Raw genomic sequence first — 230,686 nt, 5'->3', positions numbered from 1 at the left:
GCGGCCGTATCGGCATAGCGCGCCGCTTGCGCCTGCACCAGCGCCACATGGGCTTGCTGGTAGCTGCGCTGGGCATCCAGCAGCGCCAGATAGCTGATGCCGCCCAGCTTGTACTGCTGGGTGGCCAGAGCCAGCGCTTCGGCCGCCAGTGCATCGGCTTCTGCCTGCGCTTTCAGCGCAGCAGCATCGCTATCGAGCGCCCGCAAGCTATCGGCCACATCCTGGAACGCGGCCAGCACGGTAGCGCGGTACTGCGCGGCCGCCCCGTCATATGCCGCTTCGGCCGCCCGCTTTTTCGCACTCAGCGCACCGCCGTTAAAGATGGGCGCCGTCAGATTGCTGGCCAGACTCCAGGCCGTGGTTTCCGCATCGAACAGTTTGCCGAAGCTTTGCGCCGACGATCCATAGCTGCCGCTCAGCGTTAGCTGCGGATATTGCGCGGCCGTGGCCACCCCGATCGCAGCGCTGGCAGCATGCAGCAATTCTTCGCTGGCGCGGATATCAGGCCGCTGGCGCACCAGTGCCGACGGCAGCGACACGGGCAGTTGCTGCGGCAAGGTCAGCGATTCCAGCGTGAACTCGGGCAGGCCGCCCTCGCCCGGCAGACGGCCGGCCAGCACGGATAGCTGATGACGACTCTGCGCCAGCGCTTTTTCCAGCGGCGGCACGCTGGCGCGCACCTGGGCCAGCTGGTTGCGCTGACTGAGCAAGGTGGTACGCGGAATCGCGCCCAGCTCGAACTGTTTCTCGATCACGGCCAGTTGCTTGGCCAGCGCATCCTGTACTTCCTGCGTGGCCTTGAGCTGGGCCTGCAGGGATGCGCTGCGTATGGCCGTCGTCACCACATTCGCGCTGAGTGCCAGATAAGTAGCTTCCACCTGGAAGCGCTGATAATCGACCTGGGCCTGCGCGCCTTCCAGCGTACGCCGGCTGGCGCCGAACACATCGGGCGTATAGGCCACGGCCACGGAAGCGTTGTACAGCGTGAACACGCCGGCACCATTGCCGGCACTGGCAGGCGCCAGTTTTTCCCGCGCCACACCGAGCTGGCCATTCACCGAGGGATAGTTGAGGCTGCCGGCCTGCGCCTTGTAGGATTCCTGCGCCTGGCGCAAGCTGGCTTCTGCAGCGGCCATGGAGGGGTTGCCGGCCAGCGCGGCACGCACCAGTTCATCAAGTGCCGGCGAACTGAATAGCTGCCACCACAGGGCCGGCAATTCCTGTCCCGCCACGAACTGCTGGGCCGCGCCGCCTGTGACGCCCGCGGCCGAAGCCGTCTGGGCCGGCAAGGCCGTGGCGGTATAGCTGCTGCCTGCTGCGGCCGGAACTTCCGGCCGTTTGAAATCCGGACCAAGTGCGCATCCGCTCAGCGCTGCCGCGGCCAGTAGCGCCAGCGCTGTCTGCTGCTGTACATATTTTTGTCTCACAGGTGCCCCCACAAAATGGCCGCGCCCCGCCGGCCAGCTAGCTGAACAAATCCTTAGGGGCACATATTCGCATTTTTTGCTGCATTAGTGTGTCTTTTTACAATCAATTCCGCGCCCCATCGCTCTGCTCAGGCGCTGAGCAACTGTAACAGCCGACCGCCCACGGGACTGCCCCAGCCGCTGCCGGCATCCCAGCCCGGCACGGCCGCCATGGCCCCGTTCGTGCCCTGTGCCACATCGCGCGTGGCGCCCTGCCCGCGCAGCGCGCCATACAGCAGCGGATGCAGAAAACCGACCGGATAACCCAGTTGCTGGTTGATACGCGCCAGCAAGCCGGCCCACAGCGGCGCCACAGCGCTGGTGCCGCCCACGATCTGCTCCTGACCATTGACGCGGATGCAATAGCCGCTGGCCGGATCGGCATGCCCCGTCACATCGGGCAGGCCGCGGAAGCTGGCCGCGCCGGCCAGCGTGGACTGATAGCCGGGGCGACTGAAATAGCGGCTGTAGCCGCCGCCCGAAGCCAGTGCCGGACCACCATTCCACACCACTTCGCACAGTTCGCAATCGGGATAGACGGCGAGGCGGGTACCGCCGCAGGCCAGCGCATGGGGGGCCGAGGCGGGAAAGTCCACATGCAGGTCGCCATCGCCCACGCCATCGGTGGCGCCGTTATCGCCGGCTGCGCACAGGATGGTCACGCCCATGCTGGCCGCCAGCCCGAACACCTGCTCGATGGCGCCCATGGCCTGCTCGGTCCAGGCGGATTCGGGTGCGCCCCAGCTAATGGAAATGATGGACGGCTTGTGCACATCGTCGTGCACGGCGGCAGTGACGGCATCGAGAAAGCCGCGCTCGTTGTTGGGGGCAAAATACACGGCGATCTGCGCACCCGGCGCGAGCGCACCGGCAATCTCGATGTCGAGCATCACTTCGATATCGGCACTGGCATCATGGCCGGGCCGGTTGGCGCCGTGATCGATGGCGATGCTGCGCACCCGTGGCGCCTTCAGCCCCAGCGATTTGAAATAGAGGCGCAGATCGGCCGCACGGCTGCCGCCGCCCAGCTCGATCAAGCCTATGCACTGGCCGCTGCCGTCCAGTCCCGGCGGGAACTGGTACATCTGCGCCAGCTGGGGCGGCGTATAGGCTAAGGGTAGCGGCTCTCCGCCCGGATTCTGCGCCGCGCGCTGGCGGAAGCGCGGCGTGGCGATGGGCCGGTCGTCCAGCCCGAACACGCCCTCCACCACATCGGCCAGCTCGGCAGGCACCAGGAGTTCACCCGTGCGGCCGCGGAAGCTGCCATCGCCCGTCTGGTATTGCTGCAACTGGGCGCCGAACAGCTGCGCCATCTGCTGCGCCGTGCCGGACAGCACCACGCGGCGCTGGGCCACGCTGGATGACAGCATGTGCAAGCCCTTGCTGTTGGCAAAATCGCGCACCCGCGCAATGTCGGCCTCGCTGGCGCCATGCGCCTGCGCGCACTGGCTGCGGCTCAGGTACACGCGCTGGCGTGGCAGCTGATCGCCGCGCGCGGCCGCATCGTCGCTGGCATCGCTGACGGCAGCGCGCAGGCGCAGGGTAATCTCCAGCAGCAAAGCACCATCGACCGGGCCCAGCGCGCGCGCGCCGGGCACGGCAGACTGCGCGCTGCCAGGCAGAATACGGGGTAGGCTGATGGTCGGCATGACGGGCTCCTCGAATAGTTAAACCTGCTTAGACCTGCTTAGACCTGCACTCAGGCTATGCCGACGATACTGCGCCGCCGCGCCTGCCGGTTGACGCAGCACAGAGGTGCCGGCGATGGCCGCCGCTGCATGCCGTCTTGCCGGGCCCGCTCTTGATTGTCATCCTGCTGTCACAAGCAGGGACTAACATTTGCGCCACAACGTGATACGCTATGTGCCGCTTTAACTCTAAAACCTACAACCACTGCCCATGATCAAGCAACTGTCCCTGCCCGCCCTCGTCGTCGCCAGCGCCCTGCTGGCACAGCCTCTCGCCATCCACGCTGCCCCTGCCACTACAGCCCATCCCGCCCAGCCCAAGCTGGTAGTGGTGCTGGTGGTTGATGGTCTGCCCAATGAGCAGGTGCTGCGCTACCGCGAGCAGTTCGGCCAGGGCGGCCTGCGCCGCATGCTCGATCAGGGCGCCTCGTTCAACAACGCCCATCAGGCGCACGGCATCACCGTTACCGCCATCGGCCACAGCGCCGTACTGACGGGCGCCTACCCCTATGTGCACGGCATCATCGGCAATAACTGGATCGATCCGCAAACGGGCAAATCGGTCTACTGCACGGAAGACACCAACTACCACTACCTGAACGAAGAAACCAAGCCTAGCGACGGCACGGCGCCGACCCGCCTGAAAGTCGATACGCTGGGCGACCAGCTGCGCTATGCCACGGGCGGCCAGTCCAAGGTGGTGGCCGTGTCGGGCAAGGACCGCGGCGCGATTCTGCTGGCCGGCAAAACCGGTACCGCGTATATGTACATGGACAAGACAGGCAACTTCGCCAGCAGCAGCTACTATATGCAGCAGCATCCGGCCTGGGTGCAGCAGTATCAGGCCGGCAAGCCGCAGGACCGCTACTACGGCAAGACCTGGGCACCGCTGCTGCCAGCCGCCGCCTATGCGGGCGACGCACCGGAAGAACTCAATCAAGTCAAGGCCGGCACGCATAACCGCCTGCCGTTCAGCTACTACAGCGAAAGCGGCAATATCGATGCCGACTACTACAACCTGCTGAAGACTGGCCCGTATCTGGACCAGCTGACGCTGGACTTCGCACGCGCCGCCGTGGAAGGCGAGAATCTGGGCCGCAATCCGGCCGGCGTGCCCGATCTGCTCGGCGTGAGCCTGTCGGCGCACGATTATGTGAACCACGCGTTCGGCCCCGAAAGCAAGCTGTCGCACGACCACCTGCAACGCGTCGACCGCATGCTGGCCGAATTCTTCAACTACCTCGACAAGCGCGTAGGCATGGACAATGTGCTGGTGGTGCTGACGGCCGACCACGGCTTCCCCAACACGCCGGAATTCTCGCGCACCCAGCACATCGAGGCCGAACGCATCGACGGTGGCGCCATGATGAAAGCACTGGACCAGCACCTGAGCGCCAAATTCGGCGGCGCCAAGCTGCTGAGCGCATGGTCGCTGCCCAACATCCACCTCGATTACCAGCAGATCGAAAAAAGCGGCCTGAAACGCGAGGAAGTCGAAACGGCCGCGGCCCGCTTCCTGCTGGCGCAGAAAGGCATCGTCGAAGCCTACACCCGCACCCAACTGGAAAGCGGCGCTGCCAACACCACCCGCATGGCCACGCTGATGCGCCGCGCCTGGAACCGCGAAGCTTCGGGCGACCTGATGGTGGTCGCCAAGCCCTACTGGTACTTCGGCACGGGCAGCAGCGGCACCTCGCACGGCTCGCCTTACGCCTACGACACCAACGTTCCCCTGCTGATCATGGGCAAACGCTGGATTAAAGCAGGCGCGTATGGCCAGTACGCCGAAGTCATGGACATCGCGCCCACGCTGGCCCATCTGCTGCGCGTGCGCCCACCCGCCGGCTCCGAAGGCCGTGTATTGACCGAAATACTACAATCTCAGCAGTGATAAACAGTAATTCAAAAATATTAATTGAATTATCAATAATATAATGATATTTTTTCCTCTCCTACTGATATAAAAAAAGGGGGGGTACATGAAAAAAACTGTATTTACGGTGCTCGCACTGGCTGCAGGCCTGAGCCAGGCGGCGATTTTGCATGACAACGGTCCGGTAGTGAATGCGAGCAATCTGTCCGTGCTGGCAGGCAGTGCTACCACACTAGGCTGGGGAGAACAGGTGGCCTCGGGCAACCGCATGGCCGACGATTTCACCGTCGCTAACGGCAGTGCATGGAACGTTTCCAGCGTGAGCTTTTTCGCTTACCAGACCGGCGCCACGTCCTTCACTTTCACTAACGCCGTGTGGAGCATCGTGGCAGGCAATGATGTGAATACGGGCAGCGTGGTCGCTTCTGGCACCACGAGCGTCGGCAATGGCGGCCAGGTCGGCTACCGGGTTACAGCCTCCACGCTCACCAACACTCTACGCCCTATCTACCAGCTTGAAGCGGACATCCCCGACGTGACACTCGCGAGCGGCCATTACTGGCTGACCTGGAGCATAGGCGGCACGCTCGCTTCCGGTCCATGGCAGCCTCCCACGGCGGATGCACGCACCGGCAATGCCATGCAGGCGACTGCCGGTGGAGCTTTTGCCACCGTGATCGATAGTGGCAGCAATCTATCGGCCGAGATGCCTTTCCTGATCAATGGGACGGTGGCCGCAGTGCCGGAACCTGAAACCTACGCCATGCTGCTGGGTGGTCTGGGCCTGATCGGTCTGGCACGCCGTCGCGTACGCAGCAAATAAACTCAGCCTGATAGCCATCAGCAACTACTTGCTGATGGCTAGTGAGCGATTAGTTTGTATTTTATTGTATCAGCCAGTTAATCTTGGAAAGATTGCTATACACTAGCTTTTTTTCTTTGGGTAAACATAGGAAATACAAACTATGCGCAAGACTTTTGGCTATCTGGCCCTGTGCCTGACGGTGTCCGCCTATGCGGCCGAACCCTTCGACGACAAATTCCGTCAGCTCGACGAAGTCCTCCCCACCCCGAATACCTACCGCACGGCTTCCGGTGCGCCCGGTGCCGCCTACTGGCAGCAGCGGGCCGACTACACCATCCGTGCCACACTGGACGAAAGCAAGCGCGCCATCAGCGGCAGCGAGCAGATCCGCTATCACAATAATTCGCCCGACACCCTGCACTACCTGTGGGTGCAGCTGGACCAGAACATCTACAAAAAAGATTCCGACGCACGCAAGATGCTGACCCAGCCTTCGCGTGAAGCCTGGGCCAAAGGCCGCACGGCCGAAGATGGCTTCAAGTTCGAAGGCATGCGCAGCATCCTGGCCGGTATCGATTTCGACGGCGGCTTCAATATCAAGGCCGTTACGGCCGGCGGCCAGCCGCTGAAATACGTGATCAACCGCACCATGATGCGCATCGACCTGCCCACCCCGCTCAAGCCGGGCCAGAGCTATGCCTTCAATATCGACTGGTCCTACAACATCAACGAACAGAAGGTGCTGGGCGGCCGTTCAGGCTACGAGCACTTCGAGGAAGACAAGAACGACCTGTTCGAAATCGCCCAGTGGTTCCCGCGCATGGCCGCCTACTACGACGTGATGGGCTGGCAGCACAAGCAATTCCTCGGTTCGGGCGAATTCACGCTGGAATTCGGCGACTATGATGTGCAGTTAACGGTACCGGCCGACCACGTGGTGGCGGCTACGGGTGAACTGCAGAATGTGGGCGAAGTGCTGACGGCAGCCCAGCGCGAGCGCTTCAACAAGGCCCGTACGGCCAGCGCGCCGGTCGTCATCGTGACGCAGGAAGAAGCGGAAAAAGCCGAGAAGTCGGTCAGCAAAGCGTCCAAGACCTGGCACTTCAAGGCCGCCAATGTGCGCGACTTTGCCTGGGCTTCCAGCCGCAAATTCATCTGGGATGCACAGGGCTACAAAAAAGATGGCAGCAACCTCATGGCCATGTCCTACTATCCGAAGGAAGGCAATCCGCTGTGGGGCAAGTACAGCACCCAGGCCATCATCCACACCATCGAGCAGTACAACAAGTTCAGCTTCGACTATCCGTATCCGACCGCGATTTCCGTCAACGGCCCTGTGGGCGGCATGGAATACCCTATGATTTCCTTCAACGGCCCGCGCCCGAGCAAGGACAAGAAGACGGGCGAGCTGACCTGGTCGCAGCAGACCAAATACGGTCTGATCGGCGTGATCATCCACGAGGTAGGCCACAACTACTACCCGATGATCATCAACTCGGACGAGCGCCAGTGGACCTGGATGGATGAAGGCCTCAACACCTTCGTGCAGTATCTGGCCGAGCAGGCATGGGAAGACAACTACCCGTCGCGCCGTGGCGAACCGCGCAACATCGTCGACTACATGCGCAGCCAGAATCAGGTGCCCATCATGACCAATTCCGAATCGCTGCTGCAATTCGGTAACAACGCCTATGCCAAACCGGCTACGGGCCTGAACATCCTGCGCGAAACCATCCTGGGCCGCGAACTGTTCGACCACGCGTTCAAGGAGTACGCGCGCCGCTGGAAGTTCAAGCGCCCTACTCCGGCCGACTTCTTCCGCACCATGGAAGATGCGTCCGGCACGGACCTCGACTGGTTCTGGCGCGGCTGGTTCTACACCACTGATCCGGTCGATATCAGCATCGACGGCATCAGCGAATACGGCGTGAGCACCAAGGATCCGGAAAAAGAGAAAGCCTGGAAGAAGGCCCAGAAAGACGCCCAGCCTATCTCCGTTTCCGAACAGCGCAACAAGGAGCTGCCCAAGCGTCTGGACAGCCATCCGGAACTGAAGGACTTCTACAACGACCATGACGAATTCACCGTCACCAACAAGGACCGCAATACCTATGCGGAGGCGGTCGAGAAGCTCGAGCCTTGGGAAAAAGCGCTGCTGGATCAGGGCAAGCACCTGTATCTGGTGGACTTCTCCAACCTCGGTGGTCTGGTCATGCCGCTGATCCTGGAAATCGAACTGAAGAGCGGCAAGAAATACGTCGAGCGCATTCCGGCCGAAGTCTGGCGCTACTCGCCCAAGAAGATCACCAAGCTGATCGTCACGGACGAGCCCATGGTAGGCCTGACCCAGGACCCTTACTGGGAAACGGCCGACATCGACACCAGCAACAATAGCTGGCCGCGTAAAGTGACCCAGTCGCGCGTGGAACTGTTCAAGACCGAGCGTGACCGCAACAACCTGATGCGCGACTTCAATACCCCGCTCAAGTCCAAGGACAGCAAAGACGGCAAAGACAGCAAGGAAGCTGCCAGCGAATGAAGCGGCGTCTACCGGCTCTGAGCCTGCTGGCCAGCACCCTGTTGCTGGCTGGCGGCCTGCTGGCTGCGGGCAGCGCGGCGGCCCACAATTTCCACATGGGGCTGGCCGACATCAGTTATAACGCCCGCAGCGGCAACACCGAGATCGTGCACACTTACACGGCGCACGATCTGGTCACCCTGCTCACCGATCTGTATGGCCGCAATCTCGATCTGGGCCAGCCTGACAGCGAAGCGGCCATCCGCAAATATGTCGAGCGCCAGTTCTATCTGGAAGATGCGGGCGGCCGGCGCCTGCCGCTAGAATGGCTGGGCGTGAAGGCCGATGCCGATAGCGTCACCATCTATCAGGAAATCGCCGGCCGCAAGCTGGCGCCGGCCACCCGCATCCACAACACTGTGCTGATCGACTTCCAGCCGGCGCAGAAAAATACCGTCAATGTACAGACCGATGGCCCCGTCCAGACGCTTATCTTCGACCAGCAGCACGTTAAGCTGGAAGTCCGCTAGTCCGGCCACGCTGGCCATCGCCGTCGCCCTTACACTGAGCAGCACGGCGCAGGCCGACGATCTGGTGATGCAGCGCGTGCTCGTCGATGGCAGCCGCAGCAACCCGCTCGGCGTGGCCGATGCAGCCAGCATGGGCAGCATAGGCCAGCAGGAACTGGCCCAGCGCAGCGTGTATCGCGCAGCCGAAATGCTGGAAGCCACGCCGGGCCTGATCGTCAGCCAGCATAGCGGCGAAGGCAAGGCCAACCAGTTCTATCTGCGCGGCTTCAACCTCGATCACGGTACCGACCTGCGCACCACGGTAGACGATATGCCCGTCAACCAGCGCAGCCACGCCCACGGTCAGGGCTGGACCGATCTGAATTTCCTGATCCCCGAATTGGCCGTGCGGCTGGACTACAAAAAAGGCCCGTATTCGGCGACCGAAGGCGACTTCGCTTCGGCCGGCGCCGTCTCCGTCGTGTATGCCAGCCGCCTGCTGCAAGGCGTGGCCAGTGTCACGGGCGGGCAGACTGGCTATGCGCGCACGCTGCTGGCCGACTCCGTCGATATCGAACGCGGCGCCACTCAGGGCAGCCTGCTGTACGCGCTGGAACTGCAGCACAACGATGGCCCCTACACGCGTCCGGACGACTACCAGAAACTCAACGCCGTGCTGCGCTACAGCGAAGGCTATGCCAGCAATGGCTTCCATGCGGGCCTGATGCTGTACCGCGGCAACTGGAACGCCACCGACCAGATACCGCTGCGCGCCGTGCAAGCGGGTACGCTGAGCCGTTACGATGGTATAGACCAGAGCGACGGCGGCAGCGCGCACCGCTACAGCCTGTCCGGCGGCTGGCGCCGCAGCAGCGACGATAGCGCCAGCAGCGTCAGCGCCTACCTGATCGCCAGCCAGCTCGCGCTGTATTCCAACTTCACTTATTTCATGGAAGACCCGCAGCACGGCGACCAGTTCGCCCAGCCCGATAAACGGGTGACCAGCGGCCTGCAGGCCAGCCAGAGCTGGCACCGGCACAGCGACAACGGTGACGCCAGCAGCACCATCACGCTAGGCCTGCAACTACAGAACGACAATATCTACAACGCCCTGCTGCGCACGCAGGCGCGCCAGACGCTGGCCGTGACACGGCAGGATCACATCGTCGAATCCAGCGCCGGCCTGTATCTGCAGCAGTTGACACGCTGGAGCGACAGCCTGCGCAGCACAGCCGGTGCACGCTTCGATTACTACCGTTATGATGTCCGCAGCGACCGCGCCGCCAATAGCGGCAAGGCCGACGACCATCTGCTGAGCCCCAGTGTGAATCTGGTCTACAGCCCGTGGCAGCAAAGCGAGTTCTACGCCAATGCCGGCAACGGCTTCCACAGCAACGATGCGCGCGGCACCACGCTGCACGTCGATCCGGCCAGTGGCGAGCAGGCCGATCGCGTCACGCCGCTGGTGCGCTCGCGCGGACTGGAACTGGGCGCACGCAGCAACTGGCTGCCCGGCCTGCAAAGCGTGGTATCGCTGTACCGGCTGGACTTCGATTCGGAACTGAGCTTCGTCGGCGATGCCGGCACTACCGAGGCGGGGCCGCCGAGCCGCCGCTATGGCATCGAACTGTCGCACTATTACAAACCGTTGCGCTGGCTCTCGATCGACCTCGATCTGGCGTATGCACGGGCGCGCTCGCGCGGCGTGGCCGCGCCGGACGACCGCATCGCCGGCGCCATCGAAGGCACGGGGCAACTGGCCATCAGCGTGGATAATGGCGGGCCGTATTCGGCCGCGCTCAAGCTGCGCTACTTCGGCCCGCGCCCGCTGACCGAAGATAACAGCGTGCGCTCGCGCAGCAGCATGACGCTCAATGGCCGTCTGGGCTGGAAGCTGGGCAAGCAGCTACATTTGGCACTGGAAGCCTACAATCTGACCAACCGGCGCGATTCCGCCATCGACTACTACTATGCTTCACGCCTGCAGGGCGAAGCGCAGGCCGTCAGCGATGTGCATTTCCATCCCATCGAAGCACGCTCGCTGCGCGCCACCCTGAGCCGGCGCTTCTAAGCCAGTTTAGCTGGCGACGTAGCAGCTGCCGGCGCGCCTTTCCACGGCGCTGCGGTCCAGCACCACCACCGTGCCGCGCCGGTATTCGATCAGGCCATCATCCTGCAATTTGCCGGCGCAACCCGTGATGCTTTCGCGCCGCACGCCGAGCAGGCTGGCGATCATTTCCTGCGTCACTTTGAGTTCGTTGGAGATCGAGCGGTCGAGCCGGTCCAGCAGCCAGCGGCACAAACGCTGTTCTATGCTGCCGTGGCGTACGCCCGCCACCGTCTGCGCCAACTGGGCAAACAGGGCGCTGGCATGGCGCATCAGTTGCTGCGCCAGTGCGCCGCCATCGAAGAAGGCCGTGCGCAGCACGGCGGCGCGGATGCGGTAGCCGTAGCCGGCCGTCTGCACCACGGCCGTACAGTTGGCGCATTCACCCTCGTACATCGACACGCCCACCACGCCTTCGCGCCCCACCACGGCGATCTCGCTGGCGCCGCCATCTTCCGTCACGTATTGCAGCGAGACGATGGCATTGGTAGGAAAGTAGGCACTGTCGAGTTCCTGCCCCACATCGAACAGGTGTTTACCCGCCGCCAGCGGCATCAGTTCCAGATGAGAGAACAGCGCGATCAGCTCTTCGCGCGACAGTGCGCGCAGTAATTCGTTTTGCTGGGCACCCAGCAGGCTGATGGTGCCAGTGGCGGAACCGGTGTGTGCAATCATGGCGGACCTCTTTGTGCGTTGCCGGTCTATGCGACCTGATGAACACAACTATAGCCACGCCTTGTGCCTCAGCTTATAGGCGCACAACACAGTGCTATGTAGGCGAGGAACATAAGGCCATGTGGTCCCTGTCCTACAGCGCTGGGGCCAGCGCCACCCCGGCTAGACCTTGTATTTGTAGCGCGAGGCAGTTTCCAGCAGGCGATCATCACGCCCGCGCAGACGGCCCGGATTACGCCGGTGTTCCGGCTCCGTCAACACCCGTTCGATCACATTGGCAGGCACGCCGCGCGTGCGCAAATAGGCGGCAGCACTATCGACGCCCTGCCGGTCCGCAACTTCGATACCGGCTTCGACGATTTCTGCGCCCGCATCATCGGGCCGGAAAGTGTGCTTGGTAGACATCGTGAACTCCATAAGTTCTACACGTCTCCTGATTGTAGACGGCCACGCGCGCGCTGCAAGGTGAGAATACAGGCTGCTCGCGCTACAACTAGCGCTCGGGCAATTGCTGCTTCAGGAAGGCAATAGTCGCATCCACCGAAGGCTGCAACCACGGATCAAACATCCAGAACGAATGCGGCGTTTCCGGCAGCACCAGCATGGCGCTGGCCACGCCCACCTGCTGCATGCGCGCCATCATGTCCTCGCGTCCCACGGAAAAACGCGCTTTGCTGCTGCCGATGAACAGGATGGGCGGCATGCCGGCCCGCACATATTGCACGGGCGAAGCCGCGCGCCAGCGCGCCGTCTGCTCGGCATAGCGGCCGCCGAACCACGCGCCGGCCGCCGAAGGCTGCTTGGCCGGATCATCTTCATATTGCAGCGCAGCCGGCGCCGTGAAGTCGGACAGGCCATCGATATTGATAATCGCCTGCACGGCGCTGGATACTTGGCTGTCCGCAGCGCCTGGGTCAAAGGCCGGCAGATGGCCCGTCACGCCGGCCAGACTGGCGATCTGCCCACCCGCCGAACCGCCGGCCAATGCAAAGCGCTGCCCGTCGAGCTGATAGTCGGCAGCATGGCTGCGCAGCCAGCGCACGGCAGCGCGCACATCATGAATGGCGGCCGGATAGCCGGCCTCGCCCGACAGCCGGTAACTGATGGTTGCCGCAGCCCAGCCCTGCTGCGCCAGCCGTACAGCCATGGGCGCAAACTCCGCGCGGAAGCCGGAACGCCAGCCGCCGCCATGCACCAGTACAACGAGGGGATGGGGTCCCGCTTTGCTCGGCAGATACAGATCGAGCTGCAGACAGCGACTGCCATACTGCACGTAAGTCAGGCTGTCCAGCCTGCGCACGCCCTGCGGCAGCTCTGCACTGGCGACGCGGATAAACGGGTAATCCTTGTGCAGTTTGGCGTAGGTGTGCGCCGCATCATAGCTATTGGCCGGATCGGCCGCAGGCGCCACACAGGCGGGCGCGGAAGGTGTCGCCGACGCAACACCGGCCAGCCCGGCCAGCCACACAAAATTCAAGCGCCAGATTGCACGATGCCAGCCTGCCAGAACCATGGAAAACCCCGTAAAAATCAGGGCTGCCAGTATGCCATATGCCCTGAACGAAGACTGGGAATTTTGATCCAGATCAATCAAATAATGCCTTGAAATCCCTAGGATGACCGTATAGCACAACACAGGAGGCCTCAATGTCGTACAAGACCATACTCGTTCACGTCGATCAGTCCCGCCATGCAGAAAAACGTATCGCCCTTGCCGCAGAAGTGGCGCGCACCTTCGATGCCCATCTGGTAGGCGCAGCGGCTAGTGGTTTCACGCGCGAGTTCTATCGTAATAGCAGCGTCATGTACGCAGGCCCGATCCCTCTGCCGGAACTCGATGTGCTGACCAAGGCTGCCCAGCAGGCGCTGGAAGGCTTCGAACAGCAGACGCAGGCTGCCGGCGTCAGTTCCTACGAGCGCCGCATCAGCGACGACGAGACGGAAGTCACGCTGCTGCAGCAGGCCCGTTATGCCGATCTGGTGGTCTTGAGCCAGACCGATCCGGCCGATGATGCCGCCAAGCTGCTGCGCGGCCTGCCGGAAAGCATCACCCTGAATAGCGGCCGCCCTGTGTTGCTGGTGCCGTATGCCGGTGAATTCAGCAATATCGGCCAACGCGCGCTGGTGGCATGGGATGGCAGCCGCGCCGCCACCCGTGCCATTACTGACGCCCTGCCCCTGCTGCGCCGCAGCACTGCCGTGACGCTGGTGGTCTACAACGCCGACCAGCAGGCTGGCGTGCATGGCGAACAGCCGGGGGCCGATATGGCATTGTATCTGGCCCGCCATGGCGTGAAGATCGAAGTCATGTCGCAGAAAACCCCGCCCGGTCTGGATGTGGGCAATGCGCTGCTGTCGCTCGCGGCCGATCTCGGCAGCGATCTGATCGTGATGGGCGGCTACGGCCATATGCGCTGGCGCGAAATGATCATGGGCGGCGTTACCCGCACGCTGCTGCAGACCATGACCGTTCCTATCCTGATGTCGCACTGAGGTCCCGTATGAGCTATCGCACCATCCTGCTGCATGCCGATATGGCGCACCACGCAGCAGCACGTTATGCGCTGGGCTGCCGGCTGGCAGCCCTGTTCGATGCCCACCTGATAGGCGCTGCTGCCACCGGCATTTCGCGCTTTGCGCCGGTAGCCGTGGCCGCCGGCATCTGGCCGCTGACGGCCGAGCACATGACGCAGATGAGCGATAGCGCCAGCAAGGCGCTGGAAAACTGCGCCATCAGCGCCACCACGCATGCGGTGAATTCCTACGAAAGCCGGCTGCTCAGCGATGATGCGGCCAGCGCCCTGCTGCTGCAATCGAGCTGCGCCGACTTGCTGGTGCTGAGTCAGGATGACGGTAACGAAACGCTGGCCGACCGCGCCAGTGCGCTGGTGCCATCGCTGCTGCTGCACGGTGCACGGCCCATCCTCGTAGTGCCCAAGGTGAGCCGCGTACCGCTAGACGCCAAACCCTGCCAGCATCCGCTGCTGGCCTGGGATGGCAGCAACCACAGCGCGCGTGCCCTGCTCGATGCAGTGCCGCTGCTCAAACTGGCGCACAAAGTCACGCTGCTGGTGCTGAACGCCGGCCAGCATGCAGGCCAGCACAGCCAGCAGGCCGGTGCCGATATGTCCCTGTTCCTGGCCCGCCATGGCGTGCCAGTAGAGCTGATCAGCGACAGCACCGAGCTGCCCGTGGCCGAAGCCATACTGGGACAGGCCCGCGCGCTCGGCAACGATCTGCTGGTGATGGGCGGCTACGGCCACACCCGCTGGAGCGAGGCCGTGCTGGGCGGCGTCACCAGCACCATCCTCGATACCATGGATCTCCCCGTGCTGGTGGCCCACTAGGGCGCCGCTCAGAACTTCAGATGCAGGCTGGCGCGGATCGCACGTGGCGAACCAGGTGTGATGTTGTTGTCGCCATTGGCCGCTGCATAGTAGCGACGATCCATCAGATTCTCGATATTCAGCTGCGCCGTGCAGCCGCCATGGATGGTGTAGTACAGCGCCGCATCGATGCGGGTATAGCCGGGCAGCACCACCGCATTGCTGGTCGAGGCATACATATCGGTTCTATGGATCAGCCCCAGCCCCGCACCGAGTTTGTCATTCAGATCGTAGCGGTTCCACAGCGACAGAGTCTGGCGCGGCACCGCATTGACGGTGGCGCCATTCAGCGCCGTGGCCGATACATTGGTCAGCAGCTTGGCATCCTGATAGGCATACGCACCCTGCACCTGCCATGCCGCGCTCAGCTTGCCGCTGACGGACAGTTCCAGCCCGTTGGTGCGCTGCCCGTCCACGAGCTGGTCGACGATGCCCGTGGCCGGATTAGCCACTGCCACATTGTTGCGGTTTAGCCGGTACAGCGCCAGTGTGGCCAGCAGATCAGGGCTGTACTGCAGCTTGGCGCCCGCTTCGTAGTTGGTGAATTTTTCCGGCTTCAGACTCTGGTTCACTACGGTCAGGCTACTTAACTGGTCGCCGCCACGCGGCACGCTGGCCACGCTGTAATTGGCATACAGCGAGAGCAGATCCAGCGGCTTGTACACCAACCCCAAGCGGGGCGACAGCAGATTGTCGCGGCTGGACAGATCGGCCGCAGCCGGCAGCAAGGCGCGTACGCCCGCCGCTACATTGTTGTGGTAGTCGAGCCGGAATGCGTCATAACGCAGGCCCGCCACCAGTTGCCATTGCGGATTGAAGCTGATCTGATCCTGCAGGTACAGTGCTGCCACGCTGGCTTTGCTGCGGCCATCGCGGTCCGAATTACTCCCGCCCAGCACATAGTTGACCGGCAGTGCCGCATCGGCCTGCGCCAGCGGCACGCTGATGCTGCTGGCCTGATTCGCGAACAGGCCGGTCTGGCGCAGATAGTCGGTCTTTTGCTGGCCCAGCTCCATGCCCGCCAGCAGTTGGTGGCTGATGCTACCCTGCTGCACCAGCATGGTCAGATCAGTCTGATTGAACAGGTTTTTACGCCACTGGTGATTGTTGTAGGCACTCAGCGTGACACGGCTGGTGGCTGCATTCACGGCGCCGGGCGAGATGTTCTGATACAGCTTGTCGTAGCTGGTGTAGCGCGTCTTGTTGGACAACTGCAGGCCATTCGCGAAGCGGTGTTCGATCTGGCCGCTGACGGTATCGGCCAGCACCCGCGCCGGACGGGTTTCGGGGTCAGGATTGCCGAAGAAGGCATCGACCGGCACATCCAGCGGTCGCCCGTTCAGCGCAGGCACGCCGCGATCGGCCGTGCGGTAATCCTCGAAATGCTCGTAGCCCAGCACCACGCTGGTAGCCTTGTCGGCACGGATGGCGAGCGTAGGATTGATGCCCTTGCGCTGCAGGCTGTAGGCACGCTGGTAGCCGCCCGAATCCTCTGCCAGCGCGGCCACGCGCACGGCCAGCGCCTCATTGATGGCCTGACCAAGATCGGCCGTCATGCGACGCTTGCGGTTGTTCCCAGCCGTCAGATCGAGCGCGCGTATGGTGCTGAAGTTAGCCTGCTTGCTGACGCGGTTGATCACGCCACCGGAGCCGCCACGGCCGAACAGCATCGCGTTCGGCCCCGTCAGCGCATCGACCTGCTCGACGTTGTACAGATCACGGTAATACTCGGCATCGTCACGCACGCCATCCATGTAGAAATCGCCGGAAGCGCTGGTGCTGCCACGGAACACGGGCGCATCGCGGTTGCCCTCGCCGCTGGTCATGCCTATGCCGGGCACATAGCGCACCACATCGGCCATGCTCTGCATGGACTGGTCACGTATCAGCGCTTCGCTGATCACCGTGACCGCCTGCGGCAGATCGACCAGCGCCGTATCCGTCTTGGTGGCAGTACTGACGGCCTTCGTCAGATAGCCCTGCGCGTCCGCCGTGGCATTGACATTGATGGTAGGCAGACTGACGGGTTCCGTCCCGGCCGCAGCATTAAAGGCCAGCGACATCAGCACAACCAGCAAGGTGGGACGGGGAAGACGGCAAGAATTCATGGCTAACTCCGAAACTTAAAAGATAATGAGAGTCATTATCATTTGGAGCTTGAGCACGCCGCAAATATGCTGCGGTTTTTCATGATCTATCTTAAAAATCACCCCACGCTAGCGTGCAGGCCGAGCTGTTTGTGTACGCAGATACAGGTAGAGCGGCAAAGCCAGCGAAACACCCACCAGCAACAGGCTGGCGACAGCCCACCACACGCCGCGCACTGCCTGCTGGCGCTGCTCGTGCCACATGAACGCCAGCAGCGCCAGCGCGGAAACCAGTACATCGGCCCAGGCAAAGGCAGCGACGGGCTGCTCCAGTATCTGTGCCAGCAGCAGGTGCAGCGCGAGACCATGGCTGGCCAGCCAGGGCATGAATGCTGCCAGCGGCAATACGCTGCCCAGCAGGCAAAGTAGCAGATACAGTCGGTGCAAAATTTTCTCCCTCGATGGATGGCGGATATGCGCGAGCCTCAGGCTTAAATGTGGCATATTTTGCATCATTTTGGGCAAAAAAAACGACCGCATCATGCCTCCCCTGCCAGTGAGGCGCGATGCGGTCAAAGACTGTGTTTATTTGTGGCTGGCTTCGATACGCTCGCGCATGGCCGGCGTCAGATAGACCTGACGCTGGTTATCCACCAGCAGCACCTCCTTGAGTCCCAGCTGCCCCGCCATCGCTTCCCAGCCTGCTGCGCCGGTAATGAACAGCGGCTTGGAATTGCCGTCCGAGCGCAGGCCAGGCGCACTGCCACCACTGGCGATGATGGTGACGGAAGCCACCAGATCGATGGGGTAGCCGGTGCGCGGATCGATGATGTGCGGACGGCGTTTGCCATCCTTCATGAAGTAGCGTTCGTAATCGCCGCTGGTGCCTATGGCTTCATTGTCATTGAGCGCCACGCTGGTCAGCGTGCCGCTGCTGCGCGGATCACGTATGCCTACCTGCCAGGCATGGTCGCCGGGCCGGCCTATGGCCAGCACATTGCCGCCGATATTGATCAGGGCCGCCTTGACATGGCCTTCGCGCAGGATGGCCGCGGCGCGGTCCAGCGCATAGCCTTTGGCATAGCCGCCCAGATCGATCATCACGGCGCGATTCACGCTGCTGATGGTATTGCCCTTGTAGCGCAGATTGGTCAGGCTGGGATGCGCATCCACCCAGCGGCGGATTTCTTCTGCATCGGGCTGCTGTGCCTCGATGGCGCTGCTCTGGAAGCCCCACAGGCGAATCAGATGGCCTATGGTGGGATTGAATAATTCGCCGGAACGCACCGACAACTGGGTGGCCGATTTGAGCAGGCTGACCATTTCAGCGTCGGCTACAAATGGCTCGCCACGCGCAATGGCATCGTTCAGGCCCGTCAGCATGCTGGGTTCCCACGCATGGTATTTGTGGTGCAGCCGGTCGAATTCGGCCAGCACCTGAGCGCTGAGCAGATCGGCACGCTGCTGCGAACCACCGTAGATGGTCACGGCCACCGTGGTGCCGAACACATGGCCCGTGGTCTTGTATGTGCTCTCGCTACTGCTGCATGCTGCCAGCAGGCCCGCCAGCATCGCTATGACTGGCAGCATGCGCAGCCAGCGCCATCGCATCCGGTTCAGCCTCACCCTGTCCATCAACTTTCTCCTGAAACCTGTGGCCGCCGCAGCGGGCGGCCGCTTACCGCTTATTTGCTCTTGCTGACCATGAAGTCGATGGCTGCTTTCATTTCATCGTCCTTCAGGCCGGGATTACCACCACGTGGCGGCATCATCTTGAAGCCCTTGATGGCGTTACCGTACACGGTCGCCATGCCTTGCGCCACGCGTGGTTTCCAGGCAGCAGCATCACCGACTTTCGGTGCGCCCATCACGCCCGTGCCGTGGCAGGCCATGCAGGTAGCCTGATAAATTTTTTCGCCATTGGCAGCAGGTGCTGCGCTGGCAGTGGCGGTAGCGAAGACCGCCGGCAGCAAGGCTGCCAGTAGAATGGTGTGTTTCATGTGTACTCTCTCTGATGTCGAAATTGGCCAGCGCCGTGCTGCGGCACTGGTACTGCTACGGGCCGTTGCCAGCCCGGATACGTTGCCGGCTGTGCCGCGTTCTGCTAGTGGCCCATGCCATTGTCATGCATGCTGTCGGCCGAGCGGTTCAGCATGGCCGTGGTGATCTGCTCGAAGCGCAGCACCTTGCCGCCCGCTTTCTGCACCAGCGCTTCAGCGTCGGCCTGCACGGCGAACGGCACGATGGTCGGGCCCATCGAACCCTGGGCGCTGCTGCCCACCACGTACACGGCATCGCGGGCGGCGATCCAGTTGCCGCGTGGGTGCTGCCAGTCAGCCTTGCCCATGTCCTGCACGTAGTAGCCGCTGACGGCGCGGCGCTGTTCCGGTGCCAGCATGGCACCCAGCAGTTCCATCACGTCGCAGAAGTATTCGGTCTGGTTATCGGCATAGCGCACCTGTGCCTTGGCACCGGGGAAATCGCGCAGCAGCATGCCATCAAGTGCGCACGCAGCCTGATCGTCCGGTTCCAGCGCCTGCAGCGGTGCGGTGGTACGCGAGCAGGCCGCCAGCAGCACGGCAGCCAGCAGCATAGGCCAGCGCGCACGGCGCTTAGCGGTAAGGGAAACGGGGTGCATCATGAAAATCTCCTGTGAGCGAAATAGAATGGCAGCAGCATCCAGCCCAGCATCACGGCCACCAGCACGCCCGGATGGGTCCATGCAGAAGGCATGACAGTGGCCAGGCCATACATGCCCTGTGCCTGATCGGAGCTGAACACGTTCAGCAAGCGGAATACATCGGCCGGATTGAGCATCAGCAGTGCCGCGAACACGCCGCTGCTGATGCCGCCCTGACTGGCGACCAGTGCGCCCATCAGCAGCAGATCGAATACCAGCACGAAGAAGAACCACAGCGCCAGTGCCGTGCCGCTGGCACGCACGCGGTCGCGCGCCCACACGGAGATCAGCATGGCGATGCTGAGGAAGGCCAGGCCCATCAGCACGGCGCTGCCGACAAAGCCCGCATAGCGCCAGCCTTCGGCCACGCTCAGTTCGGAGAACAGCGGCAGCAGGCCGGCACCGAAACCGATGGCGGTCGCGCTGGTCAGCGCCGCAGCCAGGCCCAGATATTTACCGAGCAGGACTTCGAGCCGCGAGATGGGCATGGTCAGCAGCAGTTCCAGCGCCCCCCGCTCACGCTCGCCGACAATGGTGTCGTAGCCGAGAATCAGCGCGATCAGCGGCACCAGATAGATGACCAGGCTGGCCAGACTGGCGATGGTGGCTTCGATGCCATGGAAACCCACCTGCCCCTGCTGGGCTGCGCCGAAATACGCAATGGCCAGCGCAAACACGGCAAACACCAGCGCCACAGCCAGCACCCAGCGGTTACGCAGACGGTCGCGCCACTCTTTGCTGGCGATCACCGCCACCTGACGCCATTCAATGGACATGTGCATATGCCGCTCCATAACCGAGAAATACCTGTTCCAGTGTTGATTCGTGGACTGCCACATCGCTGGCCACGGGCAGCAAGGCCGTCAGCACGGCCATCTTGTCGGCCGGTGCGCAGCGCACGCTCAGGCGCTCGGCCTGGGTGCTGACATTCAGTGCCTCGCTGCTGCCGGCCTGCACAGCCGCCAGTGCTGCCAGCGCCAGCGGCTGCTGTAGCGGTGTGACGCTGGCCACCACCGTCAGCGGCAAGGCCATGCCCTGCCGCAGTTCGGCCAGCGTGCCCTGCGCGGCCACGCGGCCACCGTGCATGATCAGCAGATGATCGACGCGTTCCTGTATCTCGGCCAGGATGTGCGAAGTGATAACTATGGTGGCACCGCGCGCGCGCACGCTGTCGAGAATCGCGTAGAAGTCTGCGATGCCCTGCGGGTCCAGCCCGTTAGTGGGTTCGTCGAGGAAAATCAGTTGCGGCTCGCCCAGCAGCGCCTGGGCCAGACCAAGGCGCTGGCGCATTCCCTTGGAATAGGTCTGCACATGGCGACCGGCGGCGGCCGTCAGCCCCACCAGATCCAGCAGATCTGCGCAGGCGCTACGCGGCACCTGCTTCAGATCGGCGAACAGTTGCAGCACTTCGGCGCCGCTCAGATTATCGTAGGTGACAAAATTCTCGGGCAGGTAGCCGATCTGGCGCCGGGTCTGGCGGAATGCGGCGGCACCGGTATCCTGGCCCAGCACTTTCAGGCTGCCGCTGGCGGGTGTGAGTAAGCCCAGCATCAGCTTGAACAGTGTGCTCTTGCCCGCGCCGTTATGGCCGATCAGGCCGAACATTTCGCCGCGGCCGATGTCGAAGCTGACATCCTGCAAAGCCGTAAAGGCGCCAAACTGATGGCTGACGCCACGCAGGCTGATGGCGCTCATGGCAGTTTCAGCGTGGAGTGATTTCATTCCATTTCTTCCAGTTCTGGTTATAAGGCTGCATGCGCGGGTGGCGGTCGATCACGCTCGGTGCGCGCAGCAGGGGGAACTGGCGCGCCACAAAGCGCAGCGTGCGCAGCGATGGGCTGGCCGCCAGCAGCTTGAGCATCGGGTATTGCCAGTTCAGGCGGTCCACCAGATCATTGGCTTCGTAAGGCACATCGCCCTTGCCGTCGCCATCCTGGTCCCAGCCGCTGTAATTGCTCCAGTAATTGGCCTTGCTGCGGCCCCATTCCACATCCTTGGCCGCCACGAAGCGCACCTGCTCCTGATTGCCGATAAAGTCGTTACCGTCGATCTGGTTGTTGGAGGAGCCGGCTGACAGGTGCACGCCGGTGCGGTTGTTCAGCACCAGATTGTCGCGCACTATGTTGTACTCGGCGTCGTAGATGAAGAAGCCGCGGTCATTACCGACCACCACATTATTTTCGATCAGCGAATCCTGTATGGTGCGCAGCATGATGCCGTGGTCCGTATTGCCCCAGGCCAGATTGCGCCGCACCACCAGATTGCGCACTTCCATCAGCGCCAGACCGGCGCGGCTCAGATAGACTTCATTGTCTTCCCACGTGCTGTGGTTGGTGTTCATATAGTGCGTACCGTAGCGCACGTGATGTATGCGGTTCTCACGGAACAGCGCCTGGCGCGACACATCGACATAGATGCCGTCGCGGGTGGAGCTGATCTGGTTGCCGATCACCTGCACACCCGTGGTGTCATAGATCTGGAAACCGTTACCACGCTGCGCCGATTGTAGATCGCGCCGCCCCGTCACAATATTGCGCAACAGGCGCGCATCATCCGAGCGCTCCAGCCACACGCCGAAAAGATTGGCCACCAGCGTGCAGTCGGCCAGCTGGAAGCGGTGCGAATCGGGCAGCACATAGATGCCCGCGTTCTGCGCCGTCAGATCGCTGCCGCTGTCGCGGATGATCAGATCCTTGAGGTTGACGTCGGCCGCATGCACGCGGATGGTGTCGCCCTTGCCCTGCCCGCTGATCACGGGATGGCCCACGCCCTGCAGCGTCAGCGGCTTTTCGATCAGCAGATTTTCACGGTAAGTACCAGCTTCGATGCGCAGCGTATCGCCGGCATGGGCACGGCCTATGGCGGCGGCGATGGATTCGCCGGCCCGCACGGGCAGCACGGCAGCTTGGGCCAGCGAAGCTGCCAGCAACTGCACACCAGCCAGCGCCAGTGCCAGTGCCAGTGCCATCCTACGGCGCAACATCGAAGCGAGTTTCATGCACCGTCCCCGCCTTGCTGCGGCTTGGCCGAACGCAGACTATCGCGCAGGCTGTCGAGCGAAACAAAATAGCCATCGGCACCGATGCGCGTGAGCGCCTGACCTGCATTGGTGCGGCGCTTGCGCTCCTGCACTAGCGGTGGGCAGGCATGGTCGTCGTAATACATCACCATGCAATCGAGGCACAGCATGCATTCGGTCTGATCGATGCGCCCTGCACTATCGATGGCATGCGAACCGCAACCGGCCGCGCAGGCGTGGCAGCTCGTGCATTCGGCCTTGCGTTTCAGGCCGAACAGGCGGAAGCGGCCCGGCAGCGCCAGCCCTGCGCCCAGCGGGCAGATGTACTTGCAGTATGGCCGCTCGCTGAACAGCGACAGCACCAATATGCCGCCGATAAAGATCCAGAACGGCCAGCTACGGTTCCACACGCCGACCAGGAAAGTAGTCTTGAACGGCTCGATCTCGGCCAGATGTTCGGCCGTTTCCATCGACACCAGCGACACTGCCAACAGCGCAAAGAACACGCCATATTTGACCCACTTGAGGCGGTCATGCCAGCGCTTGGGCAGCAAGCCCTGGAAGCGCTTCAGGCCGATCACGCTGCCGAGTTTCAGCATCAGATGCTGGAGCGAGCCGAACGGGCACAGCCAGCCGCAGAAGAAGCCGCGGCCCCAGATCAGCACAGTGATGATGATGAACCACCACGACAGGAAGATGAAGGGATCGGACAGGAACAACTCCCAGCGCCACTGGTGCAGCAGCGAATGCACCCACGTCATCACCTGCGTGATGGATGGCTGGGCTTTCAGATAGAAGCCGACAAAGCCTACGCTGATGATCCAGATGGCCAGACGGGGGCGGCTGATCCATGGCTTGTGGCGGCGGGTAGACGCCCGCACCAGACGGTCGCGCTGCGAGTACAGCAACGCCGTCACGGCCAGCAGCGTGACGAACACGCCGATCTGCCACCACTGGCCCTGCCAGATCAGCTGCCAGGCCGGTTTGGCCGTCACCACCACCGGGTGGCCGCCTTCCAGATAGCGCTCGGGCAGCCAGTAAGCCTGCTCGAAACGGGCGAAGCTCTTGACGCCATTCGCATCGCGCTTGTTGGCCAGGATATTCATGGACCATGGCCAGGCCGGATTGAAGCTGGCCGAACGGATGATGAAGATGGCCGATTCCTTGAACTCCGGCACATCGCCAGGCTCCACATGGTACAGATTCAGATAATCGGTATCGCGGAAGGTAAAGCTCTGCGGATCCTGCCTTACCTGCAGGCGGTCGTAGATGCCGCCGCGTACGAAGCCGGAACCCTTGAACGAAGTCTGGCCCCGGGCGATCAGGAAGATCGCATGTTCATCCGGGCGCAGGTCCTGCATCAGGCGCTGGTAGCCATGTTCGCCCAGCACGCTCTTGCCCAGGGTAGGCGTGTTCAGATAGCCGAAATACACATCGATGTAATCGCCGCCAGCAGGATCGACGCCCACTTCGGCAGCAGGAATCACCAGCCGCTGGATCGCGCCTTCGTCCTGCAGCTTGCGCCAGCTCAGGCGCTCGTCGATAGGCGTGAAACGGGCCGGTGGCCGTGCGGCCGTGGTGAAGATGCCGACCTGACGGCCGATTTCGTAGGCGCTGCGCGAAATCACCTGATTCTCGGCGATGGCCGTCACGGTGGCGCCGCTGATGGCGTCCAGCCCTACGCTGCCGTCGCCGCCACGGCCGATTTCCAGCTTGGCGTCACCGCGCTGGCCTATGTACTGGCCAATGAAATCCAGCAGCGCTTTTTCCGGAATACCTGCCAGCAGGATAGGCTCGGAGTGCTTGAGCACGCGCACGCCCGTGATGATGCCCTTGGTATCCATACCGATCAGGGTAATCACGGGTTTGCCGGAATAGGCGGGAATGTCGACCACGTCGGTCGATAGGAAAACATAGCCGACCAGCTGTTCGGCGCTATTCGCCGCAGCGTTGGCCGGATGGCCAAACGCCTGTACATACTGGGGCGAGCCCATACGCTGGGAGAAGCGCGTGGCCTGCGGCATCACGTCCTTACAGGCCGCATGCGCGCACAGATCGGGGCCGTGCATCAGCCCTGCGGGCAGCTCGGCGTCATAAACGGTGGCCTGTGCCACAGGCAGCAGGCAGATGGCCAGCATCAGGGCGCACAGCCCGCTGAACCACTTGGAAAAAACTTGGAAGTATGAATTCATGTCGTAACGGGCATGCCGGTCTTGCGGCCGGCATGCCCTGCTAGCTTAGGCTTCTACCAGGAAACGGCTACGCATTTCGAGGTGCAGCGCGTGACAGAAGTGGGTGCAATACAGCCAGAACGCCCCTGCATGATCAGCCTTGAAGGTGACCGATTTGGTCTCCTGCGGGTTGACGATGAAGTTGATGTTGTAGGTCGGCAGTGCACAGCCGTGTGCCAGATCTTCCACCTTGTCGTGGTTGGTCAGGGTGATGGTGACTTCATCGCCTTTTTTGACCTTGATGACAGGCATGCTGTACGCCGGTGCGACCGACATCAGACGCACGTGGACCTTGTTACCTTTGCGCTCGATACCGGCGGTTTCCGGTTTCACGGCATTCGGGAAGTCGTCCATGTTGTAGATCTGGCGCGTCTTGACCACGTCGCGGCGTACGATGATGCCGTCATGCGGTTCCGAGTAAGCCGTGTGATCGGCGATCAGCTTCATGTTGGCGCCACTGATGTCGATCAGCTGTTCGGTTTCCGGATGCAGCGGGCCGATAGGCAGGAAGCGGTCTTTGGAGAACTTGTTACCCGAGTTCAGGTACTTGCCGTCAGCCTGCTTGGTTTCGCCCATGGACGAATAGTTGTGGCCAGGCTGGTAGTGCACGTCGAGTTTTTCCAGAATGACTTTGGCATTCTTGTCGCCTTTGAACTGGGCGATCGCGGCATCCACATTCCATTTCACGCACTGGCTGTCGAGGAACAGCGAGGTGTAGGCATTGCCCTTGCCGTCGAAGGCGGTGTGCAATGGGCCCAGACCGATTTCCGGTTCCGCCACGACGGTGTCGCGCGGCGTTTTTACTTCGCCGGCGAACCACTTGGCCACCAGGGCCAGATCGATCACGGTCGCGGTTGGCGACAGCTTGCCCGAGCAGACGAAGTACTTGCCGTCCGGGCTGGCGTTGACGCCGTGCGGGTTTTTACCGACTGGCACGTAGCAGGTGATTGCCGTTTTCGGATCACCGTTGGCAGCCGCGCGGCCATCGACCACTGGCACTTTGGAGCCAGCGATGGTGCTGAACTTGCCATCCTTGACCAGCTTCTCGATACGTTCCACGTTGAAGAACACGCAGGCATCGCGCTCGGACGACATCATGCCGCTCAGGTCGGCTGCGTTTTCCGTGTTGTACTGGTTGGAAGCGGCCAGCTTGCCGTCGTAGGAAGTGGCCACCAGGTCCATATTGCCATCGACGCGCACTTGCCACATCAGTTCCATGGTCTCGGCGTTGACGCAGCTAAACAGCGCGCCCCACTTGCTTGGGTCTTCCAGATCGCGGCCATCGTTAGGCAGCGGGATGTGGAATTCGCCACCGCAGAACACGCGGGTGGTGTAGTTGATTTTGCTGTCGACCGGATCGCACTTATCCGGGAACATGCCGTGGAAGCCCATCACGTTTGGCAGTTCGACGATCTTGTCGCATTCCATGGTATCCATGCGTACACGGGCCAGACGCGAGTGGATCTTGTCGTTGACGAACAGCCAGCGGCCGTCATAGGTGCCGTCCTTGTAGCTGCCGTGGACGTGGTGGGTGTCGCCCGTGGTGTACTTGAGCGAGCCATCGGCCTTGGTGCCCATGATGGCTTTGGATTCGTTGGTCACGCCCCAGCCGACCATGCAATCCATGTTAAATACGGGGATACGCTTGAGCGTACGGCCCGAAGGCAGACCCAGCGCGCGCATTTCGCCGCTATGGCCCGAGCTGATGAAAGCATAGTATTCATCGAGCTGGCCCGGTGCCACCTCGTGACCGCCGGCTGCCTTGGCGGCACCGGCTGCGGCGCCCTTGGCTGCGCCTGCGTCATCCTTGCAAGCCGTCAGGCCTGCAGCCACACCGGCCACGCCCAGTGCGGCGCTCTTGCTCAGAAAGCCGCGACGTGCGGATGTGGATTCGTCAGCCAATTCCTTATTCTTGCTGTCCATCAGAAGTTCTCCCTTGAATGCATCTATGTATGCGGTTGATGCCGAAGCTGCACCACGCAGCTCGCCGACACAGCGCGTTTTGGGCGCAGGAAATAAATACAAGAATGATATGGATCATGATATTTCGATGCGGCATCGCAAAGCGGCCTGTCATGCGCTCTGGCAGAGCGCAGCTTTGTGCAGGCAAGTGATGAGAGATGGGAGCGGAAATGAAAAAAGCAGCCCGTGGGCTGCTTTTAGAATTCTGGAGCGGGAGAAGAGTCTCGAACTCTCGACCTCAACCTTGGCAAGGTTGCGCTCTACCAACTGAGCTACTCCCGCTTGGAGTGTTGTGCTGCACATGTCGTGAAGCGGGAAGAATTATAGCAGAGCCAGAGCGCTGGTCAAGAGCGAAATTCTGCCATCTGGCAAAGTCTGGCCGATAGTCGGGTAGCCTACAGTGCAACGGACCCGGCGGCAACTATGCGTTTATGCGGCCTTCCGGTATCATTCGGCATGAACAAGATTTCTTACCAACCGTTTATTATTGGCGTCGCTGGCGGTAGCGGCAGTGGCAAATCTACCGTCTCGCAGCAAGTATTGGCGTCGTTCGGCGCCGAAATGGTCTCCGTCGTCATGCAGGACGACTACTACTGCGACCAGACCCACCTCTCGCCCGAAGTACGGCGCCAGCAGAACTACGACCATCCGCAAGCGTTCGACTGGCCGCTGCTGGTGCAGCACGTGCAGGCGCTGCGCAATGGCGAGACGATCAACATGCCCGAGTACGATTTCACCATCGACAACCGCTCGGACCGCACCATCCTCGTCAAGCCGGCTCCCGTGATCGTCATCGAAGGCCTGTTTGCGCTGTACGACGCCGACCTGCGCAAACTGATGTCGCTCAAGATCTTCGTCGACACGGCCTCAGACGTGCGCTTCATCCGCCGCATGCAGCGCGACATCACGGAACGTGGCCGCACCGTCGATAGCGTGGTCAAGCAGTACATGGAAACCGTGCGCCCCATGCACAAGCAATTCATCGAACCGACCAAGCGCTATGCCGACGTGATCATCCCGCATGGCGCCAACGGCCCCGCGGTCGACGTGATCACCACCAAGGTGGCCAGCGTCATCAGCCAGCTCAAATAACTTCCAACTTCGGGGTCAGGTCTGTCATTCGGACATCCGCGCCTGACCATTGATAAATCTCAATTGCCTTCGGGCGTAGGTTTGCTAGCCCGACATCCGCTTAGTCCCTAACCATTGCCACATGTGCAGCTTCATGCGACTATTTGCGGCAACCTCATACGCTGAACAAGGATGTCCATCGTGAGCACTTACGCCATCGCCATCATCTGGGCACTCGCCAATTTCGCTTGCCACGTCATAGCGCGACAACGCCAGATCAGAGTCACTCCGACCCGAGCTTTCCTTTCTGCCTTGCTCGGCCCATTAGCCATCCCGCTGCTAGCATTTATCAAGCAATCCCCACCGTAATCGACATAATCCGGCACCGCGGACTAGACGCCATGCAATCGCTGGTGAAGTTCCAGCTTAAGTGGGAAAAACGGCGTTTTGAGTAAAGTCAAACGGACAGGTCGGATGTCCAAATGACAGACCTGACCCCGAATTTTTACTGGCCCGGCATCGGCTCCCACAATTCGACTTTATTGCCCTCGGGGTCGAGCAGCCAGGCGAATTTGCCGAATTCCGAAGGTTCGCCTACTTCCAGCACATTGCAGCCTTCCTCGCGCAAGGCGGCTAGCAGAGCATTCAGATCCGCTACGCGATAATTGATCATGAAGCTGCTCGTACTCGGCGCATATTCCTGCGCATTGTCGGCCGAAATCGTCCACGCGGTCGCCCCTGCGACGGGCTCGCCGCTGGCATCGGTCCAGTCGAACACGGCGCCGCCCCAGGCCTGCACATCGACCCCCAGATGGGTCTTGTACCAGGCACGCAGCGCGGCCGGATCTTTTGCCTTGAAAAACACACCGCCTATACCTGTCACCCGTTTCATGCTGGCCCCGTGTCGTGATATGCCCCCTAGTCTACACTGGCTGCCGGGAAAATAGACGGGAACTATGAACTTCCTGACATGTTTGCCACAACTGCGCAATAGCCACCCATGAGAATACGCATGTAAAGTTTGCTTGACATGCGCCAGCATCCCTCCTAGTATGTAAAGCATACTTTACAACCATATGGAGGCAGTGATGCACTATCCCGCAGAACCCCGCTTTTCCGCCCATGAACGCAAGCACAGCCAGCGGTATTTGCGCGAACTCGGCAGCAGTATCGCCATCTATGTGCTGTTGTTGCTGCCATCGCTGATATATGGCCCGGACATGGCCGCCGGTGCGGCGAAAACTGCAGTCCTCACCGCCCCCATGCTGGGCTTCTTCCTGATGATCTGGGCCATAGCACGGCAGGTGCAGCGCATGGACGAATACCAGCGCCGCCTGACCATGGAAAGCCTGAGCCTGGCCGCAGCCATCACGGCAGCCATCACCTTCACTTACGGTTTCCTCGAAATTGCAGGCTATCCGCGCCTGAGCATGTTTGTGGTGTGGGGCATCATGGGCAGTGCCTGGGCCATCATGGGCTGGCTGCGCTGCTGGGCGGCCAAGCGATGAATAACAGCATACGCGCACTGCGCGCCGAGCGCGGCTGGAGCCAGGCCCATCTGGCAGACCAGTTGGCCGTGTCGCGCCAGACTGTCAATGCCATCGAAACGGGGCGCTACGATCCCAGCCTGCCGCTGGCCTTCGCCATCGCCCGTCTGTTCGGCCTGGCCATCGAAGATATTTTCAGTGCCTGATCCGGTACGGGACCAGCGCTTTCGCAGCGCCGGCCCCGCACCATATTTACCGCTTATTTGCAGCTTATTTTCCGGCGGGCTCGGCCGGCTTGACGGTCAGCGCCATTTTTTCTTCGCCATTGGTCCAGCGTATGGTCGACGTCTCGCCTAGCTTGGCCAGCACGCGTGGCTGCGCCAGCACCTTGGCCCGGGCATCGGCCGATTCCCGGATGGTGAGCGCCAGATCAACTGCATTGGTCGCATCCTTGCCCAGCAATTCGACCACCCAGCCATTGTCGAATGTAATCACGCTCTTTTTATCCAGATCCAGCAACACCTGCTTCGCGCTGCTCTGTACGTGGGTGATGCCACCACCGACCGGGGCAACGCGCTCGACCTCGAGTGCCAGATTGACCCGCCCGTCACCAGCCCAGACACTGCCTGACACCGCCAGCATCAGACTGCCTAGCGTCACAATTTTCTTCAGCATATAAGTCTCCTGTTTTCTGATAACGCCCGGATCGCCATGATCGAAGCGTTGGCCCATGCTATAGCCAATTATGCAAGATAGCAATTTCAGCACGGGCGCAGTATAAGCATATAGACAATTGCTTGTTGTTAAAATGATCCTATTGCTCGTAAGATCTTAGTTCGCTCTACACCAAGCAAGGAACTCACCATGCCTCACACTCTTCCGCCGCTGCGTCGCAGTGCACTCGCCATGGCACTGCTGCTCGCCAGCCAGACCCAGGCGCAGGAATCCAGCAATCTGCCGACTAGCACCAGCGCGGCCGCCATCGATCAAGTCACCGTGGTCGGTTCGCGCGCGCGCAACCGCACCGTGTTCGATAGTGCAGTGCCTATCGACCGTTTCGGCGCGCGTGAAGTGGAAAATGCGCTGGCCAGCGGCGAACTGGGCGCGGCCCTGCAGGCGCTGGCGCCGTCGATCAACTTCGCCCGCATCGAATCGAGCGGTGCTGCCGACTCGGTGCGCGGCATCCAGCTACGCGGCCTCGCACCGGATCAGGTACTGGTGCTGATCAACGGCAAGCGCCGCCATGCCAGCGCCGTACTCGACACGGAAAGCAGTTTTGCCGGCACGGTGCCGGTCGATATCAATGCGATCCCGCCCGGCGCCATCGACCATATCGAAGTGCTGCGCGACGGTGCCGGCGCCCAGTACGGCAGCGATGCCGTGGCCGGCGTGATCAACATCGTGCTCAAGAATGCCCGCAGCGGCGGCTCCGCCTCGCTGGGCTACGGCGCCAACCACACCGACTTCAAACCCACACACGAAACCAAGACGGACGGCCAAACCAAGACCGCCAGTGCCGACTATGGCGTGCCGCTCGGCGATGCCGGCTTCCTCCGCTTCGGCGCCGATACGCGCAGCCGCGCCCCGACCCAGCGCGCCGGGTTCAGCGATGCAGGCTGGACTTCGTGGAACGCCACGCCGGCCGATCTGGCACTCGATGGCAAAGTGGTCTTCAAATCGGGCGACTCGCACAGCAATAACAACTACCTGTTCTACAACGCCATGCTGCCACTGGAAAACGGCATCGATGCCTATTCCTTCGCCACGCTGAACCAGCGCAAGTCCACCGGCAGCGCATTCTTCCGCTATCCGGGCGACCCCAGCAACGTGCAGGCCCTGTATCCGCAAGGCTTCCGGCCCGATACCCATGGCGACATGAGCGACGTCAGCGCTGTCGCTGGCGCCCGCTTCAGCGCGCAAGGCTGGAACTGGGATGTCAGTGCGCGCCACGGCGGCAATCTGTTCCACTACGATCTGAGCAACTCGGTCAACGCCTCGCTCGGTAGCAACAGCCCGACCCGCTTCCATCTGGCCAGCTTCGATTTCCGCCAGAACGCCGTCAATGCTGACCTGACGCGCGAATTCGATGCGGGCCTGCCCGCCCCCGTCAGTGTGGCCCTAGGGGCCGAGTGGATGCATGAAACCTATCAGAGCTCGCCCGGCGATGCGGCGTCCTACGCGGCCGGCCCGCTTACCGATGCGCCACCCGGCGCCCAGGCCGGTCCCGGCTTGCGCCCGCAGGACGCCTTCGACGGCAGCCGTTCGATTCGCTCCGTGTATGCCGATGCGGAAACCAGCCTGAGCAGCCAATTGCTGCTACAGGCCGCCGTGCGCTATTCCGATTACAGCGACTTCGGCCACGCCAGCACGGGCAAGCTGGCCAGCCGCTATAAACTCAGCGACAGCTTGCTGCTGCGCGGCTCGCTGTCGAACAGCTTCCGCGCACCGGCGCTGGTGCAGACCGGCTTCCGCTTCTCCACGCTGAATTTCAACAGCGATGGTAGCGGCGTGCAGACTGCCTCGCTGCTGCCGGCCAGCGATGCGCTGGCGCGTGCCTTCGGCGCGCAGGCACTCAAGCCGGAGAAGTCCACCAATCTGTCGCTGGGTCTGGCATGGCGGCCCGAGCGTCATACCAGTTTCACGCTCGATGGCTACCGCATCAAGATCCGTGACCGCATCACCCGCAGCAGCGATCTGCAAAGTGATGCCGCCACCGCCTATCTGGCCAGTATAGGCCGTAGCGATATCCAGTCGGTGGCCTATCTGGCCAATCTGCTCGATACCAGCACGACCGGACTCGATGCGGTGCTCAATCACGACCTGCCACTGGCAGGCGGCACGCTGAACCTGAACGCTGCGCTCAACCTGAACAAGACCCGCATCGATCAGGTGCATCAGGCGTCCGGCGCACTGGCGAAAATCGATCCGGCGCTGACGCTGCTGACTGAGAACAATCTGTTCCGCATCCGCCATGCTTCGCCCAAAAGCAAGCTGGTACTAAGCGCCGACTGGCAGGCTGCGCGCTGGAATCTGCAGGCGCGCGCCACCCGCTACGGCGCGCTGAAGGACTTCTCCTACGACGATAGCGCACCGCTGGTCGATGGCGTGCATGCCCAGTCGTTTGCGGCTGTGTGGTCAGTCGATCTGGAAGCGCAGTACAAGCTGAGCCGCCAGCTAACCCTGATCGCCGGTGCCGACAATGTATTCGACCGCTATCCCGAACGCGTGCGCCAGACCAATAACGCCAGCTACGGCGGTGCCCTGCCCTACAACTTCATCAATCCTATCGGCGTCAACGGTGCTTACTTCTATGGCCGCGTACGCTACACCTTTTAACCGGGGAACCCTATGAAATTCAAACAACTAAGCAAACTGTTCGCGGCCGCCTGCCTGAGCACTGTGCTGGCCGCGCAAGCCCATGCCAGCAATGCGCTGGTACTGCTGACCGACTTCGGCACGTCGGATGGCGCGGTCTCGGCCATGCACGGCGTGGCCTTCGGCGTCGACCCGAAACTGCAAGTGTCCGACCTGACCCACAACATCCCCGACTACGACATCTGGCTCGGTGCCTACCGCCTGTACCAGACGGCCAACTACTGGCCGCAAGGCAGCGTGTTCGTGGCCGTAGTCGATCCGGGCGTAGGCACCAGCCGCAAATCGGTGGTGCTGAAAACCCGCGCAGGCCGCTACTTCGTGGGGCCGGACAATGGCCTGTTCACCTTGATCGCCGAGCGCGACGGCGTAGCCGAACTGCGCGAGATCGACGAGAACGTCAACCGTCTGGCCGGTTCCGGCGAATCCTACACCTTCCACGGCCGGGATGTATATGCCTACGTGGGCGCCCGCCTCGCTTCGGGCGCCATCAGCTTCGAGCAGGTCGGTCCCGTGCTGCCCAGCGCCTCGGTGGTGAAAATCGCTTACCAGAAAGCTGTACGGCAGGGCGACACGCTGCGCGGCATCATCCCCGTGCTCGACGTTAAATACGGCAATGTCTGGACCAACATCCCCAAAGCCCTGTTCGACGAACTGAAGATAGGCGTGCACGACAAGGTACAGGTACGCATCCTGCACAAAGGCAAACAGGTGAATAAGGTGGTGGCACCGTTCGAGCACACGTTTGGCGGCGTGGCGCAAGGCAAGCCGCTGGTCTACCTGAACAGCCTGCTCGACGTGGCCGTGGCCATCAGCCAGGGCAATTACGCCAAACAGCACCACATCGACTCGGGGGTGGACTGGGAAGTGGAAATCAGCAAGGCCAAGTAAAAGCAGGTCGGCAGGTCGGCCGTCGATACAGCAGGCCTGCCCCAGCGCTAGTCGCGCGCTGCGCCCAGTGACTATCAAATTGATATAATTGCGCCGATCCAACAAAAAAACCAATTCTAACGAATTTTAGAATTTCTCCTGTACACTAGCCACATAGTCAGCGGCGCCGCAGCGCGGCAAGGCTATGTCAACAGGAGGGAGGTTGGGCAGTATGAGCAAAGGGGTCATCCTGTGCGTCGATGATGATTCGACGGTACTGAATGCATTACGGGTACTACTGAGTAAGATCTTCGGCAGCGACAACGTCATCGAGATTGCCGAGGGCGGCGAAGAAGCGCTGGAGATAGTCGAAGAGTATGCGGCCGAAGGCACCACGGTCAGTGTCATCGTTTCCGATTACATCATGCCGAATATGCGCGGCGACGCCCTGCTGGTGGCACTGCACGAACGCAGCCCGAATACCATCAAGATCATGCTGACGGGCCAGAGCGATCTGGAAGGCGTGAAGAAAGCCATCAATCACGCCAATCTCTACCGTTTTCTGGAAAAGCCTTTCAACAATGCCGATCTGGTGCTCACCTTGCGCTCGGCCTTGCATGCCTTCCATCAGGAATCCCAGCTACGCGATGAAATCCGCGCGCTGCAACAGGAACTCGCTGCCAGCGCCGCCGCGCTGCAGGCCAAAGAGGCCGAACTGGCCCAGTTGCGCGCGGGGCGCACATGAACGATACCTGCGCCAAGCGGGCGCCACGCCAGTCCTTCCAGCGCGAAGCAGAACTGGCCATCATTAACGATGTGCAGACGGCACTGGTAGCGCGCCTGCAGTTGCACGACATTTGCGATATCGTCGGCGAAAAGATCAAGCGCATCTTCGACGCCCAGGTGGTGATGATCGCGCTGCTCGACGATAAGGGCGAACAGCTATACATGCCATATGCCATCGAGCGCGATGAACGCTTCCCGCCGACTTCGATCGGCGTATTCGGTTTCCGCAAGCATGTGATCGAAACCAAACAGGCCTTGCTGTTCAACGAGAACATCGCCCAGGCTTCCATCGAGTACGGCAATCCCGTGGCCATCCGTGGCGACATGGCGCGCAGCGCCGCCTTCATCCCGATGATTATCGGCGACCGCGTCACGGGCGTGGTCACTCTGCAGCATCTGGATCTGGAATTTGCCTTCTCCAGCGCCGATGTCACCCTGCTCAAAACCGTCACCAGCACGCTCGCCGTGGCACTCGAAAATGCCCGCCTGTTCGACGAAACCCAGCGTCTGCTCAAACTGTCGCAAGACCGCACCAGCGACCTGCTGATGCTCAACCAGATGCAGACGGCACTGGCCAACCGTCAGCGCGAACAGAATATCTATGACATCGTCGGCGAGCAGATCCACGCCATTTTCGATGCCCAGTCGGTCGATATCGCCTTGTATGACCGCACCCGCGACTGTTTCGACTTCCCGTTCTCGATAGAGCGCAATGTGCGCTATCCCAAGATCTCGCTGAACAATGTCGGCTTCCGCAAGTACGTGCTGGAAACTGGTAGACCGCTGCTGATCAACGAGAATCTGGCGACACTGGTTACGCAATACGGCAACCCCGTGGTGATTTATGGCGAAATCCCCAAAGCCGTGCTGTTTGTGCCCCTGATGGTCAGGGAGCAGGCCGTCGGCGTGATCTCGCTGCAGAATCTGGACCGCGAAAACGTCTTCACGGCGGCCGATGTGACGCTGCTTTGCACGCTGGCCAACAGCCTCACCGGCGCGCTCGACAATGCCCGCCTGTTCGACGAAACCCAGAGCCTGCTCAAGCTGACGCAGGACCGTGCCAACGATCTCGAAATGATCGGCAGCATAGGACGCCAGCTCACCGCCCATCTGGAACAGGGGCCGCTCATCAGCGCCTTGCGCGAGCATGTCCAGACCCTGCTGGCAGTGCAGGAATTCCGCCTGTTCCGTCTGGCCGAAAACCGGCAGACGCTGGATCTGGCGCTGGGCTGGGAGAATGGCAGCCCGCTGCCGGCCGAGCAACTCCAGATCAGGCCCGGCGATCCCTTCGAGCGCTGCCTGAACGAACAGGCCGAAGTGATCATCCAGAGCGAGCACGAAGGCTCGAGCATGTACATCCCTTTGATGACGGGTAGCCGGGCACTCGGCATACTGCACATCAGCAGCCCTGGCGGTGCCGTGTATGGCGAGCGCGATGCCGCCATCCTGCGCAGCCTGTGCGCCTATGGCGCAATTGCACTGGCCAACTCGGACGCGCTGGCCGCCCTCAAACAGGCGCAGGCCACCATCATCCAGCAGGAGAAAATGGCCACACTGGGGCAGTTGGTGGCCAATGTGGCACACGAAGTCAACACCCCTATCGGTGCCATCAAGTCCAGCGGACAAAGCATCGTCGGTGCGCTGGAACACACCATGGTCAGTCTGCCGCGCCTGTTCCAGCTGCTCGACCAGTCGCAGCAACGCCTGTTCATGGGGCTGATCCAGCATGCGCGCAATGTCGTGTGCCTGCTCAGCACACGCGAAGAACGGGCCGTGACCCGCGCCCTGACCCAGACGCTGGAACAGCAAGGGGTCGGCAATGCGCGCGAAAAAGCCGCCATGCTGGTGCAGCTATATGCGCACGAGCATACTCCGGACTATTTACCTTTGCTATGCCATCCCGCCAGCGACTTCATCATGTCGACTGCCGCTGCCATGTCGGCCATCATCCGCAGCGCCGACAATATCAATACGGCGGTAGAACGGGTTGCCAAGATTATCTTTGCGCTGAAATCCTATTCGCGCGTCGATACCAGCGGCACCTTCTGCGCCATCGATCTGGCAGAGAGCATAGAAACGGTATTAACGATTTACCACAATCAGATCAAGCATGGCGTAGAAGTCATACGCCAGTTCGAAGCACTGGACGAATTGCTGGGCCTGCCCGATGAACTGAATCAGGTCTGGACCAATCTGATCCACAACGCCCTGCAAGCCATGCAGGGCAATGGTACGCTGACCATACAGATAGGCCGGCGCGAGCAGCATGCCGTGGTTGCCATCAGCGATACCGGCTGCGGCATACCGCCCGAACTGCGCGAGCGCATCTTCGAAGCCTTCTTCACCACCAAGCCGCCCGGCGAAGGCAGTGGTCTGGGACTCGATATCGTCAAGAAGATCATCGCCAAACACAACGGCGAGATCAGCGTCAGCAGCGAAGTCGGCGTCGGCACCACGTTCACCGTGGCGCTACCGCTGGCGGCGCATGCAGAGGCGCTGGCCTAGCCCTGCCAGCAACGCTGGCCCGGCATCAGATTCCACCGCCCATTTTCAGCACAGCAGCCAACAGCAAACATAGCAGACAGCTCCAGCCCGAGAATACCCAGCGCAGCACAGGCTGAACGGGTATATAGCCTACCCCGCGTATCAAGCCAGTACTCATGGCGGCAAACAACAAGCTCGCCAGAGTGTGATCGGCGCTGCCATCGGCGCGCTGGAACAACGGCGGGTACAAGGTTGCTGCCAGCATCAGTAACAGACCCGCCGCCAGACTGCTGAAATGCAGACGGGAGAACTGCAGCTCCTCCAACTGACCCGCCTTCACAACTGCCCTCCTTCCGTCTCATGCGCCGCACGCGCCGCTTCGTTTTCGCCCCACATGGCGTTCAGTATCGCCAGCGCCAGCGCAAAACCCACCCCCAATATCCAGGCAAAGTACCACATGATGTTCTCCTAATTTAACTCGCAGAATTTAATAAGCCGTGTGCTCGTGCGCGGCGATATGCGCAGCAGTCACCTTGCCGCGCATGACGCGGTAGGCCCACGAGGTGTACAGAATTACCAGCGGCATGAACAGCAGCGTGGCCCAGAACATGATGGCCAGACTCAGATGACTGGACACGCTATCCCACACGGTCAGGCTGGCTGCCGGCATGGACGACGATGGCATCACAAACGGGAACATGGACGCCCCTGCCGTGCCGATCACGCCCACCAGCGCCAGCGAGGACAGCACGAACGCGGACAGCGTGCGGCGCTTGAGCAGCAGCAGTGCAGCCAGCAGTGCGCCGCCCAGCCCCAGCGCTGGCAGCAGCCAGAGTGCCGGCTGACGCGCATAATTGGCCATCCACGCCCCTGCTTCGCGCACCACGGTTTTGCCCAGCACATCGGGCAAAGCTGCCGGAGCGATCACGGAAGTAATCCGGTAGCCGGGTATGCTCTGCAGCCATACACCGGCGGCCGCAAAGCTCAGGCACAGCAGCACGGCCGCCACGACGGCCGCACGGATCGCGCGTGTCTGCAGTACGCCTTCCGTGCGGTGCGCCAGATAGGCGCCGCCCTGCATGGTCAGCATGGCGCTGCTGACCACACCGGCCAGCAAGGCAAACGGATTGAGCAACTGCCAGAAGCTGCCCGTGTAAGTCGATACCAGATACTGGTCGAAGTGGAACGGCACGCCCTGCAGCAGGTTGCCGAAGGCGATGCCGAACACCAGCGGCGGCACGGTGCCGCCCACGAACAAGCCCCAGTCCCACACGCTGCGCCACAGCGGATGGTGGATCTTGCTGCGGTAATCGAAGCCGACCGGGCGGAAGAACAGCGCCCACAGCACCAGCATCATGGCCCAGTAGAAGCCGCTGAACGCGGTGGCATACACCACGGGCCAGGCGGCAAACAGTGCGCCGCCGCCCGTAATGAACCACACCTGATTGCCATCCCAGTGCGGGCCCACCGTGTTGATCACCACACGCCGCTCCACATCGCTGCGCCCCACATAGGGCAGCAAGGTGCCGACACCCATATCGTGGCCATCCATGATGGCAAAGCCCACCAGCAGCACCCCTACCAGCAGCCACCAGATAATTTTCAATGTGCTGTAATCAAGCATGCTGCAGCTCCTTGCGAGTCAGGTCATAGTCATAGCGGCCCGTGCCGAGGCTGCCGGGGCCCTGGCGGGCGAACTTCACCATCAGGAACACTTCCACCACCAGCAGCACGGTATAGAAAGCCACAAAGCCGGTCAGCGATCCGTACAGATTGGCCACGCTCAAAGTGGAGACGCTCATATGGGTAGGCAGCACGCCGTAGATGGTCCATGGCTGGCGCCCGTACTCGGCGACAAACCAGCCCAGCTCGCAGGCCAGCCATGGTGCAGGCAGCATCCACAACGCCCAGCGCAGCAGCCAGCGCGACTGCCCGCACACCAGTTTGACGGTACTCCAGAATGCCAGCGCGAACAGCAGCAGCATGGCCATGCCCAGCCCCACCATCAGGCGGAAGGCCCAGAACATGGGCAACACGCGCGGCACCGTATCATCGACGGCGCGCTCTATCATGGCCGGCGTGGCTAGGCGCACATCGGCCACGTATTTTTTCAGCAGCAGGCCAAAGCCCAGATCACCCTTGTATTCATTGAAGCGGGCCAGCGCCGCCGCATCGTCGCGCTGCTGGCGCAAAGCTTCCAGCGCCAGCACGGCCTGTACGCCGCGCACGATGCGGGCGCGGTTGTTCGCCTTGATGGCATGGATGCCGGGGATTTGCTTGCTGACGGAACGGGTGCCGATCAGCCCCATCACCCACGGCAGTTCGATTTCCCAGTCATTGCGGGCCTGCGCTTCGTTGATGCCCGCCACCAGCGTCAGGCCGGCCGGCGCGGGCTTGGTGTCCCACATGGCTTCCATCGCGGCCAGCTTGGTTTGCTGCGCCTCGCCCACGGTATAGCCCGATTCGTCGCCGAGCACGATCACGCTCAGTGCCGAAGCCAAACCGAATGCGGCGGCCACGCGGAAGCTGCGCTTGGCAAACTCCACATCGCGCCCGCGCAGCAGATACCAGCTCGACACCGACAGCACGAACATGGCCCCCGTGACATAGCCGGCCGAGACCGTATGCACAAACTTGGCCTGCGCCACCGGGTTGAACAGCACGGCCCAGAAGTCCACCATTTCCATGCGCATGGTGACGAAGCTGAATTCGGCGCCGACCGGATTCTGCATCCAGCCATTGGCCACCAGTATCCACAGCGCCGACAGATTGGTGCCGACCGCCATCAACAAGGTCACCAGCAGATGGTGTTCCTTGCGCAGCCTGTCCCAGCCAAAGAAGAACAGGCCTATCATGGTCGATTCGAGGAAGAAGGCCATCAGCCCTTCGATGGCCAGCGGTGCACCGAAGATGTCGCCCACGTAGTGCGAGTAATAGGCCCAGTTGGTGCCGAACTGGAATTCCAGCGTGATGCCGGTGGTCACACCGAGCGCGAAATTGATGCCGAATAGCTTGCCCCAGAAGCGCGTCATGTCTTTCCAGATGACTTTGCCCGTCATCACATACACGCTCTCCATGATCACCAGCAGCCAAACCATGCCGACGGTGAGCGGGACGAATAGAAAATGGTACATGGCTGTGGCGGCAAACTGCAGCCGCGACAAATCCACTAATTGGTCCGAAATCACTGTTTTTCTCCTGTAGTTCCGAGCGGCCCGCCCAGATGCCGGGCGACGGCCGTGGTGTCGACCTCGACACGCGCGTCCCGCACAAACGCCCACCACAGCCCCGTCAGCAGCACCAGCTTGACAAGCACGGCGATGATCAGGTGGCGTAACAGGCGTTTATCGGACGTTCTCATGCCCACTGTTTCGCACATTCCGTGCCAGTGGTAACAGGAAGATAAAAATGATGCAGATCAAATACTTAGGCCTAATTGACATACTGCCAAGCACTGCCATGGCAGTGTTTTACTGCCAGTATGACAGTGTGGCAGTGTCTGTCAGTCCAGCCCCAGCTCCTTGAGCTTGCGGTACAGCGTACGTTCACTCAGGCCCAGCGTGGCCGCCAGTTCCTTGCGCGTGCCGTGGAAGCTCGCATGCAGTTCGGCCAGCGTGGTTCCGGCCGCCTGCACGCTGATGCGGCTGCTGGCGGTGCGCGCCACGCCCAGCGCAGGCAGGTGTTCGACGCGGATCACGCCGTCATCCGCAAACAGGCTGGCCCGTTCCAGTACATTGCGCAGCTCGCGCACATTGCCATGCCAGTTACCACGCTGCAGCACGGCCATCGCGCTATCGGCCACGCTCAGCTTGCGCTTGGCATAGCTACTGCGCTGCAGGATGGAATTGACCAGCAGCGGGATATCGTCGCTGCGCTCGCGCAGCGGCGGCAGCACGATGGGGAAAGCGTTGATGCGGTAGTACAGGTCCTGACGGAATTCGCCGTTTTCCACCATGCTTTCCAGCGGCTTGTGGGTGGCCGCAACCAGCCGGAAATTGGCATACTGGGTTTCCACGCTACCCACCCTGCGGTAGGTGCCGGACTCGATCAGACGCAGCAGCTTGACCTGCATGGCCAGCGGCACATCGCCTATCTCGTCGAGGAACAGCGTGCCGCCCTGCGCCGTCTCTACCAGCCCCGCCTTGCGCGCGATGGCGCCCGTGAAAGCGCCTTTTTCATGACCAAACAGCTCGCTTTCGAACAGGGTTTCCGTCAGCCCCGAACAGTCCACTACTACGAAGGGCCCCGCCTCGCGTTCACTGTTCTCATGCACGGCGCGCGCAAACAATTCCTTGCCCGTACCTGATTCGCCGAGTAGCAGCACGGGCAGCATGGATGGCGCCACCCGCCGCATCGCCGCCAGCGCCTGATTGAATGCGGCCGAACGCCCCACCAGCCCTTCCCCGCTAGGCTTGGCCGATGCGCTGCGCACCACTTCCAGCCGTTCCACATAGGCTGTAATGGCACCGGCCGCGTCGAAGATGGGGCGCAGCTCGACGGCCACATGCTCGGGCCCGCGCGGCGTGTGGTGGATGTGCAGGATGCGGTCCGGGCCGCGCAGCTCCTGCGCGCGCTTCATGGGGCAGTGTTCGCCTGCCTGATCACACGGCAGATCATAGTGATGCGACACGCGGTAGCACTTGTGGCCGACGATGGCCTGATCGCCATGGCCGAACTGGCGCTGGTAGGCGATGTTCGCCGCGAGAATGTTGTAGTCGGGGTCGAGCACGATCATGGGATGGGCTTCGTGCTCGAGGAAGGATATCAGCGTCTGCACGGCCGGCCGCGATGGCAAGGCCGGCATGAAGGGGATAGGGGTGGTAGGCATGGCATCTCCGGTTCAGCTTGCTATGCTGCCGCAGCACTGCCAAAGCGTCAAGTGGCAGTGCCAATTACTGCCAAATCACTGCCAAAAGCGCTACTGCCAGCCACGCACCTCACGAGTAGCAAATATTTTCCCGAATCAAATCAAACACTTGCAAATAAAAAATGCGCTAGATCAAATCTGGCACGGCTTTTGCTGCTTATAGCCGCGAATGCGCCGCTGTGAGCGCCACGAGGAGAAAACAATGACCGTTACGCCATTACATGTCGAAGGCTTTTTCGACGCCGCCACCAGCACTGTCAGCTATCTGGTGCTCGACCCTGCTACCCGCGCCTGCGCCCTGATCGACAGCGTGCTCGATTACGATCCCAAGTCCGGCCGCACCAGCACCACCTCGGCCGACCAACTGATCGCGCGCGTGGCCGAACTGGGCGCCAGCGTGGCATGGATACTGGAAACCCATGTCCACGCCGACCACCTGACGGCGGCGCCCTATCTCAAAGGCAAACTGGGCGGCAAGATCGGCATCGGCCAGCACATCACCACGGTGCAGCGCGTGTTTGGCGGCCTGTTCAACGCGGAGCCGGAAATGGCACGCGATGGCAGCCAGTTCGACCATCTGTTCAGCGATAACGAAGAATTCCACATCGGCACCCTGAGCTGCCGCGCCATGCATACGCCGGGCCACACGCCGGCCTGCATGACCTATGTAGTCAGCAACGAGAGCCAGAGCGCCGCCTTTGTCGGCGACACCCTGTTCATGCCGGACTTCGGCACGGCCCGCTGCGACTTCCCCGGCGGCGATGCCCGCACGCTGTTCCGCTCCATCAACCGGGTACTAAGCCTGCCCGAAGATACCGTGCTCTACATGTGCCACGACTACCAGCCGGGCGGACGCGAACTGCGCTACGTGAGCAGCGTGGCCGAAGAACGCCAGTCCAACATCCATGTGCGCAATGGCATCAGCGAAGAAGAATTCGTCTCCATGCGTTCCAAGCGCGATGCCACGCTGGACATGCCGGTACTGCTGCTGCCGTCCGTGCAGATCAATATGCGCGCCGGCCACCTGCCACCCGCCGAAGCCAATGGCACGCGCTACATCAAGATCCCGCTCAACGCCGTCTAAAACAATCACCAGGAACCACCATGGAATTACACACGCTGAGCGCTGAATTATCCGTCGCCCCCCAGATCCTGCCGGAAGATCTGGCCCGCATCCGCGCCGCCGGCTTCCAGTCCCTTATTTGCAACCGTCCCGATGGCGAGGCGGGCGACCAGCCCCTGTTTGCCGAAATCGAACGGGCCGCGCAGGCACTGGGCCTGCGCACCTACTACCTGCCCGCCGTGTCGGGCAAGGTGACGGACGAACAGGGCCAGCTATTCGGCCAAGTGATGGCCGAGCTGCCCAAGCCCGTGCTGGCTTACTGCCGCACCGGCATGCGCTCGACCACCATGTGGGCACTGGCCGAAGCGCGCCATAAATCGCTACCCGAGATTGTCGCGGTGGCGCAGCGTGCCGGCTACGACATGAAAGGCGTGGTCCGCCGCATCATCAACCAGGGCCGTACCCCGCTCGACGATGTGGAAGTGGCACATGCGGTAGTCATCATCGGCGGCGGCGCTGCCGGCATCGCCACCGCATCGAGCCTGCTCGCGCGCGATCCGGAACTGGACATCGCCATCATCGATCCGGCCGATGTGCACTACTACCAGCCCGGCTGGACGCTGGTAGGCGGCGGCGTCTTCGATGCGGCCACCACGGCCCACACCATGGCAGCCACCATACCGCGCGGCGTCAACTGGATCAAGGCAGCCGTCGCAGCCTTCGAGCCGGAACGCAATGCCCTGATACTCGACGGCTGCCGCGTCGTCAAATACCAGCAACTGGTGGTCTGCCCCGGGCTCAAGCTGGACTGGCACGCCATCGAAGGCCTGTCCGATACGCTGGGCCGCAACGGCGTGACTTCCAACTATCTCTACCATCTGGCGCCCTACACGTGGAAACTTGTGAACCAACTCGGTAAAGGCCGCGCCATCTTCACCCAGCCGCCCATGCCCATCAAGTGTGCGGGCGCGCCGCAGAAGGCCATGTATCTGTCGGCCGACCAGTGGAAGCGCAGCGGTGCGCTGGACCAGATCGATATCGAATTCTGCAGCGCCGGTGCCGCCCTGTTCGGCGTGGCCGACTATGTGCCCGCGCTGATGGAATATGTGAAGGCTTACGGCATCCACCTGAATTTCGGCAATACGCTGGTGCGCGTCAACGGTCCGGCCAAGATCGCCACCTTCCGCCACACCGGCGCTAACGGCAAGGAAGAACTGATAGACCGTCCATTCGACATCCTGCATGTGGTACCGCCGCAAGTGCCGCCCGACTTCATCCGCGTCAGCCCGCTGGCCGATGCCGCCGGATGGGTCGATGTAGATCCGGCCACGCTGCGCCACAAGGCCTGGCCAAATATCTACGCGCTGGGCGACGTCGCCAACACGCCCAATGCCAAGACAGCCGCCGCCGCACGCAAACAAGCCCCCGTAGTGGCGTACAATCTGCTGGCTGCAATAGACCAGCGCAATAGCAGCGCCCAGTACGATGGCTACGGCTCCTGCCCGCTGACGGTGGAACGGGGCAAGATCGTGCTGGCCGAATTCACCTACGGCGGCAAGCTGGCGCCTAGCTTCCCGCGCTGGTTCATCGATGGCACCCGCCCTTCGCGGCTGGCCTGGCTGCTGAAGGAGCGCATCCTGCCGCCGCTGTACTGGAAAGGCATGCTGAAAGGCCGCGAGTGGCTGGCCAAACCGGAACTGGCCGACCAATGAGTGCACAGCGCAAGGAGAAGCAGCGATGATGGTGGTCAGCCTGTTAGGCTTCACGGTCGGCATCATCCTCGCGTTGACGGGTGCGGGCGGCGGCATACTGGCCGTGCCGCTATTGGTATTCGGCGCGGGCCTGAACATGGCGCAGGCCGGGCCGATAGGCCTGCTGGCGGTGGCACTGGCCGCCGCGCTGGGCGCCGTCATGGGCCTCAAACAGGGTACGGTGCGCTACAAGGCCGCGCTGCTGATCGCCGGCGCGGGCATATTGTGCTCGCCGCTGGGCCTGTGGCTGGCGCAGCGCACGCCCAACCGGCCGCTCAGCATGGTGTTTGCTGTGGTGCTGCTGTATGTGGCGTGGCGCGTCTACCAGCGTGCGACGGCCACTGCCTCCAGTGCTAATGCTGCCAACAGTAGCAGTGGCACAGGCAGCACGCCGCAAGCTGCCCCGCCCTGCCGGCTCGACATACAGCGCGGCAAGCTGAACTGGACCGCCCCTTGCGCGCGCGCGCTGGCCATGTCCGGACTGCTGGCGGGTGGCCTGTCTGGGCTGCTCGGCGTGGGCGGCGGTTTCGTCATGGTGCCCGCTTTGCAGCGCTATACGGATCTGAATACCCAGTCCATCCTGTCGACATCGCTGGCCGTGATCGCGCTGGTATCGTTTTCCGGTGTCGCCGCCAGTGCTGCCACCGGCCACCTGCTGTGGGCCATAGCTGTGCCGTTTTCCGCGGGTGCACTGGTCGGCATGACGAGCGGCCGGCTACTGGCCGCCAGACTGGCAGGCCCCGTTCTGCAGCAAGCATTTGCTCTGGTGTCAGCAGGCGTCGCCGTGGCACTATTCATACGGGCACTGTAATCGCCGCCGTGCCCCTCTTATCACGTCTACGCAGCAGGAGCCCGCATGAACCAGCCATCTGATACTCAAGCGCCATCCGCCGTCTGGGATGCGCGTTACGCTAGCAGCGAATACGTGTTCGGCACCACGCCCAACGAATTTCTGCGCCAGCACGCCAGCGTGTGGGCGACCGGCAGCCGCATCCTGTGCGTGGCCGATGGTGAAGGCCGCAACAGCGTCTGGCTGGCGCAGCAAGGCCTAGAGGTGGAAGCCTTCGACATTTCCGCGGTCGGGGTAGAAAAAGCGCGTCAGCTAGCCAGCAGCCAAGGCGTCACCGTGCAGTACGACGTGGCCGACTGCGACAACTGGACCTGGCCGCCAGCACGTTATGACGGGGTCGCCGCCATCTTCTTCCAGTTTGCCGATCCAGCCATGCGGGCTCGCATATTCCAGCACATACGGGACAGCCTGAAACCGGGCGGCATCCTGATCCTGCAAGGCTACACGCCCAAGCAGCTCGACTACAAAACCGGCGGCCCACCCCAGCTTGATCATCTGTACACGCGCGAACTGCTGACGCAAGCGTTTGCCGGCATGGAGATCCTCGAACTGCGCGAGTACGACGCCGAGCTCAGCGAAGGCGCCCGCCACACGGGCCGCTCCGCCCTGATCGGACTGGTGGCGCGCCAGCCCTGCACTGTAAGCAGCCCAACCGAAAGCTAACGCGAGGCACCGCCAGCGAGATCGTCACGGCATGCAAGCTAGTGTGGCATAGTAAAATCGCCCCCTCACTGCGCGACCGGGCTAACGACCTCATCGGTCTGCAGACTTCGTATGAGGATAGCTATGTTCGAGAAGCTGGAAATCTGTCATCTGCGCTTGCTGCGGGAAATTTATGCCACGGGAACGGTTTCTGCTGCCGCAGAGGCGCTCAATATTTCGCAGCAGGCAGCCAGCCTCCAACTGAAGAAAATCCGCGCCATCCTCGGCGACCCGGTGTTTCAGCGCAGCGGCCATGGTGTGGTAGCGACCGCGTATGGGCAGCAGATACGCGGCCATATAGACCAACTGTTCGCACTGATCAGTTCCATGCCCAAACCGTCGGACGAACCGCTGGAAAGCATGGTGCGCAGCCTGAGTATTTCCGCCACGGACTACACTCAGCTCATACTGGTCGATCCGCTGTTCCGCCAGCTACGGGCTCGCGCGCCACAGGTAAAACTGAAACTGTCCAATATCGAGTCATTCAGCCTGAATCGCCGCCTGCAGACTGGCGAGCTCGATATCGCGTTCACCTCCAGCGGCTATGTTCCCGAAGGTTTGATGTCGACCCCGCTTTTTACCGAGAAATATATGTGCGTGTCCGCGCAAGCGCTCGCCAACAATGCCGCTCCGCTTGCGATCAGCGCGCTGGCGCAGCACGATTTTCTGGTGGTATCTCCCGGCGTCGCTAGCTTTGATGGTTCCGCCAGTAGCTGGTTTGCACAGCAGGGACTGAAGCGCAATGTGGTGGCGACAGTCCCCTCGTTCTGGATGGCGCAGGCCTACCTCAGACAGTCGGATCTGGTGGCGTTCATACCGTCCAGATTAATGCCCAGCGCTGGTCTGGTCGAGATTCCGCTACAGAAGTACCCTCCGGGCTTTCAAGTGGTGGCGGCTTACCATGGGGCGATGTCCGGCGATCCATTGCTGACATGGGTACTCGACATAGCCCGGGCATTGCCCGGTAATGCAAGTAGTGTTTGCTTGTAAGGGCTACAAGCAAACAGCACTTTTTGACGGCAAATGCGATTTTTATAATCGCGCACTTCTCCACCAGAAGTGAAAGATGCTATGTCAACTATCTTAATCAACCCTGCCCACCTCTACGATGGTGCTGCTGTAGGTATGTCCCAGGCTAAAGTCGATTTAAACACCCGGCTCGTGTATGTATCCGGCCAGGTGGACTGGGATATACATTCTCAGGTCCGCCATACCAGCCTGGAGGGGCAGACTGAAGGCGCGCTAGAGCAACTATCTAGCGTTCTCAGGGCAGCCGGTACCGCGCTGGAAAATGTATTGCAGGTTCGCATCTATGTGCGCGGTGAATTAGCCGACAGTATGGAGCAGATTGTGCCCGTCTTTGCGCGGCACTTCGGCACTATCCGGCCAGCCCTGACCGGGGTGGGAGTGGCATCCCTCGCTTCGCGCGACACCCTCATAGAAATCGAAGCCGTAGCACAACTGCCGGTACTGCCGGCCTAAGCGCTGTTCCGTGTGCCGCCAGCCACTGGGCTTGCTGGTGGCACACTTACGCCTAGTCCCCCCGCGATGGCACACATGCCAGCTCCGCAGTAATTAAACCGGCGAATTGCAACTGGCCTCAACGGCCAAAGCGAGCCGTTGCAAGGTAGCATTGCTACCAAAATGAAGTAGCAATGAAGCAGTTTGAGCGCGCGTGAAGCCCACGAGGACTAAAACTACGCACCAAGCACAACGCTAAGTATTTGATTTCTTGGGGATTTTTTTGGAGGCGAGGATCGGAGTCGAACCGACCTAGACGGCTTTGCAGGCCGCTGCATAACCGCTTTGCTACCTCGCCTGAGGTAATCTGACAGGAGTAACAGCGGGTTACGCACTGCTATCCGAAATTCTGGAGCGGGAGAAGAGTCTCGAACTCTCGACCTCAACCTTGGCAAGGTTGCGCTCTACCAACTGAGCTACTCCCGCGTAGGAGTTTGCACTACTTTTACTGCGCCATCCGTTTCCGGGGAAACTGGAGCGGGAGAAGAGTCTCGAACTCTCGACCTCAACCTTGGCAAGGTTGCGCTCTACCAACTGAGCTACTCCCGCATTGGAGTCCAACATTTTAGCACTCAGCTTTAAAACTTGCTAGTGCCACGTTATCGATGCTTTGGAGCGGGAGAAGAGTCTCGAACTCTCGACCTCAACCTTGGCAAGGTTGCGCTCTACCAACTGAGCTACTCCCGCGTCGTCGTCATCAACAACAGGCCAGCATTATAGAGGAACTACGCTGGCTGTCAATGGCAATCTTTTGTTTAAGCAAAAATATTGAATATCATTTAGCCTATTTAATCCGGCCCGCCCTGCCCTTACAGCTGGCCGGACTTTTCCTTGATCAGCGGCCAGGCCAGACGCAGATAGTAGAACATCGACCACACAGTCAGCACGGCAGCCACTTCCAGCAGGCGCGCGCCCCAGAACTGGCTATCGATGGCGCCCCACAGCACGTCATGGAACAGCAGCAGCGGAATCGCCATCATCTGCGCGGTGGTTTTGATTTTACCGAGCGAGCTGACCGCCACCGACTTGGAAGCGCCGATCTGCGCCATCCATTCGCGCAGCGCGGAAATGGCAATCTCGCGGCCAATGATGATGAAGGACAGCACGGCATTGGCTCTATCGAGCTGCACCAGCACCAGCAAGGCGCCGGCCACCATCAGCTTGTCCGCCACCGGATCGAGGAAGGCACCAAAAGCCGAAGTCTGGTTCCAGCGCCGCGCCAGAAAACCGTCAAACCAGTCCGTCACCGCCGCGACGATGAAGACCATGGTGGCCGCCAGATTCTGGTCAGCTACCGGCAGCACCGTGGTGGGCAGATAATAGACGCCGACTACCAGCGGAATCAGCGCCACGCGCAACCAGGTCAACAGGATCGGAATATTAAAAGGCATAAATAATCGGCTATCGTGAATTGGGCAATGCGCCGCTAGTCTACCTTGCTATGGCACATTAAACCAGCACACTGTAGAGACTGCGCATAGAGGCAGGCTTCAGTGTAGCTGGCGGTAGATTTCCTCGGCCAGTGCCTGCGAGATGCCTTCCACCTGCTTCAGGTCCTCCACGCTGGCATCGACCACGCCGCGCAGTCCACCGAAGCGGGCCAGCAGGCGCTGGCGCCGCTTGGCGCCTATGCCTTCGATTTCTTCGAGGCGCGAAGTCTGGCGCGTCTTGGCGCGCTTGGCACGCATGCCCGTAATGGCGAAGCGGTGCGCCTCGTCGCGGATCTGCGCCACCAGCATCAGCGCAGCCGATTCCTTGCCCAGCTCCTGCGCCTCGCGACCATCGACAAACATCAGCGTTTCCAGCCCCACGCGGCGGCCTTCGCCTTTGGCCACGCCGACGATCAGGCTGATATCCAGCCCCAGCTCGGCAAACACCTGACGCGCCATTTCAATCTGGCCTTTGCCGCCATCAATCAGCACCACGTCCGGCATCACGCCATCACCGTTCGCCACTTTTTCGTAGCGGCGCATCAGCACCTGGCGCATGGCGGCGTAATCGTCGCCCGGCGTGATGTCGTTGATGTTGTAGCGGCGGTACTCGCCGTTCTGCATCTGGTGGTGATGGAACACCACGCACGAAGCCTGGGTAGCTTCGCCCTGCGTGTGCGAGATATCAAAGCACTCGATGCGCAGCGTGTCGATATCTTCCGGCTCCAGCGACAGCGCCTCCACCAGTGCACGCGTGCGCGACTGCTGCGAACCCTGCTCCGACAGCAAGCGCGCCAGCGAAATCTCGGCGCCCTTCTGCGCCAGCTCCAGCCATTTGCGGCGCTGGTCCTGCGGCTGGAACACCAGATGGATACGGTGGCCGCACTGCTCCTGCAGCGCCAGCATCAGCGCCGGCTGGTCGAATTCGATGTTGAGAATCAGCGTACCGGGGATGAACTTCTCGGTGTAATGCTGGACCAGGAAGGCGGCCAGCACTTCCACTTCCAGCGGCTGGTCGGCAATCGCTGCCGCATCGCCGATATGGTTGGGGAAGTAGGCCCGGTCGCCCAAATGGCGCCCGCCGCGTACCATGGCCAGATTGACGCAGGCACGGCCACCCTGCACCAGTACCGCCAGAATATCCACATCGGCGTCGCCCGTGGTTTCCATGCTCTGCTGGTGCAGCACGCGCGAGAGCGACTGGATCTGGTTACGCACGGTGGCCGCCTGCTCGAACTTCAGCTCGGCCGCATAGGCGTGCATCTTCTTTTCCAGCTCGTCGAGTATCTCGGTCTGGCGCCCGCGCAGGAAGCGCGCCGCATTGTCGACGTCGGCCTGATAGTCTTCCTTGCTGATCAGGTCCACACAGGGGCCGCTACAGCGGCCGATCTGGTTGAGCAGACAGGGCCGCGTGCGGTTGCTGTACACGCTGTCTTCGCAGGTGCGCAGGCGGAATACCTTCTGCAATATCTGCATGGATTCCTTGACGGCCCACGAACTGGGGAAAGGCCCGAAATACTGGTTCTTGCGATCGACCGCGCCACGGTAATACACCATGCGCGGTGCCTCGCCGCCCGTGATCTTCAGATACGGATAGGACTTATCATCGCGGAACAGGATATTGAAGCGGGGGCTGAGCGCCTTGATCAGGTTATTTTCAAGGATCAGCGCTTCCGCCTCGCTATGGGTGACGGTGGTTTCCAGCCGCGCGATACGTTCCACCATCATGGCGATGCGCGGGCTGCTCAGGTTCTTCTGGAAGTAGCTCGACACGCGCTTCTTCAGATCGCGCGCCTTGCCCACATACAGCACCTTGTCTTCCGCATCGAAATAGCGGTACACGCCCGGCAGATTGGGCAGCCTGGCCACCGTGGCCAGCACCTGTGCACGCGCATCAGGCGCGCTATCTTCCACTTCGCTCATCTAGAATTCACCACACTCAAGCCACACACCGCACGCCGCTCATGCGGCCTGCTCGACGATCACAAACGCCACCGCATACTCTTCTTCATCACTGATCGTCACCTGTGCCGACAGTCTATGCCGCTGCATGAATTCCTGCAGCGCGCCACTGCAGACGATCACCGGCTTGCCGCTGGGAGCATTCAGCATCTGTGCCGCCGTCCACGTCATCGGCATGCGCATGCCCAGCCCTATGGCCTTGGAAAACGCTTCCTTGGCGGCGAAACGGGTAGCCACAAACCGCACCCCGCGTGACGCGCTTCTGGCTTTACGGGCCAGATACTTTTCCATCTCCTGCGGTCCCAGTATCTTGCGCGCAAAGCGGTCGCCATAGCGCGCCAGCGACGCTTCTATGCGTGGTATCTTGCAGATATCGGTGCCTATGCCGTAAATCATGCGCGCGTGCCCAGACGGGTGGCCAGCATGATGGCCTTCATTTCGCGCACGGCGTTTTCCCAGCCCACGAACACGGCATGGCCGACGATGGCATGGCCGATATTCAGTTCGGCGATTTCAGCGATGGCCGCTATCGCCTGCACATTGGTGTAATGCAGGCCATGGCCGGCATTCACCTTCAGGCCTTTGGCTACGCCATACAGCGCGCCGCGCTTGATGCGCTCCAGCTCCGCCGCCTGCTCTGCGCCTGCCGTATCGGCATAGCGGCCCGTGTGCAGTTCGATCACGGGGGCGCCGATGGCGGCCGTGGCATCCATCTGCGCTTCATCCGCATCGATGAACAGGCTGACGCGTATGCCTTCGGCCTGCAGCTGCTTGACGGCCGCTTCCACCGCCTTGTAATGGGTCACCACATCGAGTCCGCCTTCGGTAGTCACTTCGGTGCGCTTTTCCGGCACCAGACAGACATCGGCCGGCTTGATGCGGCAGGCGAAATCGATCATTTCCTGCGTTACGGCCGCTTCCAGATTCATGCGCGTGAGCAGTTGCGGCGCCAGCGCGATCACGTCGGCATCCTTGATATGGCGGCGGTCTTCGCGCAGGTGCAGCGTGATGCAGTCAGCCCCGGCCTGCTCGGCCAGCAACGCAGCGCGGATGGGATCGGGATAGCTGGTGCCGCGCGCATTGCGCAGCGTGGCGACGTGGTCGATGTTCACGCCGAGATCAATGATGGTGCCTACAGGTTGCAGAAAGCTCATGGTGTATACCGTTTATCTGGTTTATAACTGCAGCAGGTCGATCAGGATCTGCCGCGTATTCAGCGGTGCGCCGCCCAGATGGTGGGCCAGCAGGAACCGCATTAACTGTTTGCTCTGGGACTGCGTGGCGCCGTCCTGATAATCTTCGCGCTCCATGTCGAGCAGGGTCTTGCCTGCCACGCCGGGCCAGATATCGGCGGCGCGCTGGGGCCGCGGGCCCCGTTCGGGATCGACCACATACACCACATCGGCCTGCACCGTGCTGCGGGTATCGGTACAGCGGGTCAGATCTGCGGCCACCCCGGTCTCTTTCAATAGCGCGCGCTCGAATTTGCGCAGCACGATGGTGGGCGGTTCATTATGCGCCAGCTGGTTGAGGGTAGCCACGTAATGGTCGAACAGGGCCGGATGGGCATCATCGCGCGCCAGCAGTTTGACCAGCAGTTCGTTCAGATAGAAGCCGCACAGCAGTGCGGTCTTTTCCAGCGGCAGCATGCCGCCTACCCATTCGGCATCGGTCAGCGTACGTAATTCCGATTTGCCGACCCAGCTAGAGGACAGTGGCTGGAAGGTCTGCAGCACGCCGCGCAGTTGCGAATGGGGACGTTTGGCGCCCTTGGCGATCAGCGCCACGCGGCCATAGTCGCGCGTGAACAGATCGATGATCAGGCTGGTTTCTTTGTAGGGATAACTATGCAGCACAAAGGCTGGCTGGCCGGCCACCTTGGTGCCAACGGTGCGCTCGCGCGTCGGTGCACGGGAAGATTTTCTGGCTGCAGCAACTGCAGGGGCTGTGGTGGCTTCAGTCGCCACGGCGGTTGCAGGAGCGGCCGCAGCGGCGGCAGCATAGGCCGCGGGGCTTTCCGCCACTTGCTCACGCTGCGCCGCTGCCGGCGCCGCACTGGCGCCAGCCGCTGTATTGTCGGCCTCGAGCGTGATGTTGGACATCGTCCCTCTGTTATTCGTAGCCGTAGGCGCGCAGCCCTGCTTCGTTGTCGGCCCAGCCGGATTTGACCTTGACCCAGATTTCCAGATACACGGGGCCGCCGAACAGCTTTTCCATGTCCAGACGCGCTTGCGTCGAAACCTCTTTCAGACGCGCGCCCTTGTTACCGATGATCATGGACTTGTGGGTGTCGCGTTCGACCAAAATCGCGGCGAACACGCGGCGCAGATCGCCCTCCTGCTCGAATTTTTCGATCATCACCGTGCTGGTGTAAGGCAGTTCGTCGCCGACGAAGCGGAACAGCTTCTCGCGCACGATTTCCGAGGCGAGGAATTTCTCGCTGCGGTCAGTGATATCGTCCGGTCCGAAGATAGGCTCGTTCTCGGGCAGGAAGCGCTTGATTTCCTTTTCCAGACCGTCGAGCTGGAAGCGCAGCTTGGCCGACACCGGCACGATGGCGGCGAAGTTGAACTTGGCCGCCACCTGCTGGGCGAACGGCAGCAGCACGGCCTTGTCTTTCACACGGTCAGCTTTGTTAATCACCAGCAGCACCGGCACTTCGGTCGGCAGCAGATCGAGCACCTGCTGGTCGGCCGGGCCGAAGGTGCCGGCTTCGATCACGAACAGAATCAGGTCCGACGAAATCAGCGTATTGGTGACGGTCTTGTTGAGCGTCTTGTTCAGCGCATTGGCGTGACGGGTCTGGAAGCCCGGCGTATCGACGTAGATGAGCTGGGCATCATCATAGGTCTGGATGCCGGTGATGCGGTGGCGCGTGGTCTGCGCCTTGCGCGAAGTGATGCTGACCTTGGCGCCGATCAGGGTATTCATCAGGGTCGATTTGCCCACATTGGGGCGGCCCACGATGGCGATATAGCCGCAGCGGAACGGAGCGTTGGTGTCGGTAGTCATAATGCCTCTTTACTTGTTGGCCGCTTTGGTGGTGCCTGCCGGTGCTGGGCCAGGTGCAGGCGAACTCGGTTCGCTCGACTGCACGGTGGCGATGCCGGCCAGCTTGAGCTGGGCCGCACGGGGCTTGGCCTTGCGCGCAGCGCCCGGGGTTTTCACCAGCGCCTGTTCGGCCACTTCCAGCGCCAGCTTGGCAGCGGCCTGTTCACCGGCACGACGGCTACCGCCGCGGCCAAATACCTGTATGCCCAGCTTGGGCACCAGACATTCGATTTCGAATTCCTGACTGTGCGCAGCGCCATGGGTAGCGACCACGTTGTACAGCGGCAGGGAGATTTTTTTACTTTGCAGGAATTCCTGCAGCAGCGTCTTGGCATCCTTGCCTAGCGTCTGCGGGTCCACCGTATCGAGAATGGGAATGTAGAACGCGCGGATCACATCGCGCGCCGGGTCGAAGCCGCCATCGAGGAAGATGGCGCCCAGCAGCGCTTCCAGCGTATCAGCCAGAATAGACGGACGGCGGAAGCCGCCCGATTTGAGTTCGCCTTCACCGAGGCGCAGGAACTGCGACAGTTCCAGCTTCTGGGCGATTTCGAACAGCGATTGCTGCTTGACGAGGTTGGCGCGCAGGCGCGACAGATCGCCCTCGTCGATCTGCACATAGCGTTCGTACAGGATGGACGCCACCACGCAGTTCAGCACCGAGTCGCCCAGAAACTCCAGCCGCTCGTTGTGCAAACTGCTATGGCTACGGTGCGTCAAGGCTTGCTGTAACAGCCCAGCATCCTGGAACGTGTAGCCTAGACGGGTTTGCAGTAACTGGAGATTCATTATGTGATTGGTCGGTTTTCTAATACGGTTTATTGGTCGGCTTTGGACATGCCATGTTTGGCAGTGCTGCCCTCGTATTCGAGCAGCAGGCTGGCCGGTCCGATCAGGGGAATTTTCTTCTCGTAGGCGAAGCTGATTTCCGTCTCGCCGTTTTCGCCGCGGCTGATGATCAGATCCTTGCCGTTGATGGCGCTGATGTAGCCCACGGTGGCGCTGGCATCGAAGGACTTCTGCATCTGCAGCACCGTACCACCGCCCGCCTTGGCGCTGACGATGGCATTCTGGATGGCGCGGTATTCGGTATAGGTGGGCACGATTTTGAGTGCCAGCACGGCGACAAAGCCGCCCACGGCCAGCAAAACAATCAGCCCGACCAGTGAGATACCCTGCTGCCGCTGCTTCCCTGTGTGCATGACCGTTCCTTTCACCACAGCTTAGTGGATGGTGCCGATACGGCGCCAGCTACCGAGATTGAGCCAGACGAAGAATGCCTTGCCGACGATGTTCTTGTCCGGCACAAAGCCCCAGTAGCGGCTGTCCGCGCTATTGTCGCGGTTATCGCCCATCATGAAGTAATTACCGGCTGGCACAACGCAAGTAAAGCCTTCATAACGGTAGGTGCAATTCTCGCTGTACGGGAACTGTTTCACGCCTTCCAGATTCAGCGTCGGTGCCGCTTCGTTGTTCAGGATGCGGTGGCTCACGCCCGTCAGATTCTCCGTGTACTGCTTGTTGTAGACCAGATGCTCATCGTCCAGGTAATCGTCCAGCGCAGTGTACTTCACTTCCACACCGTTCACGGTTAAGCGCTTGTTTTCATAGGTAATTTTATCACCGGGCACGCCGATCACGCGTTTGATGTAATCCTGGCTCATATCCTGTGGATATTTGAACACCATTACATCGCCGCGCTGCGGATCGTTGATCTGGATGATTTTCTGGTTGATCACGGGCAGACGTATGCCGTAGGTGAACTTATTCACCAGTATCAGATCGCCTACCAGCAGGGTCGGCACCATCGACGAGGATGGAATCTTGAACGGTTCGTACAGGAAGGAGCGCAGGAAGAACACCAGTGCGATCACGGGGAAGAAGCTGCCCGAGTATTCGATCCACGTAGGCTGGCGCAGCAGACCTGCTTCAATGGCGGCGCGGTTGCCCTGATTGTCCACCTTGATGCCATCCGCCGTCAGCTTGGCGTTACGGGCGTCGTATTCGGCCAGTGCACGGTCGGCCGCAGCGCGGCGCTGCTTGGCCAGATAGAATACATCGAGGAACCAGATCACCCCCGTCACCACCATCAGGATGAACAGGATTAAAGCGAAATTGCCCAGAATCACTTGCAGGTTCATTTCTCTTCCACTTGTAAAATTGCCAGGAAGGCTTCTTGTGGAATTTCCACCGAGCCCACTTGCTTCATACGTTTCTTACCGGCCTTCTGCTTCTCCAGCAGTTTCTTCTTACGGCTCACGTCACCGCCGTAGCACTTGGCCAGCACGTTCTTGCGCAGCGCCTTGACGTTTTCACGCGAAATCACGGTGGCACCGATGGCCGCCTGAATCGCTACGTCGAACATCTGGCGCGGAATCAGTTCGCGCATCTTGGCCGCTACCTGACGGCCGCGGTAGGCACTGTTGGAACGGTGCACGATGATGGCCAGCGCATCGACTTTTTCGCTGTTGATCAGCATGTCGACCTTGACCACGTCCGAGGAACGGTATTCCTTGAACTCGTAATCCATCGAAGCGTAACCGCGCGAAGTCGATTTGAGCTTGTCGAAGAAGTCCAGCACGATCTCGCCCATCGGCATTTCGTACACCAGCTTGACCTGACGGCCGTGGTAGCTCATGTCCATCTGCACGCCGCGCTTGCCGATACACAGGGTAATCACCGAGCCGACGTATTCCTGCGGCATGTACAGATTGACAGTGACGATAGGTTCGCGGATATCGGCGATCTTCGACGGTTCCGGCATGCGCGAAGGGTTGTCCACCTTCAGAATGCTGCCGTCGCGCATTTCCACTTCGTACACCACGGTCGGCGCCGTGGTGATCAGATCCATATCGAATTCGCGTTCCAGACGTTCCTGCACGATTTCCATGTGCAGCAGGCCGAGGAAGCCGCAACGGAAGCCGAAGCCCAGCGCCTGCGATACTTCCGGCTCGTACATCAGGGCCGCGTCATTGAGCTTGAGCTTTTCCAGCGAGTCGCGCAGCGCGTCGTACTGGTTGGCTTCGACCGGGAACAGACCGGCAAACACCTGTGGCTGCACTTCCTTGAAGCCGGGCAGCGGTTCCGGTGCCGGACGGCTGGCCAGCGTGACCGTATCGCCCACTTTGGCGGCCTTCAGTTCCTTGATACCGGCGATGATAAAGCCCACCTGACCGGCCGACAGTTGCGGCAGCGAGACGGAACGGGGCGCGAACACGCCGATGTCTTCCACCAGTTGCACCGAGTCGGTGGCCATCAGCTTGATCTTGTCTTTCGGACGCAGCGTGCCGTTGACAACGCGCACCAGCATCACCACGCCCACATAGGCGTCGTACCACGAGTCGACGATCAGGGCCTGCAGCGGTGCATCCGGATCGCCCTTCGGGGGCGGCACTTTGGCGATGATGGATTCCAGCACATCATCCACGCCCAGACCCGTTTTGGCCGAGCAGTGCACGGCGTCACCGGCTTCGATACCGATCACGTCTTCGATTTCCGCAATCGCGCTAGGCGGGTCGGCATTCGGCAGGTCGATCTTGTTCAGCACAGGCACGACTTCCACGCCCAGATCGAGTGCCGTGTAGCAGTTGGCCACGGTCTGCGCTTCCACGCCCTGCGAAGCATCCACCACCAGCAGCGCGCCTTCGCAGGCCGACAGCGAGCGCGAAACTTCGTAGGAGAAGTCGACGTGGCCCGGGGTATCGATCAGGTTCAGGTTGTACACCTTGCCATCGCGCGCCTTGTACTGCAGGGCAGCCGTCTGCGCCTTGATGGTAATGCCGCGCTCGCGCTCCAGATCCATAGAATCGAGCACCTGCGCCTCCATCTCGCGTTCGGACAGACCGCCGCACAGTTGAATGATGCGGTCGGCCAGGGTCGATTTACCGTGGTCGATGTGGGCGATGATGGAGAAATTGCGTATGTTATTCATTAACAAATGGCCAAAAACAAGTCAAAAACGAGTCAAAACGGGTACAAAACAGCGGGCGCAGGCATAAAGCCGGCGCGCCATACAAAAAAAGCGCTCCGAGCGGGGCTGTCTGCCCTGGCGAGCGCCTTGATCACAGCTAGACTCAACACTTAACGTCCTGACAGGACGTCTTACCCCGTGCATTTTACCGGATTTCAGAGTGGAAAGCCCTACTTTGCGCGGCTAAATGCTGCACTGCGCTCCACCGGATGCACAAAAACCCTGCAACTTGCATCATTTTTCATCAGCGCGCCAGCAATTCGCGGACTTTTGCTTCATCTAGGAAATAGTGGCATAGCTCGGGTTGTTCCAGATCGGCAAATAGTACGGGCACCAGCTCGTCGAAACGGGCCACCAAGGCCGGATCGTCATCGACATCGATCACATCGACCGTAATCGGCTGTTGCGGGGTTTGCATACGCATCAGGGCATCGAGCATGTCCTGGCATAAATGGCAATAACTACGGGAATACAGAGTGAAATGCATGGTTGGAACAGGGTCTGGCGCCAGCGCTGGCAGCAGACCCTGCGGACTCCTTATTTGACGCCAGGACGGATGGAAATGAATTGCGACTGCTCGCCGCGCCGCACCAGCAGTACGGCCGGCTTTTTACTGTCGAGCTTGGCCACGACGGCCTGGAACTGGCGCACATCGCGAATTTCCGTGTTATTCACTTGCAACAACACATCGCCCTCTTCCAGACCGGCGTCCGCCGCCGCCCCTTCGGCCGTATCGACCTGCACGCCACCGTTCACACCCAGAGTTTTCTTCTGCTCGGCAGTCAGATCGCTCACACGCAAGCCCAGCGCGTTGGCGGCAGCTTTTTCCGCCGCAGCCGCCTCGCCTTTACCCTTGGCGCCGCTGGCCTTGGCCTGCTTCTCGCCATCGAGGTCGGCCACACTGATAGGCAGCTCGAGCTGCTTGCCCTGACGCCACAGTGTGATCGTCAGCTTGGCATCGAGCGGCGTACTGCCCACCAGACGCGGCAGGTCGGACGAGCGCTTGATCGGCGTGCCATTGAATTTAAGGATGATATCGCCAGGCTTGACGCCGGCCTTGTCGGCCGGACTGCCAGCCTCCACTTGCGATACGAGCGCGCCCTGCGCCGACTTCAAGCCCAGCGACTCGGCCACTTCCTTGCTCACTTCGGCAATCTTGACGCCCATGCGCCCGCGCGTGACCTTGCCGCTCTTCTTGATCTGCTCGGATACGCGCACCGCCTCATCGATAGGAATCGCAAACGAAATCCCGCTATAACCACCGGACAGCGTTGCGATCTGCGAATTAATGCCTATCACCTCGCCGCGCATATTGATCAGCGGCCCGCCCGAATTGCCGGGATTGACGGCCACATCGCTCTGGATCAGGGCCAGATATTCGCCCGTATCGCGCTGCTTGGCTGAAATGATGCCCGCCGTCACAGTGTTTTCCAGATTGAACGGCGAACCGATGGCGATCACCCATTCACCGACGCGGATTTTTTCGGAACTGCCCAGCACGAGGAAAGGCAGATTCGCCCCTTCGATCTTCAGCACGGCCACATCGGTACTGGCATCGGCACCCAGCACCTTGGCCTTGAATTCACGCTTGTCCGTCAGCGTTACCAGCACTTCATCGGCGCCATCGATCACATGAGCATTGGTCATCACATAGCCGTCGGCCGACAGGATGAAGCCGGATCCCACGCCGCGCGGCACCGGTTCTTCGGACGGCGCCTGACGGCGTCCACGCGGCACGGCCTTGCCACCGGGCTGGGGCAGCGCACCACCAAAGAAACGGCGCAAGAACTCCTGCATTTCTTCATCGCCGATCTGGCCGCCACCCATGCGCCCACTCTTGGGGCGTTCCAGTGTGCGGATATTCACTACGGCTGGCCCCACCTGATCCACCAGATCGGCGAAATTCGGCAAGCCCACCACGACGCCGGTGGCAGCGGCAGCAGCCTGTACGGGCGTCAGGCCCAGTACGGCAGGAGAAAACCAGACACAGGCGCCTACAGCCAGCGCCCCCAGCGTTTTACGATCTACAAAAATTTGTTTTTTCATGGAAGGTATCGGTCTTTAACAGGTTGCGGAACGCAGCACACTGATGCAGGCCGGTGTTGCCGTCCTTGCATGCAGGATCGTCTATGGTAAGCGAAAACCTGTGTTCCGGCACAGTCCTGCCAGAGCGTGGCGCCACTCAGGACGAGATGGTGCTAGTCTGGGTGTCGGCATCAGGCGTGTCCGCCCCGCTGTGGGCTGGCTCGGCGGCCAGCCGTTGCGCCAGCCGGGCCTGGAAGGCAGGGCTCGGTAATGCTGCTGCAGTTGCTTCGGCCTGCAGCGTGTCACGCACCAGATGATAGGCGCGCCAGCGCTGCTGCCCTTCGGCTGTGGCCAGAGCGGCCAGAGCCAGTTCGCGCTCGCTCTCATCCAGTTCGCCATCCGCCAGCGCGGAAAGGTGTTCGCGCATCCGTCGTTGTATATCCATCGTGCCTTCCGCCCCGTAAAAACTCTCCAGCCCAGCCCTAAGCCTTTCCCGACAGCACCATGATTGCTGCCCTACCAGCGCTTGTCAACCGGCATATCGAGCAGGGGACGCAGTTTGTCGGCAATCACTTCGCGTGCCCGGAAGATGCGGCTACGCACTGTCCCTATCGGGCAGGCCATGATGGCGGAGATTTCTTCGTAGCTCAGACCTTCGATTTCGCGCAGGGCGATGGCCGTGCGCAAATCCAGCGGCAAAGCATCCATGGCCGCATTCACGGTCTGGGCGATCTGCTTGCTTGCCAACATAGATTCCGGTGTATTCATATCGCGCAAATGCTCGCTCTCGGCAAAGGTTTCCGCTTGCTCCGCGTCAATCTCGGTAGACGTGGGGGTACGGCGGCCCTGCGTGGCCAGAAAATTCTTCGCCGTGTTGATGCCTATGCGGTACAACCATGTATAGAAAGCCGATTCGCCGCGAAAGTGCCGCAAGGCGCGATAGGCTTTGATAAAGGTCTCCTGCACGACATCTTCGGCTTCCGTCTGGTCGTGCACGATACGCGATAGCAGCCGCATCAGCCTGCGCTGGTATTTCGCTACCAGCATATCGAAGGCTTGCTTGTCGCCATCCCGCACCCGCTCTACCAGTCGCTCGTCACACTCGCGTTCAGTTGTCACTCCTGCATTCCTCGATGGTCTGCAGCGCCGGCAACTCCGCTTCCTAAGCTATAGAGTTTGCCCGCTGCAAGAAGTTCCGGCTTTATTTGAGCGCGCTGCGCGCCGCCAGTGCCCGACTAGCCAGCATCAGGGCACGCCAGTCCGCTGCGCTCACGCTGTCCGCCAGCACGAGCAGATAGCGGCCCGGCTGGCCTGGCACACCCAGATGCAGCAGCAACAGGCACGGCCAGATCAGCGTACCTGCCCGAAGATAGTGCGCGTCCGCCCTGCCCGCCGTCCGTACCGCAACGCACGTTGGCACCGCGCCGGCAGCAGCGATCGTGGACTGCGCGTTGTACTGCGCCTTGTACTGCGCCTTGTACTGATATACCGACAAGTACCACTGGCCGCCAGCAGTTATATCAAGCTGCAGTAGCGCTGCCGACGCGCCACTGCGGGCCGCTGCTGCCATGACGATGCACAGCAAACTCCAGCATTGAGCAGGACAGGCCAGCGCCGACAGACAGACGGTACAGCGCAAGCCCGCACACAGCCAGCGCAGGCGCAACGACGGGCGTAATACGACACTGGCAGCGATCGACATGACAAGCAGCCTTGCGCAGCGGAGTTGAAATCAGTGGTGGAGAAACTTGGAAGCGCCGGCCACAAGGCCGGGCAATTCTGGCAGCACGGAATAGCGCTACCGAATTTACGCTCACCCTGTTTTGGACAGGGTGAGCGCTATTTAGTTCAGGCCGGAGCCGAACCGGGTATTACAGTTTGCCGAAGACCAGACTGCCGTTGGTGCCGCCGAAGCCGAACGAGTTCTTGACTGCATACTCGATCTTCATATCGCGCGCCACATTGGCACAGAAGTCCAGATCGCAGGCCGGATCCTGGTTGAAGATGTTGATGGTCGGTGGCGACACCTGATGATGTACTGCCAGTACCGTAAACACTGCTTCCAGACCGCCGGCACCGCCCAGCAGGTGACCCGTCATCGACTTGGTCGAGTTGATCACCATGTTTTTGGCGTGCGCACCGAAGGTACGCTTGATACCCTGTACTTCAGCCAGATCGCCCAGCGGAGTCGAAGTACCGTGCGCATTCAGGTACTGCACCTGATCCGGATTGACACCGGCATGCGCCAGTGCAGCAATCACGGACTTGCTGCCGCCACTGCCATCTTCCAGCGGCGAAGTCATGTGATAAGCATCGGCACTCATGCCGAAGCCCAGCAGCTCCGCGTAGATTTTGGCGCCGCGCGCCTTGGCGTGTTCGTACTCTTCCAGCACCATCACACCGGCGCCTTCGCCCAGCACGAAACCGTCACGATCGGTATCCCATGGACGGGAAGCGGTCGCTGGATCATCGTTGCGGGTGGACAGAGCACGGGCCGAAGCAAAGCCGCCCAGACCCAGTGGCGATACGGTCGATTCCGCACCGCCAGCGATCATCACGTCGGCATCGCCGTATTCGATCAGACGGGCCGCCATGCCGATACAGTGCAGGCCGGTGGTGCACGCCGTCACGATCGACAGGTTAGGACCGCGCATGCCGTACTGGATCGACAGATTGCCCGAGATCATATTGATGATCGAAGCAGGCACGAAGAATGGCGAGATACGGCGCGGACCGCGCTTGTCGTAGTCTTGCTTGGTTTCTTCGATCAGCGGCAAGCCGCCGATACCGGAACCGATCATCACGCCGATGCGATCGGCGTTCTCTTCGGTTACGACCAGGCCGGCGTCCTGCACCGACTGTATGCCGGCGGCCATGCCGTAATGGATAAAGGTATCCATGTGGCGCGCTTCCTTAGCGGGGATGTAATCCTCGATATTGAAGCCTTTGACTTCACCGGCGAACTGGGTGGTGAAAGCTTGCGCATCAAACTTGGTGATGCTGGCGATCCCCGACTTACCTTCGGTGATAGCGGCCCACGAATCGGCAATGGTATTGCCGACCGGGGTCACGCAGCCGAGGCCGGTGACGACAACACGACGGTTTTTAGAACCTCTCAAGCGATTCTCCTAGAGTCGATCGGGCAGAATTAGGCCTTGACGTGGGCAGTAGCGTAGTCAATCGCTTGCTGCACGGTCGTGATCTTTTCTGCTTGTTCGTCAGGGATTTCCATTTCGAATTCGTCTTCCAGAGCCATTACCAGCTCTACGGTGTCCAGCGAGTCAGCGCCGAGATCGTCAACGAACGAGGACTCGGTCTTGATGTCTGCTTCAGCGACGCCCAGTTGTTCAGCGACGATTTTCTTAACGCGTTGTTCGATATCCGACATGTTATGGCTCCATTATGTTTGTTACGGAAAGCGCGCATTTTATCAGGTTTGCGCGCCTAAAAACGATTTTCGGCGTCTGCTGCTAAATCAGCCGAAAACACTGCTAAAAGACGGGAACCGGCGAGTATTTCCTCACCGGAACACATCAATTCATATACATCCCGCCATTCACGTGCAGGGTAGTACCGGTAATATAGGCTGCCTGTGGCGAAGCCAGGAAAGCCACCGCCGCAGCGATGTCTTCCGGCTTGCCCAGACGGGCCAGCGGAATCTGGGTCAGCAGGGCGGCGTGTTGCTCTTCGCCCAGCGATTTGGTCATATCGGTATCGATAAAGCCCGGCGCAACACTGTTGACGGTGATGTTGCGGCTGCCGATTTCACGCGCCAGTGCGCGCGTCATGCCTTCTACGCCAGCCTTGGCAGCAGCATAGTTCATCTGGCCCGGGTTGCCCGACGAGGCCACCACGGACGTGATGTTGATGATGCGGCCAGTCTTGGCTTTCATCATGCCGCGCAGCACACCGCGCGACATGCGGCCCACGGCGCTCAGATTGGTGGCGATCACCTGATCCCACTCTTCATCCTTCATGCGCATGGCCAGTTGGTCCATGGTGATACCGGCGTTGTTGACCAGAATGCCCACGGCACCATAGGTCTTGCTGATCTCGTCGATCAGACCCGTGCAGCGCTCGGCGTCAGTCACGTTGAGTACCACGCCCTTGCCCGCTTCGGCACCGACTTCGGCCAGATAGGCGGAAATCGCTTCGGCACCCGCTTCGCTGGTGGCCGTGCCGATCACGCGCGCGCCCTGACGGGCCAGCTCGATGGCAATGGCTTTACCGATGCCGCGCGATGCGCCCGTAACGAGGGCAACTTGGTTTGCTAAATTCATGTGTTTCCTTTGACGTGTAGGGAGTGTGCCTGAAGACCTGCTTGCTTATTTGAGCAAGGTCAACACGCGTTCCAGCGATGCTTGATCGGTGATGGCGTCGCCCACCAGATTGCCATCGATGCGCTTGGTCAGGCCCATCAGCACCTTGCCCGGACCGCATTCGATCACGTTGGTGATGCCTTCGGCGGCCACTTTCTGCATGGTTTCCACCCAGCGCACAGGCGCGGCGGCCTGACGTACCAGCGCATCCTTGATGGCGGCAGGGTCATTCAGCACAGCCACATCGACGTTGTTGATCAGCGCGATCTGCGGCGCAGCAAAGCTCAGGTCCGCCATGTAGTCGCGCAGACGGTCCGAAGCGGGCTTGAGCAGCGACGAGTGGAACGGTGCGGAAACCGGCAGCTTCATGGCGCGCTTGGCACCCTTGCCCTTGGCGATTTCACAAGCGCGCTCGACGGCCGCCGTTTCACCGGCAATCACCACCTGCGCTGGCGCATTGAAGTTGACGGCTTCGACCACGCCGCCAGCGGCAGCCGCTTCGCTGCACGCGGCGCGCACATCGTCGTCGCTCAGACCGAGTACCACGGCCATGGTGCCCTGCCCGACCGGCACGGCTTCCTGCATGGCTTGTGCGCGGAAGCGCACCAGTGGTACAGCATCCTTGAACTGGATCACACCGGCCGCAACCAGCGCCGAGTATTCGCCCAGACTATGACCTGCCACCAGCGACGGCAACGGACCGCCGGCAGCCAGCCAGGCGCGGTACACGGCCACAGCGGCCGTCAACATCACAGGCTGGGTATTGGTGGTCAGATCGAGCTCTTCTTTCGGGCCTTCGGCCATCAGCTTACCCAGATCGAACTGCAGCGCGTCGGACGCTTCTGCAATGGTTTGGGCGACCACGGGATTACCGGCAAAGCCTTCCATCATGGCGATCGCTTGCGAACCTTGACCAGGGAAAACAAAAGCAAATTTAGTCATTACTTCATCCATCAGATTATGTAGATCGCTACGCTAGCATGTCATCGTGACATCTGCACTACTGGCGAGTTCGTTAGAACTCTAATTCTAATTCAAGGCCTAAAGATCAGCCTTTTTATCGCCCACCTCTGGCAAACCATTCATCTTAACAAGGACAGCGCCCCAGGTGAAACCACCGCCCACACCTTCCATCATCACGTTGTGGCCATTTTGGATGCGGCCATCGCGCACGGCCACGTCCAGCGCCAGCGGAATCGAGGCAGCCGAGGTGTTGCCATGCTGGTCTACCGTGACCACCATTTTTTCCGGCGACAGGCCCAGTTTCTTGCCCGTGCTGCTCATGATGCGGATATTCGCTTGATGTGGCACCAGCCAGTCGATCTGGTCCTGCGTCATGCCCGCCTTCTCCAGCGTTTCGTGCGCGACTTTCTCCAGCACGGAAACGGCCAGCTTGAATACGGCCGGACCATCCATGTACAGGAAGGCACTGCCAGCGACAGCACCGCCATCGACATTGCCCGGGACGCTCAGCACATGGGAATTGCGACCATCAGCGTGCAGCTTGGTGGCCAGCACGCCCGGCTCTTCCGACGCCGTCATGACGATGGCGCCAGCGCCGTCGCCGAACAGCACGCAGGTCGTGCGGTCTTCGAAATTCAGAATGCGCGAAAATACTTCCGCGCCGATCACCAGCACGTTCTTGTGCACGCCGGCACGGATGAAAGCGTCCGCCGTCGACACGGCATACACAAAGCCCGAACACACGGCCTGCACGTCGACTGCTGCACCGTTGTTGGTGATACCGAGTTTCTGCTGCACGATACAGGCCGTGCTGGGGAAGCTGCCGAAGAAGTCCGGCGTCGAACTGGCCAGAATGATCAGATCGATATCATTAGGTTGCAGCTTGGCCATCTCCAGCGCGCGCTGCGCCGCGATCACGCCCAGATCGGAAGATTTCTGCTCGGCTTCAGCGAAGTGACGCGCCGAAATGCCGCTGCGGGTGACGATCCACTCGTCGGAAGTTTCAATACCGTTGGCTGCGAGCTGATCCGCCAGTTCCTGGTTGGTCACGCGCTTTGCTGGCAGATAACTGCCAGTGCCGATAATTTTGCTATACAAAGTCATGCCCTCTCGTCGTCCACTACAGATTATTTTGAGGCCGGTGCTTCCGGCGCTTCGGCATTGCGCGGCATGAGCTCGGAAATCAGGGTCGAGATATGCGGCAACACATCATTTTTTGCAGCATCATACGCGCGCTTGATCGCCCATTCAAACGAATATGCATCGGCACCGCCATGGCTCTTAAACACCAGACCACGCAAACCAAGCAGACTGGCTCCGTTATAGCGCGATGGCGACAAGCGTTTCTTGACGTTGTTCAGTGCGCCGCGCCCGATCAGCGCGCCCAGCATGGTGAGCGGGTTGCGGGTGAATTCCGATTTGACCGTATCAGCAAAGAAGCGTGCCACGCCTTCCACGGCCTTGAGTGTGACATTACCCACAAAGCCGTCACAGACCACGATATCGGTCGTGCCTTTGAAGATATCATTGCCTTCCACATTGCCGTAGAAGTTCAGCGCGCCGCGCTCGTGGTCAGCCTGCAGCAGTTTGCTGGTGGCTTTGACCACATCGTTGCCTTTGATGTCTTCCGTGCCGACATTGAGCAGGCCCAGCGTAGGACGCGGGATGTTTTCCATGGCCGACACCATGACCGAACCCATGATGGCGAACTGGTGCAGGTGGTGCGGCTCGCAATCCACGTTGGCACCCAGATCCAGCATATAGGTCGGGCCGCCCTTCTGGTTAGGCATGATGCTGCAGATGGCCGGGCGATCTACACCCGTCATGGTCTTCAGCACGTAGCGGGCCACCGCCATCAGCGCGCCCGTGTTACCGGCCGAAACGCAAGCCTGGGTCTTGCCATCCTTGACCTGCTCGATGGCCACGCGCATCGAGGAGTCTTTTTTACGGCGCAGCGCCACTTCCAGCGGATCATCCATGGTCACCTGCTCGGAGGCGTGCACGATGCTCAGACGCGGATGGGCTTCTGCATGATGTTTTTTAAGTTCTGCGCGTAATACGTCTTCCAGACCGACCAGTACCAGTTCGGCATCAGCATGTTGCTTGAGGAAGGAAATTACTGCGGGGATAGTGACCGATGGACCATGGTCTCCGCCCATGCAGTCGATAGAGATTTTGATTGTCATTTGGGTTGATTCAGTACCACGCTCGAGCCCGGATAGGACCAGCGGCGGCCGGCGGCGGACCAAACAGCGGTCGGTCTACGCGATTCAAAATGACGGTGTGCAAACAGGATTGCAGCCGATGATAAAGAAAAAGCGATGCTGCGCGCCTTATACACGTAGCACCGCCTATTTCAGAGTCCAGCAAAAGCGTCGATTACTCGTCGTTTTTGGTTTTCAGGACTTTACGACCACGGTAGAAGCCGTTAGGGCTGATGTGGTGACGCAGGTGGGTTTCACCGGTGGTTGGCTCGATACCCAGTTGTGGAGCAACCAGGAAATCGTGCGAACGGTGCATACCGCGCTTCGATGGGGACTTCTTGTTCTGTTGAACTGCCATGTTAATGACTCCTAATACTAAGTTCTAAAATTTTAACACATTCGACCAGCAAATACATGCGAATCGAGTATCCTACCAGCAAAATTACTTGCAGGCATTAGTGTATTGCTTTACTACGGTTCACTGCTAACTTGCCATACTCGATTACTACACGCGTTTGACACGTTCTTTACAACACTACTTATTCGGGGTCAGGCCCTTGAGGGCTTCGAAAGGCGACAATTTCGCGCTTTTTGCCTTGTCCAGCAGAGCGGTATCGGGGCAGACTTCGTGTTTCGGCGTATGCGGCAGGGCCAGCAACGCTTCGTCTTCCACCATATCCATCAGCTCCATGCTGCGGCTACCGACGATCACATCGATCGTCTCGTCATTAATCATTTCTTCGATTTCGTCGGCCTGCTCGTCATCTTTACCGAGCATTAACAGCGTAGCCGAATCGATGGTGTGCGCGTAAGGCGTCAAACAGCGCTGGCAAACCAGTTGCACGGTACCGGCAACGGACAGCGTCATCTGCGGGAAGCCCATCTTGCTGGTACTTCCTACGGCACTCCAGGTAATCGTGCCGGACGGGTCCGCACATTCCTTGGCCAAACGGGTCATTTCGGCAACAGGCGTTACGCCTTGCTGGCTGCCGTTGCTCCGACAAAAATCAAAGGCGTCGATCACAATAGCATTCATTACAGAAAATTTCCCCGGAAAACCTGCGATAATAGCAGGGTTTTCAGTCGTTCGTCAAAGGATATGCGTAATTCTCCCTGATTTCAGGCGCTTACGCTACCGGCGACAGAGCATATAACATTCCCCTCATGACCACAAGTTTACCCTGCACCCCTGCACTGCCGCGCCTGATACTGGCTTCCAGTTCGGCCTACCGCAAGGAATTATTGTCGCGCCTGCGACTGCCGTTCGAAGTGGCCGTTCCCGATATTGATGAAACCCCGCTGGCCGGCGAAGGTCCCGCTGATACCGCATTAAGGCTGGCACGCGAGAAAGCTGCCGCCGTGGCTGCCCGCCTGCCCGGCTGTCTGGTAATCGGTTCTGATCAGGTCGCCACGCTCGATGGCGCCCAGATCGGCAAACCGGGCGACCATGCGCGCGCTTTGGCACAATTACAACAGATGCGCGGCCGCACCGTGGTATTCCATACGGCCTTGTGCCTGTGGGATGGCCGCGACGGCAGCCATCAACTGGACGAAGTACGCGCCCATGTCAGCTTCCGCGACCTGCCCGATGCCGAGCTCGATGCCTATCTGCGCATAGAACAGCCGTATGACTGCGCCGGCAGCGCCAAAAATGAAGGGCTGGGCATCGCCATCCTCGAACGTATCGAGAGCGACGACCCTACTGCCCTCACGGGCCTGCCGCTGATCGCCCTGACTGGCATGCTGCGCAAAGCTGGCCTGCCGTTTTTTAAATAATGCACCACAACAATCTACTATGACCGGCACCCTCTTTCTCATCCCTAACACGCTGGGCGATACGGAAACCCTCGCTTCCGTCCTGCCAGAACAGGTGCAGCAGCTGACCTCGCAGCTCGACTACTTTGTGGCCGAAAACGCCAAGACCGCGCGCGCCTTCCTGAAACTGGTGCATGCACGCCACCCGCTGGCCAAGCCGCTGCAGGAAATCCGCATCGCCGAACTGAATGTGAATACGCCGGCCAGCGCACTGGCCGGCCTGCTGCAGCCCTTGCTGGCGGGGCAGGATGGCGGGCTGGTGTCGGAAGCGGGCGTGCCGGCCGTGGCCGACCCCGGCGCCGATCTGGTCCGGTTGGCGCACCAGCATGGCATCCCCGTGCGTCCGCTGGTAGGCCCATCGTCGCTGCTACTGGCCGTGATGGCTAGCGGTCTGAACGGCCAGAGCTTTGCCTTCAACGGCTATCTGCCCACGGATGCGGCCCAACGCGCCAGCCGCATCAAGGAACTGGAACAGCGTTCGCGCAAGGAAAAACAGACCCAGCTCTTCATCGAGACGCCCTACCGCAACGGCGCCATGCTGGAAGCCCTGAGCGCCGCGTGCGCGCCCGGCACGCTGATCTGCGTGGCCACCGATCTGAGCCTGCCTAGCGAATCCATCCGCACCATGACGGCCGCCAAATGGAAAAGCGCACCCGCGCCGGACTTCCACAAAAAGCCTACCGTGTTCCTGCTGCTGGGTCAGTAATCAGATGCCGCGCGCGTAATCGTTGACCCATTCGATGGCGGCTAGCTGGATCGCATACAGCGCCGCCGGGCTCAACTGCAGGGCATGCAGGCGCTGCGCCAGATGTTGGCCATTGCCGCCCTGCTCGATCTGCTCGATCAGGCTCAGCATTCCGCCATAGTCGCCCGCACGGTATAGCAAAGCCGTGCGGACTTCCTCCAGCACCTGCACGCTGTCCAGCACTTCATTCATGTGCATGGAAAACAGCGTATCCATCAGCGACATCACCCCCACCGTGAAGCCGATATCGGCATTCACGCGCTGGCCCGGACGCAGATGCTCCATCATCAGTTCCAGCGTCTTGCCACGTGTGGTCGCCAGCTGCAGCAAGGGCGACGTGAACTCCTGCGCCGCACCGTTTTTCACATACAGCAGGATCTGCAGCCAGCGCCTGAACTGGCGCCGCCCGAGCACCATCAGCGCATGGCCGACCGAATTGACGCGGCAGCGCGCGCCCACGGCCGGCGTATTAACCAGCCGCAGCAGATTGAGCGTAATCAGGGCATCATGTTTGACGCTGCGCTCGATATCGGCGCTGGGCGCGTCATTGCTGATCAAGTCCAGCAGATGCAGCACGCTGCGCTGGGACGGTGAAATCTTCTTGCCGCTGAGGATCATGGGGCGGGCAAAGTAATAGCCCTGAAAATATTCGAAGCCGAGGTCCATGCATTGCTGGAACTCATCCATGGTTTCGACTTTTTCCGCCAGCAGCTTCTGGCGCGTATTCTTGAACTGGCGTGCGAGCGCGGGCAGTTGTTCCAACCCCATCTGGTGGATATCGATCTTGATCACATCGCACAAGGGCTGTAACTGGCGCACATCGTCAGTCTGGCTGATCACGTCGTCGAGCGCGAAGCGGAAACCCGAGCGTTTCAGTTCATGGATGCGATTCAGCAATTCCGGCGTGGCTTTGACAGTTTCGAGGATTTCGAGGATGACCTTGTCCGGCGGCAGAAAGCGGATGAAGTCGCTCATCAGGCCGGCCGCATCGACATTCACAAAGGCCATCTGCTCGCCCACCACCTGCCCCAGGCCCAGTTCGGAAGCATGGGCGATCACGGTCGCCGTGGCAGCGGTATCGTCGGTCACTTGCGCATCGTTGCGCATGCGACCGTCGCGGAACAGCAATTCATAAGCCACCAGCCGCTGCCCCCGGTTAAGGATGGGCTGACGTGCGAGAAAGAAATTATCGAACGGTCTGGCCTCTGGCGGCGACGGCGCTAACATCATGGGTCCACCCCATCTGGTAATCAGCCTGCTGAGAACAACCCGGTGCGACCGGGTTGCTGCTGATTATCAGACTATACCCATCATGTCTCGTTGACAACTTATTTCTGGCGATTAACAGGTCGGCGTGGCCCCGTAGTGCGCCCAGCCGTTGCGCCTTCGCTACGGGGTGCTACCGGCGTAGGCCGGCGCGCCTTGGCTGCCAGCCCCTCGCGGCCAGCGCCGGGCCGGGTGTCGCCAGCGCCGGCACGCACGCCAGCACCACGTGGTCCCTGTCCGGCCGGGGCACGTGGGCCCTGAGCTGCTGCCGAGCGCGGCCCGGCTGTGCCAGCCGAGCGCGGCGCCTGACCAGCCGCATTGCGCGGCGAAGCCGTACCGCCATTGCCACGCACGGGCGTGGGCGTACCCGATTCCAGCGTAAAGCGCGCGCCGCTATCGACCCCGAGCGCCTTGACCAGATATGGCATCACCTGCTTGAGCATGGGTTCCAGCGTGTACGGCGGATTGAGGATGAACATGCCGCTGCTGTGCAGGCCGAAACCATCAGGCGTCGGCTCGCGCGTGGTCAGCACCACATTCAGCCACTCGCTGCACTGCAATTGCTTGAGCTTGTCGGCGAACTGGCGCGATTCCATGCGCTGCAGCAGCGGATACCAGACGGCATAGGTGCCGCTAGGGAAACGCGTGAGCGCTTCGGCCAGCGCATCCTTGACCTTTTTGTAGTCCTGCTTGTCTTCGTAAGGCGGATCGATCAGCACCAGCGCGCGGCGCGACGGCGGCGGCAGCAGCGCCTTGAGCGACTGGAAACCATCGCTGCGCGTCACCATCACGCGCTTGCCACGCACGGTAGGACGGATGCCCTGTTCGGCCGCATGCTCTTCGAGTTTGCGGAAGTTATCGGCCAGCAGCTTGGCATCGGCCGGATGCAGCTCGAACAGACGCAGTCGGTCTTGCTCGCGCGCCACCTGCTCGGCAATATAAGGCGAGCCGGGGTAGTAACGCATCTTGCCGCTGGGGTTCATGGCGCGGATCAGGTCCACGTATTCCTTCAACTGGGGCGGCATATCGTCGCGCTCCCACAGCGGGCCTATGCCGGTATCGTATTCGGCATTCTTGGATGCAAACGTACCGTCCAGCGCATACACCCCGGCGCCCGAATGGGTGTCGATATAGGTGTAGGCCGTATCTTTCTGGTTCAGATACTGCAGCAGCTGGATGGTGATGAAGTGCTTGAGCACATCGGCGTGATTACCCGCGTGAAAGGCGTGACGGTAACTAAACATAGGAGGGACTTTCTTAAGCGATTCGGGCGCAAGCTTGCGCAAACAAGCCGCATTATCGCCCAGAACGGCCGCACCGCCAAAAACGGCCTGGCTTGCGGGCGATATGGCGGCCCATATCGAATGCGTCAAACTATGCCACCCGAGCCTGCCTAAGATGGAACTGCCGCGCCGCACCCGCGCGCGACGCTTACCATCGGAGGAGATTATGGCTTTCAATAATGTAGGCCCGCTGACCTTTCTGGCGCCCGGTCAGACGGCGTTCTGGAACTATAGCTATCCCAGCGATCACGGCACCCAGTTTGCCTCGGCTGATGTGAAAGCGCCCAACCAGGGCGCGATCCACATGGCCGACCAGCAAAGCAAGCGCAAGGAAAACAATGGCAACGCCACCTACTTTGTGCAGATCCACAACAAGGGCATAGGCGGCGCTTTCCACAACCTGCAAGGCGGAGGCATGTCATGAAAATGACCATCATCACTGACGACCAGGACAACATCCTCGCAGCCGTACAGGGCCATTCGCTGACCGACCGTCAGGGTCAGATCGAAGCCACCGTGTCGTTCGCGCCGGGCCACCGCACCCACATGCTGGAAGTGGACGATGATCTGGCCACCATCGACGACCTCGACAGTTTTCAGGAACGCCTGAAACAGCACCTGTGCCAGCATCTGGGCAAGCCCTGATGCGCTAGCGCCGGAGCCGCCGCGACTGTCTGCGTGGCGGCTCCGCTTTGCACGCTAGCGCCAACTCCTTACGCTCAGGCTACCTTGGGCTCGAAGAACTGTTCGTCTTCCGTCGAACCATGCAGCGCCGTGGTGGACGACAGCCCGCTCTGGATGCACTGGGTCACTTCATCGAAATAGCCGGTGCCCACTTCGCGCTGGTGCTTGACGGCCGTGAAGCCCCGCTCGGCCGCGGCAAATTCCGCCTCCTGCAATTCCACGAAGGCCGTCATGTGGCGGCGCGCATAGCCGTGGGCCAGATGGAACATGCTGTAGTTGAGCGCATGGAAGCCGGCCAGCGTGATGAACTGGAATTTATAGCCCATGGCAGCCAGCTCGCGCTGGAAGCGGGCGATGGTGGCATCGTCCAGATTCTTTTTCCAGTTAAACGAAGGCGAGCAGTTATACGCCAGCATCTTGCCGGGGAAGCGCGCATGCACGGCTTCGGCAAAGCGCTTGGCATAGGCCAGATCGGGCCGGCCCGTCTCGCACCACACCAGATCGGCATACGGCGCATAGGCCAGCGCCCGCGCCACGGCCTGATCCAGCCCCTTGCGCACCTTGAAGTAGCCTTCCACCGTACGCTCGCCCGTGCAGAACGGCTTGTCATTGTCATCGATATCCGACATCAGCAGATCCGCCCCTTCCGCATCCGTGCGGGCGATCAGCAGCGTGCTGGTGCCCATCACATCGGCTGCCAGACGTGCTGCCGTCAGCTTCTCGATGGCTTCGCGCGTCGATACCAGCACCTTGCCGCCCATGTGGCCGCACTTCTTGGCCGAGGCTAGCTGGTCTTCAAAATGCACGCCAGCCGCACCCGCCTCTATCATGGCTTTCATGAGTTCGAATGCATTCAGCACGCCGCCGAAACCTGCTTCCGCATCGGCCACGATGGGGGCAAAATAATCGATCTCGTCGCGCCCTTCCGACCACTGGATCTGGTCGGCCCGCTGCAGCGTGTTGTTGATGCGCTTGACGGCCATGGGCACGGAATTGACGGGATACAGCGACTGGTCGGGATACATTTCGCCAGCCTGATTGGCATCGCCCGCCACCTGCCAGCCAGACAGATAGATGGCTTTCAGCCCCGCTTTCACCTGCTGCAACGCCTGATTGCCTGTCAGCGCACCCAGCGCATTCACGTGGGCTTCCTGGTTCAGCAACTGCCACAGCTTGTCGGCACCGCGCTGGGCCAGCGTATGGCTGATGGGCAGCGAGCCGCGCAAACGCACCACGTCGGCAGCGCTATAGGTACGCCGCACGCCAGCCCAGCGCGGGTTGCACTCCCAATCCTGCTGAAGCTCGGCAATTTGCTGTTCACGAGTGGCCATGATGTTCTTCTCCTGCAAAAATTAAAATCCGCTGACTCCATGATAGACGTTTTGTGCCGCGCACAATCAGTCTTATATAAGACACATGATCAGTTTTAAATAATTACAAATCAGTGACTTAGGCAATATTTTTCAGGATGCGGAAAGTAATTTCTCAAAATGGAAGAAATGCCGCGGCCGTTGGCGCGGCGCATGCCGTAATGTGAAACGAAGATTTCGCCAGGTGAAAAAAACACCCCGGATACACTAGGTATGCGGGGTGTCTGCGTTTGCCGGTAATTACCGGCGCTGGCCTACTGGCGCCGGCGCCGTGCGGCGATGCCGAGCAAGCCCAGCCCGCCCAGCAGCATGGCATAGGTGGAAGGTTCCGGCACGGCCAACACCGTGAAACCGGTGGCACCAATGTAGGCGCCTGACATCTCGAAATAGCTGATGCTGGCCGTGCTTTCACGGAAGCCGTAAAACACGCCCTGATTCACGCTATCATCCGGCAGATTGATCTGCAGCACCCGCGATTCGATCAACTGGTGGCTGGCATCATAGGCCGCGATAGTGGCATTGCCGTAATTGCGGCCATAGTTGAACAAAGCGCCTACCGCCATGACCGGCTTATCAAACACCAGTCGCATCGTGCTGAAGTCATCATTCGGCGAAGCCAGCGCCATGCCCTTCCACTGGCCGTTGAGGTTGAAGCCAAACATATCGGTATAGCCGAACACCGAACGCTCGCCATCACTACTCCATACCACGCCATTCGCCAGCGTCTGGGGAGCAATGCCAAACCCGCCATTGGCGGCCATGGGCAGCACCGTACCGTCGGACAAGGACGACACCACGCCAGCCTGGGCCGACAGCGCAGCCCCCGCACAGGCGACCGCAATCAGAAGTTTTTTCATGGCAATTCCTGTCGATCAACTTTGTTTGCTATTTTACATCGACAAGCTTAGCACGCTAGCGCCTGCTGCGCTACTAAAACTCCGTCCGCATCCGCATAAATCCACGCGCCCGGACGCACTGCCACGCTCTGGATCGTCACCTGCACCTGGCGCTCGCCCTCGCCTTTTTTGCTGCTCTTGCGCGGGTGGGCCGCCAGCGCGCGTACGCCTATCTGGCAGGCATTGATTTCGTCCGTATCACGAATGCAGCCATCCACCACGATCCCTGCCCAGCCGTTGTTTTGCGCTAACAGTCCCAACTGGCCGCCCACCAGCGCGCGGCGCAGGCTGGCTCCGCCATCGATCACCAGCACCTGCCCCTGCCCCGGCGTTTCCAGCACAGCCCGCACCAGCGCATTGTCTTCATGCACACGCAAGGTGTAGGCCGGGCCGGCGAAGCTGCGCAACTGGCCATACGACTGGAATACAGGCGGCAAGACCGCCAGCCGGCCGTCTTCAAGCAGCTCGGCGTGGTCATCGCATAAATCGGTGGTGGCAAATTTCATTATCTGTCCTGATCGGGTAGGGAAAAGAGCGTTAATTCTATGCCTTGGACCAAAAAGCGCACAGACTAAGTGTGGCAAATTGTGAATTTCTTCATAATATCTTCTGTCCAGTACAGAAATACGTTACATTAAATCTTTCCCTAACCCAGAGCGCGTGTATGGCTGACGTGTCCCTGTTTTCCCACGATCAAATCATCGGTCTGTTGGCGGCGCTGCCGGATCCGGCTTTCATCTTTACCCGTAGCGGCCGCTACGCGGCTCTGTTCGGCGGTGCCGACAACCGCTACTACCATGACGGCAGCTCGCTGGTGGGCAAGACCATCGCCGACGTGCTCAGCGACGAACGGGCCAGCTGGTTTATCCAGCAGATCGCCATCGCGCTCGATCAGCCCGGCATGCATGTGGTGGAATACCCGCTCAGCGGACGCGATGTGCGGGGGCTGGACAGCGCAGGGCCGCCCGATGTGATCTGGTTCGAAGGACGGGTGCGGGCACTCGGTTATCAGGTGCAGGGCGAAGATGCGGTGCTGTGGATCGCCAGCAATATCACGGCCAGCAAACGGCTGGAAAAGCAGTTGCGCATGTTCAGTGAAACGGATGCGCTGACGGGGCTGGCCAACCGCCGCAAGCTGATGCAGATGCTGAACGACCATTACGAAATGCACGCGCGCTACAGCACACCCAGCGCCGTGCTGATCTTCGACATCGATGAATTCAAGGGCATCAATGACCGCTACGGTCACCTGTGCGGCGACCACGCCTTGCAGACCACGGCCGAAGTCTGCCGCGCCGAGCTACGCAGCACGGACTTCCCGGCCCGTTTGGGCGGCGATGAATTCGTCGTGCTGATGCCGCATACCACGCGCGAACTGGCCCAGCCCATCGCCGAACGCCTGCGCCTGCGCGTGGCGGAAGAATTGCGCCAGTTGCAGTCGCTCGGCGACGGCGCCACCATCAGCGGCGGCCTGAGCGAAATGCTGCCCGGCGATCACTCGTTCGAAGATGTGCTCAAACGCGCCGATGTAGCGCTCTACAATGCAAAACGGCAGGGACGCAATCGCATCGCCTGCCATTTCCCCGTCAGCCTGGACACTGAACTTTAAACCGCCCTGCGGCGCGCCGCAGCGCGCCGTCAGACTCAGTTAAAACTCAGTTCGCCATTGCTCACGTCCACGCGGATGGTGTCTTTGGGGCCGAAGCGGCCTTGCAGGATCAGCTTGGACAGCGGATTTTCGATCTGCTGCTGAATCGCCCGTTTCAGCGGCCGCGCCCCGTACACAGGATCGTAACCGGCTTCGGCGATTTTCTGCAGCGCCTGATCCGTCACCGTCAGCGTCATGTCCATGCGTGCGAGACGCTGTTCGAGTATCGCCAGCTGGATCTTGGCGATCGCGCCGATGTTTTTCTCATCGAGGCCATGGAATACCACGATTTCATCGATACGGTTGATGAACTCGGGACGGAAGTGGGCGCGCACCTCGGCCATCACGGCCAGCTTCATCACGGCCGGATCAGCATCCTCCATTGCCTGCATCTTGTGCGAGCCCAGATTCGACGTCATGATGATCACGGTGTTCTTGAAGTCCACCGTGCGGCCCTGCCCGTCCGTCATACGACCATCGTCAAGCGCCTGCAGCAGCACATTGAACACGTCGGGGTGGGCTTTTTCCACCTCGTCGAGCAGGATCACGCTGTAAGGCTTGCGCCGCACGGCTTCGGTCAGATAGCCGCCTTCGTCGTAGCCCACGTAGCCGGGCGGCGCGCCGATCAGACGGGCCACCGAATGCTTCTCCATGAATTCGCTCATGTCGATGCGGATCAGCGCATCTTCCGTATCGAACAGGAAGCCGGCCAGCGCCTTGGTCAGCTCGGTTTTGCCCACGCCCGTAGGGCCAAGGAACATGAAGGAGCCATACGGACGGTTAGGATCGGCCAGACCCGCGCGCGAGCGGCGGATCGCATCGGCCACGGCAGCTATCGCTTCATCCTGCCCCACCACGCGCTCATGCAGCTTGGCTTCGATGTGCAGCAGCTTGTCACGCTCGCCCTGCATCATGCGCGAGACGGGAATGCCGGTGGCACGCGACACCACTTCGGCGATTTCCTCGGCGCCCACTTCGGTGCGCAGCAGCTTGGGCTGGCTGGCGTCGGTCTTGCTGGCTGAAGCCGCTTCGGCCTGCTTGAGCTGGGCTTCCAATTCCGGCAGACGGCCATACTGCAGCTCCGACACACGCTGCCAGTTGCTGTCGCGCGTGGCCTGCTCCATCTGCAGCTTGATGCGGTCGATTTCTTCCTTGATATGGGTACTGCCCTGCACCACCGACTTCTCGGCCTTGAGGATTTCCTCGTAGTCGTTCAGCTCGCGCTGCAGACGGCTGATCTCTTCCTCTATCAGTTCCAGCCGGCGACGCGAACCTTCGTCCTTCTCCTTCTTCACGGCTTCCTTCTCGATCTTCAGCTGGATCAGACGGCGTTCCAGCTTGTCCATCACTTCCGGCTTGGAGTCGATCTCGATCTTGATTTTGGATGCCGCTTCGTCGATCAGGTCGATCGCCTTATCGGGCAGGAAGCGGTCCGTGATATAGCGGTGCGACAGTTCCGCAGCAGCGATGATGGCCGCATCGGAAATCGCTACCTTGTGGTGCAGCTCGTACTTGTCCTGCAGCCCGCGCAGGATCGCAATGGTGGCTTCCACCGAAGGTTCATCCACCAGTATCTTCTGGAAGCGGCGCTCCAGCGCAGCATCTTTCTCGATGTATTTGCGGTATTCGTCCAGCGTGGTGGCGCCCACGCAATGCAGCTCGCCACGGGCCAGCGCAGGCTTGAGCATATTGCCCGCATCCATGGAGCCTTCGGCCTTGCCGGCACCGACCATGGTGTGCATCTCGTCGATGAAGACGATGGTCTGGCCTTCATCCATGGCCAGTTCTTTGAGCACGGCTTTCAGGCGCTCTTCGAACTCGCCGCGGAATTTGGCACCGGCCACCAGCGCCGCCATGTCGAGCGACAGCACGCGCTTGCCCTTGAGCGAATCGGGTACTTCATTATTGACGATACGCTGGGCCAGCCCTTCCACGATGGCGGTCTTGCCCACGCCCGGTTCGCCGATCAGTACGGGGTTGTTCTTGGAGCGGCGCTGCAGCACCTGGATGGCGCGGCGGATTTCATCGTCACGGCCAATCACGGGATCGAGCTTGCCCGCGCGGGCCCGTTCGGTCAGATCCAGCGTGTATTTTTTCAGCGCTTCGCGCTGGCCTTCGGCATCCTGATTATCCACTTTGGCACCGCCGCGCACGGCGGCGATGGCCGCTTCCAGCGCCTTGCGGCTCAGGCCATTTTCGCGCGCCAACTTGCCCGCATCGGATTTATCGTCGGTCAGCGCCAGCAGCACCATCTCGCTCGAGATGAACTGGTCATTGCGCTTCTGCGCTTCCTTGTCCGACAGATTGAGTACGGCGATCAGCTCGCGGCTGGCCTGCACATCGCCATTCGTGCCCGAGACTTTGGGCAGACGTTCGAGCGCGCTGCCCAGCGCCTTGGTCAGGCCGCCTACATTCACGCCGGCACGCTGCAGCAAGGAACGCGCACTGCCGTCGTCCTGATTCAGCAGCGCCGTCAGCAGGTGTACGGGTTCGATATATTGGTTGTCATTACCCACCGCCAGACTTTGCGAGTCCGACAGGGCTTCCTGTAACTTGGTCGTGAGTTTGTCCTGACGCATGGTGGTGCTCCCATCAATTTAACTTATCGCCCAAATAGGGTTGATCAATTACATTTCAAGGATTCACCGATTTATTTCATACTTCCATGAGCTAGATCAAGTCTGCTCATTTCGACAACTTATTTCGACCACTTTTCTAAAGCGACATCATCACTGACGCGCGCATCCACCCAGCGTCCGCCATCGGGCGTCTGTTCCTTCTTCCAGAACGGCGCTTCCGTCTTGAGGAAGTCGATGATGAATTCGCAAGCAGCAAAGGCTTCGCCCCGGTGCGCCGAGGTGACGGCCACCAGTACGATCTGCTCCATCGGTTTGAGCGGCCCTACCCGGTGGATCACCAGCGCGCCGAAGATATCCCAACGCCCCCGAGCCTGTTCAATGATGTTCTGGATGGACTGCTCCGTCATGCCCGGATAGTGTTCCAGCTCCATCTCGGCCACGCTGGCGCCTTCGTTCAGGTCACGCACCGTGCCGACAAAGCTGACGATGGCGCCTACCCCGGGCTGGGCAGCGCGCAGCAGCGCCACTTCCGTGCTCAGATCGAAATCCTGCTGCTGCACGCGCACACTGTAGCTACCGGCCGCCATCAGCGCTCTCCCCCGCCGATGCGGCGGAACAGCGCTTCGATGCGGCTCACCGTGCGGTCATCGGCCAGCGCCGGCATGGCGCATAGCTGCAAATAGGCGGCTGTGGCACTTTGCGGCTTCTGCCCTGATTTCAGCGACGATTGCAACACTTCCACCTGCATTTTCAGGCGTTCGCGGGCAAACTCGGCACCACTGTCCACGCCAGCGACGATTTCCAGTCGCAGCACTTCAGCGAGCAGGCGCTCACGGTTGGCTTCCAGTTGCGCCAGATAACTAGCCGCATCGCTGCCCAGCAGCGCCAGCGCTGCGTTGTAGCGACCGCCCAACGCCTTTTCGTACTCCCCGCCCAGCTTGGGGATGGCCATCCAGCGTGCCTGCCATTCTTCGGCCGTGGCTGCGCCATTCGCGGCGCTGCCCTGCGCGAGCTGACCTTCCAGCGCCTGGCACAGGCGCAGCTTGTCGCGCAAGGCATGGGCTTGCGCTGCGCCGCTGCGGCGCCGGATCGCATCGGCCTGTGCCTGCACGTGCGCCTGTGCAGCCTGATAACGCTGGCTGATACGGGCTTCGGCAGCACGCGGCACCGTGCCCGCATGCTGCCATGCGCTGGCCGTTTCGCGCAGCAGTGCCGCTATCGCTGCCAACTGGGCCTTGTCGTCGCCACTGAACGTGGCCGTTTCCAGCTGCGCGCACAGCGCTTCGCGCGCATGCAGATGGGCTTTGCGTTCGTGGTCGGCCGCATGCGCCACTTCCTTGCGCTTGCTGTACACAGCATCGCAAGCCGTGCGGAAACGCTGCCATAGCGCCTGCTCCGCCTTGCGTTCCAGCGGCAGCGCCTTGGCCTGTTCCTGCCAGCGCTCCTGCAGGCGCTTGAGCAGGTCGAGTGCATGGCGCTCGGTCGGTTGCAACTGCTCGGCTTCCTGGATCAGTTGTTCGCGCCGCGTCACTTCGATCTTGCGCTGCTGGGTCAGCGGTGCCAGCATCTGGCCCAACGCCTTGTCGAAAGCCTGTTCCAGCTTGCGCTTTTCCTTGCGCTCCATGGCACCGAGCCGGCTCCACATCTGGCGCAGGCGCTGGCCTGCTGCCGCCACGTTCTTCAGATCGACGCCTTCGGCCGCTGCCTGCGCCATCGCGCGGGTCTCTTCAATCAGCGCTTGCGCCTTGGCCGCATTGGCGTGGCGCTCGTCGGCCAGTTGTTTGAAATGGGCCGCAGCCGGCGCATAGGCCGTGGTGCAAGCGCGGTCGAAGCGCTCCCACAGGCTTCGCGGCGCATGGCCGGAAACAGCATCGAGCGCCTTCCAGCGTTCGCGCATGCTGCCCACTTTCTTGGCCAGTTCGCTCATCGCCAGTCCCAGTGCGGGCAGCTCTTCCACCACCTTTACCAGTTCCTCGCGCGAGACATTGCCACTCCAGCGCGCCCAGTCGCTCAGGCGTTTGAGTTCGGCGCGCAGGTGGTTCAAGCGTTCCGTTACGGCCGGTGCCAGCTTGGCCTTGTGCTCCTTGAGCCATTTATCATGTTCGGCGGCTGCGTGCAGCAAGCCCTGTTCGAGCGCCTGTTCCAGCGCATCGAGCGTGCTCAAAAATTGCGGATCGGGTGCAGCCGCTTTGGCTGGGCGGCCCGCTGGCGCAGCACTGGCAGCGGCAGCGCTGGCAGATACAGCGGCGGCCGTCGCCGCGGCGGCCGTAGTCGCCGCGTCGCTTGCGCCAGTAGCATAGGCAACACCGGCAGCACCAGGACCAGCAGTACCGCTGGCCGCTGCGCTTTCCGTTGCGGCGGCAACGGCCACCGGCTGCGCCACTGCAGCGGCAGCGCTGGCGGCTACCTTCGCCTGTCCTGCGGCCAGCGCTGCACGCGTCTGACTCAGGGCGGCGGCAAAATCCATCAGCAAATGCTTGGGCAGAGTGGCATGCTCGGCGTCCTGCTGGCAGCGCTCGAACTGCGCAGCAAACTGTTCCAGCGCAGCTTGCGCGGCGGCCTTGTCGTCCATGCTGGTAGGCAGCTGGCGCAAGGCTGCCAGCGCATCGATCATCTGGCGCTGTAGCTGCACCTGCGCCTGCAGGCGCGCATCGAGCGCCATGCGCTGGCTGGCAAAGCTGATGGCCTGTGCGGCATCGGCCGTGGTAATGCTCCACTGCCGGTCCAGCTCGGCCACCTGATTCGGCGTGAGTTTTTCATCGGCCAGCATGCGTGCGGCCAGTTCCAGACAGGCCGCCGCCTTGCGCTGCTCAGCCTCGTGATAGCGGATCGCGTCGAGCCGGCTCTGCATCAGCTTGGCGACACGCCGGTCAGTATTGCGCATGGCCTGCAGCACCTGCTCCAGCAGCGGCAGGCTACGCACATGTTCGGCGGCCTGCAGGCGCACGCCGGCAAACTCGCTCTGCAGGATTAGCGCCACGGCGGCCGCTTCATCACCGGCCAGCGCGGCCGCTTGCTGGGTCTGTTGTTCGCGTCGTTCGGCCGAAGCGGCAGCGGCCGTGCTGGCCGCAGTCTCCGTCGCGGCAGGTGCTACGCCAGCATTTTCGCCGTTGCGCTTGAAGATGAATTCGAACATGGTGCGCTATGAGATATCTAAAACCACCATCATAGCAGCGCAGAGAAAATTTGCCTGTTACAGAGCGCTTATTTTGGCGCTGGCACTTCCCGCCCGGCCCGTGCGCGCACATGCGGCATGGTACTGATGGTGTCATCCTGAACCAGATTCATATCGATCATCGGCAATACCTGCAAGCGCGGCATGTTGATGGCTGCAGCATCAGGCAGCGCTGCCGGCGGCGCGCTGCGCTTGAGTTCTTCTACCCGCTTGTCATGCAGCATCAATTGATTCGCAATGGAAAACCAGGCATCACCGGCGATGCTGTTGCGCGCGAGCGCAAACAGTTCGTGCTCTTCTTTTTCCAGCTTTTGCAGCATGGCCGTGCAAAACGTTTCAATGTTATCGCTGATGCGCTGCACCTGGCCTTCGCCCGCATCGGCCAGCGCTTCGGCCTGTTCCTGCAAAGCACGGACAGCGGCCAGGGCCGACTGGTTGAGACGGTTCAGTTCATCAAGCAACTGGTCGGCCCGCTCGGTGGCAGCGCGCAGCGCAGGAATCAGATAGCGTTCCGTCTTGCGCCACTGGCAAGCCTGATACAGGGTGCTCAGGCTGTTGCAGGCATATTCAAGCTGGGCCAGCGTCACGCTATTCTGCTGCATCAGAGTCGTGCGCACATATTGCTGAAAAGCCAACAGATTAAGACGAACACTTGCTTGTTCGACTGAAAGAGCGACCAGGGCATATGTGGCGGTTAACATTCTGACTCCCAAAGCTATGGTATGACCAGACCGGATGGCTGGCAAAAGCGGAAGTAAAAGTGTAAATAAAGCCGACAACCACGCTTTGACTTAAAACAAGACGGCGCGCTTCCCCAATATAGCGCAAACAGGGGATGAACGCTATCGTAATGGCAATTGTAAGCGCACCAGTCCCGTTTCCGGATGCGGCAGCACGCTGCCACCAAAATGCCGAACCAGCTTTTGCACGCCAAGGTTCTCGGCCAGCGCATCGCCCACGATCTGCGCCGTGCCATGACTACGGAAATAATCCACCAGTTTCTGGAACAGGATGTAGCCCAGCCCATGCCCTTTCAGGTCGGAGCGGATGATGATGGCAAATTCGGCCGCCTGATTATCGGCATCGGCGATGGCCCGGACCACACCCAGCGTTTCCGGCTCGCCGTTGGCGCCCGTGCGCGTGGCGATAAAAGCCATCGCGCGGTCGTAATCGATCTGGGTCAGGCGCGCCAACTGGCCCGGCGGCAGTTCACGCATGGCCGTGAAAAAGCGTAGCCGCACATCGTCGGGATCGAGCGCCGCGAAAAATACCTGATGCTGGGGCGCGTCCTCGGGGCGGATGGGGCGCAGCAATATCCGCCCGCCACCCCACTCGAGTTCCTGCTCGAGTTCCTGCGGATAGGGCCGGATCGCCATGGCCCGGTGGCTGCGTGCTGGCCCCAGCGCCAGCGTCGCACCCAGCGCCACCACGCTGCCACCCAGTACCAGCAGCGGATTCAGGTCCAGCGCCGCCAGTTGCGGCAGATCGGCCACCATATCGGCCACCTGCACCAGCGTGCGGCACAGCGCATCCGCATCGGCCGCCGTTTGCGCCTGCTGCAGCAGACGGGCCACGCGGGTGCGGCTGACCATGTCGCGCGCCAGCACCATATTCAGCGGCGGCAGGCCGGCAGTACGGTCGCCCGCCACTTCGGCCGCCAGCCCGCCCTGGCCGAAATACAGCACGGGGCCGAACACGGCGTCGGTACTGATTTCAATCCGCGCGGCCGCCAGCGTGGTGCTGGCTAGCGCGGCCTGCTGCGGCGTGGCCAGCGCAATGCCGTAGGCCGCCAGCAAACTGCGCAGATCGGCGTCCGTCAGGCTGTTGTGGCCACTGGCCTGCGCTGCCGCCACCAGTGCCTGCGCCGCAGCCCGTTCCGGCGCCGACGTGGCCGGCAACTGGGCCGGGACTTCCATCAGCAAATCCTGATTGCGCCGGTACTGGGCTATCTGCAGGAAGCCGTGTACGGCTTTTTCCGGCGTGTCGTAGGTCGGCAGACCCGCTTCGGCAAACACTTGCCGCGCCGCCGCCACGGCGCTGCCGCCCAGCCAGCAGCTCAGCACATTCTTGTTGGCGCCGCGCAGCAGCGGCGCGATCGCCGTGGCGATCTGCTGGCTATCCACCATGGCCGTGGGCGCGTGCAGGAATAGCAGCGCATCGGCATTGGTTTCGTGCAGCAGCGCTTCCACGGCCGCCTGATAATGGGCCACCGGCACATCGGCCAGCAAGGCCACGGGGTTGGTGGGCTGGGCGCAGGTACGCTTGAGCAGCAGCTGCGATTCGGCCGACAGCGGCGCCAGTTGAGCGCCGCCGGCCGCCAGCGCGTCCGCCGCGATCAGGCCCAGACCCACGCCATTACTCAGCACGGCCAGCCGTTCGCCACGCTGGGGACGCTGGCGCGCCAGCGTTTCCACCGCATCAAACAGGTCTTCGATGGAATTCACGCGCAGCATGCCGGCACGGCGTATCGCCGCATCGAACACCAGATCGGCACCGGGCTCGGCGTCGCGCCCCACTTTCAGCACGATCACCGGCTTGCCGCGCGCCGCCAGCCGGCCGGCCGACATGAATTTGCGCGCACAGCAGACCTGCTCTATGCACAGCAAGATGGCTTCGGTGGCGCTATCGGCCGCCAGATAATCGAGCAGGTCGCCAAAATCCACATCGGCCGTCTCGCCCATGGTGAGGAAGCGGGAAAAACCGATGCCGTGCAGGCCGGCCCAGTCCAACATGGCCGTGCCCAGCGCACCCGATTGCGCCACGAAAGCCAGCTTGCCGGGGGTGGCGGGAATGTGGGTGAAGCTGGCATTCAGGCCCAGCGCCGGCGTCTGCAGGCCCACGCTGCCCGGCCCCAGTATGCGCACCTGATGCCGTTTGGCCGCCGCCAGCATGGCTTGCTGCAGATTGCGTCCGCCGCTCTGAATCTGTTCCAGTCCCGCCGTCATGACGATGGCGGCGCGGGTGCCACGCGCCCCCAGTTCGGCAATCAGATTGGGGATGGTGGCGGGCGGCGTACACAGTATCGCCAGCTCCGGTGCAGCCGGCAGAGCGGCCACGCGGGCATAGCACGGCAAGCCCTGCAGACTCTGGTGGCGCGGGTTGAGCGGCCAGATGGCGCGCCCGCTACCACCCTGCGCCGCGTGGGCTTGCAGCAAATTGGCCAGCACGCGCGTGCCGATGCGGTGCGGCTTGTCGGACGCGCCGATCACTGCCACCGAACGGGGCTGAAACATACGATCGAGATATTTGATGCTCATAATGCCCGCACTCCCGCGCTACCAGCGCGAAGCATGATCTTCCGTCACCCCGGCCAATTGCTGCACGGTGCGCCGTGGCTGGTCGGCTGCGCTGCGCACCCAGCCGCTGAAGGTGCCGATAGGCTGGACATAGCGGCTGGCCGCCACCAGCAGGTTCTTGTCGCCGCGCCGCTCCCCTTCCGGCGTGAAGCTCAGCTCCAGCAAGCCATCATCGGTACTGATCTGCCACGGCGCGCGGCTATCGTTGCGGTCATACTCGAAACGGGCCGCACCGAGCGGGTACAGCTTGCCATCGAGCCAGAGCGCATTTTCCTGCGCGCCGAAATAGCCAGCCTGCAGATTGAAGCCCATGGCCAGATCATGCGCCGAGGCCCAGCGCCAGGCCGTGTTGCGCGCCAATAGGCCATTGGAATAATCAAAGCTGGCGATGCCGCCATCGAGTGCCAGCGTGCGCGCGCCCACCCGCAACTGCCCCTGCAGCGGCATGCCACCCGACTTCTGCGTGGCATGCACAGCGCCATCCGCCACCGGCCCTGCGGCCAGCAGCAGCGGCGCAGCGGCCGGGCCGAAGCTGGCATCGATGGCAAATTCGCCACAACGCAGCGCCAGACTACTGACGCCGTAATCCGCCGTATTGATGTGGATCTGTTTGCCCAGCATGCGGAACTGGCTCACGCCAGTTGGCCGGTGCGGCAGGCTGGCCGTGCAGCCGGGCAGGCCATCCTGCGAAAATTCGGCCAGCATGCGACCGCTGTGGCGCTCAAAAGCATAGGCAAATGCGGTATTGGTCCAGCCCACATCCACGATGGCCACGGCGCAGAACACCTGCTCCGTGTACAGCGCCACATAGTGCCAGCGCTTGTGGTGGAAGCGTCGCCACAGCCGGCTGCGCGCATACGGCGGTGCCAGCTCGCGCCAGTCGATGGCGCCGGTCTGGCCGGCAAACCGGCCGAAAATCGGCTGGCCATCGGTGCCGGGCAGGCGTGGCGGTGCGGCGGACAGTGTGGTTTGCTTCATGCGGCCAGTTCCTCTGGGTGTTTACGGCAATAGCAGCCGGTGCCGCGGCGGCTAGCGACGCGACGGTTCAGCAGCTATTCTAATAAGAAAATCAATATTGCCTGTGTGCGCAGCACGGTTTTTTTTACATTTGCAGCCACAAACGAGACATTTCCATGCAGAATTAGATCGATGGCATTCTGCTGCAAATTAGTGGACAATATTGCCCCTCAATGAATAATCCTGCCAAACCAACGTCCCGCAGCGTTTTACGCCGGCTGTATCGCGCGATACTGCTGCCGGCGTTCGCGCTCGCATTGCTGGGCGTGATGTGGGCCGCCGTGCTGTATCAGGTGCGGCAGGAGCGGGTTTCAGCCCATTACGAGGCGGTGCTGCACAGCCAGTCGCTGGCCCGTACTCTGGCCGAACACACCAACCATCTGCTGCGCCAGACCGACCATGCTACCCAGCTGTTCAAACTCAAGTTTGAAGAATCGAACGGCAGCCTGCGGCTGGCCGAATTCAGCAAATCGAACGGCCTGCTCGATTCGCTGCTGCCGTCCAAACTCGACCTGCCACTGGCGCTGGTGGCGGCCGACGGCACGCTGATCGATAGCCGCTCCGGCTATTTCGCGCCCCATTTAGGCCAGCAACCGTTCTTTTTACACCACGCCCAGAACAGCTCGGACACGCCGCTGATTACCACGCCCGTGGTTGAATCCCGCACCAAGAAATGGCAGATCCAGATCTCGCGCCGGCTCAATCAGCGCGACGGCAGCTTCGCCGGGGTGATCGTGATGATGATAGACCCGGCCACCTTTGTGGAAGACTACGACCGCCTGAATCTGGACCCGGGCGGCAGCGTGATGCTGATCAGCCGTGAAAACGGCATCGCCACGGCGCGCGTGGACGAACAGTTGATCATCAGTGACGCCATCGATTTCACTGCCGTGCAAAGCGGCGGCCGCGTGGGCACGCTCGATGAGCTGCTGCTGGCGCGTCCGTTCGACGCGGTGGAGCGTATCTACGGCTATGCCGAAATGCCGCGCTACCTGCTGCTGGCGGTAGCCGGCAATCCGCTCAAGACGGAGATGGCCGGTTTCGAACTGCGCCGCCAGCGTTATCTGATTGCCGTCAGTCTGGCCTCCCTGATGGTGCTGGTATTTCTCGGTCTGCTGATGCAACAGGCACGCCGGCTGCGCCGCAGCGCTCTGATGGTCAGCGAAGCGCAGGAAATGCTGCGCGCCGCAGCCGATGCCAGCATGGACTGCGTCTACCTGCTCAAGGCCTGCCGCCTGCGCAGCGCCGATAACGCCATTGCCGACTTTACGCTGGTGGGCCTGAACGACCGCGGCGCCGCCCTGCTGGGCATGACGTCCGAACAGGCCCGTGGCAAGCGTCTGCAGGAACTGATGCCGGACCTGCACACCCACGGCTTCTTCGACAAGTACAAAAACGTGCTGCTGACGGGCCATCCGCTGGATGAAGAATTCGAAGTCGACTTCCTGCCCAGCGGCGAACATTACTGGTTCCACCACCAGATCGTGCCCATCAACGAAGGCGTGGCCGTCACCACACGCGATATCACACCGCGCAAGAAGAGCGAGCTGGCGATCCGCAAGAGTCAGGCCGAACTGGCTGCCGTCAATGACGTTTCGCCGCTAGGCCTGCTGCGCGCCGACGCCCAAGGCCAGTGCACCTATGTCAACCGCACTTTCGAATTCGTCACCGGCCTGATGCGCTCGGAAGCACTGGGCGAAAACTGGCTGCGCGCGATCCACCCGGGTGACCGCGCCAACCTGAAAGCGGCGCTCAAGCAGATGGCCGTCACCCGCCTGCCCTATCAGGATACGCTGCGCTGCGTCCATCCCGATGGCACCATCGTGTGGGTAATGTTCAAGATCGCCGCCATGATCGTCGACAAGCAGATCTACGGCTACGTCGGCACCGTCGACGATATTACCCACGTGCGTAAATCCGTCATGGCCCTGCGCGAAAGCGAAGCGCGGCTGCGCACCATCGCCGACAGCCTGCCGGCCATGGTGGCCTATATCGATAGCGAAGAAGTATTCCGCTTCCATAACATCGCCTACGAGCGTGAATTCAACCGTTTCGGCACCAGTGTGCTGGGCAAGAGCGTGGTGGAGACGGTGGGCGAAGCACGCTACAGCTATTTGTCGCCCTACATCAAGCGCGCGCTGGCCGGCGAGACCCTGACGTTTGAAGAGGAAGACAATAGCGATACCACCTTGCGCACCTACGAGGTGGTCTACATTCCGCAGATCGATGAAGATGGCAGCACAGTGATAGGCTTCCACGTCATGCGTCAGGACATCACTGCGCAGAAGCGCGAAAAACAGCGCCTGCTGCGGCTGACCCAGATCGACACCCTGACCGGGCTGACCAACCGTGCCGGCTTCCTGCAGAAGCTCAGCGACAGCATGCATGCGAGTGCCGAAAACCACCAGCTGATGGCAGTGATGTATATGGATATCGACCGTTTCAAACCGGTCAACGATACCTATGGCCACAGCGTGGGCGACGCGCTGCTGCGCGCCTTCTCGACCCGCCTGACGCATACCATGCGCGCCAGCGACACCATCGCCCGCCTCGGTGGCGACGAATTCACCATCATCATGGATCCCGTCAACCGCGCCGAAGACGCCATGGCGCTGGCCGCCAAAATCGTCACGGCCATGCAGGCACCGTTCGATCTGGACGGCACCATGGTCTCGATTTCGGCCAGTATCGGCCTGACTTTCTACCGCAACGAAGACATTACACCGGCCGAGCTGCTGCATCAGGCCGACCTGCTGCTGTATCAGGCCAAACAGAATGGCCGCAACACCTATCGGGCCGGGCCACCCCATGCGACTGCCGGTGACTACGCCGCCTGAAGCCTGCAACAGCCGCCGCGGCCGCTGCTGTAAATCGCTGCTGTAAATATATCAAGCTCGCCCGCGGCAAGTTGCGCTATATTGTGCGCTTCCCGCTGTTCTGAACCACATACTCCATGCGTCTGCTGCACACCTCCGACTGGCATCTGGGCCAGACCCTGCATAACTACGAGCGCCATTACGAGCACCAGCAATTCCTCGACTGGCTGCTCGACACGCTCGCGCAGCAGCAGGCCGACGCCCTGCTGATCGCAGGAGACATCTTCGACAACGCCAACCCGTCGGCCGCCTCGCAGCGCCAGTTCTACCAGTTCCTGCGAGCTGCGCGCGAACGCGTGCCCCATCTGAACCTGATCGTCATCGCCGGCAACCATGATTCGCCGGGCCGGCTGGAAGCCCCGGCGCCGCTGCTGGAGGCCCATGGCACACGTGTGATCGGCCATGTGCCGCGCCTGGCCGATGGCAGCATCGACATGGGCGCCATGGTGCTGCCGCTGACGGATCGCAGCGGCGCCGTGCAGGCCTGGTGTCTGGCCGTGCCCTTCCTGCGTCCGGCCGATGTGCCACGCCCACCGCAGCCGGAAGGCCAGAGCAGCAGCGCTGATCCCTATCTGGCCGGCATCGCCCTGCTCTACCGCCAGGCGCTGGAACATGCGCTAGCCCGCCGCAGCGCCGGCCAGCCTATACTGGCCATGGGCCACTGCCACATGGTCGATGGCCAGATGTCGGAAGATTCGGAGCGCCGCATCGTCATCGGCGGCACGGAAATGCTGCCGGCCGGGATCTTCGGCGCCGATATCTGCTATGCCGCGCTAGGCCACCTGCATCTGGCCCAGAGCGTGGGCCAGCAACGCCATATCCGTTACTGCGGCAGCCCGCTACCGCTGTCGTTTGCCGAAATCGGCTATCAGCATCAGGTGCTGCAAATCGATCTTGAGGGTGGTGCGCTAGGCGAGATCACCGCGCTGCCCGTGTCGCGCGCCGTGCCCCTGCTGCGGGTGCCAGCGCGCCCTGCGCCGTTGGCCGAAGTACTGCAGCAGTTAGCCGCACTGGCAACGGAGGCGGCGCCACCCGAGCGCCAGCCCCTGCTGGAAGTGCGGGTGCTGCTGGACGCGCCGGAACCGGGCCTGCGTGCCAAGGTGGAAGCGGCACTGGAAGGCAAAGCCGTACGGCTGGCGAAAATCGAAACTACCAGTGCGGCCCGCAACGGCGCGGCCGAAGCGGCAGCGCTCACGCTGGACCAGCTGGAACGCCTGCAGCCCGATGAAATCTTCCGTCAGCTGTATCGCCAGCGCTACGATCAGGATGCACCGCCCGACCAGTTGAGTGCTTTTGCGGAGTTGCTGCTGTCATGAGAATACTGCGCATCGCCGGTAAGAATCTGGCCTCGCTGGCCGACGAGTTCAGCGTCGATTTCGAGCAAGCACCGCTGGCCGCCAGCGGCCTGTTTGCCATCAGCGGCCCCACCGGAGCAAGCAAAAGCACCCTGCTAGACGCGCTCTGTCTGGCCCTGTATGACGCCACCCCGCGCCTGCTGCGTGTGGCTGGCCGCAACTATCTGGCCGACGTCGGCAACGAGACTATCACCACCCAGGACACCCGCAACTTGCTGCGCCGTGGCGCGGCGGAAGGCTATGCCGAAGTGGATTTCGTCGGCAGCGACGGCGCCAGCTACCGCGCGCGCTGGAGCGTGCGGCGGGCCCGTACGCGGGCCGAAGGCGCACTGCAGCCCACGGCCATGACACTGCACCGGCTGCCGGCACTGCTGCCGCTCGGGCATACCAAGACCGAGGTCAAAGGCGAGATCGAAAAACGTATCGGCCTGTCGTTCGAACAGTTCACCCGCGCCGTGCTACTGGCGCAGAATGAATTCTCCGCCTTCCTCAAAGCGGAAGACAATGAACGGGGCGAGCTGCTGGAGAAGCTTACGGGCAGCGCCATCTACAGCGAAATCTCCATGCGCGCCTATGCCCGCGCCAAACAGGAACAGGAAGCGCTACAGCGCCTCAGCGACAGGCTGGCCGACCAGAAGCCGTGCAGCGCAGAACAGCGGCAGGAGCTGGAAAGCCAGCACGCCGCAGCACTGGCTGCGCAGCAGGAACTGGAACTACGCACTGCGGCACTGGAACAGCAGCTGCAATGGCACCAGCAGGCGCAGCGACTGGCCGAGGCCGAACAGCAGGCCACGCTGGCCTGTGCCGCCGCCACAGCCGCTATCGATGCTGCAGCACCGCAGCGCGCCGGTCTGGCCCAGCTCGACGCCATCCAGCCGGCCCGCCCGCTGGCGGCAGAATGCCAGCGCCTGACGCAGGAAAGCGCCCGCACCAGCGAACAGATAGCGGCGCTGGCTGTGCAGGCGCAGCAAGCCGCTGCCGCGCTGGTGCAGCACCAGAGTGCCCAGCATAGCGCCAGCGTGCAACTGCAAAGCGCCGAGCAGGCGCAGCGCGATGCCGCCCCCCAGCTGGATCAGGCCAAGGCACTCGATGCCCGCATTGCTGCCCTGCTGCCCGCATTCCAGCAGGCTGCCGCTGCCTGCGCCGAAGCCGATCAGGCCGACCAGGCCGCGCGCTCGGCCCAGCAGGCGCGCAATGACGAGCGCCAGCAGGTAGCCCAACAGCAGGAAGCCAGCAGTCACTGGTTGGCGCAACACCAGCAATGGGCAGCTCTGGCGCAGTCGTGGGAACGCTGGGAGGTGCTGTTCGTGCAGGCCGGCCAGCAGGCCGCGCAGGCCGAACGGTTGAATCAGACGCTGGCCAAACTGCAGCAGCAAATCCAGCACCAGCAGGAACAGCAGGCGCAGGCCCAGTCCGAACTGGCGGCCAGCAGCCAGCGCCTGCAAGTGCTGGAACAGCAGCAACAGAGCACGGCCAGCACGCTGGCGCAATATGCGCCGGAACAGCTGCAGGCCAGCCGTCAGCAGCTAGGAGCAAGGCGCAACCTGCTGGCACAGGGCGAAAAACGCTGGATAGACTACGATGCGCGCCAATCACGCCACGCCTATCTAGCGCAACAGGCGGCCGAGCTGCGCGCCACGGCAGCACAGGCCGATGCCGAGCTCAAAGCGGCCCAGCAGCAGGCTGGCACGCTGCTCGCCCACAGCACTCAGGCCGAACGTTCGCTGCAACTGGCGCAGGCAGCTTGCGCGGCCAGCGTGCAGGATCTGCGCGCCACGCTGGAAGACGGTCAGCCCTGCGCCGTGTGCGGCGCGACCGAACACCCTTACCACCACGACGACAGCCGCCTGCTATCCATGCTGGCCGGACTGGAAAGCGAAGTGGCGCACTGGCGCCAGCAGGTGGAAGCCAATCTGGCCCTGCAAACGGCACGCCGTACTACCGAACAGGCCTGCCTCGATCAGTTGCAGACGCTGGCACGCGAAACGGCCACGCTGGCACCCGCCCTGTCCGAAGCCACGCAAGCATGGCAGGCCATGGAGGCGCAACTGGCCGCTGAACAACTGCCCGAGGCCGCTGCCCGCACGGACTGGTTTGTCGGCCAGCTCGAGCAGCTGGCCTCCGCACTGCACATGATCGAAGCGCAGGAACAGGCATGGCATCAGGCGCGTCAAGCCCACGAACAGGTGCAGGAAGACTTGGTCCGCAGCCAAAACGCGCACCAGCAGTTGCAGCAAGCCGTGACCCATCATCAGACCGCGCTGGCCGAAAGCCGCAGCGCAGCCAAAGCACTCGATGTGCAACGGGTCGATCTGGCACTGACGCTGGGCAGCCTGCTGGCCGACCTCGATCCGGCCTTCAGCGGCAGCGAGCTGCCCAGCGATGACTGGAAAGATGCATGGCGCGCCGCACCGGCCCGATTCTATGCAGCCCGTCAGGCTGAAGCCAGCCAGTGGCTGCGCCAGCGCAGCAGCTACGACGAGCGCCAGCAGCGCCTGCAGGCACTCGACATCGAACTGCGCGCCGGACAGGATGCACTGAGCAAAGCCCAGCGCGATGCGGTTCAGGCGCGCGTTAGCTACAGCAGCGCCGAAGCGCAGTTGCAGGGCTTGCAACAGCAACGCCTGCAACTGTGGGGCGGCAAGGAAGCCAGTGCCGTCGAAGCCGCATTCAACGAGGCCGTCCACGCGGCACGCCAGCAACTGACGCAGCGCCAGAGCGCCGCCCAGCAAGCCGCGCAAGACGGCGCGCGTGCAGAAGCCGCGCAGGCCCAGGCACAGCTGCATCTGGCCAGCCTGCATAGCGCCAGCACCACGGCACAGCAGGTACTGCAGGACTGGCTACAAGCCTACAATCTGCAGCAGCCACACGCAGCGCTGGACGATATGGCACATCTGCAGGTCCTGCTAGCCGTCACAGCGGAGGCCATCAGCCAGCAGCGCGCCGCCATGCAGGCGCTGGAACGCCATGCAGCAAGCGCTGCCACCGTGCTGGAAGAGCGCCAGCACCAGCGTCAGCAGCATATGGCCACGGCGCCGCAAGCCACGCCCGATGCGTTGCAGGCACTGGCCACGACCGACGCGGACGAGCAGGACAAGCAGCACGAGCAGGACCAGCCGAACAAGGTGGACGAGGTGGTCGAAGGGGGCGACGCAGCCACGCAAGGACTGTTGGCCGATGCCATCGCCGCCCTGAGCCGCGCGCTGACGACCTTGCAGCAGGCCTTCCGCAGTGCGCGCGAACAGGCCGTGGCAGCCCAACTGGCGCTGGCGCAGGATGATGCCCGCCGCAACCGTGCCCAGGCCATGCTGGCCGAAATCGCCGCGCAGGAAGCCAGCGAACAGCGCTGGGCGCGTCTGAGCGAGCTGATAGGCTCGGCCGATGGCAAGAAATTCCGCAACTACGCCCAGCAGTACACGCTTGATGTGCTGCTCGGCTATGCCAATGCCCACCTGCGCCATCTGGCGCGGCGCTACCAGCTCGAGCGCATCGTCCATCCGGCCAGCCCTTCGCTCGCCCTGCAGGTACGCGACCGCGACATGGGCGATGAAATGCGTTCGGTACATTCACTGTCAGGCGGCGAATCCTTCCTCGTTTCGCTGGCGCTGGCGCTGGGACTGGCCTCGCTCTCTTCCAACCGTGTGCGGGTGGAGTCGCTGTTCATCGACGAAGGTTTCGGCAGTCTGGATGCGGAAACCCTGCGCGTGGCCATGGATGCCCTCGACGGCCTGCAAGCCATGGGGCGCAAGGTGGGCGTCATTTCGCACGTGCAGGAAATGACCGAGCGCATCGCCACCCGCATCCTGGTACAGCCGGCAGCCGGCGGCCGCAGCAGCGTCAGCGTGCAGGGCTAGCCCCGGCGCTGGCCGCTAGCCGGCCGTGGCACCGTCGGCGGCCCCGCCGTCGATGGCGCTGGCGGCGGCGGTCTGTCGCCACCATGGCCGGCGATGTTGCGCTGTAAATTTGCTATCATTTAGCTGAGCAGTCGTCCGGACCCCAGCCCATGAACCTGAGCGCTATTCCGCCCCGCAGCAGCCAGCCGGCCACACCCAGCGTGGCGCCGGCGCGGGTGGCTGCGTCCGCGATGCCGGCCGGACCGGCTTCCGCCTCCACCAGCGCGGCGCCCGACACCAGCTTTGCAGGCAGCGCCGCTGCCACCAATCTGACCCCGGAAGCGCTGGAACTGGTGGCCCAGCTCAAGGCACGCGACACAGAAGTGCGCCAGCACGAGCAGGCCCACATGGCCACGGCCGGCGGTCTGGCGACTTCGGGCGCCTCCTACACCTACCAGCGCGGTCCGAACGGCGTCGATTACGCCATCGGCGGCGAAGTCCATATCGACACCTCGCCTGGCCGCACCCCGCAAGAAACCATAGAACGGGCCCGCACCATCCAGGCCGCGGCACTGGCGCCGGCCAGCCCGTCCGGCGCCGATCAGGCCGTGGCAGCCCAGGCCCAGCAGATGGAATTGCAGGCGCGTTCGGAGCTGGCCGTGCAACAGGCGCAGGAGCTGGCAGCCAATAGCAGCAATAAAGTCAGCCAGACCTACCAGCAGTTGCCGCTGGTGCCGCCCAAACTCGACATCTATGCCTGAATGTTAGAATGCCGCCTTTGTCCGTCATACAGAGCACAACATGTTAAAAGCACCACGCACCCTGACCTTCAAATGCGCCAAATGCGCCAAAGCCGTACAGGTACGCCTGCAGAAAGTCTCGGCCTGCTCGCACATCCAGCCGTATTTCGGCGTATGCGCCTGCGGCGAGCCTAAGCACCATGCCATCGGTCAAAAAGACGCGGTGGAATCCTATCTGGCCGCGCCGGAAGGCTGGACCCACCACCACTAAGCTGCCCCCCCGGAGCTGCCCCCGGCTCAAGATTCCGGCCAGATTACCGTTAAAAGAAATATCATCAAACGGAATCTGCTGGAATCAGCCATGTCCACCATATCTGCCCTTACATCACGCAACCTGCCCGCCTCACTGTATGCCGGCAGCTCGCAAATTGACAGCAAGACCAACGCCAGCCGTCAGGTCAAGGCGAGTGACACGGTGCCGGCCAGCGCCAACCCGGTCAGCTCGATTGCGTCCAGCTCGGCCAGCAATGCGCTCGACCAGCATCTGGCCGCCGTCGGCAACGACACCATAGACTACGCCCAGAGCTTCCTCAGCAGCTTTGCCCAGAGCCTGTTCGGCAGCAGCGGCAAGGATGCCCAGATCAGCTTTGACAGCGCCAGCCTCGATACTTCCAGCACCGTAGCTGCCGGCGTGCGCCAGAGCAGCGGCAGTTTCGGTAGCAGCTCGGCCGCCGCTTTCCAGCTCTCCGACAGCTCGCACTTCATCGGCAAGGGCACCATCACCACGGCCGATGGACGCAAATTCGATTTCGAAGTGGAAGTCCAGTACGACGCCCAGCTGAGCGCCGCCGCCAGCCGTAGCAGCAATACATTGAATGACAGCGCCCAAACCAACCGCAGCCTGACCACCAACGCCAGCGACCTGCCCAAGGTGCAGGTACCGAATATCGATTTCCCCGGCACCCTGTCCGATCTGTTCAAGCTGATAGGGCTGGACCTGCAGACCGCGCTGTCGACCGGCGACAACACGCCGGACCGCAGCAGCGACGGCATAGACCGCAACACCCTGCGCAGCCTGTCGCTACGCCTGCTCAATCTGGTCAACAGCAAGGACACCAATACCTACAGCGCCCCTAGCGCTGCCGACAAGGCCAAGGCCGCCACCGCCGGCGACGCCGATGCCAGCAAGGCGCAGGCTGCGCCAGCCAGCAGCGCCGACACCGGCACCAGCGCCGCCGCGGCCAGCAACGCAGTGGTCAGCAATACCGTGGCCAGCGCCCCCGATCAGGATGGCGACAGCGACAGCCGCCAGACCGTTGCCGACATCGGCGCCTAAGCGCCCAGTATAATAAGCGCCGCAAGCGCATGAACCGCCAGAGATGCCAGCCATCTCCGGCGGTTTTCGTCTTGTCCCTACGCTCACGCCACCTATCGATAGCCTGCCATGTCCACACAAACCGCCTCCCCAGCCGCACCTCAACTGATCCACTGGGAGGAAAATGGCGTGCCATGCAGCGCCGTCTGGCACTCCGAGGCCGGCATGCCGCCGCCCAAGCGGGTGGTGATCGCCGATGACCGCACCAACGCCGATGTAGCCTACCGCATGGCCTGCGAAGGCACGGCCATGCTGTGGCGCGGCGACTTCCAGAATGCGCGCCAACTGCTGCAGGCACTGGCACGCCGTGCCGACCACAAGGGGCGCGGCGGCAAAAAGGCCAAGCCAGCCAAACTGCCGGCCACGCCGACGGAAGCATTCCATCTGCACCGGCAGGCCCAGTCGCAGCGTGCCCGCACGCTGGCCATGTTGCTGATACCGTTCGAAGCCGGCTACAGCATACCGCTGCGCCGCGCGCCCGACGTGCAGCTAGCCTGCAATGAAGCCTACGGCCGCTACAGCGCCCCCTTCATCGCTTCGCTGCGCGAGCTGCTCGGCCTGATCGGCGCCCACGAATGGCGCCGCACGGGCGTGGAAATCCCTGCCCTGCAGGCACGCATCCACCCCCATTACGGTGTGTTCTCGCCCGTGCGCGGCGAGTATGTGCAGCTAGTCGCGGAAGCCCCGCTGCCGAAAGACAGCTCGCTGGCGTTCGACATCGGCGCCGGTACGGGCGTGCTGTCGGCCGTTCTGGCGCAGCGCGGCGTACGCAAGGTCGTGGCCACCGATATGGACCAGCGCGCCCTCAGCTGCGCGCGCGAAAATCTGGCCCGCCTCGAGCTGGATCAGCAAGTAGAACTGCAGCAGGCCGACCTGTTCCCGGACGGCCGGGCGCCGCTGGTGGTCTGCAATCCGCCGTGGGTGCCGGCCCGCCCCAGTTCCTCGATCGAATACGCCGTGTACGATCCCGATAGCCGCATGCTGCGCGGCTTCCTGGCAGGGCTGGCAGCCCATCTGACGCCGGGCGGCGAAGGCTGGCTGATCCTGTCCGATCTGGCCGAGCATCTGGGCTTGCGCCCGCGCGAGCAACTGCTGGGCTGGATCGCCGACGCCGGCCTGAAAGTGCTGGACCGGCACGACGTGCGCCCGGTCCATCCGCGTGCCAGCGATGCCAGCGACCCGCTGCATGCAGCCCGTGCGGCCGAAGTCACTTCGCTGTGGCGGCTGGGCGCGGCCTGATGCCGTAACGTCGCGCGTTTTGTACGAAAAACGCGAGCAGCGGACCAAAATCGGCCGAAAACCTGTGCCTGACTATCCGACCTCTTGCACTTTATCGGACAGGTGTATATAATATGTGCCTTCAGACGCGGGGTGGAGCAGTCTGGCAGCTCGTCGGGCTCATAACCCGAAGGTCACAGGTTCAAATCCTGTCCCCGCAACCAGATTCAAAACGCCGCTGATTTCTTACGAAGTCAGCGGCTTTTTTCATTGCCCTTCCCCGCTTCAGCGGGAGGCCGCTGGCCGGTTCCGGCCAGCCGACAGAATTAATCGATGTAGCGGTCGAACACCAGCGATTCGAGATTGTCGCCACCTATCAGGTCTATGCTGGCTATATCGCAGGCCAGCTGCGCGGGCAGGCTTTGCCCAGCCGGTATGCCCAACTGCTTGCGGATGGTGGCGGGGGTAAGCTTGTGGCGCTTCAGGTAGTCGCCATCGATATAGGCCTGTGCAATCACCACACGGTTATGCTCGCCGAGCACCACGTTCAGATAGATCGCCGGATCCGGCGCCAGTTCGTACACCAGCGTATGTTCGCGCCGCTCGATCACCTTGGCTTGCGAGCGCTTGAATTTGCGCTTGGCCATGTTATCGATAGGCCGCATCAACCCCTGTATAAAACGGCACTGCCGCTGATCCGATATGGGCTCCTGCGCACACACTGTGGCGCTCAGCACCAGCAACACCAGACCAGAGACTAAACGGGCTTGCTTCAATTTTTTTTCCTCAGTGTTCTAAGCACGTTCGCTGCCCTCAACACTATAAACCATCAGGCACGGCAAGGTGGTGAGTTTCTACGCAATTTGGACTATCTACAAGATGATATTCTTGTCAAACTTGGCAAAGCGCCACCATCATCTAGCCCCCAACTCGCCATGACCACACTACCCGCCCCTGCCGCCCTGCCACCGAGCCAGCGCCTGCACCTGATCCTGCTCGGCGTGGCCGATGTAACCGCATCCGTGCGCTTCTATCAGGCGCTGGGCTGGCAGCAAGCGGCCAGCAGCAACGCCGGCTTCGCCAAATTCGATCTGGGCGGCTATGCCCTGTGCCTGCTATCGCGCGCGGCTTTCGCTGCCGACGCCCTGTCGCCCACGGCCAGCGGCAATGGCTTCGCCGGCATGGCGCTGGTCTACCTTGCTCGCACCCCGGATGAAGTAGCTCAGGTACTGGCGCGCGCCGTGGCAGCCGGCGGCACACTGGTCAAACCGGCCACCCGCACGGACTGGGGCGTGGCCGGCTATTTCAAGGATCCGGACGGCCACCTGTTCGAAGTCGATTACGAAGACGGCTGGGTGCTGGACTCCGATCACCGCCTGCACGTCGACGGCATCCAGTCCTGAGCCTGCGCATAAACCTATAGCCAGCGGCTGATACTTCAATTTACTTTTCCGACATACCCATCCGTTCACAAAACTGTCACAATTGCCTCTTTTGTACAGCCTAGGAGTCCAGTGTGAAAAATACCGATCAGGATAAAGCGCCCGTCATGCAGGATGCGCCAGCGAACCCTTCGCGCCGGCGGATTTTTCAGGCGGCTGCCGCCACCGGCATCGCCGCTACCCTGCCCGTGGTGAGCGAGACGGCCAGCGCCAAACCTGTCAGCCATAGCTCGCTGGACGCCAAACTCAAAGCACACGTGAAAAACGTGGTGGTGATCTATCTGGAGAACCGCAGCTTCAACAACCTGTTCGCCAACTTCCCCGGCACGGCAGCACCGCTGTCGGGCGTCACGCCAGCCGCCTGCCTGCAGCGCGACCGCGATGGTTCGGTACTGCCTGCGCTGCCCAAGATCTGGGGCGGCATGGTGCCGAACACCCAGGACATCGGCGGCAAGAAATACGCCATCAAGGAAGACGATATCAAGGGTCTGCCGAACGCACCGTTCAAACTGGTCGATACGGCCGGCCAGCCGCTGCCGGAAGCCGTCATCACGCGCGACCTGTGGCATCTGTTCTATCAGAACCAGATGCAGATTAATGGTGGCGCCAACGACGGCTTTGCTGCCTGGGGCAATACGGGCGGCATGGTGATGGGCTACTACGGCGAGACCAGCAAGAATCTGGGCCTGTGGAAGATCGCCGAACAATACACCCTGTGCGATAACTTCTTCATGGCGGCCTTCGGCGGCTCCTACCTGAATCACCAGTTCCTGATTAGCGGCCGTACGCCAGAATACTTCAACGCGCCGCAGACGGCGGCACGCAAGAAGATCGCCGTACTGGACGACGGCCCGACCGGCTTCCGCCTCAGCGTCACCAAGACCAGCCCTGCTTCGGCCATGGACGGCCATCCGGACTTCGTCAACAACGGTGCCATCACGCCGGACGGCTATGCCGTCAACACCATGGCACCTCCCTACCAGCCTAGCTACATCCGTCCCGCACCGGGCGGCGATACCATGCTGGCCAATCCGGACGATGCCAGCACCCTGCCACCACAGACCTACGACACCATCGGCGATCTGCTGTCGGCCAAGAAGGTCAGCTGGGCGTGGTATGGCGGCGCATGGCAGGCCGCGCTCGATGCGCGCGGCGGCGGCGAGAAGCCCAACTTCCAGTACCACCACCAGCCGTTCAACTACTTCAAGCAGTTCGCACCGGGTACGGCCGCACGCGCCGAGCACCTGCGCGACGGCGGCCTCGGTGACAGCCCGATCTCCAACAAATTCCTGGCCGACGCCATCGCCGGCAAACTGCCGGCCGTGACCTTCTACAAACCGCAAGGCAATCTGAATTTGCACGCCGGCTACTCGGACATCGAATCGGGCGATGCTCACATCACCAACGTGATCGAGCACCTGAAGAAATCGCCGCAGTGGAAAGACATGGTCATCGTCGTCACCTTCGACGAGAACGGCGGCTGGTGGGATCATGTGGCGCCGCCCAAAGGCGACCGCTGGGGCCCCGGCTCGCGCATACCGGCCATGGTGATTTCGCCGTATGCCAAAAAGGGGCAGGTCGATCACAGCTTCTACGACACCACCTCCATCCTGCGCCTCATCACCCGCCTGCACGGCCTGCCGCTGCTGGAAGGCCTGAAGACCCGTAACGAAGCCTTCGCGGCGCGCAAAGCCCTGCCGCCGGGCGATCTGACCGGCACTCTCAGCTTCCGTTAGGGTTGGGCGGCGGCTTTGTGATACACTGCGCACCTGTATTTAACTGAGCCCGACTGCTGCAGCCGGGCTTTTGTTTTGAGCGGCGCATTTTTTCGCGCGCCGTGGGCACGAGATGGATCATGAGAGATAAAAAAGATAACGCCACGTTCGACCTGCCCGGTTTCAGCCCGGCCGCGCCGCTCGAACCCGAAGCCAAGCGTCCACCGCCACCGCGCGCCAAACGCAGCACGCAGAAACAGGTGCAACTCGAACTGCTCGAGCCGACCGACACCACCGGTCTGCCACTGTGGGTACGCGACGACAAGCTAGACCTCACCGGCCTGCCGGTGTGGGCACCAAACTAAGTATTTTTTCCACAGCATCGGGCTGTCTCAGAGCCTGTTAGACTGTGCTGACGTCCTTTTTATACAGGTCTGACACCATGACATCCACCGCTTTCAACAGCCTGCCGCTGGCGCCTGCCCTGCTGGCCAATCTCGACACTCTGGGCTACAAGGAAATGACTGCCATACAGGCGCAAAGTCTGCCTTCCGTGCTGGAGGGGCGCGACCTGATTGCGCAGGCCAAGACGGGTAGCGGCAAGACCGCGGCTTTCGGCATCGGTATCCTCGCCAAGCTGAATCCCGCATGGTTTGCCGTGCAAGCGCTGGTGCTGTGCCCCACGCGCGAACTGGCCGACCAGGTGGCCAACGAGTTGCGCCGCCTCGCGCGCGCCACCGGCAACGTGAAAGTGCTGGTGCTGACCGGTGGTTCGCCCATGCGTCCGCAGATCGCTTCGCTCGAACATGGCGCCCACATCATCGTCGGCACCCCGGGCCGCGTACGCGACCATCTGGGCCGCCAGACGCTGGACCTGTCGAAAGTGGAAACGCTGGTGCTCGACGAAGCGGACCGCATGACGGACATGGGCTTCTACGATGAAATCGCCAACATCGTCAGCGCCTGCCCGAAACGTCGCCAGACCTTGCTGTTCTCGGCTACCTACCCTGACGATATCCGCCGCGCCACTGATTCCTTCCTGGCCGATCCGGTCGAAGTGACGGTAGAAGCGCAGCACGACAACAGCCAGATCGAACAGCTGTTCTTCGAGATCGGTTTCGATCAGCGCAACAGCGCCGTGGCGCGTTTGCTGGCGCACTACAAACCCGTATCGGCCATCGCCTTCTGCAATACCAAAGTGCAGTGCCGCGAACTGGTGGACGAACTGCGCGCCAAAGGCTTCTCGGCACTGGCCCTGTACGGTGAACTGGAACAGCGCGAACGCGACGAAATTCTCGTGCTGTTCGCCAACCGTAGCTGCTCCGTGCTGGTGGCCACCGACGTGGCCGCGCGCGGTCTGGACATCCAGAATCTGGAAGCCGTGATCAACGTCGACGTATCGAAAGATACGGAAGTGCACATCCACCGCATCGGCCGCACGGGCCGTGGCGGCGAACAGGGTCTGGCCCTGTCGCTGTGCGCACCGAACGAAAAGAAATGGGTCAAGCTGATCGAAGAATACCAGCAGGCGCCCGTCGCATGGTATGACCTCGACAGTCTGGACGAAGGCGAATACGGCGTCGATGCAGCACCGATGATGACGCTGGTGATCGCCGGCGGCAAGAAGGACAAGCTGCGTCCCGGCGATGTACTGGGCGCGCTGACGGGCGACGCCGGTCTGGCCAAGGAACAGGTAGGCAAGATCAACGTCACCGAATTCCAGACCTATGTGGCGATCGACCGCCGCGTGGCCTACGACGCCTACGAACGCCTGAGCCGCGGCAACCCGCTAGGCGGCGACTTCGGCGCCTTCAAAGGCCGCAACTTCAAGATGCGTTTTATCGAAATCTAAGTAGGGTAAAGCGCGGCAGTGACCGCGCAATACCGGCCTAGCGCACGCTGAGCGATACGCTGGCGGGGAATTGCGGCGCACGGCGGTGGCGCGTGGCCTGTTCGTAGGAATAGGCCATGCGGATCAGCAGCGCTTCGCTATAGGCTGCGCCGACGAACGACAGCCCCACCGGCAAACCCTGCACATGCCCGGCCGGCACCGTGATGTGCGGATAGCCGGCCACCGCAGCTGGCGACGAGAAGCTGCCACCATAATGGTCGCCATTGATAAAATCGGTCAGCCACGCAGGTCCGCCGGTAGGCGCCACCAGCGCATCGAGCTGGTGCTGCTGCATCACCTGATCGATGCCTTCCGCGCGCGCATAGCGGCGGTTGTTCAGTAACGCATCGCGGTAGGCCGGGGTTTCCAGGTCGCCCTTGTTCTGCGCCTGTTCCAGATATTCCTGCCCGAAGTATTTGAGTTCGCGTTCGTGATTTTTCTTGTTGAAGGCAATCACGTCGGCCATATTGGCCACCGGCGCATGGGGCGCGTACTTTTTCAGATAGGCTTCCAGATCGGCCTTGAACTCATACAGCAGCACTTCCGTTTCCGTCTCGCCGTACTTGGCCGAGTTGGGCACTTCCGTGTCGATCAGCGTGGCACCCTGCGCCGCCAGATCCTGCAGCGCACGCTCGATCACCATATCCACTTCCGGATTACTGCCGAAGAAATTGCGCGCCACGCCTATGCGTTTGCCTTGCAAACCGCCCTTCTCCAGCGCTGCGCTGTAGTCGGCCATTTTGCCGCGGCTTTCTGCCGTGGCTTCATCGTCCGCATCCACGCCCACCATGGCCGTCAGCATCAGCGCTGCATCGGCCACGCTGCGCGCCATCGGCCCTGCCGTGTCCTGCGAATGGGCGATAGGAATAATGCCGCTGCGGCTCACCAACCCCAGCGTGGGCTTGATGCCGACCAGACCGCAGATGGATGCCGGCGAAACGATGGAACCGTCCGTCTCCGTACCCACGGCCAGCGTAGCCAGATTGGCGGCAATCGCTGCGCCCGAACCGGAGCTCGATCCGCTGCAATTACGGTCCAGCGAATACGGGTTCAGGGTCAGGCCGCCGCGCGCACTCCAGCCGCTGACGGAATGGGTGGAGCGCATATTGGCCCACTCGCTCAGATTGGTTTTGCCGATGATGACGGCGCCGGCCGCGCGCAACTGTGCCACCACATGCGCGTCACGCGCAGCGCGCACGCCGTTCAGCGCGAGCGAACCGGCCGTAGTACTCATACGGTCGCCCGTGGCGATATTATCCTTGAGTAGAACCGGGATGCCGTGCAGCGGGCCGCGCAGACGCTTAAGCATGCGCTCGCGGTCCATCTCCAGCGCAATCTTCAGGGCTTCGGGATTGATCTCGATGATGGAATTCAGGCGCGGGCCGGATTTATCGATGTTGCGGATGCGCGCCAAGTACTGCGAGGTCAGCGAATGGGACGTCAGCTTGCCCGCCTCCATCATCTGTTGCTGCTCGCGCACGCCCGCTTCGAGGATGCCGCCCGCACCGAACTTGAAGGCCGCTACCGACGGTGCAGCAAGCACCCGGCTGCTGCCCGCGGCAGCACCTGCCGTCAAGCCGATCCGTACGAATTCCCTGCGATCCATGCCATCCCCATCGAAAAAAGAAACAGAATTAACGCCCGCACAACTTATTGCATCCTATAAATATAGCAGCGTGTTGCCTGCAGTACCATAAAAATCATTACGGCTCGGCAAATAATTTCTGATTTTCAATGAAAAAAGCACGCGAGCGGTGTGCTAGCGTGCTTTTTAGGGGCAAAAAGGCCGAATTTACGGCCTTTTTGACGCAGTCTTACAACAGACTGACAGATTAGTCGCGAACGATACGCTTGTATTCGTTGGTGCGGGTGTCGATTTCGATCACGTCGTCCTGGCTCACGAACAGTGGAACCTGTACGGTGAAGCAGTGCGCTTCGATGGCGTTCTCGATTTTGGCTTCTTTCAGAACGTTGCCCGAAGTGTTGCCCTTAACTGCAGGCTCCGAGTACACCACTTTACGTGCGATGGTGGTTGGCAGTTCGACCGAGATCGCTTTGCCATCGTAGAACACGGCTTCGCATTCCATACCATCTTTCAGGTAGTTCAGGGCTTCGCCCAGGTTTTCTTCTTCGATTTCGTACTGTTCGTAGTCAGCGTCCATGAACACGTACAGTGGGTCAGCGAAGTACGAGTAGGTTACTGGCTTCTTGTCCAGAACAACTACGTCGAATTTGTCGTCGCCACGGAAGACGTTTTCCATCGGAGCGTTGGTCAGAAGATTCTTCATCTTCCATTTGTAGGTGAAGCCCGTGCGGCTCGAACCGTTGACGTCGGAACGCAGAACGATCATAGGCTTGCTGTCAACCATGATGATGTTGCCAACACGAATTTCTTTTGCAGGTTTCATAGTAAATATTCGATTCTAAGTAGGTTGCGTAAAAATCATCTGTTGCTCGGCATAGCGCCTGAAGCTCACGGTTGATCAGGTAAAAATGTGCAATAGATTAACCCAGCATTATACCTTGCTTTTACCGTCTCGCCTATCTCGGCGTGGCGGCGAAACGCAGCAGATTGCTGGCCAGATCGCCCAGTGCCAGCATTTGCTGCTGCCATGCTTCGGCACGCTGCTGCATGGCTGGCATCTGCGTGCGGAACCCGGCCCATAATGCCGGCCAGTCGGCTGCGCTGCTGCCCGCGCCATTCCATTGCAGGCTCAGTGCACTCAGGTCCGGTAGCCCGGCGGCGTAGCGCTGCAGGAAGGCGCGCAGCTTCTTGTGATGCAACTGCTCGTCCTGCGGGTAGATGTGCCAGACGAAGGGGCGGCCAGCCCATTGCGCGCGCACGAAGGAATCCTCGCCGCGCACGAAGTTCAGGTCGCAGGACCACAGCAGGCGGTCGTAATCCTCCTGCGGCACAAACGGCAGCACGCGCAGCGTCAGCGCGCCGCGCGTGGCGCAGGCGCCGGCCACGGCAGGCGTGCCGAGGAAGGCTTGCACGGCATCGGCCGCCACGCCTTCCGGCACCAGACAGGTAGTCGGCGTGGTATCGAGCTGCCATGCGGCCAGCAGCTCGGCCACAGGCGCATGGGGATAGCAGAACAGGCTGACCAGACGGGCCGCCATTTGTTCGGGCCCCAGTCCCAGTTGTGCGAGGAAGGCCGTACGCGCCGCCGCATCGGACTGGAAGGCGCGGCGCTGTTCGGCCAGTCCGGCTTCCACCAGCAGGCCACCGGTCTTTTCCGTGAAGCCGGGGAAGAAGAAGTGCTTGATCAGGCCCAGTTGCGGATGGGTGGAACTCAGGCCGTGGCAGCCTTCTACCCACTCTTCCGCCGTCAGTCCTTCCAGGTTGAACCACACGGGGCGCGGCTGGCACTGCGCCATCGCGGCAATGTAGCCGGGCGGGATATCGACGGCAAAAAATTCGATGACGATGTCGGCCACATCGTCGACGCCGAACACGCCGTCCATGCTGCACCAGTGGCGCACCGTGACACCAGCCTGCATCTGCGTATCGGCCTGCACGTCGATGCCGGGACAGATACGGCGGAAGCTGGCCAGATCATCCACCCACAGCGTGACAGCGATGGCGTGCTCGCGCTGCAGCTGGCGCGCCAGCCGCCAGCAGATACCGATATCGCCGTAGTTATCGACTACGCGGCAGAACAGATCGAGGCGGGTCAGGCTAGTCATGGCAGAGCAGAAAATGAACGAGGCTGGATGATACCTGATCCGCCGGCAGCGCCGCAGAAAACACCAGTGCACGCAGCTTGAACTTCCGCGCCGGCGCGCAGTCAAAACTGCTCCGGTGCGCAGCGCCCCATGCCGCATGAGTGCCCACACCGGCCTGCATTGCGATCACATCCCCACCATGAAAGGAAGAGCCATGAATGAGCTTCAACAGTACTACGCAAACGCGATGCTGCCGCAGCCGGGCGGCCTCGCACCACAAGGTTTTCTCGGCGGCCTGATAGGCGCACCGCTGGGCGGTCTGATAGGCCGCGGCATCGGTGGCCTATTCGGTAATTCCCAGCTCGGCCATCAGATCGGACAGGCGGCCGGCGGTATCGGTGGCGCCTTCCTGCCGCTGGCTGTCGATCCCGTTACGGCGGCCTATGCCCAACAGGCGCAGCAACAGCAACTGCTGCAACAGGCCCAGCTCGCGCCACAGGGCTGGTTCGGCAATATCGTGAAAAGCGTGGCGCAGCCGCTGGGTCAGACCATAGGCAATGTGTTCGGCCACGGCCAGCTGGGGAGCACCATAGGCGGCTATGCCGCGCAGCTGGGCGGCATGCTGCCGTTTGCCGTCGATCCCGTGCAGCAGGCTTACGCCCAGCAGGCCGCACAGCAGCAACAGCTGCAGCAACTCCAGCAACTGCAACAGCTACAGCAATTGCAGCAGATGCAGCAGGCACAGGGCATCGCGCCGCAAGGCTGGTTCGGCAACATCATCAAATCCGTCGGCCAGCCACTGGGGCAGGCCATAGGCAATGTGTTCGGCCACGGCCAGCTGGGCGGCACCATAGGCGGCTATGCCGGTCAGCTAGGCGGCATGCTGCCGTTTGCCGTCGATCCCGTGACGGCAGCCTATGCCCAGCAACAGCAGCAACAGGCCCAGCTGGCGCAACTGGCACAGCAGGCGCAATTGGCCAACGTGGGCAATAGCGCCCTGTATGGCGGCCAGCAAACCCTGCACTGATCGCGCACCTGTTCCCTCCCCTCCGCCACTTGGCGGAGGGGCCGCACCGCAAAGGAGGCAGCCATGTTAGACATGCAAACAGCGCCTGCACACTACCTGATCCACGCCAGCGCGCATGCGGCCATGCAGGACTTTCTTAGCCACGCAGAACTGGACCCGGAAATCCGCATTCTCGATCGCATCGGCCCGCCCGACGCACCCCATACGCTGGTGGTCGAAATCAGCAGCGCCAAGGCCCGCGCACTGTCCCAGCAGTTCCGCAACACCACCCCTCAACTGACGATAGAACCGGATCAGCCCCTGACCATGTTCGACATGCTCTCGGCTGGCCCGCTGTGAAAGGAAGATTCATGGCCAAGTCCAATCCCAATGACGACGCCAGTGTCGCGCCGGAATCCCGCGCCGGCACGGAAGGCGAAAGCCCGACGATGGCCAGCGACAGCAGCCCGCGCAGCGGCCGTGGCAGCAGCACTGGCAGTGCGACCAGCGGCAGCGAGGACAGCGGCAGCAGCACGCACGCTAGCGACATAAGCGGTACGCGTAGCAGCCCGTCCGGCAGTGCAGCGCGCAGCACCATAGGCGCCCGCAAGAAGCAGTATGTGATCGCACCGCGCCAGAGCGACGGCCTGCAGACGCTGGGCCTGCAGGCACTGCAGTTCTCGGCGCTGGAACAGGCACTGCGCAATAGCGCCGATATCGAAGTGGTCGACAAGGTCGGCCCCAAATCCGTGCTGGGCGCACTGGCCGACGGCATGGGCGGCGCACAGGGCGTGCTGGTGGCACGCATGACGGAGCAGAAGGCCAGCATCCTGCACCAGCAGGGACAGGGCCGCCTGCTGGTCGAACCGGACCAGCACCTGAATCTGCTCGATACCCAGCCGCGCCAGCCGGCCATGGTCACCGGCGTCCTGCCTGCGGGTGCCGGCCCGGTGTTCAATGTAGCGCTGCGGGTAACGGGAGCGGATGGCGCGCCCGTTGCGGAAGCGGAGGTTACACTGTTCGGCAGCATGCTGCCCGCCACCGGCGTGAGCGATGCAAACGGCGAAGTAAGCCTTTCCCTGTATGGCGAAACGGCGCAATCGGTGCGCGGCCTGTACGTCAAGCCGCGCGCCGACTACTGGAGTTTCTACCAGCGCGACCCCGACATCCAGAGCGAACAGGTGAACGAGGTGGCGCTCAAGACCATCGCTGACTGGCCGGCACTGAGCGGCTTCCCGCGCCAGCGCTGCTATTGCTGGGGGCAGAAAGCCATGCGGCTGGATCAGCTGCCCGGCAATTATCGCGGCCAGGGCATCAAGATCGCCATCATCGATTCCGGCGCCGCCACCACCCACGATAATCTGCACGGCATACGGGCCGGTTTCGATGTGCTCAACAAGAAGACCAATCCCGATGGCTGGGAGCAGGATACGCTGGGCCATGGCACCCACTGCGCCGGCATCATCGCAGCGGCCGATATCGCCTCCGGCATACGGGGCTTTGCGCCCGATGCGGAAGTCCATGCCTGCAAGCTGTTCCCCGGCGGCCAGATCAGCCAGCTGATCGATGCGCTCGAATACTGCATCGACAAACAGATCGACGTGGTCAATCTGAGCCTGGGCGGCACGGAAGTGTCGGAAGCGCTGGAGCAGCAGATCATCCGTGCCAAGCGGGCCGGCATCGCCTGCATCGTTGCGGCCGGCAATTCGGGCGGCCCCGTGCAGTATCCGGCTTCCTCGCCAAATGTGCTGGCGGTGGCTGCCGTCGGCAAACTCGATGAATTCCCCGCCGATAGCTACCACGCCCAGACCCTGTCGCAGAACGTCGATGCCTACGGCTATTTCACGGCCAGCTTCAGCTGCTTCGGTCCGCAGGTCAGCGTGTGTGCGCCCGGTGTCGCCATCCTGTCCTGCGTACCGCCGAATAATTTCGCCGTGTGGGATGGCACCTCCATGGCCACGCCGCATGTGACGGGGCTGGCCGCGCTGACACTGGCCCACCATCCCGATTTCCAGACGGCGCCCTATCTGGGCCGCGGTGCCGAGCGGGTGGAGCGGCTGTTCCAGCTGATCCGCGCCAGCGCACGGCGCGTCAGTCAGGCCGACCAGAGCCACACCGGCTATGGCATGCCCGATGTGCTGCTGGCCGTGGGCCTGCAGACGCCGGCACTGGCGCAGGCCGTGGCGCCGCAGCAGGCGGGCGTGATCACGCCGCTGGTCAGCAATGCCGGGGGACTGATGGGCAATCCGGCAGCAGCGCTGGCCTATCTGAGTACCAATTCCGTACTGGGGAGCGGCATGAATACGGGCTTGTACGATCCGCTGGCGCGCGAAGCGGCGCGTGCAGCACTGGCGGCCTACCACGGCAGCTGGTTCCACCCGCCGGGCACTCCGCCCTATAACCCCATCATGTGGTGAAGGCGGGCAGAAAAACAAAAAGCCGCACTAGGCGGCTTTTTGCTTGATCTGGCGTCCCCAGGGGGATTCGAACCCCCGTACTCACCGTGAAAGGGTGATGTCCTAGGCCTCTAGACGATGGGGACAGAAAACTGTCCGTACTGCTGACCTGTTAGAAAAATCCTGGCGTCCCCAGGGGGATTCGAACCCCCGTACTCACCGTGAAAGGGTGATGTCCTAGGCCTCTAGACGATGGGGACTTTTCTAAGGCGCGAATCATATCAGCGTTCGCCCTGCCACGCAAGAGAATCCCGCTCACCGGCACAAAAAACTGCTAAAACACGCTGCAATATTAGCGGCTTCACCACAAACGGGCACTGGACGTAAAAAAAGCCGCGCTAGGCGGCTTTTCTACATATCTTGGCGTCCCCAGGGGGATTCGAACCCCCGTACTCACCGTGAAAGGGTGATGTCCTAGGCCTCTAGACGATGGGGACATGTCGGTGCTTCCCGCGCATTTAGTGGTGGAGGTAAGCGGGATCGAACCGCTGACCTCTTGCATGCCATGCAAGCGCTCTCCCAGCTGAGCTATACCCCCCGGGCGCAGAAAGTCTTCTGTGTACTACGGTTTTACTACTCATCAGCTCTGGCAAAGCTGGCGTCCCCAGGGGGATTCGAACCCCCGTACTCACCGTGAAAGGGTGATGTCCTAGGCCTCTAGACGATGGGGACCTTGGAACTACGGTTACTACGTCGTTATCACTTCTACGCTGTTGGTGGAGGTAAGCGGGATCGAACCGCTGACCTCTTGCATGCCATGCAAGCGCTCTCCCAGCTGAGCTATACCCCCCGGGCGCAGAAATAATAAAAGCCGCTTGCGCGACTTTTGTTTTCACTACTTGTATCTCTATCGGGCCTAAGCCAGATGTCAAACAATCAGTACAAACAACGTCAACTACAAAACTACTTGGCGTCCCCAGGGGGATTCGAACCCCCGTACTCACCGTGAAAGGGTGATGTCCTAGGCCTCTAGACGATGGGGACTGCGAACAACCAATTCTGCAACGTGGTGGAGGTAAGCGGGATCGAACCGCTGACCTCTTGCATGCCATGCAAGCGCTCTCCCAGCTGAGCTATACCCCCGTTTGCTGCAGAAACAAGAGTATAGCAAAGAAGCTGCGCTCTGCAAATACCCTTTTGCAACTTTGCACTGAATTCAATCCAGAAATCAGCCCAGTGCCGCCAGACGGGCCAGCACGGTGTCGCGACCGAAGATCTGCAGCACGGCATCGATGGCTGGCGTCTGCAACTGGCCCGTGATCAGCAAACGCAGTGGCATGGCCATCTGCGGCATTTTCAGGCCATTCGCCGCCAGCACTTCCTTCATCATGGCGGACAGCGCTTCCTTGCTCCACTCTACCGTTTTGCAGCGCTCGGCAAATTGCGTCAGTGCCGGTTTGACGGCATCCGTCAGGTGCTGGGCCAGCAATGCAGCATCCGGCTGCGGCGTACGGAAGAACAGCATGGCCGCATCAGCCAGCTCGTTGACGGTGTTGACGCGCTCCTTCATCAGCGCCAGCACGGCCGGCAGTGCCGGTGCGCCTTCCAATACAGCGCCGTTAGCCTGCATACGCGGCAGCGCCAGCGCAGCCAGACGTTCATTGTCGGCCTGCTTGATATAGTGGTTATTCAGCCAGTTGAGTTTTTCGATGTTGAACTGGGCGGCCGAATTCGACAGGTGGGTGCCGTCGAACCATGCGCACACCTGCTCCATAGTGAACACTTCGTCGTCGCCATGGCTCCAGCCCAGACGGGCCAGATAGTTGAGGATGGCTTCCGGCAGATAGCCCTCGGCCGGATACTGCATCACGTTCACGGCATCCTTACGCTTGGACATTTTCTGGCCATCGGAACCGAGGATCATCGGCAGGTGGCCGTATTCCGGCAGCGGCGCACCGATGGCGCGCAGGATGTTGATCTGGCGTGGCGTGTTGTTCACGTGGTCGTCGCCGCGCAGTACGTGGCTGATTTCCATATCCAGATCGTCGATAGCCACGCAGAAGTTATAGGTCGGCGTGCCGTCCGGACGGGCGATCACCAGATCGTCCAGTTCTTTATTGCCGATGGTGATGGTGCCTTTGACGAAATCGTTCCAGCTCACTTCACCGTCCAGCGGGTTCTTGAAGCGCACCACCGGCTTGCGGCCCTCCGGAATGGCTGGCAGTACCTTGCCTTCTTCCGGACGCCAGGTGCCGTCGTAGCGCGGCTTCTCGCCGGCGGCGGTAGCGCGGTCGCGCATGGCCTGCACTTCTTCCGGCGACGAATAGCAGTGGTAGGCCGTACCGGCTTCCAGCATCTGCGCGATCACTTCGCGATAGCGGTCCATGCGCTTCATCTGGTAGAACGGGCCTTCGTCATGGGTCAGACCCAGCCATGCCATGCCGTCGATAATCGCCTGCACGGCTTCCGGGGTGGAGCGCTCCAGATCGGTGTCTTCAATCCGCAGCACGAAGGTGCCGCCGAAATGACGGGCGAAAGCCCACGAATACAGCGCGGTACGGGCGCCGCCCAGATGGAGGTAGCCGGTCGGGCTAGGGGCAAAACGGGTGCGGACTGGCTTGGCTGGTGCGTTGGTCATCGGAATAATAAAGCTGAGATATAAAGACCGCTATTTTACCGCGTCAGCGCAGCCATGGCGCATATCGAGTCCCCTCCCCGTCAGGATAGTCAGGATGCAGCGGCCGCGCGCTGGGTGAACAGCCGCACACCGAACACCGGCCCCGCCGTGTGGCCCGGCTCAGGATCGAAACGCACCACCACGCTGGACTTGCCACGGGTCAGATGCTCGGGCACCGGATACTCCTGCTCGATAAACACGCCCGGATGACTGCCATCGAGCACCACGTGGGCAATGCGCTGGCCATCGATACTGATGTAGAAATCGCGGTTGCGCTCCTCGCCCCAGTAGCTGGCCTGTAGCAGCAAGGGGCCGTCCGTGCACTTCATATTGAAGCTGAAATAGCCGCCCGTGCGCGCATCGCGGCCATTGCGGCCACGGTAGGCCACCGGATAGGAGATCTCCGCTTGCAGCGCGTGATCGCGCTCGGGCTGCATCTCGCCCAGATGCATGACATCGACCGAACGTTCGGCCAGATCCTTGAGACGGGCTTCCTGCTGGCGGAAGGTGACTTCCGCCGCCGCCCACTCGCTGTCCGTGTAGAGGTTGAAATACACCGCCGAACGCCTGTCGTACTGCGAAAAGAACGGGGTGAACTTCATGTCGCCGGGGCGCCCCGTGCCAACGCTGCGATACACCGCCTGCGCCTTGTCAGTCGGTGCAAACGCAGCCAGCACATTGGCGCTCACCAGCGCCGGCGCCAGACCGCTGTAAGGCCGGTCAGCCGCGCCCAGATCGGCCGCCAGTACCATAGGGCCGCGCAGCAGTGCCACCACGTGTTCGTTGCCGGGCGCCCTTTCCAGCCGCAAGGCCAAGGGCAAGGACAGGCGCACGCTGTCGCCGGCACGCCAGCGCCGGCGTATCAGCAGATAACCCTTGTGTTGACTCGCAGCGTGCGCCTTGCCATTGACCAGCACCGTATGGCTGCTGGCCCATGCAGGCAGGCGCAGCGCCAGCGTGAACTGGCGCGGATCCGGCAAACGGCGCACAGTCAGGTCGATATCCTCTTCAAACGGATAACGCGTGCGCAGTTCCAGTCTGGCGTCGTGCCAGTCCACCGTCGACGGGATGTACAGATTGACAAACAAGGTGTCGCCCTGCTCCCAGTAGATTGAATCGCCATGTTTGGCGTGGCTCTCCATGCCGGACAGGACGCAGCACCAGAAGTCGTTATCTTCGCTCGAATATTCGCGTGCCGTTCCCGACATCAGCGGTGTCATGTACGTGAACATGCCGGTGCGGGGGTTTTGGTGAGCCAGAATATGGTTCAGGTGAGTGCGTTCGTAGTAGTCGAAATAAGCCGCATCCGGCGCCCAGCTATACAGGTGGCGGGTCAACTTGAGCATGTTGTAGCTGGCACAGGCTTCGCAGGTCTGTTCGGTGATGTGGTCGGCGATGCTATCGGGCGCAAAGAAGTATTCTCGATCGCCATTCCCGCCGATGACGTAGCTATGGTGCTGGGTGACGCGGCGCCAGAAAAACTCCGCCGCTTCGCCATCGCTACCGCGGCCATCCAGTTCGTGCAGGCGCGCAAGGCCTATCAGTTTGGGAATCTGGGTGTTGGAATGCAGGTTGGCCAGTTCATCGCGGCCTTGCGCCAGCGGCAGCATGACCTTGTTGTGATACAGGCGCCGCGCCAGCGCCAGCCAGCGCTGATCCTTGCTACGCGCATAGAGTTCAGCGAAACTCTCGTTGATGCCGCCATGCTCGCAGGCCAGCACCTGCTGCACCTGATCGTCGCTGAGGGCAGTAAACACGCGCTCGATATAACCCGCCAGCCCGAGTGCGACGGTCAAGGCCTGCGTGTTACCCGCATACGTCTGAGCATCGAACAGCCCGGCGAACAGCTTATGCCAGTTATACAGGGGCACCCAGCAACCATTCAGATCGAAACCTGCCGACTTGATCTCGCCGCGCATAATTTCAGGGAAGATCTCGCGGCCATCGACCAGCGAGCCATCTGCGCGCTTGCGCATGAAGCCCGCCACATAGCCATCGCCATGCGCCTGCTGTACCCGTGCCAGTTCGGCCACGATGTAATTGATGCGCGGCTTGAGCGCAGCATTGCCGGTCTGGGCATACATCAGCGACAGCGCGGACAGATAGTGGCCCAGCCCTTCACCGGCAATCGTGTCGGACTCCCAGCCGCCGTAAATGGCGCCCCTGGTCGGCAAGCCGGCGAAGCGGTGATAGTTGTGCAGGAAGCGGTCCACAATGAGGCGCAGCAGATACGCCTGATTGGCTTGCAAAGCCTGCGCGTAGATCGATGGCAGCAAGCGGACCGCCGACAGCGGCAGCGCCCGCGCGGTAGTGGGAAAATCCGTGCTGGCGTGGCGCGCATGGGCGGCGCCATACCAGCCCGCCATCAGCCCCAGACCAGCGGCGCCCTGCAGTAGCTGTCGACGTTGCATACTGACTCCATCAGAGATATCCAGCCTCTAATGTACGTGCAGGCGCGTGGGGCGTCTTGTTGGGACTGCGCTAAAAAGATGACGAAATGTGCACAATAAGTACACAGGGCCGCCGGCCAGCAGTGCTGACGGCGGCCCGAGGCCAGCGTGACCACTATGAGCAGTACAGCTTACTTAACGGTAATCGTGATGTCCTTGCTCATGCCGGGACCGTAGGACTGGTGCAGGCCATTGGCAAACTGCATGGACAGTTTGTAAGTACCCGGTGCCAGTTTGACTTCCGTCTCCGTCTGCCCCTTGCCGAAGTGGATATGGGTATCATCAGCCGGCACCACGTCACCCTCTTTCACAGGCTTCGCGTTGATCAGCAGATGGTGGTGCCCCGTATTCTCCGTCATATCCCCTGCCGGCTTGATGTTCATGCCGGTAACTGCAAATTTCACTTTGAACGGGCTGCTGACGGTGGCGCCATCAGCCGGTTCCACAAACGCTACGGATTGCTGGGCAAAAGCAGTGCTACCTACCAGCATCAGGCTGGCGGCAAGGATTAGACGTTTCATGAGGTTCTCCGGTTAGTCGTTTTTGATCACAATACTAGGGAACTTACTGGTCATATCTTTGGCCTTCTCCGAGACCTGTACTGCAATTTTGCGCGCGATATCCTTGTAGATGCCAGCCACCTTGCCATCCGGCTCGGCCACCACGGTAGGCTTGCCGGAATCGGCCTGCTGGCGGATCGCCATGGTCAGCGGCAGCGAGCCGAGGAAGTCTACCTTGAAGTCGGCGCACATCTTGGCACCGCCACCTTCGCCAAAGATGTGCTCCACGTGGCCGCAATTCGAGCACACGTGGGTGCTCATGTTTTCCACGATGCCCAGGATAGGAATGCCGACCTTCTCGAACATCTTCAAGCCTTTGCGTGCATCGAGCAGCGCGATATCCTGCGGCGTGGTGACGATCACGGCGCCCGTGACAGGCACTTTCTGCGACAGCGTCAGCTGGATGTCGCCCGTACCCGGCGGCATATCCACTACCAGATAGTCGAGATCGCGCCAGTTGGTCTGCTCCAGCAGCTGCTGCAGCGCCTGCGTGACCATAGGACCGCGCCACACCATAGGCTCGTCCGGATCGATCAGGAAGCCGATCGACGATACCTGCACGCCGTAGTTCTCCAGCGGCTCCATAGATTTGCCGTCCAGCGTTTCCGGACGACCGGATACGCCCAGCATCATCGGCTGCGACGGGCCATAGATATCGGCGTCCAGCAGGCCGACAGACGCACCTTCGGCCGCCAGCGCCAGCGCCAGATTGACGGCCGTGGTGGATTTGCCCACGCCGCCCTTGCCGGAAGCCACGGCAATGATATTTTTTACATTCGGCATCAGCTTGAGACCACGCTGCACCGTGTGGGCAATGATCTTGCTGCTCACCTGCACCGTCACGCTATTCACACCGGGCACGCCGCGTACGCCGTCCGTCACCAGTGCGCGAATCGCATCAAACTGGCTGCGCGCCGGATAACCGAGCTCGATATCGAAGCTGACGTTGCCGCCATCGGCTTTCAGATTCTTCACGGCCTTGCCGCTGACAAAATCCTTCCCTGTGTTCGGATCGATAATGCGGGCCAGTGCGGCCTTTACCTGGTCAATAAGCTGTTCAACTGTGTTGCTCATGTAAATCTCCGTGAAATGTGCCCACATTCTAGCGCATCGTGGCAGAAATCCGCTGGCAGCGGCCGCGGAAGATGACCTGCGGCCGCTTCCGCTGTTAAAATGCTCCTTTTCCACCCACAAAGTGCAACAACCATGACTCGCAAGCTGTTCGTCACCACTGCCCTGCCCTACGCTAACGCCGCTTTCCACATTGGCCACATGATGGAGTACATCCAGGCCGACATCTGGGTCCGGTTCCAGCGAATGCAGCGCGACGGCGACGCCCAGCGCGTGGTGCACTTTGTCGGCGCCGACGATACCCACGGCACGCCGATTATGATTGCCGCAGAGAAAGAAGGCATCACGCCTCAGGAATTCGTGGCCAAGATCGCTGCGGGCCGCGCCCAGTATCTGGACGGCTTCCATATCGCTTTTGACAACTGGTACTCGACCGATTCGCCGGAAAACGTGGAACTGTCGCAAGGCATCTACCGCAAGCTGCGCGATGCGGGCCTGATCCAGACCAAGACGGTGGACCGCTTCTTCGACCCCGTCAAAGGCATGTTCCTGGCCGACCGTAACATCAAGGGCGAATGCCCGAAATGCGGCGCCAAGGATCAATACGGCGACAACTGCGAAGTGTGCGGCGCGGCCTACCAGCCTACCGATCTGGTCAACCCGTTCTCGGTGTTCACCAACGCCACGCCCGTGCTCAAGCCTTCGGAGCAGTATTTCTTCAAGCTGTCCGACAAGCGCTGCTACGAATTCCTGCGCGACTGGCTCAACACGCCGGGCCGTTTGCAACCAGAGATGGTCAACAAGGTATCGGAATGGCTGGGCGAAGCCGGTGAAAAACTGGCCGACTGGGATATCTCGCGCGATGCGCCTTACTTCGGCATCCCGATTCCTGACGCACCGGGCAAATACTTCTACGTCTGGCTGGACGCGCCAGTGGGCTATCTGGCTTCGCTGAAAAACTACTGCGACAAGCAAGGCATCGATTTCGACGCGCTGCTGGCCGACCCGCAAACGGAACAGATCCACTTCATCGGCAAGGACATCGTCTCCTTCCACCTGCTGTTCTGGCCTGCCATGCTGAAGTTCGCCGACCATCCGACCATCGAGCGCATGCGCGTGGCTGTGCACGGCCACCTGACCGTCAACAACGAGAAAATGTCCAAATCGCGCGGCACCGGCATCTCGCCGCTGCGCTACCTGAATCTGGGCATGAATCCGGAATGGCTGCGCTACTACATCGCCTTCAAGCTGAACTCCAAAGTAGAAGATCTGGACTTCACGGGTGAAGACTTCGTGGCCCGCGTGAACTCGGACCTGATCGGCAAATACGTCAACATCGCTTCGCGCTGCGCCGGTTTCATCGCCAAGAAATTCGACGGCAAGCTGGCAACCAGCCTGTCCGACAATGCACAGGCATGGATCAAGCGCGCACTGGTCACGGCTGAAGGCGTGGAGCGTCAGGCGAATATCGCCGCCAACTTCGAAAGCCGCGAGTTCGGCAAAGCCCTGCGTGAGATCATGGAGATCGCCGACTTCGCCAACCAGTACGTGGACGAGAACAAGCCGTGGATACTCGCCAAAGACGAGAGCAAACTGGCCGAGCTGCACGACGTCTGCACCACCGCGCTGATTCTGTTCCGCCAACTGTCGATCCTGCTGTCGCCAGTACTGCCGGGTGTAGCCGCCAATGTGGCCAAGTTCCTCAACGACGAGAAATTCGACTGGGCCCAGACCGACGTGGCCAGTGGCGTAGTGGCCAGCGCCATGCTTGGTCGTACCATCGGCGCCTACACCCACCTGATGACGCGCGTCGATCCGAAGATGATCGAAGACCTGTTCGATGCACCGCAGGCAGCTGCCGCCCCTGCGGCTGCACCGGCAGCCAAAGCCGAGAAGCCAGCCAAAGCCAAAGCCGCACCAGCCGTGCAGGTCACGGAAACGGGTATCGAAGTGATTGCACCGGAAATCTCGGTGGACGACTTCTTCAAGGTCGACCTGCGTATCGCCAAGATCGTCAACTGCGAGCACGTGGAAGGCTCGGACAAGCTGCTGCGCCTGACGCTGGACGCAGGCGAAGGCCGTCTGCGTAACGTCTTCTCGGGCATCAAATCGATGTACCAGCCAGAAGACCTGATCGGCAAGCTGACCGTGCTGGTGGCCAATCTGGCGCCGCGCAAGATGAAGTTCGGCGTGTCCGAAGGCATGGTGATGGCGGCTTCGGCCGTCGATGAAAAAGCCAAGCCGGGCATCTACATCCTCAACCCGTGGCCGGGCGCCGAGCCGGGTATGCGCATCAGCTAAGGCAGCGAACGAGGATAGCGCATGAACATCGTGGTACGCGAAGCGACACTGGACGATGCCTCTCTGATTGCCGAGCTCACGCGCGCCGCGTGGGCCGGCAAAGTGAATGTCACCTCCAGCGGCCACCGCGAAACCGCCGTACTGGTCGCAGAACATCTGCGCTCAGGCGGCGGTTTTGTTTTACTGGTCGACGAAGCGCCGGTAGGTTCGGTGCGCTGGCTGCCGCTCGATGATGATGCGGACGTGTGGGAAATCTGCCGCATGGGCGTGCTGCCCGATTATCGCGGCCAGAATATCTCGCAGCACTTGCTGGAAGCCGTGATTCACCACGGGCTGGCAGTGGGCATAGAAGAAATGCGGCTAGCCGTGCGCAGCGACCAGCCGCAGCTGATCGACTTCTACACGGCCTTCGAATTCGAACTGGCAGAAGAACTCGAATACTCGCATGCCAATCCGCTCGAACCGCCGCCGTTGGTCATGCGGCGCCTGCTGGACAATTAAGAGGCTGACCAGTTGCCCGTGCGCTCAAGCTGGCGCGCCTGCTCGGGCGCACTCCAGCGCAAAGGCAAAGCGCCCACATTGCGCACCACTTCGCGCACATGGAAGCGCAACAGGCGCTCGGCACCGGCAAAGGCCTGCAACTTCGGGCCATCCCAGATAATCTCCGCGTCGACCGCGAGATGCAGCAGGTCGCCGCTGGCGAAATCGATGAACAGCAGGCCCGCTCTGCCATCCTTGGCTAAATTGCCCAGCGTATTGAAGAAGAAGTTGCCCACAAACTCGGGCGCCAGCAGCGTGCGTTCATCTTCCACCAGCACAAAGCCGGGCCGCCCGCCTCGGTGCGACATATCGACACCGCGCCCCTGCCCCGCATCGTGCGCCATATGGGCGCTGGCGATGAAGTAGGTATCGGCAGCGGCAATCAGCGCGCTATCGGTGGCGCTCAGCGCCGTGGCACGCAGCACCTGCGCTGCCGCAGCACCCCGTTCTGCCGGATAGTGCTGGCGGCTCTGGATATACTTGGGGCAGTTGCCAAAGCTCTGGCTAACGGCGATCTGCAGACTATCCTGATCGCGCTGCACGATCTCGCCATTGAGGCGATTACGCCGCCGCGTGGTCGGCTCCAGCCCCAGCCCGCCCACATGGGCGCCCACCTGTAACAGACCTTCCAGCGGATCACCGGGCAGCAGGCCGCCATCGATCTGCAGCGTTGCTTCATCGGGCGTGCTGATGAAGCCAGCCTGCGCGGCCAGCAGCGTCCCCCAAGGCTGACCGCCAGCATCGAGCGCGGCGAGATAGAAGAACGGCAGGCCGGCAAAGAAATCGCGGTGCTGCTGCGGCATGAAGGGGCGGATGAACTCCGCTGCACCAGCGATGCGCTCGCGCATACCCACGCGCTCCTGCATGGCCAACTCACCCGCATGGAAGGTCGTCATGATTACATCTCCTCGGTAGCAAGGCCTACTGGTGTCACCGGCATAGGCACGAAGCCGGGCAAGGCGCGGATGGCGGCCAGCCATGCGCACAGTTTAGGATAAGGCTTGAGCGAAATGCCGCCTTCCGGCGCATGGGCGATATAGCTGTAGCAGGCTATGTCGGCAATGGTAGGGTGCTCGCCCGCCAGCCAGCTGCGCTGCTGCAGTTCGTGTTCCATCACGGTGAACAGCTGGGTCCCCATGGTCTGGGCTGCGGCCAGATTGCGCTGGGCGCCAAACACATAGACCAGACGCGCCGTGGCCGGGCCGCCAGCGATCTTGCCGGCAGCGATAGAAAGCCAGCGCTGCACCTGTGCCGCCACCACGGCATCACGCGGCAGCCACAGGCCGCTCACATCGTAGCGCGTCGCCAGATAGACGAGAATGGCATTGGAATCGGCCAGCGTTACGTCGCCATCTTCCAGCACGGGGATTTCACCGAAGGCGTTCTTGGCCAGAAAGGCGGCCTGTTTGTGTTCGCCGTTCGCCAGATCCACCTGCACGTATTCGTGCGGCAGTTGCAGCAGACGCAGGAATAGCTCGACACGGTGGGTGTGGCCGGAAAGGGGAATGCCGTACAGCTTCATAAAAACTCCTGATTCAAAGAGGGTGTACAGCGAGTATAGGCAGGCTGGATCGTCGCGATAAGTCGTACAAAGCGGGAATCAGAGTCCACTTTAAGTGGACAATAGCAGCTACAATGGTGGCATGATAGACCTGCACAACATCAATCTAAACCGCCTCACCACGTTTGTCGCCGTGGTCGAAGCGGGATCGCTGACGGCCGCAGCACAGCGGCTGGGGCTGGCCAAATCCATGGTCAGCAAGCATATGCAGTTGCTGGAAGCGGAGATAGGCGTGGGTTTGATCATCCGTTCGACCCGCAAGCTGAGCCTGACAGAAGCTGGCCGCAGTTTCTACGAAGCCAGCCGCCAGTTGCTGCATGCAGCCGAGACAGCCATCGAGCAGGCACGCAGCGGCCGATTGACGCCGCAAGGCACGCTGCGCGTCGCCTCGCCCATCGATTATGGTGTGATGGTGCTCTCGCCCGTGCTGACGCAGCTCAGGGCCGACTATCCGGCCCTGAAAATCGAACTGGTGTGCAGCGACCACCGCATCGATCTGATCGCCGAAGGCATCGATGTCACCGTCAGGCTGGGCAAGCTCGATGATTCCGGCCACATGGCCACCCGCATAGCCCCGCTGCGCCGCTGGCTGGTGGCCAGCCCCGCTTTCCTCGCGCGGCACGGCACGCCACGCACACCGGCCGATCTGCCTGCCCTGCCCCATATCGCACTGACCGTGATCGCCCAGCCCACCCAGTTCACGCTGCATGCGGCCGATGGCAGCAGCAGTGCAGTGCACATGCAGAACACGGTGTTTTCCTCGAACACGGCCTACGCCACCCGCGCAGCCGCGCTGGCAGGCGACGGCATCCTGCGCGCCACCGAATTCTCTGTGAAAGACGATGTCGCGGCCGGACGGCTGCTACGCGTGCTGCCAGACTGGTCGCTCCCCGTCAGTGAAATCCACGCTGTCTATCCGGCCACGCCCCATCTGCCGCAGAAAGTGCGCGTGCTGATCGACGCCCTGAAAGCGGCCAGCCGCTAATCCTGGTTGTAAGCGCTAGCGGCGCGCCGAGATCACGATGCCGCCCACGATCAGGGCAAAGGCTGCGGCGTGGTAAGCATGCGGGGTTTCGCCGAGGATGGCGGAAGACAGTACGGCCGTAAACAGCGGCGTGAGATTGACGAAGAAAGAACCTATCGCGGGACCGGCCGCGCGCACGCCAGCGCCCCAGCAGCCAAACGCCACGATGGCTGGCCCGGTCGCCACATACAGCAAGCCCGCCGCCAGCGCCCAGCTCCAGTGCACGGGCATGGCGCCTACCGCCTGCTCTGCCAGCGCGAAACCGCCCGACCACAGCACGCCGAACGCTACCTGCGCCAGCAGGAAGCTGGCCCAGTTCGCACGAATGGCGGCCGGCTCTTTCACGCGCAGCAGCAGCCAGCTATACAGCGACCAGGCTATCGTGGCCAGTATCATGAACAGGTCGCCCGCCACCAGCCGCAGTTCCAGCACGTGGCGCCACTCGCCGCGCGCCAACACCAGCACCACGCCAGCGATAGACAGCACGGCACCTGCCACCTGCTTGCGGCTGACGGGCACGCCGAAGAACAGCCAGCCCGTCAGCATCATCCACACCGGCATGCCGGAGGCCACCAGCGTCACGTTGATCGGTGTCGAGCTTTGCAGCGCCATGTATTGCAGGGCGTTGTACATGCCTATGCCGAGCAGGCCCAGCGCTGCGTACTGACGCCAGTAGCGCCACAACCCGGCTTCACGGCGGAATACGGGGCCGGCCAGCGGCAGCAAAAAGCACAACGCCAGCGCCCAGCGTAGAAAATTCAGCAACACGGGCGGCAGCATATCGTGCAACAAGCGCCCGACGACGGCATTTCCAGCCCACAGCAGCGGTGGCAGGGTCAACAGCAGGATGGTGCGGGGAGTAAGGCGCTCGGTCATCAGGGAGTTTCGTGAAAATCATGCAACAATCAGCCATGAAGCATACCTGATTCATGCATTTCGCGCTGTCAGGCCCTCATCAAATTCGCCCGCTGACGCTGCGGCGCGGTAAAATACGCCTTGCTGATCCAACCACAGAGACTATATGAAACTGTCCAAACAACATTCGATGTACGAATCCGAGCACACCCTGTTCATCAAGGCCCTGAAAGAAAAGAATCCTGGCATGGATGAGCGCCAGCAGCAAGGCCGCGCCCTGCTGTGGGACCGTCCGCCGATCTCCCTCGATGAACAGCAACGCCAGCTGGCCTCGGCCGTCAAGCAACAGGCTTACGTTTATCAGAACAAAGTCTAAGTCTTACCCCACCCTAGCGACTGCCGCTACCTGAGCAGCAATGACGTTGCCAGACCAAACGCTGGAGCAGCAAGTGCCTGCAGCCGACTTCGATGCGGCGGCAGGCTTGGCTGCATCCGGCGAGCCTGCCGTCAGCCCTGAAGCGGTGGCCGAAGCGGCCGCCGTCACGAATGAAGTGGCCGCCCTCGCCCGCCTGTATGGCGAACCGCTGCTCAAGCTGCCCAACGATCTGTACATTCCGCCGGACGCGCTGGAAATCTTCCTCGATGCTTTCGAGGGTCCGCTGGACTTGCTGCTTTACCTGATCCGCAAACAGAATTTCAATATTCTCGATATCCCGATGGCGCAGCTAACGCTGCAATATCTGAAATACGTGGATCAGATCCGCCTGTCCAATCTGGAACTGGCGGCAGAATACCTGTTGATGGCGGCCATGCTGATCGAAATTAAGTCACGCATGCTGCTGCCCCAGCGCCAGACCGAGCTCGATGCCGAGATGGACGACCCGCGTGCCGAACTGGTGCGACGTCTGCTCGAATACGAACAGATCAAGCTGGCCGCCTACGATCTCAACGCCGTGCCGCAAGTGGGGCGCGATTTCATCCGCACCCAGATCTTTATCGAGCAGAGTCTGGTCACCAGCTGGCCGGACGTCACGCCCGTCGATCTGCAGCAGGCCTGGCTGGATGTGATGAAGCGGGCCAAGCTGGTCCAGCATCACAAGATCAGCCGCGAAGAACTGTCCGTGCGCGAGCACATGACAGGCATCTTGCGGCGCCTGCAAAGCAGCCGCTTCGTCGAGTTCGCCGACCTGTTCGACATCGCCGGCGGTGTGCCCGTGGTGGTGGTCAACTTTGTGGCCTTGCTGGAGCTGGCCAAGGAAACACTGGTGGAAATTACCCAGGCCGAGCCGTTTGCACCGATCTATGTACGGCTGGCCTATTCGCCCGCCTGACCGGCGCGGCCTTACCGACTTTTTTTACGTTAGAACTACGTTATGAAAATCATTACCTCGATTGAAGAACTGCGCGACCAGCTCAGCGGCCAGTTGCGTACGGCATTCGTTCCCACCATGGGCAATCTGCACGAAGGCCATCTGTCGCTGATGCGTCTGGCCCGCAAGCACGGCGACCCGGTGGTGGCCTCGATCTTCGTCAACCGCCTGCAGTTCGGCCCGAACGAGGACTTCGACAAATACCCGCGCACCTTCCAGGCTGACGTGGAAAAGCTGGAAAAAGAAGGCGTCTACGTGCTGTTCGCACCGACCGAGAAAGACCTGTATCCGGAGCCGCAGGAATACCGTGTGCAACCACCGGACGGCCTCGGCAACACGCTGGAAGGCGAGTTCCGTCCGGGCTTCTTCAACGGCGTCTGCACCGTCGTCACCAAGCTGTTCTCGTGCGTACAGCCGCGCGTGGCCGTGTTCGGCAAGAAGGATTACCAGCAGCTCATGATCATCCGTAACATGGCGCGCCAGTTCGCCATGCCGACCGAAATCGTCGCAGCCGAGACCTACCGCGCCGACGATGGTCTGGCCCTGTCCTCGCGCAATATGTATCTGTCGGAAGCGGAGCGGGCAGAAGCTCCGGCCCTGTTCCAGAGCCTCAACTTCGTCGCCGAAGAAGTGCGCAACGGCCATCTGGACGTGTTCCAGCTCGAGCACCGCGCCATGGACGATCTGGCCAAGCGCGGCTGGAAGCCGGACTACATCTCCATCCGCAAGCGCAACGATCTGCAGCCGCCTAATGCGGGCGATCTGGCACAGGGTACGCCGCTGGTCGTGCTGGCCGCTGCCAAGCTGGGCTCGACCCGCCTGATCGACAATCTGGAAATCTAAGGCCAGTGGCGGCGCGCAACGCGCCGCACAGCCTCTGCATCTGTAATACAGCCGGCGCGTTCATGCACACGCACAGTTCTGCCGGCTGTGCTCACCCCCTCCGCCACCTCCCCGTCTCATGCGGCAAGCCGCTCGCATGCACGACCTTTCCAAGCTTAAAAACGACCCGCCCAGCAATCGCGAAAATTCGCGCCCACCGTGGGAATTCGTGAGCTTTACTAATTGGCAAGCTGCTATCCTGAAGGCCATCGATTGAATCCGCAGCCAAAAGCAGACCAAAGTTTTATGGAGGGATGAAATGCAATTTGCCACTATTTTAGGTATCGCGGGTTGTTCCGTCGCGATGGTGAGTTTCGCTTGGCACAAGAAATGGCTGCCTGCGCTAGCTTATGCCTTCGGGCTAAGCTACATTATTTTCGATAAGGTATACCCATCTCTTCTACCCGATTATTTGGTTATCGGGTTCTCCGTCACGTTTCTAGCTCTGGCCCTGATCTTTTGCTGGCAGGCATACTCCAGTAGAAAAATCGGCTAGCGACCAAGAGCAGTCAGCACCGTTTGGCAATCATCTCAGAGACAGGTTGCGATGAAGTCATCAAGATTGCACTTAAAAATAAATTAATAGATACTTTGCTTTAATTTAAACATTTAATAAAGGATAAGTATGCCACGCGCTCGATCTGCCGTATTCCTTTACGCCGTTTGTTTGTCCTTATTCGCCAATGCGGTAGCGGCTCCCTCTAATTCTGCCGCGTTTGCCAAACCTCATCAGCTCGTTGACATAGGTGGACGAAAGATAAATCTCTACTGCACTGGTCAAGGTGCAACTACGGTTATCTTCGACGGTCCGGCAGGCGACGCAGGATGGACTTGGTTCAAAGTACAGCCTGAGGTAGCCAAGCATACGCGAGCCTGCATTTATGACCGTGCTGGTTTCGGATTCAGCGATCCCGCGCAACGTCCGAATACCTCAGAAAATGCAGTAGATGATCTGCACAAGGCTTTACTAATAGCCGACATCAAGCCTCCATTTCTACTCGTCGGAAACTCATTAGGAGGCAGTAATGTTCAGGTATTCACCTATCGATATCCTCATGAGGTGAAGGGCTTGGTGCTCGTGGAGCCACAAAGCGAGGACGAAACCACGCGCACCAACAAGGCGTCGCAGGGCATGATTAATAAGATCTATGCGATGGTCAAAGACCATGATCAGCAGTGTCTAGTCGCCGCCAATAAAGGGATTAAGCCTGGCAGCGATGCAGCAGCCAGTTGTATCGGAGAGCCATCGCAATACTTCGGACCTTTGCTTGGTAAGCAGGTCAAGGCAATGATGCTGACGAAGTCATATTGGAAAACCCGCGTCGACGAAGCTAATGCTTTCGAGACAAGCGACAACCAATTACGCGCCTTACGTAAGTCATTCGGGAGCATTCCTCTGATTGTTTTGACACGCGGTGTGAGTCCCTATGCGGACCCTTCTAAGCCACAAAGTGCCGTTAATAAGGCTGTGGAAAACGAGAACGAGAATATCCACAAGGAGATCGCAGCACTATCGACCAAGGGCAAACAGCGCGTGGTTGCTGGGGCCTCGCATGGCATACAGGGAGATCAGCCTAGCGCAGTAACAGAAGCGATTGTGGAAGTGTTGGGGCAAATCAAGTAGAACTCTTAAATACATCGAATCATTAGTTCTGTCCGGCCAAAAGCGGACTGATTCACAGTAAACAGACTGAGGGAGTGCAATGCGTTTAATTGCCGCGTTATATGTACTTTCCACATTGTTAGCGAGAGCGGCCCATGCCGAGCAAGTTTTCTCTTGCGACGGTGCAGAAGTTCGCATTGAAGTGGTCGCTCACGAAAGTCCAACGTGGGAAGACCGCGCACAGGCAGTTTTTACCGTATCACGAGGCCGAGAAAAAACCGTATTGCGTTATCAAAATATTGACTTCATAGGTGGTCAATGTGTTGTGAAAGACAAGGCGCAGTCCCTTGTAATCTTTCAAGCATACTGCGGTGGATCGGGCTGCAAGGACCGCGACAACTGGGGAGTAATTGATCCAAGAACTCTCAGAGTTTTAACGGTCCCCAGTGTTACAAATCGTGAAGAAGCCAAGAAAATCCTTGGCGATACTGCACTTCCGACTCTACCACTGCTCAGTATTTTCACTGAAGCACGCAAGCAAGGCATTAAAGTCCCTGATTGAGTGGATTTGGCAGTAGTTTTGAAAAAAGACACGGGTGACAGTGGTCTGCAAAAGGCGGCCACACGAAAATCTAGTTTCTGGATAAAAGATGTTAATCAAAATAAGCTCGGCGCTCTATCTCACGATAGTTTGGGGCTCGGTTTTAGCGCAAAGTGAGATTGGCCTTGAAAAAAAGATGCTCAATAACTGTCAAGCTCTGGCAAGCGAAATTAATAAGTCTCGCGGTGTCGGTATTAGCTTAGATACAATTTCGCCGCTTGTGACTTGGCGAGCAGCCTGTGCTGAGAAACCACCGACAGGAGTTGGCAATGTAACCGCTCTTTGCCAAGGGGTGCGCTTTACCGAAATGGGAAAAGAGGAGGTCTTCTTCTGGCAAAAGTCTCTGCATGGAAAATTGAACAATGGGTACTATGTCTGCAGTGTCTGAGCAAGTTACCGGACCGCTATCTCTACACGTCAACTTAGGCCGAGACCGGCCAAGAGCAAACCTGGGGCTCCTCGCAAGAGCCAATTTGCGATAAGCCACGGTAATTAACAAGCGATCCCGACGTTTACATCGGGATCTCTCAAAATTTTCGTTAAAAAAGCTCATTTATGGCTCCTTGTTCTTCCCATTCTTTCAGGGCGCTCCTGCCAAGTGCCTTTGTAGTGATGTCGCTTATGTGCGGGATCGCAGGCACGAATGCACTCGCGGCACCGTATTCGTATTTGCAAAAATTGCAGGAGGCGGAAAAGCGCGCAGGCTCGCTTGCGATCTTCGGCAAAATCACGAAATTGAGAGAGGAGGAACGAGACGATCTTCTTAATCAAAAGGGTGGCGCCCTTCAATACCTGGGCACGATGCGTGCAATGGCAGGAGATGCGGATGGGGCTGCGCAAGTGTTTAGTTGGTGGAGGCAACTCAAACAACCAGAGGTCGTGAATCCTGAAGCTCGTACAGCGCTCGAGAAAGCGATTCCAGAAGACGCGATTCGAGCGATTGTACGTGCCGCCAGAACCCGACAGATAGTCATTCTGAACGAGGCGCATCATATCCCCGAACAGCGCGTCTTCGCAATGCAACTTGCGCACGAGCTAAAGAAGATTGGCTTTGAATACTTAGCGTGTGAAACCTTTGACGAGAAAATCCCAGTACCGATGCCGGATGGGCACGTGTCCACCTCCACCGGCTTCTATTCCAAGGAGCCTATGTTTGCCGCTTTCCTCCGCAGTGCTCATCAGGACGGTTGGAAACTCGTGGGTTACGATAACATGATAGGCAGTGAGGCAGCGGAGACGGCCGAAGAGAGACAAAGACTACGCGAGTTAGGAGCGGCCACAAACTTGTTTCAACGGGTTTTCGAAAAGAACATCAAAGCTAGAGTCTTCATTTACGTCGGATATTCGCATGCCTCCAAAACCCCCGCGTTCCAGTCCCCAACTACTTTTGCATGGTTGGCCGCTCATCTCAAACATCAGCTTAATACTGATCCTTTGACCGTTGACCAGTCCGCAATGTTCAGCTACGGTAACCCCAAAGCCGAGCATCCTCTCTACAGGACAGCGATTGAACAACAAAACGTTAACTCCGCTTTCGTGCTAAAGGCACCTAATGGAAATTATGAGGTGCTGTCGGATTATCGAGGTCGAATGGACATGCAGGTCTTTCACCCAGATCACTCGAAAATATCGGCCACAGGGCGCCCGGAATGGATGCAAATTGTTGCAAAGTTGAAGCCGCGACATGTACCAGCAGACCTCTTGCCTAGTTCGGGGCGCAGGCTAATACAAGCCTACTTTGCCGATGAGGGCACAGACTCAGTTCCGGTTGACATGGTCATGGTTGAGGCTGGTAAGCCTGCACCGATGCTTATGCTCCCAAAAGGCAATTTTCGCTTTAGGTTCGAAGAATAGTGAATCGCCACGAGTTCTGTAGATAATTTACAGCCTCAATCTAAGCTAATTTGAAGAAATTTTCCCTTACTTAAGCAAGGAACTGCTTGGCGGCGATTTGAGCTGATGACAATTAGAGAGCTTTGTGCTTGTTTGACTCGCTATGCTTATGTTCTAGCTGCAGACTGCGTTCGACCAATACCGGACATTTGACTTTAAATAGACTATGAGATTTCTTGAACGCTTGATGGATTGGGAAAGCACAGTTTATTTCATCGGCGCAATTACTGGACTCGGTGTTATTAGCTACATTGCCTCCAGCTGGTTTCTGGCGTTCTGGAACCACGGTAATTATGCCGTTGCCTTGATATTCTTGCTGGCTGGGATTTTGTTGGCAGGTCTCGCTTTGATTCGGAGCCCTATCGCACTTATTGCTGTGTTTGGTGGGGCCATAGTATCAGTGACGGCACTTTTCTCTGGTCATCTTGACCTATTATTGCCGTAGGCGTTGGTTCCGAATACGGCCAAAAGCCGACAGTCAAAAGACGGGTAATGACACCGTAATCCCGCCAAAAACTTGACCTTGGAGACAAATATGTTTTCTTTGCGCGTATGTTGCGTCATCTTTGGTTTAACGTCGTTGTTGGGGGCGGCTGGAAGTAAGGCACAAGACTTGCAACGACTAAAAGAAGTTGCAGATTCTCTAGCAAAGGAACAGAATTTTTCCGGCGCAGTCCTCGTTGCCAAGGGGGATAAAATTCTTCTACAAAAGGCGTACGGTGATGCGAACCGTGAATGGGCTATCCCCAATTCATCTAATACCCGATTTCGCCTAGGCTCGATTACAAAACAGTTCACCGCAGCGGCAATTCTTTTGCTGCAAGAGCGCGGAAAATTAAAACTAGATGATCAGATCAGCCGGCACATTTCCGGACTGCCGGATAGCTGGAACACAGTAACCATCCAGCAATTACTGACGCACACCTCCGGCATTCACTCTTTTACAGACCTTCCTGAGTATCGCAATATCGAGCGATTTGCGAAATCGCCCGAGGAGACTTTAGCGCCGGTACGCGAGCTTCCGTTAGACTTTCCATCAGGTAGCCAATGGAATTACAGCAACTCTGGCTATGTCTTGCTAGGAATGTTGATAGAGAAATTGAGCAATACAAGCTACGAGCAATTCGTCCAGCAAAATATATTCGCTCCTCTTGGGATGAAGGACTCTGGTTACGACACCAATGCGGCGATCATTCCGCATCGGGCTGCCGGCTACGCCGCCACGAATCTGAAATTGCAAAATGCAGAGTTTATTCACATGAGCGTTCCCTTTGCGGCCGGGGCGCTATACTCGACCACCGGTGACCTGCTGCGCTGGCAAACCGCTCTATACGAAGGTCGCCTGCTATCGCAGTCTTCAGTGCAGGCAATGACAACTGCGGTACCACCCGGTTACGGATTTGGATTAATGATTATGGACGGGCCAGAAGGAAAACGATATTTTCACGCAGGAGGAATTGAAGGTTTTAGCACTTTGAGCAGCTACCGTCCCACCGAGAAAATCAGTGTGGTCATTCTTAGCAATATCGAAAATCGGGAACTGATGTGGATCGAATTGCCATTGGCTCGTGTTTCATTGGGACAGAAGGTAATCTTACCGTCAGAGCGCAAGACGATTAGCTTGACGCACGCAAATCTGGATGAGCTTGTCGGTAAGTACGCGACGTCGGATGGGAAGTGGACTCTGGTCAGGCGAAATGCTAGCCAGTTAAGCGTGCGTTCAGGAGGGCAACCTTGGCTTCCTGTCACTGCCGAGTCAAAAGATCATTTCTTCGCGCGAACGATGGACGTACAGTTTGAATTCCACCGTACTCAGAACGGTACGGTGGATGGGCTCACCACTTTACAGTTCGGAGAAGCGCAACGCATGTCACGTATAGTTGAGTCGGATCCCGATTATGCTCATGTCCCGTTCTTTCTTCGCGGCGAAATGAACAATTGGGGGCTCAATGATGTTATGAAATCTACAGTACACAAGGTGTATAGCGTGGACCTTCAACTTAATAAAGGCCGCCATCTCTTCAAATTCGGTTCTGAGGATTTCAAAGCTATTGATTTTGGCGCTGCTAGTGGCGATGAAAGCGTAGTGCAAGGAGTAGCAAAGACACTTGAAGCGCTTGGTGAAAACTTGCAGTTTGAGGTGTCTGCATCTGGGAAGTTCCGTTTTAATCTGGATACAAATGACGTGCACGCGCCGAAATTGACCGTGACGCGACTTCCGTAAATTGCCCCAAAATTTAGTTGCTCAGCAGACTAATAATATAGCGGCGAGAGATACAAGTGTCCGAATTGGGGCGGAAGCCGCCGGTCATTTACGCGGCATCATTCCCAATTCACTGGATAACTTCTGATATCTGCACTGAGGCAGAATGACTGCTCCGATCCGGAGTGGTATCACCGATCAAGGTTATGCAAGGGTAGGTAACTGGCATTGAGCTACGGAGACTATTCAGTTTGCCCCGGAAAAGGCAGCCGATACAGCACGCAAACCCGCTTTATGCCGCCACATTCTGGGCCCAGGCCAGCGCAGCCAGATGGGCCGTGTTCACATCGAGCGGCGTCAGCTTGAGCGCTGCCGCCATTGAGGACACCAGATTCGAATTGAGTTCGCAGGCTTCGGCCAGTGCCAGATACGGGCCGTACTTGCCGTCGCGGTTGCGCAAGGCCGTGACCACGTCTTCCGGCAACTGGATATTTGCCAGCACCTCATCCATGCTGATACCCAGCAGCCGGTCCAGCAGCGAGAACATGCCGGCCACAAATACTTGCTCCGCTTCGCTCTTGCCCAGCGCCTGCTGGGCCAGCAGTTCGGCCAGCCGGCCCCGTACCACGGCCGTTTCCAGCAGCACGGGCGAATAGCCGGTGGTACTGGCAGTGGCCAGCAGCAGCGTCAGCCAGCGGTACAGCGGCGCATAGCCGAGCAGCGCGAGCGCCTGCCGCAGCGACTGGATTTCCCGGCCCGCTCCGAAGCCGGCCGAATTAATAAAGCGCAACAGCTTGTAGGACAGCGTCGCATCGCGCTTGAGCACGGCTTCGATCTGGCCCACATCGGCATTCTGGCGCACCATCTGCATCAGTTGCATGATGATGGTCTGGGCCGGATTCAGGCCCTTCTGGTCATTGCTGGGGCGCGGCGTCAGGTGCAGCTTGCCGACAAAGGCATTCAGCCCCAGCAGCGCGCAGGCATCGAAATCAGCCCAGCTGGAAACGGGACGCGCCACCATGCCCACGGCCGCATGCCGCAGCGCCGCGTAATTGCGCGCCTGATCGGCCACATCAGCGCCCGAAAACCGCACTTCCACATAACTGGCGATGGTAGGCAGGCGATTGCCGATACGCAGCAGGTCTGCATCGCGCAGCAGGATGCCCACGCCGCCCGCGCGCAAGGCTTGCACGGCCGCCAGAGTGTCAGGATGGGATAGCGTGGGCGCTTTCAGCGCCAGCACCGTATGCTGCGGCGGCAGCTGGTGCAAGGCGTCGGCCGACAGCATGGACGGCACGGCCTCAAGGAACAGCGCCTTGTCGCGCAGTAGCCAGTCGCCTTCGGGACTAACTAGCTGCTCGGCTACAAAAGCCAGCAGCAGCTCCTGCTCGGCTGGCGTGGCCGCTGCGGCCGACCAGCACAGCTCGTAACCGAGCACACGCTGGCGCGCATCGAGCAGCGGTTCACGCACTAGGAAATCAGTCTGATGCATGCTGTAGGGCCCAATGAGAGAGGCCCGCACTGGGCGGGCCGGAACTGGTCAGAAACCGAGACTGTCGAGCAGGTCATCCACCTGCCCTTGATCGGCCACCACATTTTCGCGCGTCGGGTCGATCTGCGGTCCGTTAAGCAAACCGTTATCGAGCTCCTTTTTCATCTGGTCCGGCGCAAAATCGACCAGCATCTGCACTAGCTGCTGCTCCAGATTCTGGGCGATGGCCGTGACCTTCTTGATCACCTGCCCCGTCAGATCCTGGAAATCCTGCGCCATCATGATATCCATCAGATGGGCTTTGGTCTGGCTGGTCCCCGCCGCAGCCTGATCCAGTGCCGCTATCGTCTGTTCCGCCAGCGCCCGCCATGCCGCGTCATCGGCCTGCCCGCCGGCAGCCAGCAAACCATGCCATTCGGCCTTCAGCGTACGGGCGTCGCCGCCTATCTGGTCCTGCAAAGGGCTGGCCGCATCTGTCGCGTTCAAGACCTTCTGTGCTGCACTTTCACTCAGACGCGCCACATAATCGAGTCGGTCACGGGCATCCGGTATGTCGGATGCCGCCTTCTCAATCAGTTTATCCAGCCCCAGACCACGCAAACTATCATGCAGAGTGCGGGTCATGTGGCCTATACGCGACAGAAACTCCTCATTCGGCACCATTGCACCGGCGCCGCTGTGCTGCTCCACCATCCTCAAGCTCCGAGTTTCTCGAAGATCTTGTTCAGTTTTTCATCCAGCGTAGCTGCCGTGAACGGCTTCACCACATAGCCATTGGCGCCAGCTTGTGCGGCAGCAATGATGTTTTCCTTCTTGGCTTCCGCAGTCACCATCAGCACTGGCAATTTGGCCAGAGCGGGATCGGCACGGATGTTTTGCAGCATGGTCAGACCGTCCATATTTGGCATGTTCCAGTCCGACACGACGAAATCGAACGATTCAGCGCGCAGTTTGGCCAGCGCCATCACGCCATCTTCGGCTTCGTCGACATTGGCATAACCCAGTTCTTTCAACAGATTTCGGACAATGCGGCGCATCGTCGAAAAATCGTCTACGACTAAAAATTTCATCTTTGGATCAGCCATGAATTACTCCGTTGTTTCTCTACGCGGTTGTTAATAGTGTCTGCAATTACCAGCAAGTTGTAGGATAGCATTTTCGTTGCTTGAAGGCGAACAAAGTCGCACTAAAACGTCACACTTGACATTTTATACGCGCAATGCCCGCATTCCATGTGCGGCCAGATGGCCCAGCACCATGCCCGGCAGGGCCGACAGTGCCCCGACTTCGTGGGCGGCGCCGATCGCGATGGCCTCGCGCGGCATGCCGAACACCACGCAACTGGCTTCATCCTGGGCGAAATTATGCGCGCCGGCCTGCTTCATTTCCAGCATGCCGGCGGCACCATCCTTGCCCATGCCCGTCAGGATCACGCCGACGGCATTCTTACCGGCATGCTGGGCCGCCGAGCGGAACAGCACATCCACCGACGGGCGGTGACGGTTGACGGGGTCGGCCTGATCGATGCGGGTCATGTAGTTGGCGCCGCTACGGGCCAGATACAGGTGAGAATGGCCCGGCGCGATATAGGCGTGGCCGGGCAGAATACGTTCGTTACCGGCCGCTTCCTGCACCGAAATCTTGCACAGCGAATCGAGACGCTGGGCAAACGAACGCGTAAAGCCTTCCGGCATGTGCTGGGTAATCAGAATGCCGGGGCAGTCGGACGGCATCTGCATGAGGAATTCGCGGATGGCTTCCGTGCCACCCGTGGACGCGCCGATGATGATCAGCTTTTCCGACGAGGTCAGCGGATTGCGCAGTTGCGGCAACTGGCCATGGACTTCGCTACCGGCTGTGGGCAGCGTGCGCGCACGCACGCGCGCCTTGGCAGCCGCACGAATCTTGTCAGTAATCAGGTCGGTGTATTCGCGCATGCCGGCCTGGATCGAAATCTTGGGCTTGGTGACGAAATCGACCGCGCCCAGTTCCAGCGCGCGCATGGTGATCTCGGAACCACGCTCGGTCAGCGAGGACACCATCACCACCGGCATGGGGCGCAGGCGCATGAGCTTCTCGAGGAAATCCAGCCCGTCCATCTTGGGCATTTCCACGTCCAGCGTCAGCACATCGGGATTGGTTTGCTTGATCAGCTCGCGTGCTACCAGCGGGTCGGGCGCCGTGGCCACTACCTGCATGTCAGGCTGACTATTGATGATCTCGCTCATGACGCTGCGGATCAGCGCCGAGTCGTCGACGATTAATACTTTGATCTTCATTCCATACTACTTTCCGGGCAAAAAGGCCCTTGCTACACAGATCAGAACAGATCGATCTCGCCACCCACCGGCGCCACTTTGAGGCGGCTGGCGTACTCGATTTCGCGTTTAACCAGCGTATCGTTGTGAGTCTGCATCAGTTTCTTGACCAATACCTTGCCCGTGCGGGGGAAGAAATACACTTTGCGCGGGTGCACATCGTTGAGGTCTTCTGCCACCACACGGATTTTCTCCACCTTGAGGAAATTCAGCACGAAGGCGGCATTGCGTTCGCCCACATTGATCGCCGTAAAACCTTTGAGTACGGCGCCACCGCCGAAGCACTTGGCTTCCAGATTCTCGCGCTTGGCACCGGCTTTCAGCAAATCATTGATCAGCACCTCCATCGCATACGTGCCGTAGCGGGCCGAGGCCGATACCGGGCTATTCGGCTCGCCGCCATCGGGCAGCATGAAGTGGTTCATGCCGCCCAGCCCCGTCACGCGGTCGCGGATGCAGGCTGAAACGCAGGAACCCAGCACTGTTACGATCAGCATATCCTTGTTCGTATAATAATACTCGCCCGGCAGGATTTTGGCGGCCTGACAGTCGAAGGTGCGATCGTAATAAACGTTGGTGGCAAATTGTTCGAGGTCCATGATTTCCTCTCACAGCCGGGCGGCGGCTTTTTGCGCCGCGCCACGATGCTGATCATCCAGTTCATACACGGTCTTGCCGCGCAACTTGAGCGCATCGGACACGTACAGGAAATTCTCCGAATGGCCGGCAAATAGCAGCGCATCCGGTTTCATCAGCGGTACAAAGCGGGACAGAATCTTGCGCTGGGTCGCCTTGTCGAAGTAAATCATCACGTTACGACAAAAAATCACGTCAAACTGGCCGCTGATGGGCCAGCTCTCTGCCAACAGGTTGAGTTGCTTAAAGGTGATCAGATTACGCAGTTCCGGCCGCACGCGCGCATAGCCAGCCTTGTCGCCCTTGCCACGCAGGAAGAAGCGACGTGCGCGTTCCGGCGCCATCTTGTCCAGTCGGTCCATGGCATACACGCCATTGGCGGCATGGGCCAGCACATTGGTGTCGATATCGGTAGCGATGATGTTGCAATTCGGTGTCAGCGTATTAAACGCTTCGCACACGGTCATGGCGATCGAATACGGTTCTTCGCCGGTGGAACTGGCCGAGCACCAGATATTGATGGTCTCGCGCTTGTTGCGCACATGTTCTGCCAGCAAGGGGAAGTGATGCGCTTCGCGGAAGAACGAAGTCAGATTGGTGGTCAGCGCATTGGTGAATGCTTCCCACTCGTCTTCCCCCAGCCGCCCTGCTTCCAGATCGTCGAGGTATTTGCCGAACGATTCGATGCCGGTCGCGCGCAAGCGGCGCGCCAGCCGGCTGTACACCATTTCCTGCTTGCTGTCGGCCAGCGAGATGCCGGCGCGCTTGTAGATCAGCCCGCGTACACGCTCGAAGTCCTTGGCGTGAAATTCAAATTCTTTGCTGCCTTTGGTATGCGGCATATTCTTAAATCCTTAACTCTGTCGCGAAGATGCCGTGCCAGCCGCACGCCGGTGGGCGTGCGGCCTTACTGCTTAAAACTCTTCCCACTCATCGCTCGAGGTTGCAGCCGGGGTGCTGAGTTTTTTCGGTGCAGCGGCGCGGGCAGGCGCGGCAGCAGGACGTGGCGCAGCGACGGCAGGCGCCGGAGCCGGCGCTGGTGCTGGTGCTGGTGCAGCGGCCGGACGTGGCAGTACGCGGGCGGCCGGACGACGTGCGTCCTGGTCATACGACAGCTTGAAGATGCTGACGGCCTGGGCCAGCATCTGGGCCTGCTCTTCCATGCTTTCGGCAGCGGCAGCCGCTTCTTCTACCAGCGCCGCATTTTGCTGGGTCATTTCATCCATCTGGGTGATGGCCTGATTGACTTCTTCAATGCCGTTGCTCTGCTCCTGGGTGGCGGCCGTGATTTCGCCCATGATGTCAGCCACCTGACGAATCGAAGTCACCACCAGATCCATGGTCTGGCCAGCTTCGTCCACCAGCTTGCTGCCGGCATCGACTTTCTCGACCGAGTCGCTGATCAGTTCCTTGATTTCCTTGGCCGCGCCAGCGGAACGCTGGGCCAGATTACGCACTTCCGAGGCCACCACGGCGAAGCCGCGGCCCTGTTCGCCCGCACGCGCCGCTTCCACGGCGGCGTTCAGCGCCAGAATATTGGTCTGGAAAGCGATGCCATCGATCACGCCGATAATGTCCACAATCTTGCTCGACGACGCCTTGATGGAGCCCATGGTATCGACCACCTGCGACACCACGTGGCCGCCTTTTTCCGCCACCGAGGAAGCCGTCACGGCCAGCTGGTTGGCCTGACGGGCATTGTCGGCATTCTGTTTCACGGTGCTGGTCAGTTCTTCCATCGAGGAAGCGGTTTCTTCGAGCGAGCTGGCCTGGGCTTCGGTACGGGCCGACAGATCGGCATTACCGGAAGCGATTTCCTGCGAAGCCGTCGAGATCAGCTCGGTACCGGTACGCACATCGCCCACCGTCTTGGCCAGGCTTTCATTCATGTCTTTCAGCGCTTGCAGCAGTTCACTGGTTTCATCGCGGCCTTCCACGTGCACGTGCGAGGTCAGTTCGCCCGCTGCCACTTTCTGGGCTACGGCCACGGCGCCGGCCAGCGGCACGGTAATGGAACGCGTGGTGACGGCAGCGCAGACCACGCCAATGGCAACGGCCACACCACCGATCACGAACAGCAGCACCATCAGGCCACGGTCAGCCGTTACGGAACCGGCCATCACTTCAGCCGCATTCGCTTGCTGCATCTCTACCAGTTTATTGATCTGGCTCAGAGTTTGCTGGTTAAGCGGATCGATACGGCCCGAAATCACTTTGGCCGCGCCTTCGCTGTTAAACGCCAGCACCTGGCCGATGGCTTCCTTGAAAGCCTTGTCCACGTCCGCGTCGAGCGCAGCGATTTCGGACAGGGTTTTCTTTTCCGCGTCATTCAGACCCAGAGCTTTCAGATCGCTCACGGCTTTTTCGTAGCGCGCGCGCTGATCTTTCACCTTCTGTTCTTCTTTCTGCATCAGGCTCACGTCCGATTGCAGGCCAATATTACGCATGGCTATACCGGTTTCCAGCATCGCGCTTTTCATTGTGCCGGCCAGCAGGTTCTTGCTGGTGCTCAGCTCCAGCCCCTTGGTCAGCTTGCTCTTATTGCTGTAGTTCAGGTAGTTGGTCATCAGGACCATGGCTACCAGAATCAGCAATATGGCGCCGAAGCCCAAACGCAGCCGTGCACCTATCTTGAAATCGCGTAAATTCATGTTGTTTCTCCCCTAGCTATCTATGCTGGCAGGCCGCGGTGCATGACCGGTGCCTCCCCTAATTATGAAACCTTTGCGGCGCACTCTTTTGGGCGCTTGGTGTACTTACGAACAGCAGCGACGGCGCGGTTTAGGCCGCCAACTGTTCCATTAATCCCATTTCCTCACTAGCCATTAGCTTGTCAATGTTTACCAATATCAGTATACGCTCATCAATGGTGCCCAGTCCAACCATATACTCGCTGCTGAAGGCCGTGCCCATCTCTGGCGCAGGCTTGACCTGTTCGGGCGTGAGCGTGGTAACGTCGGAGACCGAGTCCACTACCATACCCACTACCCGTCCACTGATGTTGAGAATAATTACCACAGTGAACTGGTCATACACGGGTTCGCCAAGTTGAAACTTGATCCGCATGTCAACCACGGGAATGATGATGCCGCGCAGATTGATCACGCCCTTGATGAATTCCGGTGCATTGGCGATCCGCGTGACCGCTTCATAGCCGCGGATTTCCTGCACCTTCAGAATATCGATGCCGTATTCTTCTTTGCCCAGCGTGAAGGCCAGATACTCGTGTCCGGCGATCTCCTCTGCTGCATTGCTCAGTATGTCTGCCATGTCGAAGTCCTTGACGAGAGTTAGCTAAAAATCTGTTCGTCGGCCAACTGGCGCGACGAGCGTATCAGCGCTGCCACATCGAGAATCAGTGCTACGCCACCATCGCCGAGGATGGTAGCGCCCGATATGCCCGCGACCTTGCGATAATTCGATTCCAGATTCTTCACCACCACCTGCTGCTGGCCTACCAGCTCATCGATGAACAAGCAGGCTTTGCGGCCTTCCGTTTCGATGATGACGACGATGCCCTGGCAGGGATCGGTAAACCGTGGCGTGATGTCGAACATCTGGTACAGCGGCACCAGCGGCAGGTATTCGCCGCGCACCTTGATGACCCGGCCCTTGCCACTGATTTCCTTGACGTCGTCCGGCACCGGTTGCAGCGATTCCACCACGAAGCCCAGCGGCAGAATATAGACTTCCTCGCCGACCCGTATCGACATCCCGTCCAGTATCGCCAGCGTCAGCGGCAGCGAAATCGAAATCGTGGTGCCGAAGCCGCGCGCCGAACGGATATCCACTACCCCGCCCATGGCGCTGATATTGCGCTTCACCACGTCCATGCCCACGCCGCGGCCCGACACGTCGGTAACCTGTTCGGCCGTGGAGAAACCCGGCGCAAAGATCAGCTGCCAGACATCGGCATCGCTCATGTTCTCGCTCAGCGGCACGCCGTTCTGCTGCGCCTTGGCGAGAATCTTTTCGCGGTTCAGACCACCGCCATCATCCGATACTTCGATGATGATGTTGCCGCCCTGATGGGCTGCCGACAGGAACAGCCGGCCCGCATCGCTCTTGCCGGCAGCGCGCCGCACGGCCGGCATCTCGATGCCGTGGTCGATCGAATTACGCACCAGATGGGTCAGCGGATCGACGATACGCTCGATCAGGCCCTTGTCCAGTTCGGTGGCCGCACCGTTGGTGATGAAATCGACTTTCTTGCCCAGCTTGGCGGCAAGATCGCGCACCATACGCGGGAAGCGCGAGAACACAAAGTCCATCGGCATCATGCGGATCGACATCACGGCTTCCTGCAGGTCGCGCGTATTGCGCGTCAGCTGGCTCACGCCATTCAGCAAGCGCTCGTGCTTCATCGGGTCGAGGATGCCCACGCGCTGCTCTATCATGGCCTGGGTGATCACCAGTTCGCCGACCAAATTGATCAGCTGGTCGACTTTTTCGATCGACACGCGGATAGACGACGACTCGGCTCCCGCGCCATGCGGCACAGGATGGGCTTTCTCGTCTTTCTTGGCAGCGGCCTTCTTTTCTTCTTCAGCGATCTGCTGCGGCGTCGGAGCGCTATCGACGATGCCGGCATTGGCGCGAATCTGCTCGACAGGCTGGAAGAAACCGTAGCCGCGTGCATCTTCGCTGCTGGCTTCCGCATTCGCGCGGATTTCGTCTAAGGGCTGGAAGAAGCCGTATCCGTCACCATCCTTGGCCGCAGCGCCAGCCGCGCCCTGCGGCTGCAGTTCCGTGCTATCGAAGAAGCCGTAGCCAAGTGCGTTTTCCACCTTGGCGCGCTCATCGCCTTCCAGTCTGGCCTGGGCGTCGTCGAGCGGCGGCAGCTCCGTCACCTTCATGTCGTCCGGATTGAGCACGAAGGAGCAGATCGCGATCAGGTCATCCAAGCTTTCATGCGTGGTGACCAGCATGGCATTGCGGTCTTTATCGAGCGGCGTGATCGACACATGGCCCATCAGGCCCAGCTCGGCACCGAGTGCCTGCACTTCGCGATGCGCCATGGCCGGCAGTTCCAGCCGGTAGCGTTTGCCGCCGCTGTGGTCCACTGCCTGCGTATCGGCCGTGTGGAACGAAGGCGCAATCGGCGCCATGGCCGTGACCGGCGCATCCTGCGCCAGCGATTGCAGCATCATGCGCACATTACCGACAGCATCCTGATCCACGCTGCTGCCATGGCGGTGGCCATCGAGCTGCATCTTCAGAATATCCTTGGCCGCCAGGAAGGCGTCCACATGTTCGGCCGTCAGCGGCATTTCACCCTTGCGCACGCGGTCCAGCAGGGTTTCCAGAATATGGGTCACTTCGGTCATGTCGGTGATGCCGAAGGTCGACGCGCCCCCCTTGACGGAGTGGGCGGTCCGGAACACCGCATTCAGGTCTTCCGGGTCCGGATGGTCGACATCGACGGCCAACAACAGCCGTTCCATTTCAGCCAGCAATTCTTCGGCTTCATCGAAGAAGACCTGGAAGAACTGGCTAATATCGATGGTCATGGTGATACTCCCTTGGTTACACTCAGCATGATTGCCTGCGCGGGATCAGCCTATGACCTTCTTCACTACCTCGATCAGCCGTTGCGGGTCGAACGGCTTGACCAGCCAGCCGTTGGCACCGGCCGCACGGCCTTTGGATTTCATTTCATCCGACGATTCCGTGGTCAGCATCAGAATCGGGGTTTTCTGGTAAGTCGGCAGCTCGCGCAGCAACTTGATCAGCTGCAGGCCGTCCATGCGCGGCATGTTCTGGTCGGTCAGCACCAGATCCACGGTTTGCTGCTTGGCCTTGTCCAGTCCGTCCTGGCCGTCCACGGCTTCCACCACCTGATAGCCAGCCGCCTTCAGGCTGAAGGCCACCATCTGGCGCAGGGAACTGGAATCATCAACTGCAAGTATCGTCTTGGCCATTTCTCTTCTCACTCATTAAGGTTCGGACCCGTAGTCCGGTTGATTCATATTCAGGGGCGGCGTTCAGAACAGTTCGATGTCGCCGCTCTCCAGATGCTGCTGGCTGACCGCCTTGCGCAGCACACTGCGCAATTCCAGACTCTGGACGGCCAGCGCCATGCTGACTTTGCCGAGCAGGTCGACGATCTCTTCGTTATCGCTCTCGGGCAGCATTTCGGCCCCGTGCGCACTCATGGTACTCAGGAATTCGCGCAAGCCCGTAACACGTTTGAGGGTACGGTCTAGCAACTGGCTGGTCATGTCCTGGAACTGCAAGCTGGTAATGGCGGCATTCACATAGCCGCCCACCTGTCCCTGCAACGCCGCCAGCTGGGTACGTTGCTCTGCGCTGATCTCGCCACCGGCCAGCAACTGGGCGATGGTGGCCTGTTCCGCTTCGACCGCCTTGTGGATGGCCATGAAATTGAAGGACAATTTTTCGATGGCTTCTTCCAGCAGCAGGCCGGTCTGGATCAGATCCGTCTCTACTTCCGTCAAATGCTGGCGCCCATGGTCAGCCACGCCCGACATGAGGCGTTTGACATGCGAACCCAGTATCTTTTTTCTCGTCATAACTGTCTCTTTGATGCGCTATCCCGGCCGCGCTTATTTGCGCACCGGGGGAACACCGCGCGCTGGTGGCGCTGCAGCGGCCGCTTCTTCCTCCGCCCCGACTTCTATCTGGCGCACGCCATCGCGTAGCACGCTTTCCTCGGTACGTTTATTCATCACCAGTATGCTGATCCGGCGGTTGATCGGATTGAACGGATCAGCTTTATCGAGATTGTTGGCTGAAGCCAGTCCGACCACACGCAATACCTTGTTATCGGCCATGCCACCGGCGATCAGCTCGCGACGCGAGGCATTCGCCCGGTCAGAGGAGAGTTCCCAGTTACTATAACCGTTGACACTCAGAAACGGTGTCGAATCCGTATGACCGGACAAGCCAATCTTGTTTGGAACATCATTGAGTACGAAGCCAATTTCGTGCAGGATCTCGCGCGTGTACGGCTGCAGGTCGGCCTTGGCCGAAGCAAACATCGGCCGGTTCTGCTCGTCCACGATCTGGATGCGCAAGCCTTCGCTGGTAATATCGAGCAGCAGCTGATCCTTGTACTTCTTCAGCAGCGGATTGGCTTCGATCTTGTTCTCGATCTTTTCCTTCAGTGTAGCCAGCCGGGTGCTCTCTTCCGCTTCCAGCGCCGCCTTGGCCTGCTGCAGGCTGACCTTCTTGGTCGCGTCCTGATCGTTGCTGGCTTTGACCTGACCATCCTGCCGCGTAATATCCTTGCCGCCGCCCTTGATGACGGACGAGCTGTCACCGGCCGCGCTACCACCCGACATCGCCACCTTCAGCGGCTGCTTGAAATACTCGGAAATCCCGGCCAAATCGCCCTTGGCGGTCGAGCCAAGCAGCCACATCAGCAGGAAGAAGGCCATCATTGCCGTCACGAAGTCGGCATAGGCAATCTTCCAGGCGCCGCCATGGTGGCCGCCAGCGTGCTTCTTAATCTTCTTGACGACAATGGGCCGTAAGCCTTCTTCAGCCATACCAGCTCCTTACCCCATATTCTGCAATGCCAGCCATGCTCAAGCTGCCGCTCACTTGGATTTCGATTTCTTGATGTGATCCTCCAGCTCGGCGAAGGTCGGACGCTCGGTCGAATACAGCACTTTACGGCCGAATTCCACTGCCAGCGCGGGCGCATAGCCGTTCAGGCTGGCCAGCAGCGTCACTTTGACGCACTGGAACATCTTGCTCGATTCGTCCAGCTTCTGCTCCAGCAGGCCGGACAGCGGACCGACGAAACCGTAAGCCAGCAGAATACCGAGGAAGGTACCAACCAGCGCGTGGGCAATCAATATCCCCAGTTCGGCCGGCGGCATCCCCACCGATTCCATGGTGTGCACCACCCCCATCACCGCTGCCACGATACCGAAAGCCGGCATACCGTCGCCCAGTTTGGCAATCGCATGGGCCGGCACCGCACCTTCGTGGTGGTGGGTTTCCAGTTCCATGTCCATCAGATTTTCGATCTGCATGGCGTCCATATTGCCCGACACCATAAGACGCAAGTAGTCCGTCATGAATTCGACGATGTGGTGATCCGCCAGCACGCTCGGGTATTTGCTGAAGACCGGGCTCTGCTCGGGATTTTCAATATCGCCTTCGATCGACATCAGGCCTTCTTTACGGACTTTGGACAGCACATCGAACAGCAGCGACATCAGCTCCATATACAGGTCTTTAGTATAGGGCGAGCCTTTGAGGACGGTTGGCAATGCAGCCACCGTGGCTTTCAGTGCCTTGGGCGTGTTACCGACCATGAATGCGCCGACGGCACCGCCGCCGATCATGACCAGTTCCAGTGGCTGGAACAGCGCAGCAAGGTGACCGCCGGACATGGCATAGCCACCGAACACGCCCACGCATACCACTACATAACCAATAATGACTAACAAGTGCCCCGCCTCCCTAGAGTGAAACCGGCAGTGTGCGCAGCAATGTGGCGGCCGATTTCAGAAAAATTTACATATAGAACTACAATAACTCGTCTCTAGGGGCGCGGGCAAGAGAATAACGCTAAATGATGCTTAAAAGTACCATATGTAAAGTGGCTTACCGGTCTCTGTGGCGTAGATGGTCTGATCGGGCGGCTGGCCCTCGATAGCAAATTCGTAGCTAAGCAACATACTACCCGGCTGCATCTCGGCCGAGCACTTGCGCCACAGGGCCGTCATGGCGGCCGGCGACAGATAGGCGAATACGAGCTGAAACTGCGCAAAATCAAGTTTCTCGTAATCGCCTAATATAAAGCGTGCGCGACTACCGCTCAGCAAGGCGCGCAACCGGCTGTACAGCCATGGCAGCGGTGCCAGCTCTATGCCCACGCACTCGACTTGCGGACGCTGGCGGGCCAGATACATGACCAGCCCGCCCAGGCCGCTACCTATGTCTATCATGCGCAAAGGCTGATCGGCCGGTAAAACTTGACGTACAGCATCCCAGATTTCAGGCGTGGAAGGATAGTAAGGCACTTGCGTGCGAAAGGTGGACCAGTACCAGCCCAGCGACAGCAGAAATGCCAGCAAGAATAGCCAGGATGGCAACTGCAGCGCTAGCGCCAGCATCAGCGCAGCGGGAAACAGTAGCTGTATCCAGCGCCACCAGCGCGCCAGTCCGAGCCGCCAGGTCAGCAGACCGGCCCAGCCACCCTGCAGCAGGACGGCACTGTATTCATTCAGAGGGAAATGCAGGCGTGCTAATAAATAGATGGTCAGCAAAGTCAGCGGCATGCTGACGCACTGAATAAGCAAAGCGCGTATGGCGGGAGCCCGCCCTACGCGCTGCAGATAGGAAGTCGGAGGTGTGGTGGGCGTCACGCGGCCAGCTGGTCGGCGTCGCGGGCTTTCTTGGTCTTGCCGGCGCGCGAAGGCATGTGGCACAGGCCGCAGACATAGCTGCCGTGCAGGTCCATGCTGTTGACCACGAATTTACCCTGGCATTTGCCGCAAGGGGCCAGTTCCAGCATTTTGCTGCTGAAGAAACGGACCAGCGTCCACGCGCGCGTCAGCGACAGCAGCGGCTCTTCGCCCGGTTCTGGCGGCATCTGTTCCAGATACAGCTTGTAGGCTTTCATCACGGCTTCGATGCCGGTGGCGCCTGCATGTTCGGTCAGGAACTTGTGGATGTTCATGAACAGCGAGGAATGGATATTCGGCTGCCAGGTCAGGAACCAGTCCGTCGAGAAAGGCAGCATGCCTTTCGGTGGCGATACACCACGCAGTTCTTTATACAGCTTGAGCAGGCGTTCGCGCGACAGCGACACTTCCGACTCCAGCAATTGCAGACGTGCACCCAGTTGGATCAGTTCGATGGCCAGCTGAATTTCCTGGGCTTCCGATACGACGCTTTTCTTGCTCATGATCTGGGCTCCGCTGCAAAGTTCTGTAATTACGCGATTTCTTCAACTGGCTGGCCGGCCATCAGGATGGCGGCGTGCGACTGGGCCAGTACGCGGTCTTTATTGTAATTGGTCAGCATCGACAGGATGGCGCTGTCATCGAAGCGGAAGCGGGCCAGCATCATGTTGCCGCCTGCCAGTTTCAGAATCTGTGCGTTGCTCATGCCTTCGATCAGATCGGCGATCTCGGCAGCGATACCCAGGCGGAAGATTGCGGTGACTTTATCAGCGCGGATCATTTGCTGGGCCAGCATCAGGTAGCTCAGGTTGGCGTCGCGAATTTCAGCCATCATATCGTTAGCGGTCATTTCCTTCTCCTCGTCCGTTATCTGCACTGCGGAAACACATTTGCGTTTCCAGTGAGATACATTCTGCGTGAGCAACAAAAAACGGAGTAGTGGACAAACTCCGTATTTTTTTCCAGGAAATGACGAACGCGACCAGTCGGTGTTTGTCTTACAAACACTCGCCGATCACTCATCTACGCCCTTGCAGCGTAGGAAAATTGCGGTTTTTGATCTTCAAAAAAAGTCCTGCTCTGAAATAAAAACTGCGTTTCTAGCGACTCTTTTTTGCTACATCTAACCCTGTTACGGCAGCTTTTTTTGGAACTTTAGGGTTTTCGCGAAAATTTTTTAAATTTTTTTCGTTTATTTTTACCTACTCACTCCAACTGCCTGATGACCCTTTTCTGCTCATCATGAAAAGGGTAACGGCAGAGTTTTGGAGAACTTTAGGGTTTTTTTGAAAAAAATCGAAAAATTTTTAAAAAAGTTTAGAAACCTAGGAAACATGCGGCTTCCAGCCCTGTTTTCGCCCTGTTGCAGGGTATGCGGAGGGCACAGAAAAGCACTTTTTACCTGTTACACTGGCATCCTTGGCAATTTATTGAAGCCAAAAGTATCGTCCCCACTTGCAAGAAAGTTACAAAATGACAACTCGCAATGCTTGCCTCGAACGCGACGCGCAGGATCCGCTCGCGCCCTTACGAGCCCAGTTCGATCTGCCGGAAGGCATAATTTATCTAGATGGCAACTCTCTCGGCGCCCGCCCGCGCGCTGCCCTGCCCCGCGCCCAGGAGGTGATCGCCCAGGAATGGGGCCATGATCTGATCCGTAGCTGGAATACGGCGGGCTGGTTCGACCTGCCCAAGCGGCTGGGCAACCGGCTGGCACCGCTGATCGGCGCCCGCGACGGCGAAGTGGTGGTGACTGATACCACCTCCGTCAATCTGTTCAAGGCGCTGGCCGCCGCCGTGCAGATGCAGGCTGATCAGCCGCAGCGCCGCGTGATCATCACGGAACGCTCCAACTTCCCTACCGACATTTATATGGCCGAAGGGCTGAGCCGCTGGCTTGAGCGCGGCTACCGCCTGCACCTGATCGACGATGTGGCCGAACTGGCTGGCGCGATCAATCAGGAAACCGCCGTGGTCATGCTGACCCATGTGAACTACCGCACGGGCTACCAGCACGATATGCGGGCCACTAGCGCCCTCGCCCATGCGGCTGGCGCCCTAATCATCTGGGATCTGGCCCACTCGGCCGGCGCCGTGCCGGTTGATCTGCATGCCGATGGCGCCGATCTGGCCGTCGGCTGCACCTATAAGTATCTGAATGGCGGCCCCGGTGCGCCAGCCTTTATCTGGGTGCCCGAGCGCCATCAGGCCCGGTTCCAGCAACCGCTGTCGGGCTGGTGGGGCCATGCGGCACCGTTTGCCATGGCACCTGCGTTTGCGCCGGCCGAGGGCATCGCCCGTGCGCTGTGCGGCACCCAGCCCATCGTCTCGCTGGCACTGGTGGAATGCGGACTCGATATCTATGAGCAGACCAGCATGGCGGCCCTGCGCGCCAAATCGCTGGCCCTGACCGATTTGTTCATCACGCTGGTGGAACAGCGCTGCGCTGCCCATCCGCTGGGGCTGGTCACGCCGCGCGAGCATGCACGCCGCGGCAGTCAGGTCAGCTTCACCCACCCGCACGGCTATGCCGTGATGGCAGCCCTGATCGCCCGTGGCGTGATCGGCGACTACCGCGAACCGGCCATCATGCGCTTCGGCTTTACGCCGCTCTACACTAGCTTTACCGATGTGTGGGATGCAGTCGACATCCTGTGCGACATCCTGGATAAACAGGCCTACGATATCCATGCCCGACGCGACGCCGTCACCTGAAGCGAGAACACTATGACCGACAATCAAGCAGCAGCCAGCGGCTGCCCTATGCATGCAGCGCCTGCACCAGCAGGCGATGCCCAGTGGCACGGCGCCCAGATGGATTTCAGCAAGGATATGAGCTATGGCGACTATCTGGGCCTGAACCAGATCCTCACGGCCCAGCACCCGCTTTCGCCCAACCATAATGAAATGCTGTTCATCGTGCAGCACCAGACCAGCGAACTGTGGATGAAGCTGATGCTGCACGAAATGCATGCCGTGCGCACCCACCTGCAAGCCGACGATCTGCCGCCGGCCTTCAAGATGCTGGCCCGCGTGGCCCGCATCATGGACCAGCTGGTGCATGCCTGGGATGTGCTGGCCACCATGACGCCGCCCGAATACACGGCCATCCGTCCATATCTGGGCGCCTCCTCGGGCTTTCAGTCCTACCAGTACCGCGAGATCGAGTTCATCCTGGGGAACAAGAACCCTGCCCTGCTCAGCGTCCACGCCAACCACAGCGACACTTACACTGTGCTGGAACAGGCGCTGCATGCCCCCTCCGTGTACGACGAAGCCATCAAGCTGCTGGCACGCAACGGCCTGCCTATCGCGCCCGAACGCCTGAACGCCGACTGGACCCAGCCTACCCGTGCCGACGAGTCAGTCAAACAGGCCTGGCTGACCGTGTACGGCGACACCCAGCGCTACTGGGCGCTATACGAACTGGCCGAGAAGCTGGTGGATCTGGAAACGGCGTTCCGCTTCTGGCGCTTCCGCCACCTCAACACGGTGGAGCGCATCATCGGCTTCAAGACGGGTACGGGCGGCACGGCCGGCGCCAGCTATCTGCGCAAGATGCTCGATGTGGTGCTGTTCCCCGAACTGTTCGCCCTGCGCACGGAGCTGTAAGACTTCATTTCGGCTGCAGCGGGAACTCGCCCGCTGTGCCCCACTCTAAGCTAGACCTTTAACCCGTCGCGCGAGGAGGAACAAGATGAAGCCTATACTGCATTACCGCTGGACCCAGCTGGCGGCAGCTGCCGGCCTGCTACTCGGGCTGGCTGCCGCCATGCCGGCAGCACAGGCCGCTGCCAGCAATTACACAGCCATTCTGACCGGTGCACAGGAAGCGCCGCCCAATGCATCCACCGCCATAGGCGCTACCGTGGTGCGCTTCGATGCCTCTACCCACATGCTGGAAATCGATGCGGCCTTCGGCGGCCTGCTCGGCGACAGCACTGCAGCCCACATCCATTGCTGCACCAGCATGGCCGGCAGCGGCACCGCGCCCGTAATGACGGAGCTGCCTACACTACTCGGCTTCCCGCTCGGTGAACGTTCAGGCGCCTACAGCCATGTGTTCGACACCTCGCTCAGCAGCACATGGAATCCCGCCTTCATTGCCAGCCACGGCGGCACCACTGCCGGCGCGGAATCGGCCTTCGCCATGGGGCTCGATAGCGGCACGGCCTATTTCAATATCCATAGCACGCTCTATCCGCAAGGGGAAATCCGCGGCTTCCTGCAGCAGGCGCCAGCCGTGCCGGAACCGGCCAGCATCGCCATGCTGGGGCTGGGCCTACCGGCGGTATTGCTGGTGGCACGCCGGCGCCGACGCGCCTGAGTCGCGCGCCGCCGGTGGCTGGCAGCTGGTAGCGGGCAACTGGCGGCCAGCCTAGCGTTTGCTGGTGATTAGCGGCAGCTCGATATAGCTGTCGTGGTAGATGCGCTGGGTGGCTTTACGATAATCCGCAGGCTGGGCGAAGAAGATATTCGGCACAAACGTTTGCGGATTACGGTCATACAGCGGGAACCAGCTGGACTGGATCTGCACCATGATGCGGTGCCCCGGCAGGAAGACGTGGTTGGCCGCCGGCAGAGCAAAGCGGTAGGCCAGCGGCGTATCGGGCAACAGCGCCTTGGCCTGCGCCAGCGATTCGCGGTAGCGGCCACGGAAGATATCGGCCGCAACCATCAGCTGGTAGCCGCCCATTTCCGGCTGCGCCGCCACCTGATCGGGATAGACGTCAATCAGCTTCACCACCCAGTCCGCATCCGTGCCGCTGGTCGCCGCCAGCAGATGGGCGATGGGTTCGCCGCTGATCTTGACGGGTGACGTCAGCACTTCGCTGGTGTAGCTGAGCACATCGGGCCGGCCCGAGGCTTCGCGCTGGTCGTCCACCAGCCAGCGCGGCCACGTCTGCCCTTTGGCCTCATCGTAGCCCACTGCCATGATGGGACGGGCGCGGTATGGCACGGGCTTGGCAGGGTCGGATACATATTCATCGTAGGCGGCAGGCATGGCAGGAGCCGTCGGTGCGGCGGCCGGTGCGCGGCTCAGCGTCAGTTTGCTGCCCGCACCCAGCTTGAGCGCGCTCGGCGTGCTGCTGCAACCGCTATTGCAGCCGCTGGGCCAGCGGTTCAGTGCGCGCCACTTGTTGCTGCCAGTTTCGAACGCCGAAACGGCAGCGATAGACAACGGCGGCGCTTCGTCCTTGAGGTAATGATCAAGGAAGGGCCGCAGTATCTCCTGCCGGAAGTGCAGTGCCGTGTCGCTGCCGAAGTGCAGCGCGCCGAGCTTGCTGCCTTCATCGATGGCGCCGCCATGGTTCCATGGCCCCATCACCAGATACACGTGATTAGCGCGGTCCAGCGGCTTGACGGCCTTGTACACAGCCAGTGCGCCGTAGATATCTTCCGCATCCCACCAGCTATGCACCAGCATGGTCGGCACTTTCACGGGCTGGCGCGCCAGTAGCTGGTCCATCGCCTGCTCGCTCCAGAAATTATCGTAGGCAGGATGGCTGCTCAGCTTGCGCCAGAAGCCCACCTGCTCCATGCCGCGCTGGCGCGCCAGTTCACCGGCCGAGCCGGCGCGCAGAAAAGTGTCGTAATCGTCGTAATGGCTGCTGTACCACTTGGCCTCGCTACGGCGCGTGGCCACCTGTTCAAGGATATAGGCCAGATTCACCTGACGGAAGGCGCCGTTGTGGAACCAGTCATCGCCGCGCCAGCCATCCACCATGGGATTCATGGGCACGGCCGCCTTCAGCGCCGGATGGGGTTTAACCAGTGCCATCAGCGGCAGATAGCCATCGTAGGAAATACCGATGATGCCCACCTTGCCATTGCTTTCGGGGACATTGTGGGTCAGCCATTCGATGGTGTCCCAGGTATCGGTGGAATGATCGACCGGGGTCGGGTTGAAGGTCGAACCTGCCAGCGGCCGGTTCATCACATAATCGCCTTCCGAGCCATGCTTGCCGCGCACATCCTGCATCACGCGGATATAGCCGCCCTGCACCACCACATCGGCTGCATTGTCATAGCCCTGCAGGATGTTCTCCAGCTGCGAGCTTTCCGCATGGGCCGTCAGTTCGGCGGCGTTGTACGGCGTGCGCGTCAGCAGCATGGGCGCACGGCTGGCGCCACGCGGCACGATGATGACGGTATGGAGTTTGACGCCATCGCGCATGGGGATCATCACGGCGCGTTTGACGTAGTCGAAACCGTCTACAGGCGCGTGGAATTCTTCCGGCGTTTCGCTCGGCAGCGCCGGATATAAGGGCGCAGTGGCGGCAACCGGTGCGGCTGCGAAGGTGGGGTTATTGTTGTTAGTGGAGGCGTTGGCCGCCGGTGCGAGCTGCGCGTGCACCACAGGCGCTAGCAGCATCAGGGCGCTGACCAGCGCCACTGTGTATCGAGTCATGGTTCCCCCGGAGGTATGCTTGCAGATGCGCAAACATAACACACTCCGGCAGGAAGCAATGCATGCTGTTACTTGGCAGCGCCGTTCAGCAGCATTTCATTGAGGCGCTTGACGAAGGTAGCCGGATCGCTGAGCGAACCGCCTTCAGCCAGCAGGGCCTGATCGAACAGGATGTTGGCCCAGTCGTTGAAGGCCGTACCGGCATCCTGATACTTCAGACGCGTCACCAGCGGGTGGTTAGGGTTGATTTCCAGGATAGGCTTGGACTCCGGCGCATTCTGGCCCGCTGCTTTCAGCATGCGCAGCAGGTTGCCCGACAGTTCATGCTCGTCCGCCACCAGACAGGCTGGCGAATCGGTCAGACGGAAGGTCACGCGCACGTCCTTGGCCTTGTCGCTCAAGGCATCCTTCATCTTGCCGACCAGTTCCTTGTACGAGCTTTCCGTTTCCTCGTGTTCCTTCTTCTCCGCTTCGTCTTCGAGCGCGCCCAGATCGAGGCCACCCTTGGCCACGGAGACCAGTTCCTTGCCTTCGAACTCGGTCAGGAAGGACAGCATCCATTCATCCACACGGTCGGTCAGCAGCAGCACTTCCACGCCTTTCTTGCGGAAGATTTCCAGATGCGGGCTATTCTTCGCGGCCACGTAGTTATCCGCCGTGACGTAGTAGATCTTGTCCTGGCCTTCCTTGGCGCGGGCGAGGTACTGCTCGAACGAGACATTCTGTTCGTCGCTGTCGTTGGCCGTCGACGCGAAACGCAGCAGCTTGGCCAGACGGTCCTTGTTGGTGGCGTCTTCGCCGATACCTTCTTTCAGCACCTGACCGAACTCGGTCCAGAAGGTGGTGTACTTGTCCTTCTTCTCCTGCTCGTCGGCGTTCGCCAGTTCTTCCAGCATGCCGATCACGCGCTTGGTCGAGCCATCGCGGATCACTTTCACATCGCGCGATTCCTGCAGAATTTCACGCGACACGTTGAGCGGCAGGTCGGCCGAGTCGATCACGCCTTTGACCATGCGCAGATAGGTTGGCATCAGTTGTTCGGCATCGTCCATGATGAACACGCGTTTGACGTACAGCTTGATGCCGCCGCGCTTGTTGCGGTCCCACAGGTCGAACGGCGCCTTGGCCGGAATGTACAGCAACTGGGTGTATTCGCTGCGGCCTTCCACGCGGTTGTGGGTATGGGTCAGCGGGGCCTGGAAGTCGTGCGAGACGTGCTTATAGAACTCGTCGTACTGTTCCGGCGTGATGTCGGACTTGTTGCGGGCCCACAGCGCGCTGGCCTGATTGACGGTTTCCAGTTCGTCCTTGAGGACGGTTTCTTTCTTCTCTTCGTCCCACTCTTCTTTCTGCATCACGATAGGCAGCGAGATGTGGTCGGAGTATTTACGGATGATGGATTTGAGCTTCCACGAGGACAGCAGCTCGTCCTCGCCTTCGCGCAGGTGCAGGATGATGTCGGTGCCGCGGCCCGTCTTCTCGATCTGTTCGACCGAGTAATCGCCCTGACCTTCGGATTCCCAGCGCACGCCTTCGCTGGCAGCCGCGCCGGCGCGGCGGGTTTCGACGGTGATCTTGTCGGCTACGATGAAGCCCGAATAGAAGCCCACGCCGAACTGGCCGATCAGGGCCGCGTCCTGCTGCTGGTCGCCGGACAGCTTGCCGAAGAATTCCTTGGTGCCCGATTTGGCGATGGTACCCAGATGGGAGATCGCTTCGTCACGGCTCATGCCGATGCCGTTATCGGAAATGGTGATGGTGCGTGCCGCCTTGTCAAAAGCGACCTTGATTTTCAGTTCGTGGTCATTGCCGTACAGCGCATCGTTGTTGATCGCTTCGAAGCGCAGCTTGTCCGATGCGTCGGAAGCGTTGGAAATCAGCTCGCGCAGGAAAATCTCTTTGTTCGAGTACAGCGAGTGAATCATCAGCTGCAGCAGCTGCTTTACTTCTGCCTGAAAACCTAGGGTCTGCTTTTCGATATCTGCCATTTTTGTAAGCCTCTAATAGTCTTGTGAATAGTCTTCTGTTAGGGTGTATTGCATTGCGTTTAATGCACTGTTGCCCCTAAATGGGGATGCACTGCGCCTTTTCAAGAGCGTGCCAGCTCGCTTTCGAGAAAGCGCCACACTTGCGGGTCCTGCATGGCGGCCACGTTCAGGCGCATGCGGGTAGACGGCAACTGAGCCGGCGAAAACAGGCTGCCCGGTGCCAGCAAGAGGTTCTGCGCCATCGCCCGTTCGGCCAGCACATTGGTATCGCGCCCCGCATCGACCCAGACGAACATGCCGGCCGGCGCCGCCACATCCACCTTGAGTCCCACCCGCTCCATCTGGCGGATAGTCTTGGCGCGCAGGCCGTCGAGGCGGGCGCGCATGCGGTCGGTATGCTTGCGGAAGGTGCCGTCCGACAGCACCTTGTACACCACCCGCTCGCCGATATCGCTGGTAGTCAGCATGGTCAGCATCTTGCGATCGGCCAGCCTTTCGGCCCGCTCGGGCGAAGCGGCAATAAAACCCACGCGCAGATTGGCCGCCATGGTCTTGGAAAAACCGCCCAGATAGATCACGCGCTGCAGCTGGTCCAGCGCCGCCAGCCGCGTGGCCGGCTGCACGGCGCTGCCCGGGTGCAGATCGCAGTAGATATCGTCTTCCACAATGACGAAATCATGTTCTTCCGCCAGCCGCAGCACCTGAAACGCCTTGGCCGCCGACAGCGAGGTGGAGCTGGGGTTGTGCAGCACCGAGTTAATGATGTACAGCTTGGGCTTGTGCAGCGCCGCCAGTTCGGCCAGTTTGGCAATGTCCGGGCCATCGGCAAGGCGCGGAATACCCACCACCTTGGCGCCCAGCGCCGCAAACGAGCCAAACATCAGGAACCATGCGGGATCATCGACAAAGATCGTGTCGCCGGGCTGGGTGAATTCGCGCGCCACCAGATCCAGCGCCTGCGTCACGCCGGCCGTGGTCACCAGCTGTTCCGGTGCGGCGGCAATTTCCAGCTCGGCCAGCTTGTGCTGCAACTGCTGGCGCAGCGGCAGAAAGCCTTGCGGCACGCCATAGCTAAGCAGCACACCGGCATTCTGCCGGCTTACTGCCTTGAGCGCATTCGAAATGGCTGCCCCATCGAGCCAGTCGGACGGCAGCACGCCGCTGCCCGGCATCTGCGCATGCGGCATCTGGCGGAACATATTACGCACTAGCCAGACCACATCGATAGGCTTGACTTCGAAGCCGCTGCTATGGCGCGGCGCGCGCGACGTCATACTCGGGCCGGCAATGCCGCCCCGTTCGCGCACGAAGAAACCGGCGCCACGACGCGATTCCAGATAGCCGGTCGCCACCAGCCTGTCGTAGCTGGCCACCACCGTGAACGGCGACACGCCATGGGCTGCAGCAAAGGCACGGATCGAAGGCATGCGCGCGCCGCCGCGCAGCAGCCGGTCATCGATACGGGCCGCGACAGAGCGCACGATCTGGTCGATCAGGGTTTCGCCCGACTCGCGCGACAGCAAGCCCAGCAAAGCACCGGCCGGTGCCGCGCGGCGCGAGCGCAGCACGCTGGCTGGCACGGCCACGCTGGCCGTATCGGCCGCCGTGTGGCTGGCCGCCGCCATCGCCGCCCGCCCTGCGCCAGCTTCAGCTTCAGCGCCGGACAGCTTGTGTGCGGGAGCACTGGCCGCTTGCGCCGCACGGGCTTCGGCAGCGGCCAGCGCTTCCGCTACGGCAGCCGCCGCATTGGCCGCAGCGTCACCAAGCAGTGAACGGCGGCTTCGTGTATTGGTCATTTTGCCATCACAGTACAGAAATTAACTTTCCAAGTGTACTTGTACTGTACTGGTTTTGTCACGTAGCATAAAGTCCATGCAGTTCATCCGTGCAGCGCAAACAGGCAGCGCGGCAAAGCGGGAGCCGGCATTTTTTGCAACTGGCAGCGCCACCAGTAGCGGCATGGGGCGAGAAATGCAGGTAAAACCGCAGGAAAACCGTAGACTATCTTGATTTTGCCTCAATTGTGGGCAGCGCCTGCTACAACACGTACAATAACGGTCTTGAATCTGTCCCACCCACTTTAATTGATCTGGAACTCACATGTCTGTCTACGAAAAACTGAAAGCACTCGACATCACCCTGGCTGCCCCTGCTACCCCGGCTGCGGCCTACGTTATGTATGCTCAAACGGGCAATCTGGTGTTCCTGTCCGGTCACATCGCCAAGCGCGCTGACGGCAGCGTGTGGGTAGGCCAGCTCGGCAAGAACATCGATACGGCCGAAGGCAAGGCTGCAGCGCGCGCCATCGCTATCGACCTGATCGGCACCCTGCAGGCTGCCGTCGGCGGCGACCTGACCCGCGTCAAGCGCATCGTTAAAGTTATGAGTCTGGTGAACTCCACGGCGGATTTCACCGAACAGCATCTGGTCACCAACGGCGCCTCCGAGCTGCTGGGCGAAGTGTTCGGCGATGCCGGCAAACACGCCCGTTCGGCCTTCGGCGTTGCACAAATCCCGCTGGGCGCCTGCGTCGAAATCGAATTGATCGCGGAAGTCGCGTAAGCGGGCGGCCACTTACCCGTGGCTGTTCCTATTAAAGAAAGCACGCCACAAGCGCGCTGATGGCATCACCGGCCCTGCCGGTTTTACTCTAGTGAGACAAGTATGAAAATCGAAAACCCTGCACCGATCCAGTGGCGCTTCTCGGAACGCGCCGACCAGCTGCAATCGTCCTTCATCCGCGAAATCCTGAAGATCACCCAGCAGCCGGAAATCATTTCCTTCGCTGGAGGCCTGCCTTCGCCACTGACCTTCCCGGTCGACACCATGAAAGCAGCCTTCGACAAGGTACTCAGCGAAAACGGCAAAGTGGCGCTGCAATACGGCCCGACCGACGGCTACCTGCCGCTGCGTCAGTGGATCGCCGATTCGCTGTCCGCCAATGGCGCGAAAATCGTGCCGGAACAGGTGCTGATGACCTCCGGCTCGCAACAGGCGCTGGACCTGCTGGGCAAGGTGCTGATCGACGAAGGCAGCCGCGTGCTGGTGGAAACCCCATCCTATCTGGGCGCGCTGCAGGCCTTCTCGGTCTACCGTCCTGAATTCAAATCGGTGGAAACCGACGAACACGGTCTGGTACCGGCCTGGCTGGATAAAGTGGCCGCCGGCGCACGCCTGCTGTACGCGCTGCCCAACTTCCAGAATCCGACCGGCCGTTCGCTGTCGGTGGAACGCCGCGTAGAACTGGTCGAAACCTGCGCCCGTCTGGGCCTGCCGCTGATCGAGGATGACCCTTACGGCGCGCTGAGCTACAAGGGCGCACCGGCACCGAAGATGGTGGCCATGAACCCGGATGGCGTGATCTACATGGGCTCCTTCTCCAAAGTGCTGACCCCTGGCATCCGTCTGGGCTACGTGGTAGCGCCGCTGCCGCTGGTACGCCGCCTGGAACTGGCCAAACAGGCCGCCGACCTGCACACCTCGCAGCTGACCCAGATGGTGGTCTACGATGTGATCAAGGACGGCTTCCTCGACCAGCACATTCCAAAAATCCGTACCCTGTACGGCGATCAGTGCCAGGTCATGCTGGACGCCATGGCGCAGCACTTCCCGTCCGCCGTGCAGTGGACCAAGCCGGAAGGCGGCATGTTCATCTGGGTCACCCTGCCTAAGCATATCGACGCGATGAAACTGCTGGACGAAGCCATCGCCCAGAAAGTGGCCTTCGTACCGGGTTCGCCGTTCTACGCCAACGAACCGGAAACCAATACCCTGCGCCTGTCCTTCGTGACGGTGCCGCCAGAGCGTATCCGGGCCGGTATCGAGATCCTCGGCAAACTGATTGCCGCCAAGCTGTAATCCAGCCAGCCATCGGCCAGCAAATGAAAGAGCGACTCCGGTCGCTCTTTTTTTTCAAAAAACAACAGCTTGAAAACGTCTTCAGAGTGACAGAAGTTTATTTCCCCAAAAAAACTTAATTATTTGTCCCATAAGCGCGGGGCTAGGCGTTATGATTTTGCACGTATCCCAAATTCATTAGCAGGACAGCCCTTGCTCACCCCAGTCACCCCACTGCAACACGCTAGCCGACGTGACGCCGCGATCCTCATCGTGGACGACGCGCCGGAGAATCTGAGCGCCTTGCGGAGCATGATGGTGCAACAGGGATATCAGACATTTGTCGCCAACAACGGCGAACGTGCGCTCAAAATTGCCCGCCGCGTCCAACCCGACCTGATCCTGCTCGATGTACTGATGCCCGGCATGGATGGTCTGGAAACCTGCCGCCAGCTCAAAAGCCATGCGTCCACCCAGCGCATCCCCGTGATCTTCATGAGCGCCAAAACGGAGACGGAAGATGTGGTGGCCGGCTTCGATATCGGCGCAGTGGACTACATCAGCAAACCGTTGCGCATGGCCGAAGTGTGCGCCCGCGTGCGCACCCAGTTGCAGATCCGCAGCCGCAGCGAAACCCAGGAAGAACAGGCCGAGCGCCTGCGCGCCATCGTCAACAGCATGGCCGAAGGTCTCTTGATCATCGAAGCCGATGGCCGCATCCAGTTCGCCAATCCGGCCTGCGTCAATTATCTGGGCTATACGGAACAGGAACTGGCGGGGCGGAATATCTCGGAACTGCTCAACCCCATGGTGGCACAGGAATACCTTGACTACTTCCAGCGCTATTCGGCCGAGCCGGAATCGACCCACAGCCACGGCACGCGCGAAGTGATCATCCGCCACCGCAACGGCAGCTCGGTCTGCATGGACCTCACGCTCACGCCCATGGTGCTGCGCCAGCCCCTGTTTGTCGGCCTGCTGCACGACATTACCCATCACAAGCAGTCGGAAGACGCGCTGCAGCGGGCGGCCATGATAGACCCGCTGACCAAGATCGCCAACCGGCGCCACTTCGACAGCTTTATCGAAAAAGAATGGCAGCGCGCCATGCGCAGCGGCCTGCCGCTCTCGCTGGTGGTGCTCGATGTGGATCACTTCAAGCTGTATAACGACACGCTGGGCCATCCGGCCGGCGACGCCTGTTTGCAGCAGGTGGCACAGGCGCTTGCCGCGCACGCGCTGCGCCAGACCGATCTGGCAGCCCGCTATGGTGGCGAGGAATTCGTGCTGCTGTTCGCGGAAACGGATAGCGCCACTGCGCTGCAGCTGGCCGAAGCCATACGCGCCCGCATCGAAGGCCTGCAGATTCCACACCCGCGCTCCGCTACCTCGCCGTGGCTGACCGTGAGCATAGGCGTGGCCACCACCCATCCGCGCCATCTGGACAGCATAGAATCGCTGTTCGTGGCGGCCGACCGCGCCATGTACGTGGCCAAGGAGCACGGCCGCAATCAGGTGCAGGCCACCCAGTGCGGCAGCAGCAGCGCCATGGATGCCATCAAGGCGCTGGTGCTGCGTTAAGCCTTACACCTGTTCGGGGTAGCCGGTGATATCGGCGATCTGCTGATACATGGGCTGCAGCCGCTGGTACATATGCAGGTAGACGCGTTTGTACAGGCGGTCGTAGATCTGGCGGTTGGCGGCAATCGGCTGGAACACGCGGCCGGGACGCGTCATGGCCCGCGTGGCCGTATCGAAGTCCTTGTGCAGCCCCAGCCCCGCCGCGATGGCGATCGCGGCCCCCAGTCCCGATGTTTCATAGATATGCGCACGCGCTGCCGGCAGGCCGAAGATATCGGCCGTCAGCTGCATCGCCGCATCGCTCTGCGAGCCGCCGCCCGCCACGCGCAGCTCCGTCACGGGCACGCCGCTGCGCTTCTCGATGCGCTCCTTGCCTTCGCGCAGAGCATAGGCCAGCCCTTCCAGTATCGCGCGGTACATGTGCGCACGCGTATGCACATCGCCGAAACCTATCATCGCGCCTTTGGCTTCCGGCCCCGGGGTCTTGATGCCGGGGCTCCAGTAAGGCTGCAGCATCAGGCCCATGGAACCGGGCGGCACTTCGTTCACTAACTGGTCGAACATGAATTCCGGCGCCAGTCCCTGTTCGGCTCCGGTCAACTGTTCCAGATGACCGAACTGCTCCTTGAACCAGTTCACCATCCAGTAGCCGCGGAAGATCTGCACTTCCGTGCTGTAGGCGCCGGGGATGGCGGCCGGATACGGCGGAATCAGCGGCGTCACTTCCACATATTTGCGGCTGGTGGTGTTGATGGTGGCCGTGGTGCCATAACTGAGGCAGGCAACGTGCGGTTCGAGCGCACCGGCGCCTATCACTTCGCAGGCCTTGTCGGCCGCTGCCGCCACCAGCGGCGTACCTTCGGGGATGCCGGTAAAAGCGGCGGCATCGGCCGTGATGGCACCGATGATGGTGCCCGGCGCTACCAGTTCCGGCAGCATGTCGGGACGGATTTTCAGCGCTTCCCATTTCCAGTCGCGCGCACCGGCCCACTTGTGCCCCTTGTAGTCGAACGGTAGATAAGCCACTTGCGAACCGATGGAATCGACATGACGGCCGCACAGGCGGAGGTTCAGGAAACCCGACAGCAGCAGGTATTTATAGGTCTGCTGCCAGACCTCGGGTTGGTACTGAGCGATCCAGTTGATCTCCGCTTCACGGCGAAAGTACTCGATGGTGCCGGACAGACCGGTGAGCTTGAAGGCCGTGCGCCACAGCAGGCTTAGTGGCGGCTGCGGGCCCACGCGGCGCTGGTCCAGCCACGTAATGGCAGGCCGCAGCACCTTGCCGTCGCGGTCCACATTCACCACCGTGCCGCGCTGAGTAGTCACGGCCACGCCCTTGATGGCAGTACGTGGCACACTGCAGTTCTGCCATAGCTGCTGGCAAGCCTGCCCTACGGCGCGCCAGTAGCCGTCGGCGTCATGCTCGGCCCAGCCCGGGTGCTCCGAATAATAGGCCTGCAAATGCACTTGCGCCTTCGCCACCAGCTCGCCCTGCAGATCGAACAGCAAGGCGCGCACGCTCTGCGTGCCATTGTCGATAGAAAGTAGGTATTGCTCTGCCATGGTGCTCTGTCTCGCTCTTCCCGTTTTTATTGTCGTTCTTCTGCTTTTTTGACCGGCCCGTGCTTATGCGGGCAGGCTGTAGTGCTTGTTCCATAATGCCACATAGGCGGCCTGTTCGGCATCCCAGCGCTGATCGCTCCAGCCCAGTTCCGGCTGGCAGATGGCGCGAATGCGCGCCATGATGGCCAGTCCGCCCTGACGCAATTGCAGGCCGATGCGGCTACGGCGCAACAGCAGATCTTCCAGCCGCTGCACCGCTTCGCAGCGCGCCGCCCAGCGTAGCTGCACCCAGCAGGTTTCCGTGCCGCCTATCAGTTCCAGTTCGCCGTGCTGCGCAGCCGCCAGCACTTGCGCCGTCAGCGCGCCGTAGCGGCCCTGCAGCTTGTGCGCCATCCCGGCCGGCAGTTGCGGCGCATGCGGCAGCGGAGCCGGTGCAGCGTCGAATACGGGACGCGGCGCGAGATCGGCCTGCCAGTCCGGCAGCAGGCTGGCGACGCGGCGCAAGGCATCGAGCGCGATCACGCGGAAAGTGGTCAGCTTGCCGCCCGTGACCGTCAGCAGGCCATGCTCCAGCCACAGCGCGTGGTCGCGGCCTTCCTTGGACGGGTCGGCCTTGCCCGTATCGATCACGGGCCGCACGCCCGCATAGGTCGCGATCACATCGCGTTCGCTCAGCGCCAGTTGCGGGAACTGGTCGTGCAGCACGGCCATCAGATAGGCCACTTCGTCACGCGTGATGCTGGCGTCGTGCGCCATGTCGTCTTTATGATCAACGTCGGTGGTGCCCACCAGCGTTACGCCTTCCCATGGAAAGGCAAACACGGGGCGGCCATCATACGGATGCATCAGGCTGATGGCCTGCGCCAGCGGCAGCCGCCATGCCGGCAGCACCAGATGGCTGCCGCGCAAAGGCCGTAGTCTGGGCTTGAGTGCTGCCGGCGCTGCCATTGCGGCGACACCAGCCTGCTGCCCCGCTGTGGCGGAATGTGCGGCCATCTTGCCGGCCTGCAGACGCAGGCCGTCAGCCCAGGCGCCCGTTGCGCTGATGACCACACGGGCGCGCACAGCGTAAGGCGCCGCCTGCGGCATATCGCTCTGCATGTCGCGCACCAGCACGCCACAGACTTTTCCGCTTATTTGTCCGCTGCCCTGCCCTTCGCCCTGCCCGCCCTCCTGCTCACCGTCACGCAGCAAACCCTGCACCGCCATATAATTGAGTGCTACCCCACCATGCGCCTGCGCTTCCTGCAACACGCGCAGCACCAGCCGCGCATCGTCGGTCTTGGCATCGGTGTAGACCATGCCGCCCAGCAGCCCCTGCGTCGAGACATTAGGCGCCAGCGCGGCAAACTCCTCACGTTCGTAATAATGGCGGCTGCGCTGGCCGGCCAGCCGGTCATACATGGCCAGCCCTAGCAGGAACATCAGCTTGCCCGGCTTGCGTCCCGCATAATGGCCGAAGGCGAAACTCTGCGGCTCCACCAGCCCCGCGGCCTGCTGCAGCAAATGTTCGCGTTCATGTACGGATTCGCGCGTCAGGCCCAACTGGCCTTCCTTCAGATAGCGCAAGCCGCCGTGCACCAGTTTGGAAGAACGGCTGGAAGTACCCCAGGCGAAATCGCGCTGTTCCAGCAGCAGCGCCTTCAGGCCGCGCCGCGCCGCTTCCAGCAGGATGCCGGCGCCGGTAATGCCGCCGCCAATCACGATCACGTCCCACGGCTGCGCCAGCAAGGCAGGCAATGCTGTCCGTCCGCCCCGGCTCCAGACGGCGCTCATGGCAGCAGCTTCCCGGGATTCATGATCTGCTGCGGATCGAAGTGGCTGAACAACGCCTGCATAGCCGACAGCCCCAACTCGCCCTTTTCAGCGGCCAGATAGGGCGCATGATCGGTGCCCACGCCGTGCTGATGGCTGATGGTACCGCCTTGCGACACGATGGCAGTGCTGACCGCATGCTTGAGCGTACGCCAGCGCGCCAGATCCTGCTCATAGTCGCCTGCCAGCCGGAACACGAAGGTGGTGTACACGCTGGCGCCCTGCGCATACAGGTGCGACAGATGGGTGTAGGTATGTACCCGTTCGCCATACTCGGCCAGTGCCGCCGTCGCTGCCGCCTCCACTGTCCGCATCATGCTGCCCACGCGCGTCCAGTCCACCGCCGTTTCCACCGTATCGATGGCGTAGCCGTGCTGCCACGCAGCGTTGCGCAGATAGACATTGCGGAAGCGGTTCTGCTTCCATTTCTCGCCCATATAGCGGCCGACATGCACGCCGCCCAGCGGCGCCGTGATTTCCAGCGCTGCCCGCAAAGCCGTCTTGGCAGTCCGCTTCTGTCCGCTCACGCCCAGCATCAGCATGCATTTCTGCTGCTTGCAGCCGCGCAGCGCCAGATAGCTCTCCAGCATGCCGATCAGGCGCTGGTGGCCCGCCAGCGCCAGCATGGTGGTGGTCTCCAGCGGATTCGATAGGCGCAGCATGGACAGGCTCAGCCCAGCCTGTGCCAGCAGGCGCACGGCCGTTTCGGCTGCCTGCCAGTCGGGGAAGAACACGGCATGGAAGGCTTCGTACTCAGGCAGCGCCGTCACCCGCACGGTGGCTTCCGTCAGCACGCCCATGCGCCCTTCCGAACCGAGTACCAGTTCACGCAGATCCGTACCAGCGGCCGATGCGGGGAAAGTCTGCACCCGCAGTGTGCCGGCCGGCGTCTCCACCACGCCACCGCGGAACAGCTGCTCGATACGGCCATAGCGCAGCGATTGCTGGCCGGACGAACGCGTCACCACCCAGCCGCCCAGCGAAGAATATTCGAAGGACTGGGGGAAGTGGCCCAGCGTGTAGCCGCGCGCGCGCAACTGCGCTTCCAGATCAGGCCCCAGCACGCCGGCGCCGAAGGTGGCCAGCTGGGCTTCCGTATCGAGATAATGCAGCTGGCGCAAACGGCTCAGGTTCACGGTCAGCACGGGCTGGGCTCCGGCCGGCGCCGTCAGATGGCCGACCACGCTGGTGCCGCCGCCCTGTGGTATCAGCGCCACGTTATGGCGCTGCGCATAGGCCAGCAAAGTGCGCACCTCGTCGCCGCTTTCGGGATAGGCCACGCCGTCAGGCGCCGTCTCGATCACGCCATAGCGCAGGCGCAGCCAGTCCGGCAGGCTCTGGCCCAGTGCATTGCGCAGGCGGACTTCCGCCTCCGTTTGTATCAGGCCAGCGACACTGGCGTCAGGCGGCAGGCGGCTGGGCGTGATGCGGGCGCAGGCCTGCTCCAGCGTGGCATCCTGTACCGGCGTGCCAGCACCGATGCGCTGTGCCAGAAATGCCAGCGCCTCATCATGCAGCGCAAACTCCACTGCCTCGTCTCCCCATCCATTCCAGCGTCTCATTGTTTTCCTGTCAGCGTAGCGGCGCGCTTGCTATACTGGGGCGCGCCTAGTTTGAATGACACGAGAATAAAAGAAGCCGGCATACCGGTATTGCGCTTTCATGACAACCACCTTGTTCGATTATGCCAAGCCCGCACCCTGAGCACGCCCGGCGCGTGGCAGGCTCCTATCTGCAACCCCTGCTCGATGCCGCCGCAGCCCGTGGCGTAACGCCAGCCGCGCTGGAACAGGCCGCCGGTCTGGATGCGGGCAGTCTGGCGCCGCTGCCGGACAGCCTACCGGCCGACCTGTATGTGCGGCTGCTGGAGCTGGGCGCGCAATTGGCGCAGGATCCGCACTTCGGCCTGCACGTGGGCGAATGCGTCAAACTGGGAACGTATAGCGTGTACGGCCTGATTCTGCTGAGCTGCCGCGATTTCGGCATGGCGCTGGAACAGACCATGCGCTACGAACAACTGGCCCACGATCTGGGCCGCTCGGCCATTACCGTGCAGGATGGTGTGGCCAGCTACCACTGGCATAGCAACTATGCGGCCACGCAGCGCCATCTGGCCGATAGCGTGTTCGCCGGCATACGGGTGTTTGGCAACTGGCTGGCTGGCAGTGCGCTGCCGCCGGCGCAACTGAGCCTGACCCATGATGGCGGGCCGCCGGAACTGCGCGAGGAATATGTGCGGGTGCTGGGCGCCATGCCCAGTTTTAATGCGGGCGCCAACTGCGCCCGCTTCGATGCGGCCATGCTGGACTGGCCCGTACCAAATGCCGATGTGAGCCTCTACCCCGTGCTGCAGCAGCACGCGGAACAGCTGCTGCGCCAACGCGCCGCGCAAACGCCGGCCATCAGCCAGCAAGTGCATGCAGCCATCGTGCGCAGTCTGGCGCACGGACAGGTCAGGCTGGCCACCATCGCCGAGGAACTGGCGCTATCGCCACGTACCCTGCAGCGCAAACTCAGTGAAGCGGGATCGTCGTTCCAGCAGGTGCTTGATCAGGCCCGCTTTGCGCTGGCGCGCGATTATCTGCGCCGGCCGGAACTGAGTCTGGTCGATATCGCCTTCCTGCTCGGCTATCAGGAGCAGAGCGCCTTCAATCACGCCTTCCGCGAATGGGCCGGCGTGAATCCTGGCGCCTATCGGCTAGAGCAGCCGTAGCGCCTATTTCTCCGCCACTTCCTTGAGATTGGCGAGACCGGCCTCGAAGTCCTTGCCTATCATCTTGTCCATGCTGACGAATAGGCCCATCAGGCGGGTGGTGAAATCGGCCGGCCCTGTCATGGTCCACACCACGCTGGTCATCTCGCCTTTGCTGGCCAGCGCAAATTCCGTCTGGCAGGCCGAGGCAAACGGCTTGATGAAATCGAGTTTGATCTGCACCAGTTCGGGTGCTTTCAGTCCCGTGATTTCCATGCGGCCGGCGCCCACCTTGTCATCGCCCTCCCACGCATACACGGCGCCCAGATCTTCGGTGGCACCGCTGTAGGTACGCTTCATGGCAGGATCGAGCTTTTCCCATGGTGACCACTGGGTCCAGTGGTGGAAGTCGCTAATCAGCGGCTGGATGCGCTCGGCCGGTGCCTTGATATCGATCTGGCGCTGCACGCGGAATGTGGTCGGCTGTACGGTCGCCATGCCCAGTATGATGGCGATCAGCAGCAGCGCGCCTAACCCTATCTTCTTCAGCATAAGTCCTTCCTCCCATGGAAATCAGGACGCGACCGCGCCCGGTTCACTCAGGCCAGCGCTTCCTTGGCCGCCTCTTCGGGCGACAGACCATCGTAGAACAGATCAGTGAACCACTCGACCTGCTCTTCGATATGCTCCTGCGCCTGCGCCTGCGTGGCGCCGCCCTTCACCAGAAAACCTTCTACCTCGATACACCATTGAATCAGTTCCAGCGTTTCCGGATCCAGTTCTTCCTTCTTCTTTGCCATGCTCATCCTCCGTTACGCTGTGGGTAATGCTTAAATAAAGCGCCAGTGTAACAGGCCACTGACCGTCCCCCTACTTCTGCGGATACAGCACCACCTGCACATAGTTTTGCAGGTTCAGATAGCTGCGTGCACTGTCCTTCAGCTCAGCCGCTGTCAAGGCCTCCACGCGCTGCGGATAGGTCAGCACATCGGCCGGATCGCCCTGATTGAAATAGGCATTCATCAGCACGGCCATCCAGTAGCCATTCTCGCGCAAGCCTTTGCGGTAGTTCTTCATCCACGCTGCTTTGACCTTCTGCAGGTCGGCTTCTTCCACGCCCTGGTCCGCGATGGTGGCAATTTCCGCAAACACGGCCGCCAGCACCTTGTCGACATTTTCCGGCGCACAGGGCAGCGTCGCCGTCACCGTGAAATGGGGATACGGCAGCCGTTCCATATTGCCGCGCAAGCCGCCGCTATACATCACGCCCATTTTTTCGCGCAGCACTTCGATCAGCTTGATGTTCATGACCTCAATCAGCGCCTGCAGCCGCATGCGTTCGCGCAGCGAAAACTGCGCCTCGCCCGTAAAGGTCAGCGAGATCGTGCTTTTCGGTTCGCTACCGGCATACACCTCCCGCTTGACCACGCCCCGCACGGGCCGCACGCCATCGTCGCGGAACGCCACCGCCACCTCGTCCACCGGCAGGCTGGCCAGATAGGTCGCCAGCAGCGGCTTGACCTGCTCGACCGTGAAACTGCCCGTCATGAAGAAGGTGAAATCGCGTGCGCTGGACAGGCGGCTCTGGTACAGGCCCAGCACCTTATCGAGCTGCAGCTGATCAAAGTCGGCCGGCTTGGGCGCACGCGGCACGCGTGGCTGCTGCGGATACAAGGTGGCCGTCACGGCATCTTCCAGCACGGCTTCCGGCCGCGCCAGATTATTGCGCGCCAGTTCGCGCTGTCTGGCCACAAAGGACTCGAAGATGGTCGCATCCTTGCGCGGCGCCGTCAGGTTCAGGTGTACCAACTGCAGCATGCTTTCGATATCGGCGCTGCCGGAGCCACCGTTCACGCTTTCATTGACACCGGCGATGCTGGCGCCCGCGCCCGCCGTCTTACCGGCCAGTACCTTCACGATATCGGCCGGGGTGAATTCCTGCACGCCCATCTGGCTGACGATGCTGCTGGCATAACGCGCGCTGAACAGATCGTCGTCCGCAAACAGCGACCAGCCGCCAAAGCGCAGCCCTGTCAGGATCACCTGGTCGTTATTGAAGTCGGTCGGTTTGAGCACCACCTTGACGCCATTGCTCAGTACCAGCCGCGTCAGTCCCAGCACATCGTCGCGGCTTTCGCTGACGATGCTGCCCGCCTTGGGCGGCTGCGCCATTAGCTGGCGCGCCAGCGGCTTCTCTTCCTGCGCTGCCACGCTGCGCTTTTCGGCCGCCTCGGCCAGCGCCAGCAGCTCGCCCGCCTTGGGCGCCGTGCTACCACTGCCGGCACTGCCCGTGTACACCATCAGTTTGCTGCCACCATCAGGCAACTGGGCGCGTGCCACGGCATTCAGGTCGGCCAGCGTGATCTCGGGTATCAAGGCCTGAGCGTAGCGGTATTCGGCGGCGATGCCGGGTATGGTTTCCTGTTCGAGGAAATTGCGGATCAACTCAGCCGCGTACACGGCCGAATCGGATTTATCACGCTCGTTATACAGGCGCTCGTAATTGCGCAGCATGCCTTTCTTAACGCGCTCGAGTTCCGCTTCGCTAAAGCCGAACTGGCGCGCGCGCCGGCTTTCCTGCAGCATGGCCTGAATCGCCGGCTGCACGCCGTCCTTGCCCAGCAAGGCACCGGCGCTGAAGGAGCGGTAGCCATGCACGATACCGTTCATGCCCGCCCCCGCCTGCAGATACGGCGGATTGGCCTGCTGGGTCAGCTCGTACAGCCGCATATTCAGCAGCGTCGTGACCATATTCTCCAGCAGTTTCTGGCGGTAGTCGCCCACCGTACGGCCTTGCGGCGCCGGCACCACGGGATAGCGGATCAGCACCGAGTTGTTGGCAATTTCCTTATCCGTGTACACCACCTCTTCCGGCTTCACGCGGGCCGCAATCTTGGCGTACTGGTGCGGCCGTGCATGGGGCGGATTTTTGAGCATGCCGAAATGCTGCTCTATCAGTGCCCGTGCGCGCGCCGGTTCAATATCGCCCACCACCACTACGGCCATCAGATCGGGCCGATACCAGTCGCGGTAGAAGCGGCGGATCGCTTCGTATTTGAAGTTCTTCAGCACCGCCTCCTGACCTATGGGCAGGCGCTGGGCATACAGCGAGCCATTGAACAGCTTGGGCAGCAGCACCTTGTTCACGCGGTCATCCACACCTTTGCCCATGCGTAGCTCTTCCAGCACGATGCCGCGTTCGCTGTCGATATCGGCATCATTGAGCGACAGGCCGTGGGCCCAGTCTTCCAGTACCTGAAAGCCCTGCTGCACCACTTCCGGCTTATCGCTCGGTAACGGCAGGATGTAGATGGTTTCATTGAAGCTGGTGGAGGCGTTCAGATCGGCGCCGAACTGCACGCCCACCGACTGCAGATAGGACACCAGCTCGTTGCGTTTGAAATGGGTGGAGCCGTTAAAGGCCATGTGTTCGAGGAAGTGCGCGAGGCCCTGCTGGTCTTCGTCTTCCTGCATGGAGCCAGCTTTCACGACCAGCCGCAGTTCCAGCCGGTTTTCCGGTCTGGCGTTTTTCTGCACATAATAGGTCAGACCATTCGGCAGTTTGCCCAGCATGACTTGCGGGCCAACGGGTATGGGATCGGATAGCTTGAACGCAGCAGTAGCAGGAACGGCAGCAGTGGCGGCAAGCGCCAGCGAGCTGGCAGTGAAAAGCGCGGCCAGCACCGCGCGACGGAACAGAGCTACTGACAGACCTGACTTCATACCTGACGCATCCGGAAAAAGCGAAAGACCTACCTTACACTGAAACGCCGCGCTTGGGAGGAAATCGTCATCGCATGTAAGGGAAAACCTTACACCGGATCACAATAGGGCTTCTGCTAGAATGCGGCGATGAATAGTTCCCGCCTCGTCTACTCCACCGAAACCGGCCGTATGTGTCCCGCTTGCAGCCAGCCTGTCGCGCAGTGCCGCTGCAAGGCCGCCGCCCAGGCCCGCCCTCAGGGCGATGGCAATATCAAAGTGTCGCGCGAAAGCAAAGGCCGTGGCGGCAAGACCGTTACGCTGGTCAAAGGCATGGAGCTTGATGCAGATGCCCTGAGCGCGCTCGGCAAGCAGCTGCGTAGCGCCTGCGGCTCGGGCGGCACGGTCAAGGATGGCGTGATCGAAATTCAGGGCGACCACTGCGAACGGGTAATGGACGCGCTGCAGAAACAGGGCTACCAGCCCAAGCGTGTAGGCGGCTAGGCGCTACGCCACCGGCTACGCAGGTACCGCGGTATCAGCGTTGCTGGCTGGCCGCCAGCGCAGCCGCCTCGCGCAGCTTGTCCTTCTTGCTCTTGCGCTTGCCCTTGATACCGCCGTTCACCGTATCCGTCACCGAATTCGCGGCTGGCGGCGGCACGGTTTCCACTGGCTCAAAGCCGCGCACCTGCTCGCGTTCAAGGCGCACTTCCTGACGCTTTTCGATCAGCCGCATATGCTGTTCCGTCTCTGCACTGACAAAGCTGATGGCCACGCCGCTCTCGCCGGCACGCCCGGTGCGGCCGATGCGGTGGGTGTAATCGACGGCAGAACGGGGCAGATCGTAATTCACCACGGCCGGCAGGCGGGCGATATCGATGCCGCGCGCTGCCACATCGGTCGCCACCATCACCTGCAGACGGCAAGCCTTGAAATCGGCCAGCACTTCGCTGCGCGCACCCTGACTGAATTCGCCGTGGAAGGCGGCGGCACGGATGCCGTTGCGGTTGAGCTTATCCGCCACATGCTCGGCCGCATATTTGGTGGCGACGAAAACCAGCACGCGGCTCCACTGGTTTTCCTTGATCAGATGTTTAAGCAGCATAGTACGGCGCGCCACATCAACCATGATGGCGCGCTGCACGATATCGGGCTTGCTGACCGGTTCGGACAGCACTTCCACCCGCTGCGGCTGATGCAGCATGCGTTCGGCCAGCGCCTGCACCAGCGGCGGGAAAGTGGCCGAGAAGAACAGGTTCTGCCGCTGCGGCGGCAACAGCGACAGGATGCGGTTCAGTTCTTCGCTAAAGCCCAGATCCAGCAAGCGGTCCGCCTCGTCCAGCACGAACATGGCGGTGCGGCCGATTTTCAGGGCATTGTGATCGATCAGATCAAGCAAGCGTCCGGGCGTGGCCACCACGATGTCGGCACCGCCGCGCAAGGCCATCATCTGCGGATTGATCGACACTCCGCCAAACACGATGGCGACCTTGATCTGCATGGGCAGGTGCGCCACCAGCTTGCGGATCGATTCGCCCACCTGCACCGCCAGCTCGCGCGTCGGTACCAGCACCAGCCCGTGCAACTGGCGTGGGCCGCTGCGGTTGTCCAGCAGCGACTGCAGCAGCGGCAGCGCAAACGCTGCCGTCTTGCCGGAGCCGGTCTGCGCTGCACCGAGCACATCGCCGCCGCGCAGGATCACGGGTATGGCAGCGCGCTGGATCGCGGTGGGGTGCTGATAACCGATTTCGGTAACGGCGTTGACGAGCGGGGGAACCAGGCCCAGTGAAGAGAAAGACATGTTGGCCTTAGGGTGTACAGTAAGTGGGCAAAAAGGGGGATTTCGGTGAATACTGCGCAAGTATAAAGCATGTCACCAGCTCGACTGCAGCCTGATTTGCCCTGGCCCCGCATTCGTGGGAACATAGGGTTTTAGAATAAGCGGACAAATATGATCAACTGGGATGCCCACGCCTGCCTGCCACAGCACCCGCAGGCTGATTTTACGCCAGTACAGCGGCTGCATGCTGCGGGCGTCAATTATGTGTCGCTCAACGTGGGCGCCGACATGAACCCGCTCACGCAGATCATGTCCGTCATCGCCGGTTACCGCGCCACCATCGCCGCCAACCCGGACCGCTATGCGCTGGTGGCCAGTGTGGACGACATCATTCAGGCTGCTGCCGACGGCAAGATCGCCATCAGCTTCGATCTGGAAGGTGCGCTGCCGCTGCTGGAGCAGCCGGAAATGATACCGCTCTACGCCCGGCTGGGCGTGCGCCAGATCCACTTCGCCTACAACCGCAACAACAGCGTGGCCGATGGCTGCCACGACCTGCCGCGCGGCCTCACCCCGCTCGGTCACAGCATGGTGGCCGCCGTCAACGATGCCGGCATCCTGATGGACTGTGCGCATACGGGCCGGCTGTGCAGCCTCGATATCATGTCGGCCTCGTCGCAGCCTGTCATCTTCAGCCACGCCAATCCCTACACGCTGGTACCGCACGGCCGCAACATCACCGATGAGCAGATTCGCGCCTGCGCAGCAACGGGCGGCGTGGTCTGCGTGTCCGGCCTGTCGTGGTTCCTCGGCCAGGAACATCCCACGGCCGACGACGTGGCGCGCCATGTGGCCTATGTGGCCGATCTGGTGGGCGTCTCGCACGCCGGCATCGGCCTCGATATCTGCTTTACCCAGCCGGAACTGGACGATACGCCACCCGGCGACTTCGATCCATCCTACTGGTGGCCTGCTTCGGCCGGCTACAGCGCCGAGCGCGCGCCTACCTTCACCCCGCCAGAAGTATGGCGCCAGCTACCGGCCGCCTTGCGCAAAGTGGGCCTGAGCGAGAGCGAAGCGGAACTGGTCTTGGGCCGCAACATGATGCGCGTAGCCCAACAGGTCTGGAGCGCCGCCCCCTAACGCGATGGCGCAGCCGGCACTGCGACGGGGGCTGATGCAGAAGCCTGCGCCGCCGCACTGGCCGGCGTCAACGCCCTGCAATCGTCCTGATCGAAGGCGCTCTGGAACTGCAGCACCTGTGCGCCCAACTGCAGCGCCCTGATAGGCGGTGCCACCAACTGGAACTGGCCCAGTTTCAGCCTTTCCACCAAGGCCGGACAAGCACTGCCCTGCAAGGCCAGCCGCCCATGCAAACTCCATTCGCCGTCGCTGTCGCGCCGGTACAGGGCCGGCCCCGGATAACCTGCGCCGCTAAACAGCAGCACTTCCGGCTGGCCATCGCCATCCATATCGAGTATCAGCGCATCGCATTTCATCCCCGCCATGGTCAGGCAGCCGGGCACCGAACCATCACGCCCCTGCCAGCGCTGGGCGGCAAAACTGTCCGGCAGGCGTGCACCCTGCGGCCACAGAGTCAGATTGTCGCGCACGGAGACCAGCGTGCCCGGCCTGGCCGGCGCCCAGGGCTGGACTTCCTTCAGCGCCTTGCTGGCCTGCTCGCGTATCCAGGGTGCTTCCGGGCCGCTGCTTTGCTGCGCCAGCTGTTCCAGCGCCTGCTGGCCATAGCGCTGCCCTTCGAAGCGCAGATAATGGAAATCGAACAGGGCCGGCTTGGTCTTGCCCTTGGCCAGCCGCGCCATCTGGTTGTTGACCGACAGCCGGGCCGGATCAGCTATCGGCGTCAGCAGCGCCATCAGCACGGCCAGCACCACCATCGATGTCGCCACATTGACGATGGCGATCGGCACCAGCCAGCTTTCATAGCGCTGCGCCGCCCACGCATAGCCGAAGGCATAGCAGCTGGCCACCACCAGTGCCGCGGCCGCAATCACCCGGTCCGAAGTCCAGCCATAGTCGTGCACGCGCAAGCCCAGCGCATACACGGCGATGGCTGTCAGCGGCAGGATCAGCAGCGCTGCTACGCGCGCACTTACGCGCACGGCCAGCGCGGCCTTCACATGGCCATTCTGGAAGGCCGCATTTATCAGCACGATCAGTACGGCGTCGGCCGCCAGCAACAAGGCCGTGGCATGGCCCGTGCTCCACAGCGCGTCCAGCCCCGTGAACGGCAAAGTACACAGAAAGCCAGTGATGATCACGGCGGCGACTAACAGCAGCCATGACAGCAGCACCAGCAGCAGGCTGCGGATGCCGTGCACGATGGCTGGCCGCACGTCGGTGATATGCATGGCGCAGGACCAGGCAAAACAGATCACCGGCACGTTGAACCAGGCTTCCGTCAGCATTTTCTTGAAGAAGTCCAGCTTGACCATGGCGAACAGGCCACTGCCCATCAGCAGCACCAGCCACAGCGCACCGACAAACACGGCCGAGAACAGCAGTTGCACCACCAGCTTCCACGACAGATCGAAATAGCGGTCATAGCTGGCGATACGGCGCTGGTCCAGCGCGCCGGCCAGCACCAGTGTATGGGCAATGAACAGGAACACGGCGCCGCAAGGCAGTACGGGGCCGGCCAGTACGCGCCATGCCGGATTGCCGCCCGGCCCAGACGGCAGTTGCAGGCCCGCGTCACGCTGCACGGCATGCAAGGCGATGGCCAGCACCGCGCCGGCCGCCAGCAACATCCATAGCCCCAGCTTTTTCGGTGCCATATAGCCCATGGCCGAAATCAGCATGGCCGGCAGCAGCAGCCCTGCCATCAGCAACGGCGCCATCACGGCCGGCGTGCTGGCCAGCCAGCCGCCCTGCTGGGCCGAACGGTAGATCCAGTACAGCAAAGCGCCCTGCACCAGCCCTGTCAGCAGGCGCAAGCCCATCACCCGGGTGCTCACCTGCGCCGACGGTAGCAATTCATCCTGCTCCATGCTCATCCTTCCTGATCGCGATAGCCGGCAGTATGGCATAGCTGCCGGACCGGCAGTCGTCCGATGTTTATTATTTGGCATGATAGACACAGCAGCCGCTGCGCTGGCGCCATAGACGCTATAATGCCTGTCCTGCTGTTATGCATACTGCTCTTTTTACAACGATCCGCCTCTGGTCCGTCACGTGAACCCACATCTCGACAAGCTGCAATCCTATCCGTTCGAAAAGCTGCGCCAGTTATTCTCGCAGGTCAGCCCTAATCCGCACTATAGCGCCATCAGTCTGGGCATGGGCGAACCCAAGCACCCCACCCCCAAATTCATCCAGCAAGCCCTGATCGACCATATCGATGGTCTGGCCAACTACCCCACCACGGTGGGCTCGGACGCGCTGCGCGGCGCCATCGCCGGCTGGCTGGAGCGCCGCTACGGCATTCCTAAGCTGAACCCGGCCACCCAGGTGCTGCCTGTCAACGGCTCGCGCGAAGCGCTGTTTGCCCTGACCCAGACCGTGGTCGATCCGGCCGCCAAATCGCTGGTGGTGAGCCCGAATCCGTTCTACCAGATCTACGAAGGCGCGGCCTATCTGGCCGGCGCCGAGCCCTACTTCGTGAATTCCGACCCGAGCCGCAACTTCGGCTGCGATTACGACAGCATTCCGGCCGAAGTCTGGCAGCGCGTGGCGCTGCTGTTCCTGTGCTCACCCGGCAATCCGACCGGCGCGGTGCTCAGCCTGACGGACTGGGAAAACCTGTTCGCGCTGTCCGAGCGCTACAACTTCATCATCGCCGCCGACGAATGCTATTCCGAGATCTACCACGGCAGCGCAGCGCCGCTGGGCGCCATGCAGGCAGCCCACATGCTGGGCCTGTCCACGGTCGAGCGTCCGTATGCCCGGCTGGTAGTGTTCTCCAGCCTGTCCAAGCGCTCGAATGTGCCGGGCATGCGCTCGGGCTTTGTGGCGGGCGACGCCGAAGTGCTGAAAAAATTCCTGTTGTACCGCACCTATCACGGCGGCGCCATGAGCCCCGCCGTGCAAGCTGCGTCTGTCGCGGCCTGGAACGACGAAACCCACGTCGAACAGAACCGCGAAAAATACCGGGCGAAGTTCGCCGCCATCACCCCGCTGCTGCAGCCGCATCTGCAGGTGGAACTGCCGGACGCCGGCTTCTACCTGTGGGCCGATGTCAGCCAGACGGGCCTGAGCGACACCGAATTCGCCCAGCGTCTGTACGCCGAATATAATGTCACGGTACTGCCGGGCAGCTATCTGGCGCGCGATGCCCACGGCATCAATCCGGGCCGTAACCGCATCCGCATGGCGCTGGTCGCCGAAACGGAAGAAGGCCTGGAAGCTGCCCAGCGCATCGTTCAATTCTGTAAATCCCTCACTCAATAAGACCGCACATCATGAGCCAACAACTCCAGCAAATCATCGACCAGGCATGGGAAGACCGCGCCAACATCAACCCGGCCAATGGCAGCGCCGAGCTGCGTGACGCCGTGTCGCACGTGATCGCCGGTCTGGACGCCGGCACCATCCGCGTCGCCGAAAAAACCGGCGCTGACTGGGTGGTCAACCAGTGGGTCAAGAAAGCCGTGCTGCTGTCGTTCCGCCTCGAGAACAACGTGGCCATGCCATCGGACGGCACCATGCAGTTCTACGACAAAGTGCCGACCAAGTTCGCCAACTACACGCCGGAAGATTTCGCCAAAGGCGGTTTCCGCGTAGTGCCGCCTGCCGTGGCACGCCGCGGCTCCTTCATCGCCAAGAACGTGGTGCTGATGCCTTCCTACGTCAACATCGGCGCCTACGTCGATGAAGGCGCCATGATCGACACCTGGGCCACCGTGGGTTCCTGCGCCCAGATCGGCAAGAACGTGCACCTGTCCGGCGGCGTCGGCATCGGTGGCGTGCTCGAGCCGATGCAGGCCAATCCGACCATCATCGAAGACAACTGCTTCATCGGCGCCCGTTCGGAAATCGTCGAAGGCGTGATCGTGGAAGAGAACTCGGTGATCTCGATGGGCGTGTACATCGGCCAGTCGACCAAGATCTACGACCGCGCTACCGGCGAAGTGAGCTACGGCCGCGTGCCAGCCGGCTCGGTAGTGGTATCGGGCAGCCTGCCTTCGGACGACGGCAAGTACTCGCTGTACTGCGCCGTGATCGTCAAACGCGTGGATGCCAAGACTCGCGCCAAGACCGGCATCAACGAACTGCTGCGCGGTATCTAAGCCAGCGCGCTACAGCGGGGATCTGATCCCCGCTTTTTTTTTTGCAGGGAGACGGTAATGGCCATGCAGCGCTTGTTCCAGCTAATGCAGGAGCAGAAGGCTTCGGATATGTTTTTCGCCGTGCAGACGCCGGTGCACCTGAAGATCAATGGTGAACTGATTCCCGTCAACCAGCAGCCTCTGAGTGCAGATAACATCCATGCGCTGCTGGCCGAAATCGCCACGCCGGAGCAACTGGCCGAACTGGCACGCAGCAATGAGCTCAACATCGGCATCAGCGCGCCCGGCCTGGGGCGCTTCCGCCTTTCCGCCTTCCGCCAGCGCGGCCAGATTTCCGCCGTATTCCGCTACATCCCCGCCGCCATATCTAGCCTGACCGAGCTGCGCCTGCCCCCCATACTGGCCCAGCTAATCATGGAAAAACGCGGCCTGCTGCTGATGGTGGGCGCCACTGGCTCCGGCAAATCCACCACCATTGCCGCCATGCTGGACCAGCGCAATGCCGAACGCAGCGGCCATATCCTGACGCTGGAAGACCCGATCGAATACCTGTTCCAGAACCGCAAATCCATCGTCAACCAGCGCGAAATCGGCAGCGATGCCAGCGACTTTGCCACCGCCCTGCGCAACGCCATGCGGCAGGCGCCCGACTGCATCGTGATCGGCGAGATCCGCGACCGCGAAGCCATGGCGGCAGCCCTGGCGTATGCCCAGTCCGGCCATCTGGTGATCGCCACCCTGCATGCCAACAATGCCTACAATGCGCTGCACCGCATCCTCAGCTTCTACCCCATCGAGAACCGCCCTGCCCTGCTGCAGGATCTGGCCTCGACCCTGAAAGCCATCGTCAGCCAGCGCCTGCTGCAATCGGCCAGCGGCGGCCAGCGCACGGCCGCGGTGGAAGTGATGCTAAATACCCGCCACATTTCGGAACTGATAGAACAGGGCGAGATCGTGCAGATCCGCGATGCCATGGAACAGAGCCTGTCACCGGGCTCGCAAACTTTCGAACAGGCTTTGCTCAAGCTGCTGCAGCAAGGCTTGATTAGCCAGGACGAAGCACTGGCCCACGCGGATTCCGCCACCAATCTGTTGTGGTTACTGAATAATGGCCCCGATAGCCGCACAGCTACGGCCAGCCCGGCAGAAGCAGCACCAGCGGCGGCCTCCTTCAGCGGTTTCCAGCTAAACGGCTAGGCTGCCTATTTGACTTCGCGCGCCAGTTTCAGCATCTGGTAGCTGATGGCCAGACCGCGCCGGCGCGACTCGGTCTGGTTGATGCGGAAGGCCAGCCCGTTGGGTTCCATCACCAGCCCGATGACGGCGCCGTTACGGAAAGACTCAGGATTCTCCCCCACCACCAGCACGGGTTCGTCGCCAAGTGCCTCGAGCCAGCGGCGCAGGTCACCACGCACGCCATTGCCCAGCACCAGTAGCTGGCACTGGCCGGCCCGCGGCGGCTCATTGAGCGCCACGATGCGGCTGCCGCCGGCCAGATTCTGGGTCAGCGCCCGCAAGGCTTCCTGCAATTCGGCGTCACCCGCCACGCAATAGGTAAATTCGCGGGCCGGTGGCGGTGGCCACTGGGTCAGCTGGGCAAAGCGGTAGATAAACGCCGCCTTGAGCTGCAGCAGATCGGCCGCCGGCGCCGCGCCCGCCGCCAGCATCAGGGCCAGCGCCATCGAATAGCGGATCAGGCCGGACCGTAACATCTTCATAAACCGAAACTGCGGCTAATGGTCAGGCGCACGCTGCGTCCTTCCTGCAGCAGCGGGATGCCTATGCCCAGCGGCCGAGCAAAATGGCGCACATCGGTCAGATTGTGGGCCGACAGCGCCACCTCGAACTCCGCCGGCCGCCACAGCAGCGTCGTATTCAGTAGCGCGTAGCCGGGCAGTTGCAGGCCGCGGCTGCTGGTGCGGCTCTCGCTTTGCAGCTGCCAGGACCAGCGCAGCCGCTCGCCCGCCAGCGGCTGGCTGTATGACGTTTTCACCATCACATGCGGCGAATTATCCAGCGCTGCGCCCGCCGCATCGGTAGTACGCTGCAGCGACACGCCCAGTTGCAGCTGCTGGCCGCCAGCCCAGCGCCGCTCCAGCCCCAGTTCGGCGCCGACGGTGCGTATCGCGCCGCTGTTTTCGAACACATCGAGTTCGTGATTGATGCTGATCAGGTCGCGCATACGCGAGCCATACAGCGAAGCGCGGTACTGCAACTGTGGCGTCAGGCGCTGCTCCCATGCCAGTTCCAGCGTGCGGATGCGCTCCGGCGTCGGTATCGGCGCCTCCATCGGCGCATTCACGTGGTATTCGTACAGATTGGCGGCACGGAAAGCGCTACCGTACATCAGCTTGAGCGTGGCATCGGGCCGGCCATTCCAGCTCCAGGCCAGACGCGGATTGGTACTGGCGCCGCCGGCCCGCGCTTCGTCATAGCGCAGCCCCAGTGTCAACTGCTGGCTCTCGCTCAAGCTCCAGGCATCCTGCAGGAACATGCCATGGCGCCGGTTGACGCCATAAAAATAGTCGAACAGCGTGCCATCGCTGAGGCCATAGGTGATGGTCTGCTTGCGGTCATACTGGTATTCGAAGCCCGCCATCAGGTTATGGTCGCGCCAGCGCTGGGTGCTCAGGCGCAAATCGGCATTCCACCAGTTGCCCAGGGCACGGCTGTTGTATTCATTCCAGCGCTGCTCGGGATCGATGAAGGGATACAGCGAACGGTAATCTGTGTGCTTGGCCGAGATGGCAGCGTACAGCTGCCAGTCCTGCCCTAACTGATGCTGATATTCCAGCACCGCAAAATGATTGTTCGAGATGCGCCTGTCCTGCATCACGGCCACGGGCGAATCCGGTCCGCGGTATTCCGGTATCGCGTGCTCGCGCTGGCTGATACCGCTGCGCAGCGTCCAGTCGCCGACCTTGAGCATGCCCAGCGCACGCTGGCCGCGCTCCCAGCTAAACTGATTGTAGGCCTGTTGCAGGTCTGGCCGCACCATGTACTGCATGCCGATGGCATCCTGCTGGTAAGCGCTCAAGGCCAGCCAGCTTTCCCAGCCCTGCTCGGCGCGGTGGCCCACACTGGCGCGCGCTTCATGGCGGCGCTGGCTATCGGTATTGACCCGCAACTGCAGGCCGTGCAGCTTGTCGACGCCCTTGGTGATGATATTGACCACGCCGAAGAAGGCATTATTGCCGTATAGGGCGGAGCCGGGGCCGGGGGCATATTCGACCCGGTCTATCAGGTCCACATCAACGAAGAATTCCGGCCCCAGCAGGCCGGCATCATAGATATTTTCGTTGACGCGCATGCCGTCGATCAGGAACAGCAGGCGCGCATTGAAGTCGCCCGGGCGGCCCAGCCCGCGCGCGCCTATGTAGGAGAACTCGCCGTCATCGGCCACATACAGGCCGGGCATGGCACGCAGGATGTCGGCCATATTGCGCAAGCCCTGGCGGGCGATCTCCACATCCGTCACCACATAGGTTACCGACGGCGCCTGTGCAGCGCTGCGGGCGAAGCGCGAGGAAGTCGATTCTTCGATATCGCGCGTCACTTCGCTGGGCGCCTGCCGCAGCAGCTCCTCCAGCGTGGGTGGATCCTGCGCGGTCTGCTGCGCCTGTGCCGGCAGCAGTGCCAACGCCGGCAGCAAGCCGGCTACCACAGCACCTAGCTTAGGCCATGCCATGCTGTGGTCTCCGGTAGGTATTCTTGCCGGCCCGCTTGGCTGCATACATGGCATGGTCGGAAGCGTTCAGCAGCGCGGTTGCCTCGCTCGCATCGATTGGCGCAAAGGCCAGCCCCACGGTGGCGCCGATAGGCATGACAGCCCCGTTGATGGTCATGGTGACGCGCACCGCATCGATCAGACGCTGGGCCAGTTGTTCGGCCACGGCTTCATCGGGCAGTTCCGGCAGGATCAGGGCAAACTCGTCGCCCCCGAGGCGGCACAGCACATCGCGCGAACGCACGGCCGCTGACATGCGGCGCGACACTTCGCACAGCACTTCGTCGCCGACCTCGTGGCCATACTGGTCGTTGACCTTCTTGAAGTTATCGAGATCGATGAACATCAGCGCCATCAGCTCGCCATGGTCGATACACAAGGTCAGGTGGCGCTGCAGCTCGCCCTGAAAGTACAGGCGGTTGGGCAGGCCCGTCAAGGCATCCTTGTGCGCCAGCCGCTGGAATTTCTGGCCCGCCTCGTGTTCCTGCTCCAGTTGGTGGCGCAGGTCGGCCTGCCAGATTTCTATACGCTTGAGCATTTCGTTAAAGCGTTCGCTCAAGCGCCCCACTTCATCACGCCGGTAGATGGTGGCACGCTTGCTGTAGTCGCGCTGCTGGGCGATATGCTCGGCCAGATGCGACAGCTCCACCAGCGGACGCAAGGCACTGCGCTGTACCAGCACCAGCCCGCGCCAGGCCACCAATATCATGATCACCATCAGCGCTATCGCCACTGTACTTAACAGCAGCACCGACAGATGCAGGCTGGCCAGGCTTTCGCGCAGTACCAGCACCCCTACCAGTTCATCCTTGAGGCGCACGGGCGCCCATACTTCCAGCGCACTCCAGCCTACCGAACTCTGGATGCCGGTGCGTGCCAGCCCGGCCGGTGCCTGCGCGTGCAGGGGCGCAGCCTGATGGTCGGCCTGCCAGTGGGCGAACACCGTGCCATCGGGCAGTTGCACCTGTACCTGCAGCAGATCGCTACGGCGCGAGAACGCCTCCAGTTCAACCTGGGCAGCAATCCGGTCGGCAAATACCAGCATGGGGGAAACGCTATTGGCCAGCAGGCGCGCACTGAGTTCGGCGCTATGCAACTGGCGCTCGCGCGCCACATACCACGTCGCCGTAGCCAGCAGCAGAAAGGTCAGCAGCATGGTCATGCTGAGCAGACGCAGATTCAAACGGGTCAGACGCTTGACCAGCGAATCGGCAGGTGGCAGCACGGCAGCATTAACTAGGTTCATGGGCGCTTGCAACGGACTAGGTGCGCAGCAGTGGCGCAGCCGGGGAAATCGTTTTTTCCGTGAGGAATCTTCTTTCCGGAATTGTAAGCGCAATACGGGGAAAAGTCGCGGTTAAGCGGCGTCAGCGTGGCGGCGCCGCCACCCCGCTATCAGGAAGCCAGTTGCAACGTGCGGCGCGCCGCCTGACGCTGCAAAACCTGCGGCTGGCGCTCAACCGCCTGGCTACGCTGGGACGAGATATTCACCAGCTTGAACTGGTTGACCAACTGGCCCAGATGCAGCGCATGGTCGCGCATATCGGCAGCCACGGCAGCAGCTTGCTCCGTCACGGCCGCATTCTGCTGAGTGATTTCATCGAGGTGCATCACGGCTTCGTTGACCTGCTCGATGCCGCCGTGCTGGTCACTGCTGGCCAGGCTGATGTCGGCCACGTGAGTATGCACTTCCGCCACCGAGCTGACGATGGTCTGCATGATACGGCCCGCATCGGCCACCGACTGGCTGCCGCTGGCCACGGCCTGCGACGAGGCTTCGATCACGCCCTTGATTTCCTTGGCCGCAGCGGCCGAACGCTGAGCCAGCGTACGCACTTCGGAAGCCACCACGGCAAAGCCGCGCCCCTGCTCGCCGGCGCGGGCCGCTTCGACTGCAGCATTCAGCGCCAATATATTGGTCTGGAAGGCGATGCCGTCGATCACGCTGATGATTTCCGTGATGCGGCGCGAACCGGCCGTAATCTCTTCCATATTGGCCACTACCTTGCGCACCACTTCGCCGCCTTTGGCTGCCACATCAGCCGCCGTGTCGACCAGCACATTGGCCTTGTTGGCGTGTTCGGCGTTATCGCGCACGGCCTGGGTCAGTTCTTCCATCGAAGCGGCCGTCTGCTCGAGCGAACTGGCCTGGGCTTCCGTGCGGGCCGATAATTCCTGATTGCCTTCGGCCATTTCCACCGCGCCGCGGCTGACGACATCGCTCGATTCCTTGATCTGGCCGATCAGCAGTTTGACGTTAATCTGCAGAATGCGCAGAGCCTGCAACGCATCTTTGGCTTCCTTGCAGCCACGCGCATCGATATGGCGCGTCAGATCGCCATCGCTCATCTGTTCAATATCGTGGCGGATCTGGCTCAGCGGCTCGACCGCGCTGTTATACGCCACCCCCCACAGCAGACCGATCATCAGTACCGACAGCAAGGCGCTGCAACTGGCCCACATCATCATGCCCTGGGCAATGAACAGTGCCGTGGCCAGTGCCACGCAGATCGCCACACTGCCTACAGCGGCCAGTCGGCTGCTCAGGCTGCTGATACGGCGCAGGCTGAATTTGCTCTTGTGGCGGGCTGGCACGACTTGGCCGTGGCGCACATGGATATGGGTAGCGCCTTCGCGCAGCAGTTTGTAGGCCGCTTCCGCTGCCTTGACTTTTTCACGGCTAGGTTTGATCCGGATCGAGGTATAGCCTATGACGCGGCCATGTTCCACCACGGGGGCGGCATTCGCCTCTACCCAGTAGTGATCGCCATTCTTGCTGCGATTTTTAACCACGCCGTTCCAGGCTTTGCCGCCCTGCAGGCAGTGCCACATATCGGCAAAGGCGGCCGCCGGCATATCGGGGTGGCGCAGGATGTTCTGCGGTGCGCCCATCAGCTCCTGCTCGGTGTAGCCGCTGATTCTGACGAAGTCCTGATTGACGTAGGTGATATTCCCTTTCAAATCAGTCTTGGAGACGATGGTTTCTTCGTCTTTAAGCACGTATTCGACGTTGGTAACTGGTCCGTTATTGCGCATGGCATTCCCCGAAAATCAAAACGCGGCACGTCTCGTGAACATCCCGCAATATTTGTAAAGTGCAAATATTCTGGCGCGTTGAATCGGGCAGACCTAGCCAAGGAAACAGCACAAGCGGGTATAGGGCTTGCATTTATGGCAGGCAACTAATTGTTGCTGGATGGAACTTTAACACCACAAATTTGATGAAGCAACTCTAAATTTAATAAATTTGATTAATTAGAGAAAACTTGATCATGGGGCTTCTCAAAGCAGCAGAAGTCATGTAGGAAATGCCCAACAACTGCCGCATGCTGGCCGCGCGTGCTATCCTAGCGCCGCCTCACCCCTTATCCAACCTATCTTAAAGCTTTTGTTCGCCCATGCACATCACCCTCTACGGCATTCCGAACTGCGACACTGTCAAGAAAGCCCGCACCTGGCTTGCAGAACGCCACCCTGAAACCGTGTTTCACGACTTTAAAAAACAGGGTTTGAACGCCGAAACCGTTGCTACCTGGATACAGCAAGTCCCGCGTGACGTGTTAATTAATAAGAAAGGTTTGACCTGGCGCAACTTATCCGACCAGCGCAAGGCGGCCATCGTCGATGATGCCAGCGCCATCGCACTGATGCTCGAGCAGCCATCCGTGATCAAACGCCCTGTGCTGGACAAGGATGGCCAGATCTGCGTGGGCTACTCTGCCGACCAGTACCAACAAATCTTTTCCGCCTGAACCATGACCATGACTCCTTCCCGCACCCTGGCCCTGACTGAAAAACTGATTGCGCTGTCCTCTGTGACGCCCGACGATCAGGGTTGCCAGAAACATCTGATCAGCCTGCTCGAGCCGCTAGGCTTCGTCTGCGAAACCATAGAATCCAACGGTGTGACCAATCTGTGGGCACGCAAGGGCACGACGGCGCCGCTGCTGGTGTTTGCCGGCCATACCGACGTGGTACCTACGGGCCCGGTCGAACAATGGCGCTCCGAACCGTTCAACCCTACCCACCGCGATGGCAAGCTGTATGGCCGTGGTGCGGCCGACATGAAAACCTCCATCGCCGGCATGGTGGTGGCCTGCGAAGAATTCATCGCCGCCCATCCCGAGCACCGCGGTTCGATCGGCTTCCTGATCACCAGCGATGAAGAAGGTCCAGCCACGGACGGCACGGTAATCGTGTGTAATATGCTCAAGGAACGGGGCGAAGTGCTGGATTACTGCATCGTCGGCGAACCCACCTCGGACGAGACGCTGGGCGACATGATCAAGAATGGCCGTCGTGGTTCGCTCTCGGGCAAACTCACCATCAAAGGTGTGCAGGGCCACATCGCCTACCCGCAACTGGCGCGCAATCCCATCCATCTGGCGGCACCGGCACTGGCCGAACTGGTGGCCGAGCGCTGGGACGAGGGCAATGAATACTACCTGCCTACCTCGTGGCAGATGTCCAACATCAATGCCGGCACGGGCGCCAACAATGTGATTCCGGGCGAGATGGTGATCGACTTTAACTTCCGCTTCTCCACTGCCAGCACGCACGAAGAGTTGAAACGCCGCGTCCACGCCATCCTCGACAAGCACGGCCTGCACTACGACCTGAAATGGGCCTTGAGCGGCCTGCCTTTCCTGACGCCGCGCGGCACGCTGAGCGATGCACTGTCGGCTGCCATCCGCAGCGAAACGGGCGTCGAGACGGAACTGTCGACCACGGGCGGCACCTCCGATGGCCGCTTTATCGCGCAGATCTGCCCTCAGGTGATAGAATTCGGGCCTCCCAATGCCAGTATCCACAAGATCGACGAACATATCGAACTGCGTTTCGTCGATCCGCTGAAGAATATCTACCGCCGCACGCTGGAAAACCTGCTGGCCTGATCTGCCGCTGCGCGGCGTGCGCGACCTGTTGACCGTTATAACTAGAGAGCCATGAATACCACTCCATTCACCACGCCGCGCGACCTGCTGCGCTATGCCGTCTCCCGCTTCAATGCTGCCGGCCTGTTTTTCGGCCATGGCAGCACGGAGGCTTTCGATGAAGCGGCCTACCTGATCCTGCATACGCTCAAGCTGCCGCTGGACCGGCTCGAGCCCTTCCTCGACGCCAAGCTGCTGGCCGAAGAAATCGCCGCCGTGCTGGCCGTGATCGACCGCCGTACCAACGAGCGCGTGCCGGCCGCCTACATCACCAACGAAGCATGGCTGGGCAGCTACCGCTTCTATGTGGACGAGCGCACCATCGTGCCGCGCTCCTTCATCGCCGAGCTGATTCCGCAATACTTCGCCCCATGGGTGACGGAACCGGAAAACGTGCGCAACGTGCTGGAACTGTGCACGGGTTCCGGCTGCCTGGCCATCATGCTGGCCGACGCCTTCCCTGATGCCGAAGTGGATGCCGTGGATATTTCGGCCGATGCGCTGGAAGTGGCCAAGAAAAACGTCGCCACCTATGAACTGCAGGACCGCCTGACGCTGATCCAGTCCGACCTGTACACCAATGTGCCGGCCAAAAAATATGACCTGATCATCACCAATCCGCCGTATGTGAATTCGGCCTCGATGAGCAAGCTGCCGATGGAATACCGCGCCGAGCCGGAACTGGCGCTCGATGGCGGCAAGGACGGCATGGATCTGGTGCGCAAGATCGTCGCCGGTGCAGCCGAACGCCTGACCGACGACGGCCTGTTGATCGTCGAAATCGGCAACGAGCGCGATTTCGCCGAAGCCGCCTTCGGTGAACTGGGCCTGACCTGGCTCACCACCAGCAATGGCGACGACATGGTGTTCCTGCTCACCGCCGACCAGCTCAAGCTGTAACCCGTCGCGCCGCCACACGCTACCCGCTGCCACCCTAGCCCCGATAAGAAGAACCACCGATGATCCGTTTTATCCAAGTAAGCCTGATGCGCGGCGTGAAGCCGCTGCTGGAACAGGTCGATGTCACTCTCAACCCCGGCGACAAGATCGGCCTGATCGGCGCTAACGGCGCCGGCAAATCCAGCCTGTTCGCCATGATGCGCGGCGAGCTGCATCCGGATCAGGGCGAGATCGACTTCCCGGCCAAATGGCGCGTCGCTTACGTGGCACAGGAAACCCCGCCACTGGAACGCGCGGCACTCGATTACGCCATCGATGGCGACGTCAATCTGCGCAAGCTGGAAGCGGAACTGGCGCGACTGGAAGCAGAACCCGAGTCGAGCGAAAACGGCATCGCCATGGGCGAAATCTATAGCGCGCTGGCCGACGCCGACGCTTACACAGTGCAATCGCGCGGCGAACAGCTGCTGCTGGGTCTGGGCTTCACGCTGGACCAGATGAAGCAGCCTGTCTCGAGCTTCTCGGGTGGCTGGCGTATGCGTCTGAATCTGGCGCAGGCGCTGATGTGTCCTTCCGACCTGCTGCTGCTCGATGAACCGACCAACCACCTGGATCTGGACGCCATCATCTGGCTGGAAGACTGGCTGAAACGCTATACGGGCACGCTCTTGATCATCTCGCACGATCGCGACTTCCTCGACGAAATCGTCAACGTCATCGTGCATATCGACGAGCGCAAACTGAAGCGCTACTCGGGCAACTACTCCTCGTTCGAACGCCAGCGTGCCGCCCAGATGATACTGGCCGCCGGTGCCATGGAAAAGCAGCAGCGCAAACGCGCCCACCTCGAATCCTTCATCAACCGCTTCAAGGCCAAGGCTTCCAAAGCCCGCCAAGCCCAGAGCCGTATGAAGGCGCTGGCCAAGATGGAAGAACTGGCGCCGCTGCGCGCCGCTGCCGAATTCTCGTTCGAATTCCGCGAGCCGCTCAACGCACCGAACCCACTGCTGGTGATGGAAGACGTGGATGCCGGCTACCGCAGCGAAAACGAGAAGACGGGCGAGATCACCAGCAAGACCATCGTCAACCACATCAACTTCTCGCTGCAGATCGGCCAGCGCATCGGCCTGCTCGGTGTGAACGGTGCCGGTAAATCGACGCTGATCAAGACCATCGCCGGCGAACTGGCACCGCTGACCGGTACGGCCACCGTGGGCAAAGGCCTCAACATCGGCTACTTCGCCCAGCATCAGGTGGAAATGCTGCGCCATGACGAATCGCCGCTGTGGCATCTGGCCAAGATCGCACCGACCGTGCGCGAACAGGAACTGCGCAACTTCCTCGGCGGTTTCAACTTCCCCGGCACCATGGTGACCAGCCCGATCGCACCGTTCTCGGGCGGCGAGAAAGCCCGTCTGGCGCTGGCCCTGATCGTGTGGCAACGCCCTAACCTGCTGCTGCTCGATGAACCGACCAACCACCTGGATCTGGAAACCCGCGAAGCGCTGACAGAAGCGCTGGCCCAATTCGAAGGCACGCTGGTGGTAGTCTCGCACGATAGACACCTGCTGCGCGCCACCACCGACCAGTTCATCATCGTTGCCGACGGCAAGCTGCAACCGTTCGACGGCGACCTCGATGACTACAAGGACTGGATGATGCAGACCAAGCTGGGTAAAGGCACGGATGTGCTGCCCGCTGCGGGCAAAGCCAACCAGACTGATTATCCGGTGACGTCGCCCGTCGCTGCTGCGCCCGCGCCTGCGCCGGCAGCCGCAGTGGCAGCCAGCGCTGCTGCCGCGCCAGCCACCACCTTCCAGACCAAGGAACAGAAGCGGCAAGCGGCAGAAGACCGTCAGCGCCTGTCGGCCCAGCGCAAACCGCTGGAGCAGAAACTGAAGAAAGTCGACGAGCAGATGGCCAAGCGCAGCACGCAGAAAAGCCAGATCGAAGCGCAACTCGCCGAGCCGGACATCTACGACGCGGCCAACAAGCCACGCCTGATCAAGCTGCTGGCCGAACAGACCGACGTCACGCGCGAACTGGGCGAGCTGGAATCCGAATGGCTGTCGCTGCACGAGCAACTGGAAGCGCTGGCCTAAAGTAGCCGCCACTGCGGCCGGCAGTGCCGGCCGGTGCTCACGCTGCCTGCCGCACGCCGACCGGCGCTTTGCGCACCGACATCAGCTTCTCGATATCGACCACGATCAGGCGGCGGCCATCCACCTCGCCACGTCCCAGCAGGTAGTCGACACTGGCCGCCCCCGCGATGGGCTGCACCTGCTCCAGCGACAGCGTCACCACATCGGTAATGCCATCCACCACGATGCCCACCACGGCATCCGACAGCTGCAGGATGATCACGTCCGTGCGCGGATCATGCTGCGGCGGACGGGGACCGAACGCCACGCGCATATCCACGATGGGCATGATGACGCCGTGCGACACCGCCACACCGGCCACAATTTCGCCGGCCGAAGCAAAGCGCTCCAGTGCCTGCAAGGGGCGCAGCTCCCTGACCTTGGCAAAATCGAGCGCGTAATCAAGCCCGCCTAAGCGGAATACCAGATACTGGCCAGCGCCGGCGGCAGCGCCCTGAGTGTGCATAGTCAAACCAGACATGATCATCCTTTCGTCCACGAAGCGGGATAACAAGCATGTCTCATCCTAGCCTCGGCAAGCCCGGAAAGCGTTGAGCAGCGTCAACTTTTGCCAGTCCCCGCCCTGCCCGCTGCTACAATCCTTGCATGAAACCTGACCAGCCACTCATGCCGCCCGACCAGCCACTACGGGGCATACGCGTGCTCGATCTGACCCGTTTGCTGCCCGGTCCCGTCGCCACCATGCATCTGGCCGACATGGGTGCAGAAGTCATCAAGATCGAAGACCCCGGCGCCGGCGACTATGCACGCAGCATGGGTCCGGTACGCAATCAGGTGTCGCAGTTCTTCGTGGCCGTCAACCGCGGCAAGCAGCTGCTGCGGCTGGACCTGAAAGATGCAGCCCAGCGTGCACAATTGCTGGCCATGGTGGAACAGGCGGACGTGCTGGTGGAGAGCTTCCGGCCCGGCGTCATGGACAAGCTGGGGCTGGGCTGGCGCGTGCTGAAACAGCGCAATCCGCGCCTCGTCATGTGCGCCATTTCCGGCTACGGCCAGCAAGGCCCGTTGGCGCAACAGGCCGGCCACGATATCAACTACATCGGCTATGCCGGCATGCTGGCGCAGAACTGCGCCAGCGATGGCGTGCCGGTGCTGCCCAATCTGCAGATCGGCGATCTGCTGGGCGGAGCGCAGGCTGCGCTGCAGGGCATACTGGCGGCACTGGTGGCCGTCAAGATGGGCGGTGCCGGAAGGCTGGTGGATATTTCGATGACGGCCACGGTGATGGCGCATAACATCATGCCGCTGGTGGCCGTGAACAATGGCGCGCCAGCCGGCGCCGGCGCCGATCTGCTGACCGGCGGTGTGCCCTGCTACAGCGTGTACCGCACGGCCGACGGACGCTACATGGCAGTGGGCGCACTGGAACTGAAATTCTGGCAGACCTGCTGCGACGTGCTGCAGCGGCCCGACCTCAAGCAGCGCCACTGGCAGCTAGGCCAGCAGGTAGGCGGTGCCGATGCCATGGCCGTCAAGGCCGAACTGATTGAGCTGTTCGCCCGCCGCACGCTGGCCGAGTGGAGCGCCAGCTTTGCTGCCGCCGATTGCTGTGTCACGCCCGTGCTGAGCACCGAGGAAGCCTTGCAGCACCCGCTATTCGCCACGCTGGTCAGCCAGCGCGAGCATCCGAGCGAAGGCCTGTACTGGAGCGTAGGCCAGCCCGTGCAATTCCACGGCTAGCGGGCACAGTGCCGCTCAGGCGTCCGGTTCCAGCGGCGGGGTCCAGTCCAGCGGGCCATGGCTGCCGGAGAACACCACCTGCATGCCGGGCACGGTGGTACGCACCTTGGCCTTCAAGTCTTTGGCGGGCCTGTCGTAGGGCGGATTACCATCGGGTGCGAAGCTCATGGTCCGCAGCAGCACATCACCCGTCAACTGCTCCACCTTGCAGTGCGAACCGCGCATGATGGTCAGCTTCTGCCGCTCGATCAGATTGACTTCTTCCTGCGCCTGTTCGTGCTGTACTTCGGCCGCCTTCAGCAGCAGCGACAGCTTGGAGATGGCACGCAGCGAAGGCCCCACATTGGCCGCCATCTTGTGGAATAACTGTTCCTGATCGGGCGTCAGCACTACTTCGCGCTTGCGCACGCGCGTGGCCAGCGACAGGTAGGTGCGCACTTCCGCCTGCCCGGACAGTGCTTCGATTTCATTGCGCCGTATGCGCGCCTCATGCGCCGTCTGCTGCACGCGCGGCTGCAGTTCCATGATCTTCTTGTTGAACTTGGACAGATCGGGTACCAGTGTGTACAGCAGCATTTCGTGCTGGCGGCGCGGGCCTGCGCTCTGGATCTCGATCTTGCGCGCGCCGATGGCGCAGCCTTCGGCCACCTTGATGTGTACTTCCTCGGCCAGAATTTCGCAGTTGCTGGCTTCGTCGATGTACACCTTGGAGCCGGAAATGATGCAGCTTTCAGCCCGCGTCAGATGCACTTCACCCTTGCGGGTCTGCAGCACGGCGCCGGATGCGACGCCGCGTACCAGAATATCGCCTTCCAGATTGATGGTGGTGCCGCCCATCAGATTGCGGCTCAGCGTAATGGTGCCGCCGCGCGAACTGATATTGCCGAACACGTCGCCATGGATGGTGATATTGCCGCCATCGACCACGCGCTGTTCCTGCACGTCGCCGAATTCCTCGTACTCGCCCGTCAGTTGCAGATTGCCCGTGGTGCGTGCGCTCACGCCCTCGCGGCTGATGATCTTGGGCCCGATCGACAGGCGCTTGGTGGATGCGTCGATGCTGAGGAAGCCTTCCACGGCCGATACCAGAAACTCGCCATCGCGGCTGTTCTCGATCACCGTGCCTTCGCCCGCTATATCGCTCAGTTCCAGATCGCGCGGCACCGGCGGCTCCAGCACAATGCCGGACAATTCATAACCGCGCGCGCCCATCACGCGCGGCACCTTGCGCAGCAGGCGGACATTGGCCTTGACCTGCGGGAAGCGGTTCTGGAAAGCCTGCAGATCGAGCTTGCCATCTTTTTTCTCGCGCGGCGCATCGCTGCGGTGGATATCCTGCGACACTTCCTCGATCGTCGCGTCACGTCCCGGCGCCGCGGCCAGCCGGCGTGCCACCACGATGCGGGCTACGCGGCCGTAGGAAATCACATCGCGTATGGCTGGCGCATCGATGCCGAAGCGTACGCCCTTGACCCACATATCGGAAACGAACTCGTCGAAATTCAGCCGCGCCGGCTGGGCCGGCATATCGGGGATCTCGAAAAATACGGGCTCGAAGAAGTATTCGGCTTCACCGTTGATCAGCTTGACGGCCTTGTACAGCGTGCGGCGGGTGGGATGAAACGGTTCTATGCTGGCCGCAAAGCGGATCATGGGCTGGCTGGCCAGATTGGCCGGCAAATCCGGTCCGCAGTTGTACAGCAGCTTGATCAGAATCGCATAATCAAGGCCGGCGAAGTAGGAGCTGCTGAGGAAAACCTGACTTACCGCAGAAAGGCAGGAACGTGGCGAGGCCTCCCGCGCAAAGAAGATACCGTCGGGACGCTTGATGATTGCTGCAGGCAGATCACCCTCTACCGCCTGTCCTGGCGCCTGAGCCTCATCCGACACAATGTTCCTCACAAAACGGGGCAATTCCCGAAACTAGATTAGCATGAACGCTAGAAATTTGGCAGTGCATCGCTAGCTGGCTATCGTAGGGGCGCGCGGGTCCAGATGCCAGTCCAGCGCGCCGGCGCTGTCGCAGAACAGCATGCGGCCCGCGCCGCCATTGCGCAGGCGCAGCTTGAGGTCCTTGGCCGGCTGCTGGATCAGCGCCGTGCTGGTGCTCTGGAATGGCATGGTACGCACCATGGTTTCGCCGCACACCATGCGCACGCAGCAACGTGCATGGCCGGTGGCAGCGAGCTTTTGCTCGATCACGCGCTGCAGCTTTTCCTGCGTCATCTTGAGCTGGACATGGCCGGGACGCAGCTCATCGCGCAGCGTGGAGATGGCTTGCAATTCGGTTGCCACTGCACCGGCTATCTTGCGCAGCAAATGGCCCTGCTCGGGCGATAGCTGCAGTTCCTGATTGCGCAGCTTCTGCGCCAGCGCCAGATAACGGCGCACATCGGGAATCGCGGCGATCGCATCGATTTTCTGCTGGACTTCGGCATTCGCCTGTTGCAGCGCCGTTTCGCGCTGGCCCAGCTCGCTGATCTCCTGATCGAACTGGCTGACATCGCGCACCAGCACATGCACCAGCATTTCCGTGCGGCGGCGCGGACCGGCACTGTCGATCTCCACATCGCTACCCGCAACGGCGCAGCCTTCGGCCAGCTCGATGCGCACATGGTCGGCAATGATTTCGCAGTTGGACGCATCGGTAATCGTTACGCTGGTGCCGGAAATCACGCAGTTCTCGGCGCGGCCTATGACGATCTGGCCGCTATCCGTATGGATCACCGAACCGGAGGCCACCCCGCTGATGGTGATGTTGCCAGCCGCATTGTGTACTGCGCCGCTGACCAGATTCTGCCCCAGCACCACGGTGCCACCGCGCGAAGTGATATTGCCGTAGACGTTGCCGTGCACGGTGATATCGCTACCAGTGACCTCACGCTGTTCCTGGATATCACCGAATTCCTCATAGGCGCCGGCCAGCTCCAGATTGCCCGTGGTCTTGCCGCTGACGCCGTCGAGGCTGATGATCTTGTCCGTGATGGAGATACGCTTGGACTTGGCATCCACATTCAGGAAGCCCTTGCGGGTCGACACCACATATTCGCCGTCTTCGAACATGCGCGCTTCCGTGCCCTCGCCGGCGAAGAAGCTCAGCGTCAGGTCCTGCGGCGCATCAGGCGCTGTGCGGCGTCCGCCCGTGTCGTAGCCGGGCTGGCCCGGAACGGCCGGTATCTTCTTGAGCAGTTTGACGTTGGCTTCGATCTGCGGGAAACGGTTCTGGAAGCTGCCCAGATCGACCCGGCCATCCGCGCGCTCCTTGGGCGCGTCGCTACGGTGCAGATCGGACGAGACTTCTTCCACGCGCGCATTCTGGCCCGGTTGCGGGTCCAGATCGATGGCCACGGTGATGCGGTCCGACTTGGTGGAAGCAATCGCAGCCGCCACGGCCGCCACTTCGATACCGAACAATATGCCCTTGTTCCACATCTCGGTGACGAATTCGTCCACATTCAGGCGGGTGGGACGCTCGGGTATGATGGTGCCGTCGGACAGCTCCTGGGCCTCCAGATACAGCGTCTCGAAATAGTATTCGGCATAGCCGCGCCCCAGTTTGGGCGGCTTGTACAGGGCGACCCGCTCGGGCGGAATTTCGCCGAGGTCGGTGGCGATGCGCACCAGGTCCTTGCTCGGCATTTCCGGTCCCACGCCGTACAGGGCCTTGATCAGCACCTTGTAATCGAGACCGGAAAAATAGCGGTGCGAGTGGAACACTTCGTTGATCGCGGCCACCAGCGTCAGTTGCGACATCGACATGTCGATGTAGATGCCCTCACTCTGGCGCACCAGACCGACAGGCAAGCCGACGCCCGGAGCGTGAACTTCCTCCTCTGATGTCACTAGAGCAACGTCTTGAACCACCATCTCCCTCCGAACGGCATGCACGCGTTCAGACATTGCGTGCAATTAATTAATCTTACACGCTGCCTAAAAGGAAGGTTGAGTAATTCACATTATGGGAAGCATAATTGTGAACTAATTGCTACATATCAATAATACATTGATAAGTATGCAGCAAGAATGGGGGCGAACGGGGATGAATTAGCGCCGCGGTGGGTTGGCGTAAATGTCCTGCCCCGCCTCATTGATCTGGCGGCGCAGGTCGCGCCTTTCATCGGGCGTCAAACGACCGGCCCGGCGATTCATTTCAGCATTACGGCCCGCTTCCTGCATGGCACGGCGCTGTTCTTCGGCGCGTGCCTCGTAGCTGCGCGGATCGATCTGGCGCATATCACCGCCCCGGCCATCCTGCCCGCGACCGGCCGACATATCGCGCCCGGGACCGCCACGGCCTTCGTCACGGTGCTGGCCTTCGCCCATCTCGGCCGCCTGGGCCAGACCGGCGCACACCATGCCACATGCCAGCAAAGCGCTGACGGAGGATCGCACGCAAAAATATGCGCTGGCTGCCGCGTTCATTTTTTTGTGAGTGATGCCCATCTTGGCGTTCCTAATGACTGAATCTATGTCCCGAGTGTATGCTGGATTACCGGACGCCGTAAGAGCAATTGGGTAAAGTTTGTAACACTTTGTAATGCCTTTAATCAGGCATTTTCGTGGAACGATTATGACGTTACCATAGCAACATGAATATGACAAATCTGGCAGGGACATGACTAGTTTATCGACTGAATCCAGCAACAGCGCCGCCAACCTGAACGGCCATCAGGCCAAGATCATGGTGGTGGACGACGACGTGCGCCTGCGCGATCTGCTGCGCCGCTATCTGACCGAACAGGGTTTCAACGTCTTCACGGCAGAAAATGCCACCGCCATGAACAAGCTCTGGCTGCGCGAGCGCTATGACCTGCTGGTGCTGGACCTGATGCTGCCCGGCGAAGATGGCCTGTCAATCTGCCGCCGCCTGCGCGGTGCGGGCGACCAGACCCCCATCATCATGCTGACCGCCAAGGGTGAAGACGTGGATCGCATCGTCGGGCTGGAAATGGGCGCCGACGACTACCTGCCCAAACCGTTCAACCCGCGCGAACTGGTGGCCCGTATCGGCGCCGTGCTGCGCCGCCGTGGCCCGGACGAGATTCCGGGTGCACCATCGGAAACCCCGCAGTCGTTCGAGTTCGGCCAGTTCGTGCTCGATCTGGGCACGCGTACGCTGAAGAAAAATGGCGAGACAGTGCCGCTGACCACGGGCGAATTCTCCGTGCTCAAGGTATTTGCACGCCACGCGCGCCAGCCGCTGTCGCGCGAGAAGCTGATGGAACTGGCACGCGGACGCGAATACGAAGTGTTCGACCGCAGTCTGGACGTACAGATTTCGCGTCTGCGCAAGCTGATCGAACCTGATCCATCGAGCCCGCTGTACATCCAGACCGTCTGGGGACTCGGCTATGTCTTCATACCGGAGGGTCAGCCGCGCTAAGGCGCGCCCGCGTAATGATGTCCCGTTTCTCGCTCCGGCTGGCTAGCCTGAAAAGTGGCCTGTTCTGGCGCACCTTCTTCCTGCTGGGCGCCCTCACCACACTGAGCATGACGGCCTGGGTCGGCATGATCAGCGTGGTGCAGCACGAACCGCAAGTCCAGCAGATTTCCTCGCAGGTGATCTCGGTGGTCACCATCACCCAGGCCGCCCTGACCCACTCGGCGCCCGAATTGCGGCGCGAGCTGCTGTTCGATCTGGTGGCCAACGAAGGCATACGCGTGTTCACGCTCGAGGATGACGACAAGGTCGAGCCGCCGCCCGCCAATGCCCTGATGCCCGACATCGAAAAACTGGTGCGCGCCAAACTGGGGCCGGACACCCGCTTTTCGTCCAAGGTGAACGGCACGCCCGGTTTCTGGGTCAGCTTCAAGATCGATGACGACGCCTACTGGCTGATGCTGGAACGCGAGCGCATACGCGGCCTGACGGGCATACAGTGGCTGGGCTGGGCCAGCGTGGTATCGGTGGTGTCGCTGATCGGTGCGGCCTTCATCTCCAGCCTGATCAACCTGCCGCTGCGCCGCCTGACGCAGGCCACACGCGCATTTGCGCAAGGCCGGCGGCCGGCGCCGCTGCCGGAAAAAGGACCGGCCGAAATCATGGAAGCCAACCGCAGCTTCAACCAGATGGTGGTGCAACTGCAGCAGGTGGAATCGGACCGCGCCGTGATTCTGGCCGGCATATCGCACGACTTGCGCACGCCACTGGCGCGCATGCAGCTGGAAGTGGAAATGGCCGACCTGTCGAAAGAAGCGCGCGAAGGCATGCAGTCCGACATCGGCCAGATGGACGACATCATTGGCCAGTTCCTCGATTACGCCAAACCGACGGAAGCTTCCAGCTTCACCAACATCGACCTGTCGGCCCTGCTGGAAGAAACCGCGCATGAGGCAGAGCGTCTGCCTGATGTGCGTATCCACACCGAAATCACGGCAGACGCCCACGCCATGGGCAATGCCACCGATCTCAAACGCGTCATCAACAACCTGATCGAAAATGCTCGCCGCTACGGCAAGACGCCGGGCAGCGATGTCACCGAGATCGATATCCGCTGCAGCTTCAAGGGCAGCCATGCAGCGCGCCGCGTCGTGATCGAAGTGCAGGACCACGGTACGGGCGTGCCGGACGAGCAGATCGAGCAATTGCTGAAACCGTTCACGCGTCTCGACGCGGCACGCGGCCAGGCCAACGGTGCCGGCCTCGGTCTGGCCATCGTCGAACGGGTGATCCAGCGCCATGGCGCCGAACTGCAGGTGCGCAACCGCGAAGGCGGCGGCCTGCAGGTCCAGATCAGCATGAAGGCAGTATGACGCAGGCTATCCGTAACGAGTACGCAGGGCCGCGCCGCGTGCTGATGCTATGCCTGTCCGCAATGCTGCTGGCGGCCGCCAGCGCCGACGGCAAAGATGCCGCCAGTCCCTTGCAGCAGCGCGAACCGACCGAGGCAGAGCGCAGCAGTTTCGATGATTACTACCGCCAACTGGCACTGAGCGAGGCACGCGGCGCCCGCCCTGTCGCACCGCTGTTCGCGCCAGCGTTCGAGATTTCGCGCCGCCGTGGCCAGCCATGGCAGGTCATCGCCCGCGTCGACAGCGCACCGCGCCATTCCGCCGTGGACCTGTGCCGCCAGATCCGTTCCAGCTATATCTACGATGCCAGCGCCAAGGCGGACACGCGCTGGCAACCGGCAGCCCAGCCCCCGACCTGGCAGGTCTGGCTGGCCCGTCCCAACACCATCTGCACGGCAGTGGCGCACACGGTACTGATGGAACCCAGCGTGCCGCCCGACGATGTGGTGGCGCTACTGCGCCAGCACGCCGAGCTATTGCAGCGCGCCCGTTTGCTACTGGCCGGGAACTCGCAATGCATACGCCAGCGCGCCCTGCCCTTTACGCTGAGCGCGATCGAACCGGCCGCGGCTGCGGATGGCGCCGCCAAAATGTTTACCCTGGTGTTCGATAGCGACCGCGACACGCGCGTGCGCGTGGCCGTGCGCAAGCACCGCGGCGAATACGCGGCGTGGAATGTCAGCTGCCCCTAGCATCCGGCTCGGCAGCACCATGCTGCGGCACGCTGTCTGCCAGCAGCCGGGTCAGCAGCAATTCCACCGAACCATAGCCGAACAGTGAATCCGTTTCCAGCCCCGGCGTGTCATAGGGCACGGCCTCTTCCCGTTCAGTGCGGCTGGGATCCGCGTCAGCATACGTCACGCGCCACGCACGCTGCAGACCATGGGCGCGGCGCAGGAATTGCGGCATAGGCCAGTCTGCCGCCTGCCAGTGCTGGCTCTGCCCGAGTACCGGCCAGTGGCCGCTAGCGAGCGCCATATCGCCCACGCGCAGAATCCGCAGCGCTTGCTGCGGCGCGAAAAGGTCGAGCTGTTCAACCGTTAGTAGCTGCGGCAGGCGCGGCCCGAACAGATAGGCCAGCATGATCTTGCTGGCCGGCGCCAGCCGCGCCACCATGCCCCAGCAATAAGCACCATCGAGTAGTGGTACAGCAAACCAGCTGCCTTCACGATAGGATGGCTTCATCCCGCCCCTTTCTTTGCACCCGTTGCGGGGCCGTTGCCCCACCTGCATCGAGTGTAATCACAGCGGCCCATATAAGGCGCACGCCAGTTCACGCAGCGCAGAAATTCCCCCGGGGAATTACCCCAAGGAATTACGTGGCATTTCTTTAACATTTGGCCACTGACGTCAAAAATCTGCTGAAAAAGCGGGCAGATCGGCGCAGAATACCAGCGCTTGGTGTAATTTTTATAACTATATAGGGGTAGTAGCATGAAGACTTTCCTGCAATCTCTTTCGGGCGCTGCGCTCGCACTGGCCGTGGCCAGCGCACAGGCCGCCCCTTCCATCAGCAATGCCGGGTTCGAAACAGGCGACTTTAGCGGCTGGACACTCAGCGGCGACCCGGACCACAATCTGGTGGCCACCGATCTGCCCTACGATGGCAGCTACGGCGCCGTCTTCGGCCAGAGCGGCAGCGCCGCCACCCTGAGCCAGACGCTAGCCACCGATGCCGGCCACAACTACATCGTCAGCTTCTGGCTGGCCAATCTCGGGGGCAGCGTGAACAACAACAGCACCATCAATTCCGTTGAAGTGCTGAGCAATGACCACAGCATCTGGCTATTCCAGGACAAAGCCGCCAGCGACTACACCAAATACTCGGTGCAGTTCACGGCCGACAGCGCCAGTACCGTGCTGGCATTCAAGCTGCGTCATGACGAAACCTTCTGGCTGCTCGATAACGTCGCCGTGGTCCCGTCGATTCCCGAACCCGCCAGCTGGCTCATGCTGGGCGCAGGTCTGGGCCTGCTAGCCTTACAGCGCCGCCGTAGCTAACCGCACAGGAGTTCGCCATGTCCGTATCCGTCACCGTGGGCGGCACGCCGCTCGACCGCATCATCAGCCTGGGCAACGCCCCTGTCAGCCAGACCGGTGCTGGCGGCCAGTGGGTCAATGCCTGGTCCTACAGCGGCGTCACTGCCGTACACAAAGCCGATGCAGGCAATGCAGCCGAAGCCTGGAGCGCGCTCAAATATACCGACCTGCTGGCTTCCTCGCTGGCCGGCGGCGATATCTATCGCGGTGATCTGGGTGTCAGCGGCGTGTCCTTGGCTACCAGCAACATCAAGCAGGAAGTCGACGGCCATGAGGTGCTGCGCTTCAATCTGGCCGAGGCCGCCAAGGCCGTAACGCTCAATCTCGCATCCTTCTTTGCCAACGATGAAGGTACTGGTTACGCGGAAGCGCTGCGGCTGCGCCTGCTTGACGCGCAAGGCAATCTGGTGGACGAACGCTACATCACGGCAGACAGCCTGAGCGGCAACCAACTGGTGCAATTCAACAGCGAGCAGAATTTCCGCAGCATCGAACTGAGTGCGGGTGCCCAGCGTGCGGACGGCAGCTTTGCCTATGGTGCCTATAACAATGCCGATGGCAGTTTCGGTACCAGCAGTTTCACCAGCGGCAGCAAACATGGCAGCGATTTCCTGCTGCATGCCATCAGCTTCACGCTGGCCCGGCCCCATGCCGATGCCGATAGCTACACGCTGGACGAAGATGCGCCGCAGCAGAGCTATGCCAGCGTGCTGGCCAATGATCAGGATCCGAATGGCCAATCGCTCACGGCCGTGCTCGAGCAAGGGCCCAGCCATGGCACCTTGATCCTGAACGCGGACGGCAGCTTTGTCTACCAGCCCGATGCCGATTACAACGGCAACGACAGCTTCAGCTACCACGCCAGCAATGGCAAGGACAATTCCGACAGCACCAGCGTCAGCCTGACCATCAAACCCGTCAACGACGCGCCCGTGGCGCTCGCCGATACAGCCAGCACCAATGAAAACACTGTCGTCAGCGGCAATGTCCTCGATGGCAGCAATGGCGGCAAGGATAGCGACAAGGATGGCGATACACTGGTGGTGAGCAATCCCGGCACCTATACCACCACGCTGGGTGCCACGGTAACGCTCAGCAGCAATGGCGCGTTCAGCTACGATCCGCGCGCGGCGCTAGCCTTGCAGGCCCTGAACAGCGGCGAGCATCGCACCGACGGCTTTGATTACACGGTCAGTGACGGCCATGGTGGCAGCAGCACGGCCCATGTTGCGGTGGTGGTCAATGGCGTGACCGACACCCCGCCTACCGGCAACCTGAAGGGCATCATGCCCAACGTCGAGCCGGGCACGAAGCTCACGTATTTTATGCGCATCACCGACGGCGGCACCAGCAATACCTGGTTCAAGCTCGATGACTTCTCCTTCGGCGCCAGCGCCGAAACGAGCTGGGTCAAAGGCAGCGGCGCTTCCGTCGGCAAGCCGCTACCGGAGGCGTTCGAACTGACGCTGGGCAGTGGTGTAGCGCAGTCGGCGTTTACCATGGGCCTGCTGCAGGGCACGCAGCTCGATAGAGTCGAGATCGAAGCCTATGCAGGCGATCCCGCGCGCGGAGCGGTGGTTCAGGAATTCAATTTCAGCAGCGTCTTTGCCACGGCTGTAAAGACCAGCGCCGGCGCCGATGGCAGCACCAGTAATCACCTCAGCTTTGTCTACAAGGCGGTCGATGAAGCACTCACACCGCTGACCCGCGATGGCATACCGAACAAGACACCCTTCCACTTTGCCTGGAATGTCGCCACGATGGACGACGTCCTACCGTCAGGCGGCAGCGTTGATGGCGGCGCCGATGCAGATCTGCACAAACTCGATCCGCAAATCGCCAGCAGCACACCGCTAGACTACTATCTGCATGTCGATGGTATCGACGGCTGGGTACCTTTGACCGGATTCAGCTTCGGCTTCACGGCCGAGACGTCCTACCTCAAAGGCAGCGGCGCTGCCGTCGGCAAAGCCCAGCCGGACAGCGTCCAGCTCGATCTGGGGCAAAGCGCCGCGCTGATCAAACTGATCAACGATCTGCGCAGCGGCACCAATACCAATGTGCAGATCGAGGCCTACGCCCGCAACGGAACTGGCGAACAAGCTGCGCTGGTCGACGAGTACATCTTCAAGGGGGCGTACACCAGCGCCATCGAAAACAGCGAGGCGGCAAACAACAGCGTTGATCTGGTCTACAAATCGTACACCCACGCCCACCGCGGCATCGATCAAACCGGCAAGTTGACGACACCCATGTCGACAGGCTTTGACTTCGCCGAACGCAGAGTCGTGGACGCCCCCAACATGGCAGCGGAAGCACTGACCAAGCCAGCACCTCCCAACGTCGAGCCCGGCACCGAACTCACGTATTTTATGCGCATCACCGACGGCGGCACCAGCAATACCTGGTTCAAGCTCGATGACTTCTCCTTCGGCGCCAGCGCCGAAACGAGCTGGGTCAAAGGCAGCGGCGCTTCCGTCGGCAAGCCGCTACCGGAGGCGTTCGAACTGACGCTGGGCAGTGGTGTAGCGCAGTCGGCGTTTACCATGGGCCTGCTGCAGGGCACGCAGCTCGATAGAGTCGAGATCGAAGCCTATGCAGGCGATCCCGCGCGCGCAGCGGTGGTTCAGGAATTCAATTTCAGCAGCGTCTTTGCCACGGCGGTAAAGACCAGCGCCGGCGCCGATGGCGGCACCAGTAATCACCTCAGCTTTGTCTACAAGGCGGTCGATGAAGCACTCACACCGCTGACCCGCGATGGCATACCGAACAAGACACCCTTCCACTTTGCCTGGAATGTCGCCACGATGGACGACGTCCTACCGTCAGGCGGCAGCGTCGATGGCGGCGCCGATGCAGATCTGCACAAACTCGATCCGCAAATCGCCAGCAGCACACCGCTAGACTACTATCTGCATGTCGATGGTATCGACGGCTGGGTACCTTTGAGCGGATTCAGCTTCGGCTTCACGGCCGAGACGTCCTACCTCAAAGGCAGCGGCGCTGCCGTCGGCAAAGCCGAGCCGGACAGCGTCCAGCTCGATCTGGGGCAAAGCGCCGCGCTGATCAAACTGATCAACGATCTGCGCAGCGGCACCAATGCCAATGTGCAGATCGAGGCCTACGCCCGCAACGGAACTGGCGAACAAGCTGCGCTGGTCGACGAGTACATCTTCAAGGGGGCGTACACCAGCGCCATCGAAAACAGCGATGCGGCAAACAACAGCGTTGATCTGGTCTACAAATCGTACACCCACGCCCACCGCGGCATCGATCAATCCGGCAAGTTGACGACACCCATGTCGACAGGCTTTGACTTCGCCGAACGCAGAGTCGTGGACGCCCCCAACATGGCAGCGGAAGCACTGACCAAGCCAGCACCTCCCAACGTCGAGCCCGGCACCGAACTCACGTATTTTATGCGCATCACCGACGGCGGCACCAGCAATACCTGGTTCAAGCTCGATGACTTCTCCTTCGGCGCCAGCGCCGAAACGAGCTGGGTCAAAGGCAGCGGCGCTTCCGTCGGCAAGCCGCTACCGGAGGCGTTCGAACTGACGCTGGGCAGTGGTGTAGCGCAGTCGGCGTTTACCATGGGCCTGCTGCGGGGCACGCAGCTCGATAGAGTCGAGATCGAAGCCTATGCAGGCGATCCCGCGCGCGGAGCGGTGGTTCAGGAATTCAATTTCAGCAGCGTCTTTGCCACGGCTGTAAAGACCAGCGCCGGCGCCGATGGCAGCACCAGTAATCACCTCAGCTTTGTCTACAAGGCGGTCGATGAAGCTCTCACACCGCTGACCCGCGATGGCATACCGAACAAGACACCCTTCCACTTTGTCTGGAATGTCGCCGAAATGAACGACGTCCTGCCGTCAGGCGGCAGCGTCGATGGCGGCGCCGATGCAGATCTGCACAAACTCGATCCGCAAATCGCCAGCAGTACACCGCTATACTATTACATGCATGTCGATGGTATCGACGGCTGGGTACCTTTGAGCGGATTCAGCTTCGGCTTCACGGCCGAGACGTCCTACCTCAAAGGCAGCGGCGCTGCCGTCGGCAAAGCCCAGCCGGACAGCGTCCAGCTCGATCTGGGGCAAAGCGCCGCGCTGATCAAACTGATCAACGATCTGCGCAGCGGCACCGGTACCAATGTGCAGATCGAGGCCTATACCCTGGTCCCGTCTCGCGAAAAGCCTGTGCTGGTTGACGAGTATTTCTTCAATGCGGCCTTTACCAGCGCCATCGAAAACAGCGAGGCAGCAAATAATAGTGTCGATCTGGTCTACAAGTCGTTCACCCATGCCCACCGTGGTATCGACAGCCATGACGCGCTAACCCCGTTCAGCTTGCTAGGCTTTGACATATCCGCCATGAGAACGGTAGGGGTTCCCGATCCCGTGCCCGACGTGTTCGGATAAGCGCAGGCCCGGGCGTCCACACAACAGCCAGTATGTGGGCGCCCGGCCTTCTGTGTTACACTCTCGCTTTCGCTAGGGGTCCTGGGCCATTGTGTCCGGGTGAGAGATACCCTTCGTACCTGATCTGGATAATGCCAGCGAAGGAAAGCGCAAAGTAGTTCTCCCCTCCTTTGATGACTCTCCCGCACGGCATCCAGCCGAACAAGTAGAGAGTCCATATGACCACCACCAAATTTGCCGCCAGCCCGCTCGCCCTCGCGATCGCCCTTGCCTTCCCTGTCAGCGCCTATGCCGATAGCCCCGAACAGAGCATGCCTGAAGTGCTGGTTACGGCCAGCAAGGCCCAGCTCAACCGCGCCAGCGTCGCCGGCTTCAGCGATACGCCGCTGCTGGAAACCCCGGCTAGCGTCAACGTCATCAGCGCCCAGCAGATGCAGGACCTGCAGATCCACTCCACCACCGACGCCGCGCGCTACGACGCCAGCCTGAGCGACGCCTACAACGCGGTCGGCTACTCCGAGCAGTTCTCGATCCGCGGCTTCAAGCTCGATAACGCCACCAGCTACCGCAAGGACGGCATGGCGATACCGGGCGAAAACCAGATCCCGCTGGAGAACAAGGAACGCATCGAAGTGCTGAAAGGCCTGTCCGGCCTGCAGGCCGGCGTGTCCGCACCGGGCGGCATGATCAACTATGTGACCAAGCGCCCGACCGAACAGACGCTGCGCACTGTGATACTGGAAGAGCGCGAACGCGGCAACCTGTACGGCACGGTCGATCTGGGTGGCCGCTTTGACGACGCGCGCTTCGGCTACCGCGTCAATCTGGCCGCCGAACGCCTGCGCTCCTACATCAAGGGCGCCGATGGCAACCGCAAATTCGCTGCGGCCGCATTCGACTTCAAGATCTCGCCGCAAGCCCTGCTGCAGATCGATGGCGACATCCAGAAGAAAGCCCAGGTCACCGCACCGGGCTTCCAGCTACTCAACAACACCACCCTGCCCGTGGTCGCGGCCGACACCATGCTGAATAACCAGCCATGGAGCCGTCCGGTGGAAACCACCAGCAGCAATCTGGGCGCCCGCTTTGCCTACAGCTTCTCGCCAGAGTGGAACGCCAGCATCAGCGCCAACCAGCACCAGTTCAAGCGTGACGACTACACCGCCTTCCCTTACGGCTGCGGCGCACAAGGCCTGTATCCTGGCTATTGCGGCAATGGCGATTTCGACGTGTACGACTACAAGAGTCTGGGCGAGAAAAAATCCCCGTTCGGCGTGCAGGCGCTGCTGCAAGGCCGCTTCGTCAGCGCCGGCATCAACCACGCTGTGACGTTCGGCGCTTCGCTGGCACGTAACAGCGAAAAATGGGGCGACTATCTGTACACCCAGGCCGGCAAGGACGGCACGGCCTACAGCAACATCTACCACCCTATCGTGGTCGCTCCGGCGCAAGGTAGCAGCGGCCCCGTCTCGGAACGCCGCCACACGCTGGACCGCGCCGTGTTCGCGCAGGATGTGGCAAGCCTGACCGAGCAGCTCAAACTGCACGCGGGTGCACGCTATGTGCAGATCAAGCGTGACGAATACGTGGGGGCCGACGACAACGGCGTGGCACTGCAATATGCCCATACCGACACCGGCTACTGGCTGCCGAATGTCGCGCTGGTGTACGCGCTGCGCAGCAATGTGTCGGTGTATGGCTCGCTGGCACAAGGTCTGGAATACGGCGGCGTCGCACCGCTGGGCACTATCAATCAGGGCCGCGCACTGGCACCGAACAAATCCAAACAGGTGGAAGTGGGCGTGAAAGCCGACGTGCATCCTGACCTGAACGCCACGCTGGCACTGTTCCAGATCCGCAAAGGTCTGGAATACACCTCGGCCCAGAATGAATATGTGCGCAATGGCGAAGCGCAGAACCGCGGTCTGGAAATGGCGCTGCATGGCCGCGTCAGCCGTGCACTGAGCGTGGGCGCCAGCGCCACTGCGCTCAACACCCAGCAGCACGATACGGGCGTGGCCAGCCTCGATGGCAAGCGCGTAACCAACGTGGCGGCTTTCAAATCCAGCGTGTTTGCCGACTACGCCGTGCCGCAAGTCGCCGGCCTGTCGCTGAGCGCCAACTGGCAGTACTCAGGCAAGAAAGCCTTCGATAGCGAGAACAAGGTGTTCGTGCCGTCCTACCACGTGCTCAATCTGGGCGGTGCCTATGCCACCCGCGTGGGCAACACGCCAGTCACGCTGCGCGCCAGTGTCGACAACGCGCTGGACAAGTTCTACTGGCGCGATGTCACGCCCGATCTGGGCGGCTACCTGATGCCGGGCGCCAGCCGCACGCTGCGCGTGTCGGCCCAGTTCGACCTGTAAAACAGGACCGGCACGCGCAGCGTTACATTTTTCGCTGCGCGTGCCAAATCGCGTACTATTCGTCACTTCATAGATGCTGCGCTACTTGAGAAAGTCGTTGGCCGGGATCGCCCGACACTAGCAGATAAGGGATTGCACGGGCTGCCAGTTCGTCCAGCAGCATGCGGTTGATGGTCACGCTGACCTCGGGGCATTCGCGCATCAGCCCATCGGCCACCCATGGAATATCGGCCGCCGTGACCAGCGTCAGATCGTAATCCTGCTGGTGGCTGGCCGCCAGCGCAGCCAGCGATGCATCTTCGCCGCCGAAATAGTAACGGCTGTAGATCAGCGTCATCAGCGGCGTGGTGTCGCAAAAAAGATATTTGTGGGCGCGGCCAGCGGCCAGCTCCTCGCGTGCACGCTGGGTGCTGGCGATGTGGAACTGGTCTTCCGAGCGCGGCACCCTGCCCTGCACATCGACGAACTCGCGCAGGTATTCCGGCACCCACACGGTCTGGTAACGCTGGGCCAGCGCTGCCGACAGCGTGGATTTGCCGGAGGATGCTGCGCCCAGGATGGCAATGCGCAGCGGCGTGGCCGCCCTCATTCCAGCGCCATGCGGCCACTGGCCGGTACGTCGCCGCGCCATGCGCGCAGACCCAGCACCGCCATGCCGACAAACACGGCATACAGTATCGCCGTCAGCACCAGATGCTTGTGCAGATACAGCGCCACATACAGCACATCGACGATGATCCACACATGCCAGTTCTCGATCTTCTTGCGCGACAGCAGTAACTGGCCTACCAGACTGCCGGCCGTCAAGAAGCCGTCGGAATTCGGTACATCGGTATCGGTGTACGACTTGAGGAACCACGCCAGTACGGCAAAGCCACCCAGCCATGCTGCCGCAGCGATGTAGCGCCCGCGCGTGCTCAGCTCCGTCACTGGCAGCCGTTCATGGCTATCGTCGCCATGCAGCCACTGATACCAGCCATAGATCGAGACGCTGATAAACACTAGCTGCAGCCCCATGTCACCATACAGGCGCGAACCGAAGAACACCAGCCCGTAGGTGGCCGAAGAGATGATGGCAAACAGCCAGCCCCAGTGGGACTGGCGGATGTTGAACCACACCGTGGCCACGGACAGCAGGAAGGACAGCAGCTCCAGCGGGGTCGTCGCCAGTCCCGCCAGTTTCCATGGCGTGTAGGCGACTCCCAGCAGAACAGCAAGTTGCTCCATCACTTTTTGGCCGGATATTTGATGGTCATTTCCTTGAGCACGTTGTCAGCGTGATCGACTTCACTCATCACCCACAGCATATAGCGGATATCCATGTGGATGGCGCGCGTGATGGCCGTGTCGAAGTACCAGTCCTTGGTAATCGATTCATAGGTCGAATCGAAGTTCAGGCCCACCAGTTCGCCCTTGCGGTTCATCACCGCCGAACCGGAATTGCCGCCCGTAGTATCGGCACTGGTCAGGAAATCGACCGGCACGGTGCCCAGCACAGCATCCTTGAACTGACCGTAGCGCTTGGCCTTGATGGCATCGAGCAGCTTCTGCGGCGCGTTGAACGGATCCTTACCCGTGTGCTTCTCGACGATGCCTTCCACCGTAGTGAACGGGCCTTTGGTGATGCCGTCTTTCGGCGAGTATGGCGATACCGTGCCATAGGTCACGCGCAGGGTCGAATTCGCGTCAGGGTAAACTGGCTTGCCTTGCGATTTCTTCCACGCGATCACGGCCTGCATGTATTGCGGGATCACGCGTTCCAGATTGCCATCGAGCTCCTTGCGGCGCTCTTTGAGCGACTGGGTTACGCCATCAAGCTTGATCGCCAGTTGAACGAAAGCGTCGTCCGCAGCGCTGATGGCGGCAGCATCCTTGCCCACCCATGCCAGACGCTTGGCGGTGTCGCCCAGTTCCGTGCGGGTGTACAGGGCTGGCACGGCATCGACCGCCGGCAGCAGGCTGTCCAGATCCGTCACGTGCATGGACTTCGGCAGCTTGGCATAGCGCTGCAGGGCCGCCGCAAAGCGGGCCTGATCCACGCTGGCCACAAACGACTGTTCCAGACGGTTCAGACGGGCCTTGATGAAGCTCAGGTCACGCTGCTGGTAGCCCGATTCGCGTTCGCCATCCGGCTTGGCGCTTTCGCGTGCCAGACGGTTGAGCGTAATGGCGCTCTTCAGCAGGTCCGAAGTGGTGGCCACGCTGTAGCCGAATTCTTCGTCGCTCAGGGCCAGATCGGCCGCGATCACGCTATCGAGTTCGGCCAGCAGGGTCTTCGACACGTTAGGCTGTTTGCCATACCATGCGCGGAACTCGGCATCCTGCACATCCTTGATGGCAGCGATGTCCTTGCGTGCGAAGCCGTCCAGCAGACCCTGGGTCTTCTTCATCACGTTGTTCATGCTCTTGTCGACGCTGGCGTAGCGTACGGCAGCGGCAGCATTGCCTTTGGTGGCGGCAGCAATCACGTCCAGATCGGCCTGTATCTCGGCCACACGGGCCGGATAGGCGGCGTCACGCGCTGCACGGATTTCCGACGGTAGCTTGTAGCGGCTGGTGCGGCCCGGATAACCGGCCAGCAGCACCGGATCACCATTCTTCAGGCCTGCCGCCGACACCACCAGAAAATCTTTCGAGTGATACGGCACGTTGTCCGGCGACGGATCAGCCGGACGGCCATCCTTGCCCACATAGGCGCGCAGGAAGGAGTAATCGCCGCCCTGACGTGGCCATTCATAGTTGTCGATATCACCACCGAAATTGCCGATCATGTCGGCCGGCGCGTACACCAGACGCACGTCGCGGATCATCATCTGGCGGATACGGTAGTACTCAAGGCCACGGTGGAAGGCCGGCACCGAGCAGCGATAGAACTTATCGCTTTCGCATTCGGCGATCAGGGCCTTGATGGCTTTATCCACGGCTTCGTGCCGCTGCTTGCCCGACATGCCGGGCTTGACGTCCTTCAGCACGCGCTCGGTCACGTTTTCTACTTTATCGGTCACATACACCAGCGTGTTCGGACCGCCCGGCAGTTCTTCTGCACGGGTCTTGGCTAAAAAGCCATCAACGATGTAATTGTGTTCGGGCGTCGCATTGCGCTGGATGGCGCCATAAGCGCAGTGGTGGTTAGTCACCACCAGACCGGCGTCGGACACGAACGAAGCCGAGCAGCCGCCCAGCGAAACGATGGCGCTCATAGGGTGCTTGGACAGATCGGCCAGTTTTTCGGCCGGAATCGTGATGCCGACGCGCTTCAATTCGGATTTCAACTGTGGCAGTTGGTAGGGTTGCCACTGGCCTTCGTCGGCCTGTGCCGCAAATGCGCTTAGCAGTGCAGCGGGTAATAGCAGATGTTTTAACAAGATTTATACCCCGGTTTAAGTTCTGGCGGGAGTATATTCCTTCTTGCGCCGAATGAGTGGTCTTTTTAAGCCCGCAAAGCCTGATTTCTAGCCGCTTTGCGGCCAGAAATTCGCCCTCCGGCCTATGGCGCCGGCACGTGCCAGCCGCCGCCTAGCGACTGGATCAGCGCGATGGCAGTCGTCTGGCGGTCGGCCTGCGCCTGCACCAGCGCACGGCGCGCCGTCAGCGCCGTATTCTGCGCCGTCACCACCTCGCTGTAGCTGACCTGCCCCGCGCGGTAGCGGTTCAGCATCTGCGCTTCCACCTGATCTGCCGCAGCCGATGCCGCCTTGCGCAAATCCTGCTGCTGCGCCAGCACACGGGTGGCGGCCAACTGGTTCTCCACATCGGCAAACGCCGCCAGCACGCTCTGGCGATACTGGGCAATGGCGGCATCACGCTGGGCTTCGGCACCGGCCACCCGTGCCTTGGTCGCGCCGGCATCGAACAGCGTCTGCGCCGCCGACAGGCCGAGCGACCACAGATTGTTGGACGCATTGAACAGCCCCGCCGAACTGGCTGCCGCATAGCCATAACTACCGGTCAGATTGAGCGACGGGAAGTAGGCACTGCGGGCGATGCCGATCTGCGCATTGGCCGCCGCCACGCGTCGCTCGGCGGCGGCGATATCAGGGCGGCGCTGCAGCAGTGTGGATGGCACACCGGCCGGCACATCGGGCACCACCACTTTCCATTCGGCCGCTGGCAGGCTGAAATCGCTGGCGGCCTTGCCCAGTAAAACGGCGATCGCATGTTCCAGTGTGGCGCGCTGGCGCGTCAGTGTCAGTTGGTCGATACGGGCATTGGCCAGCTGGGTCTCAGCCTGCAGCAGATCGGAACGTGCGGCCAGCCCTGCGTCGAAGCGGTTTTTGGTAATCTGCAGAACGCGCGCATAGCCTTCCACCGTGGCGTCCAGCAGCGCTTTCTGGGCATCGGTCTGGCGCAGCGAGAAATAGTTGGTGGCCAGTTCGCCTTGCGACGACAATCGCGCTGCCGCCAGTTCGGCGGCGCTGATCTGCAAACTGGCCTGCGCATTGTCTACGCCGGCACCGAGCTTGCCCCAGATATCGGGCTCCCAGCTAGCGCCTATGCTGGCGCGGTACTGATTGGCCGTCGGGGTCTTGTCGCCACCGCCCGAGCGCGTATCGCTGGCCGTCAGGCTCACGCTGGGGAACAGGCTGGCGCGCTGCTGCTGCACCAGCGCCCTCGCCTGCGCATAGTTGGCCGCCGCTGCGGCCACGTTCTGGTTGGATACCTCGATGCTGGCAGCCAGCTGGTCCAGCACGGGATCAGCGAAGAGCTGCCACCATGGGCCGCGTTCCAGCATATCGGCCGGTACCGCTTCGGTCCAGCCGGCAGCAGTCTTTTCCGCGGTACTGGCGGCTTCCTTGTAGGCTGCCGGTTGCGGCGTACTGGCCGTGTGGTAGACCGGCGTCACAGCGCAGCCGCTGGCCAGCAAGGCTGCCAGCACGGCCAGCGCCATTGAAGTTAAACGGAGAGTAGTAGTGTGTAGGCTCATGGTGTGCTCGGCGCCGCATCATGCACGCGGCTCAGGTGTTGTTCGGATGGGCTGCGGCGGCGCAGCTTGTCCATCAGCAGATAGACCACAGGTGTGGTCAGCAGCGTCAGGATCTGGCTCGCAATCAGGCCGCCGATAATTGCCACGCCCAGCGGCTGACGCAATTCGGAACCTTCGCCAAAGCCTATGGCCAGCGGCAGCGCGCCCAGTGCGGCCGCCAGTGTGGTCATCAGGATAGGACGGAAGCGCAGCAGACAGGCTTCCCGTACGGCTTCACGCGGCATCAGCCCGCGCGAACGCTCGGCTTCCAGTGCAAAATCGATAATCAGAATGGCGTTCTTCTTGACGATGCCGATCAGCAGGAAAATGCCGATCAGCGAAATCGTCGAGAACTCCATCTTGAAGATCAGCAGCGCCAGCACGGCCCCCACACCGGCCGAGGGCAAGGTGGTCAGCACGGTGACTGGGTGCACCAGACTTTCGTACAGTATGCCCAGCACAATGTAGATCACCACCACGGCGGCGAGAATCAGCAGCGGCAGCGACTTGTTGCTGTCCTGCGCTGCCTTGGCCGAGCCCTGGAAGCTGCCGCGTACATTGGTCGGCATGCCGATTTCCGCTTCCGCATCCTTGATCTGTGCGGCCGCATCGGACAGGCTCTTGCCCGGCTGCAGATTGAAAGCTATCGTGGTCGCCAGCTCGCCATCCTGATGGTTGATGGCCGTCGCCGTCGAACCTTCAGCAAACGTGGCGACGGCCGAAAGCGGCACCATGGTCGTGGCCTTGGTGCTCAGCGCAGAACCGGACGAAGCATCCTTGACGGCCGGTGCCGCCACATTGGCCGGTGTGGTGCTGGCCGTGGTGGTAGTCTTGCCGCCGGCACTGGTGGTCACCGTCTGCGCCACCGGCGCACCGTTAGGATTGCTGGCACTTGGCGCAGGCAGCCCTTTGGACGGCACATACACATCCTTCAGCGCTTCCGGGCTACGGGCATATTCACGCGGCACTTCCATGATGACGTGATACTGGTTCAGTTCACTGTAGATGGTAGCTACCTGCCGCTGGCCGAAGCTGTTGTACAGCGCATTATCGATATCCTTGGCCGACAGGCCCAGACGCGAAGCGCTGGCCTTGTCGATGGTGACGAAAGTCTCCACCCCGTTTTCCGCCTGATCGGTATCCACATCCGTCAGTGCAGGCTGGGTTTTCATGGCCTCGGCCAGACGGCTAGCCCACTTCTTCAGGTCAGCCTGATTGTCGCTCTTCAGCGTGTACTGGAAATTGGCATTGGCCTGCCGTCCGCCAGCGCGCAAATCCTGCACGGGACTGAGGAACAGGCTCACGCCCGTCACCTTGGCCAGCTTGGGCCGCAGGCGGGCAATCACGGCCTGCCCTGCCACAGTGCGCTGGCTGGCCGGTTTCAGGTTGATGAACATGAAGCCGCCGCCGGCGCGCCGCCCCCCCGTAAAGCCCACCACCGTGGCCACGTCGGGATCATCCTTGATGATGTTGACCAGTTGCTTGAGCTTACCCTGCATGGCCTGGAACGAAATGCTCTGGTCGGCGCGGATGCCGCCGCTGATCTGTCCCGTATCCTGCTGCGGGAAACCACCTTTGGGGATGGCAGCGAACAGGTAGAAATTCAGCCCGATCACGAACACCAGACTAAGCATCACCAGCCAGACGCTGGACAGCGCCCAGTCCAGACTGTGCTCGTAACCCTTCAGGATGGCGTTAAAACCCCGCTCGAAGAAGCGCGCTATCGGTCCCGGCGCAGCATGGGTCTGGCCCGGCTTGAGCAGCCATGCGCACATCATCGGCGTGGTAGTCAGCGACACCACCAGCGAAATCATCACGGCCGCCGACAAGGTGATGGCAAACTCCTTGAACAGCGCGCCGAACTGGCCACCCATGAACAGCAGCGGGATGAATACGGCGATCAGCGACAGGCTGATGGACAGCACCGTAAAGCCCACTTCGCGTGCACCCAGCAGCGCTGCCTTGAAGCGGTCCATGCCTGCCTCGATATGGCGCGTGGTATTTTCCAGCACCACGATCGCATCATCGACCACAAAACCGGTCGCCACGGTCAGCGCCATCAGCGACAGATTATTCAGGCTAAAGCCCAGCAGATACATCACGCCGAAAGTACCGAGCAGGGACACCACGGTGGCGACGGCCGGCACGACGGTGGCGCGCAGGCTGCGCAGGAACACGCTCACCACGAACACCACCAGCAGCACCGAGATCACCAGCGTGATTTCGATCTCATGCAGCGAGGAGCGGATCGAATTGGTGCTGTCCGATGCCACTTCGATTTTCACATCGGATGGCAGTTGCGCCTGCAGCAGCGGCAATTGCGCACGCACGCTATCGACGGTCTCGATCACATTCGCCCCCGCCTGCGAACGCAAAATCACCACGATCGCCGGCTGGCCGTTGAACAGGCCCAGATTGTTCTGGTCCTCTACCCCGTCCACCACCTGTGCCACATCCTGCAGGCGGATCGCCGTGTCATTGCGCCAGCCCACTACCAGATTGCGGTAGTCGGCCGCACTGCGGCCACCCGTGGCGTGGGCCGATTCCGTATAAATCTGCAAACGGCGGCCATTGCCCTGCAGCGCGCCACGCGGACGATTGGCATTGGTAGCCTGTATCGCCGCCCGCACGTCTTCCATAGCCAGGCCGTAACGGTTGAGCGCATACGGATTGAGTTCCACCCGCACGGCAGGCAGCGAACTGCCGCCCAGTTCCACGTCGCCTACGCCCGTTACCTGCGACAGGCGCTGCAGCACCGTATTCGACACGGCGTCGAATATCTGGCCCGGCGTCTTGGTCTTGGAGGTCAGGGCCAGAATCATCACCGGCATGCCGGAGGTATTCGCCTTGCGGTAAGTAGGATTGCTGCGCAAGGTGGCCGGCAGATCGACGCGGCTGGCGTTGATCGCCGCCTGCACTTCACGCGCTACCGCATCCACGTTGCGGTTCAAATCGAACTGCAGCGTCACGCTGGACGAACCCGTATTCGATTGCGACGTCATTTCGTTGACGCCGGCAATCACGCCCAGATGGCGCTCGAGCGGGGTCGATACGCTCGATGCCATGGTGGCAGGACTGGCGCCGGGCAGATTGGCATTCACCGAAATCACGGGGAAGTCCACCTGCGGCAGCGGCGCCACGGGCAGCACGAAGAACGCGCCTATGCCCGCCAGCGCCAGCCCGCAGGTCAGCAGGACGGTGGCGATGGGCCGTTTGACGAAGGGCGACGACAGGTTCACGAGGCACCGCCTTCAGGCAAAGCCGCCTTGCCGCGGCCGAAGCGGCGCGCCAGGCTGTCGAAGCCCAGATAGATCACCGGCGTGGTGAACAGCGTGAGTAACTGGCTGACGATCAGGCCACCGAAGATGGCCAGGCCCAGTGGGCGGCGCAGTTCGGCGCCCTCGCCCCAGCCCAGCATCAGCGGCACGGCTGCGAACAGCGCGGCCAGTGTGGTCATCAGAATCGGCCGGAAGCGCAGCAGCGCCGCCTGATGGATGGCTGCGCGCGGCGCCTTGCCTTCTTCGCGCTCGGCCTCGATGGCGAAGTCGATCATCATGATGGCGTTCTTCTTGACGATACCGATCAGCAGGATGATGCCGATGATGCCGATCACACCCAGATCCTGTCCGCTGACCAGCAGCGCCAGCAAGGCGCCCACACCGGCCGAAGGCAGCGTCGAAAGTATGGTCAGCGGGTGGATATAGCTTTCGTACAGCACGCCCAGCACGATGTACACGCACACCACTGCCGCCAGTATCAGCCATAGCTGGTTGGACAGCGATGCCTGATAGGCGCCGGAAGCACCGAGGAAGGTCAGCGTGACAGACGGCGGGAAGCCGATTTCACGCGCCGCCTGACGAATGCTGTCGACTGCCGTGCCGAGCGAAACGCCGGCTGCCGTATCGAAGCCCAGCGTGGTGGCCGGATACTGCGCCACGTGCGTGACCTGCAGCGGCGCAGCACGTTCGCTGATGCTGGCCACGGCCGATAGCGGCGTGGCCTTGCCGGAACCCGTGCGGACCTGCAGATTGCCCAGATCGGACGGCGTGGCAATATCATCGCGCCGTGCTTCAAGAATCACGCGGTACTGGTTGGTCTCCGTGAAAATGGTGGAAACGATGCGCTGCCCGAAGGCGCTGTACAGCGCATCGTCAATCGAAGCTGCCGTGATCGACATGCGCGAAGCACTGTCACGGTCCACCGTCACATAGGCTGCATTGGCGCTGGCACCGACGTCGGACACCACATTGCGCAGTTCCGCCTTGGTGCGCATCTGCTCCGCCAGTTTGGTCGCCCACTCGTTCACAGTGGCGTTGTCGGCCCCTTCCACCGATACGCGGAACTGGGTCGGCCCCGTTTCCGCATCGATGGTCAGATCCTGTGTCGGCTGCAGGTACAGCGTCAGGCCCGGTATCTGCGCCACGCGCTGGCGCAGCCTGTCCATGGTCTGCTGCTGGCTGCCGCTGCGTTCGTGCTTCAGATTGATCAGCATACTCCCCGTATGCAGCATGGTGTTATTCGCCGCATCCACACCGACCACGGAGCTGAGCGTCCCCACGTCCGGATCTTCCAGTATCAGTTTGGCAGCCTGCTGCTGCAACTCGGCCATGCGGGCATAGGAAACCGCCTTGCCCGTTTCCAGCCGTGCCTGCAACTGGCCCGTGTCCTGCGTGGGGAACAGCCCTTTGGGGATCAGCACATACAGCAGTACTGTCAGCATCAGCGTGCCCAGTGCCACCAGCAGGGTCAGGCCGCTGTGGTCCAGCACCCACACCAGCGCGCGGTCGTAATGGGCGATCACATCGTCGAAGAACTGCTGGAAACGCAGCGCAAAGCGGTTGGGCTTTTCTTCGGCATGGCTCTTCAGCCAGCGTGCCGACATCATCGGCACCAGCGTCAGCGACACCACGGCCGAGATCAGGATGGTGATGGCCAGCGAAATGGCGAACTCGCGGAACAGACGCCCCACCACATCGCCCATGAACAGCAGCGGTATCAGCACGGCGATCAGCGACACGGTCAGCGAAATGATGGTGAAGCCTATCTGCGCAGCGCCCTTGAGCGCCGCCGCCATCGGTTTCTCGCCTTCTTCGATGTAGCGCGAGATATTCTCGATCATCACGATAGCGTCATCCACCACAAAGCCGGTGGCGATGGTCAGTGCCATCAGCGACAGATTGTTCAGGCTATACCCGAGCAGATACATGATGCCGCAGGTGCCGATCAGCGAAATCGGCACGGACAGGCTGGCAATCACGGTAGCGCGCAGGCTGTGCAGGAAGGCGAAAATCACCAGCACCACGAGCACCACGGCCAGCAGCAGTTCCAGTTCCACGTGTTCCACTGACGCGCGTATGCCGGTGGTGCGGTCACTCAGCACATCCACCTTCATGGCCGCTGGCAGGCCGGCCTGCAGTTCCGGCAGGCGCGCCTTGATGGCATCCACCGTCGCGATCACATTGGCGCCGGGCTGGCGCTGCACATTCAGGATGATGGCCTGCTGCAGACCATGAGCATTACCGGACCACGCCCCCAGCTCCACGTTCTCCGCGCTATCCTTCACCGTCGCCACGTCGGTCAGACGCACGGGCGCACCGTTCTTGTAGGCGAGGATCAGTTCCTTGTAATCCCTGGCTGTCACTAGCTGGTCGTTGGCATTGATGCTATAGGCGCGGGTGGGGCCATCGAAGCTGCCTTTGGCACCGTTGGCATTGGCTGCCGTGATTGCCGTGCGCAGCGTATCCAGACCCAGGCCATACGATGCCAGCGCGTTGGTATCAGCCTGTATGCGCACGGCCGGACGCTGGCCGCCGCTCAGGGTTACCAGCCCAACGCCCGACACCTGCGAAATTTTCAGCGCCAGACGGGTATTCACCACGTTCTGCACTTCCGTCAGCGGCATGGTGTCCGACGTAATCGCCAGCGTCAGCACAGGTGCATCAGCCGGATTAACCTTGGCATATACGGGCGGCGCCGGCAGATCGGTCGGCAGCAGCGAGGCCGCCGCATTGATGGCAGCCTGCACTTCCTGCTCGGCCACGTCCAGCGTCTGGCCCAGACCGAACTGCAGGGTGACGATGGAGACGCCGGCAGCACTGGTAGAACTCATGCGCTGCAGGCCCGCCATCTGGCCAAACTGGCGTTCCAGTGGCGCCGTGACGGTCTGCCCCATCACTTCCGGGCTACCGCCCGGATACAGCGTCTGTACCTGTATGGTGGGGAAGTCCACCTGCGGCAGCGCCGACAGCGGCAGGAACTTGAAGCCGACAAAGCCTGCCAGTACGATAGCCAGCATCAGTAGCGAAGTCGCTACCGGTCGTTTGATAAAGGGGGCGGACGGGCTCATTATTGTGCTGCGCCCTGATCTTTGCGGTGACGGCGCTCACCCTGCCCCGAAGCTGCTTCGGCACCTGCCGCTGGTTGACCCGATGCGGCTGCGGAGGCAGCAGCACTGCCAGCAGCCGATGCATGGCCACCGGCGCCGCCGCGCTGGCCGCCGCCGGCACCGGGCAGCGTGACCTTGGCGCCTTCCTTGAGACGGTCCGCCCCTTCCGTAATCACCTGTTCGCCCACCTGCAGGCCGCTGGCGATCTGCACCTTCTCGGCAGTAGCATGGCCACGCGTAACCGGTCGCACGGTCACGGTTTTGTCAGCCTTGAGCACATACACGAAATCGCCATTCGCACCATGGCGCACAGCCGTCACCGGCACCATCACGGCCCCCTTGATGGTGCGCATTTCCAGCCGCAAGTTGACGAACTGGCTGGGGAACAGCGCCGACTTGGCATTGGCAAAGCGCGCCTTGGCTTTGACGGTACCCGTCTGCACATCCACCTGATTATCCATGGCCGAGAACTTGCCGCTTTCAAGCACGCTGGTGCGGGTACGGTCGAGCGCCACCGCCGTCAGGCTGGCACCACCATTCACCTGCTGCATCAGCGTCGGCACGTTGTCCTGCGGCACCGAGAATTCCACATCGATAGGCGACAACTGGGTAATCACGGCGATGCCGCCCGCGTCGCTCGCGCCTACCAGATTGCCCACATCAACCACGCGCAGACCCACCCGCCCTGTAATCGGCGCGACCACCTTGGTGTAGCCCAGATTCAGCTTGGCCGTGCCTTCCTGTGCGCGGTCCGTCATCACCGTGCCTTCCAGTTGCTTGACCAGTGCAGCCTGCGTATCCACGTCCTGCCGCGCGATCGAATCCTGTCCCAACAGGGTGCGGTAGCGCTCCAGCGTCAGCCTGGCATTTTCCAGCTGCGCCTCATCGCGCTGCCGCTGGCCGGAAGCCTGCAGCAAAGCCATCTCGAACTGGCGCGCATCGATCTGCGCCAGCACCTGCCCGGCTTTCACCATCTGGCCTTCCTTGAACAGCACCTGCTGCAAGATGCCCGACACCTGCGGCCGCACGGTGGTGGTGGCCGCTGCCGTCACGGTGCCGAGCGCTTCCAGCGTCACGGGCAGATCGGCCTTTTCCGCCGTGGCTACGCCTACCGTGGTGACGGAACCACGCCGCCCGCCAGGGCCACCGGGCCCGCCCGCAGCGCCAGGACCGGCTGGTGCCGCAGCACCTGCAGCACTGGGGGCGCCAGCAGGACTGGCGGCCGGCTGGTGCGTCAGATACCACGCCAGTCCGCCCAGCCCTGCCATCGCAGCAACGGCAATGACGCTGCCCAGCAGGCGCGAACGGCGCGCTGGGGTTTCCTGAATCACGGTCTTGTTCTGGGTATCCATTGATGTCCTTAATTGGCGTGCATAGCCATGGCAAAGCCGCCATGACGATCGATGCGAGGACTCTAGCACAGCAAAAATCAGCTGTGTGCCAGCAAGGCCCTGCCGATACAAACTCGCTACAAATCAAGGACTTTGCTCACAATTTACTACGTGTGCTTTACATATCTTTACCATTGCGACATGCCCTATACACATGGCTGGCGCACACTGATCTCGTCGTTTCCCGATTATCCAAATGAGGAGAGAACATGAGTATTTTTAACCGCCAGACCCTTGCCGCCTTCCTGCTGGGGACTACCCTGACCGTCGGTCTGGGCGCTTACGCTGTCGAACGCCATATGGGCGGCCACGGGCCAGCCATGGCTGCCGGCGACCACATGGAGCGCATGCTCAAGCACCTGTATGTAGAAGTCGATGCCACCGATGCGCAGAAAGCCAAGATCGAGCCGCTGATGAAAGCCGCCATGGACGATCTCAAGCCTATGCACGAGCAGCTATTCCAGATCCACAAGCAGGTCACCAGCCTGCTGGCCGCGCCAACCATCAACCGCGCGGAGCTGGAGAAAACCCGCGCCAGTGGCATCGCCCTGGCCGACCAGGCATCGATCCGTGTGGTCAAACTGCTGGCCGACATCGGCGACAATCTGACGCCTACCCAGCGCCAGAAACTGGCCGAGCGCCTCAACCACATGCACGAGCGTCGTCACCACGGCGGCTAAGCCCCGCCGGCCTTGCGTCCCTACTGCCTCCAGCCTGAGGCTTGTACGGGGCGCAAGGCAAACGTAGAATGAAACGCATGAATACTGCCGACCATATCCTGCTGGTTGAAGACGATCCCCGCCTCGCCGAGATGCTCACCGAGTATCTGGCGCAGGCGGCGTTTCGCGTGACCCATGCCGCCAATGGACGGGCAGCCCTGAACGCCATGCTGACCGGCGACGTGGATGCCGTGATACTGGACCTGATGCTACCCGATATGGACGGGCTGGAAGTATGCCGCCAGCTACGCACCAGTTCCGACGTACCTGTGCTGATGCTGACCGCGCGCGGCGACGCCATCGACCGCATCATCGGGCTGGAACTGGGTGCCGACGACTATCTGCCCAAACCGTTTGAACCGCGCGAACTGCTGGCGCGCCTGCGTGCCATCCTGCGCCGCCGCAGCGAACACCGCCACCAGCCCGGTCTGCCGCCGCCTAGCGACGCCGAGCTGCTGCGCTTTGGCCGGCTCGAAATCGATCCGGCTGCCCACGCTGCCCGCATAGGCGGCCAGCCGTGCGAACTGACCGCCTACCAGTTCGATCTGCTGCTGGTGCTGGCCCAGCACGCGGGCCGCGTACTATCGCGCGACAGCCTGATGGAGCTACTCAAGGGCGAGCCGCTGGAAGCCTTCGACCGTTCTATCGATGTCCACATGTCGCGCATCCGCGCGGCCGTCGAGGATGACCCGAAAAAGCCGCGCCGCATCATTACCGTGCGCGGTGCCGGCTACCTGTTCGCCAAGGTGCAGGACTGATGGCCGCGCCGCACGGTAACGCACGCTGGCACTGGGGCCTGCCACGCCTGTACATCCGCTTCTATGTCACGCTGCTGGTGACACTGGTGATATTCGCGCTGGCCGTGATGCTGGTATGGCACCGCAGCGGCGGACCGCTGGAACGCTCCAACAGCACGCTGGCGCAGGTCATGCAAAATGCGCTGGCCAGTGCCGATGCACCACCCGTGCAGCAACAGGCCGCGCTCGAGCACATGGCGGCCGGCCTGCATGCGAACCTGACGCTGTATGGGCGTGACTGGCAGTTGCTGGCCGCCGTGGGCGAACCGATACCACCGCACCGCTGGCGCCAGCGCGATTTGCGCGGCCCGCCACCGGAATCGTTTATGCGCCTGCCGGACGGGCGGCGCCTGCTATCGAGCGTACCGCTAGGTTTCACGCGCCCCAAAGCCATGCTGCACAATGCCCTGCTGCTGGTGGCACTGGGCATAGGCGTGGCTGCCTTCCCGCTGGTGCGCCACCTGACCAAACGGCTGGAGCGCCTGCAGCAAGGCGTGGAGTCGCTCGGTGCTGGTAATCTGACGGCGCGGGTGGCGGTAGAAGGCAAGGATGAAGTGGCTCAACTGGCGCGCAGCTTCAACCGCGCGGCCGACCAGATCGAACAACTGGTGGGCGCCCACAAGACCCTGCTGGCGAATGCCTCGCACGAACTGCGCACGCCGCTGGCGCGCATCCGGCTGGCGCTGGAACTGATGCAGGACGACGTCGACCCGAAAAGGCGGGCCGGACTCGAACAGGATATCCGTGAACTCAACGCGCTGCTGGACGAAATCCTGCTGGCCAGCCGGCTCGATGCCGTCAATGCGGAAGTGAGCATGGAAGAAATCGATCTGCTGGCACTGGCAGCGGAAGAATGCGCCCACTACGATGAAGCAGAGCTGGATGGCGTGAGTGCCGTGCTGAATGGCGATGCGCGCCTGCTGCGCCGCCTGCTGCGCAATCTGCTGGAAAACGCACGCCGCCATGGTGCGCCCCCTACCCGGCTAAACTTGCGCTGCGCCGACGGACTAGCTCTGCTGACAGTTTCCGACGGTGGCGCCGGTGTGCCCGTCTCCGAAGCGGAACGCGTGTTCGAGCCTTTCTACCGCCGCCACGGCACGCGCGACAATCAGGGCGCCGGTCTGGGACTGGCGCTGGTGCGGCAGATCGCCCGCCGCCATGGTGGCGAAGCGCGCTGCACGCGTCTCGACGATGGCCGCAGCGGCTTCCTGATTACGCTGCCGTTAAAGGCGGCCTGACGCCCCGCTTGGCGCCGCAGCGCCAGCCGCTGCAGCACACTGCAGCGCGGCACCGGCCTTCATCGCATCAAGGCGATTCGCACAGGCAGTGCGTCACCGCCGTGAAGGGCTTGCGCGCGGCCGTCAGCTCGGCCAGCCAGCCCAGATCCTGCGCTATCCCGTTGGCCGCCGTCACTGGCAGACCGGTGCTCAGGGTCACGCTCTGCTTCCACTGCACACCCAGCGTCTGAGCGACCGATTGCGCCACCGCCTGTGCGGCCGAGCCACCCAGCAGGCCGATAATCCGGTCCACCTTACTCACGTCGGGCTCCATATACACCACCCGGTAGTCCTCCAGCTTGGCGCGGCTGGCGGCCGCCTTGAGCGCATCGCCATAAGTGCCGAGGCGGTCCACCAGACCACGCTCCTTGGCCTGTTCACCCGTCCACACGCGGCCCTGTGCCACGCCATCGATTTTTTCCGGCGTGGTCTTGCGAGCTTGGGCGGCACGGCCAATAAAGTCTGCATAGATGTGGTTGATGCTGCCCTGTATCAGCTGGCCAACGCGCGGATCGAGCGGGCGCAGCGGATTGGTGGCATCGCCCAGCCAGGTGGTCGGTTTGCCGGCTGTGTGGATGCCCACTTTATCAATCACCTTTTCCGCCGTCGGCAGAATGGCGAACACGCCGATCGAGCCGGTAATCGTGGTCGGTGCCGCGATTACTTCATCGGCAGCCATGGATATCCAATAACCACCGGAAGCGGCCACGTTACCCATCGAGACTACCACCGGCATGCCGGCTGCACGCGTCAGCTCCAGTTCGCGCCGTATCACTTCCGAAGCAAACGCGCTGCCACCCGGCGAATCGACGCGCAGCACCACGGCCTTGATGCTGTCATCCTCGCGCGCGGCGCGTATCAGCTTGGAGGTCGAATCGCCGCCGATGGAACCGGCACTGGCCGTGCCATCACTGATTTCGCCCTGCGCCACTACCACGCCGATGGCGTCGCCCGTCAGCTTAGGACGGATGCGGGCCAGATATTCGTCGTAGCCGATCTGGCGGAATGTCTTGCCCTTGGCATCAGGCACGCCGCGCTTGACCATCATCTCGCGCACTTCATCCTTGGTCTTCAGGCCGTCCACCAGTTTGGCGGCCAGCGTCACCTTGGCCAGATCGCCCTTCTGCTGTTCGACCAGTGCAGGCAGATCGTTGATGGTCTTCATCACGCTACCCTGTGCCAGCTTGCGCGCCTTTTCCACGTCCGTGGTGTAGGCGTTCCACAGGCCGTTATTCAGATAGGCCTCCGCTTCGGCGGCCGCTTCCGACGGGCCATTGGCGATGAAAGGCTCGGCAAAACTCTTGTAGGTGCCGACCCGCATCAGGTTGACCGTCACGCCCAGCTTATCGAGCGCGTCGCGGTAGTAATTGCGGTAGCGGCCAAAGCCTTCCAGCATCACCATGCCCATAGGGTGCAGATACACTTCCGAAGCATGGGCGGCCAGCAGATACTGGCGCTGGTCGTAGCTGGAACCCCAGGCCACCACCGGCTTGCCGCTGGCTTTGAAGCGGTCCAGCGCAGCGGCGACTTCGCGCAGGATGACCTGACCGCCGCCATCGAGTTCATCGGTCAGCAGCACGGCGCCCGTGATATCGGGGTCTTTGGCTGCTGTCTCCAGCACGCTCAGTACATCGCGTAGCTGCAAAGTCTTGCGGCTATCGGCGCCGCTCACGCTATTCATCAGCGCATCGCGCGCGTTGCCGCTGGTCTGTTCGGCCAGATGGCCTTTCAGGTTCAGCACCAGCGTGGTCTTGGGGCCCGGTGATTTGGGGCCGCCGCCAAACAGGGCAATGGCCAGCGCAACCAGCACCAGCAGGAACAGCAGATTGAGCACAGTGCGGCGGCCCGTATCGAGCGCATTCCAGAACCAGACCAAGCCACTACGCAGCCATGAAAATGGGGACTTACTCATTCAAGCTCCAGTCGATTGCGAAATTAACAAGTACATCATTGTATGCTGTCCTCAGCGCGCCGGGCGGGAAATTAGCCACAGGCCTGCAAATACCAGCAGACCGTTGACGATCAGTAGTTCCAGTCCCATGCGGTAGCTACCGAACAGCGCGGCCTGATTCAGCTCCAGCAGGTAGCACAGCACCGGCCCTGCCAGCGCCACCAGCGGCACGGCATAGTGCGCGCCATGGCGTACCTTGCGTGCCGTCAGCAGGCCGAAGGCAAACAGGCCGAGGATAGGGCCATAGGTATAGCCAGTCAGCTTGAGTATCAAGCCTATCATGCTGGCGTTATCGAGCCAGCGGAATAACAGCACCAGCGCCAGAAACAGCGCACAGAAACCCAGATGCACCCAGTGGCGCTGGTGCCGCTGCTGCGCTTCGCTCAGGTCGCTGCGGCGCTGCCAGCCCAGTATGTCGAGGCAGAAGCTGGCGGTGAGCGCGGTCATGGCACCATCGGCGCTGGGGAACAGGGCCGACACCAGACCGAGGAAGAACAGCAGTTGCAGCGCGGCCGGCATGTGCTGCATCACCACGGCCGGGAACAGCTTGTCGCCCGTGGCAGCCAGGCCCACGCTGGGCGCATACAGGCTAAGCAAGCCGCCGAGGAACATGAACAGCAGCAGCACGCCCGTCAGCACCACGGTCAGCACCAGCATATTTTTCTGCGAGTCGCGCAGCGTGGGCACGGAGATATTCTTCTGCATGATTTCCTGATCCATGCCCGTCATGGCCAGCACGATGAATATCCCGGCAAAAAACTGCTTCCAGAAATAGCCGGGGCTATCGCTATGGTGATTCAGTACGCGCGTATAGCCGCCCGCCTCCAGCGCCTGCCAGCCGGAGACCAGATCGAAGCCGAGCTGGGCCAGCAGCCACCACACGCAGCCAGCCAGCGCCAGCAACATGCCCGCCGTCTGCAGCGTATCGGTCCAGACGATGGTCTTGACCCCGCCTTCGTAGGTGTACAGCAATATCATGCCGAGGATGACCAGTGTGCTGAGCCAGAAAGGCACGCCCAGACTGTCCAGCACCGTCAGTTGCAGGATATTCACCACCAGATACAGCCGCGCCGAAGCACTGAGGGTGCGCGACAGCAGGAAGAAACTGGCTCCGCTCAGGTAGGCCTGATGCCCGAGCCGGACATCGAGATAGTGGTAGATCGAGGTGAGCTTCATGCGGTAGTACAGCGGCAGCAGCCCATAGGCGACCAGCACGTAACCGACCACATAGCCGAGCATCACCTGCAGATAGGCGAAACCATCGCGCCCCACGGCGCCCGGCACGCTGATGAAGGTCACCCCGCTCAGGGTGGTGCCGACCATGCCGAAAGCGACCAGCAGCCAGTGGCTACGCTTGTTCCCGATAAAAAAGCTGTGATTGGTGGCATCGCGCGCCGTGCGGCGTGCCACCAGCAACAGCAACAGGAAATAGGCCGCCAGCAGGCCGAACAGGGAAACCTCAGACATGGAACAGACTTTCACAACGACAAGTGGGCGACAATATACACCGCAATGCTATCCAGCCGCAGTGCAGGCCGCTAAAATGCCGAGGTCAATCCTCGCCCCTTCCGACTATGCAAGCCGAGAAACTAGCCCTGCTGCTGACCCGTGAAATGCCATATGGCAAATACAAAGGACGCGTGCTGGCCGATCTGCCCGGCCACTATCTGGGCTGGTTTGCCCGCGAAGGCTTTCCCAAAGGTGAACTGGGCGGCCTGCTGGCCCTGATGTACGAGCTGGACCACAACAATCTGCGCAGCCTGCTCGATCCGCTGCGCTAGCGTGCCCGCTTGCTGCACATCGTTTTGCTGCCGGAGCCCTCTACATGACTATCCACCCGACCAAGCCGAGCACACGTATGCGCCACTTCCTGCTGCTCGCGGCACTGGCCTTCAGCGCGGTGGCGCACAGCGCCGAAACTCTGCCATTGCAGCAAAGCCACGCCGATTACATCAAAGCTATCAAGGATGTTTCAACCTCGCCGTATTACGTGCAGGTACTGCTCGCCTTCGGCCCCGACCAGACAGCGCGCCCATACTGCGTCAGAGCGCCGTTCCTGCAGGGTGCGCTGGCACGGGAAGTAGGCCAGGAAATTAATCGGGAGACATGGAAGACGGTGCAAAAACTGGCCCTGGAGAATACCGAGCGCGTATTTCTTTTCACCAAAGCTGAAGCGATCAGCAATCTGGCGCTGGACCGATACACTCCGGACGATCTGGACCGCGCCCGCGCCTTGCTGGCGCCCTACTCCGCTGCCGAATTGAAGGAAGCCTTTACCACCCGAACGCTGCGGGAAGCGCGGCGCTTCAACACCGCGGGCTATCAGCGTGACGCTATTGCCTGCGCCCTGCTGGAACGTGGCCTGACGCCACGCTCTGCCGACATCACGGGGGCTATCGGGTTCTATCCGGATTGAATCAATTACTGCAAAAAGTCGGCGACATTAGAGCTAGATCAAACGTGGCGCACCGGAAATGAAAACCCGTGTATAAAGCTTGCATCGCCATGCGTCGGAGCCTGCCATGTCTTCCCTGCCCTATCATTGCGTCTGCTGCATCATTCCATCGCGTATGTTGCGGCAGCTAGCCGAAGCAGCGCATCTGAGCGAAGAGGAACGCGCCTGCCTGCTCGACCAGTGCGAGCTGTCCGCCCATTTGCGCGGCCAGCGCTCCGTCATGCCCACGCTGGCAGCCACCCAGCGCACGGGCGAACAGCGCCGCACCATCTACGATGCACGCCACAAGACCACCCTGCCGGGCCGCGTGGTGCGCACGGAAGGCGGCGCTGCAGCCAAGGATGCCGCTGTGAATCAGGCTTACGACAATGCCGGTATCACCTATGATTTTTTCCACACCGTGTTCCAGCGCAACTCGGTCGATAACAAGGGGCTGCGCCTCGACGCCAGCGTGCACTACCAGCGCAACTTCAACAACGCTTTCTGGAATGGCCAGCAGATGGTTTATGGCGACGGCGATGGCAAACTGTTCCACGGCTTTACCGCGGCCATCGATGTGGTCGCGCATGAGCTTAGCCACGGCGTGACCCAGTACGCCGTGCCGGGCGGGCTGGTGTACGAGGGCCAGAGCGGCGCCCTGAACGAATCGATTTCCGATGTGATGGGTTCGCTAGTCAAGCAGTGGCGGCTGCAGCAGAAAGCCGCCGATGCCGACTGGCTGATAGGCGCCGGCATCATGGCGCCCAGCGTGGGCAAGGCGCTGCGCTCGCTGGCCGATCCCGGCAACCGCACGCTGACCTGGTCGGGCGACGACCAACCGAAAAACATGGCAGACTATATTCAGGACGGCGATGTGCACAGCAATTCAGGCATCCCCAACCACGCGTTCTATGCCACGGCACTGGCGCTGCAAGGCCATGCATGGGAGAAGGCCGGGCCCATCTGGTACAAAGCGCTGGGTTTGCTGACACCTAACGCCAGCTTTGCCGACATGGCACGCGCCACCGCGCAGGCAGCCGTGCTACTGTATGGCAGCGACACGGCCGAACAGTATGCCGTGCAGCGCGCCTGGCAACTGGTGGGCGTGCAACTGGAGTCGTCCTAGAGCGGAACGTATAACCCGCCCGGAATTTTTGTAATGGCGAGCAATCGCGATCGGAGCCCGCATCATGACACGGCTGATCTTACGCTGCACTGGCGGTTTCACCGGCCCGGCCGGCGCACAGACGCGCAGCGTTGATCTGACGCTGCTGGCGCCCGCTCAGGCGCACCGGCTAGCCCAGTTGCTCGATGCCAGCCAGTTCTTCAATCTGCCCGAACAACTACGCAAGATCGCGCCCCAGTCAGGTGATTTTCTCTACGATCTGCACGTGGACAAGGATGGCTGGCAGCACGATGTGCACTACCATCTGGACGCGGCGCCCATCGCACTGCGCCAGCTCACGGAACAGCTCAACCACTACCCGCCCGACTAGCAGGCGCTAGGCAGCACGCGGGCTCAGGCCAGCATGCGCGCCAGTTCACCTTGTTCGATCAGCTTCTGCAAGTCGTTGGCGCCGCCTATCAGCACGCCGTTGACGAACACCATGGGGAAGGTCGACCAACCCGTCCACATTTTCAGCGCGATACGCGGGCGCCAGGTATTGAAGTAATTACCGTAAGACAGATAGGTGTAGGCAATGCCTTGCGCATCGAGCAGCTTGCGCGCCTTGCGCGGAAAAGGATTGAGCCCCATGCCGACCACCACCACCTTGTTGCTGGCCACGGCCGCCTGCACTTCCTCCACCAGCGTGCGGTGGTAGCCGCTCACCTGGGCGCGCACGGCGGGATGGATCTGTTCTTCAGCGAGGATGTGACGGCTCATGGGTGCTTCCTTACTCTGCGGTTAAAGATGTCAGCATAACCGCAAACCGGCCCGCGTGTCAGGCTGGCGGCAGGCGCGCACCCAGGGTCAGGCGCTTGCCATCGCGCAGCATGCTGGCAAAATCTGCGGCCGGCACGGGCTGGCTGAACAGATAGCCTTGCAACTGGTCGCAACCTAGCTCGCGCAGGAAATTCATCTGCTCCGCCGTTTCCACGCCTTCGGCCACGATTTCCTGACGCAGTTGCTGGGCCATGGTGACGATGGCGCGAGCGATGGCGCAATCATTCTCTTCATGCGGCAGGCCGATCACAAAGGAGCGGTCGATTTTCAGCGTACTGATGGGGAATTTCTTCAGATAGGCCAGACTGGAATAGCCAGTGCCGAAATCATCCAGTGCCAGCCCCATGCCCATGGCGCGCAGCTCGTTCATGATGGCGATCACGGCATCGGCGCCGCGCACCAGCAGGCTTTCCGTGATTTCCAGATTGATCTGCTCGGGCTGTACGCTATAGCGTTCCAGCACGGCGGCGATGCGCTGCGGCAGCTTGCTGTCGAACTGGCGCGCCGACAGGTTGACAGCGATAGGCGGCATGATCAGATTGGCATCCTGCCATTCGCGGATCTGGCGACAGGCTGCTTCCAGCACCCAGCTCCCCAGTTCGAGAATCAGCCCCGTCTCTTCCGCCACGGGAATGAACACGCCCGGCGACACCAGCCCGCGCACGGGATGGCGCCAGCGCAGCAGCGCTTCGGCGCCGACGATGCGGCCGCTACGCAAACTCACTTTCGGCTGGTAGTACAGCAACAGCTCCCCGTTCAGCAACGCCTGGCGCAGCTCGCCCTCTATGCGCATATGCTCTTTGGCGCGCTGGTTCATTTCCTCGCTGTAGAACAGCAGGCCCGCTTCGATGCTGCGGGTGGCCTTGTTGAGCGCCACCTCGGCATGGCGGATCAGGGTCGAAACATCGCTGCCATCTTCCGGATAGACGGTAATGCCGGCATGGCCACTCACTTGTAACTGGTGGTGCGCCACCACAAACGGCTCGGCCAGCGTGGCCAGCAGCTTCTGCGCGACGATGCCCGCATGTTCACGCTTTTCGATGTGCAGCAGCGCCACGGCAAACTTGTGCCCGTCCAGCCGCGCCAATACATCGGCCTCGCGCAGCGCATGACGCAATCGCCGGCCGATTTCGCACAGCACTTCATTGCTCACTTCATGGCCCAAGGTGTCGCTGATGGTGCCTAGCCGGCTGATCTCTATCATCACCAGCGCGCCGTGCTCCTGCGAACGCTTGGCTTCCGTCAGCGCCTGCCCCAGCAACTGGGTCAGCAAACATAGATTGGGCAGGCCCGTCAGCGCATCGTAGTTGGCCATGCGCTGCATGCGCGCTTCCGCATCCTTGTGCACACTGATATCGGAAAACAGCGAGAAGGTATGGCTGATGCGGCCTTGCACATCACGCACGGCGCTGATGGTTACCGACTGAGGGAACAGCTCGCCATTCTTGCGCCGGCCGATGATTTCACCGCGCCACGCGCCCGCGCCGTGCATGGCTGCACGCACGCGCGCGCGAAATTCGGCATCGTGCACGCCGGAGCGCAGCAAATCCGGCGTCTTGCCCAGCGCTTCGGCCGGCTGATAGCCGGTGATACGGGTGAAGGCAGAATTAATCGAAACGATGCGTTCGCGTGCATCGGTAATCAGCACACCCTGATCGGAGTCTTCGATGATGCGCGCGTGCAGCGTCAGCTTGTCGGCCGGCGACAGCACATCGGCCAGCTTGCGCGCCCGCACTTCCATGCCCACCGCGTCGCCACTATCGTCGAGCCGCAAGCGCAGATCGAGCTGCACCCAGATCAGCTCGCCGGACTTGGTGCGGCGCTGCACTTCCGCCGTCGTACTGTAGGCGCCATCAGCCTGCGCCACCAGTTCGTCCAGTGCACCATCACCATCATCATCGGGATACAGCAGCAACACGTGCTGGCCCTGCATCTCGGCGGCGCTGTAGCCAAATAACTGCTGCGCGCCTTCGTTCCACTGCGTCACATAGCCGACCAGATCGAGCTGCATGACGGCGATATCACTGGAGCTGTCTGGCGCGGCCGGCATGGCATCGCGCGTGGCCCCCAGCAGCGACGCGAGCTGCTCCAGCGTGGCGCTCTGCGCCGCGCCGGATTGCTGCGCCGCCCGCTGGCTCAGGGCCAGACAGCGTTCCAGAATTTCACGCATCGTCGTTTCCTGATTTGCCGGCAGCGATAGCCTGCATCCATAAATAAGCGTCAGCCTGAATCTGGTTGTAGGCCGCCACCTCGATCTGCAGGGTGCGCAGGCCGCGCATGAGCGCCATCAAGTCCGCATGTTCGGCCGCCTCCACCAGCGCCAGCAACTGGCCCAGCGTACCGGCCCGTTGCAGCAGCGCCTGCGACAGTTCTTCGCTAATAGTGAGCGGTTGCAGCACTTCGGCCAGCGACATGCCGAACAGCACACCCAGCAGCGAGAACATCCCGCCCATGAAAGCCTGTTCCTGCTGGGCCTTGTCGTAGCCCGCTTCGCGCGCCAGCAATTCCATCGAACGAGCCCGCACCGCCACGCGCGCCAGCAGCATGGCCGAGCGCTGATCCGATTCGCGCGCCGAGAACAGCATCAGGTTAAGCCAGCGGCGCAGCTGGGCGCGGCCCAGTATCAGTATGGCCTGAGAAAAACTGCTGACCTTGCGCGCCGTGCCCATGCCCAGCGAGTTCACCAGCCGCAGCAAGTGGTAGGACAGGGTCGGGT

198 protein-coding genes, 14 tRNA genes and 1 riboswitch (2 of these 213 only partly in view) are annotated in these 230,686 nt (G+C 61.3%); of the genes, 83 read left to right on the top strand and 129 right to left on the bottom strand.

Annotated features, from left to right (window positions below; all coding sequences use genetic code 11):
- Positions 1-1,427 carry the 5' portion of an efflux transporter outer membrane subunit gene (locus GM655_RS13460; RefSeq protein WP_371866806.1) on the bottom strand. 103 nt of this gene lie to the left of the window's left edge, so the window shows 1,427 of its 1,530 coding nt (coding positions 1-1,427); its start codon is at positions 1,425-1,427; its stop codon lies off the left edge, out of view.
- Positions 1,428-1,555: 128 nt separating this feature from the next.
- Positions 1,556-3,115: a S53 family peptidase gene (locus tag GM655_RS13455; RefSeq protein WP_155435170.1), complete on the bottom strand. Its 1,560-nt coding sequence runs from the start codon at positions 3,113-3,115 to the stop codon at positions 1,556-1,558.
- Between the two features lie 250 nt (positions 3,116-3,365).
- Here GM655_RS13455 and GM655_RS13450 point away from each other — a divergent pair, with 250 nt between their 5' ends.
- The 5 genes from GM655_RS13450 to GM655_RS13430 all read left to right on the top strand — a co-directional run bounded on the left by GM655_RS13450 (position 3,366) and on the right by GM655_RS13430 (position 10,930).
- Positions 3,366-5,045, top strand: coding sequence for an alkaline phosphatase family protein (locus GM655_RS13450; RefSeq protein WP_155435169.1), 1,680 nt, complete (start codon positions 3,366-3,368; stop codon positions 5,043-5,045).
- A gap of 88 nt (positions 5,046-5,133) precedes the next feature.
- Positions 5,134-5,850, top strand: a complete 717-nt coding sequence (locus GM655_RS13445) for a PEP-CTERM sorting domain-containing protein (protein WP_155435168.1) — start codon at positions 5,134-5,136, stop codon at positions 5,848-5,850.
- Positions 5,851-5,992: 142 nt separating this feature from the next.
- Positions 5,993-8,371, top strand: coding sequence for a M1 family metallopeptidase (locus tag GM655_RS13440; RefSeq protein WP_155435167.1), 2,379 nt, complete (start codon positions 5,993-5,995; stop codon positions 8,369-8,371).
- A complete protein-coding gene (locus GM655_RS13435) occupies positions 8,368-8,880 on the top strand; it encodes a DUF6702 family protein (RefSeq protein WP_155435166.1) in 513 nt (170 codons plus the stop codon). Before GM655_RS13440 ends, GM655_RS13435 begins: the two co-directional genes overlap by 4 nt.
- A complete protein-coding gene (locus GM655_RS13430; protein WP_155435165.1) occupies positions 8,822-10,930 on the top strand; it encodes a TonB-dependent receptor in 2,109 nt (702 codons plus the stop codon). Before GM655_RS13435 ends, GM655_RS13430 begins: the two co-directional genes overlap by 59 nt.
- Before the next feature lie 6 nt (positions 10,931-10,936).
- On the opposite strand, the gene GM655_RS13425 is transcribed toward GM655_RS13430, so the two are convergent.
- The 3 genes from GM655_RS13425 to GM655_RS13415 all read right to left on the bottom strand — a co-directional run bounded on the left by GM655_RS13425 (position 10,937) and on the right by GM655_RS13415 (position 13,109).
- Positions 10,937-11,641, bottom strand: coding sequence for a Crp/Fnr family transcriptional regulator (locus GM655_RS13425; protein WP_155435164.1), 705 nt, complete (start codon positions 11,639-11,641; stop codon positions 10,937-10,939).
- A 162-nt stretch (positions 11,642-11,803) separates the two neighbouring features.
- Complete coding sequence (locus tag GM655_RS13420; protein WP_155435163.1) at positions 11,804-12,046, bottom strand: hypothetical protein; 243 nt, start codon at positions 12,044-12,046, stop codon at positions 11,804-11,806.
- Between the two features lie 88 nt (positions 12,047-12,134).
- Complete coding sequence (locus GM655_RS13415; protein ID WP_371866822.1) at positions 12,135-13,109, bottom strand: alpha/beta fold hydrolase; 975 nt, start codon at positions 13,107-13,109, stop codon at positions 12,135-12,137.
- 179 nt (positions 13,110-13,288) lie between these two features.
- On the opposite strand from GM655_RS13415, the gene GM655_RS13410 reads away from it, so the two are divergent.
- Both GM655_RS13410 and GM655_RS13405 read left to right on the top strand, forming a co-directional pair.
- Positions 13,289-14,134 (top strand): universal stress protein, encoded by an 846-nt coding sequence (locus tag GM655_RS13410; RefSeq protein WP_155435161.1) that lies wholly within the window; start codon positions 13,289-13,291, stop codon positions 14,132-14,134.
- 8 nt (positions 14,135-14,142) lie between these two features.
- Positions 14,143-14,988, top strand: a complete 846-nt coding sequence (locus GM655_RS13405; protein ID WP_155435160.1) for a universal stress protein — start codon at positions 14,143-14,145, stop codon at positions 14,986-14,988.
- An 8-nt stretch (positions 14,989-14,996) separates the two neighbouring features.
- On the opposite strand, the gene GM655_RS13400 is transcribed toward GM655_RS13405, so the two are convergent.
- The 11 genes from GM655_RS13400 to GM655_RS13350 form a co-directional block, all read right to left on the bottom strand.
- Positions 14,997-17,135, bottom strand: coding sequence for a TonB-dependent receptor (locus GM655_RS13400; protein WP_155435159.1), 2,139 nt, complete (start codon positions 17,133-17,135; stop codon positions 14,997-14,999).
- Positions 17,136-17,243: 108 nt separating this feature from the next.
- Positions 17,244-17,561, bottom strand: coding sequence for a DUF2834 domain-containing protein (locus tag GM655_RS13395; RefSeq protein WP_155435158.1), 318 nt, complete (start codon positions 17,559-17,561; stop codon positions 17,244-17,246).
- Between the two features lie 138 nt (positions 17,562-17,699).
- Complete coding sequence (locus GM655_RS13390; RefSeq protein WP_155435157.1) at positions 17,700-18,704, bottom strand: FAD:protein FMN transferase; 1,005 nt, start codon at positions 18,702-18,704, stop codon at positions 17,700-17,702.
- Between the two features lie 95 nt (positions 18,705-18,799).
- Positions 18,800-19,114: a c-type cytochrome gene (locus tag GM655_RS13385; RefSeq protein ID WP_155435156.1), complete on the bottom strand. Its 315-nt coding sequence runs from the start codon at positions 19,112-19,114 to the stop codon at positions 18,800-18,802.
- Positions 19,115-19,218: 104 nt separating this feature from the next.
- Positions 19,219-19,755 carry a nitrous oxide reductase accessory protein NosL gene (locus GM655_RS13380; RefSeq protein WP_229256033.1) on the bottom strand — a complete coding sequence of 179 codons (537 nt, stop codon included), beginning with the start codon at positions 19,753-19,755 and terminating at the stop codon, positions 19,219-19,221.
- The gene (locus tag GM655_RS13375) at positions 19,752-20,576 is read right to left on the bottom strand and encodes an ABC transporter permease (protein ID WP_155435155.1); all 825 of its coding nucleotides are present in this window, start codon (positions 20,574-20,576) and stop codon (positions 19,752-19,754) included. Before GM655_RS13375 ends, GM655_RS13380 begins: the two co-directional genes overlap by 4 nt.
- Positions 20,560-21,516 (bottom strand): ABC transporter ATP-binding protein, encoded by a 957-nt coding sequence (locus tag GM655_RS13370; RefSeq protein ID WP_155435154.1) that lies wholly within the window; start codon positions 21,514-21,516, stop codon positions 20,560-20,562. The genes GM655_RS13375 and GM655_RS13370 overlap by 17 nt, the downstream gene beginning before the upstream one ends.
- Positions 21,497-22,792: a nitrous oxide reductase family maturation protein NosD gene (locus GM655_RS13365; RefSeq protein WP_371866805.1), complete on the bottom strand. Its 1,296-nt coding sequence runs from the start codon at positions 22,790-22,792 to the stop codon at positions 21,497-21,499. Before GM655_RS13365 ends, GM655_RS13370 begins: the two co-directional genes overlap by 20 nt.
- The gene (locus GM655_RS13360; protein ID WP_155435153.1) at positions 22,789-25,005 is read right to left on the bottom strand and encodes a 4Fe-4S binding protein; all 2,217 of its coding nucleotides are present in this window, start codon (positions 25,003-25,005) and stop codon (positions 22,789-22,791) included. The genes GM655_RS13365 and GM655_RS13360 overlap by 4 nt, the downstream gene beginning before the upstream one ends.
- Positions 25,006-25,050: 45 nt before the next feature.
- A complete protein-coding gene (gene nosZ / locus GM655_RS13355; protein WP_155435152.1) occupies positions 25,051-26,967 on the bottom strand; it encodes a TAT-dependent nitrous-oxide reductase in 1,917 nt (638 codons plus the stop codon).
- 245 nt (positions 26,968-27,212) lie between these two features.
- Positions 27,213-27,288 (bottom strand) — tRNA-Gly (locus GM655_RS13350).
- 174 nt (positions 27,289-27,462) lie between these two features.
- On the opposite strand from GM655_RS13350, the gene udk reads away from it, so the two are divergent.
- Positions 27,463-28,098: a uridine kinase gene (gene udk, locus GM655_RS13345; RefSeq protein ID WP_155435151.1), complete on the top strand. Its 636-nt coding sequence runs from the start codon at positions 27,463-27,465 to the stop codon at positions 28,096-28,098.
- 484 nt (positions 28,099-28,582) lie between these two features.
- On the opposite strand, the gene GM655_RS13340 is transcribed toward udk, so the two are convergent.
- Positions 28,583-28,969, bottom strand: coding sequence for a VOC family protein (locus GM655_RS13340; protein WP_155435150.1), 387 nt, complete (start codon positions 28,967-28,969; stop codon positions 28,583-28,585).
- Positions 28,970-29,165: 196 nt separating this feature from the next.
- Here GM655_RS13340 and GM655_RS13335 point away from each other — a divergent pair, with 196 nt between their 5' ends.
- Positions 29,166-29,585 (top strand): hypothetical protein, encoded by a 420-nt coding sequence (locus GM655_RS13335; protein ID WP_155435149.1) that lies wholly within the window; start codon positions 29,166-29,168, stop codon positions 29,583-29,585.
- The gene (locus tag GM655_RS13330) at positions 29,582-29,770 is read left to right on the top strand and encodes a helix-turn-helix transcriptional regulator (RefSeq protein WP_155435148.1); all 189 of its coding nucleotides are present in this window, start codon (positions 29,582-29,584) and stop codon (positions 29,768-29,770) included. Before GM655_RS13335 ends, GM655_RS13330 begins: the two co-directional genes overlap by 4 nt.
- A 64-nt stretch (positions 29,771-29,834) precedes the next feature.
- Here GM655_RS13330 and GM655_RS13325 read toward each other — a convergent pair whose 3' ends face one another.
- Positions 29,835-30,239: a hypothetical protein gene (locus tag GM655_RS13325; RefSeq protein WP_155435147.1), complete on the bottom strand. Its 405-nt coding sequence runs from the start codon at positions 30,237-30,239 to the stop codon at positions 29,835-29,837.
- Between the two features lie 189 nt (positions 30,240-30,428).
- Here GM655_RS13325 and GM655_RS13320 point away from each other — a divergent pair, with 189 nt between their 5' ends.
- From GM655_RS13320 to GM655_RS13305, 4 genes are all read left to right on the top strand, one after another.
- Positions 30,429-32,900 (top strand): TonB-dependent receptor plug domain-containing protein, encoded by a 2,472-nt coding sequence (locus GM655_RS13320; protein ID WP_155435146.1) that lies wholly within the window; start codon positions 30,429-30,431, stop codon positions 32,898-32,900.
- Between the two features lie 12 nt (positions 32,901-32,912).
- Positions 32,913-33,827: an SAM hydrolase/SAM-dependent halogenase family protein gene (locus GM655_RS13315; RefSeq protein WP_155435145.1), complete on the top strand. Its 915-nt coding sequence runs from the start codon at positions 32,913-32,915 to the stop codon at positions 33,825-33,827.
- A gap of 211 nt (positions 33,828-34,038) precedes the next feature.
- On the top strand, positions 34,039-34,551 hold the full coding sequence (locus tag GM655_RS13310; RefSeq protein WP_196308765.1) for a response regulator: 513 nt from the start codon (positions 34,039-34,041) through the stop codon (positions 34,549-34,551).
- Positions 34,548-37,097, top strand: coding sequence for a GAF domain-containing protein (locus GM655_RS13305; RefSeq protein WP_155435143.1), 2,550 nt, complete (start codon positions 34,548-34,550; stop codon positions 37,095-37,097). The genes GM655_RS13310 and GM655_RS13305 overlap by 4 nt, the downstream gene beginning before the upstream one ends.
- Before the next feature lie 25 nt (positions 37,098-37,122).
- Here the strand turns inward: GM655_RS13305 and GM655_RS13300 are convergent, their stop codons facing one another.
- The 6 genes from GM655_RS13300 to GM655_RS13280 form a co-directional block, all read right to left on the bottom strand.
- Positions 37,123-37,416 (bottom strand): cyd operon YbgE family protein, encoded by a 294-nt coding sequence (locus GM655_RS13300; protein WP_371866804.1) that lies wholly within the window; start codon positions 37,414-37,416, stop codon positions 37,123-37,125.
- Positions 37,413-37,535, bottom strand: coding sequence for a cytochrome bd-I oxidase subunit CydX (gene cydX / locus GM655_RS13295; protein ID WP_155435142.1), 123 nt, complete (start codon positions 37,533-37,535; stop codon positions 37,413-37,415). The genes GM655_RS13300 and cydX overlap by 4 nt, the downstream gene beginning before the upstream one ends.
- Positions 37,536-37,563: 28 nt before the next feature.
- Positions 37,564-38,700, bottom strand: coding sequence for a cytochrome d ubiquinol oxidase subunit II (cydB, locus tag GM655_RS13290; protein ID WP_155435141.1), 1,137 nt, complete (start codon positions 38,698-38,700; stop codon positions 37,564-37,566).
- Complete coding sequence (locus tag GM655_RS13285; protein WP_371866803.1) at positions 38,693-40,264, bottom strand: cytochrome ubiquinol oxidase subunit I; 1,572 nt, start codon at positions 40,262-40,264, stop codon at positions 38,693-38,695. The genes cydB and GM655_RS13285 overlap by 8 nt, the downstream gene beginning before the upstream one ends.
- Positions 40,261-40,437: a cytochrome oxidase putative small subunit CydP gene (gene cydP / locus GM655_RS22755; protein ID WP_196308764.1), complete on the bottom strand. Its 177-nt coding sequence runs from the start codon at positions 40,435-40,437 to the stop codon at positions 40,261-40,263. Before cydP ends, GM655_RS13285 begins: the two co-directional genes overlap by 4 nt.
- Positions 40,438-40,578: 141 nt before the next feature.
- Entirely contained in the window at positions 40,579-41,904 is a 1,326-nt protein-coding gene (locus tag GM655_RS13280) for a sigma-54 interaction domain-containing protein (protein ID WP_229632556.1), read from the bottom strand.
- A 241-nt stretch (positions 41,905-42,145) separates the two neighbouring features.
- Between GM655_RS13280 and GM655_RS13275 the strand changes: the two genes are divergently transcribed.
- From GM655_RS13275 to GM655_RS13250, 6 genes are all read left to right on the top strand, one after another.
- Entirely contained in the window at positions 42,146-43,027 is an 882-nt protein-coding gene (locus GM655_RS13275; protein ID WP_155435139.1) for an MBL fold metallo-hydrolase, read from the top strand.
- 20 nt (positions 43,028-43,047) lie between these two features.
- Positions 43,048-44,718 (top strand): bifunctional protein tyrosine phosphatase family protein/NAD(P)/FAD-dependent oxidoreductase, encoded by a 1,671-nt coding sequence (locus tag GM655_RS13270; RefSeq protein ID WP_155435138.1) that lies wholly within the window; start codon positions 43,048-43,050, stop codon positions 44,716-44,718.
- 25 nt (positions 44,719-44,743) lie between these two features.
- Entirely contained in the window at positions 44,744-45,568 is an 825-nt protein-coding gene (locus GM655_RS13265) for a sulfite exporter TauE/SafE family protein (RefSeq protein ID WP_155435137.1), read from the top strand.
- A gap of 45 nt (positions 45,569-45,613) precedes the next feature.
- Entirely contained in the window at positions 45,614-46,270 is a 657-nt protein-coding gene (locus GM655_RS13260) for a class I SAM-dependent methyltransferase (protein WP_155435136.1), read from the top strand.
- Positions 46,271-46,393: 123 nt separating this feature from the next.
- A complete protein-coding gene (locus GM655_RS13255; RefSeq protein ID WP_155435135.1) occupies positions 46,394-47,299 on the top strand; it encodes a LysR family transcriptional regulator in 906 nt (301 codons plus the stop codon).
- Positions 47,300-47,380: 81 nt separating this feature from the next.
- The gene (locus tag GM655_RS13250; RefSeq protein ID WP_155435134.1) at positions 47,381-47,791 is read left to right on the top strand and encodes a RidA family protein; all 411 of its coding nucleotides are present in this window, start codon (positions 47,381-47,383) and stop codon (positions 47,789-47,791) included.
- 263 nt (positions 47,792-48,054) lie between these two features.
- Here the strand turns inward: GM655_RS13250 and GM655_RS13245 are convergent.
- The 27 genes from GM655_RS13245 to GM655_RS13115 all read right to left on the bottom strand — a co-directional run bounded on the left by GM655_RS13245 (position 48,055) and on the right by GM655_RS13115 (position 68,790).
- Positions 48,055-48,128, bottom strand: a tRNA-Cys gene (locus tag GM655_RS13245).
- Between the two features lie 52 nt (positions 48,129-48,180).
- Positions 48,181-48,256 (bottom strand) — tRNA-Gly (locus GM655_RS13240).
- A gap of 47 nt (positions 48,257-48,303) precedes the next feature.
- Positions 48,304-48,379 (bottom strand) — tRNA-Gly (locus GM655_RS13235).
- Positions 48,380-48,441: 62 nt separating this feature from the next.
- A tRNA-Gly gene (locus GM655_RS13230) sits at positions 48,442-48,517 on the bottom strand.
- A 122-nt stretch (positions 48,518-48,639) separates the two neighbouring features.
- Entirely contained in the window at positions 48,640-49,221 is a 582-nt protein-coding gene (pgsA, locus tag GM655_RS13225; RefSeq protein WP_155435133.1) for a CDP-diacylglycerol--glycerol-3-phosphate 3-phosphatidyltransferase, read from the bottom strand.
- Positions 49,222-49,320: 99 nt separating this feature from the next.
- Positions 49,321-51,183 (bottom strand): excinuclease ABC subunit UvrC, encoded by a 1,863-nt coding sequence (gene uvrC, locus GM655_RS13220; protein ID WP_155435132.1) that lies wholly within the window; start codon positions 51,181-51,183, stop codon positions 49,321-49,323.
- A 39-nt stretch (positions 51,184-51,222) separates the two neighbouring features.
- Complete coding sequence (gene acpS / locus GM655_RS13215; protein WP_155435131.1) at positions 51,223-51,618, bottom strand: holo-ACP synthase; 396 nt, start codon at positions 51,616-51,618, stop codon at positions 51,223-51,225.
- Positions 51,615-52,376: a pyridoxine 5'-phosphate synthase gene (pdxJ, locus tag GM655_RS13210; protein WP_155435130.1), complete on the bottom strand. Its 762-nt coding sequence runs from the start codon at positions 52,374-52,376 to the stop codon at positions 51,615-51,617. The genes acpS and pdxJ overlap by 4 nt, the downstream gene beginning before the upstream one ends.
- A 21-nt stretch (positions 52,377-52,397) precedes the next feature.
- Positions 52,398-53,324, bottom strand: a complete 927-nt coding sequence (recO, locus tag GM655_RS13205) for a DNA repair protein RecO (RefSeq protein WP_155435129.1) — start codon at positions 53,322-53,324, stop codon at positions 52,398-52,400.
- 10 nt (positions 53,325-53,334) lie between these two features.
- Positions 53,335-54,234, bottom strand: coding sequence for a GTPase Era (era, locus tag GM655_RS13200; RefSeq protein WP_155435128.1), 900 nt, complete (start codon positions 54,232-54,234; stop codon positions 53,335-53,337).
- 9 nt (positions 54,235-54,243) lie between these two features.
- Complete coding sequence (rnc, locus tag GM655_RS13195) at positions 54,244-55,062, bottom strand: ribonuclease III (RefSeq protein WP_155435127.1); 819 nt, start codon at positions 55,060-55,062, stop codon at positions 54,244-54,246.
- 29 nt (positions 55,063-55,091) lie between these two features.
- Positions 55,092-55,475: a DUF4845 domain-containing protein gene (locus tag GM655_RS13190; RefSeq protein ID WP_155435126.1), complete on the bottom strand. Its 384-nt coding sequence runs from the start codon at positions 55,473-55,475 to the stop codon at positions 55,092-55,094.
- A gap of 21 nt (positions 55,476-55,496) precedes the next feature.
- The gene (gene lepB, locus GM655_RS13185) at positions 55,497-56,414 is read right to left on the bottom strand and encodes a signal peptidase I (protein WP_155435125.1); all 918 of its coding nucleotides are present in this window, start codon (positions 56,412-56,414) and stop codon (positions 55,497-55,499) included.
- Positions 56,411-58,204 (bottom strand): translation elongation factor 4, encoded by a 1,794-nt coding sequence (gene lepA / locus GM655_RS13180; RefSeq protein ID WP_155435124.1) that lies wholly within the window; start codon positions 58,202-58,204, stop codon positions 56,411-56,413. Before lepA ends, lepB begins: the two co-directional genes overlap by 4 nt.
- Positions 58,205-58,487: 283 nt before the next feature.
- The gene (locus GM655_RS13175; protein WP_155435123.1) at positions 58,488-58,730 is read right to left on the bottom strand and encodes a glutaredoxin family protein; all 243 of its coding nucleotides are present in this window, start codon (positions 58,728-58,730) and stop codon (positions 58,488-58,490) included.
- Between the two features lie 50 nt (positions 58,731-58,780).
- Entirely contained in the window at positions 58,781-60,289 is a 1,509-nt protein-coding gene (locus GM655_RS13170) for a Do family serine endopeptidase (protein WP_155435122.1), read from the bottom strand.
- 136 nt (positions 60,290-60,425) lie between these two features.
- On the bottom strand, positions 60,426-60,713 hold the full coding sequence (locus tag GM655_RS13165; protein WP_155435121.1) for a sigma-E factor negative regulatory protein: 288 nt from the start codon (positions 60,711-60,713) through the stop codon (positions 60,426-60,428).
- 71 nt (positions 60,714-60,784) lie between these two features.
- On the bottom strand, positions 60,785-61,387 hold the full coding sequence (rpoE, locus tag GM655_RS13160) for an RNA polymerase sigma factor RpoE (RefSeq protein WP_161034994.1): 603 nt from the start codon (positions 61,385-61,387) through the stop codon (positions 60,785-60,787).
- An 82-nt stretch (positions 61,388-61,469) separates the two neighbouring features.
- Positions 61,470-61,970 (bottom strand): protein YgfX, encoded by a 501-nt coding sequence (locus GM655_RS13155; protein ID WP_155435120.1) that lies wholly within the window; start codon positions 61,968-61,970, stop codon positions 61,470-61,472.
- Between the two features lie 169 nt (positions 61,971-62,139).
- A complete protein-coding gene (gene fabF / locus GM655_RS13150) occupies positions 62,140-63,387 on the bottom strand; it encodes a beta-ketoacyl-ACP synthase II (protein WP_155435119.1) in 1,248 nt (415 codons plus the stop codon).
- A 29-nt stretch (positions 63,388-63,416) separates the two neighbouring features.
- On the bottom strand, positions 63,417-63,656 hold the full coding sequence (gene acpP, locus GM655_RS13145) for an acyl carrier protein (protein ID WP_055936274.1): 240 nt from the start codon (positions 63,654-63,656) through the stop codon (positions 63,417-63,419).
- Positions 63,657-63,801: 145 nt separating this feature from the next.
- Positions 63,802-64,548, bottom strand: coding sequence for a 3-oxoacyl-ACP reductase FabG (fabG, locus tag GM655_RS13140; protein WP_155435118.1), 747 nt, complete (start codon positions 64,546-64,548; stop codon positions 63,802-63,804).
- A gap of 45 nt (positions 64,549-64,593) precedes the next feature.
- Complete coding sequence (fabD, locus tag GM655_RS13135) at positions 64,594-65,529, bottom strand: ACP S-malonyltransferase (RefSeq protein ID WP_155435117.1); 936 nt, start codon at positions 65,527-65,529, stop codon at positions 64,594-64,596.
- A 99-nt stretch (positions 65,530-65,628) separates the two neighbouring features.
- Positions 65,629-66,654, bottom strand: coding sequence for a beta-ketoacyl-ACP synthase III (locus GM655_RS13130; RefSeq protein WP_155435116.1), 1,026 nt, complete (start codon positions 66,652-66,654; stop codon positions 65,629-65,631).
- A 23-nt stretch (positions 66,655-66,677) separates the two neighbouring features.
- Positions 66,678-67,736 carry a phosphate acyltransferase PlsX gene (gene plsX, locus GM655_RS13125; RefSeq protein WP_155435115.1) on the bottom strand — a complete coding sequence of 353 codons (1,059 nt, stop codon included), beginning with the start codon at positions 67,734-67,736 and terminating at the stop codon, positions 66,678-66,680.
- A 193-nt stretch (positions 67,737-67,929) separates the two neighbouring features.
- Entirely contained in the window at positions 67,930-68,112 is a 183-nt protein-coding gene (gene rpmF / locus GM655_RS13120) for a 50S ribosomal protein L32 (protein ID WP_008449924.1), read from the bottom strand.
- 177 nt (positions 68,113-68,289) lie between these two features.
- A complete protein-coding gene (locus GM655_RS13115; RefSeq protein WP_155435114.1) occupies positions 68,290-68,790 on the bottom strand; it encodes a YceD family protein in 501 nt (166 codons plus the stop codon).
- A gap of 128 nt (positions 68,791-68,918) precedes the next feature.
- Here GM655_RS13115 and GM655_RS13110 point away from each other — a divergent pair, with 128 nt between their 5' ends.
- Together GM655_RS13110 and GM655_RS13105 are read left to right on the top strand one after the other, a co-directional pair.
- A complete protein-coding gene (locus GM655_RS13110) occupies positions 68,919-69,530 on the top strand; it encodes a Maf-like protein (protein WP_155435113.1) in 612 nt (203 codons plus the stop codon).
- 19 nt (positions 69,531-69,549) lie between these two features.
- Entirely contained in the window at positions 69,550-70,275 is a 726-nt protein-coding gene (locus GM655_RS13105) for an SAM-dependent methyltransferase (RefSeq protein ID WP_155435112.1), read from the top strand.
- Here GM655_RS13105 and GM655_RS13100 read toward each other — a convergent pair whose 3' ends face one another.
- Together GM655_RS13100 and GM655_RS13095 are read right to left on the bottom strand one after the other, a co-directional pair.
- Positions 70,276-71,544: an EAL and HDOD domain-containing protein gene (locus GM655_RS13100; protein WP_155435111.1), complete on the bottom strand. Its 1,269-nt coding sequence runs from the start codon at positions 71,542-71,544 to the stop codon at positions 70,276-70,278.
- A 98-nt stretch (positions 71,545-71,642) separates the two neighbouring features.
- On the bottom strand, positions 71,643-72,824 hold the full coding sequence (locus GM655_RS13095) for a 23S rRNA (adenine(2030)-N(6))-methyltransferase RlmJ (RefSeq protein ID WP_229632555.1): 1,182 nt from the start codon (positions 72,822-72,824) through the stop codon (positions 71,643-71,645).
- A gap of 205 nt (positions 72,825-73,029) precedes the next feature.
- Here GM655_RS13095 and GM655_RS13090 point away from each other — a divergent pair, with 205 nt between their 5' ends.
- A complete protein-coding gene (locus tag GM655_RS13090) occupies positions 73,030-73,287 on the top strand; it encodes a hypothetical protein (RefSeq protein ID WP_155435110.1) in 258 nt (85 codons plus the stop codon).
- Positions 73,284-73,508: a hypothetical protein gene (locus GM655_RS13085; protein ID WP_155435109.1), complete on the top strand. Its 225-nt coding sequence runs from the start codon at positions 73,284-73,286 to the stop codon at positions 73,506-73,508. The genes GM655_RS13090 and GM655_RS13085 overlap by 4 nt, the downstream gene beginning before the upstream one ends.
- 74 nt (positions 73,509-73,582) lie before the next feature.
- Here GM655_RS13085 and aceA read toward each other — a convergent pair whose 3' ends face one another.
- The 3 genes from aceA to rraA form a co-directional block, all read right to left on the bottom strand.
- Positions 73,583-74,878, bottom strand: a complete 1,296-nt coding sequence (gene aceA, locus GM655_RS13080) for an isocitrate lyase (protein ID WP_155435108.1) — start codon at positions 74,876-74,878, stop codon at positions 73,583-73,585.
- A gap of 293 nt (positions 74,879-75,171) precedes the next feature.
- Entirely contained in the window at positions 75,172-75,774 is a 603-nt protein-coding gene (locus GM655_RS13075; RefSeq protein ID WP_155435107.1) for a PEPxxWA-CTERM sorting domain-containing protein, read from the bottom strand.
- 47 nt (positions 75,775-75,821) lie between these two features.
- Entirely contained in the window at positions 75,822-76,319 is a 498-nt protein-coding gene (rraA, locus tag GM655_RS13070; RefSeq protein WP_155435106.1) for a ribonuclease E activity regulator RraA, read from the bottom strand.
- A gap of 158 nt (positions 76,320-76,477) precedes the next feature.
- On the opposite strand from rraA, the gene GM655_RS13065 reads away from it, so the two are divergent.
- Positions 76,478-77,422: a GGDEF domain-containing protein gene (locus GM655_RS13065; protein WP_155435105.1), complete on the top strand. Its 945-nt coding sequence runs from the start codon at positions 76,478-76,480 to the stop codon at positions 77,420-77,422.
- 35 nt (positions 77,423-77,457) lie between these two features.
- Here GM655_RS13065 and clpB read toward each other — a convergent pair whose 3' ends face one another.
- The 6 genes from clpB to GM655_RS13035 all read right to left on the bottom strand — a co-directional run bounded on the left by clpB (position 77,458) and on the right by GM655_RS13035 (position 87,489).
- A complete protein-coding gene (gene clpB / locus GM655_RS13060; RefSeq protein WP_155435104.1) occupies positions 77,458-80,040 on the bottom strand; it encodes an ATP-dependent chaperone ClpB in 2,583 nt (860 codons plus the stop codon).
- Positions 80,041-80,159: 119 nt separating this feature from the next.
- The gene (locus GM655_RS13055) at positions 80,160-80,627 is read right to left on the bottom strand and encodes a molybdenum cofactor biosynthesis protein MoaE (protein WP_155435103.1); all 468 of its coding nucleotides are present in this window, start codon (positions 80,625-80,627) and stop codon (positions 80,160-80,162) included.
- Entirely contained in the window at positions 80,627-83,176 is a 2,550-nt protein-coding gene (locus GM655_RS13050) for a DUF349 domain-containing protein (protein ID WP_155435102.1), read from the bottom strand. Before GM655_RS13050 ends, GM655_RS13055 begins: the two co-directional genes overlap by 1 nt.
- Positions 83,177-83,244: 68 nt before the next feature.
- A complete protein-coding gene (locus tag GM655_RS13045; RefSeq protein ID WP_196308763.1) occupies positions 83,245-83,817 on the bottom strand; it encodes a hemerythrin domain-containing protein in 573 nt (190 codons plus the stop codon).
- A 240-nt stretch (positions 83,818-84,057) separates the two neighbouring features.
- Complete coding sequence (locus GM655_RS13040) at positions 84,058-86,472, bottom strand: bifunctional acetate--CoA ligase family protein/GNAT family N-acetyltransferase (protein ID WP_155435101.1); 2,415 nt, start codon at positions 86,470-86,472, stop codon at positions 84,058-84,060.
- Positions 86,473-86,490: 18 nt separating this feature from the next.
- Positions 86,491-87,489, bottom strand: a complete 999-nt coding sequence (locus GM655_RS13035; protein WP_155435100.1) for a DUF2804 domain-containing protein — start codon at positions 87,487-87,489, stop codon at positions 86,491-86,493.
- A gap of 212 nt (positions 87,490-87,701) precedes the next feature.
- Between GM655_RS13035 and GM655_RS13030 the strand changes: the two genes are divergently transcribed.
- The 8 genes from GM655_RS13030 to GM655_RS12995 all read left to right on the top strand — a co-directional run bounded on the left by GM655_RS13030 (position 87,702) and on the right by GM655_RS12995 (position 99,149).
- On the top strand, positions 87,702-90,365 hold the full coding sequence (locus tag GM655_RS13030) for a diguanylate cyclase domain-containing protein (protein WP_155435099.1): 2,664 nt from the start codon (positions 87,702-87,704) through the stop codon (positions 90,363-90,365).
- A gap of 116 nt (positions 90,366-90,481) precedes the next feature.
- Entirely contained in the window at positions 90,482-91,720 is a 1,239-nt protein-coding gene (locus GM655_RS13025; RefSeq protein WP_155435098.1) for an exonuclease SbcCD subunit D C-terminal domain-containing protein, read from the top strand.
- Entirely contained in the window at positions 91,717-95,613 is a 3,897-nt protein-coding gene (locus GM655_RS13020; protein WP_155435097.1) for an AAA family ATPase, read from the top strand. Before GM655_RS13025 ends, GM655_RS13020 begins: the two co-directional genes overlap by 4 nt.
- Positions 95,614-95,762: 149 nt before the next feature.
- On the top strand, positions 95,763-96,353 hold the full coding sequence (locus tag GM655_RS13015) for a putative metalloprotease CJM1_0395 family protein (RefSeq protein ID WP_155435096.1): 591 nt from the start codon (positions 95,763-95,765) through the stop codon (positions 96,351-96,353).
- A 40-nt stretch (positions 96,354-96,393) separates the two neighbouring features.
- Positions 96,394-96,603 (top strand): hypothetical protein, encoded by a 210-nt coding sequence (locus tag GM655_RS13010; protein WP_155435095.1) that lies wholly within the window; start codon positions 96,394-96,396, stop codon positions 96,601-96,603.
- A gap of 90 nt (positions 96,604-96,693) precedes the next feature.
- Complete coding sequence (locus GM655_RS13005; RefSeq protein ID WP_155435094.1) at positions 96,694-97,668, top strand: hypothetical protein; 975 nt, start codon at positions 96,694-96,696, stop codon at positions 97,666-97,668.
- A 108-nt stretch (positions 97,669-97,776) separates the two neighbouring features.
- A complete protein-coding gene (locus tag GM655_RS13000; RefSeq protein WP_155435093.1) occupies positions 97,777-98,946 on the top strand; it encodes a methyltransferase in 1,170 nt (389 codons plus the stop codon).
- Between the two features lie 126 nt (positions 98,947-99,072).
- Positions 99,073-99,149 (top strand) — tRNA-Met (locus GM655_RS12995).
- A 102-nt stretch (positions 99,150-99,251) separates the two neighbouring features.
- On the opposite strand, the gene GM655_RS12990 is transcribed toward GM655_RS12995, so the two are convergent.
- Entirely contained in the window at positions 99,252-99,701 is a 450-nt protein-coding gene (locus GM655_RS12990) for a hypothetical protein (protein WP_155435092.1), read from the bottom strand.
- A gap of 159 nt (positions 99,702-99,860) precedes the next feature.
- Between GM655_RS12990 and GM655_RS12985 the strand changes: the two genes are divergently transcribed.
- The 4 genes from GM655_RS12985 to dbpA all read left to right on the top strand — a co-directional run bounded on the left by GM655_RS12985 (position 99,861) and on the right by dbpA (position 103,934).
- Positions 99,861-100,328: a VOC family protein gene (locus GM655_RS12985; RefSeq protein WP_155435091.1), complete on the top strand. Its 468-nt coding sequence runs from the start codon at positions 99,861-99,863 to the stop codon at positions 100,326-100,328.
- Between the two features lie 146 nt (positions 100,329-100,474).
- On the top strand, positions 100,475-102,103 hold the full coding sequence (locus GM655_RS12980; RefSeq protein WP_155435358.1) for an acid phosphatase: 1,629 nt from the start codon (positions 100,475-100,477) through the stop codon (positions 102,101-102,103).
- Between the two features lie 119 nt (positions 102,104-102,222).
- On the top strand, positions 102,223-102,447 hold the full coding sequence (locus GM655_RS12975) for a hypothetical protein (protein WP_155435090.1): 225 nt from the start codon (positions 102,223-102,225) through the stop codon (positions 102,445-102,447).
- A gap of 77 nt (positions 102,448-102,524) precedes the next feature.
- A complete protein-coding gene (gene dbpA / locus GM655_RS12970) occupies positions 102,525-103,934 on the top strand; it encodes an ATP-dependent RNA helicase DbpA (RefSeq protein WP_155435089.1) in 1,410 nt (469 codons plus the stop codon).
- A gap of 37 nt (positions 103,935-103,971) precedes the next feature.
- Here the strand turns inward: dbpA and GM655_RS12965 are convergent, their stop codons facing one another.
- From GM655_RS12965 to earP, 3 genes are all read right to left on the bottom strand, one after another.
- Positions 103,972-105,579: an amidase gene (locus GM655_RS12965; RefSeq protein ID WP_155435088.1), complete on the bottom strand. Its 1,608-nt coding sequence runs from the start codon at positions 105,577-105,579 to the stop codon at positions 103,972-103,974.
- 226 nt (positions 105,580-105,805) lie between these two features.
- A complete protein-coding gene (locus GM655_RS12960; RefSeq protein WP_155435087.1) occupies positions 105,806-106,381 on the bottom strand; it encodes an elongation factor P in 576 nt (191 codons plus the stop codon).
- Between the two features lie 133 nt (positions 106,382-106,514).
- Positions 106,515-107,663 carry an elongation factor P maturation arginine rhamnosyltransferase EarP gene (gene earP, locus GM655_RS12955; RefSeq protein WP_155435086.1) on the bottom strand — a complete coding sequence of 383 codons (1,149 nt, stop codon included), beginning with the start codon at positions 107,661-107,663 and terminating at the stop codon, positions 106,515-106,517.
- Between the two features lie 193 nt (positions 107,664-107,856).
- On the opposite strand from earP, the gene GM655_RS12950 reads away from it, so the two are divergent.
- From GM655_RS12950 to GM655_RS12940, 3 genes are all read left to right on the top strand, one after another.
- Positions 107,857-108,669, top strand: coding sequence for a hypothetical protein (locus tag GM655_RS12950; RefSeq protein ID WP_155435085.1), 813 nt, complete (start codon positions 107,857-107,859; stop codon positions 108,667-108,669).
- Positions 108,670-108,732: 63 nt separating this feature from the next.
- On the top strand, positions 108,733-109,008 hold the full coding sequence (locus GM655_RS12945; RefSeq protein WP_155435084.1) for a hypothetical protein: 276 nt from the start codon (positions 108,733-108,735) through the stop codon (positions 109,006-109,008).
- Between the two features lie 11 nt (positions 109,009-109,019).
- Positions 109,020-111,065, top strand: a complete 2,046-nt coding sequence (locus GM655_RS12940; RefSeq protein WP_155435083.1) for a S8 family serine peptidase — start codon at positions 109,020-109,022, stop codon at positions 111,063-111,065.
- A 49-nt stretch (positions 111,066-111,114) separates the two neighbouring features.
- Here GM655_RS12940 and GM655_RS12935 read toward each other — a convergent pair.
- The 12 genes from GM655_RS12935 to apbC all read right to left on the bottom strand — a co-directional run bounded on the left by GM655_RS12935 (position 111,115) and on the right by apbC (position 117,805).
- Positions 111,115-111,190: transfer RNA gene (locus tag GM655_RS12935), tRNA-Glu, on the bottom strand.
- 38 nt (positions 111,191-111,228) lie between these two features.
- Positions 111,229-111,304, bottom strand: a tRNA-Glu gene (locus GM655_RS12930).
- A gap of 161 nt (positions 111,305-111,465) precedes the next feature.
- Positions 111,466-111,541: transfer RNA gene (locus GM655_RS12925), tRNA-Glu, on the bottom strand.
- A gap of 25 nt (positions 111,542-111,566) precedes the next feature.
- Positions 111,567-111,642, bottom strand: a tRNA-Ala gene (locus GM655_RS12920).
- A 58-nt stretch (positions 111,643-111,700) separates the two neighbouring features.
- A tRNA-Glu gene (locus GM655_RS12915) sits at positions 111,701-111,776 on the bottom strand.
- A 42-nt stretch (positions 111,777-111,818) separates the two neighbouring features.
- Positions 111,819-111,894 (bottom strand) — tRNA-Ala (locus GM655_RS12910).
- A 118-nt stretch (positions 111,895-112,012) separates the two neighbouring features.
- Positions 112,013-112,088, bottom strand: a tRNA-Glu gene (locus GM655_RS12905).
- 23 nt (positions 112,089-112,111) lie between these two features.
- A tRNA-Ala gene (locus GM655_RS12900) sits at positions 112,112-112,187 on the bottom strand.
- A gap of 85 nt (positions 112,188-112,272) precedes the next feature.
- Positions 112,273-113,682 (bottom strand): glutamate--tRNA ligase, encoded by a 1,410-nt coding sequence (gene gltX, locus GM655_RS12895; protein WP_155435082.1) that lies wholly within the window; start codon positions 113,680-113,682, stop codon positions 112,273-112,275.
- An 89-nt stretch (positions 113,683-113,771) separates the two neighbouring features.
- Positions 113,772-116,132, bottom strand: coding sequence for a glycoside hydrolase family 127 protein (locus tag GM655_RS12890; RefSeq protein WP_196308762.1), 2,361 nt, complete (start codon positions 116,130-116,132; stop codon positions 113,772-113,774).
- Positions 116,133-116,302: 170 nt separating this feature from the next.
- Positions 116,303-116,692 carry a DUF4399 domain-containing protein gene (locus tag GM655_RS12885; protein WP_155435081.1) on the bottom strand — a complete coding sequence of 130 codons (390 nt, stop codon included), beginning with the start codon at positions 116,690-116,692 and terminating at the stop codon, positions 116,303-116,305.
- A gap of 12 nt (positions 116,693-116,704) precedes the next feature.
- A complete protein-coding gene (apbC, locus tag GM655_RS12880; RefSeq protein ID WP_155435080.1) occupies positions 116,705-117,805 on the bottom strand; it encodes an iron-sulfur cluster carrier protein ApbC in 1,101 nt (366 codons plus the stop codon).
- A gap of 132 nt (positions 117,806-117,937) precedes the next feature.
- Here apbC and metG point away from each other — a divergent pair, with 132 nt between their 5' ends.
- Together metG and GM655_RS12870 are read left to right on the top strand one after the other, a co-directional pair.
- Positions 117,938-120,103: a methionine--tRNA ligase gene (gene metG, locus GM655_RS12875; protein ID WP_229632554.1), complete on the top strand. Its 2,166-nt coding sequence runs from the start codon at positions 117,938-117,940 to the stop codon at positions 120,101-120,103.
- A 21-nt stretch (positions 120,104-120,124) separates the two neighbouring features.
- On the top strand, positions 120,125-120,604 hold the full coding sequence (locus GM655_RS12870; RefSeq protein WP_155435078.1) for a GNAT family N-acetyltransferase: 480 nt from the start codon (positions 120,125-120,127) through the stop codon (positions 120,602-120,604).
- Here GM655_RS12870 and GM655_RS12865 read toward each other — a convergent pair.
- Positions 120,601-121,539, bottom strand: a complete 939-nt coding sequence (locus GM655_RS12865; protein ID WP_155435077.1) for a pyridoxamine 5'-phosphate oxidase family protein — start codon at positions 121,537-121,539, stop codon at positions 120,601-120,603. The genes GM655_RS12870 and GM655_RS12865 overlap by 4 nt on opposite strands.
- Positions 121,540-121,541: 2 nt before the next feature.
- Positions 121,542-122,165, bottom strand: a complete 624-nt coding sequence (locus tag GM655_RS12860) for a glutathione S-transferase family protein (protein ID WP_155435076.1) — start codon at positions 122,163-122,165, stop codon at positions 121,542-121,544.
- A 121-nt stretch (positions 122,166-122,286) separates the two neighbouring features.
- On the opposite strand from GM655_RS12860, the gene GM655_RS12855 reads away from it, so the two are divergent.
- Entirely contained in the window at positions 122,287-123,189 is a 903-nt protein-coding gene (locus GM655_RS12855; RefSeq protein ID WP_155435356.1) for a LysR family transcriptional regulator, read from the top strand.
- Positions 123,190-123,204: 15 nt separating this feature from the next.
- On the opposite strand, the gene GM655_RS12850 is transcribed toward GM655_RS12855, so the two are convergent.
- Positions 123,205-124,104, bottom strand: a complete 900-nt coding sequence (locus GM655_RS12850; RefSeq protein WP_155435075.1) for a DMT family transporter — start codon at positions 124,102-124,104, stop codon at positions 123,205-123,207.
- A gap of 145 nt (positions 124,105-124,249) precedes the next feature.
- On the opposite strand from GM655_RS12850, the gene GM655_RS12845 reads away from it, so the two are divergent.
- From GM655_RS12845 to GM655_RS12800, 10 genes are all read left to right on the top strand, one after another.
- Positions 124,250-124,459 carry a DUF3460 family protein gene (locus tag GM655_RS12845; RefSeq protein ID WP_155435074.1) on the top strand — a complete coding sequence of 70 codons (210 nt, stop codon included), beginning with the start codon at positions 124,250-124,252 and terminating at the stop codon, positions 124,457-124,459.
- A 40-nt stretch (positions 124,460-124,499) separates the two neighbouring features.
- Positions 124,500-125,414: a segregation and condensation protein A gene (locus tag GM655_RS12840; RefSeq protein WP_155435073.1), complete on the top strand. Its 915-nt coding sequence runs from the start codon at positions 124,500-124,502 to the stop codon at positions 125,412-125,414.
- A 42-nt stretch (positions 125,415-125,456) separates the two neighbouring features.
- Positions 125,457-126,296, top strand: coding sequence for a pantoate--beta-alanine ligase (gene panC / locus GM655_RS12835; protein ID WP_155435072.1), 840 nt, complete (start codon positions 125,457-125,459; stop codon positions 126,294-126,296).
- A 298-nt stretch (positions 126,297-126,594) separates the two neighbouring features.
- Positions 126,595-126,831, top strand: coding sequence for a hypothetical protein (locus tag GM655_RS12830; RefSeq protein WP_155435071.1), 237 nt, complete (start codon positions 126,595-126,597; stop codon positions 126,829-126,831).
- A gap of 171 nt (positions 126,832-127,002) precedes the next feature.
- Positions 127,003-127,959 carry an alpha/beta fold hydrolase gene (locus tag GM655_RS12825; protein ID WP_196308761.1) on the top strand — a complete coding sequence of 319 codons (957 nt, stop codon included), beginning with the start codon at positions 127,003-127,005 and terminating at the stop codon, positions 127,957-127,959.
- Between the two features lie 79 nt (positions 127,960-128,038).
- A complete protein-coding gene (locus tag GM655_RS12820; protein WP_155435069.1) occupies positions 128,039-128,500 on the top strand; it encodes a hypothetical protein in 462 nt (153 codons plus the stop codon).
- Between the two features lie 88 nt (positions 128,501-128,588).
- Positions 128,589-128,927 (top strand): hypothetical protein, encoded by a 339-nt coding sequence (locus GM655_RS12815; RefSeq protein ID WP_155435068.1) that lies wholly within the window; start codon positions 128,589-128,591, stop codon positions 128,925-128,927.
- Between the two features lie 281 nt (positions 128,928-129,208).
- Positions 129,209-130,393, top strand: coding sequence for a hypothetical protein (locus GM655_RS12810; protein ID WP_155435067.1), 1,185 nt, complete (start codon positions 129,209-129,211; stop codon positions 130,391-130,393).
- A 205-nt stretch (positions 130,394-130,598) separates the two neighbouring features.
- Positions 130,599-130,877 carry a hypothetical protein gene (locus GM655_RS12805; protein ID WP_155435066.1) on the top strand — a complete coding sequence of 93 codons (279 nt, stop codon included), beginning with the start codon at positions 130,599-130,601 and terminating at the stop codon, positions 130,875-130,877.
- A gap of 90 nt (positions 130,878-130,967) precedes the next feature.
- Positions 130,968-132,656 (top strand): serine hydrolase, encoded by a 1,689-nt coding sequence (locus tag GM655_RS12800; protein ID WP_155435065.1) that lies wholly within the window; start codon positions 130,968-130,970, stop codon positions 132,654-132,656.
- Positions 132,657-132,927: 271 nt separating this feature from the next.
- Here the strand turns inward: GM655_RS12800 and GM655_RS12795 are convergent, their stop codons facing one another.
- The 16 genes from GM655_RS12795 to flhD form a co-directional block, all read right to left on the bottom strand.
- On the bottom strand, positions 132,928-134,127 hold the full coding sequence (locus GM655_RS12795; protein ID WP_155435064.1) for an EAL and HDOD domain-containing protein: 1,200 nt from the start codon (positions 134,125-134,127) through the stop codon (positions 132,928-132,930).
- Between the two features lie 48 nt (positions 134,128-134,175).
- Positions 134,176-134,820, bottom strand: a complete 645-nt coding sequence (cheZ, locus tag GM655_RS12790; RefSeq protein ID WP_155435063.1) for a protein phosphatase CheZ — start codon at positions 134,818-134,820, stop codon at positions 134,176-134,178.
- Between the two features lie 2 nt (positions 134,821-134,822).
- Positions 134,823-135,212: a chemotaxis response regulator CheY gene (cheY, locus tag GM655_RS12785; RefSeq protein ID WP_008450066.1), complete on the bottom strand. Its 390-nt coding sequence runs from the start codon at positions 135,210-135,212 to the stop codon at positions 134,823-134,825.
- A 123-nt stretch (positions 135,213-135,335) separates the two neighbouring features.
- On the bottom strand, positions 135,336-136,406 hold the full coding sequence (locus GM655_RS12780; protein WP_155435062.1) for a protein-glutamate methylesterase/protein-glutamine glutaminase: 1,071 nt from the start codon (positions 136,404-136,406) through the stop codon (positions 135,336-135,338).
- A 41-nt stretch (positions 136,407-136,447) separates the two neighbouring features.
- The gene (cheD, locus tag GM655_RS12775) at positions 136,448-137,044 is read right to left on the bottom strand and encodes a chemoreceptor glutamine deamidase CheD (protein WP_155435061.1); all 597 of its coding nucleotides are present in this window, start codon (positions 137,042-137,044) and stop codon (positions 136,448-136,450) included.
- A gap of 9 nt (positions 137,045-137,053) precedes the next feature.
- Entirely contained in the window at positions 137,054-137,923 is an 870-nt protein-coding gene (locus tag GM655_RS12770) for a CheR family methyltransferase (protein ID WP_155435060.1), read from the bottom strand.
- Between the two features lie 72 nt (positions 137,924-137,995).
- Entirely contained in the window at positions 137,996-139,732 is a 1,737-nt protein-coding gene (locus GM655_RS12765) for a methyl-accepting chemotaxis protein (protein WP_155435059.1), read from the bottom strand.
- A gap of 130 nt (positions 139,733-139,862) precedes the next feature.
- Complete coding sequence (locus tag GM655_RS12760; RefSeq protein WP_155435058.1) at positions 139,863-140,351, bottom strand: chemotaxis protein CheW; 489 nt, start codon at positions 140,349-140,351, stop codon at positions 139,863-139,865.
- Between the two features lie 20 nt (positions 140,352-140,371).
- Positions 140,372-142,591: a chemotaxis protein CheA gene (gene cheA / locus GM655_RS12755; RefSeq protein WP_155435057.1), complete on the bottom strand. Its 2,220-nt coding sequence runs from the start codon at positions 142,589-142,591 to the stop codon at positions 140,372-140,374.
- A gap of 45 nt (positions 142,592-142,636) precedes the next feature.
- On the bottom strand, positions 142,637-143,002 hold the full coding sequence (locus GM655_RS12750) for a response regulator (RefSeq protein WP_155435056.1): 366 nt from the start codon (positions 143,000-143,002) through the stop codon (positions 142,637-142,639).
- 63 nt (positions 143,003-143,065) lie between these two features.
- Complete coding sequence (locus GM655_RS12745; protein WP_196308760.1) at positions 143,066-143,614, bottom strand: chemotaxis protein; 549 nt, start codon at positions 143,612-143,614, stop codon at positions 143,066-143,068.
- Between the two features lie 33 nt (positions 143,615-143,647).
- Positions 143,648-144,592, bottom strand: a complete 945-nt coding sequence (gene motB / locus GM655_RS12740; RefSeq protein WP_155435055.1) for a flagellar motor protein MotB — start codon at positions 144,590-144,592, stop codon at positions 143,648-143,650.
- Between the two features lie 51 nt (positions 144,593-144,643).
- Positions 144,644-145,504, bottom strand: a complete 861-nt coding sequence (gene motA, locus GM655_RS12735) for a flagellar motor stator protein MotA (protein ID WP_155435054.1) — start codon at positions 145,502-145,504, stop codon at positions 144,644-144,646.
- A gap of 132 nt (positions 145,505-145,636) precedes the next feature.
- The gene (locus GM655_RS12730) at positions 145,637-146,338 is read right to left on the bottom strand and encodes a class I SAM-dependent methyltransferase (protein WP_229632553.1); all 702 of its coding nucleotides are present in this window, start codon (positions 146,336-146,338) and stop codon (positions 145,637-145,639) included.
- An 83-nt stretch (positions 146,339-146,421) separates the two neighbouring features.
- Positions 146,422-146,967 carry a flagellar transcriptional regulator FlhC gene (flhC, locus tag GM655_RS12725; protein ID WP_155435053.1) on the bottom strand — a complete coding sequence of 182 codons (546 nt, stop codon included), beginning with the start codon at positions 146,965-146,967 and terminating at the stop codon, positions 146,422-146,424.
- A gap of 29 nt (positions 146,968-146,996) precedes the next feature.
- Positions 146,997-147,314 carry a flagellar transcriptional regulator FlhD gene (gene flhD / locus GM655_RS12720; protein ID WP_155435052.1) on the bottom strand — a complete coding sequence of 106 codons (318 nt, stop codon included), beginning with the start codon at positions 147,312-147,314 and terminating at the stop codon, positions 146,997-146,999.
- 623 nt (positions 147,315-147,937) lie between these two features.
- Between flhD and kynU the strand changes: the two genes are divergently transcribed.
- From kynU to GM655_RS12705, 3 genes are all read left to right on the top strand, one after another.
- Complete coding sequence (gene kynU, locus GM655_RS12715; RefSeq protein WP_155435051.1) at positions 147,938-149,179, top strand: kynureninase; 1,242 nt, start codon at positions 147,938-147,940, stop codon at positions 149,177-149,179.
- A gap of 12 nt (positions 149,180-149,191) precedes the next feature.
- On the top strand, positions 149,192-150,076 hold the full coding sequence (kynA, locus tag GM655_RS12710) for a tryptophan 2,3-dioxygenase (protein ID WP_155435050.1): 885 nt from the start codon (positions 149,192-149,194) through the stop codon (positions 150,074-150,076).
- 85 nt (positions 150,077-150,161) lie between these two features.
- Positions 150,162-150,791 carry a CHRD domain-containing protein gene (locus GM655_RS12705; protein ID WP_229632552.1) on the top strand — a complete coding sequence of 210 codons (630 nt, stop codon included), beginning with the start codon at positions 150,162-150,164 and terminating at the stop codon, positions 150,789-150,791.
- A gap of 51 nt (positions 150,792-150,842) precedes the next feature.
- Here GM655_RS12705 and GM655_RS12700 read toward each other — a convergent pair whose 3' ends face one another.
- From GM655_RS12700 to GM655_RS12690, 3 genes are all read right to left on the bottom strand, one after another.
- A complete protein-coding gene (locus GM655_RS12700; RefSeq protein ID WP_229632551.1) occupies positions 150,843-152,876 on the bottom strand; it encodes a CocE/NonD family hydrolase in 2,034 nt (677 codons plus the stop codon).
- Between the two features lie 68 nt (positions 152,877-152,944).
- Positions 152,945-154,864 (bottom strand): molecular chaperone HtpG, encoded by a 1,920-nt coding sequence (gene htpG / locus GM655_RS12695; protein WP_155435049.1) that lies wholly within the window; start codon positions 154,862-154,864, stop codon positions 152,945-152,947.
- 101 nt (positions 154,865-154,965) lie between these two features.
- Positions 154,966-156,489, bottom strand: coding sequence for an aminotransferase-like domain-containing protein (locus GM655_RS12690; protein WP_155435351.1), 1,524 nt, complete (start codon positions 156,487-156,489; stop codon positions 154,966-154,968).
- A 475-nt stretch (positions 156,490-156,964) separates the two neighbouring features.
- Between GM655_RS12690 and GM655_RS12685 the strand changes: the two genes are divergently transcribed.
- From GM655_RS12685 to GM655_RS12675, 3 genes are all read left to right on the top strand, one after another.
- The gene (locus GM655_RS12685; RefSeq protein WP_155435048.1) at positions 156,965-157,426 is read left to right on the top strand and encodes a RidA family protein; all 462 of its coding nucleotides are present in this window, start codon (positions 156,965-156,967) and stop codon (positions 157,424-157,426) included.
- Between the two features lie 102 nt (positions 157,427-157,528).
- Positions 157,529-158,722, top strand: a complete 1,194-nt coding sequence (locus tag GM655_RS12680) for an aminotransferase-like domain-containing protein (RefSeq protein WP_155435047.1) — start codon at positions 157,529-157,531, stop codon at positions 158,720-158,722.
- 192 nt (positions 158,723-158,914) lie between these two features.
- Positions 158,915-160,282: a diguanylate cyclase gene (locus GM655_RS12675; RefSeq protein ID WP_229632549.1), complete on the top strand. Its 1,368-nt coding sequence runs from the start codon at positions 158,915-158,917 to the stop codon at positions 160,280-160,282.
- 3 nt (positions 160,283-160,285) lie between these two features.
- On the opposite strand, the gene GM655_RS12670 is transcribed toward GM655_RS12675, so the two are convergent.
- The 3 genes from GM655_RS12670 to GM655_RS12660 form a co-directional block, all read right to left on the bottom strand.
- A complete protein-coding gene (locus GM655_RS12670) occupies positions 160,286-161,848 on the bottom strand; it encodes an FGGY-family carbohydrate kinase (protein WP_155435046.1) in 1,563 nt (520 codons plus the stop codon).
- A gap of 63 nt (positions 161,849-161,911) precedes the next feature.
- Positions 161,912-163,624 (bottom strand): glycerol-3-phosphate dehydrogenase/oxidase, encoded by a 1,713-nt coding sequence (locus tag GM655_RS12665; RefSeq protein WP_155435045.1) that lies wholly within the window; start codon positions 163,622-163,624, stop codon positions 161,912-161,914.
- Positions 163,621-165,225 (bottom strand): FAD-binding oxidoreductase, encoded by a 1,605-nt coding sequence (locus tag GM655_RS12660; RefSeq protein WP_155435044.1) that lies wholly within the window; start codon positions 165,223-165,225, stop codon positions 163,621-163,623. The genes GM655_RS12665 and GM655_RS12660 overlap by 4 nt, the downstream gene beginning before the upstream one ends.
- A 122-nt stretch (positions 165,226-165,347) precedes the next feature.
- Between GM655_RS12660 and GM655_RS12655 the strand changes: the two genes are divergently transcribed.
- Positions 165,348-166,376, top strand: coding sequence for an AraC family transcriptional regulator (locus GM655_RS12655; RefSeq protein ID WP_155435043.1), 1,029 nt, complete (start codon positions 165,348-165,350; stop codon positions 166,374-166,376).
- Positions 166,377-166,379: 3 nt separating this feature from the next.
- On the opposite strand, the gene GM655_RS12650 is transcribed toward GM655_RS12655, so the two are convergent.
- The 3 genes from GM655_RS12650 to GM655_RS12640 form a co-directional block, all read right to left on the bottom strand.
- Positions 166,380-166,907 carry an SRPBCC family protein gene (locus tag GM655_RS12650; protein ID WP_155435042.1) on the bottom strand — a complete coding sequence of 176 codons (528 nt, stop codon included), beginning with the start codon at positions 166,905-166,907 and terminating at the stop codon, positions 166,380-166,382.
- 47 nt (positions 166,908-166,954) lie between these two features.
- Positions 166,955-167,155, bottom strand: a complete 201-nt coding sequence (locus GM655_RS12645) for a hypothetical protein (protein ID WP_155435041.1) — start codon at positions 167,153-167,155, stop codon at positions 166,955-166,957.
- Between the two features lie 70 nt (positions 167,156-167,225).
- Positions 167,226-170,078, bottom strand: coding sequence for a M16 family metallopeptidase (locus GM655_RS12640; RefSeq protein ID WP_155435040.1), 2,853 nt, complete (start codon positions 170,076-170,078; stop codon positions 167,226-167,228).
- 129 nt (positions 170,079-170,207) lie between these two features.
- Between GM655_RS12640 and GM655_RS12635 the strand changes: the two genes are divergently transcribed.
- Complete coding sequence (locus GM655_RS12635; RefSeq protein WP_155435039.1) at positions 170,208-170,561, top strand: translation initiation factor Sui1; 354 nt, start codon at positions 170,208-170,210, stop codon at positions 170,559-170,561.
- A gap of 34 nt (positions 170,562-170,595) precedes the next feature.
- Here GM655_RS12635 and GM655_RS12630 read toward each other — a convergent pair whose 3' ends face one another.
- The gene (locus GM655_RS12630) at positions 170,596-171,858 is read right to left on the bottom strand and encodes a DEAD/DEAH box helicase (protein ID WP_155435038.1); all 1,263 of its coding nucleotides are present in this window, start codon (positions 171,856-171,858) and stop codon (positions 170,596-170,598) included.
- Between the two features lie 150 nt (positions 171,859-172,008).
- Between GM655_RS12630 and GM655_RS12625 the strand changes: the two genes are divergently transcribed.
- A complete protein-coding gene (locus tag GM655_RS12625) occupies positions 172,009-172,980 on the top strand; it encodes a dipeptidase (protein ID WP_155435037.1) in 972 nt (323 codons plus the stop codon).
- Here the strand turns inward: GM655_RS12625 and GM655_RS12620 are convergent.
- Positions 172,977-174,848: a DUF4153 domain-containing protein gene (locus GM655_RS12620; protein ID WP_155435036.1), complete on the bottom strand. Its 1,872-nt coding sequence runs from the start codon at positions 174,846-174,848 to the stop codon at positions 172,977-172,979. The genes GM655_RS12625 and GM655_RS12620 overlap by 4 nt on opposite strands.
- A 184-nt stretch (positions 174,849-175,032) precedes the next feature.
- Between GM655_RS12620 and dapC the strand changes: the two genes are divergently transcribed.
- The 3 genes from dapC to GM655_RS12605 are packed head-to-tail and all read left to right on the top strand — an operon-like array spanning position 175,033 to position 178,283.
- The gene (gene dapC, locus GM655_RS12615) at positions 175,033-176,247 is read left to right on the top strand and encodes a succinyldiaminopimelate transaminase (RefSeq protein WP_371866801.1); all 1,215 of its coding nucleotides are present in this window, start codon (positions 175,033-175,035) and stop codon (positions 176,245-176,247) included.
- A gap of 11 nt (positions 176,248-176,258) precedes the next feature.
- Complete coding sequence (dapD, locus tag GM655_RS12610; protein ID WP_155435034.1) at positions 176,259-177,086, top strand: 2,3,4,5-tetrahydropyridine-2,6-dicarboxylate N-succinyltransferase; 828 nt, start codon at positions 176,259-176,261, stop codon at positions 177,084-177,086.
- A gap of 57 nt (positions 177,087-177,143) precedes the next feature.
- On the top strand, positions 177,144-178,283 hold the full coding sequence (locus GM655_RS12605) for a PilT/PilU family type 4a pilus ATPase (protein ID WP_155435033.1): 1,140 nt from the start codon (positions 177,144-177,146) through the stop codon (positions 178,281-178,283).
- Between the two features lie 5 nt (positions 178,284-178,288).
- Here the strand turns inward: GM655_RS12605 and GM655_RS12600 are convergent, their stop codons facing one another.
- From GM655_RS12600 to GM655_RS12585, 4 genes are all read right to left on the bottom strand, one after another.
- Positions 178,289-178,804, bottom strand: a complete 516-nt coding sequence (locus GM655_RS12600) for a YfiR family protein (RefSeq protein ID WP_229632548.1) — start codon at positions 178,802-178,804, stop codon at positions 178,289-178,291.
- Positions 178,801-180,774: a TonB-dependent receptor plug domain-containing protein gene (locus GM655_RS12595; RefSeq protein ID WP_155435032.1), complete on the bottom strand. Its 1,974-nt coding sequence runs from the start codon at positions 180,772-180,774 to the stop codon at positions 178,801-178,803. The genes GM655_RS12600 and GM655_RS12595 overlap by 4 nt, the downstream gene beginning before the upstream one ends.
- Positions 180,761-182,059, bottom strand: a complete 1,299-nt coding sequence (locus tag GM655_RS12590) for a sensor domain-containing diguanylate cyclase (RefSeq protein ID WP_155435031.1) — start codon at positions 182,057-182,059, stop codon at positions 180,761-180,763. Before GM655_RS12590 ends, GM655_RS12595 begins: the two co-directional genes overlap by 14 nt.
- 149 nt (positions 182,060-182,208) lie before the next feature.
- A complete protein-coding gene (locus GM655_RS12585) occupies positions 182,209-183,849 on the bottom strand; it encodes a methyl-accepting chemotaxis protein (RefSeq protein WP_155435030.1) in 1,641 nt (546 codons plus the stop codon).
- A gap of 362 nt (positions 183,850-184,211) precedes the next feature.
- Between GM655_RS12585 and GM655_RS12580 the strand changes: the two genes are divergently transcribed.
- Genes GM655_RS12580 through GM655_RS12565 form a run of 4 tightly spaced genes read left to right on the top strand, consistent with a single transcriptional unit; the run spans position 184,212 to position 188,749 of the window.
- A complete protein-coding gene (locus GM655_RS12580; protein WP_155435029.1) occupies positions 184,212-184,565 on the top strand; it encodes an ArsC family reductase in 354 nt (117 codons plus the stop codon).
- A 9-nt stretch (positions 184,566-184,574) separates the two neighbouring features.
- A complete protein-coding gene (gene dapE, locus GM655_RS12575) occupies positions 184,575-185,708 on the top strand; it encodes a succinyl-diaminopimelate desuccinylase (protein WP_155435028.1) in 1,134 nt (377 codons plus the stop codon).
- Positions 185,709-185,759: 51 nt separating this feature from the next.
- The gene (gene prmB / locus GM655_RS12570; protein ID WP_155435027.1) at positions 185,760-186,647 is read left to right on the top strand and encodes a 50S ribosomal protein L3 N(5)-glutamine methyltransferase; all 888 of its coding nucleotides are present in this window, start codon (positions 185,760-185,762) and stop codon (positions 186,645-186,647) included.
- Positions 186,648-186,706: 59 nt separating this feature from the next.
- Positions 186,707-188,749 (top strand): ATP-binding cassette domain-containing protein, encoded by a 2,043-nt coding sequence (locus GM655_RS12565; protein ID WP_155435026.1) that lies wholly within the window; start codon positions 186,707-186,709, stop codon positions 188,747-188,749.
- A 37-nt stretch (positions 188,750-188,786) separates the two neighbouring features.
- Here GM655_RS12565 and GM655_RS12560 read toward each other — a convergent pair whose 3' ends face one another.
- Positions 188,787-189,269 carry a chemotaxis protein CheW gene (locus tag GM655_RS12560; RefSeq protein WP_229632547.1) on the bottom strand — a complete coding sequence of 161 codons (483 nt, stop codon included), beginning with the start codon at positions 189,267-189,269 and terminating at the stop codon, positions 188,787-188,789.
- A gap of 125 nt (positions 189,270-189,394) precedes the next feature.
- Here GM655_RS12560 and GM655_RS12555 point away from each other — a divergent pair, with 125 nt between their 5' ends.
- Positions 189,395-190,489, top strand: coding sequence for a CaiB/BaiF CoA transferase family protein (locus GM655_RS12555; RefSeq protein ID WP_229632546.1), 1,095 nt, complete (start codon positions 189,395-189,397; stop codon positions 190,487-190,489).
- A gap of 15 nt (positions 190,490-190,504) precedes the next feature.
- On the opposite strand, the gene GM655_RS12550 is transcribed toward GM655_RS12555, so the two are convergent.
- From GM655_RS12550 to GM655_RS12540, 3 genes are all read right to left on the bottom strand, one after another.
- A complete protein-coding gene (locus GM655_RS12550; RefSeq protein WP_371866800.1) occupies positions 190,505-192,379 on the bottom strand; it encodes a flagellar assembly protein A in 1,875 nt (624 codons plus the stop codon).
- A 72-nt stretch (positions 192,380-192,451) separates the two neighbouring features.
- On the bottom strand, positions 192,452-194,293 hold the full coding sequence (locus GM655_RS12545; RefSeq protein ID WP_229632545.1) for a flagellar assembly protein A: 1,842 nt from the start codon (positions 194,291-194,293) through the stop codon (positions 192,452-192,454).
- 240 nt (positions 194,294-194,533) lie between these two features.
- The gene (locus GM655_RS12540; RefSeq protein WP_371866798.1) at positions 194,534-194,881 is read right to left on the bottom strand and encodes a hypothetical protein; all 348 of its coding nucleotides are present in this window, start codon (positions 194,879-194,881) and stop codon (positions 194,534-194,536) included.
- Between the two features lie 223 nt (positions 194,882-195,104).
- On the opposite strand from GM655_RS12540, the gene ompR reads away from it, so the two are divergent.
- The 3 genes from ompR to GM655_RS12525 are packed head-to-tail and all read left to right on the top strand — an operon-like array spanning position 195,105 to position 197,973.
- The gene (ompR, locus tag GM655_RS12535; protein ID WP_155435023.1) at positions 195,105-195,872 is read left to right on the top strand and encodes an osmolarity response regulator transcription factor OmpR; all 768 of its coding nucleotides are present in this window, start codon (positions 195,105-195,107) and stop codon (positions 195,870-195,872) included.
- A gap of 17 nt (positions 195,873-195,889) precedes the next feature.
- Complete coding sequence (locus tag GM655_RS12530) at positions 195,890-197,242, top strand: ATP-binding protein (RefSeq protein ID WP_371866821.1); 1,353 nt, start codon at positions 195,890-195,892, stop codon at positions 197,240-197,242.
- Positions 197,239-197,973 carry a hypothetical protein gene (locus GM655_RS12525; RefSeq protein WP_229632544.1) on the top strand — a complete coding sequence of 245 codons (735 nt, stop codon included), beginning with the start codon at positions 197,239-197,241 and terminating at the stop codon, positions 197,971-197,973. The genes GM655_RS12530 and GM655_RS12525 overlap by 4 nt, the downstream gene beginning before the upstream one ends.
- Here GM655_RS12525 and GM655_RS12520 read toward each other — a convergent pair.
- The gene (locus GM655_RS12520; protein WP_155435021.1) at positions 197,960-198,466 is read right to left on the bottom strand and encodes an Imm26 family immunity protein; all 507 of its coding nucleotides are present in this window, start codon (positions 198,464-198,466) and stop codon (positions 197,960-197,962) included. The genes GM655_RS12525 and GM655_RS12520 overlap by 14 nt on opposite strands.
- Positions 198,467-198,715: 249 nt before the next feature.
- Here GM655_RS12520 and GM655_RS12515 point away from each other — a divergent pair, with 249 nt between their 5' ends.
- From GM655_RS12515 to GM655_RS12505, 3 genes are all read left to right on the top strand, one after another.
- On the top strand, positions 198,716-199,282 hold the full coding sequence (locus GM655_RS12515; RefSeq protein WP_155435344.1) for a carbohydrate binding domain-containing protein: 567 nt from the start codon (positions 198,716-198,718) through the stop codon (positions 199,280-199,282).
- Between the two features lie 17 nt (positions 199,283-199,299).
- Entirely contained in the window at positions 199,300-203,742 is a 4,443-nt protein-coding gene (locus GM655_RS12510) for a cadherin-like domain-containing protein (RefSeq protein ID WP_155435020.1), read from the top strand.
- Between the two features lie 64 nt (positions 203,743-203,806).
- Positions 203,807-203,905, top strand: a riboswitch (TPP riboswitch).
- Between the two features lie 55 nt (positions 203,906-203,960).
- Positions 203,961-206,108 carry a TonB-dependent siderophore receptor gene (locus GM655_RS12505; RefSeq protein ID WP_155435019.1) on the top strand — a complete coding sequence of 716 codons (2,148 nt, stop codon included), beginning with the start codon at positions 203,961-203,963 and terminating at the stop codon, positions 206,106-206,108.
- Between the two features lie 67 nt (positions 206,109-206,175).
- Here the strand turns inward: GM655_RS12505 and GM655_RS12500 are convergent, their stop codons facing one another.
- The 7 genes from GM655_RS12500 to GM655_RS12470 all read right to left on the bottom strand — a co-directional run bounded on the left by GM655_RS12500 (position 206,176) and on the right by GM655_RS12470 (position 218,808).
- Entirely contained in the window at positions 206,176-206,697 is a 522-nt protein-coding gene (locus GM655_RS12500; RefSeq protein ID WP_155435018.1) for an AAA family ATPase, read from the bottom strand.
- On the bottom strand, positions 206,694-207,335 hold the full coding sequence (gene pnuC / locus GM655_RS12495; RefSeq protein ID WP_155435017.1) for a nicotinamide riboside transporter PnuC: 642 nt from the start codon (positions 207,333-207,335) through the stop codon (positions 206,694-206,696). Before pnuC ends, GM655_RS12500 begins: the two co-directional genes overlap by 4 nt.
- Positions 207,335-209,473 carry a S46 family peptidase gene (locus GM655_RS12490; RefSeq protein WP_155435016.1) on the bottom strand — a complete coding sequence of 713 codons (2,139 nt, stop codon included), beginning with the start codon at positions 209,471-209,473 and terminating at the stop codon, positions 207,335-207,337. Before GM655_RS12490 ends, pnuC begins: the two co-directional genes overlap by 1 nt.
- A 122-nt stretch (positions 209,474-209,595) precedes the next feature.
- Positions 209,596-211,032: an efflux transporter outer membrane subunit gene (locus tag GM655_RS12485; RefSeq protein ID WP_155435015.1), complete on the bottom strand. Its 1,437-nt coding sequence runs from the start codon at positions 211,030-211,032 to the stop codon at positions 209,596-209,598.
- Positions 211,029-214,310: an efflux RND transporter permease subunit gene (locus GM655_RS12480; RefSeq protein ID WP_371866797.1), complete on the bottom strand. Its 3,282-nt coding sequence runs from the start codon at positions 214,308-214,310 to the stop codon at positions 211,029-211,031. The genes GM655_RS12485 and GM655_RS12480 overlap by 4 nt, the downstream gene beginning before the upstream one ends.
- Positions 214,307-217,417 (bottom strand): efflux RND transporter permease subunit, encoded by a 3,111-nt coding sequence (locus GM655_RS12475; protein WP_155435014.1) that lies wholly within the window; start codon positions 217,415-217,417, stop codon positions 214,307-214,309. Before GM655_RS12475 ends, GM655_RS12480 begins: the two co-directional genes overlap by 4 nt.
- On the bottom strand, positions 217,417-218,808 hold the full coding sequence (locus GM655_RS12470) for an efflux RND transporter periplasmic adaptor subunit (RefSeq protein WP_155435013.1): 1,392 nt from the start codon (positions 218,806-218,808) through the stop codon (positions 217,417-217,419). The genes GM655_RS12475 and GM655_RS12470 overlap by 1 nt, the downstream gene beginning before the upstream one ends.
- Before the next feature lie 248 nt (positions 218,809-219,056).
- On the opposite strand from GM655_RS12470, the gene GM655_RS12465 reads away from it, so the two are divergent.
- The 3 genes from GM655_RS12465 to GM655_RS12455 all read left to right on the top strand — a co-directional run bounded on the left by GM655_RS12465 (position 219,057) and on the right by GM655_RS12455 (position 221,601).
- The gene (locus GM655_RS12465; protein ID WP_155435012.1) at positions 219,057-219,527 is read left to right on the top strand and encodes a Spy/CpxP family protein refolding chaperone; all 471 of its coding nucleotides are present in this window, start codon (positions 219,057-219,059) and stop codon (positions 219,525-219,527) included.
- A 77-nt stretch (positions 219,528-219,604) separates the two neighbouring features.
- On the top strand, positions 219,605-220,324 hold the full coding sequence (locus GM655_RS12460) for a response regulator (RefSeq protein ID WP_155435342.1): 720 nt from the start codon (positions 219,605-219,607) through the stop codon (positions 220,322-220,324).
- Complete coding sequence (locus GM655_RS12455) at positions 220,324-221,601, top strand: ATP-binding protein (protein WP_155435011.1); 1,278 nt, start codon at positions 220,324-220,326, stop codon at positions 221,599-221,601. The genes GM655_RS12460 and GM655_RS12455 overlap by 1 nt, the downstream gene beginning before the upstream one ends.
- A 67-nt stretch (positions 221,602-221,668) precedes the next feature.
- On the opposite strand, the gene sppA is transcribed toward GM655_RS12455, so the two are convergent.
- Positions 221,669-223,552 (bottom strand): signal peptide peptidase SppA, encoded by a 1,884-nt coding sequence (sppA, locus tag GM655_RS12450; RefSeq protein ID WP_155435010.1) that lies wholly within the window; start codon positions 223,550-223,552, stop codon positions 221,669-221,671.
- Between the two features lie 51 nt (positions 223,553-223,603).
- The gene (locus tag GM655_RS12445) at positions 223,604-225,058 is read right to left on the bottom strand and encodes a sodium:solute symporter (protein WP_155435009.1); all 1,455 of its coding nucleotides are present in this window, start codon (positions 225,056-225,058) and stop codon (positions 223,604-223,606) included.
- Positions 225,059-225,165: 107 nt separating this feature from the next.
- Between GM655_RS12445 and GM655_RS12440 the strand changes: the two genes are divergently transcribed.
- The 4 genes from GM655_RS12440 (at position 225,166) to GM655_RS12425 (ending at position 227,521) form a co-directional block, all read left to right on the top strand.
- Complete coding sequence (locus GM655_RS12440; RefSeq protein WP_155435008.1) at positions 225,166-225,372, top strand: DUF3820 family protein; 207 nt, start codon at positions 225,166-225,168, stop codon at positions 225,370-225,372.
- Positions 225,373-225,416: 44 nt separating this feature from the next.
- On the top strand, positions 225,417-226,007 hold the full coding sequence (locus GM655_RS12435) for a hypothetical protein (protein WP_155435007.1): 591 nt from the start codon (positions 225,417-225,419) through the stop codon (positions 226,005-226,007).
- 106 nt (positions 226,008-226,113) lie between these two features.
- The gene (locus GM655_RS12430) at positions 226,114-227,151 is read left to right on the top strand and encodes a M4 family metallopeptidase (protein WP_155435006.1); all 1,038 of its coding nucleotides are present in this window, start codon (positions 226,114-226,116) and stop codon (positions 227,149-227,151) included.
- A gap of 64 nt (positions 227,152-227,215) precedes the next feature.
- Positions 227,216-227,521: a protealysin inhibitor emfourin gene (locus GM655_RS12425; protein WP_155435005.1), complete on the top strand. Its 306-nt coding sequence runs from the start codon at positions 227,216-227,218 to the stop codon at positions 227,519-227,521.
- Positions 227,522-227,544: 23 nt separating this feature from the next.
- Here the strand turns inward: GM655_RS12425 and GM655_RS12420 are convergent, their stop codons facing one another.
- The 3 genes in view from GM655_RS12420 to GM655_RS12410 are tightly spaced (at most 58 nt apart) and all read right to left on the bottom strand, a layout consistent with a single transcriptional unit that may run on beyond the window.
- Positions 227,545-227,910, bottom strand: a complete 366-nt coding sequence (locus GM655_RS12420) for a glutaredoxin (protein WP_155435004.1) — start codon at positions 227,908-227,910, stop codon at positions 227,545-227,547.
- Positions 227,911-227,968: 58 nt separating this feature from the next.
- The gene (locus tag GM655_RS12415) at positions 227,969-230,140 is read right to left on the bottom strand and encodes a putative bifunctional diguanylate cyclase/phosphodiesterase (RefSeq protein ID WP_155435003.1); all 2,172 of its coding nucleotides are present in this window, start codon (positions 230,138-230,140) and stop codon (positions 227,969-227,971) included.
- A protein-coding gene (locus tag GM655_RS12410) for an EAL and HDOD domain-containing protein (protein ID WP_155435002.1) crosses the window boundary here: on the bottom strand, positions 230,133-230,686 show its 3' portion. The gene runs 436 nt beyond the window's last position; 554 of the gene's 990 nt are visible here — the last part of the coding sequence; its start codon lies off the right edge, out of view; its stop codon occupies positions 230,133-230,135. The genes GM655_RS12415 and GM655_RS12410 overlap by 8 nt, the downstream gene beginning before the upstream one ends.

Origin of the sequence: Pseudoduganella danionis (genome assembly GCF_009720775.1) — a bacterium.
GTDB lineage: Bacteria > Pseudomonadota > Gammaproteobacteria > Burkholderiales > Burkholderiaceae_D > Rugamonas > Rugamonas danionis.
The sequence above is the reverse complement of the archived record's forward strand: the minus strand, read 5'-3'. Positions and strand labels throughout refer to the sequence as shown.

What these genes read in the sequence shown, in the direction of transcription:
- GM655_RS13455 (WP_155435170.1), bottom strand. Translation starts at nt 3,115, where the DNA reads ATGCCGACCATCAGCCTACCCCGTATTCTGCCTGGCAGCGCGCAGTCT.
- GM655_RS13450 (WP_155435169.1), top strand. Translation starts at nt 3,366, where the DNA reads ATGATCAAGCAACTGTCCCTGCCCGCCCTCGTCGTCGCCAGCGCCCTG.
- GM655_RS13445 (WP_155435168.1), top strand. Translation starts at nt 5,134, where the DNA reads ATGAAAAAAACTGTATTTACGGTGCTCGCACTGGCTGCAGGCCTGAGC.
- GM655_RS13440 (WP_155435167.1), top strand. Translation starts at nt 5,993, where the DNA reads ATGCGCAAGACTTTTGGCTATCTGGCCCTGTGCCTGACGGTGTCCGCC.
- GM655_RS13435 (WP_155435166.1), top strand. Translation starts at nt 8,368, where the DNA reads ATGAAGCGGCGTCTACCGGCTCTGAGCCTGCTGGCCAGCACCCTGTTG.
- GM655_RS13430 (WP_155435165.1), top strand. Translation starts at nt 8,822, where the DNA reads ATGGCCCCGTCCAGACGCTTATCTTCGACCAGCAGCACGTTAAGCTGG.
- GM655_RS13425 (WP_155435164.1), bottom strand. Translation starts at nt 11,641, where the DNA reads ATGATTGCACACACCGGTTCCGCCACTGGCACCATCAGCCTGCTGGGT.
- GM655_RS13420 (WP_155435163.1), bottom strand. Translation starts at nt 12,046, where the DNA reads ATGTCTACCAAGCACACTTTCCGGCCCGATGATGCGGGCGCAGAAATC.
- GM655_RS13410 (WP_155435161.1), top strand. Translation starts at nt 13,289, where the DNA reads ATGTCGTACAAGACCATACTCGTTCACGTCGATCAGTCCCGCCATGCA.
- GM655_RS13405 (WP_155435160.1), top strand. Translation starts at nt 14,143, where the DNA reads ATGAGCTATCGCACCATCCTGCTGCATGCCGATATGGCGCACCACGCA.
- GM655_RS13400 (WP_155435159.1), bottom strand. Translation starts at nt 17,135, where the DNA reads ATGAATTCTTGCCGTCTTCCCCGTCCCACCTTGCTGGTTGTGCTGATG.
- GM655_RS13390 (WP_155435157.1), bottom strand. Translation starts at nt 18,704, where the DNA reads ATGCTGCCAGTCATAGCGATGCTGGCGGGCCTGCTGGCAGCATGCAGC.
- GM655_RS13385 (WP_155435156.1), bottom strand. Translation starts at nt 19,114, where the DNA reads ATGAAACACACCATTCTACTGGCAGCCTTGCTGCCGGCGGTCTTCGCT.
- GM655_RS13380 (WP_229256033.1), bottom strand. Translation starts at nt 19,755, where the DNA reads ATGATGCACCCCGTTTCCCTTACCGCTAAGCGCCGTGCGCGCTGGCCT.
- GM655_RS13375 (WP_155435155.1), bottom strand. Translation starts at nt 20,576, where the DNA reads ATGCACATGTCCATTGAATGGCGTCAGGTGGCGGTGATCGCCAGCAAA.
- GM655_RS13370 (WP_155435154.1), bottom strand. Translation starts at nt 21,516, where the DNA reads ATGAAATCACTCCACGCTGAAACTGCCATGAGCGCCATCAGCCTGCGT.
- GM655_RS13365 (WP_371866805.1), bottom strand. Translation starts at nt 22,792, where the DNA reads ATGAAACTCGCTTCGATGTTGCGCCGTAGGATGGCACTGGCACTGGCA.
- GM655_RS13360 (WP_155435153.1), bottom strand. Translation starts at nt 25,005, where the DNA reads ATGAATTCATACTTCCAAGTTTTTTCCAAGTGGTTCAGCGGGCTGTGC.
- nosZ (WP_155435152.1), bottom strand. Translation starts at nt 26,967, where the DNA reads ATGGACAGCAAGAATAAGGAATTGGCTGACGAATCCACATCCGCACGT.
- udk (WP_155435151.1), top strand. Translation starts at nt 27,463, where the DNA reads ATGAACAAGATTTCTTACCAACCGTTTATTATTGGCGTCGCTGGCGGT.
- GM655_RS13340 (WP_155435150.1), bottom strand. Translation starts at nt 28,969, where the DNA reads ATGAAACGGGTGACAGGTATAGGCGGTGTGTTTTTCAAGGCAAAAGAT.
- GM655_RS13335 (WP_155435149.1), top strand. Translation starts at nt 29,166, where the DNA reads ATGCACTATCCCGCAGAACCCCGCTTTTCCGCCCATGAACGCAAGCAC.
- GM655_RS13330 (WP_155435148.1), top strand. Translation starts at nt 29,582, where the DNA reads ATGAATAACAGCATACGCGCACTGCGCGCCGAGCGCGGCTGGAGCCAG.
- GM655_RS13325 (WP_155435147.1), bottom strand. Translation starts at nt 30,239, where the DNA reads ATGCTGAAGAAAATTGTGACGCTAGGCAGTCTGATGCTGGCGGTGTCA.
- GM655_RS13320 (WP_155435146.1), top strand. Translation starts at nt 30,429, where the DNA reads ATGCCTCACACTCTTCCGCCGCTGCGTCGCAGTGCACTCGCCATGGCA.
- GM655_RS13315 (WP_155435145.1), top strand. Translation starts at nt 32,913, where the DNA reads ATGAAATTCAAACAACTAAGCAAACTGTTCGCGGCCGCCTGCCTGAGC.
- GM655_RS13310 (WP_196308765.1), top strand. Translation starts at nt 34,039, where the DNA reads ATGAGCAAAGGGGTCATCCTGTGCGTCGATGATGATTCGACGGTACTG.
- GM655_RS13305 (WP_155435143.1), top strand. Translation starts at nt 34,548, where the DNA reads ATGAACGATACCTGCGCCAAGCGGGCGCCACGCCAGTCCTTCCAGCGC.
- cydX (WP_155435142.1), bottom strand. Translation starts at nt 37,535, where the DNA reads ATGTGGTACTTTGCCTGGATATTGGGGGTGGGTTTTGCGCTGGCGCTG.
- cydB (WP_155435141.1), bottom strand. Translation starts at nt 38,700, where the DNA reads ATGCTTGATTACAGCACATTGAAAATTATCTGGTGGCTGCTGGTAGGG.
- cydP (WP_196308764.1), bottom strand. Translation starts at nt 40,437, where the DNA reads ATGAGAACGTCCGATAAACGCCTGTTACGCCACCTGATCATCGCCGTG.
- GM655_RS13280 (WP_229632556.1), bottom strand. Translation starts at nt 41,904, where the DNA reads ATGCCTACCACCCCTATCCCCTTCATGCCGGCCTTGCCATCGCGGCCG.
- GM655_RS13275 (WP_155435139.1), top strand. Translation starts at nt 42,146, where the DNA reads ATGACCGTTACGCCATTACATGTCGAAGGCTTTTTCGACGCCGCCACC.
- GM655_RS13270 (WP_155435138.1), top strand. Translation starts at nt 43,048, where the DNA reads ATGGAATTACACACGCTGAGCGCTGAATTATCCGTCGCCCCCCAGATC.
- GM655_RS13265 (WP_155435137.1), top strand. Translation starts at nt 44,744, where the DNA reads ATGATGGTGGTCAGCCTGTTAGGCTTCACGGTCGGCATCATCCTCGCG.
- GM655_RS13260 (WP_155435136.1), top strand. Translation starts at nt 45,614, where the DNA reads ATGAACCAGCCATCTGATACTCAAGCGCCATCCGCCGTCTGGGATGCG.
- GM655_RS13255 (WP_155435135.1), top strand. Translation starts at nt 46,394, where the DNA reads ATGTTCGAGAAGCTGGAAATCTGTCATCTGCGCTTGCTGCGGGAAATT.
- GM655_RS13250 (WP_155435134.1), top strand. Translation starts at nt 47,381, where the DNA reads ATGTCAACTATCTTAATCAACCCTGCCCACCTCTACGATGGTGCTGCT.
- pgsA (WP_155435133.1), bottom strand. Translation starts at nt 49,221, where the DNA reads ATGCCTTTTAATATTCCGATCCTGTTGACCTGGTTGCGCGTGGCGCTG.
- uvrC (WP_155435132.1), bottom strand. Translation starts at nt 51,183, where the DNA reads ATGAGCGAAGTGGAAGATAGCGCGCCTGATGCGCGTGCACAGGTGCTG.
- acpS (WP_155435131.1), bottom strand. Translation starts at nt 51,618, where the DNA reads ATGATTTACGGCATAGGCACCGATATCTGCAAGATACCACGCATAGAA.
- pdxJ (WP_155435130.1), bottom strand. Translation starts at nt 52,376, where the DNA reads ATGAGCTTTCTGCAACCTGTAGGCACCATCATTGATCTCGGCGTGAAC.
- recO (WP_155435129.1), bottom strand. Translation starts at nt 53,324, where the DNA reads ATGTCCAACATCACGCTCGAGGCCGACAATACAGCGGCTGGCGCCAGT.
- era (WP_155435128.1), bottom strand. Translation starts at nt 54,234, where the DNA reads ATGACTACCGACACCAACGCTCCGTTCCGCTGCGGCTATATCGCCATC.
- rnc (WP_155435127.1), bottom strand. Translation starts at nt 55,062, where the DNA reads ATGAATCTCCAGTTACTGCAAACCCGTCTAGGCTACACGTTCCAGGAT.
- GM655_RS13190 (WP_155435126.1), bottom strand. Translation starts at nt 55,475, where the DNA reads ATGCACACAGGGAAGCAGCGGCAGCAGGGTATCTCACTGGTCGGGCTG.
- lepB (WP_155435125.1), bottom strand. Translation starts at nt 56,414, where the DNA reads ATGAACCTGCAAGTGATTCTGGGCAATTTCGCTTTAATCCTGTTCATC.
- lepA (WP_155435124.1), bottom strand. Translation starts at nt 58,204, where the DNA reads ATGAATAACATACGCAATTTCTCCATCATCGCCCACATCGACCACGGT.
- GM655_RS13175 (WP_155435123.1), bottom strand. Translation starts at nt 58,730, where the DNA reads ATGCATTTCACTCTGTATTCCCGTAGTTATTGCCATTTATGCCAGGAC.
- GM655_RS13170 (WP_155435122.1), bottom strand. Translation starts at nt 60,289, where the DNA reads ATGAAAAAACAAATTTTTGTAGATCGTAAAACGCTGGGGGCGCTGGCT.
- GM655_RS13165 (WP_155435121.1), bottom strand. Translation starts at nt 60,713, where the DNA reads ATGGATATACAACGACGGATGCGCGAACACCTTTCCGCGCTGGCGGAT.
- GM655_RS13155 (WP_155435120.1), bottom strand. Translation starts at nt 61,970, where the DNA reads ATGTCGATCGCTGCCAGTGTCGTATTACGCCCGTCGTTGCGCCTGCGC.
- acpP (WP_055936274.1), bottom strand. Translation starts at nt 63,656, where the DNA reads ATGTCGGATATCGAACAACGCGTTAAGAAAATCGTCGCTGAACAACTG.
- fabG (WP_155435118.1), bottom strand. Translation starts at nt 64,548, where the DNA reads ATGAATTTAGCAAACCAAGTTGCCCTCGTTACGGGCGCATCGCGCGGC.
- fabD (WP_155435117.1), bottom strand. Translation starts at nt 65,529, where the DNA reads ATGACTAAATTTGCTTTTGTTTTCCCTGGTCAAGGTTCGCAAGCGATC.
- GM655_RS13130 (WP_155435116.1), bottom strand. Translation starts at nt 66,654, where the DNA reads ATGACTTTGTATAGCAAAATTATCGGCACTGGCAGTTATCTGCCAGCA.
- plsX (WP_155435115.1), bottom strand. Translation starts at nt 67,736, where the DNA reads ATGACAATCAAAATCTCTATCGACTGCATGGGCGGAGACCATGGTCCA.
- rpmF (WP_008449924.1), bottom strand. Translation starts at nt 68,112, where the DNA reads ATGGCAGTTCAACAGAACAAGAAGTCCCCATCGAAGCGCGGTATGCAC.
- GM655_RS13115 (WP_155435114.1), bottom strand. Translation starts at nt 68,790, where the DNA reads ATGAATGCTATTGTGATCGACGCCTTTGATTTTTGTCGGAGCAACGGC.
- GM655_RS13110 (WP_155435113.1), top strand. Translation starts at nt 68,919, where the DNA reads ATGACCACAAGTTTACCCTGCACCCCTGCACTGCCGCGCCTGATACTG.
- GM655_RS13105 (WP_155435112.1), top strand. Translation starts at nt 69,550, where the DNA reads ATGACCGGCACCCTCTTTCTCATCCCTAACACGCTGGGCGATACGGAA.
- GM655_RS13100 (WP_155435111.1), bottom strand. Translation starts at nt 71,544, where the DNA reads ATGATGTTAGCGCCGTCGCCGCCAGAGGCCAGACCGTTCGATAATTTC.
- GM655_RS13095 (WP_229632555.1), bottom strand. Translation starts at nt 72,824, where the DNA reads ATGTTTAGTTACCGTCACGCCTTTCACGCGGGTAATCACGCCGATGTG.
- GM655_RS13090 (WP_155435110.1), top strand. Translation starts at nt 73,030, where the DNA reads ATGGCTTTCAATAATGTAGGCCCGCTGACCTTTCTGGCGCCCGGTCAG.
- GM655_RS13085 (WP_155435109.1), top strand. Translation starts at nt 73,284, where the DNA reads ATGAAAATGACCATCATCACTGACGACCAGGACAACATCCTCGCAGCC.
- aceA (WP_155435108.1), bottom strand. Translation starts at nt 74,878, where the DNA reads ATGGCCACTCGTGAACAGCAAATTGCCGAGCTTCAGCAGGATTGGGAG.
- GM655_RS13075 (WP_155435107.1), bottom strand. Translation starts at nt 75,774, where the DNA reads ATGAAAAAACTTCTGATTGCGGTCGCCTGTGCGGGGGCTGCGCTGTCG.
- rraA (WP_155435106.1), bottom strand. Translation starts at nt 76,319, where the DNA reads ATGAAATTTGCCACCACCGATTTATGCGATGACCACGCCGAGCTGCTT.
- GM655_RS13065 (WP_155435105.1), top strand. Translation starts at nt 76,478, where the DNA reads ATGGCTGACGTGTCCCTGTTTTCCCACGATCAAATCATCGGTCTGTTG.
- clpB (WP_155435104.1), bottom strand. Translation starts at nt 80,040, where the DNA reads ATGCGTCAGGACAAACTCACGACCAAGTTACAGGAAGCCCTGTCGGAC.
- GM655_RS13055 (WP_155435103.1), bottom strand. Translation starts at nt 80,627, where the DNA reads ATGGCGGCCGGTAGCTACAGTGTGCGCGTGCAGCAGCAGGATTTCGAT.
- GM655_RS13050 (WP_155435102.1), bottom strand. Translation starts at nt 83,176, where the DNA reads ATGTTCGAATTCATCTTCAAGCGCAACGGCGAAAATGCTGGCGTAGCA.
- GM655_RS13045 (WP_196308763.1), bottom strand. Translation starts at nt 83,817, where the DNA reads ATGCAGCAGAATAGCGTGACGCTGGCCCAGCTTGAATATGCCTGCAAC.
- GM655_RS13040 (WP_155435101.1), bottom strand. Translation starts at nt 86,472, where the DNA reads ATGAGCATCAAATATCTCGATCGTATGTTTCAGCCCCGTTCGGTGGCA.
- GM655_RS13035 (WP_155435100.1), bottom strand. Translation starts at nt 87,489, where the DNA reads ATGAAGCAAACCACACTGTCCGCCGCACCGCCACGCCTGCCCGGCACC.
- GM655_RS13030 (WP_155435099.1), top strand. Translation starts at nt 87,702, where the DNA reads ATGAATAATCCTGCCAAACCAACGTCCCGCAGCGTTTTACGCCGGCTG.
- GM655_RS13025 (WP_155435098.1), top strand. Translation starts at nt 90,482, where the DNA reads ATGCGTCTGCTGCACACCTCCGACTGGCATCTGGGCCAGACCCTGCAT.
- GM655_RS13020 (WP_155435097.1), top strand. Translation starts at nt 91,717, where the DNA reads ATGAGAATACTGCGCATCGCCGGTAAGAATCTGGCCTCGCTGGCCGAC.
- GM655_RS13015 (WP_155435096.1), top strand. Translation starts at nt 95,763, where the DNA reads ATGAACCTGAGCGCTATTCCGCCCCGCAGCAGCCAGCCGGCCACACCC.
- GM655_RS13010 (WP_155435095.1), top strand. Translation starts at nt 96,394, where the DNA reads ATGTTAAAAGCACCACGCACCCTGACCTTCAAATGCGCCAAATGCGCC.
- GM655_RS13005 (WP_155435094.1), top strand. Translation starts at nt 96,694, where the DNA reads ATGTCCACCATATCTGCCCTTACATCACGCAACCTGCCCGCCTCACTG.
- GM655_RS13000 (WP_155435093.1), top strand. Translation starts at nt 97,777, where the DNA reads ATGTCCACACAAACCGCCTCCCCAGCCGCACCTCAACTGATCCACTGG.
- GM655_RS12985 (WP_155435091.1), top strand. Translation starts at nt 99,861, where the DNA reads ATGACCACACTACCCGCCCCTGCCGCCCTGCCACCGAGCCAGCGCCTG.
- GM655_RS12980 (WP_155435358.1), top strand. Translation starts at nt 100,475, where the DNA reads ATGCAGGATGCGCCAGCGAACCCTTCGCGCCGGCGGATTTTTCAGGCG.
- GM655_RS12975 (WP_155435090.1), top strand. Translation starts at nt 102,223, where the DNA reads ATGAGAGATAAAAAAGATAACGCCACGTTCGACCTGCCCGGTTTCAGC.
- dbpA (WP_155435089.1), top strand. Translation starts at nt 102,525, where the DNA reads ATGACATCCACCGCTTTCAACAGCCTGCCGCTGGCGCCTGCCCTGCTG.
- GM655_RS12965 (WP_155435088.1), bottom strand. Translation starts at nt 105,579, where the DNA reads ATGGATCGCAGGGAATTCGTACGGATCGGCTTGACGGCAGGTGCTGCC.
- GM655_RS12960 (WP_155435087.1), bottom strand. Translation starts at nt 106,381, where the DNA reads ATGAAACCTGCAAAAGAAATTCGTGTTGGCAACATCATCATGGTTGAC.
- earP (WP_155435086.1), bottom strand. Translation starts at nt 107,663, where the DNA reads ATGACTAGCCTGACCCGCCTCGATCTGTTCTGCCGCGTAGTCGATAAC.
- GM655_RS12950 (WP_155435085.1), top strand. Translation starts at nt 107,857, where the DNA reads ATGAATGAGCTTCAACAGTACTACGCAAACGCGATGCTGCCGCAGCCG.
- GM655_RS12945 (WP_155435084.1), top strand. Translation starts at nt 108,733, where the DNA reads ATGTTAGACATGCAAACAGCGCCTGCACACTACCTGATCCACGCCAGC.
- GM655_RS12940 (WP_155435083.1), top strand. Translation starts at nt 109,020, where the DNA reads ATGGCCAAGTCCAATCCCAATGACGACGCCAGTGTCGCGCCGGAATCC.
- gltX (WP_155435082.1), bottom strand. Translation starts at nt 113,682, where the DNA reads ATGACCAACGCACCAGCCAAGCCAGTCCGCACCCGTTTTGCCCCTAGC.
- GM655_RS12890 (WP_196308762.1), bottom strand. Translation starts at nt 116,132, where the DNA reads ATGCAACGTCGACAGCTACTGCAGGGCGCCGCTGGTCTGGGGCTGATG.
- GM655_RS12885 (WP_155435081.1), bottom strand. Translation starts at nt 116,692, where the DNA reads ATGAAACGTCTAATCCTTGCCGCCAGCCTGATGCTGGTAGGTAGCACT.
- apbC (WP_155435080.1), bottom strand. Translation starts at nt 117,805, where the DNA reads ATGAGCAACACAGTTGAACAGCTTATTGACCAGGTAAAGGCCGCACTG.
- metG (WP_229632554.1), top strand. Translation starts at nt 117,938, where the DNA reads ATGACTCGCAAGCTGTTCGTCACCACTGCCCTGCCCTACGCTAACGCC.
- GM655_RS12870 (WP_155435078.1), top strand. Translation starts at nt 120,125, where the DNA reads ATGAACATCGTGGTACGCGAAGCGACACTGGACGATGCCTCTCTGATT.
- GM655_RS12865 (WP_155435077.1), bottom strand. Translation starts at nt 121,539, where the DNA reads ATGACGACCTTCCATGCGGGTGAGTTGGCCATGCAGGAGCGCGTGGGT.
- GM655_RS12860 (WP_155435076.1), bottom strand. Translation starts at nt 122,165, where the DNA reads ATGAAGCTGTACGGCATTCCCCTTTCCGGCCACACCCACCGTGTCGAG.
- GM655_RS12855 (WP_155435356.1), top strand. Translation starts at nt 122,287, where the DNA reads ATGATAGACCTGCACAACATCAATCTAAACCGCCTCACCACGTTTGTC.
- GM655_RS12850 (WP_155435075.1), bottom strand. Translation starts at nt 124,104, where the DNA reads ATGACCGAGCGCCTTACTCCCCGCACCATCCTGCTGTTGACCCTGCCA.
- GM655_RS12845 (WP_155435074.1), top strand. Translation starts at nt 124,250, where the DNA reads ATGAAACTGTCCAAACAACATTCGATGTACGAATCCGAGCACACCCTG.
- GM655_RS12840 (WP_155435073.1), top strand. Translation starts at nt 124,500, where the DNA reads ATGACGTTGCCAGACCAAACGCTGGAGCAGCAAGTGCCTGCAGCCGAC.
- panC (WP_155435072.1), top strand. Translation starts at nt 125,457, where the DNA reads ATGAAAATCATTACCTCGATTGAAGAACTGCGCGACCAGCTCAGCGGC.
- GM655_RS12830 (WP_155435071.1), top strand. Translation starts at nt 126,595, where the DNA reads ATGCAATTTGCCACTATTTTAGGTATCGCGGGTTGTTCCGTCGCGATG.
- GM655_RS12820 (WP_155435069.1), top strand. Translation starts at nt 128,039, where the DNA reads ATGCGTTTAATTGCCGCGTTATATGTACTTTCCACATTGTTAGCGAGA.
- GM655_RS12815 (WP_155435068.1), top strand. Translation starts at nt 128,589, where the DNA reads ATGTTAATCAAAATAAGCTCGGCGCTCTATCTCACGATAGTTTGGGGC.
- GM655_RS12805 (WP_155435066.1), top strand. Translation starts at nt 130,599, where the DNA reads ATGAGATTTCTTGAACGCTTGATGGATTGGGAAAGCACAGTTTATTTC.
- GM655_RS12800 (WP_155435065.1), top strand. Translation starts at nt 130,968, where the DNA reads ATGTTTTCTTTGCGCGTATGTTGCGTCATCTTTGGTTTAACGTCGTTG.
- GM655_RS12795 (WP_155435064.1), bottom strand. Translation starts at nt 134,127, where the DNA reads ATGCATCAGACTGATTTCCTAGTGCGTGAACCGCTGCTCGATGCGCGC.
- cheZ (WP_155435063.1), bottom strand. Translation starts at nt 134,820, where the DNA reads ATGGTGGAGCAGCACAGCGGCGCCGGTGCAATGGTGCCGAATGAGGAG.
- cheY (WP_008450066.1), bottom strand. Translation starts at nt 135,212, where the DNA reads ATGGCTGATCCAAAGATGAAATTTTTAGTCGTAGACGATTTTTCGACG.
- GM655_RS12780 (WP_155435062.1), bottom strand. Translation starts at nt 136,406, where the DNA reads ATGAAGATCAAAGTATTAATCGTCGACGACTCGGCGCTGATCCGCAGC.
- cheD (WP_155435061.1), bottom strand. Translation starts at nt 137,044, where the DNA reads ATGGACCTCGAACAATTTGCCACCAACGTTTATTACGATCGCACCTTC.
- GM655_RS12770 (WP_155435060.1), bottom strand. Translation starts at nt 137,923, where the DNA reads ATGCCGCATACCAAAGGCAGCAAAGAATTTGAATTTCACGCCAAGGAC.
- GM655_RS12765 (WP_155435059.1), bottom strand. Translation starts at nt 139,732, where the DNA reads ATGAATTTACGCGATTTCAAGATAGGTGCACGGCTGCGTTTGGGCTTC.
- GM655_RS12760 (WP_155435058.1), bottom strand. Translation starts at nt 140,351, where the DNA reads ATGGCAGACATACTGAGCAATGCAGCAGAGGAGATCGCCGGACACGAG.
- cheA (WP_155435057.1), bottom strand. Translation starts at nt 142,591, where the DNA reads ATGACCATCGATATTAGCCAGTTCTTCCAGGTCTTCTTCGATGAAGCC.
- GM655_RS12750 (WP_155435056.1), bottom strand. Translation starts at nt 143,002, where the DNA reads ATGGCCAAGACGATACTTGCAGTTGATGATTCCAGTTCCCTGCGCCAG.
- GM655_RS12745 (WP_196308760.1), bottom strand. Translation starts at nt 143,614, where the DNA reads ATGACGAGAAAAAAGATACTGGGTTCGCATGTCAAACGCCTCATGTCG.
- motB (WP_155435055.1), bottom strand. Translation starts at nt 144,592, where the DNA reads ATGGCTGAAGAAGGCTTACGGCCCATTGTCGTCAAGAAGATTAAGAAG.
- GM655_RS12730 (WP_229632553.1), bottom strand. Translation starts at nt 146,338, where the DNA reads ATGCCGCTGACTTTGCTGACCATCTATTTATTAGCACGCCTGCATTTC.
- flhC (WP_155435053.1), bottom strand. Translation starts at nt 146,967, where the DNA reads ATGAGCAAGAAAAGCGTCGTATCGGAAGCCCAGGAAATTCAGCTGGCC.
- flhD (WP_155435052.1), bottom strand. Translation starts at nt 147,314, where the DNA reads ATGACCGCTAACGATATGATGGCTGAAATTCGCGACGCCAACCTGAGC.
- kynU (WP_155435051.1), top strand. Translation starts at nt 147,938, where the DNA reads ATGACAACTCGCAATGCTTGCCTCGAACGCGACGCGCAGGATCCGCTC.
- kynA (WP_155435050.1), top strand. Translation starts at nt 149,192, where the DNA reads ATGACCGACAATCAAGCAGCAGCCAGCGGCTGCCCTATGCATGCAGCG.
- GM655_RS12705 (WP_229632552.1), top strand. Translation starts at nt 150,162, where the DNA reads ATGAAGCCTATACTGCATTACCGCTGGACCCAGCTGGCGGCAGCTGCC.
- GM655_RS12700 (WP_229632551.1), bottom strand. Translation starts at nt 152,876, where the DNA reads ATGACTCGATACACAGTGGCGCTGGTCAGCGCCCTGATGCTGCTAGCG.
- htpG (WP_155435049.1), bottom strand. Translation starts at nt 154,864, where the DNA reads ATGGCAGATATCGAAAAGCAGACCCTAGGTTTTCAGGCAGAAGTAAAG.
- GM655_RS12690 (WP_155435351.1), bottom strand. Translation starts at nt 156,489, where the DNA reads ATGGCGGCGGCCAGCCACACGGCGGCCGATACGGCCAGCGTGGCCGTG.
- GM655_RS12685 (WP_155435048.1), top strand. Translation starts at nt 156,965, where the DNA reads ATGTCTGTCTACGAAAAACTGAAAGCACTCGACATCACCCTGGCTGCC.
- GM655_RS12680 (WP_155435047.1), top strand. Translation starts at nt 157,529, where the DNA reads ATGAAAATCGAAAACCCTGCACCGATCCAGTGGCGCTTCTCGGAACGC.
- GM655_RS12670 (WP_155435046.1), bottom strand. Translation starts at nt 161,848, where the DNA reads ATGGCAGAGCAATACCTACTTTCTATCGACAATGGCACGCAGAGCGTG.
- GM655_RS12665 (WP_155435045.1), bottom strand. Translation starts at nt 163,624, where the DNA reads ATGAGCGCCGTCTGGAGCCGGGGCGGACGGACAGCATTGCCTGCCTTG.
- GM655_RS12660 (WP_155435044.1), bottom strand. Translation starts at nt 165,225, where the DNA reads ATGAGACGCTGGAATGGATGGGGAGACGAGGCAGTGGAGTTTGCGCTG.
- GM655_RS12655 (WP_155435043.1), top strand. Translation starts at nt 165,348, where the DNA reads ATGCCAAGCCCGCACCCTGAGCACGCCCGGCGCGTGGCAGGCTCCTAT.
- GM655_RS12650 (WP_155435042.1), bottom strand. Translation starts at nt 166,907, where the DNA reads ATGCTGAAGAAGATAGGGTTAGGCGCGCTGCTGCTGATCGCCATCATA.
- GM655_RS12645 (WP_155435041.1), bottom strand. Translation starts at nt 167,155, where the DNA reads ATGGCAAAGAAGAAGGAAGAACTGGATCCGGAAACGCTGGAACTGATT.
- GM655_RS12640 (WP_155435040.1), bottom strand. Translation starts at nt 170,078, where the DNA reads ATGAAGTCAGGTCTGTCAGTAGCTCTGTTCCGTCGCGCGGTGCTGGCC.
- GM655_RS12635 (WP_155435039.1), top strand. Translation starts at nt 170,208, where the DNA reads ATGAATAGTTCCCGCCTCGTCTACTCCACCGAAACCGGCCGTATGTGT.
- GM655_RS12630 (WP_155435038.1), bottom strand. Translation starts at nt 171,858, where the DNA reads ATGTCTTTCTCTTCACTGGGCCTGGTTCCCCCGCTCGTCAACGCCGTT.
- GM655_RS12625 (WP_155435037.1), top strand. Translation starts at nt 172,009, where the DNA reads ATGATCAACTGGGATGCCCACGCCTGCCTGCCACAGCACCCGCAGGCT.
- GM655_RS12620 (WP_155435036.1), bottom strand. Translation starts at nt 174,848, where the DNA reads ATGGAGCAGGATGAATTGCTACCGTCGGCGCAGGTGAGCACCCGGGTG.
- dapD (WP_155435034.1), top strand. Translation starts at nt 176,259, where the DNA reads ATGAGCCAACAACTCCAGCAAATCATCGACCAGGCATGGGAAGACCGC.
- GM655_RS12605 (WP_155435033.1), top strand. Translation starts at nt 177,144, where the DNA reads ATGGCCATGCAGCGCTTGTTCCAGCTAATGCAGGAGCAGAAGGCTTCG.
- GM655_RS12600 (WP_229632548.1), bottom strand. Translation starts at nt 178,804, where the DNA reads ATGAAGATGTTACGGTCCGGCCTGATCCGCTATTCGATGGCGCTGGCC.
- GM655_RS12595 (WP_155435032.1), bottom strand. Translation starts at nt 180,774, where the DNA reads ATGGCATGGCCTAAGCTAGGTGCTGTGGTAGCCGGCTTGCTGCCGGCG.
- GM655_RS12590 (WP_155435031.1), bottom strand. Translation starts at nt 182,059, where the DNA reads ATGAACCTAGTTAATGCTGCCGTGCTGCCACCTGCCGATTCGCTGGTC.
- GM655_RS12585 (WP_155435030.1), bottom strand. Translation starts at nt 183,849, where the DNA reads ATGCGCAATAACGGACCAGTTACCAACGTCGAATACGTGCTTAAAGAC.
- GM655_RS12580 (WP_155435029.1), top strand. Translation starts at nt 184,212, where the DNA reads ATGCACATCACCCTCTACGGCATTCCGAACTGCGACACTGTCAAGAAA.
- dapE (WP_155435028.1), top strand. Translation starts at nt 184,575, where the DNA reads ATGACTCCTTCCCGCACCCTGGCCCTGACTGAAAAACTGATTGCGCTG.
- prmB (WP_155435027.1), top strand. Translation starts at nt 185,760, where the DNA reads ATGAATACCACTCCATTCACCACGCCGCGCGACCTGCTGCGCTATGCC.
- GM655_RS12565 (WP_155435026.1), top strand. Translation starts at nt 186,707, where the DNA reads ATGATCCGTTTTATCCAAGTAAGCCTGATGCGCGGCGTGAAGCCGCTG.
- GM655_RS12560 (WP_229632547.1), bottom strand. Translation starts at nt 189,269, where the DNA reads ATGTCTGGTTTGACTATGCACACTCAGGGCGCTGCCGCCGGCGCTGGC.
- GM655_RS12555 (WP_229632546.1), top strand. Translation starts at nt 189,395, where the DNA reads ATGAAACCTGACCAGCCACTCATGCCGCCCGACCAGCCACTACGGGGC.
- ompR (WP_155435023.1), top strand. Translation starts at nt 195,105, where the DNA reads ATGACTAGTTTATCGACTGAATCCAGCAACAGCGCCGCCAACCTGAAC.
- GM655_RS12530 (WP_371866821.1), top strand. Translation starts at nt 195,890, where the DNA reads ATGTCCCGTTTCTCGCTCCGGCTGGCTAGCCTGAAAAGTGGCCTGTTC.
- GM655_RS12525 (WP_229632544.1), top strand. Translation starts at nt 197,239, where the DNA reads ATGACGCAGGCTATCCGTAACGAGTACGCAGGGCCGCGCCGCGTGCTG.
- GM655_RS12520 (WP_155435021.1), bottom strand. Translation starts at nt 198,466, where the DNA reads ATGAAGCCATCCTATCGTGAAGGCAGCTGGTTTGCTGTACCACTACTC.
- GM655_RS12515 (WP_155435344.1), top strand. Translation starts at nt 198,716, where the DNA reads ATGAAGACTTTCCTGCAATCTCTTTCGGGCGCTGCGCTCGCACTGGCC.
- GM655_RS12510 (WP_155435020.1), top strand. Translation starts at nt 199,300, where the DNA reads ATGTCCGTATCCGTCACCGTGGGCGGCACGCCGCTCGACCGCATCATC.
- GM655_RS12505 (WP_155435019.1), top strand. Translation starts at nt 203,961, where the DNA reads ATGACCACCACCAAATTTGCCGCCAGCCCGCTCGCCCTCGCGATCGCC.
- GM655_RS12500 (WP_155435018.1), bottom strand. Translation starts at nt 206,697, where the DNA reads ATGAGGGCGGCCACGCCGCTGCGCATTGCCATCCTGGGCGCAGCATCC.
- pnuC (WP_155435017.1), bottom strand. Translation starts at nt 207,335, where the DNA reads ATGGAGCAACTTGCTGTTCTGCTGGGAGTCGCCTACACGCCATGGAAA.
- GM655_RS12485 (WP_155435015.1), bottom strand. Translation starts at nt 211,032, where the DNA reads ATGAGCCTACACACTACTACTCTCCGTTTAACTTCAATGGCGCTGGCC.
- GM655_RS12475 (WP_155435014.1), bottom strand. Translation starts at nt 217,417, where the DNA reads ATGAGCCCGTCCGCCCCCTTTATCAAACGACCGGTAGCGACTTCGCTA.
- GM655_RS12470 (WP_155435013.1), bottom strand. Translation starts at nt 218,808, where the DNA reads ATGGATACCCAGAACAAGACCGTGATTCAGGAAACCCCAGCGCGCCGT.
- GM655_RS12465 (WP_155435012.1), top strand. Translation starts at nt 219,057, where the DNA reads ATGAGTATTTTTAACCGCCAGACCCTTGCCGCCTTCCTGCTGGGGACT.
- GM655_RS12460 (WP_155435342.1), top strand. Translation starts at nt 219,605, where the DNA reads ATGAATACTGCCGACCATATCCTGCTGGTTGAAGACGATCCCCGCCTC.
- GM655_RS12455 (WP_155435011.1), top strand. Translation starts at nt 220,324, where the DNA reads ATGGCCGCGCCGCACGGTAACGCACGCTGGCACTGGGGCCTGCCACGC.
- sppA (WP_155435010.1), bottom strand. Translation starts at nt 223,552, where the DNA reads ATGAGTAAGTCCCCATTTTCATGGCTGCGTAGTGGCTTGGTCTGGTTC.
- GM655_RS12445 (WP_155435009.1), bottom strand. Translation starts at nt 225,058, where the DNA reads ATGTCTGAGGTTTCCCTGTTCGGCCTGCTGGCGGCCTATTTCCTGTTG.
- GM655_RS12440 (WP_155435008.1), top strand. Translation starts at nt 225,166, where the DNA reads ATGCAAGCCGAGAAACTAGCCCTGCTGCTGACCCGTGAAATGCCATAT.
- GM655_RS12435 (WP_155435007.1), top strand. Translation starts at nt 225,417, where the DNA reads ATGACTATCCACCCGACCAAGCCGAGCACACGTATGCGCCACTTCCTG.
- GM655_RS12430 (WP_155435006.1), top strand. Translation starts at nt 226,114, where the DNA reads ATGTCTTCCCTGCCCTATCATTGCGTCTGCTGCATCATTCCATCGCGT.
- GM655_RS12425 (WP_155435005.1), top strand. Translation starts at nt 227,216, where the DNA reads ATGACACGGCTGATCTTACGCTGCACTGGCGGTTTCACCGGCCCGGCC.
- GM655_RS12420 (WP_155435004.1), bottom strand. Translation starts at nt 227,910, where the DNA reads ATGAGCCGTCACATCCTCGCTGAAGAACAGATCCATCCCGCCGTGCGC.
- GM655_RS12415 (WP_155435003.1), bottom strand. Translation starts at nt 230,140, where the DNA reads ATGCGTGAAATTCTGGAACGCTGTCTGGCCCTGAGCCAGCGGGCGGCG.